We start from the raw sequence: 230686 nt of genomic DNA, 5'->3' as shown, positions 1-230686 counted from the left end.
GGCTCGGCGTCAGCGATCGCCACCTGCGTCGCATCTTCGAGGCGCAATTCGGCGTCTCGCCGGTGCAGTACCTGCAAACGCGCCGGCTGCTGACGGCCAAGCAGTTGCTGGCCGACACGGACCTGCCCATCACGCAGGTAGCGCTCATCAGCGGCTTTGCCAGCGTGCGCCGCTTCAACGCGGCCTTTTCCGAACACTACGGACTCAATCCGACGCAGCTGCGGCGCCAGCACACGGCCGCCGGCACCGATGCGCTCGCGATCCGGCTGGCCTGGCGGCCACCGTACGACGCGCAGGCCATGGTCGGCTTCTTCGCGGCGCGTTGCATCCGCGGCGTCGAGCACGTGGACGGGCAGCGGCTGGCGCGCACCCTGGCCATCGACCACGGCGGCAGGCTGCACAAGGGCTGGATCGATGCGCGATTCGATGTCGACCGGCACCAGCTGCTGCTGCGCGTCGGCGAATCGCTGCGCGAGGTGCTGCCGCTGGTCATCCACCGGGTGCGCGCCGCCTTCGACCTGGATGCCGACCCCGAGGCCATCAACGGCGTGCTGCACGAGAGCTTCCCGTCGGGCGACGGACTGCGCGTGCCAGGCGCCTTCAGCGGCTATGAGCTGGCGCTGCGTGCGGTGCTCGGCCAGCAGATCACGGTGGCCGCTGCACGCACACTGGCGCAACGGCTGGTGGACCGGTTCGGCGAGCCCATCGAGACGCCGCAACCGGGCCTGAGCCACTTGTTCCCGCAGCCGTCGGTGCTGGCGCATGCCGATGGCGACGCGCTCGGGCAGCTGGGCATCGTGCGCCAGCGCCAGGCCGCGATCGTCGCGATCGCCCGCGCCGTCGACGAAGGGCGGCTGCAGTTGCATGGCGGCGCCGATGTGGCCGCCACCATCTCGGCGCTAACGCAGTTGCCGGGCATCGGCGAATGGACGGCGCAATACATCGCCATGCGCGCGCTGCGCTGGCCCGACGCTTTTCCGGCGGCCGACGTGGCCCTGCACAAGGCGCTGGGCGTGGCCGGCACCGCGCAGCCGGCCAAGGCCGCGCAAACCGCATCGCAGGCATGGAAACCCTGGCGCAGCTATGCTGTCATCCGTGCCTGGGCCGGGACCACAAGTCCTGTCAATCACAACGCCCCAGGAGGTACCTCATGAAGTTCCATCCCGACATCGTCAAGACCCGCTGGATCAGCCCGCTCGGCCCCATGATCCTCGCCGCCACGCCGCGCGGCATCGCCGGCCTGTGGTTCGAAGGCCAGCGCCACATGCCCGATCACGGCAGCTGGCCGGAAGACGCCGGCCATCCCTTGCTGCGCGAAGCCATCACGCAGCTGCAGGCCTACTTCGCGGGCGAGCGCGACGGCTTCGCCCTGCCGCTGGACCTGCAAGGCGGCACGCCCTTCCAGCAGTCGGTCTGGCAGGCGCTGCTGGCGATTCCCTGCGGACGCACCACCAGCTACAGCACGCTCAGCCGCGAGATCGGCATGCCGGCGGCTGCGCGCGCCGTCGGCGCGGCGGTGGGCCGCAACCCGATCAGCATCATGGTGCCCTGCCACCGCGTCATGGGCGCGGGCGGCGCGCTGACCGGCTATGCCGGTGGCCTGGAGCGCAAGAGTGCACTGCTTAAGCTGGAGAGGGCGCCTTGAGCAGCATCGATTCGTCCGCCGCGCCGGTGATGCACGGCGTCCAGCGGCGCCGCAGCTGGGTCGTCGATTTCATCCTGCTGGGCGCGATCTGGGGCTCGTCCTTCCTGTTCACGCGACTGGGCGCGGTGGAATTCGGCGCCGTGCCGACGGCTGCCGTGCGCGTGGCCATCGCCTCCGCATTTCTCGTGCCGCTGCTGTGCCTGCGTGGCCAGGCCGGGGTGCTGCGCGCCAACTGGAAGAAGGTCTTCTGGATCGGCGTGTTCAATTCCGGCATCCCCTTCATCTGCTTCGCCTTCGCGCTGCTGTCGATCACCACCGGCTTGTCGGCCATCCTGAATGCCACGGTGCCCCTGTTCGGCGCCGTGATCGCCTGGATGTGGCTGGGCGACCGCCTGTCGGCCCCGCGCGCGCTGGGGCTGGCGATCGGCTTCGCCGGTGTGGCCGCGCTCGCCTGGGACAAGGCCAGCTTCAAACCCGATGCGTCGGGCTACGCGCCGGGCTGGGCCGTGCTGGCCTGCCTGCTGGCGACCCTGTGCTACGGCTTTTCGGCCAGCGCCGCCAAGCGCTACCTGGGCGGGCTGCCGGCGCTGGCCACCGCCACCGGCAGCCAGCTGGGCGCGACGCTGCTGCTGGTGCCACTCGCCTGGTGGTTCTGGCCGCAGCAGGCGCCCAGCCTGCAGGCCTGGCTGTCGCTGGCGGTGGTTGGCGTGATGTGCACGGGCGTCGCCTACATCCTGTATTTCCGCCTGATCGAGCAGGCGGGTCCTTCGCGCGCGTTGGCCGTGACCTTCGTGGTGCCGGTGTTCGCGGTCATCTACGGCGTGGCCTTCCTCGGCGAGTCGGTCACCAGCTGGATGATGATCTGCGGCGCCGTGATCGTCTGCGGCACGGCCCTGTCCACCGGCTTGCTCAAGTGGGGGCGCCGTTGAACTCGGCGCGCAGGATCAAGCTGCGCGTGGCGCCGCCCAAGCCGCGCAACCCGCTGGTAGCCGCTGCCGCGCAGCGCAAGGCCGGCTCGCACCGGAAAGCCGAAGCCGCGCGGCGGCGCGCGGACAAGATCGCGCTGCAAAAGGAACTGAGGAAGGCCTGAAGGCGTGAGGACTCGCGGTCTCAGAACCGCGGCAGGTCCTTGATGCTGCGCCCTGGCGCCTCTTCGGCCAGGGCCAGCGTTTCGGTGCCTTCGGGCAGGACATCCACCTTCACTTCCGGCCCCGGCTCCAGCCCGCCCTCGTCGTCGGGGAACAGGCTGATGATGGTGTCGCCCTCGACCAGCCGGTCGACCACCTCGCTCACGCGGGTGGGCGAGGGACGCAGGTCCCACTGCCTCTGGGTCGCATCGAACAGGCCCATCATGGCCTCGACCATCTGCGTGCCGGCATACCGGACGGCCGTGATGCCGTACTTGGCTCTCGCAACCATGTTGGCGCTCTCAACCATGCAGCAATTTTGGTGGACCCCCCGGGGGTCGCGATAGGTCAACCGCGACATTGGCCGTGGGAAGGAACCTACGGGGCTAAACTGGTTTTCGCAATGAGCCTTCCCCTCTCCCCTCCGGTTCCGATCGCCACGACAAGCGCGATCTCGCTCGGCAAAGCTCATGCACGCCGTCTGCGCGAGATCTATCGTTCGGCAGGCTGGCCCTGCCAGGACCCACTCGAGATCGAACTGCTCGCGGCCGGTCTGCTGGACCGCGTGCGGGAACCCACCGGCCATGAGTGCCTGCGTGTCACCGATGCCGGCATCGCGCTGCTGGCCGCCACGCTCTCGGCCAACCGGCGCGCATTCTCCGCCCACGAAACACTGGTCGAACGGGTGGCGCGCGAGATGGCCCGCGCCGGCCGCATCGCCTGGCGCGGACTGGCCCTGCGGGCTCAGGTACCGCAACAGGGCGGCGGCGAGTCGCTGCGTTGGTGCGTGGCCATGCCGGATGTCTTCTCGATCCGCAACACGTCGGTCGCCAGCTATGTCGAGCCCATCGTGCACGAGGTCAAGGTGCGCCGGGCCGACCTGCTCGCCGACTTGCGCAACGAAGCCAAGCGCCAGGCCTACCTGGACCTCGGTGAGTGCTGGTATGTGCTCGGATGCGACGCGCGCGGGCGCAGCATCGGCGATGCGAGCGAGGTGCCGGCGGAATGCGGCGTGCTGGCGCTGGAGGAAGAGCGGCTAGTGGTCGCGCGGGCGGCGCCGCGCCACTCGCGCGGCGAGTTGCCGTTCGGCGTCTGGATGGCGCTGGCCAAGGCCACGCCGGTGGCAATGGCGGACGAGGACGCGCAGGGATTGCTCGGCGGGGCCTGAAGCTCAGTCGGACCTGGCCTCCCCGGCATCGGCCCGGCCGTCGTCATCGCTCGGGATGTCGTCCTCTTGCCACAGGTCGGGCTCTTCCTTGTCCTGGCCCGGGGTGGGCGGGGTGATGCCATGCGGGATCGAGGGGCTCATGCGGGATCCTCCAAGTCAAACGGTCGGCGGCCTGGCGTGTGGATCCTCCGGCTCGGCCGGCGGCAGTTGCGGGCCGAAGTCCGGTTCGATCGGCAGGTGCGTCGGGTTCGGGGCGGTGGGTTCGGGAGCCGGCGGCAAAGGCTCGGGCTCGACAGGATGCGTGGACATGCGCAGGCGCTGCTCTCAAAGAACTTCAGAAGCCGCTCTTCTGGCCCCACGGATCGGAAACACCGTCATGCGGCGCGGGCGCGCCCTGCGGCGGCGGTGGCGTCGGCTGATCCGGATCCGGCGGCGAAAAGCCGTCGTCCAGCAACGGCTTCTCCGGCTTGTCGTTGTGCAGGCTGGGGTCCACCTCGTACGGAATCATGGCGGCTCTCCTTGCGAGCCCATGGTGCAACGACGAAGCGTGCCGTCACCTCGGCATTCGCGCCATCCGCGTGTAGTCGCAGGACTATGCGCCGGCCAACATTGCGACGGTGCTCAGCCGCTGTCCTGCGACAGGCGCTGAGCCTCGCGGCGCACCACCGTGCTGGGCTCGTGCGTGAAGGGAAGGCGCGGCAAGCCGATCAATGCCTGCAGATGGGCATGGGCCCGGTCCATGTCGGCACCGATCATTGCCAGAGCGACCTCATGCCCCGGTTCGTTGCGGGCGACTTCGAGATAGGCGGCGCGAAGGCGTTGGTAGTCGGCCTCGGCGCGCGAGACTTCCTGCTGCAACGCCTGCACGCGGGCTTGTTCACTGCGGGCGTAGCGCATTACTTGAACTCCATAGCCCGACGATCCTAGGAAACGCGACATTTCGCCGGTGTAGGACAAGCGACACATCCGGCGCAGGCGCCGTCCGTCGCGCACGCACGAAGCGGCGGCGAAAGTGGAAGAATGAGCCGGCCCCGGTTCCGCACACCTCACGCCCTCCATGCCGCCGCCCGACACGCGCACCCCCATCCGCTTCGAGGCGCTGGACGGATGGCGCGGCCTGTGCGCCTGCTTCGTCGTGTTGTTCCACTTCCACGGCTACAGCCCGCTGTACTCGTCCTCCCTCATCCGCAACAGCTACCTGTTCGTGGATTTCTTCTTCGTCCTGTCGGGCTTCGTCATCGCCTACAACTACGCGTCCCGGCTGGACAGCTGGCAAGGCGTGAAAGCTTTTTTCATCCTGCGGCTGGGGCGGCTCTATCCGCTGCACCTGGCCGTGCTGCTGGCCTTCGTCGCCTACGAAACGCTCAGGCTGACCATGGGGCAGCCCGCGTTCACCGGCGAGACCCGCCCATCGGCCGTCATCACCAACCTGCTGCTGCTGCAGGGCCTGGGCATCCACGACAGCCTGACCTGGAACGGGCCGAGCTGGTCGATCAGCACCGAGCTGTGGACCTATGTGCTGTTCGCGCTCGTGTGCCTTTGGTTCGGCATGCGCGACTGGATGCTGGTCGCCGCGGCTTTCGTGCTGCCGTTGTTGCTCTTCCTTCTGTCGAAGTCGGGCATGGACACCACCTTCGACTGGGGATACCTGCGGTGCGTGCTGGGCTTCGCGCTGGGCGTGGCCTGCTGGCGCGTCTACAGCCTGGCGCCAGCGACACGGCGCCCCCTGGGTACGGCGGCGATGACCATGCTGGAGCTCGCGATCGTGCTGGCCGTGGCCGCCTTCGTGTCCGCCGCCGGCACCTCGCCGCTGTCGTTCATGGCGCCCTTCGTGTTCGCGGCCGCCGTGCTCATCTTCTCTGCCGAGGGCGGCCTGGTCAGCCGGTTGTTCCGCGGCCGGGTGATGAGCTGGCTGGGCATGCTGTCCTACTCGATCTACCTCACGCACCTGCTGGTCGTGACGCTGGCGCCCCCGATCATCAAGCGCCTGATGGGCAAGGAACTGTGGACCGCCATGCCCTTGCCCAACGGTCAGTGGGTCATGGCCTTCGGCCGCAACGACCTCGAGGGCACGCTGTTCTACGGCGTCGCCCTGGCGGCGACCCTCGCGCTCAGCGCCCTGACCTATCGCTGGGTCGAGGTGCCCGGGCGGGAGCTGTCGCGCAAATGGCTGCGCCGCCCGCGCCTCAACGCGGCGGCCGCGAAACCGCAGCAGCAGTCCTGATCCGCAGCAGCAGCAGCCAGCCAAGCAGCACCCCGGCCATGTCCTGGGCGACCCCGGCCAGGTTGGGATGGCGGTCGATAGCGAAGAACTGCAATCCCTCGGTCAACAGCGCCAGCGCCAGGCCGGCCGCGGCCAGGTGCCAGTGCGTCACATCCCAGAAACGTGCCAGCGGCAGCATCGCGGTGATGGCCGCGAACAGCACGACATGGGCGATGGCCGAGAGATCGATCGGGCTTTGCAGTGGGTCGAGCGCGGCGTGCTTCCAACTGCCCGGCATGAGGGTGCCGGTGAGCAGCGCGACAACCAGGGCCAGGGTGAGGAATCGTGCCTGTTGCGTTCGCATTGCTGGCGATTGTCGTTCATGAACTGCTTGCGCGAACTGCGTCCGCGCTCGCCTGTCGTCACGGCGCCACCGGAACTATCGCCCGAGTCCTACAGTGCGCGCCGCTGAGTTTTTCTAGGATGCCTCAGATCGCGGCACACGCGAGACGACGAGAGGATTTTGGAGCCTGCGGCGGTGTCGCCGCATCGCGCCATCAGTCGGCTCTTCGCGACTCATGCGCGTGACGCAGGAAAAAATCGGGGAGCGCCGGATGCACCGTTCAGTGACTGCGATCGTCGTATGCCTGCTTGCGCAGGCTGCCTTCTTTGCGCAAAGTGCCCATTCCCAATGCGTCGACGCCGCTGCGCCGTTCCGGCCCGGCCTCACCCAGTGGAGGAGCCCGGCGGACCTGCCTTCTCCCGCCCAAGTGGGCCCGCAGCCCGCCCGCGGATTCATCGCCAGTGCCGCGGCCGGCACTCGCGACGAGGTCGCAGGCGCCCGCCAGGCCGCGGCGCATGAAGGCACCGATCACCCGCGCCGCGGCGGCACCACGATGCTTCTTGCCGCGCTGGCGCTGATGTCGGGCATTGCCCTGCGTCGTTACGGAGCGCCCGGCCCATGACCACAGGCGCGCTCGGAGCGCTGGCCGAACGCGCGCTGAAGTGGAGCGCGCTCACCACGGTCGCGCGCTTCGCGCTGCAGTTGGTGGCGCAGGTGGCGCTGGCGCGCCTGCTGGGCCCCGGCAATTTCGGCGTGTACGGCATCGGCATGGCGGTGCTCACCTTCGTCGGCTTTCTCTCCGGCGCCAGTTTCAGCTATGGCCTGATGCTGCAGTCGCGGCTGAGCGAGGAGGACATCCGCTTCGCCTTCACCTGGCAAATGGCCGCGGGCATCCTGTCGGCGGCGGCCATGTACGCCGCGGCCGCGCCGCTGGCCGCCTTCTTCGGCGACGCGCGGGTGGAAGGCATGGTGCAGCTGCTGTCCCTGGCCAGCCTTCTGGTCGCGGCCGCGGCGCCGGCCACCTACCTGCTGCAGCGTGACCTCAACTTCCGCGCGCTGGGCCTGATCCAGCTGGCCAGCTACGCGGCCGGCTATCTGCTGGTCGGGGTGCCGCTGGCGCTGGCCGGCTTCGGCGCTTGGGCGCTGGGCACGGCCTGCGTGGTCCAGTCGGCAGTGGCGCTGGCCGCAACCTATCGCGCCCGCCCCCATCCGCTGCGCCCCCTGTGGCGGCATGCCGGCGGCGGCGAGACGCTGTCCACCGGCCGCACCGTGTTCCTCACCAACGTGGTGAACTGGCTGCTCGGCAACCTCGACCGCGTCATCATCGGCCGGGTGCTCAACACGCACGCGGTGGGCCTGTTCACGGTGGCCTATAACCTGGCCTCGATCCCCAATGTGCTGCTGATCGGCGCTTTCCAGCCCGCCTTCATGGCCGCCGGCGCCAAGCTGCAGGACGACCGGGCGCGGCTCGCGCAGGGCTGGCTGTTGGGCGTGGCCTGCGCCGTGGTGCTGGGGACGCCCGCGGCCGTGGTGCTGGCCTTGCTGTCCGGGGACATCGTGGGCTTCCTCTACGGAGATGCGTGGTTGGAATCGGCCTGGGTGCTGGGGGTGATGTTCCTGTGCCTGCCGGCGTGGGCAGCCTGGGGGTTGTCGACGCCAGTGCTGTGGAACACCCAGCGCAAGCAGCACGAATTCCTGCTGCAGCTGCCGGTGCTGGCCCTCGCCGCACCGGCCTGGTGGTTCTTCGCGCCCTCGGGCATCCGCGGGATCGCGATCGTCTCGGCCTGCGTCATCCTGGGACGCTCGCTGGTGATCGTGACGGCCGCCCTGCGCGCGCTCGAGTTGCGCTGGCGCGCGATCGCCAGCCCTGCCGCGCGCGGGCTGGCCCTGGCCGCCCTTTGCGCCCTCGCGGTGCTGGCCGGCCAGCACGCCACTGCCGGACTCGCGTCGCACCTGGCGGCGCTGGCCGCAGGCGGACTGGCCGCCGCGGGCGCCATGCTGCTGGTGCTGGTGCTGCGCCCGTCGCTGCTGGGCGCCGAGGCGCTGAGCGCCATCACGCGGCTCGCGCCCCGCGTAGCCGCGCGGATCACGCGCAACGGCACGGTGGCCGCTTCACGGGAGACGGCCGCATGAAGTACGTGCGTGCTTCCGGCTTCATGAACTGGGTGCTGCCCGCGATGATCTTGCTGGCGGCCGTCGACGTCCTGCTGTCCGGCCGTGACCTCTCCCGCGTCTACGGCGAGCTGGCGGGCATCTTCCAGGGCAACCGCCATCCGGCGATGCCCTGGGTGCAGCGCGGCGTCTCGCTGCTGCTGCTGATCGTTTCGGTCGAGCGCATCGCGCACCACTTCACCCAGCGCGCGCCGGTGCCCTCGATGCCGCTGGCGGTGGCCTATGTGACGTACTGGATGGCGACCGTCGCCGCCCCCGCGGTGTTCGGCGCGCATCCGCTGCTCGGGCATGAGTTCACCTACTCGCTCATCATCGGCCTGGCCGCCCTGCTGGTCAGCACCGAGGAGATCACCGGCATCGTGGACACCGGGCGCAACGCGCTGTTCGTGCTGATGCTGGCGAGCGTGGCGCTCGTCCCCGTATGGCCCGCGCTGGTGCTGGACGCCTCCTACACCCAGGGCCTGCTGCCCGGCTTGCCGCGCCTGGGCGGCCTGGCGCCGCACCCGGTGGCCATGGGCATGTTCGCCCAGACCGCGCTGCTGCTGCTGTGGGCGCGGCCGTACCGGGCCTGGCTCAACGTCCCGGCCTGGCTGCTGGGCCTGTCGGTGCTGTTCTTCGCGCAATCCAAGGCGGCCTGGTTGGCCTTCGTGCTGTGCTCGGTGGTCATGGTCCTGGTGCGCCACGCGCCTTCGGCATGGCGCCGGCTGGGCGATCCGCGCGAAGGCGCCTTCGCGATCCTGTTCTGCCTGGGCGCCCTGCTGGTGGGCGCCGCACTGCTGAGCCTGTTGCTGTTTTCGGACCTGGTCGGGCAGGTGTCCTACTTCCTCGACACGCAACAGGGCGCTCAACTCATGACCATGACGGGCCGTGACCAGATCTGGGCCATCGCCATCGAGGAGTGGCAGGCAAGCAAGTTCTTCGGCTACGGACCGGGCCTGTTCGACGACGACTTCCGCAGGAGCATCGGCATGCCCAATGCCACCAATGCCCACAACCAGTTCCTGGATACGCTGGCGCGCTCCGGCGGCGTCGGCGCCTTCCTGCTCGTGGTCTATTCCTGCGTGCTGCTGGTGCTGTCGGTGCGCTATGCGCGCCGCACCGGCGGACTAAGCCTGGCCCTGTTCTGCTCGCTGGCGGTGCGTTCGATCAGCGAAGTGCCGCTGAACCTGTTCGGCTACAGCTTCGAGTTCTTCTCCCACCTGCTGCTGATCGCGACGCTGGCCGCCGGCGCCTCGGTGGGCGCGCAGCCCACCGCCACGCGGGAGCGCCGCGTCTATGGAGTGCCCGCATGAATCGCGCCGCCGGGCCGCCCCAAGGCGCGATAGCCCCCTCGGGGGGCAGCGCAGTACACGAAGTGACAAGCGTGGGGGCCCAATGAACTTCTCGGTGGTCGTTCCCCTCTACAACAAGTCTCGCTTCATCGAGGCCACCATCCGCTCGGCGCTCGCGCAGTCGCTGCCGGTGCTGGAGGTGATCGTGATCGACGACGGCTCCACCGACGACGGCGCGCAGCGCGTCGAAGCCATGGGCGATCCGCGCGTGCGGGTGATCCGCCAGCGCAACGCCGGCGTGTCGGCCGCGCGCAACCGCGGCATCGGCGAAGTCAAGGGCGACTGGGTGGCCTTCCTCGACGCCGACGACTGGCATCACCCGCAGTTCCTGGCCCACCTCGCGCGCGCGCACCGCCTGTGCCCCGAGTCCGACTTCCTCGCCACCGGCTTCGTGGTCGTCAGCGATGCGCGCGACCAGGCGATCGAGCCCTGGCTCCTGCCCGAGGCGTTCTGCGAGGTCGAACTGGTCGAGGACCTGCGCCAGCGCTGGATGAAGGCTCAGCTGTTCTTCACCAGCAGCGTCGCCGTGCGCGCCGCGCGGCTGGCGTCGATGCAGCCGTGCTTCGCGGAAGGCGAATCGCTCGGCGAGGACCTGGACCTGTGGTTCCGCCTGGCGGACGAGACGCCGGTGGCGATCGTCCACGCGCCGCTGGCCGCCTATCGCGTGGACGTCGCCGGCTCGCTCACCGCCGACCTGCTGGTGGACAAGCTGCCGCCCTTCCTGCAGCGCATGCGGGAACGCGCGCTCAACGGCAGCATGCCGGACAAGCACCGCCGCTCGGCGCTGTGGTTCGTCGCCCAGCAGGAGATCACCATCGCGCGCGGGCTGCTGGGCGCCGGCCGGCGGCGAGAGGCGCTGCGCTGGCTGATGCAGGCCCGCCACGCCGCGCTCGGCTTTCGCTGGCAGGTCACCGTGCTGATGGCGCTTTTCGCGCCGGCGCAGCTCGCGCAACGGTGGCAGCGCTGGCGGGTTCGCAGTACCGAAGCTTTCGCGCAGCAGGGGACATTGCCATGACCACCGAAAACGTCGCCGGCGCGCCGCAGCGCTGCGCGGTGTCCATCATCATCAAGACGCTGAACGAGGAGCAGAACGTCCGCGCCTCGATCGAGAGCAGCCTGCTCGCGCTGGCCGCCGTGGGCGGCGGCGAGGTGGTGCTGGCCGACAGCTGTTCGAGCGACCGCACGGTGGAGTTCGCAACCAGCTACCCGGTGCGCGTGGTGCAGTTGGCCAACCCGCAGGAGCGCTGCTGCGGCATCGGACCGCAGCTGGGCTACCAGCACGCGTGCGGCGAGTACCTGTACATCCTCGACGGCGACATGCAGATCGCGCCGGGCTTCCTGGAGCAGGCACTGAACTTCCTGGCGCAGCATCCGGAGATCGGCGGCATCGGCGGGCGCTCGGTCGAACTGAACAACGACAGCCTCGAATACCGGGAGCGCACGCTGCGCGCGCCCAAGCACCTGGCCGCCGGCGAGGTCGACCGGCTGGACGGCGGCGGCCTGTACCGGCGCCTGGCCATCGAGGAAGCAGGCTACATCTCCGACCGCAACCTGCACAGCTACGAAGAGTTCGACCTGGCGGCGCGGCTGCGCTCGCTCGGCTGGAAGCTGTGGCGGCTGCCCGCCGCATCCACATGGCACTACGGCCACGAAACGCCGCCGTACAGCCTGCTGATGCAGCGCTGGCGCTCGCGCTACATCTGGGGGCTGGGCGAGCTGCTGCGTGGCGCGCTGGGGCAGCCGCACCTGAAGTCGGTGCTGCGCGGCGTGCGCGAGCTCAAGCTGTACCTCGCCGTGCTGGCCTGGTGGGCGCTGCTGCTGACCATCCCGTTCTGGCCGGTTCCGTTGGCCGCGCAGGCGGCGGGCTTCCTGGCCATCGCCGCGACGCCCTTCGCCGTCATGACCTGGCGCAAGCGCTCGCTCAAGCGCGCGGTCTATTCGGTCGTCTCCTGGTGCTTCTATGCCGCCGGCATGGTGGCCGGGCTGCTGCGGCGGCGCGTCGCGCCGCGCAGCCGGGTGGCCAGCCGCCTGCTGCACGAGCCGCCCCAGTCGATGGAGCCCCGCCACAGGCACTTTGCATGAAGGACCGATGCTGCCCACACCACTCCCCAGTGAAACCATGACGCGGCCCGCTGCGGCCGACCGCGACGGCCTGTTCATCTACATCGCCTGCCCGTGGTCGCCCACCGGCGGTGGGATGTACAAGGTGGCCGACTACCTGATCCAGGCGCAGACGCGCACGCCGCCCGCGCATGCCGCGCAGTTGCGCGCGCTGGACACGCGCGGGCCCGGTTCGGCCCAGGCCTCCGCCTGGTTCCTGCTGATGGCGGTCTGGGCGCTGGTGCGCGGCCGCACCTCCGGCCAGTTGGCCGGCGTGCACGTCAACATGGCCGAGAAGCTCAGCCTGCTGCGCAAGGGGACGGTGGTGGTGGCCTGCCGCGCCCTGGGTATTCCGGTGGTGGTGCACCTGCACGCGATGATGGAGCGCTACTACCACACGCTGGCCTCGCCGCTGCGCGCGCTGACTCGCTGGATGTTCTCGCTGGCCGACAGCGTGGTGGTGATCGGGCCGGTGACGCGCCGCTTCGTGCTGGAGGAGCTGGGCGTGCCGGCCAAGCGCGTCGACATCGTGATCAACGGCGTGCCGGGGCCGGCCCAGGCGCCGCCGCGGCGGCTTCCCGGCACGCCACGGCGGGTGCTGTTCGTCGGCAGCCTGTGCGAGCGCAAAGGTGTGTCCGGCCTGCTCAAGGCCTTGAAGAAGGCGGGCCTGCAGCCTTCGGAGGCCGAGGTGACGCTGGCCGGCAACGGCGACGTCGAGCTCTACCGGGAACAGGCGCACCAGCTCGGGCTCGATGCGCTGGTGAAGTTCCCGGGCTGGTGCGACCAGGACAAGGTGAGCGAGTTGCTGCGGCAGGCCGACCTGCTGGTGCTGCCGTCCATCGATGAAGTGCTGCCGCTGGTGATCCTGGAGGCGCTGTCCAACGGCGTTCCGGTGCTGACCACACCGGTGGGCGAGATGCCCTCGCTGTTGACGCACGGACAGGACGTGCATTTCGTGCCGCCCGGCGACGTGGATGCGCTGGCCGCGGCGCTGCGCGAGGTCCTGTTCGACCCGGGGCTGCTGGACACCCTGAGCTACCACGGCCGGCTGCTGTACGAGCAGCAGTTTTCGCTGCCGCACTTTTTCATCAGCGTGGCCCGCATCCACAGGCGCCACTTTGGCGTGTCCGCCCAGCTGGACGACACGCCGGGGGCGAGCGAGGCGGTACGGTGATCGGGGATGCGAACGATGTCGACCAGGGTGCCTTGCTGCGTGCGGACGCCTGCATCGTCGGCGGCGGCCCGGCCGGCATCGCGCTCGCGCTCGCCCTGAGCGGCCAGGGCCTGGACATCGTCCTGCTCGAATCGGGGCAGCGCCAGCCCGATGCGCCCACCCAGTCACTCTACGACGGCGAGGTCAACGACGAAAAGCTGCACAGCCCGCCCGACAAGTACCGCCAGCGCCGGCTGGGCGGATCGAGCACGATCTGGGGCGGCCGCTGCACGCCCTTCGATGCCATCGATTTCGAGGCGCGCAGCCAGGTGCCGCACAGCGGCTGGCCGATCTCGCTGGAAGACCTGCGGCCGTTCTACCCGGAAGCCAACCGCCTGGCCGAAGCCGGGCGCTTCGCCTATGACGCCCGACAGGCGTTCAGCCCCGAGGCGCCGCCCATGTTCCGCGGCTTCGCCAGCGAGGTGGTCAGCACCGACGGCCTGGAGCGCTTCTCCTGTCCCACCGACTTCGGCGCACGCTACGCCCGGCGGCTTCAGGTCGCCCGTGATGTGCACGTGCTGCTGAACGCCAATTGCACCGGGCTGCGCCTCGACAAGGAGACCCGCGCCATCCGCGAAGTGGAAGTGAGGACGCTGGCGGGCCGGCGCTTCGCCGTCGCCGCGCGTACCGTGGTCCTGGCCACCGGCGGACTGGAAACGGCGCGCCTGCTGCTGGCCTCGCGCGAGTCGGCGCCGGCCGGCATCGGCAACGAGCACGACGTGGTGGGCCGCTACTACATGTGCCACATCGCCGGCAACGTGGGGACGCTGGAGATCCAGGGCGATGCCGCGGGCGTGCGACACGGCTACGAGGTCTCGCCCGAAGGCATCTACTGCCGGCGCCGCATCGCCGTGCGCGAGGCGGAGCAGCACCGGCGGGGACTGGCGAATGCGGTCGCGCGGCTGCACTTCCCGCGCATCACCGATCCGCGCCATGGCAGCGGCGTGCTGTCGGGCCTGTTCCTGGCGCGGCCCTTCATCAGCTACGAATACGGCAAGCGGGTCAACGACGGCACCGCCGCCACGCTGCCGCTGTACGCCCGGCACCTGCTGAACGTCGCCGCCGACCCGCTCGACACCCTGGCCTTCCTCGGCCACTGGCTCACCCGGCGCACGCTGGCGGCGCGCAAGTTCCCCTCGGTGATCCTGCGCAACCGCAGCAACCGCTTCAGCCTGGAGCTGCATGGCGAGCAGATGCCGCAGGCGCGCAGCCGTGTGACCCTGGCCGGCAAGCTGGACGCGCTGGGCATGCCGCAGCTGCGGGTGAACTGGTGCTACTCCAGCGCCGACATCGAGTCGCTGCGCCGCACGCTGGATGTGATCGCGCAGGAGGTCGAGCGCAGCGGCCTGGGCCGGCTCCGCTACGACGCGGGCGCGCTCGAAGAAGACCTGGTGCGCTTCGGCGCCTACGGCGGCCACCACATCGGCACGACGCGCATGGGGGCCGATCCGCGGACCAGCGTGGTCGACGCGAACTGCCGCGTGCATTCGGTGAACAACCTGTACGTGGCGGGCAGCGCGGTCTTTCCCACGTCCAGCCAGGCCAACCCGACGCTGACGCTGCTGGCCCTGTCGCTGCGGCTGGCCCGTCACCTGGCGCAGCGGCTGTCGCCCCGGCCGATCGCCACGCTGGAGGAGCAGCCGGCATGAAGGTCCTGGTGCTCGGCGGCTCGGGCTACATCGGCTCGCGCCTGTGCGCGACGCTGGCCGAGAGCGGCTGGGCCGAGCCGGTCAGCGCATCCCGGCGGGCCGCGGTCGACGCGACCGATGCCGGCTCGCTCAAGCGCGCGCTGCGCGGCATGGATGCGGTGGTGAACTGCGTCGCCGGCAGCGCCGAGGCGATCGCGCAGGGCGCGCGCGTGCTGGTGCATGCGGCCAACGACGCGGGCTGCCAGCGCATCGTGCACCTGAGCACCATGTCGGTGTACGGCGCGCTCGAAGGCGAAGCGCGCGAGGACGCGCCACGTGATGGCTCCATCGGCTGGTATGCCAAGGCCAAGTGCGAAGCCGAAGACGCGATCGCGGCGTTCGCCTCGCACGGCGGCTCGGTGGTCATGCTGCGGCCCGGCTGCGTGTGGGGGCCCGGCAGCGAGCTCTGGGTCGGCCGCATCGGGCGCTGGCTGCGCGCCGGCCGGCTCGGCGACCTGGGCGCGGCCGGCGACGGGTGGTCCAACCTGGTGGCAGTTCAGGACGTCTGCGCCGCCATCCTTGCGAGCCTGCGGCAGGCGCCGGCCGGCGGCTCGCGCGTCTACAACCTGGCCGCGCCGGACAGCCCGCGCTGGAACGACTACTTCGTCGACCTCGCGCTGGCGATCGGCGCGACGCCAGTGAAGCGGCTCTCGGCGCGCCAGCTCAAGCTCGATGCCAGGCTCGCCGGTCCGCCCCTGAAGGTGTTGGAGATCCTGCTGAAGAAGGCCGGCCGCTCAACGCGCGCCCTGCCCGACCCGCTGCCGCCCGGGCTGCTGGGCGTGTTCGAGCGCCAGCTGCATCTGCGCAGCGAGCGCGCGCAGCAGGAACTCGGGCTGCGCTGGACGCCTTATGAAGAGCTGCTGCAGTCCGCGGCCGAATGGTTCCTGTCGGCCCATCCGCGGCGAGGCAGCGGCGCGGAACGGGCCGTTCAGGTGCCCCGCACGTAGGGATTGCTCGCCCGCTCGGCGCCGAAGCTGCTTTCCGGGCCGTGCCCGGGAATGAACACGGTGTCGTCGCCCATGGGCCAGAGGCGCTGCGTGATGCTGGAGATCAGGGTGTCGTAGTCGCCCTGCGGGAAGTCGGTACGGCCGATGCTGCCGGCAAACAGCACGTCGCCGACGAAGGCGCGCTTCATGTCGGGCGAGTGGAAGACCACGTGACCGGGCGTGTGCCCCGGGCAATGCCGCACCTGCAGCCGGTGCGCGCCCAGTTCGACGGTGTCGCCGTCGGCCAGCCAGCGCGAAGGCACGAAGGCCTCGGCCGCGGGGAAGCCGAACATGCGGCTTTGCTGCGGCAGGCCGTCGATCCAGAAGCGGTCGGCCTCGTGCGGACCGATGATCGGGATGCCGAGCTGCTGCGCCATCGCGCTCGAACCGGCGGCATGGTCGATGTGCCCGTGCGTCAACCAGATCTGCTGCAGCGTGAGCCCGAGGCGCTCGACCTCGTCCAGGATGCGATCGAGATCGCCGCCCGGGTCGATGACCGCGGCTTCGCGCGTCTGGTCGTCGTAGACGATGGAGCAGTTTTGCTGGAACGGGGTGACGGGGATGGTGCTGTAGCGCAGCATGCGTGAGACGTGGTTGGCGCCGACAAGTGTCGACAAGCAGGAAATCGTGCAAGTGGTGGTGACAGGGTGGAAGCGAGCTCTCCACCCTGTCACCTCAGGAACGATTATCGCCGCCCGGACGCCGCGCCCCGTGACACGCGCCGGGCCTTCGCCGCCCCGAGTTCCGAGGCGCCGCCGGTGACCACCGACGCAAGCGAAGCATCGAGCCGCACGGGAGCTCCTGGATCAGGCCAGGCTGCGCGCGATGATCATCTTCTGGATGTGGCTGGTGCCCTCGTAGATCTTGGTCACCCGCACATCGCGGTAGTAGCGCTCCACCGGGAAGTCGTTCAGGTAGCCGTAGCCGCCGTGGATCTGCAGGGCGTCCGAGCAGACCTGCTCGGCGATCTCGCTGGCGAACAGCTTGGCCATCGCGGCTTCCTTGTCGCAGCGGATGCCGGCATGGCACAGCCGCGCGGCATGCAGGTACAGCTGGCGCGCCGCCTCCACCCTGGTCGCCATGTCGGCCAGGTCGAAGCTCACGCCTTGCAGGTTGAAGATGGGCGCGCCATAGGCCTGGCGTTCCTTCGCGTATTTCACCGCTGCTTCCAGCGCGGCGCGCGCCGTGCCCACCGCCACGGCCGCGATGGCGACCCGTCCTTCCGAGAGCGAGCCCATGATCATCTTGTAGCCGTCGCCTTCGCCGCCGACCAGGTGGTCGGCCGGCACCCGGCATTCGTCCAGCAGGATCTGCGCGACATGCGCGGACCGCTGTCCGAGCTTGTGCTCCACCCGCGCCACCTGGTAACCCGGTTCGGCCGGGTCGACGATGAACAGGCTGCTGCCCTTCTTGCCGGCGTTCTTGTCGGTGACGGCCAGGACGAACCCGAGGCCGGCCTCGTTGCCGTTCGAGATGAACTGCTTGCTGCCGTTGAGGACGTAGTGGCCACCGTCGCGCCGTGCGGAGGTGCGAAACGCCGCGGTATCGGAGCCCGCGTGCGGCTCGGTCAGCAGGAATGCGCCAATGCGCTCGCCGCTGGCCAACGCCTGCAGGTAACGGCGCTTCTGTTCCTCGCTGCCATTGCGGGCCAGCATGAAGCCCGCCGAGTTATGGACGTGGATCGCCGTGGCAAAGCCGGTGTCGGCGGCCGAGAATTCCTCGATGGCCAGGCAGTACTCGACGAAGCTGGCCCCCGATCCGCCGTCCTTCTCGGGCACGAGCATGCCGAGGAAGCCGGTTTCGCCCACGGTCTTGAGCTCCGCGCGCGGCCAGGCCGCCGTGCGGTCGCGCTCGGCGGCCGTGGGCGCGACCACCTCCTGCGCGACCTTCCGCGCGGAGTCGCGGATCATGATCTCCTGTTCGCTCAGGAATGCGGTCGATGTATCGGTCATGGACAGCTGGGGGATCAGGCCTTCATGCCCTTCATGGCGGCCTCGATCAGGGCCCCCACCTGCACCGTGGAGTTCTCGTAGGCGCGGGCCGTGCTCCAGTCGGTGAGTTGGGCGAAGCGTGCCGCCACGCCCTCGACCGTGCATTCCGCCGGCGGCAGGTAGACCGGCGCGGTGTCCTCGATGCGGGCGGCGGAGAACGCGCCGCCGCCGGCCGACAGCGTGGTCTTGGTGGGCGCATCCTCGCTCACCAGGAACAGCGCGGCGGGCGTGACCTGCTCGGGCTTGATCGCGTCCAGCATGGCCGCAGGCAGCACGTCTTCGGTCATGCGGGTGGCGGCCATCGGGGCAATGGTGTTGACGCGGATGTTGTTCTTCGCGCCTTCGATGGTGAGCATGTGCATCAGGCCGACCAGCGCCATCTTGGCGGCGCCGTAGTTGGACTGGCCGAAATTGCCGAACAGGCCCGAGGCCGAGGTCGTCATCAGGATGCGGCCGTAGTTCTGCTCGCGCATGACTTCCCACACGGCCTTGGTGCAGTGCACCGAGCCCATCAGGTGGACGTCCAGCACGGCGCGGAAGTCGGCCATTTCCATCTTGGAGAAGGTCTTGTCGCGCAGGATGCCGGCGTTGTTGACCAGCACGTCGACGCGGCCGAACTCGGCCTTGGCCTGGGCGACCATGGCCTGCACCTGCTCGAAGTCGCAGACGTTGGCGCCGTTGGCGATCGCGGTGCCGCCGGCGGCGCGGATCTCCTCCACCACCTTGAGCGCGGCTTCGGAGGAGCCGCCGGTGCCGTCACGGCCGCCGCCGAAATCGTTGATCACCACCTTGGCGCCACGGCGCGCCAGTTCCAGCGCGTGCACGCGGCCCAGACCGTTGCCGGAACCCGTCACGATGGCCACCCGGCCGTCAAATCGAATCGTCATCTCAATACCTTCAGCAAAAAATCAAAAAGACAAGCTCTTCTCCCTCCCCCACCGGGGGAGGGCTGGGGTGGGGGCGCTGCGGCCTCAGCAAGCGCCCCCATCCCCACCTTCCCCCGGAAGGGGAAGGAGAAAAACCTAGAAGCGGCGCGTGATCGATTCGGCGACGCACACGGGCTTGGAGGAACCCTCCATTTCCATGGCCACTTCGATCGTCAGTTGCGCGCCGCCCTCGATGGCGTCCCATGCCAGCAGCTTGAACTGGCCGCGCACGCGGCTGCCCACCGGCACCGGCTGGATGAAGCGCACCTTGTTCAGCCCGTAGTTGACGCCCATGGTGCTCTTGCGTATCTCGAAGCCGGTGCCGAAGAAGGCCGACATCAGGCTCAGCGTGAGGAAGCCGTGCGCGATCGGCGCGCCGAACGGACCCGTCTTGGCACGATCCACGTCGACGTGGATCCACTGGTGGTCGCCGGTGGCGTCGGCGAACTTGTTGATGCGGTCCTGGTCGATCTGGATCCAGTCGCTGGTGCCGATGTTTTCACCAACCAGCGGCTGGAGGTCGGCGAGGGTCTCGTAGCTTTTCATCCAGGATTCCTTCAGGCGCGGCCAAAGATGCCGATGTGTTCGGTGGCTTCTTCGACGCGCCAGAGGCCGCCGCCGTTGCCCTGCAGCGCCAGCCGCGCACCCTGCACCTGGCGCGCGCCGCACTCGCCGCGCAACTGCCCGACCAGTTCGAAGATCTGGCCCAGGCCGGTGGCGCCGATGGGATGGCCCTTGGACTCCAGGCCGCCCGAGGGGTTCACCGGGATGGAGCCGCCAATGGTGGTTTCGCCGCGCTCAGCCAGCTCGCCGCTGGCGCCCGGCTCGCGCAGGCCGATGGCCTCGAACGCGATCAGCTCGCCGATGGCGGTGGCGTCGTGCACCTCAGCCACGTTGATCTCGGACGGGGCGACGCCGGCCTGCTCGAACGCCGCCTTGGCCGCCTGGTGGGTGCAGCCATTGTCGTGGTCGTCGGCTGCGCGCGCCGAGGCGGAACGAACGACGGAGGCCAGCACGCGCACCGCGCGGCTGCGGTCGAAGCCGTATTTCTTCAGCGCCGATTCGGTGCACAGGATCGCCGCGGCGGCGCCGTCGGAGATCGGCGAGCACATCGGCAGCGTCAGCGGGTAGGTGATGGGCGGGGCCGACAGGATGGACTCCACCGTCATCGGCATGCGGTACTGCGAACGCTCGTTGTGCACCGAATGGCCGTGGTTCTTGGAGGCCACCACCGCCAGCTGGCGCTGGGTGATGCCGAAACGCTCCATCAGGCCGCGGCCCAGCGCCGCGTAGACGTCCATGAAGGGGCTGTAGGGCTTGTCGGACTGCGAGCCGGGCGGAGGAGCTATGCCCTTGCCCATGTCCGCCAGGTAGCCCTTGTTGGCCTCGAAGGTCTCAAGGTCCCAGGCCGATTCGAAGCACGAGAACATCTTGGCCTTGTCGCTCGTGTACATCTTCTCGGCGCCGACGGCCAGCGCCACATCGGCAGCGCCCGCCCGCAGCTGGTTGACGGCCAGGTTGAAGGCGTGGCTGGAAGAGGCGCAGGCGCCCTCCAGGTTGAAGATGGGAATGCCCTCGATGCCCAGCGGCAGCAGCGCCACCTGGCCGCGGATCATGTGCTGGCCGTCGAAGTGGCCCTGGGTGGTGTTGCCGAAGAAGGCAGCGCGGATGGCCTTGCGGTCGCAGTTGGCGTCCTTGAGCGCGTCTTCCACCGCCCAGGCGGTGAGCTGCTTGACGCTCTTGTCCATGTGGCGGCCAAAGGGCGTCATGGCGGCGCCGACGATGTAGATGTTTTCCATGTTCCTTGTTCCTTGCGTGGGGATCAATAGCCCCTGAACTGGGGCTCGCGCTTCTCGGCAAAGGCGCGCAGGCCTTCCTGGATGTCCCAGGAACGCTGGTGGTTGCGCAGTTCCAGTACCTCGTCGCGCAGCGCATCGGCCTGCGACTTGTCGGCCGCCTCATTGGCCACCCGCTTCATGCGCGACAACACGACGGGGCTCTTCTTCGCGAGCTTCTCGGCGAGCGCCTGCGCGCGCGCCGTCAGCTCCGCATCGGCAACGACTTCGTTGACCAGGCCCCAGGTCTTCATGTCCTCGGCCGGCAGCGCGTCGCCGGTGAACAGCAGGTACTTCGCGACGTTGGCCGGCGCCTTGCGCGGCAGCACCGCGGCACCGCCGCCGCCCGGGAACACACCGAAGTTGGAGTGTGCATCGCCGAAGCGCGCGCTCTGCGCGGCCAGCACGATGTCGCAGCACATCACGGTTTCGAGACCACCAGCCAGCGCCATGCCGTTGACCGCAGCGATCACCGGCTTGGGATAGGCCCGCAGCAGGTTGAAAAACGTCACGATCGCATCGAGGAAGTCCGGCTCGCCCGGGGCGGCGGGAGCGCCCGCCTGCTTGAGATCGGCGCCGGCGGAAAAAGCCTTGCCGGTGCCGGTGACCACCACCACGCGCACGGCCGGATCATCGCGCCAGGCCTGCAGCTTGCCGGTCATCGCATCGACCATCTCGCGGCTCAAGGCGTTCATCGCCTGCGGCCGGGCGAGCGTGACCCAGCCGACCGAATTTTTCACATCAAACTCAACGCTCATCCATATCTCCTTGGCCGATTGACATTGCGGCCTGAATGAACGTCAGTTTGCGGAAATGGGCCCCCGTCCTGCCCCCCGTTTTTAGAGGGGGCGATTGCTCCCTCCCCCGGTGGGGGAAGGAGCAGGAGACTCAGCGCACGGGCTGGGCTTCCGGAAACTTCCAGGAACCGTTCAGGACCTCGGGGCGCGGACGATAGAACCGCACCAGGTAGTTCCAGCCGGCAGCGATCGGCAGGCAGTTGGCCACCTGACCCTCGCAGCCGCCGAACTGCGCGACGATGGCACCATCCTTCTCGCGTTTCGCCGTGAAATTGTTGAGCGAGTAGCTGCCCTGCGGATTGGGGTCGAAATAGCCCTCGGCGTTGTAGACGGTGATCGACCAGAAGGCATCGACCGGAACATCCTTGACCACCAGCCGGTGCACGGTACTGCCGTCGTTCCGGCGCGGCGTGACGTTGAGATAGCTGGCGTCCTTCTCGGGATTGCCGCCCCAGGCGATCGCCGTTCCGATCAGGTGATGGATCGGATCGACCTGGCCCTTGGCGCCGAACATGCCCTTGGCGTCCGGCACGGTGGCGCCCAGCACCTTGAGCGCGTCGCGCACCTTGTTCAGACCCGCTGTGTCCCAACGCGGCAACTCGAGACGCCCGGGGTTGGCCTGCTCGACCTGGATTGCGTCCTGCAGCCTGTGAGCCTGTTCCAGATCCTTGGCGTCGTTCGGATCGACCAGCGTGCGCACCCCGACCAGCAGATAGCGGGTGCCGACCTTGTCGCGCGTGAAGACGTAGCGGCCGGCGTCGTAGACCACCGCGTGCACATAGTGGTCCTGGTCGATCGCCTGCAGCGACCGGAAGCGCGGACCGGCGTCGGGCAGCGTGATCGTCACCGGCCCGGCGTCGAGGTCGAAGACGGCGCTCGAGTACAAGGTGTCGCGGTTGGGCCGGATCACGCGCCTCTCAAGGCCGCGCAGCAGCCGGTCGTGACCGAACTTGCCCAGGGCACCGCCTTTGGCGACCAGTGCCATGTAGCGGTCGGTTTCGGCGCGACTGAAGTTGTCGGCCGTGACCGGGACGGCGTCCGGCACGCCCTCACCCGGCCTCTGCGCCGAGTCCTGTGCCTGGGCCCCGGCCGGCAGAAAAGCGGCGGCGGCGCAGGTCGAGGCCAGCACGAAGGCCTGGGCGCAAGCCGCCAGCACCCGATTCGCCCGCAGGTTCATCCTGTTGTTCATCATTTCACCCGGTCCTTCGCGACGCGTCCGTTCCTTCATAAGCTCGATCAGCGATCGAAGACGACTTTCGCGCCGGCCGCGGCCCACTGCGCTACCTTGCTCACGTACCGCTCCTCGATGGCGTTGCGCCTGATCTTCATGGTCGGCGTCAGGAAACCGTTGTCGGCGGACCAGAGCTCGTTCACGACCACCAGGTAGTCGAGCTTTTCATGCTTCTCCAGCGCGGCATTCACGTGCTCCAGCATGGTCTCGAGCTCGGCAGTCAGCGTCAGCTTGCCTTGCAGGTCCAGCAGCTGCTTTCTGCCGTCGACCGACAGCATCGCCAGCGCGAAGGGCTGGTCCTGCGCCGCGCCAGCGACGCACACTGCTTCGACCATGGGGTGCGTGAGCTGGTTTTCGATCGGCGCCGGCGCGATGTACTTGCCCTTGCTGGTCTTGAAGATGTCCTTCACGCGCCCGGTGATCTTCAGGCGGCCGATCTCGTCCACCTCGCCGCGGTCGCCGGTGCGAAAGAAGCCGTCCGCCGTCATGCATTGCGCGGTGAGCTCGGGCTGCTTGTAGTAGCCCATCATGCCCGTGATCGACTTGATCAGGATCTCGCCGTTGTCGTCGATGCGCCGCTCCACGCCGGGCAGGGTCTGACCGGAATAGCCCATGCGCACCAGGCCCGGCCGGCTGTAGTGCGACCAGCAGAAGTCTTCGCTCATGCCGTAGACGTCCAGCAATTCCAGTCCCAGCGATCGGTACCACCCGGTGATCTCGGGCGCCAGCGGGGCCGAGCCCGTGAAGGCAATCCTGACGGCATCGAGCCCGAGCAGCCTGAGGATCTTCTTCCTGAACAGCCCTGACACGATCGGCAGCGCGAACAGCAGCTTCTGCTTGCGCAGCGGCAGCCTCGCGCACACCGCGCCGTAGAACTTGGTCCACAGCCGCGGCATGGAAATGAACAGCGTCGGCCGGGCCCGCTGCAGGTCCTGCGCGAAGGTCTCCAGGCTGTCCGAGAAGTACACGTGCACGCCGTGGCACAGCGAATTCGCTTCAACGAAGGCGCGCTCAGCCGCGTGGGCGAGCGGCAGGTAGGACAGCATGCGGTCCCGGGGGGTCATGCGGCAGAATTCGCCCGCGCCCAGCGCATAGGCCATCATCCCGCCGAAGCTGTGCATGACGCCCTTGGGCGCGCCCGTGGTCCCGGACGTGTAGATGATGGTCGCCAGGTCGCCCGGTTCGGGCTGGTGAATGTCCTGGATCGGCTCGGAGCGCGCGGTGATCTCGTCCCACTGCGGCACATCGCGCGCACCAGAAACTGGCGACATCGGCAGACCGACCAGCGGCATGCCTTCCGGGATCGCCATGCGGATCTCGTTCCAGCCGTCGGTCTTGCCGTCGAGCTTGCCCACGAACAGCAGCCTGGGTTCGCAGTGCTCGAAGATGTATCGGGCCATCTGCGTGCCCATGGTGGAATACAGCGGCACGGACACGTGCCCGGCCATCCAGATCGCCAGGTCGGCCATGATCCAGTGGGCGCTGTTCTTGCCCACGATAGCGATGGCGCTTGCGGGCGGCAGTTGGAGGGATCGCAGGTAGGCGGCCATGCGCCGGGCCTGGTTTCCGACCTCCCGCCAGCTGTAGTCGACGACCGATCCATCGGGATACGGCTGCGTGAAGTAGATGGCTTCGGGCTGGGTACCCTCCAGGTGCACGAAGCGGTGCAGCAGGGTCGGCTTGTCGCCGTCTTGCATGTATGTCTCCTTGTCTTGGTTTCGAACCGGCGGCCGGCGGCCTGCTCGCGCCGAATCAGCAGTCCCGGCAGCGCGCCGGGTTGAATGCGATGCGGGACAGTCAGCGCCCTTGCAACCATTCGTCCAGCACCGCCTGCTGGTGCTGGCCCCGGCCCGGCACGCTGCCGGCCTGCGCCGGCGTGCGGGAAAAGCGCGGTGCCGGATTGGCCTGCAGCACGCCGTCGATGCGGCTGTACACGCCGCGCGCGGCCATGTGCGGATGATCGGCCGCCTCGTCCGGGTCGAGCACCGGCGCGAAGCAGGCATCCGAGCCTTCCAGCAGCGCGCACCACTCGTCGCGCGTGCGCGTCGCGAAGATCTCGGTGAACTGCTTGTGCAGTAGCGGCCAGGCCTGGGCATCACGCGGGTTCGCGAACAGGGGGTCGCCTGCCAGCCCCATCTTTTCGATCAGCAGGCGGTAGAACCGCGGCTCGAGCGCGCCCACGCTCACGAACTTGCCGTCCGCGCAGCGGTAGGTGCGGTACCAGTGCGGGCCATCGAGCAGGCTGCGGCCGCGTTCGTTGGCGAACGCGCCCGCCGCTTTCAGGCCCAGCACCAGGTTCATCATGTTGGCGCTGCCGTCCACGATGGCCGCGTCGATCACCTGGCCTTCGCCGGTGGCGCGCGCGCTCATGATCGCCGCGAGCAGGCCCAGCGCCAGGTACAGCGCCCCGCCGCCGACGTCGCCCAGCAGGCTGGGCGGGGTGATCGGCGGCTGCCCCGGCTCGCTCGCGTACCACAGCGCGCCCGACAAGGCGATGTAGTTGAGGTCGTGGCCGGCCGCCGGAGCGAGGGGGCCGGTCTGCCCCCAGCCCGTCATGCGGCCATACACCAGGCGCGGATTGCGCGCCAGGCATACCTCGGGCCCGATTCCCAGTCGCTCCATGACCCCCGGACGCATGCCCTCGATCATGGCGTCGCAGTTCTCAACCAGCTTCAGCAGCGTCTCCACGCCCTCCGCCGTCTTGAGGTCCAGCATGATGGAGCGCTTGCCGCGGTTCGTGACCGCGAACTTGCCCACGTCGATGTCTTCCGGGCCCAGCTGCATTCGGTCGACCACGACCACGTCGGCGCCCATGTCTGCGAGCAGCATGCCGCAGAAGGGCCCCGGACCGATGCCGTAGATCTCCAGGATGCGCAGTCCCGCGAGCGGGCCGGTTGCAGGTTTTGTCATTCCTTCTTCACTTCCGCACGGTGGCAGCCAGGGCAGCCGCATTCGCCGCTTCATGGCGCTCGCTGGAACCCAGCAAAAGGTCCGCCACCACCGCATGCTTGAAGTAGTGCCCCACCAGGTATTCCTCGGTCATGCCGATGCCGCCGTGCAGCTGGATCGCCTGGCCGCAAACGATCTTCGCGGCGCGGCCGATCAACGCCTTGGCGGCCGACAGCGTCTTCTGCCGTGTGGGCGCTTCGTCGTTCACCACCGATGCCAGTGCCGCATGCAGCATCGAGCGCGCCACTTCCATCTCGGCGGCCATGTCGGCCAGCCGATGCTGGAGCGCCTGGAAGGTGCCGATGGGCACGCCGAACTGCTTGCGGGTCTTGAGGTAGTCAGCCGTCACTTCGATCGCCTTCTCCATCGCGCCAACCAGCTCTGCGCACAGCGCCACGGTGCCGTGGGCCAGGCCGGCCTGCAGCGCCGGCAGCCCCGCGCCCGGCTCGCCCAGCAGTGCATCGGCGCCGACGTGAACGCCGTCAAACACCAGCTCCTGAGCCTGGCTGCCGTCATGCAGCGGCAGTTCCTGGCGGTCCAGGCCGGGCGCCTTCCCCTCGACCAGGAACAGCGTGATGCCCTCGGTCCCCGGCACCTGCGCCGACACGATGAAAGCATCGGCGCCACTCGCCCCGAGCACCAGCGACTTGACGCCGTGAAGCGCGTAGCCGCCCTCCCGGCGCTCAGCCCGCAGCATGACCGGCAGGGCCATGCCCCGCGAGGCGGGTTCGCTGTAGGCCAGCGCGATGCGGCGCGAGCCGTCGGCCAGCGACGCCAACCAACGGTCCTTCTGCGCCGCCGTGCCGCCGGCCACCAGGACCTGCGCGGCGAGCACCGCGCAGCCGATGAACGGCTCGATCACCAGGCCGCGTCCGAACTCGTGGGCAATGAGGGCAGTGTCGACCAGCGAGCCGCCCAGGCCGCCGAACTCTTCGGGCAGCGCGGCAGCCAGCCAGCCGTTGTCGGCGAAGGTGCGCCAGTGCCCGGCACTGCCGCCCTGCCCTTGCTTGACCAGCGCGGCGCGTGCCTCGAAGCCAAATGCCTTGTCGATGAAGCGGCGCACGCTGTCCTGGAGCAGCTGCTGTTCCGAACTCAGAAAGAAGTCCATACCTAAATTGCGTGGGTCAAAGCTGGAACAGCAGCTTGGCGATGATGCCGCGCTGCACTTCGCTGGTGCCGCCGTAGATGGTCGAAGCGCGACGGAAGAACATGTCGTTGGCCAAACCCCGGGCGGCATCCTGGCCCGGGAAGCGGGCGTTGGACTCCAGTTCGGGGTGCGGGTAAGCCACCGCGCCGTAGTCGCCCAGCGCTTCCACATGCGCCTCGGTCAGCCGTTGCTGCAGTTCGGTGCCGCGGATCTTCAGCATGGAACCCAGCGTGAGGGCCGCCGGGTCGTGCGCCTGTTCCAGCGCCGTCACACGTTGCACCATCATCGCTATCGCCTGCAATTCAGCTTCCAGGCGCGCCAGCTTCAGCGCAAACTCGGGCCGCTCGCGCAAGTGCTGGGCATCGGCCAGCCGGTGCAACTCGGACATGTAGCGCTTGAGCGAAGGCAGCTCGGCGGCGCTGGCGTGCTCGTTGTTCAGCAGGAATTTGGTGATGCTCCAGCCGCCGCCTTCCTCGCCGACGCGCTGGGCCACAGGGACGCGCACGCTGTCGAAGAAGGTCTCGTTCAGGTGATGGAAGTCGTCGATGCTGCGGATCGGACGCACCGTGATGCCGGGCGTCTTCATGTCCACCAGCAGGAAGCTGATGCCGGACTGCTTCTTGACGTTCGCGTCGGTGCGCACCAGCAAGAAGATCCAGTCGGACTCGTGCGCGTAGCTGGTCCAGATCTTCTGGCCGTTGACCACATAGTGGTCGCCACCGATCTCCGCGCGCGTGCGCAGCGAGGCCAGGTCGGATCCCGAGCCCGGCTCCGAGAAGCCCTGACACCACAGGCGCTCGCCACGCAGCGAAGGCAGCACGTGTGCGGCGCGCTGCTCCGGTGTCCCGAACTGGTTGAGCACCGGGCCGAGCAGCTTGTGCAGGAAACCGTCCACGGTCGGCGTGCCGGCCGCGGCGCATTCCTCGTCGAACACCAGCATCTGCGAAAGCGACCAGCCGGCGCCGCCGTGTTCCTTCGCCCAGTAGGGCGCGCCCCAGCCGCGCGCGTGCAGGGTCTGTTGCCAGAGCCTCACCTCGGCCGGTTTGGAGCGCGTGCTGCGCGGCTGGTTGCGCAGCTCGGCCGGCAGTCCCTCGAGGAACTCCCGCACTTCGCGGCGGAATGCATCCAGGCTGGGATCGGGTCGAAAGTCCATCGCGGTCCCTGGATCAGTTGCGGTACATGGTCACGACGGCCGCGCCGCCAATGCCCACGTTGTGCTGCACGGCAACCCGCGCGCCTTCGACCTGGCGCTTGTCGGCCTGGCCGCGCAGCTGCTGGACCAGCTCGGTGCATTGCGCCAGGCCGGTGGCGCCGATCGGGTGGCCCTTGGACAGCAATCCGCCCGAGGGATTGACCACATAGCGGCCGCCATAGGTGTTGTCGCCGTCATCGACGAACTTCTGCGCGCCGCCTTCCGGGCACAGGCTCAGCGCTTCGTAGGTGAGCAGCTCGTTGTGCGCGAAGCAGTCGTGCAGTTCCACCACGTCCACGTCCTCGGCGCCGATCCCGGCGGCTTCATAGACCTTGTTCGCCGCGGCGCGTGACATGCCGAAGCCGGCCAGGTGGCGCATGTCGCCCGACCCGAAGGTCTCAGGGCCGTCGGTCGTGATCGCCTGCGCCGCAATCCACACCCGCGTGTCCAGTCCGTGCTTCTTCGCATAGTCCTCGCTGCACAGCACAACGGCCGCCGCGCCGCAGGTGGGCGGACAGGCCATCAACCGCGTCATGACGCCCGGCCACATCACCGGGTCGGCCATCACCTCCTCGGTGGTCACCACCTTGCGGAACACCGACATCGGGTTGTTGGCGGCATGCCGGCTGGCCTTGGCGCGGATCTTGGCGAAGGTTTCCATCGGCGTGCCGAAGCGCCGCATGTGCTCCAGGCCGCCGCCGCCGAAGATGCGCAGTGCGGGCGGAATGTCCGACAGGCCGAGCAATCGGTCGCATTCCTCCATGAAGCGTCCCGTCGCGTCCGGCCGGTCCGGGAAGTTGGTCCCGAGCGCGCCCGGATTCATCTGCTCGAAGCCCAGGGCCAGCACGATATCGGCCTCGCCGCTCGCGATCGCCCGGCGCGCCAGGTAGATCGCGCTGGAGCCGCTCGAGCAGTTGTTGTTGACGTTGAAGATCGGAATCCCCGTCACGCCCACGTCGTACAGCGCGCGTTGGCCGCTGCACGAATCGCCGTAGATGAACGATGCGTAAGCCTGCTGGATCGACTCGTAGCCCACGCGGGCATCGGCCAGCGCCAGGCGCGCGGCCTGCGCGCCCATCACCGGATAGGTTTCGCTCTGGCCCGGCTTCTTGAACGGGATCATGCCGACGCCGGCCACAACCACTTTGCTTGTCATCAATCTCTCCTTGATTCTTCAGAACACTACGCGCGAGCCGCCCCGGTGAACAGGGGCGCTTCGCGGGAACGGAAGCGTCGAACCGCCTCCGCGTGATAGTCGCTGGCGCCGCACATCGATTGCACGGCGGCCTCCAGCTGGGTCAGTGCATGCCGGTCGGTTTCGAATGCCCGGTTGAGGATGCTCTTGGCCAGCCCCAGCGCCTGCGTGGGCGCCTGGTCGAAGCGCGCGGCGTATTCGAGCGCCGTCTCCCGCAGGCGCTCGGCGGGGACCACTGCCTGCACCAGGCCCATGGCCAGCGCCTCATCGGCGTCGATCTGGCGAGCCGAGAACACGATCTCCTTGGCCCGCGCCAGCCCGACCAGGCGCGGCAGCAGGTAGAGCAGCGACAGGTCCGGGATCAGGCCGATCCGGGCGAAGCTGGCCACCAGCCGCGCCCGTGGCGTGGCGATCACGAAATCGGCGGCCAGGGCGACGGACATCCCGGCGCCGGCCGCGAAACCGTCGACCGCGGCGATCACCGGCTTCTCGAAATCCATGAGCTCGGAGAACCAGCGGTGGAAGCCCAGCACCACGTTGCGCCCGGCGAATGCCTTCTCGCCCGGCGCCTGATCGTCTTTCAGGTCGGCTCCGCTGCAGAAGTCACCGCCGGCGCCCGTCAGCACCAGCGACCGCACTTCGGCATCGTCGCGCGCAGCCTGCAGGGCCGCAAGCAGCTCCCGCCCCAAGGCCGCATCCAATGCGTTCTTGTGCCGGGGCCGGTTCAGCGTGATGAGCGCTGTCTTGCCGGCCTTCTGGTACAGGAGGGCGTCCTCAGCCACGGGCTCACACGAAGGCGGCAATGCCGGTCAGGCCGCGCGAGATCACCAGCTTCTGGATCTCCGAGGTGCCGTCAGGAATCGGAATCACGATAGCTTCGCGCGCCAGCCGCTCGACATCGAACTCCTTGGTCAGCCCGTTGCCGCCGTGCAGCTGGACCGCGTCGCGGCAGACCTTGACCGCGGCCTCGGTCGCGAACAGCTTGGCCATGGACGACTGGATATCGCAGCGGATGCCGGCATCCATCATCGAGAACGCGCGATAGCATAGCAACCGGGCGGCATCGAGCGCAGTACCCATCTCGGCGATCTTGGCCGCGACCAGCTGGTGCGCGGCGATCGGCTTGCCGAACTGCTTGCGCTCCCGGGAGTAGGCGACCGATGCTTCCAGCGCGGCGCGCATCAGGCCAACCGACAGCATGCCCACGTTGGCGCGCGCCTTCTCGAACACCTTCATGGTGTTCTTGAGCGCATTGCCCTCCTCCCAGATGATGTTGGTGACGGGCACGCGCGTGTCGCTGAAGAACACCTGCGCGGTGGACTGGCCGTTGAGCGCGATCTTGTCGATATTGCGCGACTCGAAACCGTGCTCCTTCCGGTCGACCAGGATGTGTGACAGTTCCTTGGGGCCGGTCTTGGCCGTGACGAACACGAAATCGGCGTAGTGCCCGTTGGAAATCCAGGTCTTCTCGCCGTTGATGATGAAATGGTCGCCGTCCCGGCGCGCGGCGACCTTGATGTCGGCGACATTCGATCCGACGTCGGGTTCGCTGATGCAGAAGCCCGCGAAAGCCCGGCCGGCGACCATGTCGGGCAGATAGCGGTCGCGCAGGTGCCACTGCGACTCGGGCAGTTCCGACAGCGTCAGTGCCATGCCCTTGTTGATCATCACGCACAGGCCGATGTCCACGGACACGGCGCACAGTTCCTCGAACAGCATCGCCTCGGTGACCATCGACAGGCCCATGCCGCCGTGCTCCACGGCAACGGTCGCGCCCGGCAGGCCGAATTCGGCGGTCGCCTGCAGGATCTCGCGCATCTTTTCCTTGGGAATGTGGCGGTCGCGGTACTCCCTGGCGATCGGGCGGATCTCCGATTGCAGGAACTTGCGGAAGCTTTCGACCGCGAGGCGCTGGTCTTCGGTGGGTTGCTGAACGATCATGTTGTCTCTTTCCTCTGGTCAATCTGCCGGGCTTCGCCTGTGCGGTCCGGCTTGACTCAACCCTGTCAGGTTACGCAGCGCACCCAACGCAATCCCCCCGTTTTTGGAGGGGGAGCGCGGCACGGGTAAGCAGGACGTTCGTCATCCCCAGCCGGATGAAACGGTTCATTGCACTTTCAGCACCGGCGGTGGGAAATAGCGCCCTTCCTGCACCTCCTGGATTGGCCCGTACATGCGGTAGGTGAGATTGAACCTGGCGCCGGCAGGCGTCGGCAACCAGTTCGACTCGGGATAGCCGTCGGGCTTGCGCGAGGCAAATACCAGCGTCAGCGAGCCGTCGTCGTTGTACTTCAGCGGCGACTGCTGGTTGAGCAGGTAGCGCCCCAAGGGGTTGGGAATGACCAGGTACTGCTGCGCATCGACCGCCGTGACGGACCAGAAATAGCGCACCCGGTCCCCCGGAAGCCTGTCCTTCGCGTAGGTCTGCGTGTAGACCGCATCGCCATCCAGCCCGCGGGCCACGAAGGCGGAGTACTCACCGGCATTGTTGGCCCAGATGCCGCTCACATTGGTCGCCGTGCGCAGCCGGTAGTTGCTGCCGTAGTTGCCGACGGTGGGACCGAACCAGCCGTCGCGCATGGTCCCCAGGGCCACGCGCTGCTTCTGGAAAGCAGGCACGGCCTGATCCCGGATCACCTTCTCGACGCGTGCACGGCCTTCGGCACCGGAGCGCACCAGCGCCTCCACGCGCGGCACCAGCGCCTGCAGCGGCTCCATGCCCGGATTGATGTCCGCTTCGCTCGCCAGCACCGCCGATGCGTTGTCGAAAGCTTCGGCACCCAGGAAAGGCCCGCCGGAGAACTGCAGCGCCGGCGGCGGATCGATCTTGGGCTCACCCAGCGGCGTCAGCTTCATCAGGTGCTGCAGGCGCGTCGCCTCCTTCGGGTCCTTGCCGAGCTCCACCCTTGCCAGCACGAAAGCGGTCTTGCTGGGCAGGTCGATGCGCAAGGCACCGGCCGGAACCTTGGCCTGCGCACCCTTCAGGCACAGCGCGTACTGACCAGAAGGATGCTGGGGGAAGGTACGCTCATTGATGTTGAGCGCCGTCTCGCCCCAGCCGTTCAGCATGTGCCAGGTGTAGTAGCGCCCGGTGATCGGCGGGATTTCGAGGCCGACGCAAGTCCTCTCGTCCACCGCCACCCAGGCTTCGCTGTACACCACGTCCAGGCTGGGATTGACCCAGAGGACACCGCCCGGCTCGCGGTGGTACAGCTTGTTCCATTGGCGGCTCTCCCGCTCGAAGTCCTGCTTTTGCTGACGCAGCACCAGCAGGCGCCCGAGAAGGTAGACATAGGCGTCCGACACCTCCTGGTCCGACACGGGAGTCTGGGCCTGCGCTGGGATTTGGACGCAGGCGGCGGCGGCCAGCGATGCCGCCAGCAATTTCACGAGTCTCATCATTCGTTCCTTCAGGCCATGGCCACTTCACGCTGGCGTTCGCGATGCGCGACGGCCACCCTGGGCAACAGGAAGTGCGACAGCGCCGGAATCAGCACCAGCGCGCCGAGCATGTTCCAGACGAACATGAAGGTCAGCAGGATCCCCATGTCGGCCTGGAACTTGATCGGCGAGGCGGCCCAGGTGATCACACCGGCAGCCAGCGTCACGCCCACCAGCGCCACCACCTTGCCGGTGAAGCGCAGCGCGTGGCGGTAGGCGCTGGCCAGCGATGCCCCGGCGCGCTGCTGCGCCAGCTGGATGCTCAGCAGGTACAAGGCGTAGTCCACGCCGATGCCCACGCCCAGCGCGATCACCGGCAGCGTCGCCACCTTCACCCCCATGCCCAGCGCCACCATCAGCGCCTCGCATAGGATCGAGGTGATGGCCAGCGGCACCACCGCCACGATCACCGCGCGCCAGCTGCGGAAGGTGATGAGGCACAGCACGATCACCGCCGCGTACACGTACAGCAGCATGGTGACGTTGGCCTGCTTGACCACGATGTTGGTGGCCGCCTCGATGCCGGCGCTGCCGGCGGCCAGCAGGAACTGGCGCTCCGGCGTGCTGTGCGCGCCGGCGAATTCGTCGGCGGCCTTGACCACGCGCTCCAGCGTCTCGGCCTTGTGGTCGGCCAGGTAGGCGATCACCGGCATCACCGAACACTCCCGGTTGAACAGGTCGGGGTTGCTGGTGACGGCCGTGCGCGCGCCGTAGTTCAGCACGTCCTGGTTGGGCGAGATGGTCAGCCACTTGGGGCTGCCCTCGTAGGAGCCGGCGGTGATCTTGCGCACCGCATCGGCCAGCGAGACGGTGGTCTGCACGCCCGGCACCTGCTGCAGCGCCCAGCCCAGGCGGTCGGCTTCGACCAGCGTCGGGTACTCCAGGCAGCCCTCGGCCTTGGTCTTGACGATCACCGCGAACTGGTCACTCGAGAGCGAGTAGTTGCCGGTGATGTAGGCGTTGTCGCGGTTGTAGCGCGAGGTGGGCCGCAGCTCGGACGCGCCGGGGTCGAGGTCACCGATCTTCAGTTTGGTGCTGACCGCAAAGCCGGCTGCGGCCACTATGGCAGAGACGGCCAGTGCTCCCAACGCCCAGCGCCGCTCGGTGAAGCGCTCCAGCAGTGTCCATGTGCCGCCGGCCTGTTGCTGTTCGGCGCGCAGACTGCGTGCCGCCGCGGTGGGGCTGACCCCTGTGTAGGAGAGCATCACGGGCAGCAGCACCAGGTTGGTGAACACCAGCAGCGCCACGCCGAGGCTGGCGGTGATGGCCAGGTCCTGGATCACCGGGATGTCGATCAGCATCAAGACGGCAAAGCCCACCGCATCGGCGGCCAGCGCCGTCAGGCCCGCGAGGAACAGGCGGCGGAAGGTGTAGCGCGCCGCCGCCAGCCGGTGGGTGCCGCGCCCCACGTCCTGCATGATGCCGTTCATCTTCTGCGCGCCGTGCGACACGCCGATGGCGAACACCAGGAACGGGACCAGTATCGAGTACGGGTCGAGCTGGTAGCCCAAGAGCGTGACCAGCCCGAGCTGCCACAGCACCGCCACCAGCGAGCAGGCCAGCACCAGGGCCGTCGAGCGCACGCAACGCGTCCAGGCGTACAGGATGGCCGCGGCAATCAGGGCGGCCACCGCGAAGTACAGCACCATCTGCGCCAGCCCATCGAGCAGGTCGCCCACCACCTTGGCAAAGCCGACGATGCGGATGTTGACGTCGGCGCCGCCGGCCTTGGCGTGCTTGGCGCGAATCTCTTCCAGCCGCTTGGAGAGTTCCCAGTAGTCCAGGGGCTTGCCGCTGGCATCCTTGTCCAGCAGCGGCACGATGATCATGCTGGACTTGTAGTCGTTGCCCACCAGGCTGCCCAGGATCTGGGCGCGCGCGATGTTCTGTCGCAGCTGGTCGATCTGCCGCGGCGAGCCGGAGTAGTTGTCCGGCATGACGGGGCCGCCGGTGAAACCTTCTTCGGTCACTTCGTTCCAGCGCACCACCGGCATCCACAGCGACTTGACGTTGGCGCGGTCCACGCCGGGCGTCAGGAACAGCTCGTCGTTGATCTGCCGCAGGGCCTTCAGGTAGGCCGGCTCGAAGATGTCGCCGGCCTTGTTCTCCACCACCACCCGCACCGAGTTGCCCAGGCCCTTGAGCTCGTTGCGGTTGTCGAGGAAGTTCTTGATGTAGGGCTGGTGCTGCGGGATGGTCTTCTCGAACGCGGCGTTCAGCGTCAGGCGCGTGGCCTGCCAGCCGAGCACGAGCGTGGCCAGCACGCAGGCCAGGACCACGAACAGGCGGTGGTTGAACACCAGCCGCTCCAGCCAGTTGCCCGAGGCGCGATCGAAGTCCTTCAACTCGCGGACCACGGGCATGTCGTCGATGATGTGGGTCGTCGTCACCATGTCACTTCACTTCACTTCAGTTCTTCGAGGCGCACGCCGCCGAGGCCGGCCATGGCCACATGGCCCTTGCCGGCATCGGCCAGAGCGAATACGGGCGCGGGGTTGAGCAGGGGGATGCGGCGGAAGGTGGCACCGTCGTCCGGACTGAGCAGCACCTGGCCGGCCTGGCTGACCAGCACCACCGAGCCGTCGGCGCGCGCGACGCCACCGCTGATGCCCGCCGCTACGCCGGTCTCGACCTTGCTCCAGCTGGCGCCGCCGTCTGTGGTGCGCCAGGCGTTGCCGCGCAGGCCGAACACGACAGCCATGTTGGCGTTGCCGGTCACGCCGAACAGCGTGCCCTGGTAAGGCAGCGCCACGCGGACAAACCTCTGGCGTTCGCGATCGAGCTTGAGCACCAGGCCCTGCTCGCCGACCATGAACAGCGTGCCACCGGCCGGCCGGATGGCGTACAGGTGCATCGCCTTGGGGTTGTCGACGCGGTCCAGCCACGGCGTCCAGTTCTTGCCCCCGTCTTCGGTGCGCAGGATCAGGTTGAAGGCGCCGATGGCAAAGCCTTGCTTCTCGTTCTCGAACCACACGTCCAGCAGGGGCTGGTCGGGGTTGGCCGGCTGGCCGGTGTGCTTGGCCAACAGATCGGCGATGCGTTTGCCGTCGAGCTGCCTTTGCCAGCTGGCGCCGCCGTCGCCGGTGTGCAGCACACTGCCTTCGTGGCCCACGGCCCACCCGAGCTTCGGTGTGGGGAAGGACAAGGCCGTCAGGTCCGCGCTCAGGGGCACCTCGGCCTGCGCCCAGGTCTTGCCGTCATCGGAGTGCAGGATGTGCCCGCGCTGGCCAGCCACCACCAGGCGCGGGCCGGCCATGGCAACGGCATTCAGCGGTGCCCGGATGGCCAGCTCGCTCTTGGTGGCCGGCAGTGCCAGGGGAGATTGGAACACGGGCTCGGCAAGGGCCGAACCCGCGAGCGTCGCGGTCCAGAGGGCGATCTGGACCAAGGTCAGTTTGTTGCGCACGTGCTTGCTTTCGCGAACGTCGATCTGGAAATGCAAGCGCCGCGGCCCAAGCGTGTTGCGCTCTGGCCGCGGCGCTGTCAGCGGTTGCTGCCTGGTATCAGCGGACGCCTTGCCCCGCCAATGCGTCGGCCGTCCACGACGTATCCGGCGTGAGCTGCTCCATCACCTTCACGCCGCCGGCGCCCGGCCAGATGTTGGCGTAGTAGGTGCCGGCAATCAGGTCGTAGTGACTGGCCGTGGCATTGATGGTTCCCGCGTCATACAGGGGCGCCAGGTAGTTGAAGCCCGCGCGCCACAGTTGGCCGCGGCCGTCGTACTGGTCGCTGGCGACCACGTGCCAGCTGTCCTCGTCGATGTAGAAGGTGCGGCGCGAATAGACGTGGCGCTGGCCTTCCTTCAGCTTCGCATCGACCACCCACACCCGGTGCAGTTCCCAGCGAACCACCGAGGGGTTGATGAACTTGGCCGTGAACACGTCTTCCGGCTTGTCGTTGAACGTGAAGCGGTAGGTGTTGTAGGGAACGTAGACCTCCTTCTTGCCCACCAGCTTGAACTCGAAGCGGTCCAGCTTGCCGTTGAACATGCTGGTGTCGTCATAGGTGGACATGCCCGAGGTGCTGGGATTGGGCGTGTCGTAGGCCAGGTCGGGTGCCAGGCGCACGCGGCGCTGCCCCGGCAGGTACGACCAGGCGCGCCGGCCGTTCTCCGAGTAGTTCATCGGGTCCACCACCATGGCGGCCTCGCCGGCACGGCGCGCCGGACCGGTGTAGTTGGCACGCACACGGCTCAACCAGACCGGCTCGTCCGCCTTCGTGTCGCCGTAGTAGACGCTCTCGGTCAGGTAGCTGCCCTGGGTCGAAATCACCAGCTTGCCGGCGGCATCGACGTTGTAGGCCGTGTACTTCGGAATGACGTTCGAGATGCCCTGGTAGCGCGCCAGGTAGTTGAGCATGACCTCGTTGCCGCTCTTGGGGATCGGGAACGGAATGCCGGCGCGCGCACCGCGCATGCTCAGGCCGTCATCGGACAGCTTCGCGCGCGTGGCGTTCTTCACCGTGTTGTCGAGGACGAACTTCGGAACGGACACGGTGCGCTGCGTGCGGTATACGTCCATGCGCCAGTCCGGGCGGGCCTTCATCAGGGCCTTGGCGCCTTCGGTCATCTTGTCGCCGTAGCGGTCGACGTTCTTCGCGTCGATCGAAAACTGCGGCTTCTCACTGGCGAAGGGGTCGGGCCGGACGGCACTGCCCTTCTGGAAGCCGGCCGGCGCCGTGGTGAGGCCGCCGGTGTACTCGGGGATCGTGCCGTCCTTGTTGCCGGCCTTCTCCGCGCCGATCGCGGTGAGCGTGGTGCCCAGCTGCTTGGCTTCATCGGCCGTCACCGCCGCGTGCAGGGCGGTGAGGTGCGCGGCAAACAGGCCCGCGCCAATCATTGCCGTTGCGAGTTTTTTCATTTCTGGAACTCTCTTAGAAAGTGGTCTTGAACGTGAAGTAGAGGGCGCCGCGGTCCTTGAGCAGCGGCGTCAGGCCGTTGGCGCCCGCGACCGCCGTCGCCGGCGCCGGCACCACGCCGTTGGCCGCCGCGATCAGCGTGCCGAAGAAGTCGACGTACTTCAGGTCGAATCGGTACTTGCTGTACAGGTCCAGCGCCAGTCCGACCGAATAGCTGCCGGCGTCCTCGTTGCCGCCCAGCAGTACCGCGGAGTTGCCCTTGAGACCCACCGAGTAGCTGAGAGGCATGGACAGGTCGGCGCCCGGGAACACCTGGTACCAGGTGGGCGTGAAGTTGACGGCAATGCCGTAGAAGTCCTTGGTGACGGCGTCCAGCGCCGTGTTGCCGGCGCGGCCCTTGAACTTGTTGAGCGGGTCGCTGGTGACCTTGTCCCAGCGGTTCCAGGCGAACTCGGCCGACCAGGATGCGCTGCTCCACAGCGGGGTGGCAGGCGCCGTGCCGATGGCGTTGACCACGGCGTGCCAGGTGTTGCCGCGCGGCCCCACCAGTTCGCCGGGGGCGATCACGCGGGTGGCCGGCACGGCCAACGAGTCGGTGGCCAGCGACATGTTCTTGCGGTAGTTCAGGTCCGCACCGATGCTCACGCCGGCGATCTGCTTGCTCAGGCTCAGGCCGTAGAGGTCGATGTCGCTGCCGTAGGTGAACCTGTAGTTGGCCGGCAGCGCGCCGTTGAGGCCGATGACCGATTGCGGCAGCTTGTCGGTGAAGTTCCGGTAATAGAAGCCCATCGTGCCGTCCAGCCACTGCGGGCTCCAGCGCGCAGCGACGCCCCAATCGCCACGGTCCTTGGGCTTGACGTCCGCGGCGCGCGGCACGGTCAGCACGGCACCATTGGGCAGCGGCTGCAGGACGGCTTCACCGCCCAGGAAGTACTGGTCGGCCGGGCCGAGGTAGGTGCCACCTTCCATGATGCGGGTGGAGGCCCACTGCAGGTAGTACTGGGCCGCCAGCGACAGTTCCGGAGTGGCCTGCATCTGCGCCGACAACTGCGCGAGCGGCATGAACAGTTCTTTGGCTTCGGTGCCGGGCGTGGAGGCGGACTTGCCGTAGTCCAGCGGCGCCTGGCCGTAGGTGACGCCGTGGATGGCCCCGCCCAACAACAGGCCTTCGCCCCAGTTCACGGTGTGGCGTCCTGCACGCACCGTCAGCGGCATATTGGCGACGTCGAAGTTGCCGAAGACGAAGGCATCTAGCAACTCACCCGACAGGCCGTGGTAGTAACGGTCGGCATACGGGCTCAGGCCGAAGGCCTTCTGGCCGTTGACGATGTGGTTGGAGGTGGCGAGACTGGTGTTGTCGAAGCCGCCGGCGTAGGCCTGGTCGTACCACCCGGCTCCCGACACGCGCGCGCCGAACTTCTTCTGGTAGACCACGTCGAACTCGCTGAGCAAGTCCAGCCGGTTGGTCACGATGCTGTGGCGTTTGAAGTTGCGGTCGCCGTCATCGAGGTTGATGTTGCCGATGATGGCCGGGTTCTGCCCCTCGACGCGGTAGCCGAGGTTGTACCGGACGGTGTTGTCCCACCGCACCGTCACGTCCTCGTTGCCGGTGTCGAATTCAACCGCCCCGGCTCCGCCGGCAGCCGCGCACAGCGCGGCGACTGCCACTTGAATTGCGTGCCGCCGCAGGGCCGGCATCGCAGGAAAGAGTCTCGCCATGGATCGCATCCTCAGTCGTTGTTAAATGTCCGCTCCGCCGAGGGCCCCACCCCCCAACCGGTGCGGACAAACGATAAGTGGGGAGGCGAAATCCCCTCCCCTCCCTTTTCAAGGGGGGGACGACCTTGGAGAAACCCTAGGATCGGACGCTCAAGACATGCCGGCAAAGCGAGCGCGAACTTGCGCCCGCGTCACTTGCGGGCGACTTAAGCTTTTTGGGTGAATGCAGGGACCGTGCAGCCCCTTGTTGCGGCAAGGGCCGTTGACAGGGCCCAATCGATCAATCGATCAATCCGTTCTTGCGCGCCCAGGTCATCGCGTCATAGCGGCTGGACACGCCCAGCTTGCCCAGGATGTTCTTGATGTTCCACTTCACGGTTTCGACCGTGATGTTCAAGGTGAGCGCGATGCGCTTGTTCGACATGGCCTGGGACACGAGGCCCAGGATCTCCACCTCGCGCGGCGTGAGGTTGACATCGGCCTTGGCCAACGGGGCGGCGCTCTCGCGCTGCGCAGCCGGCACCGATGCGGACCCGCCCAAGCGCGATCTCAGCATGGACAAATAGTCAGCCAGCGGCGCCTGCATCGCGCCCAGGTGCGGTGCGAGCGCCGCCAGCAGGCGTCCGGCACGCTCTCGTTCATCCAGGAATGTCCGGACCAGACCCAGGCGCGAGCCGGATTCCAGCGCTTGCAAGAGGGAAGCGCTCGCGTCCTCGCGCCGTCCCAACTCCTCCAACGCGACGGCCTTGAGCAGGTCGGCCAGCACCCGGTTGCGGCCCCGGCCGTAGCGGTCGGCATGCGCGCAAACGACCTCGAGACGGTCGAGCGCCTGTTGCGAGAGCTTCTCAGCCAGCGCCAGGCGCGCCTGCGCCAAGGCCACGACGGCCGGGATCTCGGCCAGGAAGCCGCGGGCATCACGGTGGGCTGCGGCGAGGTCATCCAGTTTCGCGCCCAGTTCCGCAGCCCGCGCGCGCTCGTCCCGGTCCAGCAGGATGCGAACCTGCTCCGCCAGCATGTAGGCGTACGGCCGGTCCAGCCGCAGGCTGCGGTAGTGCGCCGCATAGCTGTCCAGGAACGCGAGCGCGGCCTCGGCCGAGTTCTGCAGCAGGTCCAGGCGCGCCCGGGCCAGGCTGGCCGTCAGCATCACGCCCGGCGTGGAAGATTGCAGGATGCCCGTCCGGTTGGCCAGCACCTCGCGCGCCTCGTCGATCAGGTCCAGCTCATAGTAGGCGTCGCCCAGCATGCTCGCGATGAAGTTGGCGCAGATGGACCGGCGGCCGTGCGCGGCCTCGGCCCGTGCGAGTTGAGTGGAACCCAGCCGGGCCGCCTCCTGGACGCGGCCTTCCATCAGCAGCACCAGGGACCGCGTGCTGTCGGCCACCAGCGCCATGTCGTTCTTCCGGTCCTCCAGCGGGACGGGGTTGTCGTCCAGCAGCTTGTTCGCATCGGCAAAGCGGCCGGCCGCGGCATACGCGGACCCGAGCGTGATCACCTGCACGTAGCGCAGGAAGCGGCTGCCGCCCGCGTCATCATGCAGCGGCTCCAGCAACTCGATGGTGCGCTGGCTGTCATCGCGTTGCAGGGCAATGCAGGCGTCCGCGATGGCCAGCCGCGACGAGATCGCCGGGTTCCTCACCGCCTCGCTCTTGCGCAGTTCCGCGACCCATCTCTCGGCCTTGGTATGGCGCGCGGTCAGCGAGTAGGTCACGCATCCAAGCAGGAACAGCTGCGGATGCGCGAACAGCGTCTCCTGCGGCAGGCGCTCCAGCAGATTCAGCATCGGGCTGATGTAAGCCAGGCCCCAGGTTTCCGGTGCCGACTTTTCGATCGTCTCCACCGCGAATTCGAGGTCGCCGGCGCGGATGGCGTGCCTGACGGCTTCCACCAGCAGGCCGCGGTCGGCGAACCACCGACTGGCGCGCCGATGGAGTTCGTTGACCGTGCCGGCGCCGCGGCGCGCCAGGCGCGAGGCGAGAAACTCGCCGAACAGCGGGTGAAACCGGTACCAGGGCGAGCTGTCGTCCGACTCGACGCGGTAGATCAGCAGGTTTTCCTCCTCGGCCCGCTTGATCATGGCGTCCGCGTCTGCGTGGCCGGTCATCACTGCGGCCAGTTCCGCGTTGAAGCGCCGGCAGATGGAGAGCGCTTCCAGCAACTCGTTGAGCTCGCCCGGCAGGTGAGCGACCACGTCCTCGGCGAGATAGGCCTGCAGGTCGATCGAATGCATGCTCAGGTCGTGCAGCCGCGCACGGGTGGAGGGCCGGTTCTTGAGCATGCTGGCCAGCAGCTGCAGGCTCGCCGGCCAGCCGTTGGTCAGGTCGTGCATCAGGCGCACCTCGTCTGCGGTGAGCTTCATGGCCGCCAGGCCCTGCTCGAAGTACAGGCGGGTCTCTTCCATGTCGAAGGGCAACTCGGTGAATCCGACTTCGTCGACGCGCCCTCCCACCCGCAAGCGGGCCAGGTTCAGGGGCGGCGCCACCCGCGACGCGATCACGATGTGCAGGTTGTCCGGGCAGTGGTCGAGCAGCTTCTGCATCAGCTTGTGGGCCCACGGATCCTCGACATGGTGGTAGTCGTCGATCACCAGGTACAGCTCGCGTCCCACGGCGGCCGCCCCATTGATCGCCTGTGCGGCCAGGGCGTCCACGGTGCGTACGCCGTCGCCGTCGATCAGGACGCCGTCTTCGACGGAAATTCCCAGGCGCTTGAAGGCCGCCAGCATGTGCGTGCCCAACGGGAACAGCTGGCGCTCGTCATGGCTGAGCGACAGCCAGGACACGGCGGCACCGGCCTTCATCAGCTCCAGCCGCCACTGGGCCAGCAGCACCGTCTTGCCGAAGCCCGCGCTGCCCGTGACGAGCACCAGCGCGGCCTTCTGCGCATTGCGCAGGTGCTCCAGCAGGTGCTTGCGCCGGATGAAACGGGATCCGAGCCGCGGAGGCGCGAACTTGGTCGAAACGAGCAGGTGGTCGAAACTCATGGCAGTTGGCGCACGCGCCGCCATGCGGCCGTGCCGGGGCATTATCGGGCTAGCCCGTCGCGGTTCCCGCCAGGATGTTGATGGCGCTGCCGGCGATGCCGGTGAGCGTGATCACCGAGATCGCGGCCTGGAGCAGCATCAGCATCTTGGCCCCACGCGTGAGTGGCAAGGTATCGGTCGGGCTGAACGCGAAGCTGGTGGTGAAGGCGAGGAACAGGTAGTCCAGGTAGCGCGGCTGCCAATCCCCGTAGTGGGGCAGCTCGCCGGCGCGCTGCGGGAAAAGGAAGGCCCACGGCTTGATGGCGCCGGGCTCGCTTTCGATTCCTGGCGGGTCGATCACCCAGTACCAGATCGAGAAGATCAGGATGTTGGAGATCCCCATGAACACGACGTCCAGCAGGATCTCCCTGACCGTGCGTGCGGACAGCCCGGCCAGCACGCTGGTGAGAAAGCCGGTGTGCAGCAGCAGCACCAGCGTGGCGAAACCGTTGACGATGATCGCCAGCAGGAATAGCGGCCGCTTCTTCCCGAGCAGCCACAGCACGGCCATGACCGTCAGCAGCCCCCAGCGCCCGACATAGCCCAATTCGGCGAGCTTCGACAGGTCGAACCCCAGCGCAGCCTTCAGCGCACCGAAGGCGAAGGTGTAGGCGATCGAGCTTTGCGCCAGCGCCGCCGCGCCCGTCACCAGCACGACCAGCGCCAGCGACGGGCCCCGTCGGCGAACGAAGTCAATCATGCGACCGCCGCGCAGGTTGCTTTGGAATGCCGGGACTCGAGCTCACGAGCGCCGATTATTCGGCAGCTCGCATGGACGAGCAGGGCGGCGCGGGCTGCCTCTGCGTGGATGAGGACTTTCTGCCATGATGGCTGAAGCGGCTCGTCGCCCGCCAAGCAAGTGCATCGTCGTGGTGGGCCTGGAGCAATCGAGGGACCCGGAATGGAGATTGCGGTGATCGGCGCCGGCATCGGCGGATTGGCTGCGGCCGCGAGCCTGCTGCGCCGCGGGCACCGCGTGCGTGTGTACGAGCAAGCCGCGGAACTCGGCGAAGTCGGCGCGGCCGTCCAGATGAGCGCCAATGCGGTCAAGGTGCTCTATGGCCTGGGACTCCAGCCCACCCTCGAGTCCCTGGGCGTCAAGCCGCTGGCCTTCGAGTTCCGTCGCTTCGACGACGGCGAGCTGCTGCACGAGATCAAGCTGGGCGCCGCACACGAGGCCGCGCACGGCGCGCCCTACTACCAGATCCACCGCGCCGACCTGCATGCGGCGCTGCTGCAGGCGGTCCGGGCGCTGGACGCGCAGGCCGTGCAGCTGGCGCACCGGGCACGCGAGATTCGGGAAGCGCCGGACCATGTGGAAGTCGCCTTCGACAACGGCCGGGTGGAACGCCCCGAACTGCTGGTCGGCGCAGACGGCATCCGGTCGGTGGTGCGGCAGCATGTGGTGGATACCGAGCCGCCTGTTTTCACCGGACAGGTGGCCTGGCGGCTGGCCATCCCGGTCGAACGCATCCCCGAGGCGCTGCGGCCTCCGCTCGCCTCGACGATCTGGTGCGGCCCGAAGAACCACGCGGTGATGTACTACATGCGCGCCGGCCGGCTGCTGAATTTCGTCGGTTGCGTCGAACGGCCCTGGGAAGAAGAGTCCTGGACCAGCCGCAAGCCCTGGAGCGAACTCGACCAAGACTATGCCGGCTGGCACCCGATGGTGCGCGCGGCCATCGAAAACGCCGATCGCGACATGTGCTTTCGCTGGGCGCTTAACAACCGCAAGCCGGTGATGACCTGGAGCACGTCGCGGGTCACGCTGCTGGGCGATGCGGTGCACCCCACCCTGCCCTACATGGCGCAGGGCGCGGCGATGGCCATCGAAGACGCCGCCGTGCTGGCGCGCGCGCTGGAACTGGACCGGCCTCTGGCAGAGGCCCTGCGCGTCTACGAGCGGCATCGGGCCCCGCGCGCCGCCCGGGTCGTTCACGAATCGAACGAGATGGGCGAGCTCTACCACATCTCGAACGCCGCCCAGATGCGGCAGGCCTTCCGAGACCGCAACATCGCCGCCTCGCGCAACAACTGGCTCTATCCCTACGATCCCTTGACCGTTGCGCTCGAATAGGCAGGAAATTGCGGTGCGATGCAGAATCGGCTTGCAGTTCAGTCCACCACCAACAGGAGACATCACTGTGATCGCCACCTGGATCCGCAAACTGCTGCCTGCGCTGTCGATGTGCTTCGCCGCGATGTCGGCATCCGCCTGGCCGACGCAGCCGGTCACGCTCGTCGTCCCCTACACGCCCGGCACCGGCATCGACATCGTCGCGCGCCAGCTGGCAGCGCGCCTGCCTGCCGCACTCGGCCAGCCGGTGACCGTGGAGAACCTCGCCGGCGCCAGCGGCAATATCGGCAGTGAAAAGGTGGCCCGGGCCAAGCCCGATGGTCACACCCTGCTGGTCCAGGTCAACACGCTGGTCATGAACAAGAGCCTGTTCAAGACGCTGTCCTATGACCCCGTCGCGGACTTCGAGCCGATCACCCTGACCTCATGGGGCACGCTGCTGCTCGTGGCCAACCCGAACGTGCAGCCCGCTGCCACCGTGAGTGATGTGGTGGGCGCGGCCAAGGCCAAGCCGGGCCAGCTGACCTACGCCACGCCGGGTGTGGGCACCCCGCACCATCTGGCGATGGCTTTGTTGTTGCAGCGGACCGGCACGGACATGCTGCATGTCCCCTACAAAGGCACCGCGGGCGCCGTCACTGACCTGCTGGGTGGCCGCATCGACTTCATGTTCCTGCCGATGCATGTGGCCCTGCCGCAGATCCAGGCAGGCAAGCTGAAGGCCATCGCCGCGGGCAGCCCGAAGCGCCTGTCGCAACTGCCCGATGTGCCCACCCTGGCCGAGGCCAAGGTGCCCGACAACGTGGACCTGTGGTATGGCGTGCTCGCCCCCAAGGGCACGCCTGCCGACATCGTGAACCGGATCAACCAGGAGATCGGCAAGATCCTCAAGCACCCGGAGGTGGCCCAGGCCTTCGCATCGCAGGGCATGGTGCCGGAGACGTCCACGCCGGGCGAGTTCGGAGCCCTGATTGCGCGAGACGCCCAGCGCTGGGCCGAAGTGGTGAAGAAGGGCAACATCACGGCCGAGTAGCTTGCGGCGCGGCGCGGACACCGGTGTCGTCGAGATCACGGGGTTCCTGCCTGTCGAGCAGGCCCTGCGTCACTTCGCATCGGACTGACGCGTAGTCAACCCAGTTCGAAGGTCGTCACGCCAAACAGCTTTGGCAGTTCGATCGCCGGATCCGGACCGGTGTACATGCGTGCGGTTTCGAATACGGGCGTCAGGTTCAAAGCGGCCAGGAAAGGCTTCGCATCCGGATTCGCCTCCGGCACATCGACAAAGACCGTAGCGCCGGCGCCTGCGTGCGCGCATGCCGCGGCATGCAGGCGCAGGGCGACCTGGGCGTCATCCGCCGACAGGGGACCGATCTTCCAGCCTTCGCGACAGGGCCGCACGACCGTGAAGCCGGCCAGCCGCCCGCCCTCGCGCGCCACGTAGGCGCCCGCGCCGGGCTGGGCGAGCCAGGCGCGCAGGAACTCGTCGCGCGGTTCGGGAAAGACATGCCGATCGAAATCCCGGATGGCCTCGAACGCGACCGCGGACGCCGGCGCGATCGAGGCGTGGACGGTACCCGCCTGCGCCCGACCCCGGTAGCGGACGTTGCGGTAGGCGAGGCGAAATCCGGATTTGGCGTAGTTGCCTTGCTGCGCCACGACCCCGTCCAGGCCCACGTTGTGCCCGCCAAGCCGTGCCATGCCGGCTTGCCACAGCCGCCAGCCGTAGCCCTGGCCGCGGAACTCGGGACGCACGATGTACAGGCCGATGAAGCCGTAGCGCCCGGCGTAGGACACCGCCGAGATGCAGGCGATCGGGTCCCCCGCAAGTTCGCCGACCAGGAAGCCATCGGGGTCGGCCGCATGGAAACACTCGGCGTCGTGCAGCCCCGGGTTCCAGCCTTCGCGCGCCGCCAGTTCGATGGCAAATGCAAGCTCCTCGCGCCGCATCGTACGCACCTGGTAGTCGTCAGTTCGGGTCATCGATAGCGCCTCCGATGAACGAGTGCCGAAGTCTCGCAGCCAATCCAGGCGCGGGCAACCGGAGGCCGCCGGGCTCTGCCTGAACCCGTCCCCAGAAGCTTCACAAACCCAGTTCTTCATCCGTCGCGCTGTGGCCGTACTTGTCCCGGGGCGGCCAGGGGCGCTCCGGCCAGTCGGGCTTGAAGCTGAACGAGGATTGCCTTCGGCCCGGAAGCAGCGCCCCGTTGCCGGCACCCTTGGCGTAGTCGTAGTACAGCTTGACGATCTGCTCGCGGCTCACCTGTTGCGCCGCCGGATGCGAGAGGCAGGCATCGCGCCAGGCCCGCACCCGCGCAAGTTCAGCGGGCAACTGGAAATCCTCGTAGTACTCCAGGAACCAGAAGCGCATGAACAAGGGCGTGAACACCGTCTCCGCCCAACCGAACGCCTCGAACAGGAAAGGCCCCGAGGGGGCATGCTCCATCAGGAACTCGTCCAGCCGGGCGTATTGGCGCAGCATGCCCGCCCGGTGCGCATCGCGCCGCCCGGCGTCCTGGTTCATCACGAACGCATAGCCGTGGTTGCAAAACTCGGCTTCCATCCGCACCAGCAGGCTTTCCACCGCGCGCCGGTAGGGATCGCGCTGCGCGACGACGGGCTCGGGGTACAGGTCCTCCAAGTACTGCAGGATGACCAGGCTCTCCTTGAGGATCCGGCCGTCCGCGGTCTCCAGGATCGGCAAGGCTGTGCTGCCGCGGGTCTTCTCGAGCAAGAACTCGGGCCGTGCCTGCGTGACGTCGATCACGCGAAACCTGACCTGGTTCCGCTGGCCTTTCAGCGACAGCAGGATCTCCAGCCGCTGGCAGAAGGGACAGACGGGGATGTGGTAAACGGTTGGTTCACTCAAGGCGTTCACGCACCTGCCGGGAAGCAGCCGATTTCATCTTGCGCTGATAGCTGTCCAACTCGCGATAGTGCACGATCTGCCGGCCGCGTAAGCGGGCGTACTCCTCGGCGAACTGTTGAAGCGTCTGGTACGGGCCCGCGATGATGCCAGGACGCTTGGAATCGGCAACGACGCGAATGCCGTCCGCGTTCTCGTAGACGGCGACCCAGTGGCGGCGCAGGACTTGCCCGCGCACGCTGGCCGGTTCGAACTCGATCATGAGGTACCTCACCCTGAGTTCAGGAGCGACCCGCCGCAGCGTCTCGACCGCGAAGCGCGCGAGGTCCACGCACACGCCTTCGGGCCTGGCATAGAAGGCGGCAGGCTCGATGATGGGCGTGGCGGGCTGGCCGGCGCGCGCCGTCTCCGACAGCGCCACGGCCCGGTCCATGTCGTACTGGAATTCGGCGCCGATCCAGGCGTTCACATCCTCCGGACCGCGCCAGGCCGCGAGGGCTTCGGCGTACGAGGCATGCCTGGGAATGGCGAGGGCAGGTCGGGCGCGGCTTTCCGGCGCATCCGAAAAGTCGGCGCCCGGGTTGCTGGCCAGGGACCCGCATCCCGAAAGAAGGATGGCGCCGATCAAGAGCGCGGCGCCGCGCATTTGCCACTGGCGCATGCTAGGCCGCGAGCTGGTAGCCCTTTTCCTCCAGGTCGCGGCGGTCCTCTTCGAGCGCGGTGACCAGGTCGCGCTGCAGGCCCATGCGAAGGAGCGGCCTGAGCAGGACCTTGAAGCCGCGAACGGGCAGTTCGACGGACGTGCGCACGCGCGTGCGGCCGGCGTCCAATGCCTCGAACCTCTGGCTGATCACGAAACCCGCGTTCGGGCCGGAGATGCCGCGCAGGGTGGAGTTGCCCTCGGCGTCGCGCAGCACCTCGATCTCGTCCTCCAGCAGCTTGCCGAGGACGCGCCTGCGACCGGTGATGCGCCAGCCGTCCGGCAGCGCACGGACGTTGGCCACTTCCAGGTCGGCATGCACGCGCGTGGATGCGTGGTGCTGCATGTCAACGAACTGCGCCTGGACGACCTCCAGGGGTCGCGCGATGATCTTTTCGGCTTGGGCCGTCACTGCTGCCATGATTCCCTCCAGGGTGGTGAACCGACAACGAAGGCGGGAGCCCGGCTCCTGCCGCCGGGATGATATCGCCGACCCCGGCAATTCGTAACGGGGACCTGCCCGCAGGGACTACTTGGCCGCGGGCAGGCGGATGCGGATGCTTTTCATCGCCAGGTGCACCTCGCGCAGGAAGTAGGCCAGGCCGACGACGAGCGCCAGCATCGCGAGCGTGAACAGCCCGCCGATGACCCAGTTCAGGGGCGCGGCCAGCATCGCTTCGACAAAGATTGCCGCGATGACCACGCACACGAGCAGCGCCGAGATCGTGCAGGCGGTGATGGCCACGCTGGTCAGGTGCCTGCGCTGTTCCAGCACTTGCTGCTCACGGGTCAGCGACTTGGGCTCCCCGGCTGGCAGCCCCGGCACACCCTCCGTCAGCTGTCGGCCCCGATCGATGATGCGCGACAGCCGGCCGGCCATCACATTGAGCAGGCCCGCGATGCCGGTGAGCAGGAACACGGGCGCCAGGGCGAGCTGGATCGCCTTGGCGATGTCGGTGAATCCGTCGGGTGAAGCAGCCATATTGCCGTGACAGGCCATCAATGTACCGGATGGTAGCGGTGCGGCCGCGCGGAAAGCCGGTCTAGTCGCGGTAGCCGCGTGGATTGCGGCTTTGCCAGCGCCAGCTGTCGGCGCACATCTCGTCCAGGCTGCGGCTGGCCTGCCAGCCCAGGAGCTCGCGCGCCAGCTCCGGGTCGGCGTAGCACTGGGCCACGTCGCCCGGGCGCCGGGGCGCGATCCGGTAGGGGATGTCGCGGCCGCTGGCCTTCTCGAAGGCGCGCCGCACCTCCAGCACGCTGTAGCCGCGGCCGGTGCCCAGGTTCACCGTGAGGCCCTTGCCGCTTTCCAGCAGGTAACGCAGCGCCGCGACGTGGCCTTCGGCCAGGTCGCACACATGGATGTAGTCGCGCACGCCAGTGCCATCGGGCGTGGGGTAGTCGTTGCCGAACACGTTCAGCTGCTCGCGCGTGCCCATGGCCGTCTGGGCGATGTAGGGCATCAGGTTGTTGGGCACGTCGGCCGGGTCTTCGCCGATCAGGCCGCTCGGGTGCGCCCCCACCGGGTTGAAGTAGCGCAGCACCGCCACCTTCCATGACGGATCGGCGGCGCCCTGCGCCGCGAGCATGTCCTCGATCACCAGCTTCGTGTGTCCGTAGGGGTTGGTGTGGCTGCGCGGGAAGTCCTCGCGGATCGGCACGCTGGCCGGATCGCCGTACACGGTGGCGCTGCTGGAGAACACCAGTATGCCGCAGCCGGCGGCCTGCATTGCCTGCATCAGGCTCACCGCGCCGCCGATGTTGTTGCGGTAGTACTTCAGCGGCTTGGCGACGCTTTCGCCGACGGCCTTGTCGCCCGCCAGGTGGACCACACCGGCGATCCGGTGGCGGCGCAGCACGGCTTCGACCTCTTGCGTATCAAGCACGTCGCCGCGCTCGCAGATTACGGGCTGGCCCGTGATCGCCTGCAGGCGTTCGATCACGCGCGGATGGCTGTTGGCGAAGTTGTCGAGGATGACGGGCGTATAGCCGGCCTGCATCAGCGCGACACAGGTGTGGCTGCCGATGTAGCCGGCGCCGCCGGTCAGGAGAATGTTCATGGGTCAGAGTCTAGGCCCGTTCACGCCGTTTGCGTGCTTCCGGGCCTAGTGTCCTGTCCCACAAATAGCTGGCATTTCGTTCGGATGCCTGCGGGGATGATCGGCGGGTGGCCAGAGGGGGTCAAGACTGGGCGTCTTGACCCCCTCTGGGCGCCCGGCGAGGGCCCCGCAGGCGCCGAACCCTCCGGGCTGCGCGGTATCGGGGCGCATGCCCCGATACCGCGCAGCGAAATGCCAGTTATTTGTGGGACAGAACACTAGGTCGCCGCGCCGTGCCCGCCTTGCCGCAGCGAGGCGGCCGCCAGGCTCACCGCGCGCAGCAGGAACAGCGGGTTGCCGACCACATAGCGCTGAAAGAGGCGGCGGGGCTCCAGCGCCAGGCGATACAGCCACTCCAGGCCGGCGCCGCGCATCCAGGCCGGCGCGCGCGAGGTCTTGCCGCCGATGAAGTCGATGATCGCGCCGCCGCAGACGATCAGGCAGGGGTAGCCCAGGGCCGCGCGCAGCATGTGCGCGACCTCCTCCTGGCGCGGCATGCCCATCCCCAGCACGATCAGGCTGGGCCGGTGGGAAGCCGCCAGGTGGATGTAGTCCCCGGTGTCGCGGAAGCCGTGCGTGGTGATGCAGACGCTGCCGGGCGCCAGTTCCTGCATCACCCGCTGGCGCGCGCTGCGCAGGTACGGCTCCTGCGTGCCGAACAGCGCGATGGAGCGGCCGGCGTAGAAGCGCAGGATCTTGGGGATCAGGTCGGTGCCATTGAGATTGAGGCCCGGCGACTGGTTGAGCAGTCGCAGCAGGACGGCCATGCCGACGCCGTCGCGCAGGAGGATGTCGGCCGACACCAGGGCTTCGAAGAACTTCCGGCCCACCGCAGCCGAATTCATCGCATGCGCATTGACGAAGGCCACCACCATGGGATCGGCCGGATACGCCAGGGATTCCAGCAGCTGCTGCTCGCCACGCCCGGTGCGCACGCGCACCACGCTTTGCACCAGCTCGCGCCAGCGCGCCTGCCACTCATTGGCGCGCAGCGGAGGGTTCATTGGATAAGCTCCGCCCTACGGGCTGCGGTGCCATGAGCCTTCGGAGCGGCCGTGCGGCTCATTCGGAATACCTCCGCCCTACGGGCTGCGGTGCTATGAGCCTTCGGAGCGGCCGTGCGGCTCATTCGGAATACCTCCGCCCTACGGGCTGCGGTGCCATGAGCCTTCGGAGCGGCCGTGCGGCTCATACCCGCATCCGCGCTGCCGGCCGGGGCCCCGCGCGCTGCGGCTTCACCGGCTCGGCGCCATTGAGCACGGCGCCGACGATGGTGACGCCGAACTGGCGCAGGTCGTCGGCCAGGCTCGCCACGCGCGGCACCGAAGTCGCGTCGCGGCAGGCCAGCATGAGCGCCGCGCCGGCGCGCGCGGCGATGGTCCCTGCATCGGCCCAGACGCTGCCGGCCGGCGTGTCGATCAGGATCACTTCGTAGCTCGCCCGCAGCGCCTGCACCAGCCGCGCGAAGCCGGGACGCGCCAGCAGCTCCTGCGGATTCGGCGGCGCGGCGCCGGAGGGCAGCACCCACAGGCCCGGCAGCGATTTGATCTCGTGCACCGCCTCCCAGCCGGCGCGGCCCGACAGCACCGTGGACAGGCCCATGCGGCCGGTGAGGCCGAAGATGTCGTGCTGGCGTGGCCGGCGCAGGTCGGCGTCGATGAGCAGCGTGCGCTTGCCCAGCTGCGAGAACAGCACGGCCAGGTTGGCGGCGATGTAGCTGCGGCCCTCGCCCGGTCCGGGGCTGACCACGGCCAGCGCGGCCTGGCGCGCATCGTTCTCGAACCAGCGCAGCATCAGCTGGCTGCGCAGCACGCGCAGGTGCTCCACGGCGTCGCTGTCGGGATCCATCGCGGCAATGAGCTCGTGGCCCAGGCCTGAATCCGGTGACACATAGGCATGGCCGAATTGCAGCGCCAGCGCGCGCTTGACGTCCTCTTCGTCCAGCAGGCCCATCGCCATGCCGGCCTCGCCGAACATGAGCGCGGCCTTCTTCTGGTATTCGAGGATGCGCGGCACGTCCTGCGGATCGAGCGCGCCGGCGTCCACCAGCAGCGCGCCGATCGGCTGCGCCGCCTCCCGGCTCGGCATCGGAATGTCCAGATCGGCCAGCTCGGCACGATTGGGCAGGGGAAAGATCTGTGTGCTGTTGCTCATCCGCCACTCCTGGCGAGGGCCAGCCTGCGCGAGGCCGGGGCGCTCAAGCGCGGGTGCACATAGCGCGGCGGAGCGACCGCCGGCACGGTGGCCAGGATGGGCAGGTGCGTGACCAGCGAGAGGTCCTGCACCGTGCGCACCCGGCGGTTGGCCAGTTCGGCGAGCAATGCGCCGGCCATGGCCAGGATCGAGCCGGCCACCAGGGCGATCAGCAGGGCCTGGACCTTGGTCGGCCCGGCCGGGTCCAGCGGCTCCACCGCCGACGCCAGGCGCATCACGTTGGTCTGGTTACTCATGCTTTGCAGCCGCGCCTGCGCCGAACTGGCGCTGACGGTCTCGAAGGCTTTCTGGGCGCTGTCCACATCGCTCTTGAGCAGGCTCAGGTCGCCGCGCTGCTTGTTCATCGCCAGCACCTTCTGCTTTTGCTCGGCCAAGGCCGCCACCAACTCGCGCTCGCGCACCTTGGCCGCTTCGGCGGCGCTGGCCGCGGTCTGGCCGACGCGCGCCGACTCCTCGGCCATGCGGCTGCGCAGCGTGGCCAGTTCGGCCTGCAGGCGCTGCATCTCCGGATGGCGCGAGCCCATGGTGGCCGAGTTCTGCGCGAGCTTCGCTTCCAGCCGGGCGGCGTCCTGGCGCAGGTTGTTGACCAGGGGGCTCGCGTCCGAGGCGCCCGCCGGTGCGGTGCGGCCGCGGTTCTGCAGCGCGACGAGCTGCTGGGACAGGTCGTTCAGGCGCGTGGTCTCGTAGTCGGCGCGCTCGTCGGTGCTGACGATGCCGGCCTTCTGCTGGTAATCCGCCAGGCGCTGCTGGGCCTTCTGCAGCCGGTCGCGCGCCTCCTTGACCTGGTCGTCGAACCACACGGTGTACTTGCGCTGCGGGTCGGTCTTGAGGTCGACGGTGGTGTCCAGGTAGGCCTGCGCGAAGGCATTCGCCACGCGCGCCGCCTCGGCAGGCGTGCGGCCGGTCCAGGTGATGTTGATGACGTTGCTCTCGCGCGCCGGCTTGACTTCCAGGCGCTCCTGCAGGGCCTGGGAGATGCCACGATCGGGCGAGGTTCCGTTCTTCTCCTTCTTCTGGGCCTGTTCGCGCAAGCCCTTCATGGGCGCCTGGTCGGCCGGCAGCAACTGCAGCACCCGCTCGGCGACACGGTCACTCTTGACGATGTCGATCTGCGTGGCCATGAAGCCGGGCGCCGGGTTGCCCCACACCGGGGTCGGGTTGATCGGGTCGGGACGCGTGATGTCCACGAGCACCGGCGCGCGCGCGGTGTACTGGGTCGGCCTGAAAAGAATCCAGGCCAGCGCCAGCGCCAGCGTGGACAGAAGGATGAGTCCCGCCACGAGCCGGCGCGCGCGCAGGATCGAAAACAACTGGTACAGGCTCATCGTGAATCTTCCCTGCCTTACTGCGTTACTGCTTCACTGCTTGACTGCCCTGCTGCCGAACAGATGGATTGCTAGAAGATGCTTTCGCGCACGAACAGCACGTCACCCGGCTGCACCACGTCCGTGAGGCGTGGCGAGATTTCCACGGTCTTGCCGTCCGGGTTGGTCCGTGTGATGCGCACGCGGTTCTGGCTGCCGCGCGCCGTGATCCCGCCGCCCGCGGCGATCGCCTGCATCACCGTCATGTTGCGCTCGACGCGGTAGTTGCCGGGACGCTGCGCCTCGCCATAGATATAGAAAGTGGGTGCCTTCTCGACATAGACCGTGTCGCCGGGAGAAAGCACCAGGTCGTCGCCGGACTTGCCGGACAGCAGCGCCGGGATGTCCACCTGCTTGCGGAACGGCTGGCCGTTGCGGGTGCCGGTGATCGTCGCGACCTCGTCGGCCGTCGTCGTGATGCCGCCGGCCGCGGCCAGCATCTCGCTCACCCGCATGTTGGTGGTCTCGAGGTTGAAGCGGCCGGGCTTTTGCACCTGGCCGAGCACCGCCACGTTGTTGCCGCGCTGCTGCACCAGGTTGATGTTCACCTGCGGCTGCTTCAAGATATTGCCCTTTTGCAGCGCCTGCGCGATGGCGCGCTCGGCCTCGGTGATGGACAGGCCGCCGATCTGCACGGGCCCGATGAGCGGGTAGTTGACCACGCCGCTCTCGGACACGCGAGCGTCGACCGACAGGTCCGGGTTCTGGTAGACCTGGACCCTGATCGAATCGCCCGGCGCGAGCCTGTAGTCGGTGGCCTTGCTCGCGTCCTGGGCCGTCGCAGCCGCGGCGGCCAGTGCGATGGCGATGGCGCCGATCGAACGTAGCAGCTTGGGGCTCATGCAGATCTCTCCTTGCGGTTGCGTTTTAGAAAGTGGCCTTCGCCAGGACCCCAAACACCGTGGCGTCGTACTTGGCGCTGGGGATCGAGGAACTCTGCTTTTCCTGGCGCAGGTACCCCGAGACCGTCAACCAGCGCAGCGCCGACCAATCCACGCCCAGGGCCAGGGCCTGCACGGTGTCGCGGCGGCCGGAGTCGAACGACGGCGCCGGCACGTCTTCCCAACGGCGGCGGGTGTAGTCGTAGCGCAGGCTGAACGAGGTCTTGCCGGTGGCGGCCCAGATGGGCGCCAGGAACAGGCGATCGCTCACCACATGGCCGCCCAGGGGCGTGCCGGTGGAGGTCAGATCGTGCGCATAGCCGGCCGTCAGGCGCGTCTTGCCGGTGATTTCCCAGTTGGCGTTGGCGCCCCCGACCCAGCCGCTGAAGTCGAGCTGCGGCCGCGCGTCATGTTCGCGGCGCAGGTAGGCGAGGCGGCCGTCCACCGTGGTCTTGCCGGTGACTGTCCAGCGCCCGGACAGTTCCCATTCGCTGTCCTTGAAGTCGGTGTTGAGCGCGGCGAAGGTGGTGAACGCCGGGTCGTGGTACTCGCCGTCGCCCTGGCGGTAGCGCAGGCGTACCGAGGAGCCCGAGGGCAGGTCATAACCCACGCCGACATGCCACCAGTTGATCTCCGGCTCGCCGTCCCAGCTGCCGGGTTGCGAGCTGTCGTTCTTGGTGTGCGAGATGCCGGCCAGGGCGCGCCAGGTCGCGGTCACGTCGAAGATGCCTTCCAGCAGTTCCACGCGCTCGACACGGCTGCCGACCTGGTTGCCACCCAGCGCCGTGGTCGTCACTTCGCGGTACTCGCGGCGATCGGCGCTGGCCACGCCGTGGAAGCGCGGGGTCAAGGACCAATCCCAGGCGAGCGCGTAATTCAAGGTATGGAAATCGAGGTCGGACTGGTCCGAGTACCACCACCACTGGGCCTGGACGTCGGCGCGAATCCTCTGCAGGCCATAGCGTCGGTTGAAACTCAGCCCCAGGCCCCCGGTCAGGGCGGTGTCGGATATCTCGTTGGTGGCCGTGCGCAGCACGTTGCTGTCATGCTCCACGCCGGCTTGCGCACTGAGGTGCAGGCCTTCGGGCAGTCCGGTCTGCTGCGGTTGCGGCGGCGGCGGAGGCGGCTCCGGCTGCTGCTGTTGTTGCGCAAACGCCGCAGGCGTGGCCAAGGCGAAAGCAGCGAGGGCAAGTGCGGGACGGATGCGAAGTTTCTTCAATTTGATTTCTCCGGGTTCTACTTCTGCCCCGTACGCCGGGGCATGCGCCCAGGACCCCGTGAGCCCGCGTGCCCTGGGAGGGATACTGACGCCGCGAGTGCGCCTGATGCAATGGCTCGGTCGCACTATATTCCCTTCAGTACGCGGAAGCATCCTTGAAAACCAGCTTTATGGTCTTGGCGATGATGTACAGGTCAAGCCGCAGCGACCAGTTGCGCAGATAGTCCAGGTCGCACCGTATCCGTCCTTCCATCATCTCCAGGGACACCGTTTCCCCCCGGAATCCATTGACCTGCGCCCAGCCTGTGATGCCGGGCCGCACCTTGTGCCGGACCATATAGCTCTTGATCAGGCCGCGGTACCTCTCGTTGTGCGCCACCGCATGCGGGCGCGGCCCGACGATGCTCATCCGTCCTTGCAGCACGTTGATGAATTGGGGCAACTCATCCATGGAGGTTTTTCGCAACACCGCGCCCAAAGGCGTGACGCGGCTGTCGTTCTTGCGCGCCTGCTCGATGGTGTCGCCGTCCTCGGTCACCCGCATCGAGCGGAACTTGTAGACCACGATCTCCTCGCCATCGAGGCCGTAGCGGCGCTGGCGGAAGATGACGGGCCCCGGTGAGCTCATCTTGACCGCCAGCGCGATCGCCAGCAGCAGCGGAGAGATCAGCACCAGGATCAGACAGGTCAGCACGATGTCCTCGGCGCGCTTGAGCACGCCGGCGGGGCCGCGGAAGGGCGTCTCGCACACCGAGATGACGGGGAATCCGCACACGGTGTCGGTGCGCCCCTGTATCAGGTCGGTCACGAACATGTCGGGGACGAAATAGACCGAGGCCGTGGTGTCTTTCAGCGCATCGAGCAACTCCTTGATGCGCGGCTGCGACGCCATCGGCAAGGACAGGTAAATGAGCTGCACCCGGTTGGCCTTGGCGAACTCCGCGATCTCGGCGATCCGCCCGAGCATGCGATGGCGCTCCGCCCCCTGCTGCCGCACGGGCATGCGGTCGTCGAAGAAGCCCACCATTTCGATGCCGGCGTAGGGGGCGCTGCTGATGCGGTCGGCCAGCATGCAGCCTTGCTCGTTCATGCCCACCACCACCGCGCGCAGCGGCGGGCCCTGCAACCGCACCAGGTGCGGCGCCGACACGCGCAGGCCCCAATGCGCCAGCAGTTGCAACGTGGGCGAGAACCATAGCCAGTTCACCACCACGATGGCGGGAAACTCGTAGATGTGGCCGGTCGCAAAACCGAGGGCCAGCAGCAGGCCGGCGGTCCAGCCCCAGGCCAGCAGGATGCTCAGGATCACCCGATCGGGCGGGGAGCGCACCAGCGAGCGCCCGGGGAACGCGAGGGCGAACGCGACGATGGAAGCGACCAGCCATCCGGCATCGAGCGCGCCGTCGAGCAGCCAGACCAGGATCCAGAGCGACAGCACCGTGATGCCAGGCTCGAGAAAGACCTCCAGCGCGAGCAGCAGGCGGCTCTGCGCGAGCGCGGTGCCGCCCAGCGCGGAGGGCGCCGGCGGCGGTGGCACCTGAGTACGGGTGCCAAACGCGGGTTTGGCGTCAGGCATGGGCACTCATCCTCTCCAGCCTGGCTACTGCTTGCGCGCGGTTCGTCACGTCCAGCTTGCTGAAAATGCTCTTCATGTGGTTCTTGACGGTGAACTCGCTGATGTCCAGGATCATCCCGATCTCCGGATTGGTCTTGCCCATGGCGACCCACGCCATGATCTGCCGCTCGCGCTCGCTGAGGGCGGCGGCGCGCAGCGCATGCTTGCTTGAATCATCGCTCGCGGATGATGCGCGGCGCATCGGGGCGGGCGGCATCTGTCGTAACGCCGTATCGATGAATGGAAGCAGGAGTTTCAGCGCCAGCCCTGCGCCGCACGGCAAGGGGTCCTCGCGGCTGAAGGCGATGAACACGCGTTCGGCCTCCTGGCCGCGCGGGATGCCGTGCACCAGCGCGGTCTTCATGCCCAACAGCGCGTCGGCCGGCAGGCCATCGCCGCGGCTGCGCACCAATTCGCCGCACAGGCTCGCATCGACGATGCATGGCTGTTGCTGCGCGGCCACCCAGCAGTCGCGGAAGTACCCGACCAATGGCGACATCGACGCTTCGGTCCAGTCGTGCGTACGCAGGCCCGGCAGGCTGGACAGCAGATCGAATCGGAAGGCGCCCGCGCCGAAGTCGCCCCAGCCGACCATCATGGCCTGGTGCGGCAGCCAGCGCTGCACGTCTCCGCGCAGCCAGCGCCACAGCTGCTCGTGGCGGGTCACGCTCACACCCGATGCCGCGATCTTCAGGAATTGATCGGCGTCCGGTGCTGCTTGTTGTTGAATCGTGGCGCTGGTCGAAGACTTCACGGTGAGAGGGATCAGTGGCTCATCGGATTCAATGTACGAAGGCGCTCGTTGCCGTGAGTGTGGGAATCGCTGCGCTTTGGTTGTAGGACTTCCGCGCCAAAAAACTGCGGCAGATCGTGCTCGCGCCTCAGGTCGTTTCCGGGTGTAGGAAAAGGCCGCAAGCTGTAGCCCGGCGCCGAATTCGGCGAGCCACGCGGACAGAATTTGCCGATGACAATGCATCCCACGACCTGCCTTTCCGCCGCGTTGCTCGCGCTCGTGCTGCCGTTCCAGCTCCATGCGCAGCAGGGCCGGGGCGATGCACGCAGCGGCACCGTACAGTCGTGCGCGGCGGTGACGCCGCAGACCTGCAACATGGCCCGCAGCCTCGGCCGCGGCATCAACCTCGGCAATATGCTCGACGCGCCGCGCGAAGGCGACTGGGGCGTCAAGTTCGATCCGGCCTACATCGACAAGATGGCCGGCACCTTCACGACGGTGCGCCTCCCGGTGCGCTGGAGCAATAACGCCGCGCCGACGGCGGATGCCGCCATCAACGAGGCCTTCGCCCGGCGCGTGGACAGCATCGTGGACGCGCTGCTGGCACGCGGCTTCTATGTGATCCTGGACCTGCATCACTACACGCAGATCTCCAGCGACAAGCTGCACCACAATGAATTCGCCGTCGACCCCGAGGTCCTCGACGTGCGCCTGGTCAACATGTGGCGGCAGCTCGCCGCGCGCTACAAGGACCGCCCGCCCAAGCTGATCTTCGAGCTGCTCAACGAACCGCACGGGCGCCTGAACGGGGAGGCCTGGAACACCCTGTCGGTGAAGGTGCTGGCCGAAGTGCGCAAGACCAACCCCACGCGCACGGTGATCATCGGGCCCGGCGAGTGGAATTCGATCCATGAGTTGTCCAGGCTGCGCCTGCCGCGTGACCGCAACATCATTGTTGCAATCCACAACTACGATCCCTTCCCCTTCACGCACCAGGGCGCGGATTTCATGCCGCAGTTCCCGCAGGGACCGACCTGCTGCAGCGACGCGGACCGCAAGATGATCGTCGATGCGCTGGACAAGGCGCGCCGCTGGAACGAATCCAGCGGCTACCCGGTCCACCTGGGCGAGTTCGGCACCTACGAGAAGGCCGACATCAAGTCGCGTGAGGCCTACGCGCGCATCGTGCGCGACGAAGCCGAGCGGCGCGGGATCGGCTGGGCCTATTGGGAGTTCGCATCGCCCTCCTTCGGCATGTACTCGCCCAAGTCCGGCGATTGGGTCGAGCCGATACGCCGCGCGCTGCTGGATTGATCCGGGTCAAGGACCCCCTGTAGGACGGGTTCGTCTCTTGTGTTTTGACACCCGGATGAGTTGGCGGCTGACGCAGTATTCACCAGCTTGCAGGAGGCAAACGGAAATGCAATCCAACATTGACCTGGATACCAAGGATGCGGCGGCGCTGTATGCGAACTCGATCGAGCGGGAACGTGCGGCACGACAGCAGATGGAGTCCTACCCGCCGGGCAGCCGGGAGCGCGCGCAAGCGTGCCAGGCATGGGCCGAAGCCATCGTTCGCACCAACCGCGCGTGGCGCTGCCTGAGCAACACCGAGCGGAGCCGGCCACCGGCCATGGGAGGGGAGTCGGAGCGCCCCCATGCCAGTGCCTGAAGTCCATGTCGCCTATGCCCGCACCGCCGACCTGTGTCCCGATGACTGGCTCGAACTGGCTGGCTGGCTGGACCCCGGCGAACTCGCGCGGGCGCATGGCTTTCGCGTCGAGGCCGACCGGCTGTCCTACGTTCTCGCGCATGCCTTGCTGCGGTCCCTGATCGCGGGCGTTTCGGGCCGCCCTCCTTCGTCCCTGCGGCTGACGCACGACGCCCAGGGCAAGCCTGGCGTTGCGGGTGAGCCGCGGCTGAATGTCAGCAATTCGCGCAGCCGGCAGGCAACTGCCTGTGCGCTCACGCTCGCCGGCCCGGTCGGCATTGACGTCGAGGCGATCGACATGCGCCGGGCCGACCCGGAACTGCTCGCCCCCTTCGTCGTATCTGCGCCGGGCGAGGCGCGCGGCTTCTTCGAATCATGGGCGCTGCTCGAGGCGTTCTGGAAAGCCTGGGGCACGGGGCTGGCGGAAGGCAACGCCCGGGTCGCCATCTCGCCCGGACCCCAGGGACGCTTCGACATCCGCACGGAAGACGGCCGCCGGAGCGCTGGCGGCTGGATCCTGCGGCCCTTCGACGACTGCGCCATGGCCCTCGTCATGGGCGGCGCCTTGCGCGATCCATTGCAACTGCGCCAGGCGCGCTGCAAATCGGCCATGGACATTAAGCAACTGAGCAGGGCGTCATAGATTGGACGACTGCTTCTTCGCATCTAGCATTGCGGCGTACCGCGTGGAAAGGCACTTTCGAAGATGAGCAGTACGAGTGCTGCATTCGTGGGCGACGGCAGCCTGCTGGTTCGCTGCCTGCAGGCCTGGCTGGAAGCGGGCCACACGGCGCGGCTGGTGGCCAGCGCGAACGACGAGGTTCTGGCGCATGCGAAAGCCGCCGGCATCGAGGCGGTGCGCATCGATCCGGATACGGCCATCCGGCTGCCGCCCGCCGAGTTCGACTATCTCTTCAGCGTTGCCAACCTGCGGATGATCGACCGTGACACCCTGGCGCGCGCGCGCCGGCTCGCGCTCAATTTCCACGATGGGCCGCTGCCGCGCTACGCAGGACTGAACGCGACGTCCTGGGCGCTGATGGCAGGCGAGTCCGCGCACGGCGTCACCTGGCACGAGATGACCGAGGTGCCCGACGCCGGCCGCATCGCCAGGCAGCTGGTGTTCCCGGTGCTGCCCGACGACACGGCATTGGGCCTGAATGCGCGCTGCTATGAAGCGGGACTGGCCAGCTTCGTCGAAATGGTGGGCGAACTGGCCCGTGGCGAACTCGCGCTGCGCGAACAGGCCGGAGGCCGCAGCTACTTCGCGCGCGACCAGCGGCCTGCTGCGCTGGGCACGCTCGACTTCCAGCGGCCGGCGCGGGAACTCGCGGCCATGGTGCGCGCGCTGGATTTCGGCGCCTATGCCAATCCGCTGGGCCGGGCCAAGGTCCGGCTGGGGGACCGGCTGCTGCTCGTTCGCAGCGCCAGCGTCCAGCCCGCCGTCTCGGCCGCGGCCGGAACCGTGATCGCCGCGACGCCGGATTCGCTGCAGGTCGCCACCGCCGAAGGCGCCATCGCACTGGAGGGCCTGTCCGAGATCGACGGCCGGGCGGTGCATGCGCTGCCGCAAGCGGGCGAGCGCTTGCCGGCGCTGGACGGGCGCGAGCGCGACCAGCTGGACGCCTGCGCGCCACGCGTCGCCCAGGGCGAACGCCACTGGCGCCGGGTGCTGTCCGCGCTGGCGCCGCTGGAACTGCCGCAGCCGCGCCAGCGCGCCGCTGCCACCGAAGCGCAGGCGCCGTCCCGCGCGCGCGTCGCCGGCGCGTTCGGCGCCGGCACGCTCGCCGGCTTCGCTGCCTGGCTGTCGGCCATCACCGGACAGGAGCAGGTCTCGCTGCTGTATTGCGACGAGGGCCTGACGCGGCAGGCGGCCGACCTGGAACCCTGGTTGCAGCCCTGGGTCGTCTTGAACCTGTCGTCCGGCGCTTCCGATGCCACGGCGCGGCTGGCCTCGGCGGCGCAGGCGCAGCTCGAAGCGGCGCGCCGCGCCGGCCCCTGCCCGCGCGACCTGCCCCTGCGCCTGGGCGACAGGCATCCGCCGCTGGCCGGCGTTCGCGTCGGTTTGGCGGCCGATCCGGGCATCGCACCGGCGGCTGGACTCGAGTTGGTGCTGGCGGCCTCGCGCCCAGGCGGCCTTGAACTCGTGGCGCCCGGAGCCGCGTTCGACGAGGGCACGCTGGGCCAGATGGCGGTGCAGCTGGGCAGCTGGCTGGCGGCCTTCGATGCAGGCGCCGAAGCGCTGTCCGCGCTGCCATTGCTGCCCGACGACGATGCGAAGCTGCTGGCCGCGCTCAATGCCACGCAGGCGCCCGAGGCAGAACAAGTCGGCGTGCACCAGGCGATCGCCGCCCAGGCCGCCCGCACGCCGGAGGCGATCGCGCTGCGCTGCCAGGGCGAGGCCTTGTCGTATCGCAGCCTGGACGAGCGCGCCACCGCGCTGGCGATGCGGCTGGCCGGCCGCGGCGTTCGCCGCGGCGACATCGTAGGCCTGTGCCTGGAGCGCTCACCGGAACTGGTGGTCAGCCTGCTGGCCGTGATGAAGGCCGGTGCGGCCTACCTGCCGCTGGACCCCGAGTATCCGGCCGAGCGCATCGCGTTCATGGTCCAGGACTCGGGCACCCGGTTCGTGGTCACCACCTCGGAGCTGGCGCGCAGCGTCCCGATCGCCGCGGACCGCGCCTTGCTGCTCGATGCGCCCGGCGGCGACGGCGCTGCAGGCAAGGGGAGTGCCGCCCTGCCGGACTTCGATCCCGACGGCGCCGCCTACGTGATCTACACCTCCGGCTCCACCGGCAAGCCCAAGGGCGTGGTGGTGACGCATCGCAACGTGATGAACTTCTTCGCGGGCATGGACCCGCGCATCGCGCACGAGCCGCCGGGACGCTGGCTGGCCGTCACCAGCCTGTCCTTCGACATCTCCGTGCTCGAGCTGTGCTGGACGCTGGCGCGCGGCTTCACGGTGGTGCTGCATTCGAACCAGGCCCGGGCCGCCGCCGGCACGACGGAGTTCAGCCTGTTCTACTTTGCGAGCGACCACGAATCGAACGCCAGCGAGCGCTACCGGCTGCTGATGGAAGGCGCGAAGTACGCGGACCGTAACGGCTTCGCCGCCGTCTGGACGCCGGAGCGGCACTTCCATGCCTTCGGCGGCCTGTACCCGAATCCGGCCGTCACCAGCGCCGCGATCGCCGCGGCCACCACGCAGATCAAGATCCGTGCGGGCAGTTGCGTGCTGCCCCTGCACCACCCGATCCGCGTCGCCGAGGAGTGGGCCTTCGTCGACAACATCTCGCAGGGACGGGTGGGCGTGTCCTTCGCCGCCGGCTGGCAGCCCAACGACTTCGTCATCGCGCCGCAGGCCTTCGCCAATCGCAAGAACGAGATGCTGGCCAACATCGAGGTGGTGCGGCGGCTGTGGCGCGGCGAGCGCCTGCCCTTCCCCGGCCCCACCGGCAAGGATGTCGAAGTGCGCACGCTGCCGCGGCCGGTGCAGCCGGAACTGCCGGTGTGGCTGACGGTGGCGGGTAATCCCGAAACCTTCCGCCAGGCCGGCGAACTCGGCTGCCATGTGCTGACGCACCTGCTGGGCCAGACGGTGGAGGAGGTCGGGGACAAGCTGAAGCTCTATCGCATGGCCTGGCACCAGGCGGGCCATGCCGGCCGGCCGCAGGTCACGCTGATGCTGCACACCTTCGTCGGCGATGACGAGGACGCCGTGCGCGAGACGGTGCGCCAGCCCATGAAGAACTACCTGCGCAGCGCCATGGACCTGGTGCGGCAGGCGGCGTGGACCTTCCCCACCTTCGTGCAGCGCAGCGCCAAGGACGGCAAGAGCCCAGTCGAGATCATGGAGTCGGCGCCGCTGTCGGAAGAAGAAATGGACGCGCTGCTGGAGCATGCGTTCAACCGCTACTACGGCACCAGCGCCCTCTTCGGAACGCGCGAGCGCTGCCTGGCCATGGTGGCGAAATTGCGCGACATCGGCGTGGACGAGGTTTCCTGTCTGGTCGATTTCGGCATTGCCACCCAGACGGTGCTCGATCACCTCGCGCAGCTGAAGGACCTGATGGAAGCGGCGCGCAGCCTCGTGCCCGCGGCGCAGCAGGTATCGATTCCGGAAACGATCGCGGCCGAGGGCGTCACGCACCTGCAGTGCACGCCTTCGATGGCCTCGATGCTGGTGGCCGATGCCGCCGGCCGGTCCGCGCTGTCGCGGCTTTCCGCGCTGATGGTGGGCGGCGAAGCCCTGCCTTTGACCCTGGCGCGCCAGCTGCGCGAGCTGGTGCCGGGACAGCTTCTCAACATGTACGGGCCGACCGAGACCACGATCTGGTCCAGCACCTGCGAGCTGCGCGAGGTGGGCGGTTTCGTGCCGCTGGGGCAGCCGATCGCCAACACCCGCCTGTCGCTGCGCACCCCCTGGGGCATGGAATGCCCGGCGCTGGTGCCGGGCGAGCTCTGGATCGGCGGCGCCGGCGTGGCGCGCGAGTACCTGGCGCGGCCCGAGCTGAGCGCGCAGCGCTTCGTCACCGACCCGCAGGGGCAGCGCTGGTACCGCACCGGCGACCTGGTGCGCCGGCACGGCGACGGCGCGCTGGAATTCCTCGGTCGCATCGACCACCAGGTGAAGATCCGGGGCCACCGCATCGAACTCGGCGAGATCGAAAGCCTGTTGCTGCGGCAAGCCGGCGTGAAGGACGCCGTCGCCATCGCGCGCGAGGATGCGGCCGGCGAAAAGCGCCTGCTGGCCTACGTCACGCTGCAGCCGGGCGCGAATCCGCAGCCGGAGTCGCTGCGCGGCGCGCTGGCGCGCGAGCTGCCGGACATCATGGTGCCGGCTGCGGTGCTGGTGTTGCCGGCCCTGCCCATGACGCCCAACGGCAAGGTCGACCGCCGCGCCCTGCCGGAACCGCAAGCGGCCGCAGCGCGCGCCGCCATCTCGGCGCCGCAGTCGGAGCTCGAAGTGACCATTGCCGCGATCTGGCAGGACGTGCTGGGCCTGCCGCAGGTGGGCACCGGCGACAACTTCTTCGACCTGGGCGGCCATTCGCTGCTGGTGGTGCAGGTGCAAAGGCGATTGCGCGAGGCCTGCGGACGCGAAGTGTCGATCACCGACATGTTCCGCTTGCCCACCATCAAGTCGCTGGCGGCGCACCTGGGCGGCCACGCGCCTGCCGCGAGCGCGGTCGGGGACGGATTGGCACGGGCGCAGGCAAGGCGCATGATGCGCTCGCGCGCGGGAACCGGCACCCAACCCTCCCTTTGAGGCGCAGTGATGACGAGCACGCCGATGAATGTGGAGCCCGGCAGTGTGGCCATCGTCGGAATGGCCGGGCACTTCCCGTCCGCGCGATCCACCGCCGAGCTGTGGCGGCTGCTGCAGGGCGGCCTGGAAGCCACGCAGTGGCCCGGTGACGACGAACTGCGCGCCGCCGGCGTGAGCGACGCCGAGCTGGCGGACCCGAACTACATCCGCGCCGCGCTGGTGCTGCCGGACATGGAGATGTTCGACGCGGAATTCTTCGGCTTCTCCAAGCGCGACGCTGGCGTGCTCGATCCGCAGCACCGCCACTTCCTCGAATGCGCCTGGGAGGCGCTGGAGGACGCGGGCCACATGCCCGAGCGCTTCGACGGCGCCATCGGCGTATTCGGGGGCTGCGGCATGCAGGCCTACTTCACCTACAACCTGCTGAGCAATCCGCAGCTGGTGAAGTCCATGGGCCTGTTCCTGCTGCGGCACACCGGCAACGACAAGGACTTCCTGTGCTCGCGGGTGTCCTATCTGCTCAATTTGAAAGGCCCCAGCGTGTCGGTGCAAACCGCCTGCTCCACCTCGCTGGTGGCGGTGCACATGGCGGCGCAGAGCCTGCTGTCCGGCGAATGCGACATGGCGCTGGCGGGCGGCGCGAGCATCGAGCTGCCGCACCGCCAGGGCTACCGCTTCGCGGAAGGCGAAATCCTGTCGCCCGACGGCCACTGCCGGGCCTTCGACGATGGCGCCGCCGGCACCATCTTCGGCAGCGGCACGGCCATCGTCGTGCTGCGGCGGCTGGAGGATGCGCTGCGCGACGGCGACAACATCTACGCGGTGATCCGCGGCTCGGCGGTCAACAACGACGGCTCGCAAAAGGCCGGCTACCTCGCGCCCAGCGTCGATGGCCAGGCCAGCGCCGCGGCCGAAGCACTCGCCGTGGCGGGCGTGGCGCCGGGCAGCGTGAGCTACATCGAGGCGCACGGCACCGGCACGGCCGTGGGCGACCCGATCGAAGTGGCGGCGCTCACGCAGGCCTATGGCGAGGGCGGCACCGGCTTTTGCGGCATCGGTTCGATCAAGACCAACATCGGCCACCTGGACACCGCCGCCGGCACGGCCTCGCTGATCAAGGTGGCGCTGGGGTTGCGCCATGGCCTGATCCCGGCCTCGCTGAACTTCACGCGGCCGAACAGCCGCATCGAGATGGACAAGACGCCCTTCCGGGTGGTGGCCCAGGCCCGGCCCTGGCCGCGCGGCCCCGCGCCGCGACGGGCCGCGGTCAACTCCCTCGGTGTGGGCGGCACCAATGCGCACGCCATCGTCGAGGAAGCGCCGCTGCTGGCCGCCGACGAAGCGCCGCTGGACAGTCCCCAGGTCTTGACCTTCTCGGCGCGCAGCGCGGCGGCACTGGACCGGCTCAAGGCGAAGTGGGTGGAGTTCCTGGCCGAGCCGCCGGCGGACTTCAGTCTCGCCGATGCGGCGCACACCTTGCAGATCGGGCGGCGCGCCTTCGAGCACCGCTGCGCCGTCGTCGCGTCCGATGCCGGCCAGTTGCGCGCGGTGCTGCAGGCCAGGAACCACGCCCACAGTGTCACCTCCAAGGCTGGGGCGAATGCGCCGGGCGTGGTCCTGATGTTCCCCGGCGGCGGCGCACACTATCCGGGCGCGGGCCGCGAGCTGCTGACGCAGCCGGCTTTCCGCGAGGCGGTCGAGGAATGCCTGGCGCAGCTGCCACCCGATGCGCCGGCCGGCCTGCGCAGCGTGATGTTCGAACGCGACGCGCAGGATGCCGAAGCGCAGCGCCTGCTGCAGCGCCCCGGCATCGCGATCCCGGCCCTGTTCGTGCTCGAGTACGCGATCGCCCGGCTCTGGGCCAGCTGGGGCGTGCGGCCCGCCGCCGTGATCGGCCACAGCGCCGGCGAGTATGTGGCGGCCTGCCTGGCCGGCGTGATGTCGCTGCCCGACGCGCTGGCCATCGTGGTGCTGCGCGGCCAGCTGTTCGAAGCCGCGCCGGCGGGCGCGATGCTGTCGGTCGACCTGCCGGAAGCCGAGTTGCGCGCGCTCGGGCAGGGCGTGGAGCTCGACATCGCGGCCATCAACGCGCCCGACCTGTGCATCGCCTCCGGCGCGCTGGAGTCCATCGCCGCCCTCGAGGAACGCCTGAAGCAGCGCGGCCTGGAAGGCCGCCGCCTGCACATCGACGTGGCGGCGCACTCGCGCCTGCTCGACGGCGTGCTGGAGCGCTTCCGCGACCGCGTCAGCCGCATGCAGTTCAACCCGCCGGCGATCCCGTTCATCTCCAACGTGACCGGCGACTGGGCCGACGAATCGCTGATCCGCGATCCCGGCTACTGGGTGCGGCACCTGCGCCAGCCGGTGCGTTTCGCCGATGGGCTGGCGCGCCTGCGCGAGTTGCCCGACGCGGTGCTGGTGGAGGCCGGCCCGGGCCAGGGCCTGTGCGCGCTCGCCCGGCAGAACCAGCTCGGCGCGCAGCGCCTGATCGTGCCCTCGACCTGCAAGGCGCAGGAGCCCAATGCCGACCTGGCCCTCATGATGACCTCGGCCGGCGCGCTGTGGACGCGCGGCGTCACGCCGGATTGGGCGGCCCTGCGCGGGCCGGGGCGGCGGCTGCGCATCTCGCTGCCGACCTACCCCTTCGAGCGGCAGCGGCATTGGGTCGAGCCCGGCATTCGCGCCGTGGAAAGCCCCGCCGCCGCGGCCGCGCCGCGCAAGCCCGCAGTCGAACGCCTGCCGTCCCTGGATGACTGGTTCCGGGTGCCGCAATGGACCGCCTCGCCGTTGGCCCCGGCGCCCTCGCCTGCCGGCGGGCAGTGGCTGGTGTTCGGCAACCGCGCGCGGCTCACCGCCGACGTGCTGGCCCAGGCGCAGGCCGCTGGCGCGCGCGTGACGCTGGTGCGTGCCGCTCACGGGTTCGCCCGCACGGCCGACGGCGCCTTCACCATCGTCGCCGACGACGCGCAGCACTACCTGCGACTGCTGCGCGAACTGCAGGACAGCGGCTTCGCGCCCGATCGCATCGTGCATCTGTGGGCGCTGGACACGATACCCGGCGCGGGCTCGCCGCAAACCGACGACCGCACGCTGGCCTTCGCCAGCCTGGTCCATGTCGCGCAGGCCCTGCAGCACCTGGACGTGGACCGGCCGATCCACCTCACGGCGGTCACCGCCGGCACCTTCGCCGTGCAGGGCGAGGCTGTGCCGCATGCGGAGCGCGCGCTCGCGCTGGGACCCTGCCGCGTGATCCCGCGGGAACTGCCCAACGTCAGCGCCCGCCTGATCGAACTGGCGCAGTCGGACGTCTCTTCGGGCGAGGCCGCGCGCGTCATCGTGCTCGAAGCCGCCGCGCCGGAGGGACCGGACCTGGTGGCCTATCGCGACGGCCAGCGCTTCATGCAGCAGCTCGCCAAGGCCGGCCCGGGCCCCGCGCGCGCGACGCTGCGCGAGGGCGGCGTCTACCTGATCACCGGCGGCTTCGGCGACATCGCGCTCGAACTGGCGGCCTGGCTCGCCAGGACCAGGAAGGCGCGGCTGGCGCTGGTCGGCCGCCGGGCGCTGCCGCCCAAGGCCAACTGGCGCGCGCTGGCGGCCAGCGGCGACCACTCGGCCGAGGTGCGGCTGGTGCGTCGCCTGCTGGCGCTGGAGGAGCACGGCGCGCAGGTGCTCGCCTTCCGCGCCGACGCCGGAGACCGCCAGGCGATGGCGCGGGTCGTCAGCGAATGCCGCGCGCTGTTCGGCACCATCCACGGTGTGTTCCATGCCGCGGGCATCCTCGACGATGCGCCGATCGCCGCCAAGACGCCGGAAAGCATGCTGCGCATGCTGGGCGCCAAGGCGGGCAGCGCCCAGGTGCTGCATGAGCTGCTGCCTCCCGGCGACCTCGATGTGTTCGCAGTGTTCTCTTCCACCAGCGTGCTGCTGGGCACAGCGGGGCAGGTCGACTACGTGGCCGCCAACGCCTTCCTCGAATCGCTGGCCGCGTCGCGCGACGACGGCCTGGCGATCCGCTGGGGCATCTGGGGCGACCGCGGCATGGCGGCGCGCGCCTACGGCGGGCATCCGCTCGCGCAGGCCTTGCCCGCGGGCGCGCACCCCCTGCTGGGCGAGCAGGTCGACAACGACAACGGCGCCGCCTTCGAAGCCACCTACGACAGCCAGGCGCTGTGGGTGCTGGGCGAGCACCGCGTCGGCGGCCGCAGCGTGCTGCCGGGCACGGCGTACATCGAGATCGCGCGCGCCGCGATGATGGCGCTGCACCCGGGCGCGGCCATCGAGATCCGGTCGCTCTCGTACGAGGAAGCGATGGTGTTCGACGCCGGCGCCGCGCGCCGCGTCCGCACCGAACTGCGCCGCAACGGGGCTGGCTACGACTTCACCGTACGCAGCCGCGGGGCGAGCGACAAGCAATGGCTCGAACATGCGCATGCTGGCACCAGCCTGTTCCTGGGCAGCCTGCCGGCGCGGGCGACGGCGCCCGCCGGCGGCTGGCAAACGGGCACCATCCCGCAGGAGCGCCTGGTCGCCTTCGGCGAACGCTGGCGCAACATCGTTCGCATGCAGCTGGGCACGGCGACGGCGGTCGCGCAGTTCGAGTTGCCCGAGCGCTTCCGGGACGACCTCGCAAGTTACCCGGCACACCCGGCGCTGACCGACATGGCCGCCACCTTCGGACTGCACCTGCTGGACCCGGCCCACCGCGACGGGCAGGTCTTCGTGCCGCTGTCGATCGATCGCATCCGCCTGATCGGGCCGTTGCCGGCCGCGCTGACCAGCCATGTCCAGTTGCGCGAAGGCGCGGGGTCGCGGCTGGCGACTTTCGACGTTGCGCTGTGCACGGCTAGCGGGCAAACGCTGGCCGAAATGGAAGGTTTCTCGCTGCGCGGCGTGCAGGCCGGGGCGATGGCCCAGGCATCGCACGCGCGCGAGCCCGGCCTGGCCGAGCAGATGCTCGCCGCCGGCATTCGCGGCGAGGATGCGCACGAACTGTTCGACCGCATCTTCAGCCGCGGGGCACGCGAACTCGTGGTGTCCTCGATCGACCTGGCGCAAATCCAGCGCGCCATGGCCGCTGCTTCGCCAAAGCCAGCGCCGCGCGCGGCGCGCGCGGATGCGCAGGCGCCGGCCGCCGGGCTCAACCCGGTCGAGAACATGCTGGCCGAGGTCTGGCGCGAGTTGCTGGGGGTGGAGGAAATCGCCGCCGACGACGACTTCTTCGCGCTCGGCGGTCATTCGCTGGCCGCGGTGCGCCTGTTCGCCCGCATCCGCAAGCAATATGGCGTGGACCTGCCCCTGGCGACGCTGTTCCAGGCGCCCACCCTGGGCGCGCTGGCCAGCCTGGTCGCGCAGCAGGCGGGCCTTTCGCTGGACGGCCCGGCCGCGGAAGAAGAAGCGCCGAAGAAGTCGAACGTCATCTCCATGGGGACCCGCGGCTGGTCGCCCCTGGTGACCATCTGCCGTGGCAGCGCCAACCGCGTGCCGCTGTTCTGCGTGCACGGCGCAGGCGGCAATGTGCTGAACTTCAAGGTCATTTCCGACCGCATCGGCGCCGAGCAGCCGTTCTATGGATTGCAGGCGCAGGGCGTGGACGGCCGGCTGGCGCCCCTGGGTTCCATTGAGGAGATGGCCGCGCAGTACCTGGAGGCGCTGCGCGCGACGCATCCGCATGGCCCGTACCAGCTGGCCGGCTATTCGGCCGGCGGCGTGATCGCGCTGGCCATGGCCGAACAGCTCAAGCGCGAGGGCGAGCAGGTTCCGCTGCTGGCGATGATCGACACGCTGTCGCCGGAAGCGGCGCGCCGGAAGCTGACGGTCCTGGACAAGCTCTGGCTGTTGCGGCTGTGGAGCCTGGAATACGCGATCCAGTGGCCGGCGCGCCGCCGCCAGTCCCGGATCGACGACGGCAAGTACGCGCTCGCGCTGCAGCGGCTGGCGCGCGGCGAGCCGCTGCCGCCCGAACTGCTGGAGTCGCACCTGTTCCACAACTTCGTCGATGCCCAGTCGCGCTACGCGCCGCCGAGCTACGAGGGCGACATCGTGCTGTTCAAGGCGAGCCGGGCCGACAACATCTACCTGGCGGCCGGGCCCGCCCTCGGTTGGGACGAGCACGTGCGCGGCCAGATCCGCATCCGGACGGTCACCGGTTCGCACCTGACCGTGATGTCGGAGCCGGGCGTGAGCCAGCTGATCGACGGCCTGCGCGTCGAATTGGGACTGGCCGAGCCGGGGCCCGAGAGCCCGCAGACCACGGTCATGGGCGCCCTGGCTGCAGCGGCCAAGGCGATCACGGGGCACCCGGCCCGTCCCTGAGGCGCGGACCCCGTCCGCCAGCGCGTCGCGCCGGGGACGGCGCGGGTACGGCCTGTTCTGATGAAATAGGGCTCATGTTCAAGAAGATCCTGATCGCGAATCGAGGAGAGGTCGCCCTGCGGATCCTGCGCGCCGTCGACGACCTCGGCGCGGCGAGTGTCGCGGTGTACGCGCAGGACGACGCGGGCCTGCCTCACCTGGCACTGACGGGCGAGGCCGTGGCCCTGGACGCGGCCGGGCCTGCGGCCTATCTCGCGATGGCGGCGCTGATCGACATCGCCAGGCGTACCGGATGCGACGCGATCCATCCGGGCTACGGGTTCCTCAGCGAGCGCGCCGACTTCGCGCAAGCCTGCACGGACGCCGGCATCGCCTTCATCGGGCCGACAGCTCCGCAGCTGGCCTTGTTCGGCGACAAGGCCCGGGCTCGCGCGCTGGCCGTCGAATGCGGCGTGCCGGTACTGCCCGCCAGCAACGGCCCAGTCACGCTGGCTGAGGCGAGCGAATTCTTCGCCGCCCACGCCGCGGCGGGCGTGATGATCAAGGCGCTGGGCGGCGGCGGCGGGCGCGGCATGCGCGCGGTCACCGAGGCCGGCCAGCTGCCGGAGGCCTACGCGCGCTGCGCCTCGGAGGCGCAGTCATTTGGCGTGCCCGGCGTGTACGTCGAGCGCCTGATGCGCCAGGCGCGGCACGTCGAAGTTCAGGTGATCGGTGACGGGCAGGAGCTCATGAGCCTGGGCGAGCGCGAATGCTCGCTGCAGCGTCGCTTCCAGAAGCTGGTGGAAATTGCGCCCAGCCCCAGCCTGGCGGGCGCCGTGCGCGGGCAGCTCGCGGAGGCCGCGCTCGAGATGGCACGCGCGGTGCAATACCGCAGCCTGGGCACCTTCGAGTTCCTCGTCGATGAAGAGGCGGCGGACCTGCCCTTCGCCTTCATCGAGGCCAACCCCCGGCTGCAGGTCGAACACACCGTCACCGAGGCGGTGATGGGCCTGGACCTGGTACAGCTGCAGATTCGCATCGCGGCGGGTGAGACGCTGCGCGACGCCGGGCTGGACCCGGCGCGGCCGCCGCAGCCACGAGGCTTTGCGATCCAGTGGCGCGTCAACGGCGAGACGGTCGACGCGCAAGGCGTGGCGCGCCCCTCGAGCGGCCGCCTGGAGCGCTTCGACCTCCCCAGCGGGCCCGGCGTGCGGGTGGACACCCACGGCGTCGCGGGCGCGGCACCGTCGCCGCACTACGACCCGTTGCTGGCCAAGCTGGTCGTGCACGCGCCCGGCCGCGTGTTCGCCGATGTCGTTCGCCGCTCGCGCCGGGCGCTGGCCGAGATGCGCATCGAAGGCCTGGCGACCAATCTTGCGCTGCTGCGTGCGATCGCCGCCCGGCCCGAGTTCGACAACCAGCAACTGCACACGCGCTTCATCGAGGAGCAGTTGCCCGCGCTGTTGGCGCAGGCGCAGCTGTACGGTGGCGCGCCTGCACCGGCCTCCGCGGCCGCCATCGCCGAAGTGGCACCCGGTCTCATCGCCGTGCGCGCGAGCATGCCGGCCCGGCTGGTCGAGCTCGATGCGGAGGTGGGCGAGGTCTTCGCGGCGGGCGAACAGGTCGCCGTGATCGAAGCGATGAAGATGGAGCACGTGCTTCACGCGCCGGCAGCGGGCCGGGTGATCGAAGTGCGCGCGCAGGCCGGCAGCTACCTGAGCGAGGGACAGCTGCTGGTGCTCATGGAGCCGGCCGACGCTGCGGCCGTGGCGGCGCAGCATCGCGAAGAGGCCGACCTCCACGCGATCCGGCCCGACTTGCAACGCGTCATCGAGCGCCATGCGTTCACGCTCGACGAACATCGGCCCGATGCGGTGGCCAAGCGCCACGCGCAGGGCGGCCGCACCGCACGCGAGAACATCGCCGGGCTGTGCGATGACGGCAGCTTCATCGAGTACGGGGCGCTCGCCATCGCCGCGCAGACGCGCCGCCGGGCGATGCAGGACCTGATCGAAAGAACACCGGCCGACGGACTGGTCAGCGGCATCGGCACCGTGAACGCCGCCGACTTCGGCCCCGAGAAGTCGCGCTGCGTGGTCCTGGCCTACGACTACACCGTGCTGGCGGGCACCCAGGGCATGCGCAACCACCACAAGAAGGACCGCATGCTGGGCCTGGCGCACGAGCTCCGGTTGCCGGTAGTGCTGTTCGCCGAAGGCGGCGGCGGGCGCCCCGGCGACGTCGACATGCCGGTGGTGGCGGGCCTGAACAACCACACCTTCAGCCAGTTCGCGGCGCTCTCGGGCAAGGTGCCGGTGGTGGGCGTGGTGCACGGCCGCTGCTTCGCCGGCAACGCCGCACTGCTGGGCTGCGCCGACGCGATCATCGCGACCGAAGCCAGCAACATCGGCATGAGCGGGCCCGCGATGATCGAGGGCGGCGGCCTCGGCAGCTTCGCGCCCGAGCAGATCGGCCCAAGCGAGGTGCAGTCGCGCAACGGCGTGATCGACGTGCTGGTCAAGGACGAAGCCGAGGCGGTGCAGGTGGCAAAACGCTACCTCGGCTACTTCCAGGGGCCGCTGGCGCGCTGGGACTGCGCCGACCAGCGCCTGCTGCGCCATGCGGTGCCGGAGAACCGGCTGCGGGTGTACGACATGCGCCGCCTGCTGCACGCGCTGGCCGACTCGGGCTCGATGCTGGAGCTGCGTGCGGGCTTCGGCACCGGCATGATCACGGCCCTCGCCCGCATCGAGGGCCGCGCGGTGGGCGTGATCGCCAACAACCCGCGTCACCTGGGCGGCGCCATCGACGTGCACGCCGCCGACAAGGCCGCGCGCTTCATGCAGCTGTGCGACGCGCACGGCCTGCCGATCGTCTCGCTCACCGACACGCCCGGCTTCATGGTCGGCCCCGACATCGAGGCGCAGGCCCAGGTGCGGCATGTCTGCCGCATGTTCGTGGTCGCCGCGCAGCTGTCGGTGCCCTTCTTCGCGGTGGTCACGCGCAAGGGCTATGGCCTGGGCGCGCAGGCCATGACCGCGGGCGGCTTCGACGCGCCGGTGTTCACCGTCTCCTGGCCCACCGGCGAGTTCGGCGCCATGGGGCTGGAGGGTGCGGTGAAGCTGGGTTTCCGCAAGGAGCTGGAGGCCACCGCGCCCGGCGCCGAACGCGACGCGCTGTTCCAGAAGCTGGTGGCGCAGCAGTACGAGAACGGGCAGGCGATGAACATGGCCGCGACGCTGGAGATCGACGCGGTGATCGACCCGGCCGACACGCGCGCCTGGCTGGTGCGGGGACTGGATTCGGCGGCGCGCAAGCCCTTCGGCAGCGGCCGCTTCATCGACACCTGGTAGGGCTCGCTCAGGAGGGTGCGACCATGAGCCGGTAGCCCACCGCGGTTTCCGTCAGCAGGTGCCGCGGCTGGGCCGGGTCATCTTCGAGCTTCTGCCGCAGGTGCCCCATGTAGATGCGCACGTAGTGGTTCTGCTCCGCATGCGCGGGGCCCCACACTTCACGCAGCAGTTGCCGGTGCGTGAGCACGCGGCCCGCGTTGGCGATCAGCACCGAGAGCAGCCGGTATTCGATCGGCGTCAGGTGCACCTGCGCGCCGTCCCGCTTGACCACCCGCGCGCCCTGGTCCACTTCGACATTGCCGAAACGAAACACGGCGTCGCGCGCCTCTTCGGCGCCGGCACCGCGCGGCCGGCGCAGGTTGGCGCGCACGCGCGCCAGCAACTCACCCACGCCGAAAGGCTTGGTGAGGTAGTCGTCGGCGCCGGCATCGAGCGCAGCCACCTTGTCGGTCTCGCTGGTACGGGCGGACAGCACGACGATGGGCACCGAGGACCAGCCTCGCACATCGCGGATGAGGTCCATGCCATCGCCGTCGGGCAAGCCCAGGTCGAGCACGATCAGGTCGGGCTTGCGCGTGCCGGCCTCGATCAGGCCGCGCTTTTCGGTTTCGGCCTCGTGCACCTGCCAGCCCTCACCTTCCAGCGCGGCACGCACGAAGCGGCGGATCTGCGGCTCGTCCTCGACGATGAGTGCGACGGGCGCCGGTGCGTTCATGCGGCAGGCGGCAACTGCGGTGGCGGCCGGCGCGGCAGCCGCACCGTGAATTCGGCGCCGCCTCCTGGGGCATTGGCGGCGCTGATGCGGCCGTGATGGGCTTCCACCACCGCCTTGCAGATGGCCAGCCCGAGTCCCACGCCCGGCGTGCTCGATTCCGGAAGGCCGCGTGTGAATTTCTCGAACAGCATCTGTTCCTTTCCGCGCAGCGCCGGCGGCAGGCCGGGGCCATGATCGCGCACCGTGAGCACCAGCTCGTCTTCGTGCGCAGAGGCATGCAGCTCGATCGGCGGCGCGCCGTGCTTGGCCGCATTTTCCAGCAGGTTGGCCAGGACCCGTTCGATCAGGGTGGCATCGAACTCCACCAGCGGCAGGCCGGCCGGCACGTCCACCGTGACCGCCCGCCCCTGAAGCAGCGGGGCGACGCTGCGCAGCGCAGCGCCCGCGACCTCCTCCACCGACTGCCATTCCATGCGCAGGTCGACGCGCCCGCTTTGCAGCCTGGCCATCTCCAGCAGGTTGTTGACCAGGGTGGCCAGCTCGCGCGCCTGGTCGATCAGCAGCTGGGCTGAGTCGGCCTGCGCGGAAGAAAGGGGCGGCTGCGAATGACGCAGTGAGTCGGCCAGCCCCAGCAGTGCCGTGAGCGGTGTGCGGATGTCGTGCGAGATGGACGCCAGCAGCGCGTTGCGCAGGCGCTCCGATTCCATGTCCACCACGGCCTTCTGCGCGATGTCGACGTAGTGCACGCGCTCCAGGGCGATCGCGATCTGCCGAGCCAGCGTCTCCAGGTGCTGGCGCTGCTCGGGAATGAGCAGCCAGCGCGCCTGCCCGGGCTGCAGCGCCAGCACGCCGCGCACCCGCATGGGCGCGCGCAGGGGCACGTAGTGCCAGCTGTGGGCCGCCAGCGTGCTGGTCGCCAACCCAGCCGGCTGCGCGTTGCGGAAGGCCCAGTCGGCGACGCTGGCATCGAAGCCCGGTGGCGGGCTGGCAGGCAGCACCAGCTCGTCGCGGTCGTCGGTCACCAGCACGACAGCCTCGCCGCCGAAATGCGCGCGCACCGAGGACCTGCCGATGTCGGCCACCTGCGCTGCGAGCAAGGCGCCCGAGAGTTCGCGGGTCAGTTCGAACAGCGACTGTGCCCGGCGCTCACGGCTCTCCGAAATGCGCGCCTGGAAGCGCAGGCCCGCCGTGAGCTGCCCGGTGAGCAGGCCCACGCCCAGCATCACTGCGAAGGTGATGAGGTACTGCACGTCCGACACGGCCAGCGAGAAGCGGGGCGGCACGAAAAAGATGTCGAAGGTCGCCACGTTGAGGACGGCCGCCAGCGCCGCCGGGCCGCGGCCGAAGCGCAGCGCCACCCCCACGGTCCCCAGCAAGTACAGCATCACGATGTTCGCCAGGTCCAGCAGGTCGTGCAGCGGCGCCGCGGCCAGCGTCAGCGCCACGCTGCTGGCCACCGCCCACAGGTAGCGCGGCCAGCGCTCGTACCAGGCGGAGTGCTCCTCCTCGTCGGCCGACGTCTGGACCACGCGCGCCAGCCGGCGCGCGCTCTCGGTGCGGCCGACCTCCACCACGTCCAGCGCCGGCGCCAGTTGGGCGAGCCGTTGCGTCATGCCGGGTCGCAGCCAGCGCCGCCCCGGGCGCGAACGGCCGATGACCAGCATGGCGCAGTTCATCTTCTGCGCATGGGCGACCAGTGCGGCGGCGGGATCGTTGCCGACCAGCACCGCCGTGGTCGCGCCCAGTTCCTGCGCCAGCTTGAGCACCGCCAGCACCCGGTCGCGCGCCGCCTCGTCGAGCCGGCGCAGCTGCTCGGTCTCGACATAGGCGGCGTGCCAGCGCACGTTCAGCTGGCCGGCCAGCCGGGCCGCCGTGCGCACCCCCTGCTCTGCGCCCTCGAACGGCCCGACGCAAGCCAGGATGGCGCTGCCGGTGTTCCACACCGGCGTGATCGACTGCTCCACCCGGTAGCTGCGAACGTCGTCCTCGACGTGCTCGGCGGTGCGGCGCAGCGCGATTTCGCGCAGCGCGATCAGGTTGCCCTTGCGGAAGAAGTTGCGCGCCGCGCGATCGGCCTGCTGCGGGATGTAGACCTTGCCCGCGCGCAGCCGGTTGATGAGTTCATCCGGGGTGACGTCCACCAGCACGATTTCATCCGCCCCGTCCAGCACGGTGTCGGGCACCGTCTCGTGCACACGGATGCCCGTGATCGCCCCCACCGTGTCGTTCAGGCTTTCCAGGTGCTGGACGTTCATCGTGGACCAGACATCGATGCCCGCATCCAGCAACTCCTGCACGTCCTGCCATCGCTTGGGGTGACGGGAGCCGGGCACGTTGGAGTGCGCGAGCTCGTCCACCAGAAGCACCCGAGGCTTGCGCGCCAGCGCCGCGTCGATGTCGAACTCCGACAGCTTGCGCCCGCGATAGTCGGTTTCCTTGCGCGCCAGCCGCGGCAGCCCTTCGAGCAGCTGCTCGGTTTCCGCGCGGCCGTGCGTTTCGACCAGGCCCACGAGCACATCCACGCCCGCTTCCTGCTCGCGCCGGGCCGCGCCCAGCATCGCGAAGGTCTTGCCCACGCCGGCGCTGGCGCCGAAATAGATCCGCAGCCGCCCCCGGCTCGCACGCGCCGCTTCCCCGCGCAACTGCTCCAGCAGCTGGTCGGGATCAGGCCGCTGGTCAGCGCGCTGGTCGGAAGCGATCGCCATTCGTACAGCTTACCCTCAGATGCTCTCAGACCGCGTGGGAAATGGCAGCGGCCTGCAATCGCTCATTGCAGCGCGTCGAGCGCCAGGTTCAGGCGCAGCACATTGACCACCGGTTCGCCGACCAGCGGCAGCCAGGGTTGCTCGATGTGCTGGTCCACCAGGCCCGCGACTTTCTCCGGCGGCAGCCCGCGTGCGCGCGCGACGCGCGCCACCTGATAGCGTGCGGCGGCGGGGCTGATGTGCGGGTCCAGGCCGCTGGCAGAGGCCGTCACCAGGTCCGCCGGCACCGGCGCCGTGTTGCCCGGGTCGGCGGCGCGCAGGGCCTCCACGCGAGCCTTGACGGCTTCGACCAGCGCGGGGTTCAGGGGCCCCTGGTTCGAGCCGCCGGAGGCGCTCGCGTTGTAGGGCATCGGGCTGGTGGCCGAGGGGCGGCCCCAGAAGTGCTTCGGGTCGGTGAAGTTCTGTCCGATCAGTTCCGAGCCGACGGGCTTGCCGTCCTTCACGATCAGGCTGCCGGATGCCTGCTGCGGAAAGAGCGCGCGCGCCCCGAAGGCCACCAGCGCCGGATAGATGCCGCCCACCAGGATCGTCAGCACGGCCAGCATGACCAGCGTGGGGCGGAGGATGGATTCCTTGTCGTTCATGAAGTAGCTCCTTTACGCCAGGCCGATGCCGGCCAGCACGAGGTCAATCAGCTTGATGCCGGCGAAGGGGACGATCAGGCCGCCGACGCCGTAGATCAGCAGATTGCGGCGCAGCAGTGCCGCCGCGCCAATGGGCCGGTAGCGCACGCCTTGCAGCGCCAGCGGGATCAGGAAGACGATGATCAGCGCATTGAAAATGACCGCCGACAGGATGGCGGACTGGGGGCTGGCCAGCCCCATCACGTTGAGCGCAGCCAGCTGCGGATAGCTGGTGACGAAGATCGCGGGGATGATGGCGAAGTACTTCGCCACGTCATTGGCGATCGAGAAGGTGGTGAGCGAGCCGCGCGTCATCAGCAGCGCCTTGCCGGTTTCCACCACCTCCAGCAGCTTGGTCGGATCCGAATCCAGGTCGACCATGTTGCCGGCTTCCTTGGCTGCCTGCGTGCCGCTGTTCATCACCACGGCGACATCGGCCTGGGCCAGGGCCGGCGCGTCGTTGGTGCCGTCGCCGGTCATGGCGATGAGGCGCCCTTCGCGCTGGTACTCGCGAATCAGCTTGAGCTTCGCCTCCGGCGTCGCCTCGGCCAGGAAGTCGTCCACGCCGGCCTCGGCGGCGATCGCGGCGGCCGTGAGCTTGTTGTCGCCCGTGATCATGATGGTCTTGATGCCCATGCGGCTCAGCTGGGCGAAGCGCTCGCGGATCCCGCTCTTGACGATGTCCTTCAGTTCGATCACGCCAAGCACCTTGCCGCCTTCGGACACCACCAGCGGCGTGCTGCCGCGCCGCGCCACCTCGTCGGCGGTGCGCATGACCTCCGGAGGCACCTGGCCGCCGAGCCCGTGCACATGGTTGCGGATCGCGTCGGACGCGCCCTTGCGCAGCGGCATGTCGTCGCCCGGCTCGAACTCCGGCACATCGGCGCCGCTCATGCGGCTGTGTGCGCTGAAGGCGACGAAGCGCGCGCCTTCCAGCGGCCGGTCATCCACGCGCATGCGGCGCGCCAGTTCGACGATGCTGCGGCCCTCGGGCGTGTCGTCGGCCAGGGACGCGAGCAGCGCCACGCGCGCCAGGTGCTCCGGCGACACGCCCGGGGCGGCCAGGAAGGCCGAGGCCTGCCGGTTGCCGTGCGTGATGGTGCCGGTCTTGTCCAGCAGCATCACGTCGACATCGCCCGCAGCCTCGACGGCGCGGCCGGAGGTGGCGATGACGTTGGCCTGCATCATGCGACTCATGCCGGCCACCCCCACCGCCGACAACAGGCCGCCGATGGTGGTGGGAATCAAGCACACCAGTAACGCCACCAGCGCGGTGATGGTCACCACCTGGCCGGCACCTGCCGCCTGCACGCTGAAGATCGAATACGGCAGCAGGGTCGCCGTCACGATCAGGAACACGATCGTCAACGCGATCAGCAGGATGTTCAGCGCGATCTCGTTCGGCGTCCTCTGGCGCTTGGCGCCCTCCACCATCCCGATCATGCGGTCCAGGAAGGATTCACCCGGGTTCACCGTGATGCGCACGACCAGCCAGTCCGACAGCACGCGGGTGCCGCCGGTGACCGATGAGAAGTCGCCGCCGCCCTCGCGCACCACCGGCGCCGACTCGCCGGTGATGGCGCTCTCGTCCACCGACGCCACGCCCTCGATGACCTCGCCGTCCAGCGGGATGATGTCATGCGGCTCCACCAGCACCACGTCGCCGCGCTGAAGTTCCTCGCCCTTGTGCGGCAGCCAGGTGGCGCCGTGGTAAGGGCCCTTGTGCTCGTGCGAGTACTTCTTGGCCCACGCGCTCTTCTTGATGCCGCGCAGGGATGCGGCCTGGGCCTTGCTGCGGCCCTCGGCCATGGCCTCGGCGAAATTGGCGAACAGCACGGTGAACCACAGCCAGACCGCCACTGCCAGGATGAAACGTGCCGGTGCTTCGCCGGCGCCACGCAGGGCCTCGATGCCCAGCAGGGTCGTGACGATGCTGCCGATGTAGACCACGAACATCACGGGGTTGCGCCACTGCACGGCGGGGTGCAGCTTCCTGAAGGCTGCCGCCAGCGCGGGCTTGACCAGTCCCGGGTCCATCAGGCGCAGGATCTTGCGTTCATGTTTGCTCATGGTTTCCTCCTACTTTCCGCCCCACAGCACCAGGTGCTCCACCACGGGTCCGAGCGCCAGTGCCGGCACGTAGTTCAGCAGCCCCACCAGCAGCACGGTGCCGATCAGCAGAACCACGAACAGCGGCCCATGCGTGGGCATGGTTCCGGCGGTCACGGGCAGCCGCTGCTTGGCGGCGAGCGAACCGGCGATCGCGAGCACCGGCACGATCACGCCGAAGCGTCCCAGCCACACCGCGAGGCCCAGCATCGTGTTGTAGAAGGGCGTGTTCGCCGACAGGCCGGCGAAGGCACTGCCGTTGTTGTTGGCCGCCGACGTGAAGGCGTACAGGATCTCCGAGAAGCCGTGCGCACCGGGGTTGGCAATGCCGGACTTGCCCGGCGCCACCACCACCGCCAGGGCGGTGCCGAGGAGCACCACGATGGGCGTGACCAGGATCGCCACCGAGGTCAGCTTCATCTCGTAGGACTCGATCTTCTTGCCCAGGTACTCGGGCGTTCGGCCGATCATCAGCCCGGCGATGAACACGGCGAGGATGGCGAAGATCAGCATGCCGTACAGGCCGGAGCCGACACCGCCGAACACCACTTCGCCCAGTTGCATCAGCACCAGCGGCACCAGCCCGCCCAGCGGCGTGAAGGAGTCGTGCATCGCGTTGACCGCGCCGCAGGAGGCCGCCGTGGTGATGGCGGCGAACAGGGCCGACACCACCGGACCGAAGCGCACTTCCTTGCCTTCCATGTTGGCCGCTTGCGGATCGATGCCGAGCGGCGTCAGCAGCGGGTTGCCCGCCTGCTCCGCGGGAATCGCGATCAGCACCGCGGCGATGAACAGCACCGTCATGGCCGCGAACACCGCCCAGCCCTGGCGCACGTCGCCCACCGCGCGGCCGAAGGTGAAGCACAGGCCGGCCGGGATCGCGAAGATCGCGAGCATCTGCACCAGGTTGACCCAGCCGTTGGGGTTCTCGTACGGATGGGCGGAATTGGCGTTGAAGAAGCCGCCGCCGTTGGTGCCCAGCATCTTGATCGCGACCTGCGAAGCCACCGGCCCCATCGCCAGCGTCTGGGTGGCGGTCTTCGCGTCCTCCATCACGGGCTGGCCGCTCGCATCCTTCAGCGGCTGGCCGTCGGGGCCGTTCTTCGGCTGCTGGTAGGCGGTGACTTCCAGCGCCTGCACTTCTTTGTAGCCGTCGAAGTTCTGGATCATCCCTTGCGCCACGAAGAACAGCGCGACCACGAAGGACAAGGGCACCAGCAGCCAGGCCGTGATGCGGGTCATGTCGGCCCAGAAGTTGCCCACCCCTTCGGCCGAGCGCAAGGCGAAGCCGCGGATCAGTGCAAAGGCCACGGCGACACCGGTGGCGGCGGAGAAGAAGTTCTGCCCCGCCAGCGCCACCATCTGCGTCAGGTAGCTCATGGTCGCCTCGCCGCCGTAGCCCTGCCAGTTGGTGTTGGTGACGAAGCTGAGGGCAGTGTTGAAGGACGAATCCGGGGAAACGGCCGCCATGCCCGCCGGGTTGAGCGGCAGCACGGCCTGCAGCCGCTGGAGGCCGTACACCAGCAGCGCGCCCAGCGCATTGAAGGCCAGCAGAGCGATGGCGTAGCGTGTCCAGGGCATGGAGCGCTGCGGATCGACGCCGGCCCAGCGATACAGCGGCGCTTCGATCCGGCGCATCCAGGCGGGATGGCGCCCCTCCAGCAGTGCGGCCATGTAACGGCCCAGCGGCCAGGCGGCCGCCAGCATCAGTACCAGAAAAAGGGCCAACAGGCCCCAGGCGTACAGGCTCATCTCAGAACTCCTCCGCGCGGATCAGCGCGTACACCAGGTACGCCAGCAGGGCGAGCCCGCAGAAGGCGCCGAAGCCGTAGATCACGGCGGGCGCGATCATGGCCGCTCCTTGCGGGTCGGCGCGAGGCGCTCCAGCCCGCGCACCAGCATCACCATGAGAACCCACAGCAGCGCGCCCAGGGCCAGGTAGATCAAGTCCATGTCAGCTCCGTTTCAACGAACGGATGAACTTTGTGCCGTGCCGCATAAAAACGGGGAAGAGAAGCCGGGACCCGGTGTAAAGAAGTCATAAACAGCCCCGGGTCCTTGCGCCTTGCCTGGCGGCGCGCCCGGTTCCGCTACAACTGCACGCGGGTGCCCAACTCGATCACGGCGTTGTCCGGCAGGCCGAAGTAGTCGACGGCCCGGCCCGCGTTGCGCGACAGCGCCTCGAACAGTTTCTGCCGCCAGCGCGGCATCTGCGCCCGCGCCTGCGGCCGCGGCACCACCGTTTCGCGGCTCAGGAAGAACGAGGTGGCGAATTCGTCCACCGCGAGTCCATGTTCGGCGCACAGGCGCAGCGCCTGCGGGATGTCCGGCTGTTCGGCGAAGCCGAAGTGCGCGACGACCTGCCAGAAGCCATGGCCGATCTCCTCGATCTCCACGCGTTGCGCCACGGGCACCGTGGGCTCTTCGTGGTATTGCACCGTCAGCACCAGGTTGCGCCGGTGCAGCGCCAGGTTGTGCTTCATGTTGTGCAGCAGCGCCTGGGGCACTACACCGGGTTCGGCCGACATGAATACCGCCGTGCGGTCCACCCGCAGCAGCGCATCCTGAGTGGCCAGGGTCTGGACGAACTCGCGCAACGGCAGCTGGTCTTCCCGCAGCGTTTCGCCGAGCAGCTCTCGTCCGCGCTTCCAGGTCGTCATCACCACCAGCACGCCGGCCGCCAGGGCCAGCGGGAACCAGCCGCCTTCGTGCACCTTGAGCGAGCAGGACGCAAGCAGCACCGCGTCGAGGGTGATGAACAAGGCCGTCGCGCCGATGGCGGTCCACCGCGGATAGCCCCAGGCGCGGCGCACCACGAAATACGTGAGCACGGTGGTGATCAGCATGGTGCCGGTCACCGCGATGCCGTAGGCCGAGGCCATCGCGGAGGAATTTCCGAAGCCGAGGCAGGCCAGCACCACCGCGCCCAGAAGGATCCAGTTCACCGCAGGCACGTAGACCTGTCCACGCTCGTGCGTCGAGGTGTGCACGATCTGCAGGCGAGGCAGGAAGCCGAGCTGGATCGCTTGCTGCGTCAGCGAATAGGCGCCCGAGATCACGGCTTGCGAGGCAATGATGGTCGCCAGGGTCGCGATCACGACCGCCGGCAACAGCAGTGCCGGCGGAAAGCTCAGGTAGAACGGGTTTTCAATGGCCTGGCTGTCGCGAAGCAGCAGCGCGCCCTGCCCCGCGTAGTTGAGCGCGAGCGAAGGCAACACCAATCCGGTCCAGGCGATGCGGATCGGCCGCTTGCCAAAGTGGCCCATATCGGCATAAAGCGCTTCGGCGCCCGTCACGGCCAGCACCACGGCGCCCACGGCCAGGAACAGGCCCCAGCCGCGCGCGGCCAGGAAGTTCCAGGCGTGGCGCGGATCGATCGCCTGCAGCACCTGCGGCGCCTGGACGATCTGCCACGCCCCGACGGCGGCCAGAACTGCAAACCACACGATGATCACGGGTCCGAACCACTTGCCCACCGTGGCCGTGCCGCGGCTTTGCGCCATGAACAGGCCCGCCAGGATGCCGATGGCGAGCGGCAGCACCCAGGGCTTGAGCGCGGGCGCGGCGACTTCCAGGCCTTCCACCGCGCTCAGGACGGAAATCGCCGGCGTGAGCACGCTGTCGCCGTAGAACAGCGCCGCGCCGAAAGCCCCCAGCAGCAGCAACCGGGCTCGCAGGCGCGGCTGATGCGCCGCCGTTTGCGATGCGAGCGCCAGCAGCGCCATGATCCCGCCCTCACCGCGGTTGCTGGCGCGCATGATCAGGGTCACGTACTTGAGCGTCACCACCACCATCAGCAGCCAGAACACCACCGAAACCGCCCCGACGATGTTTTCGGGCGTCGGGGCCACGCCGGTTTCCGGCTTGAAGATTTCCTTGATGGTGTACAGCGGGCTGGTGCCGATGTCGCCATACACCACCCCCAGCGCCGCCAGTGTCAGCGCCGCCGTCCCCTGCCTGCGCAGTTCGCCCGCCGGTGCGCCTGCGAGTTCTTGCGCTGTCGATGCCGTCTCCATGAAAGCCCTCCGGATGGAATGAGGCTTTCCTTGTGCCGCACGCGGCATAAAAAACGCATAAATGCAGCCGAGGTGACGCAGCGCCCCCACCCAGGCCTCCCCCGGAGGGGGAGGGATCGAGTGGCCACTTACTCGTCGGCGAGCCGGTAGCCCACGCCCAGTTCGGTGAGCAGGTAGCGCGGATCGGCGGGGTCTTCCTCGATCTTGGCGCGCAGGTGGCCCATGTAGATCCGAAGGTAGTGCAGCTGGTCCACGTGCTCGCTGCCCCACACCTGGGCCAGCAGCTGCCGGTGGGTGAGCACCTTGCCCGGGCTGGCCGCCAGCCGGTCGAACAGCTCGAGCTCCAACGGAGTCAGGTGGACCGTGCGGCCACGCACGCTGACTTGCCGGCTTTCGCGTTCGTAGACCAGGTCGGCGACGCGCAGCACGGGCGCGGGCTGCGGCGGTGTCGCCGCGCGTCGCAGCATCGCGCGTACCCGGGCCAGCAGCTCGCCCACGCCAAAGGGCTTGGTCAGGTAGTCGTCGGCGCCGGCATCGAGGGCGGCGATCTTCTGCGCCTCCTGCGTGCGCGCCGACAGGACCAGGATGGGCGTCGACAGGCGCTGGCGGACGAGGCCGATCAGCTCGACACCATCCATGTCCGGCAGGCCCAGGTCCACGATCAGCAGCTCGCAGGGCCCGGTGGCGAGTTCCCGCTGCGCCTGGGCCGCGTCGTGCGCGGCGCGCGGCCGCATCCCGGCGGCGCTGAGGCTGGCGCAGACGAACTGCGAGATCGAGCTGTCGTCTTCCACGACGAGGACTTCAGCCACGTTCGAGCTCCTGCGGGAGTTGCGCGGCGGGCAGGTCAATGCGGAACTCGCTGCCCGGCTCGCAGCGCCTGGCCGCGATGCGTCCGCCGTGCGCCTGGACCACGAGCTTGCAGATCGCCAGGCCCAGCCCCGCGCCGGCCGACTTGCCCGCCTTGGCATAGCGGTCGAAGATCGCATCCGCGTCGGTCTCGGGCAGGCCCTGGCCATGGTCGCGCACGGCGACGAACACCCCTTCGCGGCTGCGGCCGGCGGTCACGATCACAAGCGGTTCGCCGCCCGAGTGACGCACGGCGTTGTCCACCAGATTCGCGATCGCCTGCGCCAGCAGCGAGGCTTCGGCCTTCACGGGTGGCAGCCCCGGCGCTACGCGCAGCTGGATGCGCGTGCCGTCCCAGCGCCTTCGCATGCGCGCCGCGGCCGCACCCAGGACTTCCTCCACGGACTCCCACTCCATGCGCAGTTGCAGATGCGGCTGCGACAGCCGCGCCATCTGCAGGATGTTGTCCGCCATCAGCGTGAGGTCGCGCGCTTCGTTCTCGATGTTCGACAGCAGCCGTTCACGCTGCGACGGCGCCAGTGACTCTGACTGGGCGCGCAGCGTGCTTGCGGTGCCCTCGATGCCGGCCAGCGGCGTGCGCAGGTCGTGCGACAGCGACGCCAGCAGCGTGTTGCGCGCGGCTTCGGCGCGGGCACTCTCTTGCGCCGAACGCGCGGCCGAAGCGGCCCGTTCACGTTCGATCCGCAGCCCGACCTGCCCGGCCAGCGCCATCCAGTGCTGGAGCGTCTCGCCATCCGGGCTGTCGCGGCCGGCCAGCAGCACCTGCACGGCGCCCTTGGCGCCGCGACGGGCGAAGGGGGCGCACCACAGCGGCAGGTCGCGCCAGTCGTCGCAGCCGCGCCCCAAAGGCCGGCCATGCTCCAGCGACCAGCGCACCGAAGCCTCGTGAAATCCCGGTTCGGTTTCCGGCACACCCCAATGCTGCAGTCGGCCGTCGTCCATGAGCAGGAAAACCGCCGCGGGCTTGCCCAGGCTGGCGCACAGCCAGTCCGCCGCCCGGCGCGCCATTGCCTCGATGCTCTCGCAAGCGGCCAGTGCTTCGCTCAGCTCGTGCAACTGCGCCGCGCGCAACTCGCCCTGCTCGGCGCGGTCCTGGCGCTCGCGCAGGTGCGCCACCAGGTTGTTGAGCACCAGCGAAAGCGCCAGCAGCACCGCGAGAATCCACCAGTACTCCGCGCCTTCCACCCGGAAAGTGTGGCGCGGCGGAATGAAGAAGTAGTTGAGCGCCGAGACGCACGACACCGCCGCCACGACGGCAGGCAGGCGGCCGAGCCGAAAGGCGCACGCGACGGAGGCCACCAGGTACACCATCGTCAGCCCCGCGACCGACATGTAGCCATCGAGCGCGAAGCAGGCCAGCGTCGCCAGCGCCGCCGCGCCCATGGCTTCGAGGTAGGCCAGCTTCGGGCGAGGTCTGCTGCGCATGCCGCGCATCGTACGCCTGCTGAGATGCCGACGGCCAGGCGCTGCGTCTCCCTCCAACCAGCGCTCCTTGTTGGCCCGGGGTTTGCACCCTATAGTTGCCGCTCGCCCTTGACCCGGAGGTGCCATGGACCGTGAGCAGGCAGTGCTTGATGTCGCTATCGTCGGCGCCGGCATCGCCGGCGTGGTCGCCCTCTACTACGCGCGCCAGGCGGGCCTGCAGGCGCGCGTCTTCGAGCGGCAGGATGGCGTGGGCGGCCTGTGGCGCAAGCTGCCCGCCTGGCAGGACATCCAGATCGCACCGGCCGACTGGGCCATCGGCGACCTGGCGCTGGCCGGTCCCTACCAGCCCGCCGTCCTCGCCAACATCCAGTCCTGGGTGGACCGCTTTGGCCTGGCCGATGGCATCTCGCTCGCCACCGAAGTTCATTCCGCACGGCACGAAGGCGGTGTGTGGCGGCTTGCCACGTCGAAGGGTTACTTCGAGGCCCGACACCTGGCCTGCGCGACGGGCGCGCACAACATTCCGCACGTGCCCGAGGTGAGCCGTATCGCCCCGGATGTGCGTGAACTCCACTCCAGCGCCTTGCGCGATCCGGCCGAAGTGGCCGGCAAATCGGTGCTGGTGGTCGGCGGCGGCGGGTCGGCCTTCGACCTGCTGGACCTGTGTTTCGAGCACGGCGCCGCCCGCATCGCCTGGGCGTACCGCGGCCTGCACTGGTTCACGCCCACCCGCAAGATCAAGCATGTTGCCGGCAGCGTGCGCGAGTTCGCGCGCCTGCAGGTCAGCGGCATGACCCTGGAACAACAAAGCGCGGTGATCGCCGAGGACCTCCGCGGCCGCTATGCGAAGTTCGGCCTGGAAAGCATTCAGCCGGCCAAGCCCTTCGACCTGCGTCACGACCAGCTGATTCCCGGACGCCATCGCATGGTCGAGAACTTCGCGGCGATCGAGCGGCATGCGGCCACCGTGGAACGCATCGAAGGCCGCAAGCTCACGCTCAGCGACGGCGCGGAGCTGGAGCCCGACCTGCTGCTCTGGGGCACCGGCTACGCCGTGGACCTGTCCTTCCTGGAGGTGCAGCCGCTGCGGACCCTGCGCGTCCTCGGCGATGTCGCCGCACGCTGTGGCGGCGCCTTTCGCAGCCTGGATGCGCCCAACCTCCACATCCTGGGCATCGGCCTCGACGGCATCGGCTCCGCGCCGTTCGCCTATTCGCTCATGGGCCGCTCACTGGCCGCGCACATCGCCGGCCGCGCCGACCTGGGGCTGGAGCCCGTGCCCCATCGCCTCAATCACTTCGAGTTGGCGAACTACCTCGCGCCGCGCGACCCGCACAACTACCCGCCTTCCAATTGGCGCCAGGCCTTGCGCGAGCTCGCCCTGAACACGCCCGACTCGCAGCCCTACCCGATTCCGTGAATTGACTTCGCGCAAACTTCTGCGCGTCGGGCTCTCTCCCAAACCCAGCGCCGTTGGATGATGCTGCGGGCAGCCATTTCGCCCCTACCCGATTTTCCGACTGGTCCACCCCGCCCATTTGGAGGGGGTTGCACCCGGCCATCTGGCCTTAAGGTCGTGCCTGCGCACCTACGTGCTTTCCACACTGACGGACTTTCCACGTTTACGTGCTTTCCCCATTGGGATCGCGCCAAGTGCGGCTATCGTTCACACCGGAAGTATCAAGACGGAGTTGGAGATGAGAAGAACTATTGCCCGGGCCATGCTGGCTGCATCGATAGTGGCCGCCCCCGCCGCCTGGTCCATGGACATCGTGGTTGGCCAGGTCGCCCCGATGTCCGGCCTGGAAGCCAACCAGGGCCGCGCGTATGCCGCCGGCATGGAACTGCTGTTCAAGCAGGTCAACAAGGCCGGTGGCGTGAACGGCCATCGCTTCACACTGGTGCGCAAGGACGACGGCGGCCGGCCCGAAGACACGCTGAGCGCCACCCGCGAACTGATCACCGAGAGCAAGCCGCTGGTGCTGGCCGGCTATTTCGGCAACAAGAACGTCGCGGACCTCATCGCTTCGGGCCTGTTGAACAACGAGAGGCTGGTGCTCGTGGGCTACCGCTCCTGGGAGCTGCGCGCGGACGCGCCGAACGTCTACAACGTGCGGGCCGGCCTGCGCGAAGAGATCAACAAGATCATCGAGCACCTGGCCACCATCGGTATCACCCGGCTCGCCATGCTCTACGAAGCGGGACCGGGTTCGGTCAATCTGGTGCTGGCGGCCGACGAGGCAGCGAAGAAATCCAAGGCGCAGCTTGTCGCGCACGCTTCCTATCCGTCCGGAACGACGACGGTCACGCCCGCCGTCGACCAGTTCGTGAAGGCGCAGCCGCAGGCCATCCTGCTCGTGGCGACCGGCGCCGCCGCGGCGGGTTTCGTCGAGCTGTACCGGGCCGCGGGCGGGACGGGGCAGATCTTCACGCACTCGGGCGCCGACGTGGAACAGATGGCCAAGCGCCTCTCCGACGAGCAGTTGCAAGGCGTCGCCATCGCGCAGGTGACCCCGAGCCCCTACAAGATCTCGAGCAAGATCGCCAAGGAGCTCAAGGACGTCCTCGCCGGCTCCGACAAGCCCGACGTGCCAGTCAGCTACGCGATGATCGAAGGCTTCATCGCCGGGAAGGTCATCGTCGAAGCCGTGCGCCGCCAGGGTCGCGCCCCGACACGCGAGGGCATAGCCGCCGCGCTCGATTCCATGGACAACTTCGACGTCGGCGGCTACGCCGTCGGCTACAAGTCGGGCTCGCGTACCGGGTCGAAGTACGTCGAACTCTCGATCGTCAGCGGCGCCGGGAAGATCAGGCAGTGAGGCATGGGCTTCCGGCTCGATGGGGAGCCGGGCTCGCTCGCCCGTATCAGCCCAGGCTGCGCGCGATGATCAGCTTCTGGATGTGGCTCGTGCCCTCGTAGATCCTGGTCACGCGCACGTCGCGCAAGTAGCGGACTAAGCGCGTTGGGGCACACCCTTCGGCTCGGGGACGCCGGCGACGCCGCCCTTCCTTGCGCCGACCCCGCGGAGCAGGAAATGCGATAGCGCCGGAATCAGCACCAGCGCGCCCAGCATGTTCCAGATGAACATGAAGGTCAGCAGGATTCCCATGTCGGCCTGGAACTTGATCGGCGAGAAGGCCCAGGTGATCACACCGGCAGCCAGCGTCACGCCCACCAGCGCCACCACCTTGCCGGTGAAGCGCAGCGCGTGCCGATACGCGTCCTTGAGCGTGGCGCCGACGCGCTGCTGCGCCAGCTGGATGCTCAGCAGGTACAAGGCGTAGTCCACGCCGATGCCCACACCCAGCGCGATCACCGGCAACGTCGCCACCTTCACCCCCATGCCCAGCGCCACCATCAGCGCCTCGCACAGGATCGAGGTGATGGCCAGCGGCACCACCGCCACGATCACCGCGCGCCAGCTGCGGAAGGTGATGAGGCACAGCACGATCACCGCCGCGTACACGTACAGCAGCATGGTGACGTTGGCCTGCTTCACAACGATGTTGGTCGCCGCTTCGATGCCGGCACTACCCGCCGCCAGCAGGAACTGCCGGTCCGAGGTGCTGTGCTGCTGGGCGAAGGCGTCGGCCGCCTGCACCACGCGATCCAGCGTCTCGGCCTTGTGATCCGACAGGTAGGCCACCACCGGCATCACCGAGCATTCGGTGTTGAACAGGTCAGGATTGGTCGTTCCCGCCGTTCGCGCGGAGTAATTGAGCACGTCCTGGTTCGGCGAGATGGTCAGCCACTTGGGGTTGCCTTCGTAGGAGCCGGCGGTGATCTTGCGCACCGCATCGGCCAGCGAGACCGTGGTCTGCACGCCCGGCACCTGTTGCAGTGTCCAGCCCAGGCGATCGGCCTCGACCAGCGTCTGAAAGGCCAGGCAGCCCTCGGGCTTGGTCTTGACGATCACCGCGAACTGGTCGCTCGAGAGCGAGTAGTTGCCGGTGATGTAGGCGTTGTCACGGTTGTAGCGCGAGTGGGGCCGAAGCTCCGAGGCGCCAGCGTCCAGATCGCCGATCTTGAGTTTGGTGCTCACGGCAAAGCCGGCCACCGCGACCAACGCCGAGACCACCAGCGCCGCCAGCGCCCAGCGCCGCTCGGTGAAGCGCTCCAGCAGCGCCCAGCTGCCGCCGGCTTGCTGTTGCTCGGCGCGAAGGCTGCGCGCCGCCGCCGTCGGGCTCACGCCAGTGAAGGACAGCATCACCGGCAGCAGCACCAAATTGGTGAACACCAGCAGCGCCACGCCGAGGCTGGCGGTGATGGCCAGGTCCTGGATCACCGGGATGTCGATCAGCATCAAAACGGCAAAGCCCACCGCATCGGCGGCCAGCGCCGTCAGGCCCGCGAGGAACAGGCGGCGGAAGGTGTAGCGCGCCGCCACCAGCTTGTGGGTGCCGCGCCCCACGTCCTGCATGATGCCGTTCATCTTCTGCGCGCCGTGGCTCACGCCGATGGCGAACACCAGGAAGGGCACCAGGATGGAGTACGGGTCGAGCTGGTAGCCCAAGAGCGTCACCAGACCCAGCTGCCACAGCACCGCCACCAGCGAGCAGGCCAGCACCAGCAGCGTGGAGCGCACGCAGCGCGTCCAGGCGTACAGGATGGCCGCCGCAATCAGGGCGGCCGCCGCGAAGTACAGCACCATCTGCGCCAGCCCATCGAGCAGGTCGCCCACCACCTTGGCGAAGCCGACGATGCGGATGTTGACGTCGGCGCCGCCGGCCTTGGCGTGCTTGGCGCGGATTTCTTCCAGCCGCTTGGAGAGTTCCCAGTAGTCCAGGGGCTTGCCGCTGGGGTCCTTGTCCAGCAGCGGCACGAAGATCATGCTGGACTTGTAGTCGTTGCCCACCAGGCTGCCCAGGATCTGGGCGCGCGCGATGTTCTGGCGCAGCTGGTCGATCTGCCGCGGCGAGCCGGAGTAGTTGTCCGGCATCACCGGGCCACCGGCGAAGCCTTCTTCGGTGACTTCATTCCAGCGCACCAGCGGCATCCAGAGCGACTTGACGTTGGCGCGATCCACCCCGGGGGTGAGGAACAGCTCGTCGTTGATCTGTTTCAGCGCCTTCAGGTAGGCCGGCTCGAAGATGTCGCCGGCCTTGTTCTCCACCACCACGCGCACCGCATTGCCCAGGCCCTTGAGCTCGTTGCGGTTGTCGAGGAAGTTCTTGATGTAGGGCTGGTGCTGCGGGATGGTCTTTTCGAACGCGGCATTCAGCGTCAGGCGCGTGGCCTGCCAGCCGAGCACGAGCGTGGCCAGCACGCAGGCCAGGACCACGAACAGGCGGTGGTTGAACACCAGCCGCTCCAGCCAGTTGCCCGAGCTGCGGTCGAAGTCCTTCAACTCGCGGACCACGGGCATGTCGTCGATTTGGGTCGTCACCATTTGTCTACTACCCTCACTTCAGTGATTCGAGGCGCACGCCGCCGAAGCCGGCCAGGCCCAGATTGCCATTGCCGGCATCAGCCAGCGTGAACACCGGCGCAGGATTCAGGAGTGGGATACGGCGGAACGTGGCACCGTCGTCGATGCTCAGGAGCAACTGGCCGGCCTGGCTGGCGAGCACCACCGAGCCGTCGGCGCGCACCACGCCGCCGGTCAGGCCCGCTGTGACGCCAGTCTCTACCTTGCTCCAGTTCGCGCCGCCGTCGGTGGTGCGGAAGGCGTTGCCGCGCAGTCCATAGACCAGCGTCATGTTGGCGCTGCCGGTGACGCCGAACAGCGTGCCCTCGTAAGGCAACGGAACTCGGATGAAGCGCTGGCTGGCGCGATCGAGCTTGAGCACCAGGCCCTGCTCGCCGACCATGAACAGCGTGCCGCCTGCCGGCCGGATGCCGTACAGGTGCATGGCCTTGGGGTTGTCGACACGGTCGGCCCAGGAGGTCCAGGACTTGCCCCCGTCTTCGGTGCGCAGGATCAGGTTGAAGGCGCCGATGGCAAAGCCCTTCCTGTCATCCTCGAACCAGACGTCCAGCAGCGGCTTGTCGGCATCCCGGACCAGAAACTGCTTGCTCCAGGTGGCTCCGCCGTCGGTCGTGTTCAGGACCACGCCCGGGTGGGCCACCGCCCAGCCCTTCTTCGCATCCGGGAATGACAGCGCCGTGACATCGGTGCTCAGTGGCACCTCGGCCTGGACCCAGTCCTTGCCGTTGTCGGAGTAGAGAATGTGGCCGCGCTGTCCCGCAGCCACGATCCGCTTGCCTGCCATGGCCAGCGCGTTCAGCTGCGCCTGCATGGCAAGCGCGGACTTCGCGGCCGGCACGGCCAGCGGCGCTTGGAAGACAGGCTGCGCAGACGCCGTGCCCATCGTGATGGCGGCCCAGGTCGCGGCCTGGACCAGTAAAGCTCTATGCAACACGCGTTGCTCCACTCGTCATGCGACTGTTCGGCAGTCGCCGCCGGCCGCCAGGGGCCGGCTGGTCATACATGGTGGAGCCACCTTCGGCGAAGGCAGCTGGGGAGGCGCCAGTCAGGCGACGACAGGCCCGCGCTTGCGGCGCGGGCTGTCCAATCAGCGGATACCTTGCGCGGCGAGGCTATCCGGCGTCCATTGCGAGTCCTGCTGCAAGCCTTCGCTCACCTTGATGCCCGAGGCGCCCGGCCACTGGTTGATGTAGTAGGTTCCGGCAATCAGGTCGTAGTGCCCGGACGCGAAATTGTTCGGCACCGCGGCGTCGTAAAGCTGCGTCAGGTAGGCAAAGCCCGGACGCCACAGCTGGCCGCGACCGTCGTACTGGTCGGACGCCAGGACGTTCCAGCTGTCCTCGTCGATGTAGAAGGTGCGGCGCGAATAGACATGGCGCGCGCCGTCCTTCAGCTTCGCATCCACCACCCAGACGCGGTGCAGTTCCCAGCGCACGACGTCCGGGTTGATGAACTTCGGCTTGAAGACGTCTTCGGCCTTGTCGTGATAGGCGAAACGATAGGCGTTGTAGGGCACGAGCATCTCTTTCTTGCCGACGAGCTGGAAGTCGAAACGATCCATCTTGCCGTTGTAGAGATTGACGTCATCGATCGTCGACATGCCCCCCGTGCTGGTGTTGGGTGTGTCGTACGCAAGATCCGGCGCCAGCCGGACGCGGCGCTGGCCCGGAAGGTACTGGTAGGCGCGGCGCCCTTTCCCATCCATGAACTCCTGCGTCATGATCGACTCGCCGGCGCGGCGTGCTGGGCCGGTGTAGTTCGCCTTGGCTCGAGTGAGGTACGAGGGATATTCCGCCTTCGAGTCGTCGTAGTAAGGGCTTTCGATGGTCCAGACGCCCTGGGTGCTCAGGACAAGTTTTCCGGCGGCGTCGATGTTGTAGGCCGAGTACTTCGGCATCACCGCCGAGAAGCCCTGCCATCTTGCGAGGTAGTTGTACATGACTTCGTTGCCGCTCTTCGGGATCGGGAACGGAATGCCCCCGCGAGCGCCGCGCAAGCTGAGGCCGTCGTCGGACAGTTTGCCGCGCGTGGCGTTCTTGACCGAGTTGTCGAGAACGAATTTCGGATAGGCGACCGTGCGTTGGGTCGTGTACACGTCGATGCGGAAGTCGGCGTAGGCCTTCATCAGCGCCTTGGTGCCCTCGGTGAGCTTGTCGGCGTACCGGTCCATGTTCTTCGCACTGACCGAAACCAGGGGCTTCTCGTTGGCGAAGGGGTCCGGGCGGACGTTCTTGCTCTTGTCGTAGTTCGCCGGAGGAGTGGTGAGGCCGCCGGTGTACGCGGGAATGGTGCCTTCCTTGTTGCCGGCCTTCTCGGCGCCGAAGGGCGTCAACTCCGCTCCGAGCTTTTTGGCTTCCTCGGCCGATACGGCGGCCTGCGCCGCCCCCAGGTGCGCCGACAACAGCCCGGCGCACAACAATGCAGTTGCGAGTTTTTTCGTCATCTAGGTCTCCGACTTAGAAGGTGGTCTTGAACGTGAAGTAGACGGCGCCGCGGTCCTTCACCAGCGGCGTCAGGCCGTTGGCGCCCGCGACTGCCGTCCCAGGCACCGGCACCACGCCGTTGGCCGCGGGTTTCAGCGTGCCGAAGAAGTCGACGTATTTCAGGTCGAAGCGGTACTTGCTGTACAGGTCCATGGCCAGGCCGACCGAGTAGCTGCCGGCGTCCTCGTTGCCGCCCAGCAGCACCGCCGAGTTGCCCTTCAGGCCCACTGAGTAGCTGAGAGGCATGGACAGGTCGGCGCCCGGAAACACCTGGAACCAGGTGGGCGTGAAGTTGACGGCGATGCCGTAGTAGTCCTTGGTCACGGCGTCCAGCGACGTGTTGCCCGCGCGGCCCTTGAAGCGGTTCAGCGGATCGCTGGTGACCTTGTCCCAGCGGTTCCAGGCGAACTCGGCCGACCAGTTGGCGCTGTCCCACAGCGGGGTGACAGGCGCCGTGCCGATGGCGTTGACCACGGCGTGCCACGTGTTGCCGCGCGCACCCACGACCTCGCCAGGGGCGATCACGCGGGTGGCTGGCACCGCCAGCGAGTCCGACGCCAGCACCATGTTCTTGCGGTAGTTCAGGTCCGCGCCGACACTCACGCCAAAGAACTGCCTGCTCAGGCTCAGGCCATACAGGTCGATGTCGCTGCCGTAGGTGAAATTGAACTTGCCCGGCAGCGCGCCGTTGAGGCCGACCACGACCTGCGGCAGCTTGTCGGTGAAGTTGCGGTAGTAGAAGCCCATCGTGCCGTCCAGCCATTCCGGCCGCCAGCGCGCAGCAATGCCCCAGTCGCCGCGGTCCTTAGGCTTGACGTCCGGCGCGCGCGGCACGGTGAGCACCGAACCATTGGGCAGTGCCTGCAGGATGGCCTCGCCACCCAGAAAGTACTGGTCGGCCGGGCCCAGGTAAGTGCCGCCTTCCATGACCCGGGTGGAGGCCCACTGCAGGTAGTACTGGGCAGCGAAGGACAGCTCCGGCGTGGCCTGCAACTGGGCCGACAGCTGGTTGAGCGGCATGAACAGCTCTTTGGCTTCGGTGCCGGGCGTGGAGGCGGACTTGCCGTAGTCCAGCGGCGCCTGGCTGTAGGTGTTGCCGTGGATGGCGCCGCCCAGCAGCAGGCCTTCGCCCCAGTTGACCGTGTGGCGTCCCACGCGCACCGTCGCCGGCATGCTGGCCAAGTCGAAGTTGCCGAAGACGAAAGCGTCCAGCCACTCGCCCGAGGGACCGTGGTAGTAGCGGTTGGCATACGGGCTCAGGCCAAAGGCCTTTTGTCCGTTGACGATGTGGTTGGAGGTGGCGAGGCTGGTGTTGTCGAAACCACCGGCGTAGGCCTGGTCGTACCAGCCGGCCGCCGACACGCGCGCGCCGAACTTCTTCTGGTAGACCACGTCGAATTCGCTGAGCAGATCCAGCCGGTTGGTCACGATGCTGTGGCGCGCGAAGTTGCGGTCGCCGTCATCGAGGTTGATGTTGCCGATGATGGCCGGGTTCTGCCCCTCGACGCGGTAGCCGAGGTTGTAGCGAACGGTGTTGTCCCAGCGTACCGTCAGGTCCTCGTTGCCGGTGTCGAAGTCGACAGCCGCAGCGGTTCCGCACAGCCCGGCGCACAGGGCGGCCGTGGCCGCCGCCAGTGCATGGCGCCGGATGCCGGGGCGCCTTGTTTCATTGATGCTTGTCATTGGAAATGTCTCTCCTCACGTTTGTTGAAACCCGGCTTTCCCCGAACCGCTGGTTCGAGCGCCGCTCCTCGATCAGCTCCCTGCGTTGCCTTGTTGTGTCTTCTGTCCTATTTCCTGATGCCGGCCATCACGGCCTGCATCAGCGCCGAGACCTGCTGGTTCGAGTCGTCGTAGGCACGCGCGGTGTTCCAGTCGGCGATGCGTTCGAAGTTCGCGGCCAGGGCTTCCGGCGACAGCTCGCTGTCGGCGAAGTGGACCGGCGCGGTGTCGACGATGCGGCACACCGAGTACGCACCGCCGCCGGCGGACATCGTCACCTTGGAGGGAGCGTTCTCGCTGACCAGGAACAGCGCCGCCGGGGTCACCTGCTCCGGCTTGAGGGCCGCGAACATCTCGGGCGGCATCACGTCTTCGGTCATGCGCGTGGCGCCGATCGGAGCGATGGTGTTGACGCGGATGTTGTTCTTCGCGCCTTCGATGGTGAGCATGTGCATCAAGCCCACCAGCGCCATCTTGGCGGCGCCGTAGTTGGATTGGCCGAAGTTGCCGAACAGGCCCGAGGCCGAGGTCGTCATCAGGATGCGGCCGTAGTTCTGTTCGCGCATCAGCTCCCACACGGCCTTGGTGCAGTAAGCCGAACCCATCAGGTGCACGTCGACCACCGCGCGGAAGTCGGCCATCTCCATCTTGGAGAGGGTCTTGTCGCGCAGGATGCCGGCGTTGTTGATCAGCACGTCGACGCGGCCGAATTCGGCCTTGGCCTGGGCCACCATCGCCTGCACCTGCTCGAAGTCGCAGACGTTGGCGCCGTTGGCGATCGCCGTGCCGCCGGCGGCGCGGATCTCTTCCACCACCTTTTTGGCGGCTTCGGAGGATCCGCCCTTGCCGTCGCGGCTGCCGCCGAAGTCGTTGATCACCACCTTGGCGCCGCGGCGGGCCAGTTCCAGGGCATGCACGCGGCCCAGACCGTTGCCGGCGCCCGTCACGATGGCCACGCGGCCGTCAAATCGAATCGTCATTTCCTTACCTTCAACAAATTCCAGAAGAAAGAGGTCCCCAACCGCCTGATCGATGCGATCGGGCGGACACCTCGAAAGGGGGATGCGCGAACCGCGCTAGCGGGAGTAGGTCAGTACCTTCTTGTGATCCATTCGGCCACGCACACCGGCTTGTCCGAGCCCTCCATCTCCACCGAAACACCGATCGTCAATTGCGCGCCGCCGTTGTCGATTTCGTCCCAGGCCAGCAGCCTGAAATGGGCGCGCACGCGGCTGTTCACTGGCACCGGCAGGATGAAGCGCACCTTGTTGAAGCCGTAGTTCACGCCCATGACGCTCTTGCGGATCTCGAAGGCGCTGACCATCAAGGCCGACATCAGGCTCAAGGTGAGGAAGCCATGCGCGATGGGCGCGCCGAACGGGCCGCTCTTGGCGCGCTCCGGATCGACGTGGATCCACTGGTGGTCGCCGGTGGACTCGGCGAACAGGTTGATCTTCTGCTGGTCCACCAGCATCCAGTCGCTGGTGCCGATCACCTCGCCCACCTGGGGCTTCATGTCGGTGACGGTTTCGTAGCTCTTCATCGTGGACATCTCAGTAGCCCTTGAACTGCGGCTCGCGCTTTTTCACGAAGGCGCGCAGGCCTTCCTGGATGTCCCAGGAGCGCTGGTGATCGCGCAGCGCCAGCAGCTCGTGGCGCAGTGCATCGGCCTGCGACTTGTCGGCCGCCTCGTTGGCCACCTGCTTCATCTTGCACAGCACCAGCGGGCTCTTCTGGGCGAACTTTTCGCCCAGCGCCTGCGCGCGGCCGGCCAGTTCGGCATCGGCCACGACCTCATTGACCAGGCCCCAGCCCTTCATGTCGTCGGCCGACAGCGCGTCGCCCGTGAACAGCAGGTACTTGGCCACGTTGGCCGGTACCTTACGCGGCAGGATGGCCGCACCGCCGCCGCCGGGGAACACGCCGAAGTTCGAGTGCCCGTCGCCGAAGCGCGCGCTCCGGGCCGCCAGCACGATGTCGCAGCACAGCACGGCTTCCATGCCGCCGGCCAGCGTCAGGCCGTTTACGGCGGCAATGGTCGGCTTCGGGAAGGCCCGCAGCAGGTCGAAGAAGTCCACGATCCGGTCGAGAAAGTCCTTCTCGCCGGGGGCCGCCGGTGCACCGGCCGTTTTCAGGTCGGCGCCCGCGCAGAACGCGGGACCGGTGCCGGTGATCACCACCGCTCTCACCTCGGGATCGTCCTGCCAGGCCAGCAGGGTGGTGGTCATGCTCTCGATCATCTCGCGGCTCAAGGCGTTCATCGCCTTCGGCCGCTCGAGCGTGATCCATCCAACCCTGCCTTTTTTGGCTTGGGAAACGCTCATCTAACTACCTCCAAGTCAAAGTCGATTCGCTTGGAGGTCAGCTTATGGGATGGGGTCTGCGTGCCCCCCATTACTTTGGGGTGGGGACCCCCATGGTGGCGGCATGGTGCTGGAAAACCCTGAGGGTTCGCCGCAACTGATTCCTAGCGAATCAGGCCCTGCTTGCGCGCCCAGGTCATCGCGTCATAGCGGCTGGACAAGTCGAGCTTGGTCAGGATGTTCCGGACATTCCACTTCACGGTATCCAGCGAGATGTTCAGTGTCAGAGCGATGCGCTTGTTCGACATGGCCTGCGACACCAGGCTCAGGATCTCGAGCTCGCGCGGCGTGAGGTTGACGCCGTCGGGGACCGGGAACTCGCGCTGGCCGGACACGGCTGACTGCGAGGTGCCGGCCTGACCGAAGCGCGCGAGCAGGTCTTCCAGATGGGCGGCGGCCGCCTCGTCGAACCGGCTGTCCTTCCTGAGCCGAGCGAGCAGTGCCCCGGCGCGGGGGCCTTCATCGAGCAGGACCCTCACGAGACCGCAGCGCGACGCGACCTGCACGGCCTCCACCAGCCGCGCGTCCATCTCGTCCAGGCGCTTGAGGTCATCCAGCGCGAAGGCGGCGAGCAGCGCCTCCAGCACCTGCATACGCGCACGACCATACTGGCGGGCATACTCGCGCGCGACGGGCAGGGCCGACAAGGCCTTGTTGGGATCGTTGGCGGCCAGTGCCATGCGCGCCCGATCCAGCGCGGCCACCGCGGGAATCTCCGCGCGGGCTCCGTCCGCATCGCGATAGAGCACGTCGAGCTCCTGCACGCGGGCCGACACATCGCCAGCTCGGGCCTTCTGCCCCATGGCCAGCAGGATGCGGACCTGCTCGGCCTGCATGCAGGCCACGAGCCGGGGCAAGCCCAGGCCCTGATAGTGAGCCGCCTGAGACTCGATGAAGTCCAGCACCGCTTCGGGCGGCTCGTTCAGCGATTTCAACCGGGCCGTGGTGAGGGCGGCACTCAGCATCACCAGCGGCATGGACGCCCGCACCACCAGGTGCGCGCGGTTGGCGAGCACCTCGCGCGCTTCGTCGATCCGGTCGAGTTCGTAGTAGGAGTCGCCAAGCGTGGCGGAGGTCACCGATGCCCAGACCGAGCGACGCCCGTACAGCGACTCTGCCACCGCGAGCTGTTCGGCGGCCAGGCGGGCCGCCCCTTTGACATTGCCCTCGGTCAACAGCACCAGCGCGCGCCAGCCTTGCGCGACCAGCGCGGTATTGTTCTTTCGCTCGGCCGGGGTGACTGGGTTGTCGTCGAGCAGCTTGTGGGCCTCGGCATACCGGCCGACCGAAGCGTACGAGCATCCCAGCAGCGGCAGGTAGACGTGGTGCAGGTACGGGGTCTCGGCCACCACAGGCAGCAGCGGCTCCAGCAGGTCGATGCAGCGCCGGGTGTCGTCGCGCTGCATGGCCACCGCCGCGTCCGCGAGCGGCAACTTGGAGGAGATGGCGGGAATCTTCGCGGCCTCGCTTTCGCGAATCTGCGTGAGCCAGCGCTCCGCCTTGGCATGACGCGCTGTCATCGAATACGTCAGGCACCCCAGGAAGAAGAGGCGCGGACGTGCGAACAGCTTCTCCTGCGGCAAGCGCTCCAGCAGGTTCAACATCAGGCTGATATAGCTCAGGTCCCAGGCATCCGTCGCGGCGTTGTCGATGGTGTCGACCGCGGATTCGAGATCGCCGCCCGCGATGGCATGGCGCACGGCCTCCACCAGCAGGTCATGCCCGGCGAACCACTGGCTGGCCCGGCGGTGCAGTTCGCTGACCGCCGCCTTGCCCCGTCGCGCCAGGCGCGTGGCCAGAAATTCGCCGAACAGCGGATGGAAGCGATACCAGGGCAGACGGTCGTCCGACTCCACGCGGTACATCAGCAGGTTTTCCTCCTCCGCCCGCCGGATCAGCCCTGCCGCGTCCTCGCTCCCCGTAACGGCAGCGGCCAGCTCGACGTTGAAGCGCCGGCACACCGACACCTGCTCCATGAAGTCGTTCAGCTCGGCCGGCAGGTGGGCCGCCACCTCCTCGGCCAGATAGGCCTGGAGGTCGGCCGAACTCCATCCCAGCTCGCGCAGCTTGGTGCGCGTTTCGGGACGGGTGCGCAACATGATGGCCATGAGCTCCAGGCTGGCCGGCCAGCCGCCGGTCTTGTCGTGAATCAGGCGGACCTCTTCAGCGTCGAGCTTGAGCGTGCCGAGGTTCTGCTCGAGGAAGCTGCGCGTTTCCTCGGCGTTGAAAGGCAGCTCGCCGAAGCCGATTTCGGTGACCCGGCCCAGCACGCGCAGGCGGCTGATGGCAAGCGGCGGCGCCGCGCGCGAGGCGATGGCAATGTGCAGGTTGGCGGGGCAATGGTCGATCAGCTTCTGCACCAGCCTGTGCGCACGCTGGTCGTCGACGTGGTGGTAGTCGTCGATGATGAGGTACAGGTCCTTGGGAATGCCCGCGGCCGAGTTGACCGTGGCGGCTACGACCGCGTCCAGCGACCTGGCGAGGTCACCGTCCCCGCCCTCGAGCAGCATGTCGGCATCCACCGGGATGCCCAGGCGGCGCAAGGCAGCGGCGAGGTAGGTGCTGAAGCCCGCGAGTTGCCTGTCGTCATGGCCCAAAGAAAGCCACGAGACCTCGTCGCCGGCCTTCATCAGTTCGCGGCGCCACTGGGCCAGCAGGATGGTCTTGCCAAATCCGGCGCCGCCGGTGACCAGAACGAAGCTGCAGCGCCGACCGTCGCTCAGCTGCTCGAGCAGATGCTTGCGCGCGATGAAGCGCGAGCCGATATGAGGCGGCGCGAACTTCGTGGAGACCAGCAGCTTGTCGAAGTCCATGTGCGGCGTGGACGTCTACGGCGACAAGGCGCAATTATCGGCTTGGCCCCGCCCGCGCCATCGCATGCGGGGACGGCGCCCGCGGAGCGTCACGCCATGCACGCGGCTTCGTGCCGCTCGATGCTGCCGAGTTGCAGCTCGGCGACCACCGCGCGCTTGAAGTAATGACCGATCAGGTACTCCTCGGTCATGCCGATGCCGCCGTGCAACTGGATACCCTGGCCGCACACGAACTTGGCCGCGCGGCCGATCAGCGCCTTGGCGCCCGACAGCGTTCGCTGCCGCGTCGCTGCATCATCGTTCAGGGCCGAGTCCAGGGCGACGAACAGCATGGAGCGTGCGGTCTCCATCTCGGCCGCCATGTCGGCGATGCGGTGTTGCAGCGACTGGAAACTGCCGATGGCCACGCCGAACTGCTTGCGGGTCTTCAGGTACTCGGCAGTCGCTTCGATCACCCTTTCCATCGCGCCGACCAGTTCGGCGCCGAGTGCGACGACGCCGTGCGAGAGGCCCGCCTGCAGCGCCGCCAGGCCCCGGCCCGGTTCGCCCAGCACGGCAGCGGCGGTGAGCTGCACGCCCTCGAGCACCAGCTCCTCGGCCCAGGTGCCGTCGTGCAACGGCAGCGCCTGGCGCACCAACCCCGCGGCGTCAGCGTCGACCAGGAACAGGGTGATCTGGTCGGCCGGCGCCCCGTCAATGCGCGCCGAGACGATGTATTGCTGCGCCATGCATCCGCTCAGCACCAGCGACTTTCGTCCCTGGAGCACGTACCCGTCCCCAACCTGCCGCGCGATCGTGGCGACCGGCAAGGGCGTGCCGCGCGATGCCAGCTCGCTGTAGGCGAGCGCGATCCGGTGCGAACCGTCGGCCAGCAACGGCAGCAGGCGCGCCTTCTGCGCCGTGGTGCCGCCGGCCGCCAGTGTCTGGGCCGCTACCACGGCGCAGCCGAGATAAGGTTCCAGCACCAGTCCGCGCCCCAGCTCCTGAGCGATGAGCGCGGTATCGACGAGGTTGCCGCCCAGGCCGCCGTAGGCCTCGGGAAGCGCCGCCGCCAGCCAGCCATTGTCGGCGAAAGCCTGCCAATGGTCCAGGCTGGCACCCTTGCGGGCATTCACAGCGGCCGCGCGCGTCTCGAATGCATACGCCTTGCCGATGTAGCGGCGCACGCTGTCCTGCAGCAGTTGCTGCTCCGAATTCAGTTTGAAGTCCATGTGCTCGTGTTCTGCGTTTCGTGCGAGGCGATCACAGCCCGAACAGCAACTTGGCGACGATGCCGCGTTGCACTTCGCTGGTGCCGCCATAGATGGTCGATGCCCGGCGGAAGAACATCTCGTTGGCCAGCCCGCGCGCCAGGTCCTGCATCGGCAGGTCGCAAGGCGCGGCCGCGGCCGTCTCCCACGGATGCGGGTACGCCACCGCGCCGTAGTCGCCGAGCGCCTCCACGTGCGCCTCGGTGATGCGTTGCTGCAGCTCGGTGGCGCGCACCTTCAGCATCGAGCCCATGGGATGGACCAGCGGGTTGTGCTCCATCTCCAGGGCCGCCACGCGCTGCACGAACATGCCGATGGCCATCACTTCGGCCTCCAGCCGCGCCAGCTTGAGCGCGAACTCGGGCCGCTCGCGCAGGCGCTCTGCGCCCAGCCGGGGCGTGTCGGCCAGCGCCTGCAGCTGGCGCAGGTAGTGCTTCAGCATCGGCAGGTCGGCCGCGGTCGCATGTTCGTTGTTCAGGAGGAACTTGGTGATCGCCCAGCCCTGCCCTTCCTCGCCGACCCGGTTGGCCACCGGCACGCGCACGTTGTCGAAGAAGGTCTCGTTGAGGTGGTGCGCATCGTCGATGCTGCGGATCGGCCGCACCGTGATGCCGGGCGTCTTCATGTCGACCAGCAGGAAGCTGATGCCGGCCTGCTTCTTCACTTGGGGGTCGGTGCGCACCAGCAGGAAGATCCAGTCCGACTCGTGGCCGTAGCTGGTCCAGATCTTCTGGCCGTTGACGACGTAGTGATCGCCGTCGCGTTCGGCGCGCGTGCGCAACGAGGCGAGATCCGAGCCCGAACCCGGCTCGGAGAAGCCCTGGCACCACAGCCGCTCGCCGTTGAAGACGGCCGGCAGGTGCTGGGCCTTCTGTTCGGGTGTGGCGAAGTTGTTGAGCACGGGCCCCAGCAGCTTGTGCACGAAGCCGTCCTGCGTCGGCGCGGCGGCGGCGGCGCACTCCTCGTCGAACACGAGGATCTGGTGCACCGACCAGCCCGTGCCGCCGTGCTCCTTCGGCCAGTAGGGCGCGCCCCAGCCACGCGCGTTGAGGATCTTCTGCCAGCGCGCCACCGCGCCTGTCGGCGAACGCGTGAAGCTCGGACCGACGCGCAGTTCTGCCGGCAGGCTCTCCTTCAGGAATTGGCGGACTTCCTGGCGGAATGCGTCGAGTCCTGGATCGGGATGAAAATCCATTGATATCTTGATCTTTCAGTTTCTGTACATGGTGACTACGGCGGCTCCGCCGATGCCCACGTTGTGCTGCAGGGCGATGCGCGCGCCTTCGACCTGGCGCTGCTCGGCTTGGCCCCGCAGTTGCTTCACGAGTTCATAGCACTGCGCCAGGCCGGTGGCGCCGATTGGGTGGCCCTTGGACAGGAGCCCACCGGAAGGGTTCACCACGTGCCTGCCGCCGTAGGTGTTGTTGCCGTCATCGACGAACTTCTGCGCGCCGCCCTCGGGGCACAGGCCCAGCGCCTCGTAGGTGAGCAGCTCGTTCTGGGCGAAGCAGTCATGCAGTTCGACGACGTCGAGGTCTTCCGCGCCGATGCCGGCGGCTTCGTACACCTTGCTCGCGGCGGCGCGAGACATGCCGAAACCCGCCAGGTGGCGCAGGTCGCCGGAGGCGAAGGTCTCCGGGCCGTCAGTGGCGATGGCTTGCCCGGCAATCCACACACGCGAGTCGAGGCTGTGCTTCTTGGCATAGTCCTCGCTGCACAGCACGGCAGCGGCCGCACCGCAGGTCGGCGGGCAGGCCATCAGGCGGGTCATCACGCCGGGCCACACCGGGGCGTCGGCCAGGACATCTTCCGCCGTCACGACCTTGCGGAACACCGCCAGCGGGTTGTTGGCCGCATGGCGGCTTGCCTTGGCGCGGATCTTGGCGAAAGTTTCCAGCGGCGTGCCGAAGCGCTTCATGTGCTCCAAGCCGGCGCTGCCGAAGATGCGCACGGCCGGCAGGATGTCGGCATCGCCGACCAAGGCGTCGCATTGCCTCGTGAAGGACTCGAGCGGGCTCGGGCGATCGGCGAAGTGCGACTGCGGCGCGCCGGGATTCATCTGCTCGAAACCCAAAGCAAGCGCGATCTCGGCCTCGCCGCTGGCGATGGCCTGCCGCGCAAGGTAGAGCGCCGTGGAGCCGCTGGCGCAGTTGTTGTGGACGTTGAGGATGGGGATTCCCGTCATGCCGAGGTCGTACAGCACGCGCTGGCCGGCGGTGGAATCGCCGTAGAGGTAGCTGACGAAGGCCTGCTGGATCGATTCGTAGCCGGCGCGCGCATCCGCCAGTGCCAGGCGCGCGGCCTGCGCGCCCATCACGGCATAGCTTTCGCTCGCACCGGGTTTGCGGAACGGGATCATGCCGACCCCGGCCACCACGATCTTTCTCGTCATGGTCCCTCCCCTGGTCAGTGGACTGGATCAGGCCCGCGCGAAGATGCCGATGTGCTCGGTGGCCTCTTCCACGCGCCACAGGCCGCCGCCGTTGCCCTGGATGGCAAAGCGCGCGCCTTCCACCTGGCGCGGGCCGCATTCGCCGCGCAGCTGGCTCACCAGTTCGAACACCTGGCCGAGGCCGGTAGCGCCGATCGGATGGCCCTTGGATTCCAGGCCACCGGACGGGTTGACCGGGAGCGAGCCGCCGATCGTCGTCTCGCCGCGCTCGGCCAGGATGCCGCTCATGCCCGGCTCGCGCAGGCCAAGGCTTTCGAAGGTGAGCAGCTCGCCGATCGCGGTGGCGTCGTGCACTTCGGCCACATTGATCTCGCTGGGCGCGATGCCGGCCTGTTCGAAGGCGTCCTTGGCGGCCTGCTTGGTGCAGCCGTTGTCATAGTCCAGGGCGTTGCGGGCGGAGGCCGAGCGGACCACGGTGGCCAGCACCTTCACCGCGCGCTTGCGGTCGAAGCCGTACTTCTTCAGGGCGGACTCGGTGCAGAGGATGGCCGCGGCCGCGCCGTCGGAGATGGGCGAGCACATCGGCATGGTGAGCGGATAGGTGATCGCCGCCGCCGCCAGGATCTCCTCGATGCTCATCGGCTTGCGGTACTGCGAGCGCTCGTTGTGCACGGAGTGGCCGTGGTTCTTCGAGGACACCGCGGCGAGCTGGCGCTGGGTGATGCCGTAACGCTCCATCAGCCCGCGGCCGAGCGCTGCGTAGACGTCCATGAACGGGCTGTAGGGCTTGTCGGACTGCGAGCCGGGCGGAGGAGCTATGCCCTTGCCCATTTCGGCAAGGTAGCCCTTGTTGGCCTCGAAGGTCTCGATGTCCCAGGCCGACTCGAAGCACGAGAACATCTTGGCCTTGTCGTTGGTGTACATCTTCTCGGCACCCACCGCCAGCGCCACGTCGGCGGCGCCCGCGCGCAGATGCATGACGGCGAGGTTGAAGGCGTGGCTGGAGGAAGCGCAGGCGCCCTCGAGGTTGTAGATGGGGATGCCGTCGATGCCCAGCGGCAGCAGCGCCACCTGGCCGCGGATCATGTGCTGGCCGTCGAAGTGGCCCTGGGTGGTGTTGCCGAAGAAGGCGGCGCGGATCGCCTTGCGGTCGCAGTTGGCGTCCTTGAGCGCGTCTTCCACCGCCCAGGCGGTGAGCTGCTTGACGCTCTTGTCCATGTGGCGGCCGAAGGGCGTCATGGCGGCGCCGACGATGTAGATGTTCTCCATGGTCTTCTCGAAGTCTTTGGTAGGCAGGTGATGAGGTCGAACTTAGGCGAGGCGATCCGACGATTCCCCATCACTTTGGGATGGGGGTCGTCGCAGGCGTCACAGATTGCGGGCGATGATCAGCTTCTGGATGTGGCTGGTGCCTTCGTAGATCTTGGTCACCCGCGCATCGCGGTAGAAGCGCTCGACCGGGAAGTCGTTGAGGTAGCCGTAGCCGCCGTGAATCTGGATCGCGTCCGAGCACACTTTCTCCGCCATCTCGCTGGCAAACAGCTTGATCGACGATGCTTCCTTCGGGCACCGGATCCCCGCCTGGCACAGGCGGGCCGCGTGCAGCATGTACACGTGCGACAGGTCCACCTGCATCGACATGTCGGCCAGATCGAACGCCACGCCCTGCAGGTTCATGATCGGCGCGCCGTAGGCTTCGCGTTCCTTCGCGTATTTCACCGCGGCTTCCAGGGCCGCACGCGCCACACCGGTCGCCAGCGCGGCAATCGCCACGCGGCCTTCGTCCAGGCCGGCGATGATGTGCTTGTAGCCGGCCCCTTCTGCGCCCAGCAGGTTGCTCAGCGGCACACGGCAGTCCTCCATCTGGATCGCCGCCAGGTTGGCCGTGCGCTGCCCCAGCTTCTTCTCGTTGCGCGTGACCGTGAAGCCCGGGGTGCCCGGGTCGACCATGATCAGGCTGACGCCTTTCTTGCCGGCGTCCTTGTCGGTGACACTCACCACGATGGCCACCCCCGCTTCGCCGCCGTTCGAAATGAACTGCTTGCTGCCATTCAGCACATAGTGGTCGCCGTCGCGACGGCCCGAGGTACGAAAGGCTGCGGTATCCGAACCGGCGTGCGGCTCACTCAACAAGAAGCACCCGATCTTTTCGCCCCGGACCATGGCAGGCAGCCATTGGCGCTTCTGCTCCTCCGTCCCGTCCCGGTAGATCGACAAGGCAACCGAGTTGTGCACATGCAGGACGGTGGCAAAGCCGGCATCGACAGCGGCAAATTCTTCGATGGCGAGGCAGTACTCCACGAAGCTGAGGCCGGCACCGCCATGCTCTTCGGGGATGTGCATGCCGAGAAAGCCGAGTTCGGCGACCGTCTTCAATTCCTCCCGCGGCCAGGCGCTGGTGCGGTCGCGTTCGGCGGCGGTCGGCGCGACCACTTCCTGGGCCACCTTGCGGGCCGAGTCGCGGATCATGATTTCCTGTTCGCCCAGGAACGCGCCCGAGTTGTCTTGCATCGTCATCTCCTTGAAGTGCGGCAGGCGCCGCCGGTGTCGCCGGGGCGCCTGCTCCTGGAGCCTGACTATGGCGGACGATGGTCGCCGCGCGCCCCTCACTTTGGGGTGGTATTTGCTCCTTCCCCCTCCGGGGGAAGGTTGGGATGGGGGCGCTCGGTGGGCCGCAGCGCCCCACCCCAGCCCTCCCCCGGAGGGAAGGGAGAAAAGACCCTCCCCATCCCATTGGAGTGGGGAGGCCTTTGAACCGGCTGGAAATAATCCGGACTTCGCACGAGCTCGCACTGGAGACAAGACGATGAGAATGAATTTCGCGCGTGTGACAGACCAGCTCGCCCTGCGCTTCGCTGGCCAGGAAGCCGTGGTCAATATCGAGCGCAAGCGCCGCTACAGCTACCGCGAGCTGCACCTGCTTACAAACCGCATCGTGAACATGATGCGCGAGCGGCTGCAGCTCAAGCGCGGCGATGTCTACATGTGCATCCTCGAGAACGACAACCTCTCGCTGCTGCACGCCTGGACCGCCTTCAAGGGCGAGGCCGCCGTCGCCTATACGAACTACCGCGACTCGTTCAGCGAGCACGCCTGGCAGGTCGAGTTCATCAAACCCAAGGTCGTGTTCATCGAGAACGCGCTGCTGGACAGCCATTTCGAGATGCTGCGCGAACGCGGCGTGACCGTCGTCTGCATGGACCGCCCGGCCACGCCGCGCGACGGCCTACTGGCCTTCGAGGACCTGCTCGAAGGCAGCTCCGACGCCAATCCCGAGGTCGAGACCGACACGATGAAGGACATCGTGATCTACCGCTTCACCGGCGGCACGACGGGCAAGAGCAAGTGCGCCCAGTACACGATGGACAACTGGCTGGCGCTGCGCGACTCGCTGTACACCGAGGCCGAGCAGATCTACGACGCCGACCAGCGCTACCTGCACATGGCGCCCTTGAGTCACGGCTCCGGGCTGGGCGTGCTGGCGACGCTGTTCCGCGGCGGCTGCACCGTCACGCAGAACGTGCCGGACCTCAAGACCTGGTGCCGCAACGTCGAGGCCGAACGCGCCACCACCACCCTGATGCTGCCGACCATGGTGTACCGCCTGCTCGACCTCCCCGAAGCGAAGCAGCACGACCTTTCAAGCCTGCGCACCATCGTCTACGGCGGCGCGCCGATGAGCCCGGCCAAGCTGCGCCAGGCACAGGAGCGTTTCGGCAACATCTTCGTGCAGGTCTACGGCGCGACCGAGTGCCTGACGACGGCGGCCATGCTGACCAAGGCCGACCACCTGTCCGCGGGTGACGACAAGCATCTGTCCTCCGCCGGCCGCGTCTCCACGGTCGTGGAGATCAAGGTCGTCGACGAGCAAGGCAAGGAGGTGAAGCGGGGTGAGACCGGCGAGATCTGGCTGCGCTCGCGCGGCACGATCACCGGCTACCTCGACAACCCGGAAGGCACGGCAACGGAGTTCCAGGACGGCTTCTGGAAGTCCGGCGACCTTGGCTACCTCGATGAGCGCGGCTTCCTGTACCTGGTCGACCGCAAGAAGGACATGATCATCACCGGCGGCTTCAACGTCTACGCCGTCGAGGTGGAGGCGGCGCTGAATTCACATCCGGCCGTGGCGATCTCCGCCGTCGTCGGCGTGCCGCACCAGGAGTGGGGCGAGGCGGTGCATGCCGAGGTGGTGCTCAAGGACGGCGCCACCGCGACATCCGAAGAACTGATCGAGCACGTGAAAGGCAAGCTCGGCCGCTTCAAGGCGCCCAAGGAGGTGGTGTTCGTCGACGCCCTACCGGTGAGCGTGGTCGGCAAGGTGCTGCGCCGCCATGTGCGCGACAAGTACTGGGCAGCCCAGGCGCGGCGCGTGTCCTAATCTCTTTACTCTCCCTCCCCCTCCGGGGGAGGGCCGGCGGGGTCCCCAAGAAAAGAGCTTGCTCTTTTCTTGGGGTGGAGGTGGGGGTGGGGGCGCTGCGGTCCATAGTTAAGCCCCGCGCCCCCATCCCGACCTTCCCCCGGAGGGGGAAGGAGCAAGACCGGCCGCGCGGAAAGCTACAACGACGGGCCGGCGGCCTCGCCCATCTTCGCGAGCGCGTCATCGACCGTGAACGTGTTCGGCTTCTGCACCGGCGGAAATTCCTTGAATGTCTCCGCGAACTTCCCCGCCACGGCCTGGACCGCATAGATCAGGAAGGCGTGCGTGAACATCCAGTCGTTGTAGGTGTTCGAAGTGACCGTGGCGAATTCGAAGGGATCGGTGCGCAGGTTGTACATCACCGGCGCGCGCAGGCGCACGAAAGGATCCCGCCACACGGCCAGCGTGCCCGCGGTGCGCTGCTCCATGAAGGTGATCTTCCAGTTGTCCATGCGCACAGCCAGCATGTCGCCGTCGTCGCTGAAATAGAAGAAGAAGTTCCGCGGGCTCTTCTTCTCCTGGCCGGTGAGGTACGGCAGCAGGTTCATGCCGTCGATGTGGTTCTTGTAGGTCCTCCCGATCGCCTTGTAGCCTTTCTTCAGCTTGTCGACCACGTCGCTCGCACCGGCCATCGCCAGGAAGGTCGGCAGCCAGTCGTGGTGCTGCACGATCTCGTTGGAGATGCTGCCCGCCGCGATCTTTCCGGGCCAGCGCACGATCAGCGGAACGCGAAAGGCGCCCTCCCAATTGGTGTTCTTTTCGCTGCGGAAAGGCGTGGTGCCGGCGTCGGGCCAGCTATTGCGGTGCGGGCCGTTGTCGGTCGAATACATGACGAAGGTGTCTTCCGTGAGGCCCAGTTGGTCCAGATAGTCGATCACCTCGCCGACCAGCTTGTCGTGATCGATCATCGTGTCGTGGTAGGGCGATTGCCAGCGCCCCGCCTGGCCGCGGCTGGCCGGCTTCGTATGCGTGATGAAGTGCATGTGCGTGGTGTTGAGCCACACGAAGAACGGCTTGCCCTCGTCCTTCGCGCGCTTGATGAAGTCCTTGGCGGCGGCAGCGAACTCGTCGTCGCAGGTCTCCATGCGCTTGCGGATGAGCGGCCCGGTGTCTTCGATCTTCTGCTTGCCGACCTTGCCCCAGCGGGGCAAGTCGGTCGTGTCTTCCTTGTCGGTAGCCCAGGAGTGCAGCACGCCGCGCGGACCGAAGTTCTTCTTGAAGTTGGGAAAGTCCTTCTCCGGCGGATAGTCATCCATCTCCGGCTCCTCTTCGGCGTTGAGGTGGTAGAGGTTGCCGAAGAATTCGTCGAAGCCGTGGTTGGTCGGCAGATGCTCGTTGCGGTCGCCAAGGTGGTTCTTGCCGAACTGGCCAGTCGCGTAGCCCTGCTCCTTCAGCAGCGCGGCGATGGTCACCAGCTTGTCCGACATGCCGACCGGCGCGCCGGGAATGCCCACCTTGGAAAGGCCGGTTCGGTAGACGCTCTGGCCGGTGATGAAGGACGAGCGGCCGGCGGTGCAGCTTTGCTCACCGTACGAATCGGTGAACATCATCCCTTCCTTCGCGAGACGATCGATGTTGGGTGTCCGGTAGCCCATGATGCCGTGCGAATAGCAACTCAGGTTCGAGATGCCGATGTCGTCGCCCCAGATGACGAGGATGTTGGGCTTGGCGGATTTGCCAGTGCTTGCCATGTCTGCTCCTTTCGCATCAGAACGCGGCCACACCTGTGGCCTCGCCGCAAACCCGTCATGGTCTTTCATACCGGCAAGGGCACGGTATCGGACCAAGGTCCAATGTCCGCCCGGGCCACGGACGACCATCAGCTGCGATCTGCTGTGCTTATGCACGAGGCACTCGGCGAGAGCTCGCTACCTTCGCGCGCCCTGCGAAGCCGACACCGCGCGCCAAGCTGCATCCGTCATGACGAGCCTGAAGCCGAGGTGCGACATGCTGGTGTACGGATCGGTGCCGCGCCGGGCGCTGGGTCGGTAGCTGAGGCAGAAGTCTTCGTTGCAAAGGAAGGAGCCGCCCCGGGTGACGCGCTTCGGTGCCGCCTCCGGAACGCCGGGCTCGCCAGGGTCCCAGCTCGCTGCCGGCCCCTGCGGGTTCTCGGGCAGGCGGCCCGAGCGCGACTCTATCCTGAACTGGTCGGCCCGATACCAGTCGGCCACCCATTGCCAGGCGTTGCCGGTCATGTCGTAGAGCCCGTAGCCATTGGCGGGGAAAGTGCCGGCCGGGCTGGTGCCCGCCGCACCACCGGCCTTGGCGCTCACCACCGGGAAGGGCCGTGACTGCTGCCCCTGCCACACGTTGGCCATCTGCTGCTTACCGGGTGCGAACTCCTCGCCCCACGCGTAGGTGGCCTGCTCCAGGCCGCCGCGTGCCGCGAACTCCCATTCGGCTTCGGTGGGCAGGCGCTTGCCGTCCCATTGGGCATAGGCGAGCGCGTCCTCGTAGCTGACCTGCACTACCGGGTGCTGCTCCTTGCCTTCGATGCCGCTGCCGGGCCCTTGCGGATGGCGCCAGTTCGCACCGGTCACATAGCGCCACCAACGCGCGGTGTCGGCGTAGTCCACCACATAGGGCGTGCCGACGAACACCATCGCGCCCGCCATCAGCGCCGCTTCGGGCGGCCTGGGCGTGCCGGGCGGCAACTGCGGCGCGATGGTCGCCCAGTCGGGCTTGCGCTCCGCGGTGGTGACATAGCCCGTCGCTTGAACGAAGGCGCGGAACTGCGCGTTGGTGACGTGATGGGTGTCCATCCAGAAGCCCTGGACGCGCACCTTGTGCGCCGGCCGCTCGTTGGGCTGCGCGAGCTTGTGATCGCTGCCCATGAGGAACTCGCCGCCCGGCACCCAGGCCATGCCCGCCGGGCCCTGCGTGCCATCGCCGATGACGACCGCGGGCCGGGCCGGCGGCGCTGCGACCAGGCGCGAAGCGAGCGCCCAGCCGCCGATGCCGAGCATCGCGGCCGCGCCGACAATGGCCAGTCGGCGCAGCCCGGTTCCCGCCTTCATTGCTGCCGCTTCTGGTTTTGCAGGAAGTCCTGCACCAGGTTGGACCGGTCGAACGACTTGGCGCCCTGGACCGGCGGGTACTCGGCCAGCGTCCTCAGGTGCTGCCCGAGCAGTTCGCCCAACGGGCCGGACAGCCACGACGACTTCTGGATCAAGTGGCCGTAGGAGTCCTTGCTGTCGTAGCTCTCGAACGGGTCGCTGCGCAGGTTGAACAGCAGTGGCGCGAAGCGCGGCGTCACCTGGGCGTAGTAATCCTCCTTCGTCGAGAAGTGCAGCTTCCACGGGCCCATGCGCACCGCGGTCAGCTTGCTTTCGATGTAGTAGAGGAAGTTGTTGCGCGCGCTGTCGGGTGACTTTCCGGTCCAGTAGTCGACGTTGTTGACACCGTCGATGTACTGCTTCTTCTCCCTCTTCATTTGCTCGACGACGTCCGGCACGCCGGCCACCGCCGCCAAGCTGGTGAACATATCCTGGTGCGCCTGGATGCCGTTCTTGATCTGCCCGGACTTGATCACGCCCGGCCAGCGCAGCATCGAGGGCACGCGCACCCCACCCTCGTAGGTCGTCATCTTTTCGCCGCGAAACGGCGTGGTCGAGCCGTGCGGCCAGGAGGAGTGCTCGGGGCCGTTGTCGGTGGAATACCAGACGATGGTGTTGCCTTCGAGGCCGTTCTGCTTCAGGAACTCAAGCACGACGCCGATGTCGTGGTCGTGCTGCAACAACCCACTGCCCTGCGTGTCGTCCTCGTGGGTGTACTTGGCGGCAGCATGGCGCCACTTGTCGTTGAGGCGGGTGTACAGGTGCATGCGGCTGGTGTTGAGCCAGACGAAGAAGGGCTTGCCGTCCTTCTTCGCGCTGCGCATGAAGTCGAGCGCCCTGGGGATCACTTCGGCGCCGTCGAAGTCCTCCATCCGCTTCATCGTCAGCGGCCCGGTGTCCTTGATCGTCTGCTTGCCAACCGGCCCGAAGCGGGGATCCACCGTGGGGTCGTCCTTGTCAGAGGCGAAGGTGTGCAGGACGCCGCGGGTGGCGAACTTCTTCGCGAAGGCCTCCCTGCCGCCGGGGTAAGCGTTGGCATAGTTCTGGTAGTCGCTGTACTCGTGCTGTTCCTCGGTGTTCAGGTGGTACAGGTTGCCGTAGAACTCGTCGAAGCCGTGCACCGTCGGCAGGTGCGGGTTATTGTCGCCCAGGTGGTTCTTGCCGAACTGCCCGGTGCGGTAGCCGGCCTTCTTCATGACTTCGGCCAGGCTGGGCGAGGCGGCCTGCAGACCGAGCTTGTCGCCGGGTTGGCCCACCGTGGTCAGGCCGGAGCGGATCGGGTACTGCCCGGTGATGAAGGCCGCCCGACCGGCGGTGCACGAGGGCTGCGCGTAGTGGTCGGTGAAGCGGATGCCCTCCATGCCGATGCGGTCGATATTGGGCGTGGTGTAGCCCATCGTCCCCATGCCATAGGCACTCACGTTCTGCCATCCGATGTCGTCGCCCCAGATGACGAGGATGTTGGGTTGCTTCGCGGGCTGGGCTCCGGCGGCCAGCGGAGCGGTCAAGGTGACGGCAACGCCGAAGGCGGCGAGCGCGCGTCTCACACATCTGATCATGGACTGTCTCCTTCTAGGTTTTGAGGTGAGCAAGGGGTCAGGCCGCAGCGATCGCCTCGAGCGCGCGGCGCAGATCGGCGGGCAGCGGCATCGGGCGCCGTGTGACGCGGTCGACATAGACGTGCACGAAGTGGCCCTGCGCGGCCGCCTCGTCCTCGTCGTTGGCGAAAAGGCCGACCTCGTAGCGCACGCTCGACTGGCCAATGCGAGTGACGCGCACGCCGGCACGGACGATGTCCGGGAAGGCGATCGACGCGAAGTAATTGCAGCCGGTCTCGACCACCAGGCCGACGGCCGGGCTCGCCTTGAAGTCCAGCACGCGCTGCTCCAGCAGGTAGCCGTTCACCGCAGTGTCGAACCAGCTGTAGTAGACGACGTTGTTGACATGCGCATAGACGTCGTTGTCCATCCAGCGCGTCGTGATGTCGCGAAAGTAGCGGTAGGCGCTGCGGCGCTCCCGCTGAAGCTTGCTTTTCATCAGGCGGCGGCCTTCAGCCGGCGCACGCGGATGTCGGCCTGCTCCTTGTGGCCCGACATGTGCTCGTACCCGCACAGGCGCGAGCAGTACTCGCCCACCATCACGCTGGCTTGGTCGGTGAGGACACGCTGGTAGGTGTGGGTCTTGATGAACTTGCCGACCCACAGCCCGCCGGTGTAGCGCCCGGCGCCCATGGTCGGCAGCGTGTGGTTGGTGCCGATCACCTTGTCGCCGTAGCTCACGTTGGTGCGGTGGCCGAGGAAGAGCGCGCCGTAGCAGGTCATGCGCTGCAGGTACCAGTCGGGGTCCTTGGTCATCACCTGGACGTGCTCCGAGCACAGGCGCTCCGCGACCTGCAGCGCCTCCTCGTCGGTTTCGCACAGGTGGATCTCGCCGAAGTCACGCCAGGAGACGCTGGCCACGGGCGCGGTGTCCAGGCGCGAGAGGACCTTGTCGATCGCGGCCGGCAGCGCCTCGGCGATCTTCCTGCTCGTCGTCACGCAGTACGCAGGAGAGGTGGGGCCGTGCTCGGCCTGGCCCAGCAGGTCGACCGCCACCAGCTCGGCGTCCACCGTGTCGTCGCAGATCACGAGCGTCTCGGTCGGGCCGGCAAACAGGTCGATGCCGACGCGGCCGAACAGCTGTCGCTTGGCTTCGGCGACGTAGGCGTTGCCGGGGCCGACGATCATGTCGACACCCGGGATGCTCTGCGTGCCGATGGCCATCGCGGCCACCGCCTGCACGCCGCCCAGACAGTAGATTTCGTCGGCGCCCGCGAAGTGCATCGCGGCAACAATCTCGGGGCAAGGCTTGCCCTCGAACGGCGGCGCGGCGGCGATGACGCGCTTGACCCCGGCCACCTTGGCCGTCAGCACGCTCATATGCGCGCTGGCGATCAGGGGGTACTTGCCGCCCGGGATGTAGCAGCCCACCGAGTTGACCGGGATGTTGCGGTGGCCGAGCACCACGCCGGGCAGCGTCTCGACCTCGACGTCGTGCATCGAGGCCTTCTGGATCTCGGCGAAGCGGCGGATCTGCGCCTGCGCGAACTTGATGTCGGCTATGGTCCGCTGCGGCAGGCTGGCGATGCACTGGTCGATCTGCGCGGGCGTCAGCCGGAACGTGGCCGGCGCCCACTTGTCGAATTTCTCGGAGTATTCGCGCACGGCCGTGTCGCCGCGCGCCTCGATGTCGGCGAGGATGCCTTCGACGGTGGCGCGCACCTGCGCCTGGTTGGTGGCCTTGGCCTGGGCGCTCTGCCCGCTCTTGATGACTTGGATCATGGTTTTTCAGGATGGCTGTGGGCAAGCGGCATCAAGCCGCCCGGGTTTTGGTTGAAGTTGTGATGTGCTGGATTGCCACGCTAGGCGGAGGAGCGCAGGACAAGTTGCCCCGGCACTTCACGCAGTGCTTCCGCAACGGTCCCACTCGGCCGACCTTCGTCGAGTAGGCGGATGACGCAATCGACCATCTCGCTCACCGGCTGACGCACCGTGGTCAGGCCATGCTCCGGAAAGGCCGCGGCGCGGATGTCATCGAAACCGATGACAGCCACGTCCTGTGGCACACGAAGCGATGTGTTCGTGCGCAGGTAGCCAAGCACGCCTAGGGCCATCAGGTCGTTGGCACAGAACACCGCGTCGACGGCCGGCTTGCCGGCGCCGAACAGTTCGGCCGCCGCTGCACGCGCACCTTCATACGTGTATCCGCCTTGCACGCAGGCGGCCAGTCGCTGGCCGTGCGCAACCAGCCCGTGCTCGAAGCCGCGCAGACGGTCGGCCGTGGTGGAAATGCTGGGGTCGCCCGACACAAAGGCGCATGCCCGGCGCTTTTGCGCTACCAGGTACCTCGCCACCGCGGCCCCCATGCGCTCGTTGTCGCAGCACACCGACCAGACTGTCGGGTCCTCGACGCGCCGGTTCATGAACACCACCGGCACTCCCTGGCGCAAGCACAGTTCCGACATGCGCGATGACAGCCGGGCCGCGGTCACCACGATGGCATCGACCTGGTACTGCAGCAGCTGCGGCATCAGCTCGTCCGCATCGCCGCCCCTGGGTACGACGAAGAGCAGCAGCTGCCGGCCAACCTGCCGAAACTGCAGCGAGAACTCCTCGAGCGCTTCGGGATAAAAGGGATTGGCCATGTCTCCCATTACCAGGGCCACGATGCCGGATCGCCGCTGGTTCAGCGATCGCGCAATGGCGTTGGGTCGATAGCCCACTTCATCGGCCATCGCCAGGATGCGCTGGCGCAGTTCACCGGAAATTCGCGAGTGCTGGTCGAAGGCCCGGGAGATGGTCGAAGTGGCGACACCGATCCGCTCGGCGAGGTCCCTGGCCGTGACGCGTCCGTGAATCGGGGCGGCACGGGCCGGTGAAGCGTCGGGGGCGGTCTTGCGGTCCATGTCGGTGGTATGGGCTGTGCACACGTGTGCACAGATCCAATGCTGCCGATCCGATTGCAGCCTGTCCCCCTCCAAAAAAGGGGGGGCTGCTGCGGCAAGCAAATCGGCCGCCCCAGGGCGGCCGATCATGGTCATGTCAAGGCAGGCCGGGCGGTTGATACGGATCCGGAGTCCCCATCGGAATCAGCGGGTACTTCTTCACGCTGGCGTTGAAGGCGTTCACCATCTTCAGCATCGGTCCGAGCACCCAGCTTGTGTAGGCGCGCTTGCCTTCGTCCTCGCGCGGGTTCTCGTACAGGTTGAACACGTGTGGAATGGGCAGGCGCTCGGCCGGCGAGGTCATGGTGTCCTGCTGGTAGAAGTGCACCTTGTAGTTTCGCCACTTCACCGCCTGCAGCCGGTTGTCGACCCAGATCAGGATGCCTTCGCGCGCGGACTTGTCGGTCTTGCCGAGGAAGAATCCGGCCTGGTCCACGCCATCGATCGGGCGGTCATGAGGCACCTTCGCGTGCGCGAAACCGGCCAGCGTCGTGAACAGGTCCACGCCGTGCACGATCTCGTCGCTGACGCGCGCCGCGGGCACCCTGCCCGGCCAGCGGATCATGAAGGGCACGCGGATCCCGCCTTCCCAGGCCGTGAAGTAGGCACCCCGCCAGGGGCCGGCCCAGCCCTCCCAGGGCTTGATGAACTCCGCGCCGTTGTCGCTGACGAAGATGACGACGGTGTTGTCGCGAATGCGCAGGCGTTCCACCGCATCGAGCATCTGCCCGACGTTGTGGTCCATCTCGGCCAGCATGTCGGCCCAGTCGCCGTTGCCCGTCTTGCCGGCGAATGCCGGGTGCGGCACGGTCGGCAGGTGCGGTTGCGTCAGGCTGGCGAAGGCGAAGAATGGCTTGCCCGCCCTGGCCTGGCGCTCCATGAAGTCGATCGAGCGGCGCGTGACTTCCGCATCGAGCAGTCGCCGCTGCTCCATGTCATACACCTTGACCTCGCGGCTCTTGCCGCCTTTGCGCCCTTCGAGGATGTACTCGGGCCGCATGTGCTCGGGCGAGTAGCCCGGCGTGTCGTGCCACATCGCCTCGTTGGTCGTGCGCGGGATGCCGTACCACTCGTCGAAGCCCTGGTCGTTGGGCAAGCGGCCGTCGTGGCTGCCCAGGTGCCACTTTCCGTACAACGCAGTGGCGTAGCCCGCCTCGGACAGCGACTCGGCCAGCGTCACCTCCCATTGCGTGAGGCCCTCGGCCACGCCGCCGAAGGGCACGGCATAGGTGCCCGAGCGGATCGCATGGCGCCCCGTCAGCATGGCCGAGCGGCTGGGTGTGCACTGCGGCTCCATGTTCATGTTGGTGAGGCGCAGGCCCTCGCTCGCGAGCTTGTCGATGCGTGGCGTCGGCGCGCCGCGCAGCGCGCCGCCACCGTAGACACCGAGCTCGCCGTAACCCAGGTTGTCCGCCAGGATGAACAGGACGTTGGGTTGCTTTGGCTTCGCAACCTGCGATGCCGCCGGCCCGGCGGCTAGCAGGCCCGCCATCAGCCCGGCGACCCCGAGCCAGCATGAAAGGAGCTTGCGCTTCATGGCGAGTTCGGTCACGGCTCAGCCAAGCCTGGTCTTCACACGCAGAGCGGCGGCGCCGCCGGCGCCGATAGCGCCGTCAATGAAGCCGCGCCACCCCTCGCCGTGGTCGCCCTGGCCGAAGAACACGCGTCCGCGGTCCTTCTGGAAGTGCTCGTAGTACTTCGCAAACCACCCCGGCTTGTAGTTGCACCAGGTGCCGCGGGCGTACGGGTCCTCGGTCCAGGCCTGGTGGTCCACCGCCTCGACCACTGCCTCGGGGAAATAGTCCCGCAGCGCCTTCTGCACGGCCGCCTTGTCGGTGTAGTCGATATGCTTCGGATCGGGGCCGAACATGACAAAGATGGTGTGGTCCTCGGCCATCGAGTAGGTCGCCAGGAACGACAAGGGGTGTGTCGGCGGCGCCACCGCGCTGACGCGGGTCTTGGTCACGTGGCCTTTCACCTTGATCAGGAGCTTGATGCCGGTGCCTGCATGCCGCTCGCGGCCTGCCTCCGCCACCAGCGGATCCAGCGCCGGCATGAACTGAACGTTGTGCACCACGTTCATCGGCAGGCCGACGATCACTGCGGCGGCGGTCAGGTGCTGGCCGCTGGCGGTGGTGACGACAACGTGATCGCCCTTCTCCTCCACCGACTTCACCGGCGTGGACAGGCGGATCTCGGGCCTGCCGTCCTCGACCATCTTGTTGATCAGGCTGACGGTGCCGTGCTTGAACTTGTAGCGGCCGCAAGAGTCGTGCAAAGCCGTCATGCTGCTGCCCGGCAGCGCCCACCAGCGGCTGTTTTCAAGGTAGGACACCTGCTCGAGCGGGCCGTGCGACAGGCCGGCCGCGTAGGCTTCGACCGCGACGCGCTGGATGGGCGTCAGGTTCATCTTCTGCACCACCTGGCCCGCGTTCAGTTTGTCGGCCTTGAGGATCTCGCTCCACTGGAACGAGGCGTCGTACGGCCGCTCCCAGTACTGGCCGGCATCGGCGAAGTACTTGTTGATCGCGCCGAGCACCGGCGCCAGCTGCTCCAGTTTGTTCAGCACCTCGCAGCGGCCATCGACCAGCACGCGCAACTCCGCGCCCGGCTCGACCTTTCCGTCGGGCGTCTCTTCCACTTCGAGCTTGTAGCGCTGCACCTCGGACCACACGAAGGGCTGCGTCCAGTGGATCCAGGTCCCGCCCATTTCCACCTTGTGGCCTTCGAACTCCTTCGTCCAGGTGCGTCCGCCCAGGCGGTCGCGCGCCTCGAGCAGCAGGGTCTTGTAGCCGTTCTTCATGCTGTCGCGTGCCGCCGTGACGCCGGCGAAGCCGCCACCGAGCACGATCACGTCGTAGTCGACGCCCTTGGCGCGTGCCTTGCGCTGCGGTCCCGGTGTGGCGGCGTTCGCCGCGCCGAGGGCGCCGGCGGCCACCGCCCCTGCGGCGCCCGCGCGGCGCATGAAGCCGCGACGGCTGACGCCTTGCGGCGCCGCGCTCTCCCGATCTTGTGTGTACTGCTTCATCTGCTGTCCTTCAATCCGACTTGGGTATCCCGCTCGAAGATAGAGGCCGCGCCGATAATTCATGATCCCAAATCGGCAAGCCGTCGCCTCCTGACGGCCCGTGTTTACCCGCAGTCAGTCGACGCGCGCAGCAATGGATGCTTACTACTCGGTCCGGCACTACTCGGACCCGCAAGACCATGCGCAAAGCCTTTTGAACTTCGACCAGGAGTACGTCCAGGTCGAGAAGGGGCCGTTCCGGAGTGCCTTGATGCAGGCCGAGCTCGGCGGGCTGTGCGTCTACGCCGAAAGCGTGGATCGCGGCATCGTCGAGCGCACGCATCTGGAGGCAGGCTGTGTCGCCCTCGGGTGGAGGATGCGCGCCGGCGCCACGCCCGGATTCGCCAACCGGCAGATCGCCCCGTCCTCCGGCGGCCTGCTGCGCGGCGGCCAGGATTGGATGCTCGACCTGCAGCCCGGCACCGAGATGTGCGGCATCACGATGCCCGCGGATGAATTCGATCGCTTGGCCGAGCCGCTGGGCGTGTCGGTCCTGCACCAGCGGCACGCATTGATCAGGCCCAGCGACCGGGCGCTCGCGACCATGCAATGGTGCCTCTCGCAGATCGAGCACCAGGCGCCTCGAATGGCGAACGCCGACGTCCGCGCATCGCTGCGCGACCACCTGCTGGAAAGCGTGTTCCAGGCCTTCTGCGAAGCGGAGCCGCCGCGCCGGCCCGACGTGACCCGGCTGGCCTACCACCAGGTCGTCAAGCGCAGCCAGGAACTGGCGCTTGCCAGTCCCGATCGGCCTCCTTCCGTGCTCGAATTGTGCGCCGAGCTGCGTGTATCCCGTCGCACGCTGCAAAACAGCTTCGTTCACGTCATCGGCCAGCCGCCCTCAAGCTACCTGCGCTGCCTTCGCCTGGGCCGGGTGCGCCGCCTGCTGCGCACCTCACCGGCCGAAGCGCTGTCGGTCGGCGATGCAGCCGCGCGCTGGGGCTTCTTCCACCTGGGACATTTCGCGAACGACTACCGCCGCCTGTTCGGCGAGCTGCCGTCGCAGACAGCGCGCCTGCCGGGTGAGCACTGAGGCCGCGGGCCGCCGCCTCATCATGCCGCTTGCGCTTGAAGCGAGGGTGACGCACGTTTGCGAACTGCGGCCAGCACGATCAAGGATGCCAACAGGTACAGCCCCATCACGAAGTACATGCTGTGGACGTTGCTGCCGGTGGCGGCATTGATCGCGCTGATGACCGGGGGGCTGATCGCACCCCCGAGGTTGCCGATGCTGCTCACCATCGCGATGCCGGCGGCGACGGTGGCTTTGGACAGGTACTCCGAGGTCAGTGCGAAGAAAATTGGCGGAATCGAAGCGATGCCGACCACGCCCAGGCAGAGGCCTGCGAGCGACCCGGCGAAGTGGCCCTGGGTCACCGTGGTGATGCCCAAGCCGGCCACCGCCATCAGCGCCGCGGCCGCGAAGTGCCAGCGCCGCTCCCCGCAACGGTCGGAGCTTCTTCCCATCAGGACGACGCCGACCACTGCGAATAACTGCGGCACCGCCGCGTAAAGGCCGATCGACAGCATGTCGGTGACGCCCCAGCTCCTGATCAGCGTCGGCGTCCAGAAGCTGATGGCATAGGTGCCGGCGACGATCAGCACGTAGACCAGGGACAGCACCCATACCTTCGGATCGCGCAGCATGTCCCCCAGCGAGCGGTGCGCTGCCTGGCTGCCGGAGTGCTGATCGCCGGCGAGTTGCTGCCGCAGCCTGGCTTTCTCTTCATCGCTCAGCCAGTTGGCAACCTCTGGTTTGTCCTTCAGCCAGAACCACGCGGCGATGCCCAGCAGCGGCGCCGGCGCCCCCTGCACCAGGAACAGCCACTGCCAGCCGTGCCAGCCGTTGTGGCCGTCGAGGAACTTCATGATGGCGCCCGAAAGCGGGCCGGCGATCGTGCTGGCGACGATGGCCCCGATCAGGAAAACGGCGATCATCCGGCCACGCCGCGCCGAGGGGTACCAGTAGGTCAGGTACAGCAGCACGCCGGGCGTGAAGCCGGCCTCGAAGGCGCCGAGCAGGAAGCGGAGCACGTAGAACTGCGTCGGCGTCTGCACGAACATCATTGCCATCGCCACGACACCCCAGCACACCATGATGCGCAGCAGCGTCTTGCGCGCGCCGATCTTCTCCAGCACCAGGTTGCTAGGCACTTCGAACAGCAGGTAACCGATGAAAAAGATGCCCGCGCCCAGGCCGTAGACCGCGTCGCTGAAGGCCAGGGTCTGCTTCATCTGCAGCTGCGCGTAGCCGACATTGATGCGGTCGAGGAAGGCGACGACATAGGCTGCGAGCAGCAGCGGCATCAGGCGCCAGCTGATCCGGGCGTACATCGCGCGGTCGGCCGGCATTTCGGCCCTCGTGCTCTGGGGGTGGTTCATGGCTTATCTCCTTTTATGTCGCTGCGGTCCTGGGCGGTAGACCGACAGCCTGACGGACGCGAGGCGTCTCGTCCCCCCTACTTCGGAGTGGCTGCGTGCAGGCTTAAGGAAACCTGGTCTCTCGGAGCCCACAGTCGGGCGCGCTGGGAGTTCGTCATTCCCTTCCACTGCGCGGCCGGCGCAAAAAAAAAGAGACCCCGCTTGGTCGCAGGGTCCCTTCAAACGCCGAACGGGGGCGTTCCCCATTGGCGTGGCCTTGAAGATGGGCAGCTCAAGCTGCCCTTTGTTCTTGCCCCGCAAGAATGCCTCAGTCCAGCCCGTTCGTGCCCCCCCATACGGGGTGGGACGCGAGCACAAGATGGAAATTAGTTTTCAGGGTCAGTTCAAACGCAAAACGGGAACTGGCCCTTGGCGTGGACTCGAAGCTCGAGTCAGCCCTGCCCCCGACACGGGCGGCGCTGCGTCTGCTACTGCACCACCTGCGCATGCTTCATCGACGCCATGTCGATCACGAAGCGGTACTTCACGTCGTTGGCCTGCACGCGCGTGTAGGCGGTGTTGATGTCGTCCATGGCGATCAGCTCGCACTGCGGCAGCACCTGGTGCTCGGCGCAAAAGTCCAGCAGCTCCTGCGTGGCGGGCAGTCCGCCGATCAACGAGCCGGCCAGGCGGCGGTTGTTGCGGATCAACAGGCCGCCGTGCACCGGCTCGAGCAGGTCGATCGCACCCACCACGGCCAGCACGCCGTTGCGGCCCAGCAGCATCAGGTAAGGGTTGACGTCGTGCCGCCTGGGAATGGTGTCGAGGATGAAGTCGAAGGCATTGAGCGAAGCCATCATGGCCTTCTGGTCCGTGGACAGCAGCACCTGGTGCGCGCCCAGGGCGCGGGCGTCGTCGGCCTTGGAGGGCGAGGTAGTGATGACCGTGACTTCCGCGCCCAGCGCGACCGCGATCTTCACCCCCATGTGGCCCAGGCCGCCCAGGCCCACCACGGCGAGCTTCGTGCCCGGACCCACGCCATGCTCGCGCATGGGCGTCCACACCGTGATGCCCGCACACAGCAGCGGCGAGGCGTACTTCAAGTCCAGCGCCTCGGGCACGCGCAGCACGAACTTCTCGCGCACCACGATCTTGTCGGCGTAGCCGCCGAGGGTGGTCTCGCCCGTCACGCGGTCCTTGCCGTTGTAGGTGGCGGTCGGCCCCTTGACGCAGAGCTGCTCCTCGCCAGCCCGGCAGGGATCGCACTGTCCGCAGCTGTCGACCAGGCAGCCGACCGCGACCCGGTCGCCGATCTTGTACATGGTGACCGAGGGGCCGACCGCCGCGACATGCCCGACGATCTCGTGACCCGGCACGCAGGGGTAGACGGTGTTCTTCCAATCGTTGTGCACCTGGTGCAGGTCGGAGTGACAGACGCCGCAGTAGGCGATTTCAATCGCGACATCGTCGGCGCGCAGTGCGCGGCGCTCGAACAGCTTGGGCATCAGCTGGCCGTGGGCTTCACAGGCGCAGTAGGCGGTAAAGGTGCTCATGTCCTTGGCTCTTTGTTCGTGTGGTCTACGGGAAGATAGCTGCCGTCCAAAACCCATGGCCCCCCTTTTTGGAGAGGGACGGCGGGGATTGGGTCAGTTGATCGAAGGGCGCAGCCAGGGCGCCGGCGTCTTCTCGGGCGAGGCGATCTGGTTGGAGATCCACTTGCCCATGCGGCGCATCGGCTCGATGGCGTCCTGCGGCGCGGCCAGCTTCATCCCGGCCGCGTAGCCGAGCGAGACGATGCGCTGCGCGCCGTGCAGCGGCAGGATGTCCTTGAGTTCGTCCTTCAGCGCCTCGGGGTAGATGCCCACCGTCTGCGTGTAGGCGTCAACGGCATCCATCACCTCGTCGAGCGAGTCGACCGGAACGAGGTTGGCGGTACGGTCGTCGAGCATGGCCGAGAAAGAGACCGCCTCCGGAATCTTGGACACGATGACGGCGCCCTCACCGTCCCTGCCGCCGATCACCTGGTACCACTCGTCATCCAGGCGTAGCGCGTCGACCTCCGCCTTGAGTCCCGGGTCATAGCGTTTGGGTGCGGTGCTCAGGCTGTTGGGGAGCTTCAGCATCGCGTCGTACACCAGGCGGCCGAAGTCATTGAGCTTTTGCACACCGTCATCATCGGTGCCGCTCTGCGCATAAACCACGCGTGCGCAGACGCAGCCCTTCTGGTTGAGCGCACCGATGTCGCTGGCGAGGCGCACCGCCGCCTCGCGCATGGCCGCTTCGCTCTCGAAAGTCTGGCGACCCAGGATGCTGGCGCTGCGCTTGGGGTCGAGCGAGATCAGCTCCAGCCCCGGCTGGATGTAGCGCGTCACGTGCTTGAGCGAGGCAAAGCCGCCCCAGGCAACGATCTTCTCGATGTTCTGCGGCTGGTACAGGCGCTCCTCGAAGGCGGTGTCGCCGCCCTTCCAGTAGGCCACCGTCACATGCTTCGTGAGCGGGTGGTCCGGCGCCATCTCGATCATGGTGCGGGCGATGGCCAGCGCGGTGAACGGATCGTTGGAGGGCGCCTTGATGATGGCGTCGCTGCGCAGCACCATGTTGCGGAGGATGGTCCACAGCGACAGCGCCGGTGCATTGCCGGCCACGATGTGCAGCGCGCGTGCACCGAAGCAGCGCACTTCGAGCTCGGTGCCGTCGAGCAGCCGCCGCGGCACCCAGCCTTCGAGGTACTCGATGCCGACGCTGGCCTCGACCGCCTCGACGATGTTCTCGCGCTCGAGCACGCGCGACAGGCCCATGTAGCTGGCCTTCACCAGCGAAGGCGTGGTGGGCGCCGTGAGGTAAGAGAGCTCGCAGGCTTCCTGCAGGTGGCGGTTGTCCGCGAAGTTGAGGCGCTTGCCGAGTTCGACCGCGTAGTCGAGGATGTCGTCGAAGCGCAGCTTGTACAGGTCGGCCAGCTTCGTGGGGTTGCCCAGCGGTAGCTTGTCGAGGTAGCGGTTCCAATCCGGGGTGAGGAAAGCGAGGTCGCCGCCGCGGCCACCCACTTCGACCAGGTGGTCGGTGATGATCTGCCCGCGGATGATCATCGGGGCGATGGGTTTGGAGTTGGTCATGGGCATCAGCCTTCGAGCGTGGTGAGGAAGTCCATGGCCTCGCGGTGCGAAGCCTCGGTCGCGGCGCAAGTGATCTTGTCGTCGCCGCCGTTCTTGTCGCTGTAGCGCTGGATGGGACCGACGACGTAGCGGCTCGGACGGCCGCAGGGGCATGGCTGGTCCCACTCCACGGTGATCTCGTCGCCAGTGATGAAGCCGCCCCAGCGCGTGTCCGCGCCCAGGTCGAAGAAGGCGGCGCGGCCCGTCTGGCGGCCGGTGCGCGGCAGCGGCTTGCTGGTCTCGGGATCGAGCAGGAACGGGATGGCGGTGTGCGCGAAGTGGAAGTGGCCGTGCTCGCACCGGTAGTGCGAGCCGCTCGGCGTCTCGGACATGGCGTAGGACTCCCGCAGCGAAGCCGCGCCGGTGAAGCGCTGCACCTCGTCGCGCCAGCCCTCAGGCTGCACCACGCCCTTGGCGCCCCCGGTGGTGGTGAGGTAGGAATGGGGCGAGAACACGCCTTGCAGTCCGCGCGCCAGGCCGGCCGTGGCCATGCCATGCAGCAGGTTCCAGGTACCTCCGATGTACACCCGCTTGCCCCGCAGCTCGTTCGTCATTTGCTCAAAGAAGGCGGCCATGTGCTGCGGCATTTCGGCCTGCAGCTTGTCGAAGGCCTGCTTCTTGGCCTTCAGCGCCGGGCTGATCTCCAGCCGGTCCAGCGTGCCTTTGGCGTGCGCGGCGCGGATCTTCGCGCCCAGGTGCAGCACGTCGCTGGACAGCGTTGTCGGGTAGGCGCAATGGAAGTTGGCTTCGGCGGGCAGCAGCGCCTCGATCAGGAAGTCGTTCGCGCGCACATGGCTCAGGAAGCCGGAGCGATAGTAGGGATAGATCGTGTGCAGCTCGGGATCGGGCGCGTCGGGGCCTTCCGTGGCCCAGACCAGCATCTTGCGCACCTGGCAGGCCTTGCGCCACTCGCTCACGCTATGCGGCAGGAACGAGAGCGTGCCGGAGGTGCCCGAGGTATGGCTCATGCGCAACTCGGGCACCGCCTGGTCCATCCTCGTGAACCAGTCATCCAGGCCTTCGCAGCCGCTGACGTCGGCCGCGGCGAGCTTCTCGGCGAGCTCGGGCGTCACCAGCTTGCCCAACCACTTGTTGATCTGCGCGAAGTTGCGCTTCTCCAGCAGCGAGGGCGGGTAGGACTTGTAGACCGTGTGCTCGAACATCAGAGGGACGACGTCGTGCAGTTCGTCCACGCGATCCACGCCTTCGGCATCGGCGAGCTTCTTCACCATCGGGATGCGATCGCGCAGCTCGGCAAAGCGCTGTTTCAAGGCCGAGAGTTGCAGCGCGTCGATTTCTGCGCGCGGCAGGTGGTTCCAGGCGTGGTGGGAGTAGTCCACCAAGGCCACTGGGTTGTCCAGCAACAATCGGGTCTTGTCCTCGAGGGACATTCGAGCAAGTGACATCAGGAGCTCACTGATCCAGGGAGAGAGAACGCGGCGCAGCCGCGCAATAAACGCGACACAGTCGCGCGTGAAAACCGGATCAGTGTAGGAAGGGAGAAGTCAAATCCCAGTCCGGATTTCCGCCCCGGTCAACACCGTGCAAGTCCTTGTTTTGCAAGTCCAATTCGGGGTTTTCCGGCGGCCGGAGGGTCCTCACTCCGGCTTCGATTCCGATTCCTCGTTTAGGTGGGCGTCCGGGGCGCCTGTTCAGTTCACCCGCACGAAGCTCGCTACCGAAGGAATGCCGCCAGAGTCCAACACGAACAGCATGTAGTAGCCGGGCGGCACCATGGCGGCCGATTCGGGCACTGTGGCCATCAGGGTGGCCTTTTCGAGCACCTGCACAGGCAGGCGGATCGCCCGTTGGTGCATGTCGTTGCCATGCGTCGTGGCACCGGGCGCCACCAGCACTGCGGTGTTGACTTGGCGGTCCGTGGTCACGATGAAACTCTGGCCGTACGTCACGCCGGCCGGCGCCGAGACGATCAGCGGCCGCGCACCCTTGAAGAGATAGGGCGGCGAGTACACCTGCGCCTTGTGCATGGCCGCCGCTGCGGCAGAAGAGTCCATGTCGTCCTGCGACAGCAGGACTGTCGCATCGGGCAGCAGGATCGCACTGGAGTGGTAGGCCGCCTGGATCGTATGGGGAACAACGCGCTGCCAGTGGCCGGTGGTTTCCGTCGCCTGGGTCGAGTACATCTCTGCTTGAAAGACAGGTCCGTTGTAGGGGCTTGCGCCGGCGTTGCCACCCATGGTGAGCAGCTTGCCGTCCGGCAGGATCACCGTGTTGCTGTTGTGCCGGGGTTGGATCCAGCGCGGGAAGGCTTTCCAGCCGGCCGCCGGCTCATTGCCATCGAGCCACTCGTTGCCCGTTGTCGGCGCCCTCAAAATGTCCAGGCCACCGGCCACCATCACCACTTGGCGGGCGGTCGGGCCCGACGCGTCCGTGTAGATGATGCCATTGCCGTTGACCCAGTGATCGCCCATCAGGTCAGGCAGGCGGCTCCATGCGTTGTCGGCGGGATTGAACAGGTAACTCGAGCGCCTTCCCGGACCGGCTTCGAGCATCGTTCCGCCCGGGAGCAGGAACTGCAGGGGATACAGTCCGGTCGAAGCGTGCTGGCCCACGAAGTCGATGCGCCCTACGCCGTCCGGGCTCGCGCTGGGCGTGAAAATCTCGACGTCGCTGTTGATGATCTCGCCGCCGTTCTGATCCCAGCCGCTGGTGATGACGACGCGGTTGTCGGACAGCTTGGTGGTGGTGGGATACCACCGTCCATTGCGCATGTTCGGCTGACGCACGAAGGCCTCGGTGGCGGGATTGAAGGTGTAGGCGGTCAGCGTTCCTTTCCAGCTCTGCGTGCCGGCCGGCGCGTTCGGGTCGGGATAGCGCAGGTTGCCGCCGGCGATGAAGAGCCTGCCGTCGGCCAGCAGCGTCTGCCCGGCGCACGAGATGTTTTCCGGCGGCGCGATAGAGTGGCCCGTGCGCGTGGCCGGGTCCCAGACATAGGCCACGCCGTTCATGGAACTCAAGGGCTTGTAGTAGTCGTCGGGGTTGTACGACCAGAACAACACCTTGCCCGTGTGCAGCAGGACCGCAGTGACCCCGACGACGGGAATGATGAAGGGTTCGCTCCAACGGCCTTGCAACGCCCACTCGCTGGCGGCAAGGCCGCCAGCCGTCGAGGCCACGTCCGGATTGCCCGCTGCGAGTTCATCTGCAGCGGCAACTGCCGCGGCATCCTCCTGCAGCGTCACCGGCCCGGGTTTGCCCAGGTCCTGCGCGGGCACCGCACGCTCGCCGCGTTCGACCTCGCACTGCACCTCCCGCATGCGCGCGTGTTCCTCGGCGTGGTTGGCGCCCAGCAGGTCGTTTTCGCGTTTGAACAAGGCTGCCTCGGCAGCCGGATCCAGGCAGGGGACGGCGGCGTGCGGGTGCGGTTCCGGGACCGTGACGGCCATGGGATTCGTGCCGGTCGGCGCCGTGGCGGCGGGTGAAGCGGGTGCGGGCTCAAGGGCGATGGGTTCGGCGGCAGTACCCCCCTTGCCGCCGCCACCGCAACCGATGAGGAGAAGCACCCATAGGCCGACAGCCCAGAGGTACCCGCGATGGCGTGCATTGCGCTGAACACGCTCATGATGCGCATGATGCTGATGCGCCTGAGGCTTGGCTTGCACGGGCCACAGCAGACCAAGGAGAAAGAGCGCCGCAAACCCGGCGCGAGTTCGGGTCGCAAACATGGCACTTCCTTCGTGACTGAAGGTGCCAATCGAACATATGCACCGCGAAGCGTATTGACAAGCGCAAGTTTTCTTTTTTTTAGGCGTGGACAATGCCCGCCCTGCCCCGCGCGAGCAGGTCGTTGCGGTCGAGGTTCATGACCTTGTTCCACGAGCCATCGCTCGCGTAGGCCTTGAGGGCTCCTACAACTCGGAGGGCGTGGTCAGGAGTGCGTACAGCATGCGCGCGATCAGCAGCGGCGTGTCTTCTTCGCCGAGGTATTGCGGCCGGCCCAGAACCATGGCGCGCGGCACGGCAAGCAGCACATGATGGGCGAGAAACGCTGCCTTCTGCGGGTCGCGCACCAGCACCTCATCGGCGAATTTCTTCATCAATGCCGGCATCACCACCGCGGACCAGAAGTTGTCGGTCTTGACCAGATCCAGCCGCACCAGTTCCTCGTAGTACGTGGACTTGAGGTTGAACTCGGGATCGATCCTTGCCCATTGCTGCAATGTCTCGGTGGCGTAGCGCAGCGTCGAGAGGATGCCGTCGAACAGGCGTGCCGACGACGGCAGCGAGTCGATGTGCGCCAGCAATTCGCGCCGGGCCTCGGTGCGGTAGTCGTTGTAGATCGCAGCGATCAGGGACTCGATAGTGGGGAAGTACTCGTAGATGGAGCTGACCGCGACGCCCGAGCGATCGGACAGGTCCTGGAGCGTCAGCGCCTTGCGGCCCTCGCGCTCGAGGATGGCCCGGCCCGTGGCCTTGAGGGCCTCCACCAGCGCCACCGATCGTTTCTGGCTCGGACGCTTGCGCGGCCGGGCGGGCACCTCGATGCGGACCTCGTGCGCTGAAGACTTGGGTCGCGTCATGTCAGTGCCCCGCTGGCGTCAGAGTGTTCCTCCCGCTCCCCTTGGGGAGAGGGAGAAATACAGGGCGGGTCGCCTCATGGTTGCCCTCAGTCCAGCTTGATGCCCGTGTCGCGGATGGCCTTTGCCCAGTATGCCTGATCGGCCTTGACCACCTCCGCGAACGCCAACGGCGTGCTGCCCTTGAGGGCGATGCCGAGGGCGATCATGTGCTCGCGCACCGCCGGATCGGCCAGGGCGCGGTTGACGTCCGCGCTGATGCGCTCCAGCAAAGGCGCCGGCGAGCCCGCGGGCGCGAACAGGCCGAGCCAGCCATGGCGTTCCAGCCCGGCGAAGCCGGCCTCCTCGAAGGTCGGCACGTTCGGCAGCAGCGGTGAGCGCGAGGCACCCGCCACGGCCAGCGGCCGGACCTTGCCGGTGCGTGAATGCTGCAGCACCGAGCCCGCGCTGATGGTGCCCAGGGGCACATGGCCGCCCAGGAGGTCGGTGACGAGCGGGTTCTCTCCCTTGTACGCCACGTGCACCAGCGGCACCTTCGCCGCACGGGCAAAGATCTCCATCTGCACGTGTCCGCTGGAGCCCTGCCCGAAGGTGCCATACGGCAGAGCCTTGCCCAGCCTGGCGACATGGGCGGGCAGGTCCTTCACATGCTGGATCGGCAGCTCCGGCCCGGCCGCGAGCACGAGATGCGTGGTGGCCAACTCGCTGATCGCCGTGAGGTCGCGGATCGGGTCGTACGGTGCCTTGCCGTACAGGCTGGGCGCCTGCATCAGCGTCGTCGTGGTCATCAGGAGCGTGTGCCCGTCCGCAGGTGCCTTGGCCACCGCGTCGGCCCCGATCATGCCGGCGGCGCCGGGTCGGTTGTCCACCACGACGGGCTGGCCCCAGGCCTTGGCCAGGCGCTCGGAAACGCCGCGAGCGATCACATCCGCGCTGCCGCCCGCCGGAAACGGCACGACGACGCGCACCGGGCGGCTCGGAAAGGCGGCCTGGGCCCATGCCGTGGCAGCGCCGAGGCTGCCCAGGAGGCCGGCGCTCGCGCCGGAAGCGAGCTGCTGCAGCAAGCGACGTCTGTGCTGTTGCATGGGTGCCCTCAAGGGGTGACGATGTTGAACGCGGGCCTGAACACGGCCAACATGCCGAGCAGCTCGGTCAGCTTGCCGGCCTGGCCTTCGACCCGGATGTCGCCCTGCCTGAGCGCCGTGGCGAAGTCGAGTTGCCGCAGGCCGATGCGATCGAGCGTGGCCTTGCTCGTGTGCACGGTGACGTCGGCCTTCGCGTGTTTCGAGCCTTCGCGATGCGTGAGCACGCCGTTGCGCAAGGTCAGCGCGAAGGACTGGCGCGCGTCGTCGAAAATCCAGTTCAGCGTCATGTCGTGGCCTTGCGCCTTGTCCGAATCCAGCCGCACGGCCATGAAGTCGAAGAACATCGCCGGGGTCGTCGCCTTGACGAGGTCTTCGGTCACGCGACTCGGCAAGTTTGGCGCTCCGCGGCGCAGGTCGCCGGCGCCCGTGAGGTACATGTTGCGCCAGATGGCCGACTCGCTCTGGTAGGCGAGCTGCTCGAGCGCATCGGCCTGCGCCTCGCGCGCCTCGTTGTTGTCGGGCTCGGCAAAGACGAGGTGGTTGCCGAGTTGCGCGGCCCACCGGTAGTCGCCCTTGGCCATCGCGTCACGCAGTTGCGCGAGCACGGCCGCCGAGCCGCCCATCGCGGCGACGTAGCGCTTGCCGGCTTCCACCGGCGGCAGCGGATCGAGGTTGGCCGGATTGGCGTCGTAGAACCCGAGGTAGCGCTGGTAGACCGCACGGACGTTGAAGCTGAGCACGCCGTAGTAGCCACGCGTGGCCCACTTCCTGTCGAGCTCACCAGGCAGCTTGGTGATCGCCTGCGCGATCTCGTTCGGCGTGAGCCCCTGGTTCATCAGGTGCAGCGTGCGGTCGTTGATGAAGGCGTACATGTCGCGCTGGTCGGCCAGCAAGGTGCGGATGCCCTCGCCGCCCCAGGTGGGCCAGCCGTGCTGGGCGAACAGCACCTCGGCCTTGTCGCCGTAGCGCACCAGGCTGTTGTCCAGGTGACGCGACCAGCCCTTGGCGTCGCGCACCTGCGCGCCGCGCGGCGTGAGGACGTTGTGCATCATCCGCACCGCGTTCTCGGCCATGCACAGCGCCCGCTGCTTGGGCAGGTAGAGGTTCATCTCCGAGGGCGCCTCGGTGTCGGGCGTCAGCTGGAACTCGATCTGCACACCGTCGATGACGTGCGTCTCGTAGTCCTTCCCGATCAGGTGGGTCGGCGGGATCAGCGTGATCGTCGAGGCGGCCGGGGCCCCCTTGCCCAGGCCCGCATCGATCTGACCCAGTTCACCTCGCGGCACGCCCGCGCCGGCCTGGTACAGGGCGCGGCGGAACATTGCGGTGCCGGCGAGCAGGTTCTCGCTGATCGCATGCTCCATGAAACCCGCGGGCGCGTAGATCTTCACCTTGCCGGCCTTCACGTCGGCCTGGTCGACCACGCCCCGCACACCGCCGAAATGATCGACGTGGCTGTGCGTGTAGATGACCGCGACCACCGGCTTGGCCGGCCGATGCTGACGGTACAGCGCGAGCGCGGCACGCGCCGTATCGATGCTCGTCAGCGGGTCGATGATGATCAGCCCGCGCTGGCCTTCGATGACCGTCATGTTGGCGAGGTCCATGCCGCGCAGCTGGTACACGCGATCGGTCACCTTGAAAAGGCCGGCATTCGTGTTGAGCTGCGCGTGCCGCCACAGGCTCGGGTTCACGCTGTCCGGCGCCTGATCCTTGCGCAGGAAGTCGTAGGCGTGCGAGTCCCACACCACCTGGCCGGCGTCGTTCTTGATCTGGCCTTCGAAAGGCGCGACCAGCCCGCGGCGGGCCGACTCGAAATCGGCGCGGTCCCCGAACGGCAGTTGCGTGAGCACCGCGGCGTTGCGGGATGCCGTGATGGCACTGGCGCTCTTGCCTGGAACGGGCGGCACCGGATCGGCCGGCGCGGCGTGGACCGAACCGATGGCCAGCGCGATGGCCAGCACGAACGTGTCTGCGTGGAAAGGCTTCATCTGAACTCCTGCTTTGGACGACTCACGGAACGTCGTCCTCTTGTCACCAGGGCGCCGCCGCAGGCCGCGGGCGCAGCGCCGCATCGAAATGATCCATCGACGGAAAGCGCAAAGGCTGCAGCGCGTCGATCTGGCGCAAGCGTTGTCTGTACTGCTCCATCAGCTCGCCGCGCTGCCCGGGCTGGATATAGGGCACGTGCCACGCGACGAAGGGCGGCAACACCGTCATCCCCGTGTAGCCGAGTGTCCCGCGCAGGATCGGCCGCAACATCTCCTGCAGCTCGCCGTGGATGCCGTCCTCGCACAGCATGTGCGGCTGGCCCCCGATGGTGATGGCGAGCATCGCCTTTTTTCCCTTGAGGCCGCCGCGATCGTAGAAGCGCATGCCGCCGTAGCAAAGCCCCGAAATCAGCACGCGATCGACCCAGCCCTTCAGGATGGCCGGCATCGAGAACCAGTAGATCGGGAAGTTGAAGATGACCAGATCCGCGCGCTGGAGCTTCTCCACTTCGGCCAGGATGTCCTGCGCCAGGGTCTTGGCTTCCCAGCCGTGGCGCTGCTCGAGCGCATAGACAAGGTAGTCGGCGTTGGCGCGGCTGCCGAAGTCGGCGGCATCGGCGACGGCCTTCCACTGCATCGCATAGAGGTCGGACACGTCGACCTCGTGGCCCTGCGCCCGCAACTCCTGCGTCGCCGCCTTCATCATCGATGTGCAGAACGAGCCGGGCTCGTTGTGTGCGTGCACGATCAGGACATTCATCGCGTGACGCTCACTTCCTTGCGCGCCGCGGCGAGCTTGGCCTGCAGCGCGTCGATGCGCAGGTGGTTGTCCTCCGAGCCGATATAGCTGCGGAACAGCCACTCCTGCATGCGCATCGCGCCGTCGAGGTCCATGTTCAGCACCTGGTTCGACAGGCGTTTGGTCTCCGCCAGCGTCGTGCGGTCATGGCAAGCCATGTCGCGGGCGATGGCGCCCACGGAAGCGAGCAGTTCCCCTTCCGGGAACACCTGGCTGACGTAGCCCATGCGCTGGGCCTCCTCGGCGCCGTAGATGCGGCCGGTGAGCGCCACTTCCTTGGCGCGGCCCAGGCCGATGATGCGCCACAGCGGGTCCATGATCGGCGTCAGCGACAGCACGACCTCGCGCTGGCCAAACTTGGCGCGGGCGGAGGCGTAGCGGATGTCGCACATCATCGTGAGATCGAAGCCGCCCGCGATGGCCGGGCCGCCGATGGCCGCGATCACCGGCTGCGGGCAGAACAGCACGGCGCGATAGGCCCGATGGAACAGCGCGATGTAGGCCTCGTTCGAGACTTTCTCGAGCTTGCGAATCTCGTTGAGGTCGAAGCCGGCCGAGAAGAACTTCTCTCCGCCGGTGAAGACGATCACGTTCACGTCCTCGCGCTGGCCGAGGGAAGTGAACATCGCCGCGACTTCATCGAGCACATCGGGCGCGAGCGCGTTGCCCTTGTCCGGACGGTGGATGGTGACAGTGGCGACCTTGTCGCTCACATCGAGAAGGAGATATCTGGATTCCATGTTGGATTCCCGGGGAACCGGGACATGCGAAGGCGGGAGGACAGATCGCGAGCGCGTTGCGCGCTCGCGTGTTCAAGCCGTGCAGTGTAGAAGCGCTGGCTTCTTTCTTTCCTCCGGATTCGCGCTGGCGCGGGTGCCGCGCAAGTCCTTGTCAGACAAGGAGAATTCCGATTCTTCCGCCTCCGAAGCGACGCTCACTCCGGCTTTGATCCGCGTCTTCGGTCGCTGGTTCTTCAATCGGTCTCGAGCACGACCTTGCTGCCCGGCGCGGCCCATGCCGCGGCCTTGCCCAGATAGCGTTCCTCGATGATGCTGCGCCTGATTTTCATCGTCGGCGTGAGGAAGCCGTTGTCTATCGTCCAGGGCTCCTTCACCACCACCACATGGCTCAGGGCCTCGTGGGGTTCCAGCGTGGCGTTGACCTCGCCCAGCAGCGCCTCCCAGGTCGCGACCAGGGCGTCGCGGGCCGCAGGGTCTCCCATCTGCTGCCGTGCCGCGAGCGAGGGCATCAGCAGCACGAAGGGCTGCGGGTGCCCCGCGCCGGTGACGCATACGGCCTCGACCATGGGGTGCGCGAACCGGTTCTCGATCGGCGCTGGCGCCACATACTTGCCCTTGCTGGTCTTGAAGAGTTCCTTCACACGGCCGGTGATCTTCAGGCGGTTGGCCTCGTCGTACTCGCCGCGGTCGCCAGTGCGGAAGTAGCCGTCGTCCGTGAGGGCCGAGGCGGTCAACGCGGGGTCCTTGTAGTAGCCGAGCATCCGGGTTACGGTCTTCACCTCGATCTCGCCGTTGGCTGCGATGCGGGCTTGTACGCCGGGCAGGGCCTCGCCGCAGTAGCCGAGCCGCACCGCACCGGGCCGGCTGTAGTGCGACCAGCAGAAGTCCTCGGTCATCCCGTAGACGTCCAGCAGTTCCAGTCCCAGCTTGCGGTACCAGTCGACGATCTCCGGCGGCAGCGGGGCCGAACCGGTGAAGGCGATGCGCACGTCGGGCAAGCCCAGCATCGCGAGCACGTTCTGGCGCAGCGCCGCGCCTTCCGGAGAGTCCGCGCCCAGCAGCGCCTGCGCCGTGGCCGGCAGCTTGGCGCAAACGCCGGCATAGAAATTGGTCCACAGCCGCGGCATCGAGATGAACACGGTCGGCCGGGCGCGCTGCAGGTCCGCGACAAAGGTTTCCAGCGCGTCGTTGAAGTACACGCGCAGGCCGTGCGCCAGCAGGTTCGCCTCGACGAAAGACCGTTCGGCCGCATGCGCGAGCGGCAGGTAGGACAGCAGCCTGTCCGCCGGCGTGAAGCCGCAGAAATCGCCCGAGCCCTGGGCATAGCGGGCCATGTTGCCGAAGCTGTGCATCACGCCCTTGGGCACGCCGGTGGTGCCCGAGGTGTACAGGATCGTCGCCATCTCACCCGCATCGGGCAGGTGCGGCTGCTGCAGCGGCACAGTCGCGGCGGTCAGCGCTTCCCATTGCTGCGCCTGGGGCAGCGGCGACAGGGGCAACGCGATGAGCGGAAGTTCCTGCGGCAAGGCCGTGCGGATCTGGTTCCAGTTGTCGGCCTTTCCGTCGAGCTTGCCGACGAAGAGCAGCCGCGCTTCGGAATGCTCGAGGATGTGGCGCGCACTCGCAGCGCTGATCGTCGGATACAGCGGCACGGATACGTGGCCGGCCATCCAGATGGCCAGGTCGGCCATGATCCAGTGGGCGCTGTTCCTGCCCAGGATCGCGATGTTGCTCCTGGGCGGCAGGCCGAGCGATTCCAGGTGCGCCGCCATGCGCCGCGCCTGGTCACCGATCTCGCGCCAGCTGTAGTCGACCACCCGTCCATCCGGACGCGGCTCGGTCAGTGCGATGACCTCGGCTTGCGCTGCTTCCCAGTGCAGGAAGCGGTGCAGCAGGGTCGGGAATACGGTCGTCATTTTCTTGTCTCCAGTGTCCCAGTGCGGCCCTATGGCACTTCAACATTGAGCCAGTCCTGCAGCACCTCCTGCTGGTGCTGGCCCCGGCGCGGCACGGTGCCGGCGCTTCCAGGCGTGTGCGAGAAGCGCGGCGCCGGGTTGGCCTGCAGCACCCCGTCGATGCAGCTGTAGATGCCCCGCTCGGCCATGTGCGGATGCACGGCCGCCTCGTCGGGGTCCAGCACCGGGGCGAAGCAGGCGTCCGTCCCTTCGAGTAGCAGGCACCACTCGTCGCGGGTCCGGGTGGCGAACAACTCGGCAAAGGCCTGATGCCGCTGCGGCCAGGTCTTCGGGTTGCCCTGGTTCGCATAGGCCGGGTCGCCGGCGAGGCCGAGCTTTTCGACCAGCAGGCGATGGAACTTCGGCTCGGCCGCGCCCACCGTGACGAAACCGCCGTCCTTGCAGCGGTAGCTGCGATACCAGTGGGGACCGTCGAGCAGGCTCTTGCCCCGCTCGCTGGCGAAAAGGCCGGCCGATCGCAGGCCCATCAGCAGGTTCATCATGTTCGCGCTACCATCGACGATGGCCGCATCGACGACCTGGCCCCGCCCGGTCGCCCGCGCATGCATCACGCCGGCCAGCAGTCCGAGCGCGAGGTACATCGCGCCGCCGCCCATGTCGCCCACCAGGCTCGGTGGCGTCATCGGCGCCTCGCCCGGCTGGCCCGAATACCACAGCGCACCCGAGAGCGCGATGTAGTTGAGGTCATGGCCGGCCGCCTGCGCCAGCGGGCCGGCCTGGCCCCAGCCGGTCATGCGGCCATAGACGAGCTTCGGGTTGCGGGCGAGGCACACATCGGGCCCGAGGCCCAGGCGCTCCATCACGCCGGGGCGCATGCCTTCGATCAGCGCATCGCAGTTCTCGACCAGCTGCAGCACCGTCGCCACGCCCTCGGGCGTCTTCAGGTCGAGCGCGATCGAGCGCTTGCCGCGGTTGGTGACGGCATGCCGGCCGAGATCCATGTCTTCCGGGCCCATCTCGGCGCGATCGACCAGCACCACGTCGGCGCCCAGGTCCGCCATCAACATGCCGCAGAAGGGCGCCGGCCCGATGCCGTAGATCTCGAGGATGCGCAGGCCCGCCAGCGGGCCGCTTGCCTGTCGGCTCATCGCGCTGGCCTCAGATCCGGTACATGGTCACGACCGCAGCGCCGCCGATACCGACGTTGTGTTGCAGCGCGACGCGAGCGCCTTCGACCTGGCGCTGCTCGGCCTTGCCACGCAGCTGCGACACCAGTTCATAGCACTGCGCAAGACCCGTCGCACCGATCGGATGCCCCTTCGACAGCAGGCCGCCCGAGGGGTTCACCACGTACCGGCCGCCGTAGGTGTTGTCGCCGTCGTCGACGAACTTCTGCGCGCCGCCCTCGGGGCACAGGCCCAAAGCTTCGTAGGTCAACAGCTCGTTCTGCGCGAAGCAGTCGTGCAGTTCCACCACATCGACATCTTCGGCGCCGATGCCGGCCTGCTCGTACACCTTGTTGGCAGCCAGACGCGACATGCCGAAGCCCGCGAGCTGGCGCAGGTCACCGGACTTGAAGACCTCGGGGCCATCGGTGGTCAGGGCCTGGCCGGCGACCCACACGCGTGTATCCAGGCCATGCTTCTTCGCGTAGGCTTCACTGCACAGCACCGCGGCGGCCGCGCCGCAGGTGGGCGGGCAGGCCATGGAGCGCGTCATCACGCCCTCCCACATCACCTGCTCGTTCAGCACGTCCTGCGGGGTCACCACCTTGCGGAACACGGCGAGCGGGTTGTTGGCCGCATGGCGGCTGGCCTTGGCGCGGATCTTGGCGAAGGTTTCCAGCGGCGTGCCGAAGCGTTTCATGTGCTCCAGGCCGGCGGCGCCGAACAGTCGCAGGGCCGTCGGAACGCCCTCGGGCACCACGGGATCGCACTGCTGCATGAACAGTTCGAGCGGGTTGGGCCGGTCGGTGAACATGCTGCCCAGCGCCCCGGGGTTCATCTGCTCGAAGCCGAACGCCAGCACGATGTCGGTCTCGCCACTGGCGATGGCCTGGCGCGCCAGGTACAGCGCCGAAGAGCCGCTCGCGCAGTTGTTATGGACGTTGATCACGGGGACACCCGTCATGCCCACGTCGTACAGCACGCGCTGGCCACTGCAGGAGTCGCCATAGATGTAGCTGGCGTAGGCTTGCTGGATCGACTCGTAGCCGATGCCTGCATCGGCCAGCGCCAGGCGAACGGCCTGCGCGCCCATCACCGGGTAGGTCTCGCTCTGGCCCGGCTTCTTGAAGGGGATCATGCCGACTCCGGCCACTACTACCTTGCTTGTCATGTGTTTGCTCCAGTTGAAAGTTTGAAAGTTACGGCGCGGCCGGATCGAAGCGAGGCGCACCAGCGAAGAGCGGCGCCTCGCGCGAGACGAAGCGCGCCACCGCCTCGGCGTGGTAGTTGCTGACCGCGAACAGCCCCTGCATGGTGGACTCCAGTTGCGCCAGCCCATGCCGGTCGGTCTCGAAGGACCGGTTCAGGAGGTTCTTGGTCAGGCCGATGACCGCAGTCGGCGCATCGTCGAAGCGCCGCGCGAAGGCGAGCGCCGCATTGCGCAGGCGCTCGGCCGGCACGACGGCCTGCACCAGGCCCATCTGCTGCGCCTCGTCGGCCCCGATCTCCCGTGCGCTGAAGGCGATCTCCTTGGCCCGCGCCAGCCCCACCAGGCGCGGCAGCACGTACAGCAGCGACAGGTCGGGCAGCAGGCCGACCCGCGCGAAGCTCGCAATGAACCTGGCGCGCTCGGACGCAAGGACGAAATCCGCGCCCAGCGCCAGCGAAAAGCCCGCCCCCACGGCGAAGCCGTCCACCGCCGAGATGACGGGCTTCTCGAGCTCGACCAGCTCGGTGAACCAGCGATGCGTATCGAGCAGCAGCTGGCGTGCCATGAAGGGCTTTTCGCCTTCGGCAACGTCGCCCTTCAGGTCCGCGCCCGAGCAGAAGTCGCCACCGGCGCCGGTGAGCACGACGGAGCGCACCGACGCATCCTGGCGCACGGCCAGGAGGACGGCCGCCATCGCCTGCGCGATGGCCGCATCGAGGGCGTTCTTGCGCTTGGGCCGGTTCAGCGTGATGACCGCCGTCCTGCCCACCTTCTCATAGATCACTGCTTCTTCGCTCATTTTGACCCCGTTGTTTCAAACGAATGCGGCGATGCCCGTCAATTCATCCAGCAGCGTGGCCATCTCCGCCATCCTGGCGGCCACAAGCTGGTGCGCGGCGCGCATCAGGCCGACCGACAACATGCCGATACCGGCACGCGCTCTCTCGATTGCAAGCTTCTCGATGCTGAATTCGCGGCCATGCTCGTTGCGGTCCACGAGGACGTGGGACAGCTCGCCGGCCGTGCCGGTGGGGACCGTGACGATCACGAGATCGGCATAGTCGCCGTTCGAAATCCAGGTGTTCTCGCCACTCGCGTCGGAGCCCAGCCCGGGCTCGCGGGTGCAAAAGCCGCCGAAGCTGCGCCCGGCCAGCAGCTCTGGCAGGTAGCGCGTGCGCAGAGGCGCCTGGGAAGCTGGCAACTGCGCGAGCGTGGCGGCAACACCCATGTTGATCATCACGCAAACGCCGATGTCCAGCGACACCGCGCACAGCTCCTCGAATAGCATCGCCTCGGTCACGGCCGGCAGGCCCATGCCACCTTCCTCGACCGCGACGCTGGCGCCCGGCAGGCCGAACTCGGCAATGGCCTGGGTGAGCTCGCGCATCCGCTCCTTGGGCAAGCGGCAGTCGCGATAGCGGCTGGCCACCGGACGGATCTCCGCCGCCAGGAACCTGCGAAAGCTCTGCACCGCGAGGAGCTGGTCTTCGGTGGGCTGCTGAACCATCATGCGTTCAGCTTAAAGACGGCTCCGGCGGATTTCCCCACCCTCTTGTGATGGGGAAGGGGGTGGCCTGACGACAGGCCTTGGTTACATGCCGCCCATGCAGAGATACTTCAGTTCGAGGTAGTCTTCGATGCCGTACTTGGAGCCCTCGCGCCCCAGGCCGCTCTCCTTGACGCCGCCAAAGGGCGCCACCTCAGTCGAGATCAACCCTTCGTTGATGCCCACCATGCCGTATTCCAGCGCCTCGGCGACGCGCCAGACGCGTGCGATGTCTCGCCCGTAGAAGTACGAGGCCAGGCCGAACTCGGTGTCGTTGGCCATCGCGATGGCCTCCGCTTCGGTCTTGAACCGGAACAGCGGTGCGACCGGGCCGAAGGTCTCCTCGCGGAAGATCAACATGTCGGGCGTCGCCTCGGCCAGCACGGTGGGACTGTAGAAGTTCCCACCCAGCGGCGCGCGCGCGCCTCCCGTGATGACCCGCGCGCCCCTGGCCTTGGCATCGGCGACGTGCTGCTCGACCTTCTCGATCGCTTTGGCGTCGATCAGCGGGCCGATCTCGACGCCCGGCTCGTCGCCGCGGCCCACGCGCAGCGCGGCCACCGCCTGCGCCAGCTTCGCGGCGAAAGCCTCGTAGACGCCGTCCTGCACCAGCAAGCGGTTGGCGCAGACGCAGGTCTGGCCGGCGTTGCGGTACTTGGAGATGATGGCGCCGCGTACGGCGGCGTCGAGGTCGGCATCGTCGAACACGATGAAGGGTGCATTGCCGCCCAGTTCCATCGAGGTCTTCTTGACGGTGCCCGCGCATTGCGCAAGCAGCACCTTGCCGATCTCGGTCGAGCCGGTGAAGCTCAGCTTGCGCACCAGCGGGTTGGAAGTCAGCTCGCCGCCGATGGCGCCGGCGGCGCCCGTCACGCACGACAGCACGCCCTTGGGCACGCCGGCCTGCTCGGCCAGCACGCACAGCGCCAGCGCGGTGAAGGGCGTCTGGCTCGCGGGCTTGAGCACCATGGTGCAGCCGGCCGCGAGCGCGGGGCCGGCCTTGCGCGTGATCATGGCCGCCGGGAAGTTCCATGGCGTGATCGCGGCGCACACACCGATCGGCTGCTTGAGCACGACGATGCGCTTGTCGGGCGCATGCCCGGGAATGGTGTCGCCGTAGATCCGCTTGGCCTCCTCGGCGAACCATTCGATGAACGAAGCCGCATAGGCGATCTCGCCGCGGCTTTCGGCCAGAGGCTTGCCTTGCTCGGCCGTCATCAGGCGCGCCAGGTCCTCCTGGTTCTGCATGATCAGCTCGAACCAGCGCCGCAGGATGGCGGCCCGCTCCTTGCCCGTGCGCGAGCGCCAGCCAGCGGCGGCGGCATGCGCGGCCTCGATGGCGCGCCGGGTTTCGGCGGCGCCCATGCGCGGCACCGTGCCGAGGCGGCCGCCGGTGGCCGGGTTGTCGACGGCGATCGTCTCGCCGCTGTCGGCATCGACCCAGGCGCCATCGACATAGGCCTGCTGGCGCCAGAGCGCCGGGTTCTTCAGTTCGGGTGCGATCATGGCCGCAGTCACAGGGCTTCCTGGTAAAGCGCTTGCGCGTCCTCTCGACGCACTTCGCGCGGGTTGTTCACGAGCAGGCGCGTCTGCTTCATCGCATCGTCGGCGAGCAAAGCCAGGTCGGCTTGCGAGATGCCGACTTCGCGCAAGTGGGTCGGCAGGCCCAACTCGCCGGCCAACCCGGCCAGGTGGTCGGTCAGCGCCCTTGCCTTCTGCAGCTCGGTGCCGGTCGCGCCCGGGCGCACGATCTCGCTCAGCTGCGCGTATTGCGGCGTCGCGGCCTCCAGGTTGAAGCGCATCACGGGCGCAAGCACGAGCGAGTTGGACAAGCCGTGCGGCACATGGAAGCGGGCGCCGATCGGATAGGCCAGTGCATGAACCGCCGCCACCGGCGCGTTGGCGAAGGCCATGCCGGCCAAGCAGGCGCCCAGCAGCATGTCCTCGCGTGCCTGCAGGTTGCGGCCGTTCCTGCACGCCAGGTGCAAGGCGCCCGACAGCAGGCGCAGCGCCTCGCGCGCCAGGGCGTCGGAGATCGGATTCTTCAGGCGCTTGCTGGTGTAGGCCTCGATGGCGTGCACCATCGCGTCGATGCCGGTGGCCGCGGTCACCTGCGGAGGCAGCCCCAGCGTGAGTTCCGCATCGAGCAGCGCCAGGTCCGGCAGCAGCACGGGCGAGACCACGCCCTTCTTTTCGCCGGCGCCGGTGGTGACGATGGAGATCGCAGTGACCTCGGAGCCCGTGCCGGCGGTGGTCGGCACCATGATGAGCGGCAGCCGCGGCCCCTTCGCCTGATCGACGCCGTACACCTGCGACAGGGATTCGCCGCTTCGCGCCAGCAGCGCCGCGAGCTTGGCCACGTCCATCGAGCTGCCGCCGCCGAAACCCACGACGCAGTCGGCCTGGCACGCCGTGGCCGCGGCTGCGGCGGCAAGGATCACGTCTTCGGGTGGATCGGCCTGCACATCCGAAAAGACGGTGACGCGCAACCCCCTCTTGGCGAAGCCCGCCAGGGCCTCGTTGAGCATGCCGGCCGAATGCAGTCCGGGATCGGTGACGACCAAGGTGCTCCAGGCGCCCATGGCCGCCACACTGTCGGCGAGCAATCTGGCGCCGCCGCGCGCGACCTTCAGGGAACGGGTGGTATTGAACGCGAAATCCTGCATGGGCAGGCAGCTTACGGAGCTTGCTTTCGCGCTGCCCCTCCATTTTGGGGTGGGGCGAGGACCGCAGACTTGTGGTCTGCTTGCGGGTTGCCTCAAGCCGCAGCGACTGCAGTCGCGACCCGCCGCATGACCCAAGACCTGATCCTTCCCCGCAGCGACCTCGACTTCCTTCTCTTCGACTGGCTCAAGGTCGATGACCTGACCCGGCGCGCCCGCTTTGCCGGACAGGACCGATTCGACTATGCATCGGTCCTGGACATCTACGCCAAGCTTGCCGCCGAGCTGTTCGCCACGCACAACAAGAAGAACGACAGCCAGGAGCCCTCCTTCGACGGCGAGCGGGTCACGGTCGTCGAGGACGTGGGCGTGGCCATGCGCGCGTTTTCCGAAGCCGGGCTGATGTCCGCGGCCTTCCCGCCGGAATGGGGCGGCCTGAGCCTGCCTTCGGTGGTGGAGCGCGCGGGCATGGCCTACATCATGGGCGCCAACGTGGCGAGTGCCGGCTATGCCTACCTCACCATCGGCAACGCCAACCTCCTGATGGCGCACGCCAGTCCGAAGCAGGCGGCCAAGTACGTGCCGGCGATGGCGCAAGGCCGCTTCTTCGGCACCATGTGCCTGTCCGAGCCGCAGGCAGGCTCCAGCCTCGCCGACATCCGCACCAAGGCCGTGCCGGGCGCCGACGGCCGCTACCGCCTGTTCGGCAACAAGATGTGGATCTCGGGCGGCGAGCACGAGGTGTCCGAAAACATCGTGCACCTGGTGCTGGCCAAGATCCCCGATGCGAACGGGCAACTGCCGCCAGGCGTGCAAGGCATCTCGCTGTTCACCGTGCCGCGCCGGCTGGTGAACGAGGATGGCAGCCTGGGCGAGCGCAACGACGTCGTGCCGGCCGGGGTCAACCACAAGATGGGCCAGCGCGGGCTGGTCAACTGCCTGCTCAACTTCGGCGAAGGCAAGTTCAGGCCCGAGGGCGAGGTCGGCGCGCTCGGCGAAATCGTCGGCGAGCCGGGCCAGGGTCTCGCCTACATGTTCCACATGATGAACGAGGCGCGCATCTCGGTGGGCCTGACCGCCGCGGCCCTGGCCTACACCGGTTACCTGCACGCGCTGGACTATGCGAAGACCCGCACCCAAGGGCGACTGCGCAGCCAGCGCGATCCCGTCTCCGCGCCGGTGCCCATCATCCAGCACGCCGATGTGCGCCGCATGCTGCTGGCGCAAAAGGCGTACGCCTCGGGCGCACTGGCGATATGCCTGTACAGCGCGCGGCTGAACGACGACGTGCACTCGCTGGAAGACGCCGCAGCACGTGACGAAGCGCACCTGCTGCTGGAACTGCTAACCCCCATCACCAAGAGCTGGACCGCGCAATGGGGACTGGTGGCCAACGAGCTGGCCATCCAGGTCCATGGGGGCTATGGCTACACCCGCGAGTACAACGTTGAACAGTTCTACCGCGACAACCGCCTCAACCCGATCCACGAAGGCACCTTCGGCATCCAGGCCATCGACCTGTTGGGGCGCAAGACGCGCATGAAGGGCGGCGGCGCGCTGAAGCTGCTGTCCGCGCGCATCGCCGTCACGATCGACAGCGCGAACCGCATCGCGTCGCTGCAGCGTCATGCGCGCACGCTCGCCAAGGAATGGGACCGGCTGCAGACCGTCACCAGCAAGTTGCATGCACTGCCGGACGCCGAACAGCAACTGGCCAACGCCGGCCCCTACCTCGAAGCCTTCGGCCACGTCGTCGTCGGCTGGCTGTGGCTGGATCAGGCGCTGACAGTGACCGACTTGCTGCAGGGTCCGCAGGCCAGCGACTTCCATCGCGGCAAACTCGCGGCCTGCGACTACTTCTTCGGCTGGGAACTGCCCAAGGTGGCCGCATGGCTGGCCGTGCTCGACCCGGTGGAGCGCACGCCCCTGGACATTCGCGAAAATTGGCTGTGATCAGCCTCGCGGCTTCTTCCAATTGACAAGGACAAGGACACACGAATGAACATCGATCTGAGCGGCAAGGTCGCCATCGTCACCGGCGCGGGCGCCGGCCTCGGGCGCGAGCACGCGCTGCTGCTGGCGCGCCTGGGCGCCAAGGTGGTCGTCAATGACCTCGGCAGCGACGTCAATGGCCGCGGCGGCTCCGCGTCGGCGGCGCAGAAGGTGGTCGACGAGATCGTCGCCCGGGGCGGCGAGGCCATGGCCAACGGCGCCTCGGTGACCGACTTCGAAGCGGTCAAGCAGATGGTGGCCGACACCGTGGCGCGCTGGGGCCGCGTGGACATCCTGGTCAACAACGCCGGCATCCTGCGCGACAAGAGCTTCACCAAGATGGAGATGGAAGACTTCCGCACGGTCGTCGAAGTCCACCTGATGGGCGCCGTCCATTGCACCAAGGCCGTGTGGGAGACGATGCGCCAGCAGGGCTTCGGCCGCATCGTGATGACGACCTCCTCCTCCGGGCTGTACGGAAACTTCGGCCAGGCCAACTACGGCGCCGCCAAGATGGCGCTGGTGGGCCTGATGCAGACGCTCTCGCTCGAGGGCGAGAAGCACAACATCCGCGTCAACTGCCTGGCGCCCACCGCCGGCACCCGGATGCTCGACGGGCTGATGCCCGAGGACAAGCTGGCGGCCCTGCAGCCCGCGGCCGTGAGCCCGGCCATCGGCGCACTGGTCGCCGACGACGCGCCCACCCGCATGGTGCTGTGCGCCGGCGCCGGCAGCTTCGAGGCGGCCCACATCACGCTGACCCGGGGCATCCACCTCGGCGCCGGGGCGCAGGTGGTGCACGAACTGGCTGCACGACTGCCCGACGTGGCCGAGCGCGCCGGCGAGATCGTTCCCCGAAGCGGCGCCGCCCAGGGCGACCTGGAGTTGAAGAAGGCCAGCTTCTAACGAACCCGATATGAGCCCGTCTGTCTCCTTCCCCCTCCGGGGGAAGGCTGGGATGGGGGCACGCCGGCACCGAACGCCCCCACCCCAACCCTCCCCCGGAGGGGGAGGGAGCAGCCGGCGCTCCGAAACACTTTCAAGGAAACAAAATGATCGACGCCGTCATCGTCTCCACCGCCCGCACGCCCATCGGCAAGGCCTTCCGGGGCGCCTTCAACGACACCAAATCGCCCACGCTGCTGGGCCACGCCATCAGCCACGCAGTGCAGCGCGCCGGCATCGAAGCCGGCCGCATCGAAGACGCCGTGATGGGCTCGGTGCTGACCGCCGGCACCGCCGGCTCCAACATCGCGCGCCAGGCCGTGCTGGCCGCCGGCCTCCCGGCAACGGTGGCCGCGCAGACCATCGACCGCCAGTGCGCCTCGGGCCTGATGGCGATCGCCACGGCCGCCAAACAGGTCATGGTCGACGGCATGGAAGTGGTGCTGGCCGGCGGGCAGGACAACATCTCCGCCGTGCAGAACCGCTACTTCGAGTGGACGGCGGCCGAGCAGGACGCGAACGTGCTCGCCCGCGCGCCCCATGCCCACATGCCGATGCTGCAGACCGCCGAGTTCGTCTCGCGCAAGTACGGCATCTCGCGCGAGGCGCAGGACCAATACGCACTCGAGTCGCAGCAGCGCACCGCCAGGGCCCAGGCCGAAGGCCGGCTCGACGCCGAGATCGTGCCCCTCGCGACCCAGATGCTGGTGACCGACAAGGTCACCGGCGAGACCAGCCGCAAGCAAATCACGCTGGCCAAGGACGAGGGCAACCGTCCCGAGACCACACTGGCGAGCCTGCAAGGGCTCAAGCCGGTGGTCGAAGGCGGCGTGGTCACCGCCGGCAACGCCAGCCAGCTCTCCGATGGCGCCAGCGCCTGCGTGGTGATGAACGCCAGGCTCGCCGAGCGTCTCGGCCTGGCGCCGCTGGGCATCTACCGCGGCATGGCGGTGGCCGGCAATGCGCCGGAAGAGATGGGCATCGGCCCGATCTACGCGATTCCCAAACTGCTCAAGCAGCACGGCCTGAAGGTCGAGGACATCGACCTGTGGGAGCTGAACGAGGCCTTCGCCTGCCAGGTGCTGTACTGCCGCGACCAGCTGGGCATCGACCCGGCGAAGTACAACGTCAACGGCGGCAGCATCGCCATCGGCCACCCCTATGGCATGACCGGGGCGCGCCTCACGGGCCACGCGCTGATCGAAGGCAAGCGGCGCGGCGCGCGGCGCGTGGTGGTGTCGATGTGCGTGGGCGGCGGCATGGGCGCCGCGGCGCTGTTCGAGATCGCCTGATCGCCTGCGGCCGCCGCGCGCGATGCTGTTCGCGGCAGCCGGGTCTGCCTTGCGTCAAAGCGCCGTGAGGACGACGGGCGCCTCGCCGGCTTGCAACATGTCGATCGCCGCGGCCGCTCCCTTGCTCAGGTCGATGATGCGATCACTGACTTGCGGGCCGCGGTCGTTGATGCGCACGACCACTTCCCGGCCATTGCGGACATTGCGAACGCGCACGCGGGTGCCGAACGGCAGTGTCCGATGGGCCGCCGTCAGCTCGTTCATGTCGAAGCGCTCACCGTTCGCGGTGCGCTTGCCATGGAAGCCGGGGCCGTACCAGGAGGCCTTGCCGCGGCCGAGCTCGGCGCCCGGTTTCGGCTGCGCCGCCGCGTCCGGCGCGGGCCGGGCGCGATCGGGGGCGGTGGCGCACCCGGCCAGCACCGTCAGCACAGCCATCAGCATCCAGGCGGCCAGGCGCTCGCGGGGCAGGCCCCAAACCGGTGCCAACTGCGGACGCTCCGGGCTCACTCGACCACTGCCTTGCGGTAGGACTCGGGCGTGGTGCCGGTCCAGCGACGGAATGAGCGGTAGAACGAATTCGAGTCCTCGAAGCCCAGCAGGTAGGCGAGTTCAGGCACGTTGCGCTTGCCGGCGGCCAATGAGCGCTGAGCCACGTCCCGGCGCGTTTCGTCCAGCGCGCGGCGGAAGGTCTGCCCTTCCGCGGACAGCCGCCTCTGCAGCGTGCGTTCGCTCATGCACAGCTCGGACGCCACCGCGGCCAGCGTCGGCTCGTCGCCCTGCAGCATGCGTTGCAGCTGGGCACGCACGCGTGCCGTGACGCCGCTGTCATCCATGCGCTCCAGGGCCGCCCGGGCGCCGAACTCGAGCCATTCCGCGGCCCGCGCATCGGCGGAGACGAGCGGACGCTGCGCGTCGGCCTGCGAGAAACTCAGGCTGTTCGCCGGCTGGGCGAAGGCGACGGGGCAGCGGAAGATGTCCTCGTACAGCGGCCGGAACGCGGGCTCGGGGCGCCGGAAGCCCACCTTCAGCGGCGCCATCCCGGCCAAAGCGAAGCGCCGGCCGAAGGTCACCAGCGACGCGAACTCCAGGTCGACCCGCGAGTAGCTCCACGGCTTGGATTCGTCGGGCGATTCGGTGACCACGGTGAACTCAAGCGCGTCCTGCCGGATGCGGTAGCTGTCGCCCCACACCAGCCGGTTGTAGCGCGCCTTGCGCTGGAGCGCCGAGCCGAAGGTCGGGCTGGCCATCGCCGTGAGGCCCGAAATGCCGTAGCGCTCCGGACGCAGCACGCAGCCGGCGCGCAGGCCGAACGCCGGGTCATCGAGCCGCCGCCAGGCGACCGCGATGAAGCGCTCGACTTCCGCGAAGGTCATGCCGGCTTCCAGCGCGGCGGGATCGACGCCAGCTTCGCGTGCGGCGTCGGCCAGGTCGACACCCGCATCGGCGATGGCGTCGAGCATATTCCTGGGCAGCGGCGTGACGAGCGGCTGGGGCACGCGCGCATGATAGTCCCCGGCGCGCCATGGCGCCCGGCGCATGTCGTTTGGCAGGCGCTGCAACTTCCGGCGCCCCTGCCGGGTCGAAACTCCTGCGACGCGACTGGAAGGAGCGACGATGGCAGTCACCCTGAACCTCAACGGCAAGCCGGCGACCTTCGATGCGGCTCCCGAGATGCCGCTCCTGTGGGCGATCCGCGAGCACGCGGGCCTCACCGGCACGAAGTTCGGCTGCGGCATCGCCGCCTGCGGCGCCTGCACCGTGCACGTGAACGGCGCTGCCGTGCGTTCCTGCGTGTATCCCCTGTCGGCCTGCGCCGGTGCGAACGTGACGACGATCGAAGGACTCGGAGGAGCTCATCCGGTGCAGAAGGCCTGGATCGCCGTGCAGGTGCCGCAATGCGGCTACTGCCAGTCCGGGATGATCATGGCGGCCAGCGCGCTGCTCGCGCAAAAGCCCGCGCCGACCGACGCCGATATCGATGCGGCCATGACCAACATCTGCCGCTGCGGCACCTACCCGCGCGTGCGGCAGGCGATCCACGACGCGGCGCGCGCGGCCGCCGGCGCACCGGCGAGGGGGCAATCATGAAGCGGCGCACCTGGCTGATCGGCACGGGCACCGTGGTCGGCGGCGCGCTCGGCGTCGGTGTGCTCGGCCTCGTCGCGCGCGATGGCTACTACGAACGCCGCGCCAAGGAGCTCGCAAAGCCCGCCCTGTTCGCGGGCTGGATCGTCATTGCGCCCGACAACGTCGTCACCGTGTACATCCCGCACTCGGACATCGGGCAGGGTTCCCACACGGCGCTCGCCATGATGGCGGCCGAGGAGCTCGATGCCGCCTGGAGCCAGGTGCGCGCCGAACAGGCGCCGGCCGATCCCGCGTTCGCCAACCGCCACTTCATCGAGGGCTTCCTGCTCAAGGGGCGCCAGGCGCCGGAGTTCGCACGCTCGGGCACGACGCTCGCTTTCGGCGAGATCGGACGGCTGGTGAACATGCAGGTGACAGGGGGTTCCGCCTCCGTGCGCTTCACCGGGCAGATGGGCCTGCGCACCGCCGGCGCCGCGGCACGCGACATGCTGCTGACGGCGGCCGCGACGCAATGGGGCGTGCCGCGGTCGGAACTGGTCACCCGCGAGGGCACGGTGCAGCACGCCGCCAGCGGGCGGACGATCCGCTACGGTGAGCTCGTGCAGCGCGCGGCCGCCCTGGACGCGCCGGCGCATGTCACGCTGAAGAAGCGAAGCGAGTTCCGCCTGATCGGCACGGCGCCGCCGCGCCTGGACATTCCGGACAAGGTCACGGGCCGCACGAAGTACGGCATCGACGTGAGCCTGCCCGGCATGCTGACCGCGACGGTGATGGCCTCCCCGGTGCATGGCGAGCGCCTGGTGCAGGTGGACGAAGGGCCCGCACTGGCGGTGCCCGGCGTGCGCAAGGTGGTCAAGCTTCCCAATGCCGTGGCCGTCGTGGCCGACGGTTACTGGGCGGCGCGCACCGGCCTGGCCGCACTGAAGCCCCAGTTCTCATCGGGTTCGAATGCGCAAGTGACGAGCGAGACGATCTCGGCGCGCTTCGACACGGCGCTTCAGAGCGCCGAGGGCAAGAAGGTCCACTCCGCTGGCGACGCCGCCGGGGCGAAGGGCAGCCAGGTCGCGGCCGCCTACTCCGTCCCCTTCCTGCATCACGCCACCATGGAGCCGATCAACGTGACCGCCCTGTGGGAGGCCGGCAAGCTGAAGGTTTGGGGCAGCGAACAGGATGCGCTCGGTGCGCGCAATAACCTCGCGGATGTCAGCGGGCTGGCACTGGCGGATGTGGCCTTCACGCCGATGGCGGTCGGTGGAGGCTTCGGCCGCCGCTCGGCGCCAAAGAAGGATCACCTGGCGCAGGTCGTCGAGATCGCCAAGGCGGTGGCGCCCGCGCCGGTGAAACTGATCTGGAGCCGGGAGGAAGACTTCGCGCAAGGCGCCTACCGGCCGGCCGTTACCACGCGCATCGAAGCGACGGTCGACGACAAGGGCCAGGTGCAGGCCTGGCGGCAACGCTTCATCGACACGCCCGAGCTGATCAACGAGGGCTTCCCCCTGCCCTATGCGATCGCGAACCAGCGCATCGAGGCGGTCGCCGCACCGACGCACGTGCGCTATGGCGCATGGCGCAGCGTCGCGCACAGCCAGCACGGCTTCTTCACCGAGTCCTTCGTCGACGAACTCGCCGCGGCCGCGAAGAAGGATCCGCTGGAGTTCCGCCGCATGCACCTGCCGCCCGGATCGCGGCATCGCCGCGTGCTGGACGAGGTGGCGCAGCGTGCCGGTTGGGGCACGCCGCTGCCGACCGGCCACGCCCGCGGAATAGCGCTGGTGGAAAGCTTCGGCAGCGTGGTGGCCGAAGTCATCGAGGCCTCCGTGGACGCGAGCGGCTTGCCCCAGGTGCACAAGGTGACCGCGGTCGTCGACTGCGGGTTCGTGGTCCATCCCGACACGGCGGCGCAGCAGGTCCAGGGCGGCATCATCATGGGCCTGAGCGCCGCGCTCGGTGAAGCCATCACCATCAAGGACGGCGCGGTCGTGCAGCGCAGCTTTCCCGACTACCCGATCCTGCGCATGAACCAGGTGCCGGCGATCGACGTCTCCTTCGTCGAAAGCGACGGGCCGCTCGGCGGACTCGGCGAGGTGGGGCTGCCGCCGGTGGCTCCCGCCCTGGCGAACGCCATTGCCGCGAGCACGGGGCGCCGCATCCGGTCGCTGCCGCTGCGCTCGGCGGGAAAAGAGTCGCCGAACGCCTAGGCGGAACGACGCCTTGTCGCGGTCGGCAGGGCCTTGAGGCCCCGCGACTCAGGGACCTTGGGGTCCCGCGCTTGCGGCGCGCGCAAGCCATTCAGGACTTACTGCCTCGTCTCGCCTTCTGGCGAGCTCGATGAACTCGCGCGTCCGCTGGCCGCGTCAGGTCATGCGCTTGTCATGGCAGCCCGGCAGCATGCCGGCCAAGAAGCCGGATGCCCAAGGCCTCAGTGCACGGCACCGAAACGGTGTAGTACCAAGGTATCGATACATTTCGTAGCGCTACCCCGGCCTACTTCAAGGAGGAACAAACTAATGAGAAAAGACGAACCCCCTGCCGGCGCCGCCGCGCAACTCAAGCCACTGGTGTCCACCGCCGTCCGGCTCGCCATCGCGTTTGGCGTAGCAGGAACACTGGCTGCGGGCTGGATCTATGCGGGGTCGCAGAGCCGCGCCGCGGTTCACGCCAGCACCAGCGCGCTGAACGTCACCCGCGTCACCTTGCCGCGCGTGGAAGTGGTCGGACGCCGGGAGACCGCCAACGTGGCCCGGGTCGCCGCATCGGGCGCGACCTCCCCGGCCGAACTCACCGGAGCCTTCTGACGGCGTTCCGAAGAACTACTGGCACTCCCCCAGTGCTGAGCCCTCACTTCTGATTCGGCACCCCGATCGCCACCGGCCGGATCACCGCGCCGGCAGCGCCCTTGTCGCGTGAGGGCAGCACCATGGCGCACGAGGTCCACACCTTGTCGGCGGCCATCGCGGCGAGGTTCAGGTTTTCGAGGTGGTGGATGCCGTACACCGACAGCATGTAGTGATGGATCGAGAAGGGCAGGCCCGCCTCGGTGCCCGGCGCGGGCGGTGCCTTGCCTTGCAGCATGCCGTCGGGCACCGCGTCGATGAAGGGCGCGTCCAGCCCGATCGCGACGATGCGCTTGCTGGCCAGCATCTTGGCCGCGTCCACCGCCAGCCCCGGCGCCATCGCGTAGTACGGGCTGTTCGGGTCGGCCGGATCCTTCCAGTGCTCGCTCCAGCCGGTGTAGATCCACACCATGTCACCGGGCAGGAGGCCGCGCTGCGCCAGCCCCTGGGCCTTGAGCATGGCGTCGATGTTGGCCGCGGTGACGAGCTGGCCGGCGCCCATCGCCCGGCCCTTGCCGACATGGGCCTTGGCGTCCAGCAACACGGCGGTGGTCACCAGCGGCGGGATCTTCTCGATGCCCAGCTTGAGCAACGGCGAGTCGGGCGTGGGCTTCACATCCTGCTGCTTGAAGCCGCCGTAGTAGGCGGCGTCGTCGGCAGCGAAGGGGTTCTTGGGGTCCCAGGGATTCTTGATCGACGCGAAGTGGCCCAGGGCGTCGATCTGGGTGCCCTGCTGCTGCGGCTCGGCGCCGGCTTCGAACGCTTCGCTGTTGAAGGCATGCGCCGAGAACGGCACGCCCGCGGTCGGCTTGGGCTTGCTGAGCGACGGCGGCGCGAACGGCGACTTCGGCATGGTGTTCGACCGTTCGAAGGAGGCCTCGTAGCTGCGCGCGCCGCGCTGCGACATGTGCCAGCCGCAGCGCCGCGTCGTCACCTCACCGAGCACGTTGGCCATGCCGCGCTCGTCACCCGCCGGCCACGGTGGCTTCGGCGCGCGGGTGGCTTGGGTTCTCAGTTCGGTCGGCTCGAGCGCCGAAGTCGCCATCGGCGCACCGATGGCCAGCAGGGCGGCTGCAACAAAGGATGCGCGCTGGAACATGGATGGTCTCACCGCTGTTCTCCTGGTGCTTCTCCGAGGGGCATGGTAGCGCCACTCGTGGCCAAGGCGTGCAGAATCAAGCCAGGCTAGGGTCTGCTCATCCGAAAGCCGATTGACAGTTGGCCTGCCTACGCTAGCCGTGTCCAACCAAGGAGACAAAGCCATGAATCGTCGCGACCTCGTCCTGGGTGTCCTCGCTGGCGCGGGCCTGAACGGCCTGGGCCATGCGCAGTCGGCCTGGCCTGCCAAGCCCATCCGTCTCGTCGTTCCGTTTGCGCCCGGCGGCAGCAGCGAGATCATTGCCCGCAGCGTGGCCGCCGAAATGCAGGCCGCCTTGTCGCAGAGCGTTTTCGTCGACAACAAGCCGGGTGGCAGCGGCAACATCGCCATGCAGGATTGCCTCAATGCCGGCGACGGACACACCATCATCCTGGGTCATATCGGCACGCTCGCCGTCAACCCCTTCCTGTTCGCCAAGCTGCCCTTCGACGTCAACAAGGACTTCAAGCCGGTGTCCTTGCTGGCCAAGGTGCCGAGCCTCTATGTGGTCAACCCCACGGTGCCGGCGAAGAACCTCAAGGAGTTCGTGGCGATGGCCAAGGCCTCGCCGGGCAAGCTCAACTACGGCTCGGCCGGCAACGGCAGTGCCGGTCACCTGGCGATGGAGTACCTCAAATCCGAGGCGGGACTCTTCATGGTGCATGTGCCCTACCGCGGCACCGGCCCGCAAATGACGGACCTGCTGGCCGGGCGGCTGGAAGCGGCCTCGGTGGGCGCGGCCGCGGTGATGCCTTTCATCAAGGCGGGCAAGCTGCGCTGCATCGCGACCGGCTCGAAGGAGCGTCTGCCTCAGTTGCCGGATGTGGGCACGGTGGCCGAGCAAGGCTATCCGGGCTTCGAGATGACGCAGTGGTATGGCCTGATGGCCCCGGCTTCGATGGCGGACGACCAGGTGGGCAAACTGGCGGCGGCCGCGGCCAAAGCCGTCAAGAGCCCGGCCGTGCAGAAGCGCTTCGATGAGGAAGCGGTGTTTGGCGTAGGCGACACCCCGGCGCAGTTCCGCGCCTTCATCGGCACCGAGCAGGCGCGCTGGAAGAAGGTAGTGGCGAGCGCCGGCATCAAGGTGGACTGAGCAGCGCGGTGCGCGGCACCGCCACCAAGACCTGGGCCAGCCTCGCGCTGGCTTTTTTACGCCTGGGCCCGGCAGTCCGTTCGAGGCCTGGTGCGCCCGGGCAATCCGTTTGAACCGTTTGCGATCCGGCGGCAACCCAGCGTCCGACCACTGGCATTCGAGCCCAGTTGTCCACCGACCCGAGGACATGCCATGAAAACGTCCCTGACCGCCCGCCTCGCTGCCCTTTGCGTTTCGGCCGTGATCACTACCGCGCTGGTGCAGTCCATCGCCCTGCTGGGCCATCCCCGCCCTGCCACGGACCTGCACGTGGCGCAGGCCGCCGCGTCTGCCGCAGCGGCTCGCTGAAGGCTCGGCTTTGGTCGGCGGTGCCGCCCCGCCGGCCAGAGCCTGAGACAAGGCGCGGCGAAGGAATCGACGACATGCTCACCTACAGGACCTACGCCCTCGCCACCATGGCCGCAGCCCTGGCGGCCACGGCCATTGCCAGCTGGCATCGAACCGATGCGGAAAACCTGAAACCGAACGCGCACACCGAACGCTCACCCAACGGTCCCGGTGATGCGAACGCCCAACCTGCGTACCTGCCAGCTCTCTTCTTCGAGGCGGAACGCGCAGCCCGGATTGAGCCCTTGCCTCCGCAATTCTGAAAACTTCGGCTTGGGCGGCGGCTGGCCACCGCCCAAGCCGATTCGTCAGGGCACTGCCGCCCCAACCACGACTTCCGCTCGCCATCCGGGCTGGGTTGGAAGTGAGAGGCTCATGCAGGTTGACCCGCCACGAAGCCTCGCGTCGGTGGCTGCGAGGGCGCGAGATAGCGGCTGATCCCCAGACCCTCGCTGGAGATGGCCGTGGGCACGCCGGTCATCATGTTGGCCAGCAACTGTCCCGAACCGCAGGCCATGGTCCAACCCAAGGTGCCGTGGCCGGTGTTCAGGAACAGGTTCGGGTGCGGCGACGCCCCGACGATGGGTGTGCTGTCGGGCGTCATGGGCCGCAGGCCGGTCCAGAACTCCGCTTGCGACAGGTCCCCCCCCGGGAACAGCTGATTCGTCACCATCTCCAGCGTCTCCCTGCGACGCTGGCGCAAGTCCAGGTTGAACCCCGACAGCTCCGCCATGCCACCGACCCGGATGCGGCGATCGAAGCGAGTCAGCGCGATCTTGTAGGTTTCGTCCAGCACCGTCGATACGGGCGCCCGCGAGTCGTCGGTGATCGGAATCGTCAGCGAATAGCCTTTGACCGGGTAGACGGGAATCTCCAGCCCCGTCGAGCCCAGGAACTCGCGCGAGTAGCTGCCCAAGGCAAGCACATAGCGATCCGCCCGCAGCGGCGCCTCGTTCGCTCCGTCCAGCTGGATGCCGGTGATCGCGCCATGAACGTCCCGTGTGAATCCGCGCATCGGCGTGCCGAAGCGAAACTGCACACCTTTCGCGATGGCCAGGCGGGCGAGCTGGTTGGTGAACTGGAAGCAGTCGCCGGTCTCATCGTCGGGCAGCCGCAAGCCGCCAACGATGGAAGCGCGCGAGTGGCGCAAGGCAGGCTCGGCCTTGCAGACACCATGAGCATCCAGCAACTCGAAATCGATTCCGCAATCGCGCAGCACGCGGATGTCGCGCTCGGCCTGTTCGACTTGTTCCAGCGAGCGGAACAACTGCAGCGTCCCGGCGGTGCGCGCCTCGTACTGGATGCCTGTTTCCTCGCGCAAAGCCTGCAGGCACTCGCGGCTGTAGCTGGCCAGTCGCAGCATCCGCTCCTTGTTGACGGTGTAACGCTTTGGCGAGCAGTTGCTCAGCATCGCCGCCAGCCAGCGCAACTGGAAAACCGAGCCATCCATCCGCACCGACAGTGGCGCGTGCCGTTGGAACAGCCACTTGATCGCCTTGAGCGGAATGCCAGGCGCGGCCCAGGGCGTCGAATAGCCCGGCGACACCTGCCCCGCATTGGCAAAGCTGGTTTCCTGCGCCGGCCCTGCCTGCCGGTCGATGACGGTGACCTGGGCGCCCGCGCTGGCCAGGTAGTACGCGGTGGATACGCCGACCACGCCGGCGCCAAGCACGATGACCTTCACGATGTTCCCCTTCGAGATGGATCAAGCATCAACTCTAGGTGGACATCGGCGGTAAACTTTGCTGATTTTCAGCGACATCACGCGACCTTTTATCGCGAAAGAGCTCCTGGAAGCGGGCCCGCAGCAAAATGACCGAACAGCTCGAACTCGACAGCATCGACCTGCGAATCCTCGACGCCCTTCAGCGCGAAGGCCGCATCACCATGAGTGAACTCGGGGAGCGCGTGGGACTTTCAACATCCCCCTGTTCGCAGCGGGTGAAGCGGCTCGAGCGCATCGGCGTCATCGCTGGCTACCACGCGAAACTGCAGCCGGCTGCCGTGGGCAAATCCGTGCTCGTGTTCGTCGAGATCACGCTGTCGGCCAAGTCCGAGCCCATTTTCAAGAAGGTGCGCGAAGAGCTGGAGCTCCTGCCCGAGGTCCTCGAGTGCCATCTCGTGTCCGGCAGCTTCGACTATCTGGTCAAGGCACGCCTGGGCGGCATGAACGAATACCGGCAGTTGCTGGGCACCATCCTGAAGCGGCTTCCGGTCGCAGCCCAGTCCAACAGCTACGTGGTCATGGAGGAGATCAAGGACAGCCCGGTCCTGCGGTTGGGCCCTCGTAGCGGATCACGCTGAACCCACCGCATGACGGCGAGAGCCGCACGCGCGAAAGTGCGCGGTGAACGAAGGCGGCACTTCTATCTGGTTGAAATCGCCCATGGCTTTCAAAGATCAGCCTGGCAGGATAGCCGCTCAAGGCGGACGACCGCCTCCGACCCCTTGCCGCCTCTCGCAGCGACCGCCAAAACCACCACTTTGCAGCGTGTCCGGTCGCTCGCCGGTGCACGCTCAGTTCACAGTTTCGGCTCCACTGCGGTCATTGATCCCCCAGTCCCTGGAGCGCGTTTTTTGTGATGTGCGACATGGCGCGGCTGTGGCGGAAGGCACCGGCGCATCCGAGCCATCTGCGAAAAGCGGTGCGTAAACGCACTGCGCCTTGAGCGCACGTTCCCCACGATGCGTTTGCCGGTTGCGGCATCACGCTGCGGTCGACACACCGATCCATTCAAGGAGAACGCTCATGAACCGCAACATTGCTCTCGCCCTGGTCAGCGCCTGCATGGCCGCCGGGCCGGCTTTCGCCGATGACATCACTGTGGATCCGCAACCCTTCGTCTCCACGCTCACCCGTGCCCAGGTCATGGAGGAACTGAACCAGTTCCGCCGCAGCGGCGTGAACCCCTGGGCCGACGACTACAACCAGCTGGCGCAGTTCCGCAGCACGAGCAATCGTGCCGAAGTGAGAGCCGAATATCTCGCCTCGCGCGGCGAAGTCGAGGCCTTCACCGGTGAGGACAGCGGCTCCGCATACATAAGCCGCATGGCCGCCATGAGCGCGCACCCTGCGATGCGCACGATTGCGCAGGGCGAGTGAGGTCATGGTGTCGGACACTTCCCATTCGGCCGGCACCCTGTCCACGGGCCACTCCGGGTGGCCCGGCATCGCCCTGTCGCACCTGGTTGCCCTGTCGGGCGCAGTCTCGGGCAGTGTCCTGGCAACTGCCTTGATGCTCATCAGCCCGCTCCTGCAGAACTACTGGGCCTCGGGGCCGGAGGAGTCGCCGTTCGACCGGCTCACGTTGTTCAGGACGATGCTGGCCATCAGCGGCCGGATGGTGGTGGCGCGGCTCGCGGCCGTGCCGGCGCTCAGGCCTAGATCACTCGCAAACCACCCAGCAACGAGATCGGCCGATGCGCAGGGTTGTGGCCCGGGAGAGAGTACGCAGCGCTGCTGCGGCGCGGCCGAGTTCGCCACCCTTGATCATCAAACTGCCCACGAAGGAAACTGAAATGAAGAAAGTCAATTTTCTTGTGCTGGCCGTCGTGGTCGCCGCCCACGCACTCGTCATCCACTTCGTCGTGCGCGAGGCTGTCAAGGGCCGCGATCATTTCACCGACGTGGCGCTGACGCCCAAGTTGTTGCAGGCACCCGTCATGTACGCCAAAGCGAGCGCCCCGCGATGAGCTTTTGATCACTTCGCGACGGCGGTACCCAGATCAGGTCGGATGTCGCATCCGCAGGCTCGGGCGTGGCGCCGCGATGAAGGGCTGGGTGTCGCCTGCCATCGCGAAAGCCCGCTCCAGCCGGTACAAGGCCGTCAGTAGGTCCTGCAATTCCTGCTGCTGGCAACCGCAGAGCGGCTCCGTCGAAGGCCAGGGCTTGCGCTTGGACGCACCGCGCAATGGCGCGTGCCCCGTCGATCGCTTGATCTGAATGGCCAGCGGCACCGTGTGGTGGTCCAGCTGGGCCGCCTGCTGCAAGCCCTCGACGCGCTTGCGCAGGGCGACCAGCAGCGAGTTGAAGCGCACCCAGCGATGCTCGGCCCAGCCGGGGCTGCCCGGGTCGGCGAACTTCTCGATGAAGGCCCGCGCGGCCGGCGCCCCGTAGTCCTCCGCGAGGGCCAGGATCTTTTTGCGGGTCATGCAGATGTTGACACCGCCTTCCTCCGGCAGCAGGTACACGCGCACGACTCGGTCGCGCACGCCGGGCATGCGCATCATCGTGCTGTCATTCCAATGCCAAGTGGTCACCCACAAGCTGATCAGGAAGCCGCCCAGCCGCTTGAACGCCGTCTTCCCGTTCACGGCACGGCGGTCCCAGGTGTCGCCTCGGCCCTCATGGTGGAGGTCGGGCAGCCACACCTTCCGCTCCGGCCTTGCCTCGCTGCGCAGGTTCAACGAGATGCCGAAGGTCGGCCAGCGCGGGACCGTGTTGTCGAACAGGTGGATCGGAAAGTTGGAACACAGCCCACCATCGGACATCCAGCAGCGCGCGAGTTTGCGAGCCTGCCGGCACTTTGGCTCGTGGTCGATCGCCCACAGGGGCACGGCCGAGATCAGCAAGGGGAAGCTCATCGCGAGCCGCGCCGCGACCACGATAGGCAGGTCGGCCGCCGGCAGTTCGCGCAGGCCTTCGCTGTGCGCACCCGCGGGCGGGTCGGCCTCGCTGACTGGCGCGTACGGCCGCGACTTCATCTCCAGGTAGCGGACCAAGCCCGACGGGAAGTAGCGCTCGAGTTCCTCGGGGCAGAAGAACAGCCGGCCCATGTCCTCATCCTGGCCGGGCTGCTTGGGTTCGTCCAGCGGGAACCGGTAGGGCCGTCCGTGAGCCAGGTTGCTGGAATAGACCTCGAGGTTGATCGAGCGCCCCCCGCCGCCACGCGGGTCCTGCAGCGAGCCGGACGGCGCGCCCGGCGCGTTCCACAAGTCGCGGAAGGTCAGTGGCATGTCGTCGATCTCGCGGCCAGCCGCGCCCTGGATCGACGCATGCAGGAAGCCGGCGAGATCCAGCGATTGCGCCGACGCATCGTCAGGCCAGCCACGGCAGAGGCCGAAGCCGTTGGGCACGACGTGGCGCGCGAAGTCCCACACGATGCCCGCGAGGACGGCGACGACCACCGACACGCCCAGCGTCAGCACCGCCGCGGCGAACCACGGCAGCAGCAGTAGGACGCCCGGCGTCCGCAGATCGCGTTCATTGGCCCACAGGGCGGACAGCAGCGGCCCTGCGAGAACAACCGCCAGCAGCACGAGGAAGACGAGGGCCGCGAGCCAAACGTACTGGCGCACCGCTGCCATGACGCCGGCCAACACGAGCGTCTTCCCCGACTTTCGCTCGAGTGTCGCGAGAAAGATCTGGAACAGGCGCCGCGTCCCTTTCTGCGGCACGAACAATCTCTGAAGCAGCGTGCGACCCTTGTCCTTGTCCTTGTCCTTGTCCTTGTCCTTGTCCTTGTCGTCGTCGTCGTCCGCAAGCTTGTCGGGGAGCATCTTCAAGGCGTCGAAGCCTGCATCGGATCCCTTGCGACGCTGGTATTCGGCGGCAGCGGTCAATGCGGCCGCGAAAGCCCCGATGGAACTGCCTCCGATGTTCTTGAAGCGGTATCGCTTGGACAGCGTGGCCACGGCCGTCGCATAGATGATGCCGCTCGTGACACCCCCCTCCATCACGATGTCGCAATAGCGGTCGGCGGGGGCCCCGCCGGCATTGACTGCGTGGGGGTCGCGCGTCGGCACCGCTTCGTCTTCCGGCGTGTCCAAGCTCGTCATCGCGGCCAGCGCCTGGCGGCCTGGAAACAGCGCATACAGCATGCCGCGCGTGCTGACGAACGGCGTGAAGCCGTCGAGGTTGATGGCCGGACCATTCTTCAGCGGGATGTGAAACCGCGCGCCCGGCTCATCGTGGCGCCCGACCAGCGGATCCTTGGCGCGCCCGCCGGTGCGTGGGCCCATCGGGTTCTTCTCCATCCATTCGGAGACCACCAGCTCGAACTGGTCCTCGATGCTGGCGCAGAAGAAGACACCCATCAGGCCGCGATCGGCGTCGCGTGTCTGTGGGCTGTCCTGTGGGTCGTATTTGGGTCCGTACGGCATGCCGCGCCGGAAGATAGTGCGTGCGCGCTTCGGTTGGACGGGGTCGGTGCGCGGGTTGGTGCGCCGGATGTGGGCGCCGAACGGGCAGCCGAACCCGTGCTTGTCGGCCTGGGGGTCGAAGACCGGGTTGACCTGCATCGGATGGGGTGGCGCCGTCTCTCCGGGCTGCACGACCGCACCGTCGGGCCAGCGACCGGACATCTTGGCCTTCAGGAAATCGGCATTGACGTAACCATATTTGCCCTGTAGCGCCGTCACCTGCTTGTGCAGGTAGTCGTCCAGGCGCTCTTCGTGCTGTGCGACCTTGCGCAGCACGCCGAAGCTCGCATTGCGAAGGAACGCTGCCGTCTCTTCCGGCGTGTCCTGGTCGCTCCAGAAATTGAAGCCGCTGTCGTTGGGGTAGCCCAGCAGCAGTTCGCCGGCCTTGTGCCGTTCGCCTGCGTGGGCGTCGATGACCGGCCGCGCAATGTTGTCGCGCAGGCCGAAGTGCACGTAGCGAATCTTCTTGCGGGGGTTTTCCGGGTCCGGCTGATGGGTGAGGTGGCACGCGCTGAGTCCTTTGGCGCCCCAGCCCGCAAAAGCGAGGTCCGCGCCGGCACGGGTGCGGAGCTCGGCCACCTTGCGATCCAGCTCCGCCGGGTTGTCGGCATGGACCGCGATCCACACGTCGGCGTCGTCGCTGGCGAACGGCGCGTCCCAGCGCTCTACCGCGCTGTCGCCGGCATCACCGAGCCGCGGCGCGCGCAGCCTGGCGCCTTCCGCGAACGCGGGTGACTTTTCCTTGAGAACGCGCAGATGCTGCGCGGGCACGCCGAGCTTGCCCAGCCCGCGGTAGGTGAAGCCGATGTTGACCGACGCCGATTCGCGCGTGCGGCGTCCGCCGAAGGTGAGCACGCCACGGTGCAGCAGCCCGGCCAGGTACCGCCTTGCCTGGGCATCGTTGATGACCGTGAGCACGAAGTGACGTGCGCAGTCGCTGTCGTAGCCGGTCAGCGCGAGGCGCTGAACCTCGCCGGCCCGGGCCTGGCTCCATGTGACGGCGCTCATGGCCTCTTTCCTCCGGCGTTGTAGATGTCGGCCACGGTGTCGAGCGGGTAGGCGCTGAAGAAGTAGTCGCCGAGCGGCGCGCGGTGACAGCGGCGGATCGCCTCGACGAACTGCTTCGGGTGGTCTTTGATCGGCCGCGGCAACGGGATGTCGAGGAAGTCGAACTGCTTGTCGAACAGCGGCACGTCCAGCGCAAAGTGCTCGACATAGGCATCGAAATCGCCGTCGTACACCGTGCACATGACCAGGTGCCGGTTGTCCTCGGTCAACTCGAACCAGGCGAAGTGCACATGGTCCGACTTGGCCAGCGCATCCTCGACGATGTGCGCCCCGGCTGCGGTGAGGAGGCGCAGCGCGCGGGCGTTCTCGGCCACCGGTTCCTTGATCGGCAGCACGATGTACAGCGGTTGCTGGTTGAGCCGGCGGTCGCGCTGGTACTGCAGCGGGAACTTGGTGCACATCGCGCCCCAGCGCTTTTCCAGCGGGTGAAGTTGGGCGGTGGCCGGGTCGAGCACCCGGCTCAACCCGGGCAGCACCAGCACCTGCCGGATCGTTTCCACCAAGAGCGGCCATGCGAGGTGCTGGCCGACGCAACGGTGCGGGTATGCGCAGTCGTTCCAGTTGCCGCCGAAGCGCAGCGCCCGGCCTGCATCGACGCCCAGCGCGAGCAGCAGTTGCGCGCCGTCGGGGACGTTGAGGGCCGCGCGCAGGTTCGCGTCGCGTGCCACGCGCGCGAGGAACGGCGCCGGCGGGTTCCAGCTCAGGGCGCGGTCAACCATGCCCTCGAGCTTCCTCATGTCCTTGCGCTGCGCCGCCTCGATGGCGATGTCTATCAGCCACTGCCTGCCTCGCCGTCGCCTGAAGAAGTGGTCGATCGCGATCGCCACTGAGGCGGTCATGTTGCCGATGGTGCCGGCCATCAGCCCGAGGGCGACGAACACCAGCTCGTCGCGGCTCTTTCCCCCCGGCGCGTGCAGCCGCTCGATCACGGTCCGCCTCGGCTCGCCGACGCGCCGCGTGGCCCGGGGCTGGGCAGCCAGGCGCACGTAGTTCACGAGTTCCTCGCGGATGCGCAGGCTTTGGGGCGAATCCGGCGGCAGGCCCGAATCCGAGACGAAATGGCGGCCGACGATCTGGAAGCTGAGCTTTGTGTATGTCGCCTGCATGGCCAGCTCCAGGGCCACGTGCGCCTTGCTGTCGAGGCCGAACAGCAGCTGCACGAAATGCAGCGCCGCCTGCTGGGCGATGTCGACGACGTCGAACCTGCGTTGCTTAAGCGGTCGGATGCAGGCCAGGCGCACCGCTTCCCTGCCGGTCTTCTCGATCTGACTGGGGCTGTACTGCAGGGCCAGCATCGCCCGCATGTGCTGATCCTTCTGCTCCGGCTGATCGTCGAGCGCAAGCATGAAGCGCCCGCCGCTGTCCAGCGCGGCATAGGGCTCGACTCTGCCGAGCTTCAGCGCCTTGGACACCTGGTCGGCACGCGACACGAAATACACGTCCTCGCTGGGCCAGGACCGTCCGCAGCCGCCGTTGCTCATCACGCTCTTGAACTTCAGCACCGGACATCCGTCCCGGCGCAGCTCGCCGTAGAAGTGGGCACGCCGCGTGTCGTCGCGCAGCGATTCGAACAGCAGCCGGTTCTGCTCGAGCGGGTGCGACGCGGCATTGCGAAATTCTGCGAGCTTGCTCATGGTCTTCTTCCTGATGTGCTCAGCGCGGATCGACGATGCCCAGCTGCTCGAGCCGTCGTCGCGCGTCGACAAGATCGCGTGTCGCGCGACCTTCGGTGATCGATTCATAGGCCGGGCGCAGTACCTCGGCCGCCTGGAGCGGGCGCCCCTGGGCCACCCAGAAGTCGGCCAGGTCCATCGCCGCGCGCAGGCGCAGCGACAGCATGCGGCGCGACTGCGCGCACTGCAGCGCCTGCAGCATCCAGCGCTCCGCCTCGGCGGCGTACTCCGTCGACGAGGGCTGGGTGCCCTGCAATGTGAGCACGCCGATCTGGCGGAGGATCTCGGCCTCGTAGTAGCGCTCGCCGGTGCGCTCGACGATCCCTCGCGCCTGCTGCAGCAGCGCCATCGCCTCGTCGCGACGCCCGCACAGCGCCAGCCCTTCGGCGCGCATGGTCAGGTAGAACGGCGTCGTGACCACCGCGCCGGTGGCCGCCCACAGTTCGTAGCCCTGCCGCATCTCCTCGACGCCGGCAGCGGCGTCGCCCAGGCCGGCCATGGCACGCCCGCGCATCACGCGTGCATGCGCCAGCCAGACCACGAAGCCGCCGTCCTCGCAGATGGCCACCGCCCGCTCGGCGCTCTCCAGCGCATCGCGAAACTCGCCGCGGAAGTTCTGCACTGCGGCTCGAAAGCCGTAGGCCTCGCCGAGGCTGAAGCTGTGCTTCAGACGCTCGGCCATCTGCACCACGCGCGTGACCCGCTGCAAGGCCTGGTCGGGGAAGCCCAGCTGCCACATCGACCAGCCCGAATAGCACAGGCACATCACGCCCGGGTCCTGCACCGAATCGGGCCGGTGCTCCAGCCGCTCGTACTGCGCAAGGCAGTCGTCCATCTGCTTCACCGCGGCTTCCATCTCGCCCTGGTGCATCACCACGTTGGCCAGCGCCCATTGGGTCTGGATGCGATGGATCGCGTTGCCCGTGTCAACGCGCGATGCCGCGTCCAGCACGTAGGCCTTGGCCTTGGCGAAGTCGGCGCGCATGAAGTGGTAGCCCTCCAGGCCGCGCAGCACGCGCATCATCGCCGCTTCGTCGCCCAGGGAATTTGCCAGCTCCATCGCGCGCGTATAGGCGCGCTCCACGCGCTCGGCGCCGTAGCCGTGCGTGGCGATCAGGCGTGCGGCAAGCAGCAACTGCAGCCTCAGCTCCTGCCGGTCGCGCGCCTCGCCGGGCGGCATGTGCAGCAGCACGGCGAGCGCACTGTTGACGTGGGCGATGGCCTCGACCTGCGCCGATCGCGATGCCGCCTGGCGGGCCGCGATCTCCCAGCAGCGCAGCGCCTCGGCGTCGAGCCCGGCTTCGGTGTAGTGGAACGCCAGCAGCTCCGGCTGGCGCTCGCCCAGCTCGCGGAACTGCTCGCCGATGACCCCGGCGATGACCTGATGCAGGCGCGAGCGGTCGCGCGCCAGCAGCGACCGGTACGCCGCATCGCGCATCAGCGCATGCTTGAAGGTGTAGCGGGTGTCGTCGCCTTCGTCGCGGCCCAGCAGCATGCCCGAGCGCTGCAGCGTCGCCAGCAGCGGCTCCAGTTCGCCGGTTGCCACGGGCGAGTCCGGGTGCTGCAGCACGGCTTGCAGGAGGGCGCGCGGGAACTCCCTCCCGATGGTCCCGCCCACCTGGGCCACGTGCTTGGCGTTGCCCAGGCCGTCCAGCCGCGCGGTGAGCAGGTCGAGGATGGTCGCCGGCACAGGCGGCACCGTGGATGCGCCGGCGTAGGCAGCGGCGCCGCGTTCCACCGCCATGCGGGCGGACTCCTCGATGAACAACGGCACGCCGTCGGCCCGGGCCGCGATCAGGTGGACCATCTCGCTGGACAGTCGCTGATCGCCGCAGACGCCATGCACGAGCGACCGCGACATGTGCGGAGACAGGCCGCGCAACACCATCTCGTGGACCGGCGCCCGCGGGTGCCAGACGCTGTCGGCATCGGAGCGGGCCGTGACCACGATGAGCAAGGGCTGTGCTCGCGCCGCGTGGGCCAGGCGGTTGAGCACTTCGGCCGTGGACGGGTCCACCCAGTGCGCGTCTTCCAGCACGATGCAGGCGGCGGTGTCGCGCGCACGACGCTTCCCCAGCGCGACAAGCAGGTCCACCGTCATCTGGCGCCGCCGCTCGGCCGACAGGTCCAACGCCGGGTGGCGTGTCGGCGTGGCGAGGCCCAGCAGGTCGGCGAGCAGCGCAAACGCACCCTCGTCGATGAGGTCCACACCGGAAACGAGCCGGCGCAGGCGCGCAAGGTTGGCGGCATCTGGATCGGTCGCGCCAATGTGGAGCTGTGCGCGCAGCGAGTTGATCAGCGGCTGAAACGAGCTGTTAGCGTGCTCCGGTGCACAGCGGCACTCGAACACTTCGTGGCCCTGCTCCGCCAGCGTGCGCTTGAGCTCGCGCACCAGCCGCGACTTGCCGATGCCGGCCTCGCCGACGATGCGCACGAGCCGCAGCGTTCCGGATCGCACCGCAGCCCAGTGGTCGTCGAGCGCCGCGAGTTCGGCCTGTCGCCCGACGAAGGGCGCCATGCGTGGCGCGAGCTTGGCCGCGTCGGCGTCCGTCTTGATAGAGGCCGCCGCCGGGCCCAATGCGCGAAACAAGGGTTCGGGGTGGTCGAAGCCCTTCAGGGGGTGCATGCGTTCCAGCGGCTCGAAGCGAAAGCGGTCGCGCACGATCCGGCGGGTCGCGTCGCCGACGACCATCGTGCCCGGCGCGGCGATCGACTGCAGGCGCGCCGCGAAGTGGATCGCCGCACCAACGGGTTGGCCGTCGCGCACCACGACCTCGCCGGTGCACACGCCGACGCGCACGCGTAGGCCGAGCGCCTGCATCGCGTCGATCAGCTCGAACCCGGCCTGCAGCGCCTGAGGGGCCGCGTCCTCGCGGGCGACCGGCACCCCGAAGTAGCACATGTAGCCGTCGTCGCCCTGTGGCGCGTCGGGCATGCCGCCATGCGCGCGCAGGATCGATATGCTTTGGCGGTGGTATTGGGCGAGCAGCTCGCTGTAGCGTTCGGCGCCCAGCGTGCCCAGCAGGCGCGTCGATTCGACGAGGTCGATCGACATGACCGTCACTTGGCGCAGGTTGTCCTCGGCGCGACGGTGACGATCCGGCGTGAAGACGATGGCCGTGCCATCGCCGTATAGCTCGGACCGCAGCATCGCCACCGGCGCGATGCCGCGCTGCTGGTGCAGCGCGACACGCGCCGCACGCACGGCCTCCGCGAGCGAGGACCCCTGCAGCAGGCCGGCATAAGTGGCGGCGCTGAATTCCAGCGTGTGCTGGCCCGTGGCGGTCGACGAGAAGACGAGCGCGGCCACGCCGGCATGGCATGCGCGGATCGCCACGCGCTGCAGCCCCTGACGGCCGGCTTCGTCCGCGGTGTCCTGCATGATCAGCAACTGCGGCGCCGGGGTGAACTCGGCGAGGACCGCGACGTCGAACGGCTCGCCGTCGCGCCACGCAGGCGCAGCGTGCACTCCGGCGCTGCCGTGCACCGGCCCGACGTAGTGCACCACGTCGCTCGAGAGCACGAGGCCAGTCAGTTCGTCGCGGCGCACGTCCAGCGTGGAGGCTGCGCTGATCGCCGCGCCTTCCATCGCGCGCAGGCGCGCGATCAGCTCCCGCGTCGGCGCGCCGCGCTCAGCGTGCACTGCGTCGCCGGCCAGCACGAGCACCTTGAGCGGGCCTTGCCTGGCGACGGTATGCCCGGGCGGCGGCGGGCTGGTGTCCGCCACGACCTGCCGTGCCAGGCACCAGGTCTCTCCGAGGAAGCTCTCGCCATCGAAGGCCAGTTCCCAGGGCACCCAGGCCAGGGACCGGTCCAGTTGCAGCGACAGGTGACGCGGCGCCGCGGCGCGCAGCGCGCTGGCGATGGTGCCGGGCAGCAAGCCGCTCCAGAGGCTGCGGCCGAGGCCGCACCATGCCGCGGCGACGTCATGCCGGCCCAGGGCCAAAGGGTCCGCCGCGGCATGTTCGACGCAGGCCTGGAGGTCACGCCGAAGCGATTCGAGTGTGGCCCCGGCCCCGGCAACCCAGGCCAGCCTCGCAAGCTGCCTCGAATCCGTGAGTGACAGCACGAGGCTGTCGGCCTGCGCGAGCACAGCCAAGCTGATTGGTCCCGAATCGTCGGTGGCCCGTCCCATGAGTTGTTGTCATCCTCCGGCAACCCACCGCCGGCGGCCGGTACACGAATCGATACTCGACATCGATTGGGACCTCCCATTCGAACCTGTGCCTGTGGTCCACTGTGGCCGGAACTGCCAGCCAAGCTATGACCGACGTCTCATAACAGTAGTTCGTCCCTCGACGAGGGCTGCCCAATCCCTAGGATGAAGGAGGGCTCTAAAGCGCCCCCGCTTTGATGCTTAGGGTAAAGGCTCTTCAGCATAGGGGGAGTCGGAGCTCAGCGGGCACCGGAGATGAAACAAGAATGGCCGTTTTGCGTGTAGGGGCATCGGCTGTGCTGAAGCCATGGCTCAATCGTGCGGCAGCATGGGCCGCCAACTCGCTTCTCCTTATTGAAGAGTTCCGATCTTGGCTTGTCCGAGGTTCAGCGATGCGGGCCACCCGGAGTGGCCCGCAGACAGCGTGTCGGGCTAACGGAAAGCGCCCGGCACCATCACGTCACTCGCTCTTCGCAAGCGTTCTCATTGGAGGATGCGCGCTCGCGGCCGCCATGCGGCTCATGTACGCCGAGCCGCTGTCCTCACCGGTGAAGGCAGCGACCTCGTCGCGCGAGGCGCGATAGGCGGCTTGCACCTCGGCACGAGTGGTCGTGCCGCCGGAGGCCATCAGGTTGTAATCGTCGGCCCAGGGGTTGACGCCGCTGTGGCGGAACTGCATCAGTTCCTCCGTGACCTGGGCACGGGTGAGCGTGGAGACGAAGGGGTTCGGATCCACGGTGATGTCATCGGCGAAAGCCGGCCCGGCGGCCATGCAGGCGCTGACCAGGGCGAAAGCGAGTTTGCGGTTCATGAGCGTTCTCCATAAAAGGATCGGTGGGCCGGCCGCAGCGTGCTGCCGCGACCGGTAACCGCATCGTGGAGAACGGGCGCTCAAGGCGCAGTGCGTTTACGCACCACTTTTCACAGATGGCTCTGATCCGCCAGTGCCTTCCGCCATGTGCTGCAGCCGCGCGATGTCGCACACCACCAGCGCCGCGCCGTCCCGCGAAAGCACGCCGGCGCGGGTGAGCGAGGACAGCTCGCGTGTGACCTGCTCGCGGTAGGTGCTCACGCGGTGCGCAAGCGCCGTGTGCCTTGGAATCGGTTCGATGCGCGCAGGGCCGGCGGCACTGCTGCCCGCTCGCGCAAGGCGCAGCAGTTCCATGCACAGACGTTGCTGCACGGTGAGCGTGCTGACTTCCAGCACGCGCTCGACCAGTCCGCGCGCGAGATCGGCCAGGCGCAGGAGCACGCGCTCATTGACGATCCACTCCTCGCGCAGAAGATCGCGGAACGCCGCAGGCGGCATCGATGCGACAAGTCCCGGCGTGAGCGCCACGACGTCGGCCGAGCGCTTGCGGCCATCCAATGCGGCAAGTTCGCCGAAGCACATGCCTTGCGTGAGATCTTCCAAGCTCGTCTCGCGCCCATTGGGCGAATACGTCGTCACGCGCACGCTGCCGGAGACGATGAAGTACACCTCGCGATCGGCGTCTTCGCGCGCGACCAGGCGCTGCCCGGCGATGCACGTGCGCCAAACGCAGCTGCGGCTGATGGCGTCTAGCCTGGCGCTGGACAGGCCATGCAGCAGGTCGATGCGTCGCAGTCCGAGGCTGGAAGGTTGAGCTGGTTGAGGCATCGTGCTTACCTCCGAGGCAACCACTCTAATTCGCTCGCCAGTTCGCAGCAAGAACCTCCAGCGCGACAGCTGAATTCAGCGCGCAAACGCCGCTGAATCCCGGAAGCAGTCAAACCGACTTCGGCTCTGAATTTTGTACGCCTGGCGGCAAAAATCCCAGAAGCGCCCGGCAATGCACTGAAATCTCGAGAGCGTCGTCACCCTCAATGTAGCGAGCGGAGTGGCCAGCAGGTCGCAGGCCCAAAACGAGAACGGCCCGTCGATGCTCTCGACAGACGCTTGATGAATGTGTTCGACATGACGCCAGGCCTCCCGCACGGAAATCACTCGATTCGGTGCGTAAACGCACATCAACCGCGCATCGCCCTGCCTAGATTTCGGTTTGTGGACGAGCGTGTCCACGCAAGCAACGGAGATATTGTCATGCGTGCATTGACTTGGTTCCTTTTCGTTTCCGTGCTGTGCCTTGCCGCTGCGGTAGCCCAAGTCGCTTTCGGCAACGAAGTCGATTCTCTTGTGTCCACCAATTCGCGCGAAGAAGTGCGCGCCGACTGTGAGGCGTTCAAAGCGTCCGGCGTGAATCCCTGGTCGGAGACGCACACCCCGATCGCTTCCTTGCAGAGCACGCGGCCCCGCGCTCACAGGAGATCGCCATGACCTGCCATCTCGAGTCGTCCCTGATCATCAGTGAGACGGCTGCTGCACCATCGATGGAGTTAACGATGGATGCCCATACTGTGTTGCGACTCTTCCTTGCTTCGCTGGCCATGCTGGTTGCCAGCTCGGCCGCGAACTTAGGACACGGAGCGGCAAGAAGCCCACTTTCGTTTGCGTGGCCAGCATGGCCGGGGCCGACCGACACACTGGCCGCAGACCGAATCCCCGCGAGCGGCAACTCAGTGGCGAACCGGTCACTCCTGGATGGGGATCGGGTGATCGACAACGGGAGAACGACGATGGCGAACTACCGAATCGGGCGCGTGGCCCTCCACCTGATGTGCATCCTGCGCGGGAGCGACTTGCGGATGCACATGGCCGGCGTGGTGCGAGAACTGCAGTGCACATGAAGCCGCTCCAGGAGCGGCAGGGCGAACTGCTCTCTTGACAGGGCTTCACTCGCCAAAACGGCAGGATTCGATCCCCTTGTTGCCGCTCGTAGCTCCGGCTACAACGTCCGCTTCGCAGCGTTTGCGGTCGCTCGCCGATAGAAGCCCTGTCTCCGGTCTTGGCGCCAATGCGGTCATTGAGCCACTCTGACCTGTAAGAGCGCGAGCGACGGCAAGGGGTCGAAAGCGGCCGTAAGATCATCTCAGGAGAGCGTTTCGGATCCGCTGTCCCTCAGCAGCTGGCCACAGCTCAGCATCGGCTCGGTGCTGCTTGTGGCGTTCCCGCCGGGTACCCGGTCAGGGGAGAGAAGCTAAGCCGCACCCTGCTTGAAGCGCATTGGTCCCTGTCGCCGCGAAGCCTGGCCGAGATGTCGTCAAGGGGTTCAGAGAAGTCAGTGTCGCAATCAATGGACTGTTGTGTTGCCTACGGCGGCATGGTCGTTTAGGTCGCACTCTGCGCGTAGTCCGTGCGCGTGGAATGAAGGAACGCCACGCGCCACCGTGATTGATCACGCTGGAGCACCACGGTCTCGAGCCAGCACCGTGGCGTTGGAGAGCAACCCGTTGTGTCGGCGATGGAACCATGGTTCTCGTACACCACGACTCCGAGGTCACCCTGCACTGGATCTTCGGCGATTGGATGGTTGCCTCGACCGATGCTTCTGCCCGCAGGGCGGAAGCGACCGCCCTTCGCCCGGCTCGGATGGACCCTCAGCGACGAGTAACCAGACTCTTCGACTGCTGGAACGTTGGCGAAGTCGGCGCGGTCGTCAGCTCAGTGCTGGCTTTTCCGTCTTTGCAGGTCTTGGAGTGAACTCTCAAGGCCCCGGCAGGACGCTTGGCTAACCAGCATCTTGCCCTAGCGGGCGAGCATGCTCAAGTTCTCACACTGCCCAGGTAAGCAGTAGGGGTTGACGGCATGCCAGAACGAGCGCCAAGACCAACGTTGTCGTTCTTCGACTCATGAATTCTGTCTGTTGTGCTAACAATCCGAAACGCGCGGCCCAGCAGCAACGTGCACTTGTGTCGTGCGGGTGGTCGGCCGAGCGCTGTAGTTCAGCCTGGAACCGCGGTGCGTCCTTCAATGTCAGCCTTTGGGTGAGGCGAGATGGCGAAGCTTTGATGAGCTTGACCTGATAGAGGTCCATTTGCTATCTCTTGCTCATCGTCGCGCAGAGGATTTTTGCAGATCTCTGTGGCTTCTTCAAAAAATCTCAACGCACTGGCCAACGCACCTCGGAGGGTGTCATGTCGCGATTCTTGTGGACCCAGATGGATGATGTTGGACCGACCGCGCGTCTGCGGCACGCCATGTGCTTTGAGTCATCGAACAATCGAACGATCCTGTTTGGAGGCGACAGCGGTCACAACGGTTTGCTGGGGGACACCTGGATGCGTGAGGGTGATGCATGGACTCAGATCGGCGACACAGGACCGAGCAGTCGCCACAGCCACGCGATGTGCGGTTGCGGAACCAGTTTCCTTTTTGGAGGGCGCGGCAGGGACGCGTACTTCGGGGACACCTGGAGAATCCTTTCCGGTGACGATTGGACGCAGCTCGAGGACACCGGCCCGTCCGCACGTGCGGGGCACGGGATGGTCTTCGAACAACATGGGGCTCGCGTGATCCTTTTTGGCGGCGAGAACGCAGATGGCCCATTGGGTGACACCTGGCAATGGGACTTCATGCGGGAGGACAAATGGACTCAGATCGAAGACACCGGACCCTCGGCGCGCCGCTACCCAGTCATGGCTTATGACATGATCAACCGGCGCGTGGTGTTGTTCGGAGGCGTTGATGGCAGCGGCAGATCCTTGGGGGATACCTGGGCACTCACCGCTGCGGGGTGGGCGCAGATTGCCCACTTTGGGGTGCCATCAAGTGCCGCTGGCGCTATGGTCGGCACCGACGTTAATCTTGTGTCATACGGTGGTCTGGTTGGGTCTGACGACCTCTTGAGTGGTACCTGGAGTTTTGACGGACAATTCTGGACCCAACGTCAGGACATGGGGCCAGGTGCACGGTGGGGTCACGCGATGTCTTTCGATGCGAAGCGGCGCTCGATAGTGCTGTTCGGCGGTGCGAAGGCGGCGCCGGGGGCTGCCGGCGACCAGTTGGCGACGGGGGACACCTGGGAACATGTCATCTCGGATCCCGCTACAACGCCAATCTCAGGGTCTTCTGACAAAGAATCTGTGCCCACGGCCGCTTTTGTCAATGTGATACCCAATTCCGTGCGTCTAGGCCAACCGATGCAGATAACCGTTGGCTTTGACAAGGTCACCCCGGACCCGGTCACGGTCAACCTCGCGTGGATGACCAAGGCAGCCTTCCATGCAGCAAACCAAAGCGGAGTTTCACCGACCGCTGGCGATGTGCACCATCTCCCGGACATCGAGGCTTTTCCATGGGCGATCGAAGCCTCCACTGTGGTGACTAATCCCCTAAATGCACCTGGATTCTTCTACGTCATTGCAGCGACCAGCAACAAGGTTGTTGTATCAGTCGAGGTCGAGAGCTTGTTGTTTTGACGCTTGCATCAGGCCGAGAGCGTCACTGCGGCGACGTAAAGTCGACGCAGGGGCGGTATCGGGACTGGGGATACGGCACGTCGCCCCTAGCGTATGCCAGCACTGAATAAAGGCATCCGGCCTGTTTCATTTACTGCGTACCTGCAAGCCTGCGAGCCTGCGAGCCTGCGAGCCTGCGAGCAATCGAATTTTGAAAGTCGATCCGGACCGTTCCCTGCTTTGCGCGAAAGGAACGAATCACTGGCTGGTTCGAAGGGCCTTTTCAAGCGGAATGCGGGGCTCTAGGGTACCCGCCAACTGCGCGCGTTCGTAAGTTCGCCTCGCTTGGCGATTCAGGCCGTCCCCTATCCGAACGCGATAGCCGACAGGCTGAATCGCCATTTTGATTCTTCGGGTGTTGTGCTCGGGATCTTGCTCAAGCCTCGTAAGCCCCGCCTCCCAGGACTCGCGTCCGAAGTGTCGCCTAGAGTTTCGCGTTCTCGATCTGAGCACGGCTCTAGGTTATACCCCGCACCTGCAGATCGGGGAAACACGCCGATTTTGCCCGGTCTGTCATTGGACCGTGCGCTGCCTATCTTGTTGTTAGCCCGGCATTGAAGACGCGCCAGTATCGGAGGTGGTCGTGTACTGTGGGACGAATATTTCGTCCGCTCAGCTTGAGCTATCAGCGGACACCGTCTAACTTAGGGGTAAGCAATAACGCCACGGTCACTACTGCAGCTGAACAGTCAAGCAAACACATGTCGATACCTTCGTCTGTAGGTGGCTAAATGGCGGGGATGTTCGCAAGCTGGGTCCACGGAAACGCCTTGGTCGTCGAAGGTGACCCGCTCGAGTATTTCACGACGCGGGTTCAGGCTTATGTGGACTTGGCAACGGACAGCAATCCCCATCGCGCCTGGGGCGAAGCGGAGGCTCACGAAGTCAGGCCTCGTCTAGCCATTGATCATTTGGGTTGGGGAACCGTAGTCCGAATGCAGCCCGGAACGGCCCAATGGTTCCACATACCGATCCCGACGCCGGTTATCCATGACGATGTCCGGCTGGAGATGATTCGATTCTTCCTGCTTTGGAAGCTCGAAGGGCACGGGGAGCTGGCACAGGTTGATCTCTACGACGCGGGCGTGCAGGTTCTCGCAGGCTTCAAGCCTAAGCCCGGCGGGATTTACCTTCCTTACGGGCCAGGGGAGCACTTGCACATGGACTACTATTCCACGTTCGACTTGATGTTTCCGAGCCGCGCCGTTTGCACGTTCGGTTTTGGAATCTCCTTCCTCGTCCGGTCCACCGGAGCCACGACTCTGACCGTTACGGCGGCCGGCGCAGATTTCCAGCGCACATCCCAGTAGAGCGCGCCCGATTCGCCTCAAAGCCTACTTACCTGTTGAGCATTGGTCCGTCATCAGGCTCTAAAGCGGTGACCGGGCTCCACTGCTAAACGCTTGGCACTTCAATGCGGGGAGCCCGCGCGTGGAGATCGCGTAGTCGAAGTAGCCAGCTGTACCATGCCCCCAGTAGCTGGGCGTTCTCCACCCTTGGCGCCTGGCGCCCCTGGCGCCCCGAATCACGCCTGAGCGCGGGTCGGTAGACGGGTTGCCAGCGGGACGCCCGCACTGGCCGCTGCCGTCTGCGCGTCGGAGGTGGCTGCCGTGACGCTGGAGGACACCCCGGCGCTGGCCTACGCGCTCTGCGCCTGCGCCGTGGCCACCGCGCCACCAAGGGCTCGACTGCCTTCTCTCCTCTGCGCCCAGCCCGAATGGCCTACTGCTGGACCTGCATGCCAAAGTGCTCTATGTAGCTGTGACCAGGGCCAACTCGGTGTGGCGCGGTCCGCTGCAGCGCGACGGATCGCTGTCCAAGGTGGGGGCATTCCGTACTTTCTACGGCCCGAGCGGCCGTGACGGCATGGCACTGGACACTGAGAACCGGCTGGTCGTCGCGCACGCCAGCCTAGGTGCCGCATTCGTGATTGACGCCCGTGGCGAAGTGACGCACATCATCCGGGCTCCCATTGGAGAAACGGTCACCAACGTGGTGTTCAAGCCTGGCACTTCGGAACTTGTGCTGACCGAGTCGCAGACCGGCACCGTGTTGACTGCGTCTCTCCCAGCAGTTGGCGCCATGCTGTACTCGCACGCCTAGTCGACGGCAGCTTTGGGTCGAAAGCAGCCGTACTCCCGTCAATGTCGGCAAGGGCCGCTTTTCGGACAGAAGCGGCCCTCGCCGTTGCAAGTCGAACGGTAACCACGGAACGAGGCGCCCGCTCAGTCCGGTAGACTGTACGTGACCTTACTACCCTTTCGGACGAAGATGCCCTGACGCTCTAATTGGTGCAGGAGATGCGCCGTAGCGTCTTCGCTGAGCGTCGGTGAAAAGAGGGCGCTGGCAGAACCGAACAGAGTCTTGACTGAGGCCGGACGCTGCGGGCCTCGCGCGACTAGGTACGCCAAGAGTCGGGAGAGCTTCTCTTCCTCAGACGATGTCGCTGGTAGCTTGACGATTGGGATGTGAGTCACGTCCTCATAGCGGCCAACGTTCAAACCAGCAGCCTGCATGTGCTGCATCAGCGGATCCATGCCCTTGTCGGCTGAGATCACGTGGAAATAAGCCTCTGGTTCTGCTGCCGCCAACTGCCCCAGGTAGTACGCGATATGAAAGTCGAGGGCGTTACGGCCCGCAGCGGAGATCCTGATGTATCTCGCATCTGTGCCCTTGGCCTGCAGAGTACTCGCGACTTCAATGTTCACACGCGGCTGGTTCGCGCCGACAAACATCAGGACCTTGAAGTGTGCCGGCGCAAGTGTGTCCGCAGTCTCCGGCTGGATGTTCTCATAGTCAATCAGAACGTAGTTCGGTTTCATCCCTGTACGGGCTAGTTGCGTGGGGTCAATTATGTGAGCGGACGTGGGCCAGGTAGGCGGCTGCTTTGGTCGATCTGACCGACGGCCGAAGACAGCTCCCAAGCAACAGCGGTCGCTCGCCGCGCGCGTTGACGAATGTCAGGTATCGGCGACCGCCGTCATTCGGCTGTCGAATCTGGCCGGCAGCAATCAGTCTGAAGCGGAAGTTCGCCGTAGCCGCGTCGGGGACCGTTCCTGGCCGGTTCCGGCCGCTCGCAGGGGGCAGCTTCGGGGTGACTCACCTGGCCGATCGGAAGGGAGTTACTCCATGTCGGTTGCTGAGCCGAGAAGCTCGTCAAGTTGGTCGAACGACTCGTCGTTCCAACTCGTGCTCCCGGAGCCGATGTCTTTGTCGAGCGCTTCCTTGGAGGGATAGAGGTCGTGCGCGACGAGCAGCGTCTGCCCAGCCCTTTCCTCGAGCGTGACCGTGGTGACTTGCCCGTTGCCGCCCGCTTCTTCATTGGTCCAGGCGAGACACGAGGGCGGTGTCACTTCCAAGTACCTGCCTTGGAACGCCATGGGCTCTGGGGCGGCAGGGTGGCGGAACATGAGGCGGTACGCGCCGCCCGCGCGAACGTCGAGTTCACAGGAAAGCAGCGTCAGGCCAAGCGACTTCGGAACCCACCAGCGTTGAAACAGCTCGGCCTTGGTCCACGCCTCGAACACGATGCGCAGCGGGGCGTTGATGGTTCGCGTGACGACGAGCTCACGCTCGGACTTCCGCTCCACCGACATTCGATTCTTCATGGAGCCGAGCTGACTACTTCTTCCTGCGTCCATCGACTCTCTCCTTTCGTTTTGGCGCAGCGCCACGGCGCAATTACCTTCCATGTCATGGAGTCCCGAAGCTGCCCGAAAGATGAGGTGAGACACGAGCCCGACCTGGAACTAACGTTAGAAACGGCTCTGCCTTGTGCTCAGCAGTAACCCGGCTTTGAACACCTTGCTGAATCCTTTTCGGCCGAATGCCCCTCCTTGTCTACGATGCTCGCTGTGATCGGGCAGATCAAGGTGATGAGATGTTTTACCGCAAGAACATGGGTTCCAGGGAAAGCTGGGCGCGGGTGATCGGCGGTGCGTTGATCGTGGCCTGCTCACTCACGCAAATCGGTCTGACACTGCTCGGTTTGGTGCTTGCCATAAGTGGCGTGCTCACGGCGCTGACGGGGCTGATTGGCTTCTGCCCCGCTTGTGCCATGGCTGGCCGCAAGCCGATCGAAGGTCCACGGTGATCCGGGTCGATACGGCCCTGTTTGCCGCCGCCCAGGCCGGCGATCCGGTCGCTCTGGAGAGGATGCTGCGCGAACTGCAGCCCGACATCCGCCGCTATGCAAGGCACCAGTGCCATCGCACGACGGCCATTGAGGACGTGGTTCAAGAAGCTCTGATCGTGCTGTACCGCCGCCTGGGCACTGTGCGTGACCCTCTGGCCATAGCGGGCTGGATATTCCGCGTGGTCACCCGGCTGTGCATGCTACCCGTGCTGGCGCTGATACGGGGTGCGGAAGAACTGACGGAGCGGCACGAGGCTGAGTACTTTGCGCAGGTTCCAAAGGACGAGCTCCGAATCGACGTCGTCCGTGCGCTGGAGTCGCTGCCGGACATGTACCGCGAAGTGATCCTGCTGCGTGACATGGAGCAGCTCACCATTGCCGAGGCGGCCGATCGCCTGCGCATCACTCGCGAAGCATGCAAGAGCCGTATTCACCGCGGTCGAGCTCTTCTACGCGAGTACCTGCAAGGCGATGAGTCGCGAGGAGGAAAGGAATGAAGCATTTTCTTGGAAAGAGTCCATCTGGCTTGTTCGCTACACAAACCCTGACGGGTCATGTGATCCGCGGTGCTGTGGCGTTTGCCCTGCTCTACCTTGCCATCGAGCAGCAGCATTTGCACCCTGTCGCATCGTTGTTGGCGGGGTTGCTGGCGTTTGTGGCTATGCGCGGCTGCCCGGTTTGCTGGACGATCGGGTTGGTAGAGACCATTCGACAGCGTCATGGGGTGACTCGAAGTTGAGGGTGCCGCCCAACCCGTGCATGGCGAGCTTCTATCAGAGGGCTCACCATGCCCCTTTAGGACGCCCTGCACGGCATAGAGAGCAGCCTTGCGGCTGCTTCCGACCCGGAGCGGACATCAAGTTGCGGCCCTTCTGGCCGACAGTTGCCTGTCAGGCCGGGAGTAACATTCGCCCGTGCCCGACTCCTGCACCCGACGCAAGGCGCTGGCCATGGTCGCCGCTGGCCTGGCCGCTCCGTCCGCTGCGGCGGACGACGCGGCGCTGTCGCGCGAGCTGCGCGTCGGCGCAGCGCTGCTGATGCGCCACACACAGACCGTGCCTGGCGTCGGCGACCCGCCGGGCTGGCGGTTGGACCAATGTGCCACGCAGCGCAACCTCGACGAACGCGGCATCGCGCACGCGCAGCGCATCGGTCGCTGGTTTGCGGCCCAGCGTCTGGTCGTGACCACGGTGCGCAACTCGCCGTGGTGCCGTGCTCGCGACACGGCGCGGCTGGCCTTCAGTCGCACCGAGGATTGGACGGCGCTTGGCAACATCTTTGACGACCGCAGCAACGCCGACCGGCAGGCCGACGCGGTGCGCGCCTACGTGCGCGCGATGCGACCCGGCGAGCTCGCGGTTCTGGTGTCGCACGGCGTCACGATCGCGCACATCGTGGGCGGCGGCATGGCGCTGGCCACTGGCGAGTCGGTCGTCGTTCGCGCCGATGCGGTGCCCGGCGCGTCGCTGACTGTGCTGGGCCGCCTCGTCGTGCCATGACGACGCGCCGCGCGTTCGTTGTCGGCGCAATGGTCGTCGCGATGCCGCAGGTCCGCGCTCAGGGCTCGAACGCCGTCGCGGCAGCGCAGCGGCTGATCGATGCCGTCACGCCGGCGCAGCGCACCGAACTGCTCCACCCCTTCACCGACACGGCGCGCAGCGACTGGCACTACATACCGCGACGGCGCGACGGCCTGGCCTGGAAGGCGATGTCGCCAATTCAGCGCGAGGCGGCGACCGCGCTTCTGCGCACCGCGCTTACAGAGCGCGGCCTGGACAAGGTGCGCGCGCTGATGGCGCTGGAGATCACGTTGCGCGAGCTGGAAACCTTCGGCCTGTCGCGTGACCCGGAGAACTATGCGCTGGCGATCCACGGCGAGCCGGGAAACGGCGGCTGGAGCTGGCGCATCGAGGGCCATCACATGTCGCTGCATTTCAGCTACGACGGCGAGCGCTGCGTGTCGACGCTGCCGCAGTTCTTCGGCGCCAACCCGGCCGTGGTCCCGCGCGACGTCGGCGGTGGCGCGCCGCGTGCGGGCTTCCGGCTGCTCGGCGACGAGGAAGACCTGGCACGCCAGTGGCTCGCGAGCCTGGGTGCAGGCCAGCGCGCCCGCGCGATTTTCGACACCCGCACCTATGGCGACATCGTCAGCGGCAACGCGCCGCGCGCGCGACCGCTGGACGCGGCGGGCCTCGCGTTCGCCGAGATGGACGCCGCGCAGCAGGCGCAGGTGCTGAAGCTGATCGGCGTCTTCGCCGACCACCTGCAGTCCGAGCTGGCACAGGCGCGGCTGGCGCGCGTGCGCGCAGCACCGCTGGAGTCGATCCGCGTCGGCTGGGCTGGCGGGACCGAGCCGCGCCAGCCGCACTACTTCCGCATCCAGGGGGCGACCTTCCTGATCGAGTACGACAACTCAGGCGGCAACCATGTCCACTCCGTGTGGCGCGACTTCGACGGCGACTTCGGCCGTGACGTGCTACGCGATCACTATCGCCGCGCTGATGGCAGCACACACCGCCATGGCGCGCGCTGAAGCGGCGCTCTGCCCAGCAGACGTCAGACCAGCCCAGTGCATGCGGCCACGGCAGTCTTTGGCCGATGGCGGAAATCTGCAACGCTGATCGGTGGGAAAGGGCTCTAATCGACCCTGCCGCGGGGAATCGGCGGAACAGCGCTGGACCGCAACCAGAGGGGCCACATGCCGAGTGATACGAGCGGGGTTGGTGGCGAACCGCCGGCGCGGTTGAAGGTTCGACTTCTCGGTACAGTCGAGATCATCCTTGACGGCGAGCGTCTTCGCGCCTTCAACTCGATTCGCATGCTGCGCTTCCTGGGTTTGATCGCGATGCGCCGAGATCTGCAGCACCGCTCACGACTCGCGTTCGAGCTCTGGCCCAACTCCGACGAAGGTCAGGCGCGCACCAACCTCAGAAAACTGCTCCACGACTTGCGTCATTCCCTTCCCGACGTCGACCAGTTCGTCGAGATTCACAACGAGACTGTGCGGTGGTTGCCGAGCGGGCCGAGCGAGGTCGACGTGCTGAGTTTCCGGGAGGCTATCGCCGCCGGCAATTTCGAGCTCGCCGCGCGCCTTTATTCGGGGGATCTCCTGCCGGCTTGTTATGACGATTGGGTCCTGGATGCACGAGGAACGCTTCGTGCCGAGGCTCATGGCGCCCTCGTGCGACTGACGGAGGAAGCAGCGAGGCACCACGATCACAAAGCCGCGATCCGGCATGCCCGACGCATCTTCGACCTGGAGCCGACCGACGAAGCCGCCGTTCGCATTCAGATGGAAGCGCATCTCGCGCTGGGCGACAGAGCCGCGGCGCTGCGCTCCTACCACCGATACGCGGAAGCGCTCGAGTGCGATCTCGCGGCGGAGCCTGGCGAGGCGATTCGTGCCTTGTACCAGCGGCTGCGGGCCGGCGCATCGAGCCGTGACGAAGTGCCGGGCAAGGATCTTCCTGTCGCTGAAGCACCTTTCGTCGGCCGCGAGCTCGAATGGAGCCGCCTCAACGATGCCTGGAGCGCCGCACGAAGAGGTGGGGCCCATCTCTTGTTGGTGACCGGGGAGGCGGGCATCGGCAAGTCCCGTCTCGCACTGGAACTCGGCCGCGTCGTTCGCGCGCAGGGACACCTGGTGGCATCGGCGCGTTCGTACGAAGCTGCGGGCAGACTGCCGTGGGGTCCCGTCGTGGACCTGATCCGATCGGATGCTCTGCGAAGCCACATCGCCACGCTCGACAAGGGCTGGAAGGTCGAGCTTGCTCGTTTGCTGCCGGAGCTGGGCGACACCTCCCACCCATCTGGAGCGGGCCAGTCCGACGACCCGGTTCAACGCTATCGGCTGTTCGATGCGGTGAGCCGGACCATCCTGGCCGGCGACCGCCCGCGCTTGCTGATCATCGACGACCTTCAGTGGTGTGACGCCGAGACCATCGAGTTGATCGGATTGGTCATTCGTTCCGGACAGGCGGCTCCGGTCCTCATCGTCGGGACGGTCCGCCTGGAGGAGCTCGCACAGCATCATCCCCTTGTTGCACTCGTCGACGCTTTGGGCCACGACCAGGCAGTGACCACCGTGCCGCTTGGTCGACTCGACGAAGCCACCACCGCGACGCTGGCCGCCCGGCTGCGCGCCGAGGACACCATCGATCCGAAACTGGCGGCGCGACTCTGGCGCGAGACCGAAGGCAATCCGCTCTTTGTCGTGGAGGCGCTTCGCGCCGGGATCTCGCCGGATGAAAGCCAAGCCGTCATCACACAGACGATACGTGCGGTCCTGCGCGCCCGATTGAGTCAACTGACTGACGGCGCACAGCGCCTGGCCGAGGTGGCGGCCGTAGCCGGTCGGCCCTTCTCAGTCGGCCTGATGGCCGCGGCCACGGGGATCGATGAGCGCGAGCTCATCGATCATGTCGACGAACTCTGGCATCGACGGATCATCCGGGATCAGGGGCGGACGTACGGTTTCAGTCACGACAAGCTGCGGGCGGTTGCGCTGGAGATGCTCAGCCCGGGTCGTCGCCGCCAACTCCACGGGGCGATCGCCGAAGCGATCGTCGCCGAGCTCCACGGCAACATCGATACGGTCAGCCCGCGGCTGGCCGCGCACTACGACCAGGCCGGCATGATCGATGCCGCGATCGCGGCCTACCGCGTGGCGGGGGGCCGGGCGGTGGCGGTGTCGGCTCTCGATGAGGCGGTCACCATGTTCCAACGGGCGCTCACGCTGCTTGGGGAACTGCCGCCGTCACCCGGGCGCGACGCGCTCGAACTCGACATCCGGATCGCCCTCGGATCACCGCTCGTTGCTCTCGCCGGTTACGGCGCCAAGGGTGCGCACCACCTCTACGAGCGGGCCCTCGCGCTTTGCCACAAGCTTCACCGACCGGTTGATCCGCCCATCCTGCGTGGCCTCGGCCTTGCCCGGCTGCAGGGCTGCCGCTTCGATGATTGCGATGACCTCGCTCGGGCCCTTGACGAGCGTGCCAGTCATGACCCGATCGCCCGGACCGAAGGCCGATACCTCCTCGGCGTGAGCGCGTTCTGGCGAGGCGATCTGGCCAGGGCCCGCCACTACCTCGATGGTGCTATCGAGGCCTATGACTTGTCCCGTCGCGACGAGCATCTGTCCTTGTACGCCCAGGACCCGAAGCCGGTTTGCCTGGTACGGCTGGCCCTGGTCGCGCTCTGGGCGGGAGATGCTGGCAGGGCCGGCGAGACAGCGCGGTCGGCTCTTGAGATTGCCGTCGATCTCGATCATCCGATGACCTTGGGTTACGTCCTGACTTACGCGGCGATCATCGCGGCCGAATCCGAGGATCTCACCCGCCTCGCCCTGCTCCTCGCGGACGCCGATCTTCTATGGAAGCGTCTTTCGGAGCGCTACCTCGTGGTCGTCCTGGAGGCCATTCGGGGGTGGCAGGAGGTGTGCGGGGGATCGGCCGAGGGAATCGAGAAGATCCTGCGGTCGGTCGCGCGCTCGCGTACCGAAGGGGAGACCCTCCATCTGAGCTACACGCTCCTTCTCCTCGCCCGGGCCAGCGGCATTCTCGGCAAGTTCCGGCAAGGACGAGCCGCCACACGCGAGGCGCTCGCGTGGTCACGCCGTTGCAATCAACGTTATCTCGATGCCGAGCTGTGGCGAGTCGACGGTGAGCTGGCCTATCGCAGCGAGGAAGCCGAAAGCGCCGCTGCGTCCCTGCGCCGTGCCGTCGAGACTGCCAGCGCTCAAGGGGCGGACTGGCTGCAGCTTCGGGCGCTCCACTCCCTGGCCAGCCGGTTTCCCGATCAGGCAGTGCGTGAGCAACTTGGTGACCTCATCCAGACCATCCCGTCGGGCCATGATCTCCCCGCGTTCCGGGCAGCCACAGGCCTTCTCGCCGTGCCCGGTTGAGGGGAACGCTTTCGGAACGCTTCCGGAACGCCCCAGGGCGCATCTTTCGACGCGTCCGTGCTGAAACGGTACCAAGGAGCACCCAATGGGCAACATGGCCGATCAATGGTTATTCAAGAGCGAAACCTACGACAACTGCAATTGCGCCGTGAATTGCGGTTGCCAATTCAACTTGCCGAGTACCCACGGCTATTGCCAGTCGGCTTTTGTCGGCCACATCGTTGAAGGGCACTTCAACGATACGCAGCTCGCCGGGCTGAATTGGGCAGCGCTGTACAAGTGGCCTGGCGAGATCAAGGACGGCAATGGAGCACGCCTGATCGTCATCGACGAACGTGCCGATCAAGCACAACGGGTCGCCCTTGAAACAATCATTTCAGGCGGGGCATGCGGGCCATTGAGCAATCTGTTTTCCGTGTTTGCATCCACATGCTCGGACTTTTGCAGGACCCTGTTCCTGCCGATTGATCTCGAAGCGAACCTGGAGCTCAGAACCGCGCGGGTGGCCATACCGGGAGTCATGAAAAGCCGCGGCAGGCCGATCATCAACGAGTTCAATGGCCAACCGTTCCATATTGCGTTGGCGCGTGCCAGTGGCAGTTTCGAGTTCACCTACGCAGAGATCGGGCTGGGGACGACCTCGGTGACGGGCGACATGGACATGGCGTTCGAAGATTCATGGGCGCACTACTGTGTTCACCACTTCAACCAGGATGGCATGGTCCGCGAAAGATCAAGGCTCACGGCATGGCTTGGCGCGTGACCTTCGGCAGGTAAAAAAGTGAGCTCAGCGTAGGCACGCGCCCTCTATCATGGCGTCGCCCGCTGTCCCGTGCCGCGGAACCGGGCATTCCGCTCGCCTCTCTGGAAGACCGCGAGAACCCGGAGCTGACCGTGTCGAACGAAGCAACAGAGCGACAGCCGCTTCCCAATGGATACCGGCAAGGCATCATCACGGCCATTACGGTGTTCATCGGCTTTTCGCTTTCGTTCCTGCAATTCTGGGCATTCGAGGCGCCAGGCGAGTGGACGCCTCGCTCGATCGCTTCGCTCGTGGTCCTGCTGGTGCCCATAGGCGCCCAAATCAACACGCTTTACCGCGCACTGCTCGTCGAGGATGACGACCTGGCCACCTACCGCACGACGGTCCTGTGGTTCGTGTGGTCGGTGGTGGGGATGCTGCTCGCGGTCTGCCTTGCGGCGCTCATCCTGCCGCGCTTGATGGCGTCGAACACCTGAACGACTGCGTTCACGGTTGTCCGCTCCTTGCCGCAAGCGGACATCGAGTACGACATAGGTTTGAACGTTTCCGATGGACCTCGTAGTACCGACGCCATCGAGCGTCCGGGCAGCCGCCCCCAGGGCCAGGCTCCTGCAAAGAAGTTGGCAATGAGGGCGGTTGCTTAACGCCCGATCAAAGAAACGACACCCGATCCCATCCACAATGCTCGCTATCGCCCGGGATCGCCTTTCCATAATCGTCATGCAAGCCAAGAAGTTTTCCCTCCACCCCGTCGTCTTTGCAATCGCCGCAGGCGCCCTCGTTGTCGCCTCGCCTTCCTTCGCGGGGGGACACCCCCCATCCAAGGCCGCCGTCCACAAGAAGCCAGCAGCCACCGCGCCCGCCCCGGCGCCTTTGGCCGGCGAGAGTGCTGTTGCCGGCGGCGCGCCGGCGCTGCCCGCCAAGGCATGGCTGTTGATGGACTTCGACTCTGGCGAGGTGCTCGCCTCGGCGAACCCCGACGAGGCGCTGCCGCCGGCGTCTCTGACCAAGATGATGACCAGCTTCCTGGCCGAGCAGGCGCTTCGCTCCGGCAAGCTCAAAGAAACCGACCTGGTCACGGTCAGCCAGAACGCCTGGTGCCGCGGATCGAGCACCGAGTCGTGCATGTACCTGCCCCTGAACAGCCAGGCCACGGTGATCGACATCCTGCGCGGGATCATCATCCAGTCGGGCAACGACGCGTCCAAGGCGATCGCCGAGCACATGGCCGGCTCCGAGGAGGGCTTTGCCAAGCTGATGAACGCCGAAGCCCAGCGCCTGGGAATGAAGCACACGAATTTCGTGAACGCCACGGGCCTGCCCGACCCGGCGCACAAGGCGTCTGCACGCGACCTCGCCATCCTGGCGCGCGCGATCATTCGCGACAGCCACAACTACTATCCGATCTACGCCGAACGCGAGTTCAAGTACCACGGCATCAAGCAGGGAAACCGCAACGCCCTGCTGTACACGGACCCCACCGTTGACGGACTGAAGACCGGCCACACCGAGGAGGCGGGCTACTGCCTGGTCACTTCGTCCAAACGCAACGGCATGCGTCTGATCACGGTCATTCTCAACACCAACAGCGCGCAGGCGCGCGCCGACCATTCGCGCACGCTGCTCGGGTGGGGCTTCAGCAATTTCGAGAAAGCCACGCCCTTCCAGCCGAGCGCGGCGGTGACGACGGCCAAGGTCAGCTTCGGCAAGGCCGATTCTGTTGCCGCGGGCCTGGGGTCGCCGTGGACAGTGACCGTTCCGCGCGGCCAGCAGGTGCAGACCTCGGTGCAGCTCAAGGCAGACTTGGAGGCACCGGTGGCCAAGGGCGCGGTGATCGGCAAGGTGGTTGCGACCTCGAACGGCAAGCCGGTCGGGGAGGCACCGCTCGTGGCGCAGGCCGAGGTCGAGCGCGCAGGCCTGATGCTGCGCACCTGGCAGCGCTTGGCCAAGGTGTTTGGCAAGTAGCCGGCGGGAGGGACCGCGGCAGCCCGAACCGCCCCTTCAAGCTCTGCCAACGTGTGAGCCGGGCATCAAACAGACGACGCTTGGGCGCGGGACGGCACGTACGCATACCGAAGAGCATCGACTCTTCAGGTGAATCGTGCACCCGCTTCAACTGGCCGTCCGCTACACGGAAGCGCGGCGTATACTTGCTCGGCACTGTATGTCCATCCATGCCCTCCAATGATCCCCTTCCCGACGGCACCCCCGTCGGGCGCGACACGGGCAGCAGCGGCTCGTCTGCGAGCACGCGCGGCAAAGTGTCCTCGAGCTTCGGTTCGGCCGTAGACAACGCACCGACCCGGATCGACCTCAACGACGCCCTGATACGCCACCCCCAGGCTACCTTTGTGATGCGCGCGGCGGGCGTGGCCATGCGCGACGCTGGGATCGACGACGGCGACGTCCTCCTGGTAGACCGAGCGATCAAGGCGGTTCACGGGCACGTCGTGGTGGCCGTCCTCGATGACGAGCTCACCTGCCGGCGACTCTGGCGTCAGGGAGGTCGCATCAAGTTCCAGGCAGCCAACCCAGAGTTCGGTGACATCGAAATCACCGATGAGGCCGGTTTCGAACTTTGGGGTGTCGTCACCACCATCATCAAGTCCCTGCCTGCCTGACGTCGTGCTGGCCCTCGTCGATGCCAATAACATGTACTGCGCGTGCGAGCGGGTATTCGATCCGCGCCTGCGCAATCGCCCGCTCGTCGTCCTGAGCGCCAACGACGGCGCTGTCGTGGCGCGCAGCGAGGAAGCCAAGGCGCTGGGCGTGCAGATGGCCCAACCCTGGTTCCAGGTGAGGCACCTGGAGAAAACCAAGGGGCTCCTGGCGGTGTCGGCCAACTTCGAGCTGTACACCGACATGTCCTCGCGGATGATGGCCGTGGAGGCGCGCTTTGCCCCGCGCCAGGAAATCTACTCAATTGACGAGTCCTTCCTCGATTTCGAAGGCGTCCGCGGCGACCTGGTGGCGATTGGCCAGGATCTGCGCGAAACGGTTCTGCGAGAGGTCGGACTGGCAACCTGCGTTGGGCTCGGACCGACGAAGACCCTGGCCAAACTGGCCAACCATGTCGCCAAGTCCGCGGAACGCAAGCCCGGCTCCTACCCGGCGCACTTGGCACGGGTCTGCAACGTGGGCGAGATGAGTCGCGGGGACCTGGAGCTGATCTTCTCCGCGACCGAGGTTGGCGAGGTGTGGGGCATCGGCAAGCGCACCACAGCCAAGCTGAATGACGCCGGCGTGCGCACGGTGCTCGATTTCGTGCGCGCTGACGCCGCGGCGATCCGCAAGAGCCTCAGCGTGGTGGTCGAGAAGACGCTGCTTGAGCTGCGCGGAACGGCATGTCTGTCGATCGACGACAGCCCGGCGCCAAACAAGCAGATTCTCGTCTCCCGGTCCTTCGGGAAGTCGATCACGTCCGCCGACGAGATCGTCGAGGCTGTCAGCGAGTTTGCCTCACGCGCGGCCGAGAAGTTGCGTAACCAAGGCAGCGTCGCCGGCGCGATCAGCGTGTTTTTCAGCACCAGCCCTTTTCGCAAGAACGACCGCCAGCATGAGGCAAACGCAACGTTCCCTCTGATCCGCCCGAGCGCAGATTCGACGCTCCTGGTCGGCACCGCAATGGAAGGAGTGCGGCGCCTGTATCGCTCCGGGTTCAACTACGCCAAGGCAGGCGTCATGCTCGTGGACCTGCAGGAAGCGGACGCCGGGCAGCAGGGCGAGCTCGACCTGTTCTCGTCAGTGTCAGGAACCGCCGAGATGCCGCGATCGACCGGGCGCGATCGCAGCAAACTGATGGACGCCATGGACACCCTCAATCAGCGTTTTGGCCGCGACTCGGTGCGGATTGGCAGCGCAACGCTGGTCAGCGGCGGCTCGGAGACACGCAGTTGGGCGGCCAAGCGCGAACGCCGCACGCCGCGGTACACCACGCGTTGGGACGAGATGCCGATGGTGCTGGCGTAGCCGTTACAGGGCGGGGCCTAGCGACGCCAGCGTCCATCCGGATGTGGGTGCAAGGAGTCGCCTCCGACCGAGGGCTTAGGCGACGCCGTGGCGCGGGCTACTTCGAAACGCATCGAACCTTGACCATCGCCGAGGGGACCCGATCCATTGGGATGGCGTCCCTCGCGCTGGCGGAGACGACTTCTACCGTCTTTCCCTTGCCTGTGCAGAGCGCTTCCGCGTCCTGTAGCAGCCGTTCCTTCATGGTATCGCCGCTGCCCACTGTAAGACGCCCGACATCGCGCAGGACATACGTTTCTCCGTCGGGGCCCTCGGCAATTGACTTGCCGAAGCCGGCACTGGTGCAACCCGCAAGGCCGAACGCAGAAAGAGCCAACGCTGCTAGTGCCCGCATCTCGATTTCCCCCTGTTGAGGCCTAACGAAAGAAAGGGACTTCCCCCGTCCCGAACTAGCCGCATTGCGGCGACCGGCAACTGAGTGGAAGTGCGAACTCTCATCAACTCGCTCGAAAGGGGAAGTCCATGGCTAGCAGCGCCCGTTACCTCAGGCAGTGCAACTATCGCGGAGGCCGCTTCAAGAAAATCTCCCCTTGCCACTCCCAACCCTTGGAGTCCAAGCTCTTGCAATGCAATGCTCGCCGCCCGCCGCGCGGGACGTAGGCGCAATCGCCTTGAACACTGCTAGGCTCAACTATGCTTTCAACAAGATAAAGAACTGGCTCGCCGGCACCACCTGCAGGTCTTTTCGCCACTCGAATGGCAGCTGCGTCTCCGCCGTACGAACACCCGCGCGGGTTGCAATTGCTGACCCCCGCTTTCAGCAATGCGGCCTCAGGGCTCACGAGCGCGTAAAGGCCCCGACCCGGGGAAAAGACGGTCTGGCTTTGTGCCCAAGGCGAGACGAATACTGCGGTTCCCGCGCTCACATCGCTCTCCTTGAGTCCCGCTGCTTGGAGATCTGCTGGGCGAAACAGTTCCAGCGCTTGTTCGCGGGTCAAGGGTGTTATCACTTCAACAAGAATTAGCGTCCCTTCCTCCTGCACTGGCGTACCGAGCCCTTCGGAAACCCGAAGCGTGCCGGTAACGCGGTGACCACACCCCACGATAGCAAGGATCGCAGCAAGCAAGAACAGTCGGAAGGCCGCTATCCCATCACGGGGTCGCGCCAACGAATGAATTCCATTCATATTTTCTCCCGAGACAAAACCTATTGCGGAGGGGTTTTGATCCAAGCCATGGCATCGTAAGGGCCGATCTGAACCTTTGTCCAGCCCGAGGTCTCGAGATTTGGGCAGTATATTGACGCCGAGCCCGGACCGCCGATCGGATTTGCCATGTTCAATACGGCAAAAAAGCCGCCTCGTTCATTCTTGCGATAAGCGCATTGAGCCTCTTCAAGGCTCGCTCCACGAACTGTGCGAATTCGGGGGCAGTGCTCGTCAGAATTTCCGGCGGCAGGGGGCGTTAGTTCCACTTCGACTAAGTTGCCCTTCTTGACTTGCACCCCCTGCCCGACGGTCACCCACTTTGGGTCGTAGTGAAGAACGCCAGCAGCGGTGTTGTGCCAGTAGTAAAAGTACCGCACTAACACGGCTTCGCCTTCTGGTACGTTGGCCTTTTCGTATCCGCAGGCGCTTGCGAGCCACACTGCTGGACCAACACGGGCTGGCCCGGACTTGATGCCATCGCGGATCTCGTTGAGTTCCGCTACCCCGACGACCTCCCCTAGAAGAACAGTGCGCGGAGGGAAAGGAGCGCCGGCACAAGCGCAAAGCACGGCAACTAGGAGCACTGCCGCAAAGCGTAGGTAGTTGCGAAAATGCATTGGTGTCCTCAAGAGGCGACCGAGTATTGATCGGGATGAATTCCAAGTCCCGTGCGGTGCAACATGAGAATCGGCCTAACGTTCGAACTGAGCGGCGGGGTAGGCGTCATCGCGCACTCTCGTTCGCTAAAGTCTCAGCGTGCGTGTAGATCATGGTGGCGCTCACGTCACTGTGTTCAGGAAGCCCCTGGACTGTGCGTATCCACGACCGCGAGCGCGTGTTTGCGACGGTCTTGTAAAGGCTCCCTGCCTCGCCGCACCGCCCTGATGGGTGTCACTGCGCATCCGGTTGGGGCGTCGAAGTCTCGCGAATGGCTTGCGCTAACCGGGCCGCGAGGTCCCGGCATGCGGTCTCCAGCGTGCGGGCACGACTGAACACGGGCAACAGGAGCCCGGCTATCACCGTGTTGCCTTCGGCAAGCGTGCTCTCGTGTCGCACGGGCACCGGGGCACCGTCGGTACGCCATAAGGAGGCGCCCAAAGCAGTGGACTCAAAGCGCCTGCTGTAGCCGAGACAGCCACCATATCCGAAACCGCCGCCGCACGTCACGAAACCTTGATCCTCGCCTTTGTGCTCTTGCGCGGTAAACGCCACCAGCGCACGTAGTCCCATGGTCGATAGACGCGCCCGCACCTCCTCTCGTGCGAGCAATTCGCTGAAGCCCGCCTCTGACGCGGGCTCGGTGGACCGTTCGAGCCAGGGGTACAGCGCATCGCGGACCGCGCGCTGCCGCGTGATCGTGATTTCGGGAGCGGCGTCGTGCATGCTGCGCGCCAGGCACTCTTCGACGGGGTCCGGGCCGGGGCGCGCGCCTTCAGCATCCGTTGGCCATGACACGATACCAACCGCGACGGGTGGGCTGGCCTGTACAGCGGCGCCGAAGCAGGCGAGCATCGCCACGAACCCGGCCACGGCCGATACAGCCCACCGTCTCACGGTCTTGTGCCTCCGGAACGCAGCCTAGCAGCCCAGGCCAGCATCGCCGGGTCGCTCTGCGCGTCGACGAGAAAGCGCGCAATCGCGCTACGCATGGCCGCCTGGGTCAGCGCAGCCCAACACAGTTCCAGACGCTCACACTCTTTCGATTCGCGCTGGCGTGTCTCCGTGGCTGTCGGTGACCAGCACCGAACCTCCACGCCGCTCGGCTCGAAGAGGCATATCCGATAGCCGATGCGCACGACGTCTGGCCGCGCCCCTTCGCGCCGGCCAAAGTTGTTGCCGTTCTCCAGGGTCGCGTCAGTGCGCTGCACCTCCATCACACCGTCCAAAGGGGTGCCGAGTTCCCGCCATGCCGGCGAGTTCGGCAGCGGGGTGACCTCTGAGAACATCGTTGCGAATGCCTGATCGAAGTGGGCGACGCTTGCCTGCCCCACTTCCAGGTAGTGCCCCCAGCGGCCGATCGTCACGACCCCAGCGCCGCCGGCGTACACAATACCGACCCGCGCATCTGTGCGCCTGACCAGGGGGGGCTGCCCAGATACCGGCTCGAGGGGAACCGGGTGGGAGCAGGCAGCGACCAGGAGCGCCGCCGCAACTACGCTCCAGGCGCCGCCCGATGGCACGCGTGCATCAGGCCATGGTTTGAACCAAGTGGGCACGTCGGCGTTATCAGTCACCGTAAGGTGTTATTCATCTGAATGATGTGCACTATAAGTTAGGTATACCACCATGTCCAAGCGCCAGTTGGAGTCCGGCGACAAGTGCAAATCACGCGCATTGCGTTGAGAAGCCGAGTAGTGGCGGTGCTGATGGCTAGCAGGTCATTCGAAGCGGACGCACAAGTGCGTCCTTGCGCCTGCACATGGACATCGGCGCAGCGACCAATAGCCGCGCGCTCTGACATGGGTCTCAAAGCCGCGGTGGAATGGGGCTCGCCCAGGCAGCGGCTGCTTTCGGCCACTAGCGGACATCAACAGGATGCCAAAGGTCCAAGAGAGAGCGTGTGCCGCTCGCAGCCGCCACAATCGCGCATCACCTGGCAAGCCGGTTCAGTTCCACCCAGCCGGTCCAAAAGATCTGGATACCGATGCACAACAACACAAAGGCCATCATCCGCATCATCACCAGGGTGCCCACCTCGCCCAAGCGCATCAGCAGGCGGCCGGCGTTGCGAAACACAACGTAGATGACCGAGGCGGTGACCGCCGCCCCGATCACGGCAACGCCGGCGCCCATCAGGTAGTAGTACAGGGGCGTGGGCTGCCACTGCGTGCCCAAGGCGATAGAGGCAGCGATGGACCCCGGGCCGGTGGTCAGCGGGAAGGTCAACGGGTAGAAACTGCGCTGCGCAATTTCACTCTCGCTGAGGTCGGGGCTGGACGTTTCGGCCACGGCCTCGCGGAGCTTGTCGATCTCATTGCCGGTCAGCATGTTCCATCCGCTGTAGGCCACCAGCAGGCCGCCGCCGACGCGCACGACGGGCAGGGAGATGCCGAACAATTCCAGCACATAGGTGCCGATCAACATCGAGGCGACGATGACGATCCAGGAGTTGATCGCTACCTGGCGCGAAAGTCGTTTCAGCACGAGGTCCTTGTAGCCGGCCGAGGCCAGGACGATGGGCGCGGTGCCCACCGGGTTGATGATGGGCAGCAGTGTCAGCGGCACCAGCAAGAGCGACTGAAGAACCGATAGAGGCAGGAAATCCACGCCGACACCCCCTGGGCTTTTCGTGATGCTCGCAGTGTGCCCCAAAGCTTCTTGAGGTGATGGCGCCGTAGCAATGCGCGATTTCTTCCAGGAACGCGCCCATCGACGCGCCGCAAGGTGCCTACGTTCCCGATGCGTGATAGATGCTCGCGATGGATGCGTCCAGAGCCCGGTTGAACGCTTCCTCGCTCTGCTGCGCAGTGAGCCCTTCGGTCAACGCCCGTGAAAAGCTCGCAATCACGCCATGGTTACGCGCCAGCAACGTGTTCGCCTCCTCGCGCGAGTAGCCTCCCGAGAGGGCGACCACGCGCAGCACGTTCGGATGCGCCACGAGATCCGCAAAAAAGTCGTCGACGGTTGGAATCGTGAGCTTCAGCATCACCTGTTGCTCAGGCCCGAGCGTGTCGAGGTGCCCGAGTATGGCCGCCTTGAGCAGGCGCTCGGCGCCTGGCTTGTCCGGAGCGTGGATGTCGACTTCTGGTTCGAGGATGGGAATGAGGCCCGCAGCCAGTATCTGCTTGCCGATTGTGAACTGCTGGTTGACGACGTCCTCGATGCCTCCGGCTTCGGCGTGCTTCACGACGGAGCGCATCTTCGTTCCGAATACGCCCTTGCCTTTGGCTCGCGCCAGCAAGGAGTCGAGGTTGGGCATCGGCTTCATCACCTGCACGCCGTTTGCCTCGTCGGCCAGGCCTTTGTCGACCTTCAGGAATGGAACGACCTGCTTGACCGACCAGAGGTAGTCGGCGCTTCCGCGCGCCTCGATCTCGCGGTCCATCGTCTGCTCGAACAGGATCACGCCCAGGATTCGATCCCCGTTGAACACGGGGCTGGTCATGATCCGGGTGCGCATGGCGTGCATCAGATCGAACATCTGCTGGTCGCCCGAATAGGACTCGGGCTTGATCCCGTAGAGGCTCAGCGCCTTCGACGTGCTGCCCCCACTCTGGTCGAGCGCGGCAATGAAGCCACTCGCGGACTTGACCTTTTCATACTGCTGAGGATTCATGGCAGTTCCCCCAAGTGAAAAGTCGCAGGTGCATTGTGCACGCGGCTCCACCCTGAGCACTGACGCTGCGCCTCATTCCATTGGTGGACTTCAGCACCTTCCCCCGAAGCCGTGAAGCGGCTCATCTTGACGCTACTTGCCATCCAAGTGGATGGTGCTAAGATGGTTCCATGCCGAGAGCCAGCAGCAAGTCCCTAAGCGCCGCGCCCAAGCCACAGGACGAGAAGATCACCATCAACCTGGGTTGCGTGGACCTGGGGCAGATCGACCTGCTGGTGCAGGAAGGCTTCTACGCCAACCGCACGGACTTCATCCGCACGGCCACCAGGAACCTGCTGACCGTCCATGGCGACTCAGTGCGACAGGCGGCGGCGCGCAAGACGCTGTCGTTGGGTGTCCTCCACCTGACCAAGGCGGACCTGCAGGCGCTGAGGGCTGCCGGCGAGAAGCTCGATGTCCGGGTGCTCGGCCTGGCCACTATTGACCCGTCCGTCACGCCTGAACTGGCGCTCGCCACGATCTCCTCGCTGACCGTCCTGGGTGCCCTGCACGCCAGTCCTGCGGTGAGGGCTGCGTTGAGCAAACGCATCCGTTGACGCTTACCAGGAAACCATGCAACCGAACTTTCAACAGTTGATGCAGGACGCCACGCGCCTTGTGCGCGCAGGCGACCTGGCGGCCGCGACCGCTGCCATCCAGGCGGCTCTGAACGGCTCCAGCGCCATGCCCGTTCCGGCGAGCAGGCCGACCGTACCTGGCGATATCGTCCTGGACGTTGAAGCGCGCGAGATCAAAGTACCTGCAGCCGAGCCCAAGCACCAGGACGACCCAGGCTCCACGCCGAGCGTGGCCGAGGGCGTGTTCATTTCCGGGCGCTGTGGCGACGGCCGCACGGAGCGCGACTACAAGCTCTATGTGCCGCCGCAAGCCGGCGAGCGGCCGCTGCCGCTGGTGGTGATGCTGCACGGATGCACCCAGGACCCCGATGATTTCGCCGCTGGCACGCGCATGAACCAGGCCGCCCGCGCACAGGGCTGCTTCGTGCTTTATCCGGCGCAGTCGCGGCAGGCCAACCCCCAGCGCTGCTGGAACTGGTTCAAGCACAGCCACCAGCAGCGCGGCCGGGGCGAAGCGTCGCTGCTTGCCGCCATGACGCGACATGTGATGGCGCGCCACGACATCGACCCCGCGCGCGTGTACGTTGCCGGGCTGTCGGCGGGTGGCGCGATGGCGACCATCCTCGGCACTGCTTACCCGGACCTCTACGCCGCCGTGGGTGTCCACTCAGGCCTAGCCTGCGGCGCCGCAAAAGACCTGCCCTCTGCGCTGGCAGCCATGCGCTCCGGCGGTGTCACCACTGCCTCCAGCGCGCCGGGCCTGCCGACGATCGTCTTCCACGGCGACGCCGACGCCACCGTGCACCCCGACAACGGACGCGACGTGGTCAGGGCAAGCGCCGGTGGCGTCGATGCCGAGCCAGAGGCGCGTCGGCACGAGGCCGCGGGCGGGCGCAGCTTCACGCGGCATCTGCACCGCTCGGTCGCGGGCGAGGTGCTGGCGGAACATTGGGTGGTGCACGGCAGCGGCCATGCGTGGTCGGGCGGCAGCCGGAACGGTACGTACACCGACCCCACCGGGCCGGACGCGACGCAAGAGATGCTGCGGTTCTTCCTGGAACACCCGCGACTCGGGGGCTGATCCACTCCCACGATCAACCCAAAGCAGCCATGGTCACGCCACCCACATTACGTGACCGCTAGGCCGCAGAGGACGGCGGGGCCGCTTCTCCACGGCATCGTGGAAGCGCCGCGCAGATACAACCCTGGGCCTGATCACAACGCAAGTTATCGCCCTGGGCTTGGGCGGGCTCTGCGTTGTTCGACGAATCGTTGGCTGCTGCGGTACAGGCTGGCCATCACGATGTGGCCGGTACCGAAGGTGACGGAGAGGCCTTCGAAGCCGTCCTCGGGGTGCTCGGCCGTGTACTTGACCTTGATCTCGCAGCTTTGGCCGGCTGCCAGCGTGGAGGGACAGGCTTTCGAGTCGACGGTGAAGCCGCCATATCCGGGCCAAACCTTGACCAATTCCAACGCCGCTTTGCCATTGTTCGACAGCTTCAGTGTTTCCCATCGCGTGGTGGCCATCACGGGATCGCCGAACTCGACCAGGCTGGGGGTAAGGCTGACCTCCGTCGGGGCGTCGGAGGATGTTCCATGGATGCCGGACACGAGCACCACGCCGCTCGCAGGGTGGTCAGAGTCGGAAAGGATGCGCCGCACCGTGCTGAGGGTGCCGGCATCGGTCGGCGAATACACGGTCTCGAACGTGCAGCTGGCGCCGGCGGCCAGGGGCTTGCCTTGGCAGGTGTTCTTGCCTGACGCCGCGAACTCGACCCAGACCTTAGGAGCCGCCACCTTGCCGAAGTTCGTCAACGTCTGCGTGATGCGTGCCGTCTGACCGACAGGGGTGCGCGCAAACACGGCCTGCGGCGGATCCAGGGACAGCAGCACCTGGGGCGTAGTCTCCGCCGAGGATCCGAGGCTGAGTGCAGCCATGGCAAAGCCGGCGAGGCGATTCAAACTGGACATGTGGTGTGAGGAATGAAGTGGAGTTTTGGGTATAGAGGCGAATACCGTCCGCCGCTTTGCTCCGCATCAGCAAACGCTTTGAAACGTTCCCGCAAACTGTCCGGCATTCGGTCGCCGACACACCACTAGCATCGTCGAGCTGCTTCCTACGACACGCCGTGGTCGGGCGCGCTGCACAGCCGGGCTAGCCATCGGTCTTGTGCCGCTAGCGCAGTGAATCCAGGAATTCGCGGGTTCGGCCCTGCACCGATTCGAACTCGGCTGTTCCCGGGCCGCGGAATACCGCGAGGTGGCCGCGCGGGCTGTCCAGCACGGACCAAGTGACCTTCGCGTTGCGCAGGCCTTGCCGCATTTCCTCGTTGAGCGCGAGCGAATGGGTGCGGTCGGTCGAGACGGCCAGGATGAACACGGCGGCTGTAACACGCTGCAGCGCATCCGCCACCTTGCCGCCCTGGCCCTCGCCTACGTTGTGCAGGCGAGACGAGCGGTAGCGCCAAGCCAGCCCGATCGCATCCCAGTTGCGCGCCCAGTTGTCTGCGAACCCAGCCTCGGCTTTCACCAGCTCTTCGTCCGATGCAAAGGTGTTCAGCCCCGCCTCCGATGCGAGCCATGGAAAATACACTGTCGATGCACGCCGCACGGCATCGCCGCCTGCCGGCACCGCTTGGCCCGACGCGAACGCCGGGTCAAGAGTCAGGGTCGCCACGATTCCGTCGACGATGGACTTGACCTGCATGTCGGCCCGGGCCGCACCGGCCCACAGCAGCAGACTTCGTGCGAAGTCGGGATACTGCACTCCCCACTCGAGTGCCTGGTAGGCACCCGACGACGCCCCGCAGATCGCCAGTGCGCGCTGGATCCCCAGAGCCTTTGTCAGCAACTCGTGCTGCGCGCGCACCATGTCGCGGATGTTGTATTGCGGGAATCGTGCGCCGAGTCCGTCACGCGGCTGGCTCGAGGTGCCGCCGCCGATCGCATCAATCGAGACGATGAAGTACTTCTCCGGGTCGAACAGCTTGCCCTTGCCAATGTGGGCAGCAGCCCAGTTCTTCAAGCCGCTGGTGGGCGGAAGCAGCACAATCACGTTCTCATCGTTGGCAGTGCGCTGTCCGTATGTCACGTAGCCGACCTTCATGTCGTCGAGCGTTGCGCCGCTTTCAAACTGAAAACTCGCGATGCGATGCACGGCCTCATGCTGGCTCCATGCAGGGGACGCAATTGACACCAGCACGAATGCAAAGGCGAATGCACGGGCCACCTTCCTCCTGATCCTTGCCATGCTCATCTCCTTTCGCTAGCGCTTCGACCTTGGGAAGCATGTCACGAAGCGGTTTCCTGCTGTACGAAAAAGATGCGAAACTTTGGCGTCATGGCTAGGTCCCAGGCCGGTTCCGGCACGCCGCGTCGTGTGGCTTTCGGTGACTTCGTCCTCGACGAGTCACGCGCCACGCTGCTGCACCGCGGGCGGGAAATCCACCTGCGACCGAAGAGTTGGGAGCTTCTGTGCTATCTCGCACGCCGGCCAGGCCAGTTGGTTGCGCGAGAGGAACTGATGCATGTCTTGTGGCCGAGCGTCGTGGTTGTCGACGATTCCATCAATCAGTGCGTGGTCGAAGTGCGCCGCGCGCTCGACGATGGCGGGCGACAACTGTTGCAAACCGTGCCGCGGCGCGGCCTTCGCTTGAGCGCAGATTTGGCCGAACTGCCCTGCTGGCCCGTGCACACCACGTCGGCTCCCGCGGCCATGGCCGTTGATTCCCTCGATCAGGCCTGGGAAGCACTGCGCAGCCTGGCCGGCGTGGAGGCCGTGGCCGACGCCCGCCGCCGTTTTGAGTCCGAGTACATGTTGGGGCGTCGGCGCGTGGAAGCACTGAACGGCATCGCGCTCAGTCACGTGATCGACGTGCTGAACCGCTGGTCAGCTTCGCCGCAGTGGCAAGTCGGCATTGCCCGCGAGGCGTCGAAGGAAGCCCTGCGGCTCTCGCCACGCAACGCACTGGCCCACCATGCACGCGCCCATGTGGCGATGCTTGAGGGATTCCATTTCGAGGCCTGGGCGGGCTTTCGCCGCGCGGTCGAACTCGAGCCGCGGCTTGCGCACGCCCACTTGCGGATGGCCATCATCCAGCTCGAGCTCGGCAACGCGCATTCGGCCCGACCGCACATTGCGCAAGCCTTGGCATGCTCCCGGTCTCCGAAGCTGGAAGCCCAGGCGCAGTTCGTGCGCGGCATGGTCGACTTCCACGTCGGGCGCGAGCAGGACTCGAGTACGCATTTCCGCGCGGCGCTCGAACTCAACCCTGCGGCCGGGCTCGCCCACCAGTGGCTGGCCGTGATCGAGGCGCTTCAGGGCCGCGAAGAGCTTGCACGACAGCACCTTGAGGCTTTCGGCAGGCTTTCGGGCGCTCACTCATGCGCGTCCCTGAAAGCGACTGAGCGCTCGCGCAACCCGGTCTTCTGGCAGCAGCGGACGCGGTTCTACGAAGGGCTGCGGCGGGCCGGCCTGCCAGCCTAGCCACGTTAAGCGAGCCTAAGGCAGGCGGTCCCAGTGCCGTCGCGCTGCTGCATGACCTCGAACGGACGTATTGCAATCGAAATCGAAGTGGCAGCGCGGCGAAACCGTCACGCAATGGCGCCTCCGCGCAATGAGACTCTCGTTCGAATCCTGAGCACATCGAACCCTTTCACCTTCACCCCGGAAGCACACCATGCCCAATACCCTGACCCCCTATTTGAGCTTTGACGGCAACACCCGCGACGCCTTCGCCTTCTATGGGAAGGCGCTTGGCGCCAAGATCGAGACGATGATGAGTTACTCCGAGATGCCCAGATCGGCCGCAGGTGACAGCGGTTGCAGCGACGGCCCGCCGCCCAGCGGCGACAGCATCATGCATGCCTGTTTGGCGCTTCCCGGCGGCGCCAAGCTGTTCGCAGGCGACATGCCGCCAGGTATGCCGTACGAGGGCGTGAAGGGCGTGATGCTCGCCCTCGAGTACGACACCATAGCCCAAGCACACAGCGTCTTCGATGCGCTGTCGCAGGGCGGTCAGGTCACGATGCCGCTGGCGCCCGCGTTCTGGGCCAAAACGTTCGGGATGCTCACCGATCGCTTCGGCGTGAGCTGGGCCGTCAATGGCGAACCCATCAAGTTCGGCTAACCGGGAGGCGGGAGAACGCCACGCCTCGAACTCATCATGACCGCACAGTCCGGCAGCGCGGTTCAGCGGTCCCGGCGAGATTGGCCATCTCGCTCATCGCCAGGTTGCCAAGCGAGCCAGCGCCATCGGCACGAGGACACTGGAGTCGAAATGTGCTCACCGTGGGATAGGTCCGGCAATCTCAATCTGCCGGCATCCGCTCTGCCCGGCGCCCGCGAACCGCTCCCGCGTCCATTGCACGAGGTCTGCAACCAACGGAGAATCTGGCGCGACCAGCGTCAGGTGATCGCGACCTTCATAGCGTCGGTAGTCCAGCATTTGCCCGGCTGCACATCGTCGCGCCACGAACCGGTGCTGCGCGTTGGGCAGCACGAGATCGTCGTTCTGGCCCTGAGCAATCAGCAAGGGAGTGGAGATGTTTCTGTTCGGTGTGTTTTCTGCGAGCCTGACGCCCAGTGGCCCCGAGGTCGGTGGAACACGAAAGATGCTGCGTCCAATGATCAATGCCTCGGCGACGGACAACAGGGCTCGCGCGCCCGAGAGGCAGCGGCCCGCCATATCGCGTGAGAGCAGCCCAACCCAGCCATCTGTATAGGCGCTAAAGACCACGTCGGGATAGGCTTCGCTGTAGGCGCGCAGCACGAAGGATGACAGGATGCGTCCAACGGGCGAGTGTTGCGCATTGTCGATCAACGCTGGCAGGTCACTTGCAGGCGCGAATGCCGCCACGCCGGCAAGGTGAACATCGGGCGCGTAGTCAGGCGCGATCATTCCTGTCCACAAGGCCGCGTTGCCGCCCTGCGAGTGGCCCCAGACCATGACCTGCCGTGACATCGCCAAACTTGGCATGCTCCTCGAGGCGCGAACTGCATCGAGCGCCGCGCGCGCTTGCCCTTCGCCTATCAGGTAAGGGCTTGGTCCGCTAGGGTAGTCCGTGGCAACAACGGCCCATCCACTCGCAATGGCTTGTTCGAGTGCGGGCATATTGGCAAAGGGCTTCTCGAGCAAGGAAGGCGCGCAACCCGCCTCCACGCCGGTGGTTCCGTGCGCCCAGGCGATAACGGGATGCGCGGTGGCGGATCTACCATGCGGCGCAATGACAAGTGCGCCCGCAATGGTAGGCATTCCGCTTGCTTGTGTCGTGGTGTAGAGAATGCGCCACCCCTGCGCACCAGCAGGCACCCCGCGGGTGAATTTTTCTTGCCGGAGAAGGACACCGGGCTGTGTCGGCAAGGCATCCGGCGTGTCATAGAACGCATCGGGCTTGGTGGGACGGGCTGCAATCCAAGACATGAGTGACAGACAGCCCAGGACAATGACAGTACCCGCTACTCGACGGATCCATCGCAGTGCGTTCATGTGCTGGTTCCCCTCGGATGCATAGCATCACAGAGTGTCTATCCACCACTGCCACGACCAACAAGCACCGATGAGATGGGGATGCGGGCCGGGTTTAGGTCTTGCTCGCCGCTGGCTTCGCCATCAACCCGACCACCAGAGCACCAAGCACCAACAGCGCCACGCAGATCACGATGCCGCCGTCGAAGCTTCCAGTGCGCGCCTTGATGGCGCCGGTAAGCGCCGGGCTGATCGCGCCAGACAGATTGGCCATGCTGTTGATGAACGCGATGCCAACAGCCGCCGCCATGGGTTCCAGGCGGCTCGTCACTAGCGCCCAGTACACGGGCAGTGCCGCAATGAGGCCCGCACCAGCGATCGTCAATGCCGCCATCGTCCATTCCAGTCGCGGAGACGTCCAGATGATGGCGAGCAGTCCCACGGCGCCGACCAAGATGGCTGACATGCAGTGCCACTGACGCTCGTTTTTGGTGTCCGAGCGGCGCCCCCACAAGTACATGGCCGCGGCGCCGAAGACGCTGGGCACAGCTGCGTACAAACCGACCAAGCGCAAGTCGGTCACGCCGAGGCCGCGGATCAGGGTCGGCGTCCAGAAGCCAATGAAGTAGGCACTGAAGGTGATGCAGAAACCGACCAGGCATAGCAGCCACACGACGGGGCTGGCAATCATGCGCCGAAGCACCTGCCCGGTTGGCGCGGCTTCGGCCTGCGTCTGCGCGCGCAGGTCAGCATTCAGCAGGTGCCGGTCGTCAGCATTCAGCCACTGTGCATCGGCCGGCGTGTTGGGAAGCGTGAAGTACACGAGGAACCCCAGCAGCACTGCCGGCAGCCCTTCGACGAGGAACATCCATTGCCAGCCGCCCCACCCACCCAGGCCGTCCATCGCCGACAGGATCCAGCCCGACAGCGGGTTGCTGACGAGCCCGCTGGCCACTGCACCCATCATGAACAGCGCGACGACGCGTGCGCGACGCTGCTGCGGAAACCAGAAGGTCAGGTAGTAGACGACGCCGGGAAAGAAGCCCGCCTCGAACACGCCCAGCATGAAGCGCACCACGTAGAACTGCTCGGGCGTGCGCACGAACATCGTGGCCACGGAAACCAAGCCCCACAGGACCATGATGCGCAGCAAGGTCGCACGGGCGCCCCAGCGCTTGAGCAGTATGTTGCTCGGCAGCTCGAACAGCAAGTAACCAACAAACAAGATTCCTGCGCCCAGACCATAGACGGCGTCGCTGAAACCCAGCGCGTCTTTCATCTGGAGTTGGGCAAAGCCGACGTTGCCGCGGTCGATCAAGTTGACGACGTAGCACAGAAACAGCAGCGGAAGAAGTCGCCATGCGATGCGGCGGTACAGGCCGTCAAGCGCGTGGGTGGGGACCGAAACGTCGGCGGTGGGCGAGGTCGCGAGGGTCATGCGATTGAGGCAGAGATGCTATGGGTTGAACTAAGTGTGGTTGATCCAGGCTGGGGCCATCATGGGGGGAGCGTGCGCTGCGGCAGCACGATGCCAACGCGGCGCCCGATCTTCAGCGCCGAGCGGCCCAGGGCGAAGCGATAGCGGCCGGCATGCTGCGACCAACCCTCGCCCTCCCACCGTGCGAGCAGACGGACGTCGATTGTCATTTGCACAGCACGGCGCTCACCAGGCTGCAGCTCGACTCGCTCGAAGCCGACCAGGCGTCGCACGGGTTGGCCTGCAGCTTCGACGAGGTAAAGCTGCGGCACATCGGCGCCAAGGCGCTCACCGATGTTCTCGACTTCGAACCGGGCGACCAGCGTGTTGCCCTCGAGTGCCAGCTTCAGGCCGAGATGTTTGAAGTGCGTGTACGACAAGCCATGGCCGAACGCAAAGAGCGGCCGCAAGCCGTGCTTTGCGTACCAGCGGTAGCCGACGTCAGAGCCTTCGAAATAGTTGACGGTGAGCGACTTGCCGTCGGGCGCACCCAAGCCAGGGGCACGCGCGCGCGGTGCCTGCGATTCAGCCAGCGGAAAGGTGACCGGCAGCCGCCCCGAGGGGTTGACGCGGCCGCTGAGCACGTCGGCGATGGCTGCCCCGCCCTCTTGCCCCGGGTACCATGCCTGCAGCACGGCGCGCACCTGCTTCAGCCATGGCATTCGCACCGGATTGCCGGTTTGCAGCACGACGAGGGTGTTCGGGTTGGCCTGCGCGATGGCCGCGATCAACGCGTCCTGCCCCTGCGGCAGCGTCAGGCTGTCCGCATCCATACTTTCGCCTTGCCATTGGGTGGCGAACACAATGACCAGCGATGCGTGCGCCGCTCGCGCGGCCGTGGTCTGCGGAAAGTAGCCGCTGTCATAGCTGAACTGCCTGTGCGGCAGCGCGTTGCGCAGCGCCTCCATTGGCGACGAAGCAAAGTAGACCTGCCGGCTGCGCTGGCCAAAGCCGCTCGGCGCACCCACGGGAATGCTGGCTGCAACTCCGCACACGGGGGTGACCATGCTGGAGCCGTACCCTGCCAACACGCCAATGTGCGCTTGGCCGCCCACGACCAAGACCGGTCCAGCGCCGGCGTCGGACAGCGGCAGCACGCCGTCGTTCTTCAGCAGCACCATGCCCTGAGCCGCGATCGCACGCGCCACCTGAGCATGCGCGACGTAGTCGATGGCACTCTCTTCGAGCGGCCGGTCCGCACCTGCGGCGTAGACCGAGCGCAGAATGCGACGCACGGCGTCGGACAGTCGCGCGCGGCTCACGCGGCCCGCCGCGAGCTCCTCGCGCAGCGGCCCGTCAAACCAGATTTGACGGTCGAGCGTCGCGCCGCTTTGCTGGTCCAGCCCGGCGTTGAAGCTCTCGACGCTGTGCACCGCACCCCAGTCGGACATCACCCACCCCGGGTAACCCCAGTCCTGCTTGAGAACTGAAGTCAAGAGGTGCGCATTGCTGCTGGCGTGCTCGCCGTTGATCCGGTTGTACGCGCCCATCACGGCCCCTGGCTGCCCACGCTCGATAGCAATCTGAAATGCCAGCAGGTCCGATTCACGGTGCGCGGTCTCGTCGATGCGCGCGTCCAGCGTGTCGCGCAGCGTTTCCTGCACGTTCAGCGAGTAGTGCTTGACGGTCGCGATGACGCCCTGGCTCTGCGAGCCGCGCACCGACTCGCCGGCCAGCACGCCGGCCAGCAGCGGGTCCTCGCCCAGATACTCGAAGTTGCGCCCGCAATAGAAGTCCCGCGCGAGGTTGAGACCACCGCCGAGCAGAACGTTGAAACCCTTGGCGCGGGCCTCGGCGCCAAGCATGACGCCGCTGTCGTGCGCAAGTTTGGCATTGAAGGTCGCCGCCAGCGCCTGCCCGGCCGGGAGCGCGGTGGCCACGTCGCCCTCGCGCAGGCCGAACGGATTGATGATGCCGAGGCTGGCGTCCGTTTCGGCAAGGTCCGGGATGTCCAGCCGCGGGATGCCGGGCACGCGGCCGGACGAAATCTTCCAGTGCGCTGGTGGCGATGGCAGCCCCGGCCAGGGAATCGCGAGCCTGCCGTGCAGCAGTTGAAAACGCTCGTCGTCACTCATCTGCGCTTCTGTTTCGGCCGCACGCCTGTCGGGGTCGCGGGAGTCAGTCACGCTCCGCTGGGTCGCGGGATCCGAGCGCGATGGAGTGGTTTGTGCCAACGTGGGCAAAGGCATGGTGTGGACGCCGCTCATTTACTTATAGCGCACAATGTTAGTGTGATTTTGCGCTGCACGCCAATCAGGGTTTGCATGAAGGAAGGACGTGGCGATGCCATCGTCGAGAATTCGCACCATGACCGCATCGAACGCAGCAAGCAAGAAGGCACGCATCAGCAACGCGGAAATGTCGGCTCAGACCCAGGCGCGCATCCTGCAGGCCACGAAAGAGAGCCTGGCCGAGCACGGGTACGCCGGCACGTCGATGACCGGCGTGGCCAAGCGCCTGGGCCTGACGCAGCCCGCCCTGTCGTACCACTTCGACAACAAGTACCAGCTGATGGCGGCGACGGCCGAAAGCATCTATGACGAAATGGCGGCTCACTTCCGCGCAGCCGCGCCCGAGTCGCTCACGCCGCAGGAGCGCATACTCGCCTTCGTCGAGGCCGCTTTCGAGCAGACCGCAAGCGTAAACCAGAGGGCGCTGATCGAGCTGCTGCTGGCGGCGCGGCGCGATCCGCGTTGCCACGCGGTCGTCGAGCCCGTGATCGAGCGACGCGACCGCGGCTTCCAGCAATTCTGGGCCGATATCGTCCGAGCCATGCCCGTGAACGAGCAGCGCATGGCCCTTCTGCGCGACTTCGCCGTTTCACTTTACCGCGGCATCACCGTGTGTCGCTCGCTGCGAGGCGACGATCCGACCTTTGCGTTGCAGCACGCGATCGTGCGCAGCCTCGTCCGCGACCTGCTCTGAGTTCCGAACCCTGCGGCACCCGCGCTGCGGGTTATTGCTAGCTTGCCTTGTTCACTTATAGATAGCAAAGTAAGTGACAGGAATCGAGCGCAAACAACTTGGAGGCAAAGCAAAGATGAATCGATACCACGTCAGGCGGCGCAGCGCCGTGAACGCCGCGTGTGTGGCCCTGTTGATGGGGGGCGCCACGGCCGGCTGGCACGCCGCGGCACAGACCGCCGAAGCGCCCGAGCCCAAGAGGGCTGAGCTCCAGACCGTCGTGGTCACGTCCCAGAAGCGCGCGGAGCTTCTCAAGGACGTGCCGCAAGCTGTCAGCGCCTATGGCGCGGACGACCTCAAGGCCCTGGGCGTGACGAAGGCTACCGACCTCCAGCAGCTGTCGCCGAGCCTGAACTTCACCGCCGGACCCGACACCCGTAGCGAAGGCTTCCAGATGCGCGGGGTGGGGACGTCCGCGTTCGCGGACACCGTCGAACAGAGCGTTGGCTTCATGGTGGATGGCGTTTCTCTGGCGCGCTCTGGTCAGGGCTCCGGCGGCCTGATCGACGTCGAGCGCGTCGAAGTGATGCGCGGTCCGCAGGGCATGCTGTTCGGCAAGAACGCCTCGGCCGGCCTCATCTCGGTGATCACCAAGCGTCCTCGCTTCGACCAGTTCTCGGCAGAGGGGACGGTCTCCTATAGCGGCGCACACAACGAAGTGAAGACAGAAGTGGTGGCCAATGCCGGCGTCAGCGACAGCGCCGCCTTCCGGCTGGCCGTCGCCACCACGCGCGCGGATGGCTACGTCCAGAACGTCTATCGGAACGAGACGCTCAACGACCGCGACGAGAAGCTGGTTCGTGCCAAAGCCCTGTTCCAACTTGGTGACAACCTCGATCTCTACGTGATCGGCGACTGGGGCAAGTCCAGCGCGCTCTGCTGTACATGGACTGCTCGCTCAGCGCCGCCCGGGACCACCTTCGCGACGCTCAACGCCGCCAATGGCATCGTGCCCGGGCCCAGGAACGACAAGATCGCTGCCAACGCCCCCTTTTACTCAGACAACGAGAACAGCGGCCTGTCGGCGGAACTGAACTACAACTTGGGATGGGCGACGCTGACCTCGGTAACGGCGGCACGCGGTTGGAAGACGGTCAACAACAATGACCCGGACATCCTGCCGATCAACATCCTGGACATCAACCTTGGCGCCAGCGACCTGCGCCAGAAGTCGCAGGAACTGCGACTGACGTCGCCCGACGGCGGCCGCGTGGAGTGGGTCGGCGGGGTCTACTGGAGCGAGCAGACCAACGACTCCATGCAAGAACAGACGGGCAATTTCGGAGGTCTGTTCACCCCCTTCGGCGTGCCGGCGGGGGCCAATGTGGGTGTCATCCAGGACACAACGACCAGGAACCGCAGTGCCGCGGCCTTCGGACAGGCCGGCGTGCGTGTTGGCGCAAGCAAGTTCAGCGCTGGCTTGCGTTACACCGACGAGACCGTCACCCTGGACTACGCATCGCGGCCGTCTACGACTATCCCCCGCCCGGGCTACGCATACGGCAAGACGCGAGGCGAGACCGGCGCGAACAATCTGTCGTGGCGTCTCACGGCGCAGCATGACCTGACTCGCGATGATATGGCCTACGTCACCGCTGCGCGCGGCTACAAGGGTCCGGGCCTGGAGTTCCTGGACAACGGCAACGGCCCGGTGGCCGTCATCAAACCCGAGATCCCGACCACGCTGGAAGCGGGCTTGCGCTCGTTGCTGTTCGGAGGCACCACCCTATTCAGCGCTGCGGTGTTCAAGACCCGCTTCGAAGACTTCCAGGCCCAGGTGTTCGACCAGACTGTCACACCGGCCCGGTTCCGCACGACCAACGCGGGGCGTCTGGATACCCAGGGCGTGGAACTGGAGGCGAACTCGCGCATCACGAAGCAGCTGACGCTGAGCGGCGCGATGGCCTACATCGATGCCCACTACGAGGACTTCCAGAACATCCCCTGCTATGCCGGCCAGCCGGTGCTGCCGTTCGGCACGCCGCGCACATCGCCGGGCCAGTGCATCCGGACCTCGCCGACCGGTGCGGCGGTGACAGACGGGTCGGGCAATCGATTGGTCAACTCGCCTCGCTTCACCGCCTTCCTGATGGGCCGCTACGACTGGGTCGTGGGCGGGTACAAGGCCTTTGCGCAGGCCGACTACGCGTGGCGCGGCGACGTCACCTATTCGGCGGCAGGCGACCCGAGCCTAGTGCAAGGCGGCTATGGCCTTTTCGGCGCCGCCGTGGGGCTGGGTGCCCCGAACGGCCGCTGGCAGGTCACGCTGTTCGGCCGGAATCTGGGCGACAAGCGCTACGCGGACCGGTTGATGCCGCAGCCGACGCTGGGCGCGCCGGGAGTGGTCTCGCAGTTCGTGGGGCCCAATGCCTATCGCACGATCGGCGTGACCGCAACGGTGCGTTTCGGGACCTGATGCCCACTGAGGCGCTGACTGCGCGATGATGCAAGCTTGGGCCGCCGGCGACGGCCCATTGAAGACCGTCATCTTGGGCTGCACTTCCGTCAACCGGTTTTCCATGCTCGCGCCCGCTCATGCGGGTGCGAATGTCGTCATCGAAGCAGTCGCGTCCCGGGACGGGCTCCGGGCCCGCGCCCCTGGCTACGCATCTTGAGCCGCATGCCAGTGCTGCCGTTGCCGCTGTTCAGGCTGCTGCTCAAGCTCAGTGGCCGGCGCAAGCGCTTCGAAAGCACCGACGGCCTGCGCAAGGCCGTGCATCTCGATCGGATGGCAGTCGATCCTGCGCCATCGGCGGCACTGACAGCCGGACTCACCATGCGAAAGGATACGGTGCAGGGACGCGATTGCTATGTAATCGCCCCCTACCAGCCCACGGCAAGGACACGCTTGCTCTACCTGCATGGCGGGGCCCACGTCGCGGAAATGTCGGCTCAGCACTGGAACCTGGTTACCGAGTTGGTGCGCGCCACGGGGTGCCCGGCGCATGTGCCAATCTACCCATTGGCTCCCGAAAGTGGTCATACGCAGGCCTTGGCCATGCTCGAAGAGGTCTACAGCAGTCTGGAGCCCGTGGCTGCGGCCGGCGATCTCGTGCTGATGGGAGATTCGTCTGGCGGCGGACTGGCACTAGCGCTGGCCCAGCGCATGGTCGCCACCGGCCGGCCCGCCCCGCGTGACATGGTGCTCATCTCGCCGTGGCTGGACCTCACCATGGCCCATGCCCGCAGCACCAGCACCAAAATCCGAGACCCCTGGCTGGATCTCCCGGGACTGACCCAGGCCGCGCTGTGGTGGGCGCAGGGCCAAAACCTCTCCCTGCCGCAGTTGAGCCCGCTGAACGGACCGCTGAGGGGTTTGGGACGAATCACGGTGCTGATCGGCGGCCAAGATCTCTTCGTCGGTGAATGCCGAGCGCTGGTGCACAACGCCGCTTTGGAGGCGGTACCGGTGCGGTTCATCGAAGAGCCAGACATGATCCATGTCTGGCCCCTTTTGCCGCTTGCGCGAGCACGACCGGCACGAGCCATGCTGGCAAACATCGTGCGCGGTGAATTGAACGAATCCCGCTAAACAATATCGTCCGCTGTTGTCTCAATCTCATGTCGCTAAACAATATCGTCCGCTGTTGTCTCAATCTCATGTGATTGCAACGCCAGCGGAAGCTTTGGCGATCGGCTCGCGCAGTCGCAGCCATTGCGCGCAACGTGGTTCCGCATCGACAAGCCGGAAACTGCCCAGCTCACCGGGCGCAGCCTGGAAGCGCGTAGCACGGCACACACATTGCCCTGCGCACCAAACCGTCTACTTCGCAAAGCGCGTTGCGCAAATTTTCATTCGGGAGTTCCTGCTGATCGGGGCTTTAACCGATAGTTGAACTTGCTCGGTCTTCGGATCGCTGCCACACTCACCAATGCAGTCGTGTGCAGCGACCTTCCACGACTGGACGCTCTCCATTCCGAGTAATGCCAACCTGGTTGGCGTCGTGCAAGGGAGATAGACCGATGAATGTCGCCCACGCACTACGGTGCACCGCGCTGGCTGCCGCCGTTCTTTGCATTGCCTGCACCGGAGCACCGACACTGGAAGTAGCCGGCGCCTACTTTCCAGCATGGCTGGCATCGAGTCTGGTTGGCGTGGTCATCGCCTTCGCTGCACGAGCTGTGTTCGTTGCAACCGGCCTCGCCCAGCTGCTTCCGCTTCAACTTTTCGTCTGCGCTTCGATCGGTCTGATGGCGGGTCTGCTGGCTTGGCTCCTCTGGATGGGGTGGTGACGATGGAAGCACGTAGCTTCTCACGTCGACGGCCGATCTGGCTGCTGCTGTCGCTGGCCATCATCGCAGCGGCGATTGTCTTTGCCATTGTCGTCGCGAGCCAAAGCCGGCCTTCGACGGACGACGCAAACCTCGATGCCGAGATTGTCCACGTGGCCGCGACGGTCGGTGGTCGGGTGGTGAAGCTGCCAGTGCACGAGAACAAACTCGTACGCAAGGGCGAGCTGCTGTTTCAGGTCGATCCAGTGCCTTACCAATTGGCCGTCGCCCAAGCCACTGCGAACGTCGAAGTGGCGCGAGCTGCGCTCGAAACGCAGCGCCGAATTGTGGCTACGCAGCGCTCCAATTCGGCCATCGCGAGCGCTCAGTCAAGAAAGGCTGAAACCAACTACGGGCTGAGTGAACGCACGGAGGGGCGGCTCCAGCCGCTGACCGACAAGGGGTACGTACCGGCGCAACAGCTTGATCAGGCTCAAGTGGCGTTGCGTGACGCGGAGACATCCTTGCGCCAATCAAAGGAGCAGGCGCTTGCGGCGCAGCGTGCTGTCGACTCCGATGCCGGTGCGGCAGCTTCCGTGCAGGCAGGCATCGCGGCGCAGGCCATCGCGCAAAGGTCGCTCGAGGAAACGACGGTCGTGGCACCTCACAATGGACGTGTTGTCGGACTGGCCGTCAAGACCGGAGAAATCGTTGCGCCTTCTCAATCGCTGTTCACACTCATCGTGACGGACGAGTGGTTCGCGATCGCCAACATGCGGGAAACGGATCTGCAACAGATCACCATCGGAAATTGCGCCACTGTCTATTCGATGATCGATCGCGCCAAGGCAATCCGAGGCGAGGTGGAAAGCATCGGCTGGGGCGTCCTGCCCGGCGAGCGGGCCAATGTACCGCGTTCGGTTCCCTACGTGGCCTCGTCGCTAAACTGGGTCAGAGTCGCGCACCGATTTCCGGTGCGAATCAAGCTCGAGGAACCACCGCCTGAGCTCATGCGCTTTGGCGCAAGTGCCATTGTTAAGGTCGAACATGGCGCCGCATGCCGCCGATGAGAAGAGCGGCGCGTCCGGGCGACGTTGGTTGAGCCTGCTCGCATTCGAACCAGGACGGCTTGAATTCGCGACAAGGGTGGCGTTGATATGCGCCGCTACCACCTTGGTGGTCCAGATCTACGGCACACCGGAGCCTGCCCTCACGGTCTACATTGTCTTCTTTCTCAATCGGCGTGACCGCGCCATGAGCCTGCTCGTATGCGTGGTGCTGTTGGTCGTTTTCACTATCGTGATCGGGTTCATCGGGCTGGCAGCTCGATACGTGCTTGACCAGCCGCCGTGGCGTGTCGCCACCATGACCGCGGTTTCCTTCGGCATGCTATACCTGGCCTCAGCCAGCAAACTGCGCCCCGTGGGCGCAATCATGGCGCTGATCGTCGCCTACGCGCTGGACGTGCTTGGCAATGTGCCTGCAGCGGAGTTAGCCACGCGAGCCATCCTCTACGCGTGGCTATTCGTCGCCATTCCGGCCGGCGTGTCTTTCGTCGTGAATCTCCTCATTGGCCCGCCACCGCGGCTGCTGCTCCAAAAGGCGCTGGCGCAGCGTCTCAGAGTGGCCGCAGCGGTGCTTCGGGCTGGCAATGAACGCGCGATCCGGGACCTCGCAAAGTGGACCCGCGGCGGCGATGGCGATATCCAGGCCCACTTGCGATTTGCCGGCATCGAGCGAACGTCCGAGCCCACGGAACTGGCGGCTCTGCGTCAGGCGACACGCTCTACAACCGCCCTGCGTTCGTGGCTGGAGTTTGGCGTTCGCACCCCTCATTCGATGCCGGATCGGTCTGCGCGTGAGGCCTATGCCTACGAACTGGATGGTATGGCAGCCATCCTGCAATCGGGCGCTTACCCAGCGAACGTATCGCCATCCCGACCGACATACGAGTCGGCCGCTCCAGACCAGGCGAGTTTGGGCGTGGCTCTGCACGAAACGATTTCACAGTTTGCCGAGCCGGCCCCTACCACGACTCACGACAAGAAGGAGCACACAAAGGCGGGGTTTTTTCTGCCGGACGCTTTCATCAACCCCGTGCATCTTCATTACGCCCTCAAGACAACGGGGGCGGCGATGTTTTGCTATCTGACTTACTCACTGCTCGACTGGCCCGGAATTCATACGTGCTTCATCACCATTTTCATCGTCTCTTTGTCGAGCCTGGCAGAAAGCATGGAGAAGCTCGTGCTGCGTGTTGGCGGGTGTCTGGTGGGAGCGGCACTCGGTGTCGCGGTACTGGTATTCGTCATGCCGTCGATCACTTCCATCGGCGGATTGATGCTGGTCGTCTTTGCGGGCGCATTCGCCTCGGCATGGGTCGCAGGGGGTGGTCCGCGAATCGCATATGCGGGTTTCCAGATCGCCTTCGCATTCTTCCTGTGCGTGATCCAGGGCCCAGAGCCATCATTCGATCTCGTTGTTGCGCGCGATCGCGTCATCGGAATCCTGTTCGGCAACTTTGTCGCGTTTTTTGCTTTTTCCCAGGTCTGGCCTGTCAGCCTGGCAACGCGAATCGATGCAGATCTCTCGGCCGTGCTGCGAAGATTGGCTCACATGGCGAGTACGGAAGATTCGTCTGCGCGCCTGGATGCGGCAGCCGATGTACGGGTCTTGATGAGCAAGGTCGAAGACAACCTGGAACTCGTCAGCTATGAACCGACTTCTGTGCGCCCTGACAACGCCTGGTTGCAAGAACGCAAGCGCATCGCGCAGGATATCGGCGCACTTGAGTCTCCGCTGCTCTTGCTCGCCTGTCGTGACCTCGAAGCTTCACGTGACGCCGGAACCTGGCTTGACCAACTTTCAATCGGAAAAGCCATAGTGCGCACGAGTCCAACCCAAAGCCCCACTGGCGGGCCGCTCCGCTCTCTGCGCGACCAGATCAACCAGCAGATCCATCAACTGGAGTTGAGCATCACCGTGGCTTCGACCGTGACACGCGGGGCCCGACATGAAGGAGAAATCCATGTGGCCGCCTAGGGTGGTGATTGCGGCTATGAATGTAGTGCTCGCGGGCTGTGCAGGTTCTGCACTGGAACTCGCGCCGATCAGCCACGATCGGCCATGGCGCCCAACAACGGACACAAGCGGCGCCATTCAACCCGCGCGAGAGTCAACGGCAGCCTCATCCTATGTGCTGCCGTCGAATTCGGCGCTCAGTACGCTGCCGCCACCGGCCACCATGATCGACCCCGCGCATGTCTACACGCTGCCGGAATTGATCGACATCGCGCAGTCGAATAATCCGAGTACGCGAATCGCATGGTCGATCGCCCGCAATGCGGCGCTTGCGGCCGGCGTGGCGCGGAGCACCTACCTGCCGCATATCTCAGCGAGCGTCGTCGGGGCTCATCAGCGCGCTCGCACCGAGACCTCCTTGCTGAACCTCAGCGAGAACAACACCACAACAACATCCGGCACAATTTCCACGCTCTCCTTGCAATGGCTGCTGTTCGATTTCGGGAAGCGCTCCGCGGTGGTGCAAGCAGCCGAGCAGTTGTCGGTGGCGGCGAACGTTGCATTCACCGGCGTGCATCAAAAGCTGATTCATGACGTGGCCTTGGCCTTTTATGCACATGGCGCTGCGCGAGCGCACGTGGACACGGCGGACAAGGCTCTGAAGAACGCAACCGACGTGGAAGAAGCAGCGCAGCAGCGCTTCAAGCGTGGCATCGGCACCGTGATCGAGGTGTCCAAGGCACAACAATTCACGGCAAGGGCCCGCCTTGGGCAGGTCCAGGCGCGCGGCGCAGCACAGAACACTTATCTGGCACTGCTTACGACTATGGGCATTTCTCCCCTCACCCAGATCAAGGTGGAGGATCTGTCGGACCGCAAGCTCTCGCCGGCGATGATGGAGTCGATCGATGGCATCATCGCGCAGTCGCTGGCCCGTCGGCCCGACATGCTCGCCGCCTATGCCGCGCAGAAGGCGAGCGAGGCCGGAATCGCGGCGGCGAGAGCAGAGTTCCTGCCTAAACTCTTCCTTGCAGCCACAGGCAGCTACAACTCGGGCCGCGTGGTGGGTGTCTCTTCCCTACCGGGATTCGGCGACCAGGCGCCGACCCTCAACATCTCAGGCACGCGATACGGTTCCATCGTAGTCATGGGCATCACCATTCCAATCTTCGATGGAGGCTTTCGTGACGCATCGCTGAAGCGTGCGCGAATCGATGCCGACCGCGCACAAGCCTCTCTGGAGCGCACACGCGATGATGCGGTCAAGCAAATCGTGGCCGCCCACAACGCGCTTGAGACCAGCCTTTCCGCCTACGATGCCGCCTCGGCATTCCAAGCCGCCGCAAGAACCACCTTCGACGCCGCACTCGATGCATACCGGAATGGCGTCGGCTCGGTCACCGATGCCACGATTGCGGAGACAGAGTTTCTCGAAGCAAGCAATGCCACCACGGACGCGCGCAGCGCGGCACTTGCATCGGCAGCGACCCTCGCTTTCGCTACGGGTGGCCTTGGTGATGTATCCGCGCTAGGCGTTGGTTCCAAGTAGAGCCTCAAACATCGCTTCAGCGGGCGATCACCCAACGGCAAGACCATCACGGCGCCGTCAGGCACTTGTGGCAGTCTTCCAGGCCCAGTTGCCTGAAGCACTGTTCCTGCAGTTCGGGCGTGACGCCGCGGTCCCGGTAGCTGCGCAGGCTCCGGCACAAACTGTCGTTTTCTGCGGATCCCATCGAGGGCACCGAAGACGCCGACGACCCGGATCCCGAAGCTCCCATCGAGGTCGTTGATGAGCAGCCCACAATAACGATGACTGTGGCTGCAGTGACGATTGCCGAGACGATATGGCGGTTCATGGCGCTTCCTTTCAGTGATCAAGGTTGACTTGACCTTCAACTCAAGCAGACGTCGTCTGCTGCCTCCCAGAGATTCCCACGTGTCCACCAGGTTTTGAGCTTGGGTTTGGGGAACGCCTGCCCCCCGCGGGCCCTAGTGAAAGTGTCGATGGGAGTGTCGAACTCCTGAGTCGTGCTTGTGTTCGTGAGAGTGGGCATGGCCGTGGCCTCCGTGCCACTGTTCAACGCCGGTGAATCTCCAGACGATCCACGAGACTAGCCAAGCGAGCATAAACACTGACACGATCAGGTAACCCAGCCCCCCCATGTCGATGGCGGCCACGGTATCAAAGAATGGCCCTGCGAGGCGCAACCATGCAACGAGCACTTGAAGCAATTGGACCGACCCGATGACCAGCGCGACGGCGACCGAGATCCCTGTAACCGTCAAGTTGTAGAAGATCTTGCGCAATGGATTGACGAACGCCCAGTTGTAGGCTCGAACCATCAGCACTCCGTCGGTGGTGTCCATAGCCGACATGCCTGCGGCAAAGAGGACAGGAAGCGCCAACACGGCAGCGAGAGGCAAATCCCCTGTCGACGCACCTGCCGACATCGCAAGTAGTGCGACTTCCGAGGCTGTATCGAAGCCCAGGCCAAACAGCATGCCGAGCGGCAACATCTGCCAACTATGTCCAATGATTCGCTGCAGGCGTCCTGAGAGAATACGACTGATGAGCCCTCGCCGCTTGAGCAGTTCCTCAATATGTGCGTGGCGATGTTGCTTGTCATCGTCGCGTCTGAAGACCTTGAGCATCTGGAGAAGAACTCCGAGGTTCAACAGTCCGACCACCCACAAGAAGACACCGGAGACGGTCATTCCAATCACGCCGCCCATCTCCCTCAGAAGGGGGATTTCAGCTTTGGTTGCGTGGGTCATTCCGGCGATGATTGCCACCATACCGAACACAATGAACGAGTGGCCCAGAGAGAAGAAGAAGCCGACACCCATTGGATTTCCGCCCTTCTGCACAAGAAGTCGGACGGTATCGTCGATGGCTGCGATGTGATCCGCGTCGAAGGCGTGCCGCAATCCAAACATGTAGGCGGCAAGACCGAGTCCAAGAAGTGCAGGATGGCTTGCCGAGTAGTGCAGGTAGATTCCCCAGCCAATCGCGTGGAGCGCGACAACGAAACCGTAGAAAGTCAGCAGTCGCCACCAGTCGGCCGGCGCGAATGCCGTCGCGATCAGTGTTGCGGATGACGATTGTTGTTTGTCAGGGCCGCCGACATTCGCGAGGCGCTGAGGCATGGCGTCATCGATCCGAACAGGGATGCGAATTCAAGAAGGGAAGAAGAGCTGAAGCAGCTTGTCTCCGTATCCCCAGATCACCGTCCCGACGATGCCTGTCAGGTAGCTGAGATACAAAGCCAGCTTGTAGGTGCCTTCCGGATCGAGAAATATCTCGAGCTCCCGTGACAAGGTGGAGAGATTGTGTCGTAGCGCAGTCACGAGGCTGCCTTGCAAGACGCCCGAGAGCCTGAACGTGCATGCGGCGCCCGCGAGTCCCATGATCGAACCTGACCGAGAGAACCAGTCAGTGCCTGTCTTGCGAGAGATGTACAGCGACCAAATGACGAAGATCCACGACAGCGCGAGAACGATAAGAACGACGACGCTCTTCTGGCGAAGATTCGAGTAGAGCGAAGCGATCTCACTCTGTCTATTCATAGCAGTGTCCATGGCAATTGCCTCCGAGTTGCGTCAACGCCACGGGAAGGGATTGGCCACAGGGCATCCGGCTACTTGCAGTCGCACCAACTTCCAGAAGGCTCTGATTCTTTCGCGTGCGGTTTGGGTATCGGCAGCCACCACCCGATAGACCAATCCGGCATCGTTCGGAAGCCGGCTCGCGCCGTCTGCCCATTCCCCGGCCCGACTCCATTGCGCACCCATCGTCTGTTGAATTGCCGCAGCATGTTCGCGTGGAGTAAGGAGCACGACACTGCCGAAGACATTGAAGTTGCCCATGACGCCGATGTTGCGGACATCGGCATGCTCCGGCTCTATCAGCAGCTTTTCCGTGAAGAGCTTCGCTCCTTCCGGTCGCTCGGCACTTACGCTGGACGAATAGACGTCGAACTGGAAACGCTCGCCCTCTCGATAGTGCAGTCGACCGGCCAAAAGCGTCTCGGCATAGAGCAGGGTCGCCGATTCGGCGATCCTGACGCGCGTGCGGGAGTGGAAGCGCGAATGCCTGGAAGGGATGATCGGTTCCGGCAGATACTCGAGATACGCCCCATCGTCCAGCAAGAACTCTTGTGTCTGGGCCGCGTAGTTCGCATCCATCTCGTGGATCTTGGTGGCTGCCTGTGTCGTGACATGGGCGCGCGCGCGGGGACGCATATCGAACTCCACGGTGTATCTGTCACCCTGTACCAGGCCTCCGGACGTCGTGATGATGTAAACCACAGGGGTATCCGGCATCCCCTCATCACAATAAAGCGCCTTTTGCACCAGCAGGGGCGCCTTTCTCTCCATGAACGCGAGGATCGAACGCTCGGCGCGGGCCTCGAACCTCAATCGCAAGAGCGCTTCCTTGCCCAGCCCCCCTGTCGCCAGCTGCTTGGGCTCATCCTGATAGGAGGCCAGCTCCGACGCCAAAACCTGCATGATTCATTACTGGGGAGTCACATCAAACAGCACGTTTTCCAGAATGAGTTCTATCAGGCGATCAATACCTTCACCCGTCTTGCAGTTCGTGAAGACGAATGGCTTGTCACCTCTCATGAATCGCGAATCCCGGTCCATCACCTCAAGACTGGCGCCGACATAGGGGGCCAAATCGGTCTTGTTGATCACGAGGATGTCTGACTGGCTGATGCCAGGACCGTTCTTGCGGGGAATCTTGTCGCCAGCCGCGACATCGATGACATAGATGAAAAAGTCCACCAATGCGGGACTGAAGGTCAGTGTTAAGTTGTCGCCGCCACTTTCGATCAACACAACATCAGTCTCCGGAAACCGCGCCTCCATATCCTCAACGGCGGCGATATTCATGCTTGGATCTTCCCGGACTGCAGTGTGCGGGCAGGCCCCCGTCTCGACACCCAGGATTCGCTCTTCGACCAATACCCCTTTGAGCGTGCGCTGAACGTGCTTTGCGTCCTCAGTAGTGACGACGTCGTTCGTGATGATGAGCACACGCACTCCCATATCGAGCAACTTTGGAGTGATGGCTTCCACAATCGTCGTCTTACCCGAGCCGACCGGACCTCCGACACCGATACGCGTGATTGTCTTCATTTGAGAGCTCCTGCTCGTCAGTTCATGAACATCCGCACGGTCGCCCTGACGTGATTGGCGGCCAATACGTCAATGACAGGCGAAAAGACAGCCATGTCTTCAATGGAAAGACCAGCAATGCGGCGATAGTCGTCTTCGGCACGCGCATTGCTCTCCAAAAGCACAACTTGAGCATCCAGATAGTGAAGCTTCATGAGCCTTAACGAGGCTGCAGTCATCATGCTTGCCAGTCCGTACTGGTGGACGGCGAATGCTTCCTGTTCGGACAGGCCAAGCGCGCAGAACACCAGAGCCTGGGCGATCGGGTAGCAGCCCGGCGTTGCGTCTGCTCGGATGCGTTCGAGCCACGAGCTAGCGGCGCAAGGGCCGATAACATAAGCTGCCATTTCTGCCAGCTTGCGGCCCATCCTCACTGTCATCGTCCGCGACTCCTCATTGAGCTTCCGGTTGAAGACCGCGTGATCCGCATCATCGATGAGCGCATCATCGCAAGCGGTGGAACCCCTGAATGCTGCGAGCAAAGCGACCCCGTCCGAACCGGCCGCCTGCTGGAGCGCTGCGTGCACAAACTCACCCAATGTGTCGGCATCGTGAACGACGCCCAACTGAACTGCAGATTCGATACCGTTTGAAAAAGTGAACGACCCCACAGGCAGCAGCGAATCCCCGAACTGCAGTAGACGGACCGCTGCGCCGATCCGCGTGTTCACCCCACCAAGATCTATCCTAGTGTCTCGGGTGGTCGTGATGCGGATGGTCATGGTCATGCTCGATCGCTTCACCATGGTCGTGGCTGTGCTCAAGCCCATGGTGATGCGAATGGGGAACGGCATCGGCGCCCCCGAACACCTGTCGAGATTCGCGCGGAGATAGGTAGGGAATGATCGCCGCGCCAGGCGCGAACTCGTAGGTGATCTCGTGGAAAGCGTGCGTCTTCATCACAGAGTTCATCACAGCCTGGTTGACCGTCAAGGGAACGTAGACCGCCGTCCCCTTGACCACCGCGGGCCAGTGCTGGTTGCCCAACGCGTGACCCAGTTCGACGCAAGTCCGGGCGATGTCCTCGGGCGAGCGGCCAAACAGCGCATCGAGCCGGATGACCATGACGTCCTGCAAATCGACTCGCACGACAGTCGCTCTTCTCGCAGCATCATCCCACGTCAGTACATCACCGTCCCGAAGATGCACATTACGTTCGAGGGAGATTGCCAGGTCCAGACCCCCTTCCGTCGTATGCCGGAATCGGGTTTTCTGGGCCTGCCACTGGTCGAGGTGCAACACATCGACATGAGCCGCGTCGAGCCGGTCCTTCCACGTTGGCTGCGAAGCGTTTCCTAGAACCTTTCGAATCACCGTTTTGAACACGCGAATCTCCCTTGGGGCAAAGCCTTGGAAGGTCAATCATCAGCTGAAAAAATACAGCTGGTTGAGCGATATGGTCTTCGGAGGCTTCACCGTCGCGTGCACGCCGTCAACCGTCACCGCGAAGGTCTCTGGATTGACGTCGATGTTCGGCACCAGGCTGTTGCGAACCATGTGCTCTTTGGTCAGCACACGGGTCTGCCGGACTGGTTCGACGATGCGGCCCAGTCCGTACTTCTCGTGCACCTTGAGGTCGTATGCCGCCTGAGAGATGAAAGTGACGCAACTCTTCTGCAGCGCCGATCCAAATGCGCCGAACATCGGGCGATAGAACATCGGCTGCGGCGTCGGCAGGGAGGCGTTCGGATCACCCATGTTGGCCCACGCCACGAATCCGCCCTTGAGTACGAGCTTGGGCTTCGCCCCAAAGAACGCAGGCTCCCACAGCACCAAGTCAGCCAGCTTCCCAGGCTCGATCGAGCCCAGCATGTGGGAGATGCCCGCCGCGATGCATGGATTCAAGGTCACCTTGGCCAGATAGCGCAGCACGCGGAAGTTGTCATTGCCCGGCGCGTCTTCCGGCAGCCTGCCGCGCGCTTTCTTCATCGCATCGGCGGTCTGGATCGAGCGAAGGAAGGTCTCTCCAACCCGCCCCATGGCCTGTGAGTCACTGCTGATCATCGAGATCGCACCAATGTCATGAAGCACGCTTTCGGCCACGATCGTTTCCCCGCGCACACGACTCTCGGCGAACGCCACGTCCGAAGGGATCTTCGGGTTCAGGTTGTGGCACACCATGATCATGTCGAACAACTCGGCCACCGAGTTCACGCCGCATGGCAGCGTGGGGTTCGTCGAGCTGGGCAGGACATTCGGCTGCCCGACCACCTTCAGGAGGTCAGGCGCGTGACCACCACCCGCGCCTTCGGTGTGGTACGTGTGGATCGTTCGCCCTTCAAAGGCGGCGATGGCATCTTCGACGAAGCCCGATTCGTTCAGCGTGTCGGTGTGGACCGAGACGCTGACGTCGTATTCGTCAGCCACGGACAGGCAAGTACGTATGCAACCCGGGGTCGAGCCGTAGTCTTCGTGAATCTTAAAGCTTGCGGCGCCGCCTCGAAGTTGCTCCACCAGCGGCGCGATGCCGCTGCTGTTGCCCTTTCCGTGAAAGCCGACGTTGATGGGCAAGTTCTCGACCGACCGAAGCATCATTTCGAGGTTCCAGGGGCCGTTCGTGGACGTGACTCCGTTGGATCCGTCGGTCGGGCCGATGCCGCCCCCCCAGAACGTCGTCGTGCCGTTCGATAGTGCCGCAGCAATCTGTTGCGGGCAGATGTAGTGGATGTGCGTGTCCATCCCGGCAGGTGTCAGAATCAAGTGCTCACCGGTGATCGCATCCGTTGCGGTGCCCGTAACCAGTCCCGGGGTGACACCATTCATCGTGGCGGGATTCCCGGCTTTCCCGACGCCGGCGATGCGACCATTGCGAACGCCGACATCGGCCTTGATCACGCCCAGCACTGGATCGAGGATCGTCACATTGGTGATGACGAGATCGAGGCAACCCTGCTCTTGCGTGATTTGGTTGTCGGAGCCCATCCCATCACGAAGAGTCTTTCCGCCGCCTGTCACCAACTCATCGCCGTAGACCCTCAGATCCCTTTCGATTTCGACATAGAGATCCGAGTCGCCCAGGCGAATCTTGTCTCCGGTAGTTGGACCGTAGAGGTCCGCGTACTGCCGCCGCGAGATTGTTGACATGTTCGAACCTCCTACTTGCTCTTGCCGGACTTTGTCGACTTGAAGCCCCCTTCCTTGGCGCGCCTCACGGCGGCGTCGAAGTTGGGCCGATAGTCCTTCGACGGCCCGCTTCCGGTCCATCCGTCGGCCAGGTTGTTGAAGCCAAGGCAGAACTGCTTGCCTCCCATTGGGACAAGCGTCACGTCCTTTTCATCACCGGGCTCGAACCGGATGGCGGTTGTCGACGGGATGTCCATTCGCATTCCGAATGCCTGTTCCCGATCGAACTCCAGGAACCGATTCACCTCGAAGAAGTGGAAATGCGAGGCAACCTGAACCGGACGGTCACCGGTATTGCGGACCTTCAAGGTCACTGTTGGACGGCCGGCATTGATCTCGATTTCGCCCTTCGCGAGAATGAGTCCGCCTACCGGGGCCGATTCCTTTGATTCGTTGTCCCTGGCCGGCTTGTCCTTTTGAGTCGCATTGGCCATAACTGTTCTCCTTGAGGTTGCGAACGACGAATCACCTGATGGGGTCATGGACCGTCACCAAACGACTGCCGTCGGTAAAGACTGCCTCCAACTGGACGAACGGGATCATCTCGGCGACTCCTTCCATGACGTCGCCGCGAGTCAACACGGACGCGGCCTCCTTCATGACCTCTTCGACCGTCTTGCCTTCGCGCGCGCCCTCGAGGGCGGTCGCACAAATGATCGAGACCGTCTCCGGATGATTCAGCTTGAGCCCCCGGGCTTTACGCCTTTGTGCGATGTCGGCAAGTTGATAAATCAACAACTTCTCCATTTCACGCGGTGTCAGATGCATGATGGGTACTCCTCGCGGTCTCGGGCTATGGCGTTGCCGGCTCCTTGATGAAGACGGCCTCCAGTTGCCCAATCAATATGACGATCCAGGCGGCCGCGACAAACGGGGCCGTGAGCGGCGGAATTCCAAGCTGGCTCGGAAAAAACTCAGTCAGTGGAATCGATATTGCCGCGGCCAACAGAGGGATCAGCAGTGACTTGCGCCAGAGGTACACGGCCATGGCAGCCAGCGAGGCGTTGTATCCATAGAGGCCGAGTGAGATCGTGCCGACCGGGTTGTTGTGATAGACCGCTAGCGCCGTCCCGACCAGCGACCCGATCAAGGCCAACGCAGCGTGCCTCCAGTCGGAGATTGCGACCCCGATCAGAAAGAGCAGTCCGGTCAGAACCGTCGCGCCAAACATGACTTCCGCGGGTCCAGCCAGGACGGCGGTCAGGAACCCTGCCGGCGTTTCCGGCGCGGGGGCCGGCTTCACGTCGATTCCGGTGCCGGCCGCAGCATGCGCGATGATGATGACAGCCCAGGTGACAACGATGAACGGCGCCGTATAGGTCGGAAAACTCAGGTGGCGACGTGCCAGATGCGTGAGTACCGTGGACACGACACATCCTGCGACCAGAAGAATCCAGGTCAAGGGCCTCGGCTGAAGATAGAACAAGGTGCCGATACCGACGAGAACGGGGTTGAAGCCGTAAATTCCCTGGTCGAACTCCCCCTCGTCGTATCGCGCGACCTTAGCGACAACGGTGCCGATGACCGCACCAATGACCGCTCCGGCGAGCATCAGCGGTGAGGCCAGGGCGATACCTGCGAGAAAGAGCACTCCCGTGCCCGCGTGACCCTGGAACATCACCTGTCCCACACCGCGCAACACGACGAGGGCAGTCCGCCAGACCATGGGCTGCTCCGCAGCGCTCCCCTTTGCGTAAGTCGACATGGCAGTACGACCCTTTGTCTATAGCGGTCCCGGAGGATTGACAGCGAGAGGATCTTGTCTTGCTCGGCGAGCAATATAGGCCGCATTTTTCGAAAGGCAAGTGGTTTTCTGGACCTTTTTGCCTCGCGGTCAGGCATGTGCATTGCCGTTTCTGCGCCTTTTGAGCTCTTGGTCAGGCATATGCGTTGCCAAAAGGCTGCCATGAAGTGAGGAGGTTGTGTTTGCCCACGACGTTGGGTCCAATCTGGAGGTCGATCCGCAGGGGAATCTCATGAACCGGCGCGTTTGCAGTTGGGCAGTTGGGGTTTTCGTCGCGTTGCTGCTGACAGCGTGCGCATCACGTCCGATCACGCAGCCGCTGAAGACCTACGATCCGGCTTACGGCTACAGGATCGGCAATTTGCAGTTGCTGAGAGGCGACCCGACGTTTGGGTTGGTGATCGCGATGTCCGGCGGCGGCACTCGCGCTGCCGCGCTCTCATACGGCGTGCTCGAAGAGCTGCGCCGAACCAGTGTCCCAGGCCCGCAAGGTCCGCACCCGCTTCTGAACGAGGTGAAGGTGATCACAGGAGTGTCGGGGGGCAGTTTCACCGCGCTCGCATACGCACTGCATGGGGATCGGCTGTTCGATGAGTTTGAGTCGCGCTTCCTCAAGCGCAACGTTCAGGGCCATCTTCTGTCGCAGGTACTGAACCCGGTTAACTGGACAAAGATTTGTTGCAGCAGCTATAGCCGTACGGAGCTTGCCGCCGACTTCTATGACGAGATCCTTTTTCAAGGTGCGACGTATGCGGACCTCATGGCAAAGAGGGATGCGCCTCTTGTTTCCGTGTCGGCCACGGAGATTTCAACTGGCGCTCGCTTCACCTTCAATCAGAACACCTTCGATGTGATTTGCGCAGACCTTGCGAGCGTCCGCCTCGCGCGCGCCGCGGCGTCTTCCTCTGCGGTTCCTGTCGTCTTTGAGCCGATCACGCTGGATAACTATGCCGGGACATGTGGATCTGACTTGGACAAGAGGGTTCGAGAGATGATCGGAACAGGCGTGAGCCGCTCGGTGTTTGATCGCGCCGAACGTCGTCGTGCGGAACTGGCTGCACTGACCGACGCAACCAAGTTCAGGTATTTGCATGTCGTCGACGGCGGGGTCGCGGACAACCTCGGACTTCGCACACTGCTTGAAGGACTCGAGATCGCAATTGCAAGCCAGCGGTTTCGCGAGATCACTGGCTTCGACGGCATGAACCGCTTCGCGGTCATTGTCGTCAACTCGCTATCCAATCCGGAGACGGACTGGGGTTCGCGCGAATCCGCCCCTGGCATCTTGTCGCAGCTTCTCAAGTCAGGTGGTATCTCGATTGACCGCTACTCCTACGATCAGATCTCACTGCTGCATGACAATGTGCGAATTCTTCAGGAGCGGGGGACCCACCCCATTGATTTTTTTCAGATCGAGGTTGGTTTTGCCGGCATCCATGACCCTCATGAGCGGCGGTACTTCATGGACCTCCCGACCAGCTTCTCACTGTCAGGTGAACAGGTGGACAAGCTCCGGGAGATAGGCGGAAGGTTGCTGCGTGAATCGCCGGAATTTCAGCGTCTCTTGAAGAGCCTCTCCGCCGTTCCCAGTGGCGTGGCCCAGTAGTCCAGCTTCGTCAACCCGTCCGGGCTCCAACAGAGTGTCGGCCCAATGCGTCTGGTGATATTCGGAGAGCAGCTTCTGCTTTGCCACAGTGAAGGCGATTGTCGAACCCTGGCGCGACTTGCCGGCACTACGCGGCGGCTTCCTGGCAGTGCTAGCTGCGACGCTGTTCGGTGTCAGCACCCCGCTGGTGCAGCGCGCCGGCGCCGGCGTAGGGCCATTCATCACGGCAGCCTTGCTGTACGCGGGCGCCGCGTTGCTCAGTGGAGTGCTTCGGCAGCCCGCCAAGCGTGAAGCCAAGGTGCGACGCGGCGACCTGCCGCGCTTACTGGCGATGGCCGCCTTCGGCGCCGTCATCGGCCCGGTTGCCCTGGCTTGGGGTTTGCAGAACACCAGCGCCACCAGTGCCTCGTTGATCTTGGCGTTGGAAGCCCTGTTCACCGCCCTCCTTGCACGATGGCTTTACCACGAGTCCATGGACCGCCGAGTCTGGACGGCCATGCTGCTACTCATGGCGGGGGGAATGATCCTGATCATCGACCGTGGCGCTGCCGGGAAAGGTCAACTGCTCGGCGTCGCGGCCGTGCTGCTCGCCACCGCTGCATGGGGCATCGACAACACCTTGTCACGCGGGCTCGCCGAACGCAATCCGGCGCAGGTCGTCTTGTTGAAGTCATGCATCGGCGCTCCGGTGGCGCTGCTGCTGGCGCTTGTCTGGGGTGAGTCCGTGCCGAGCCTGGGACAGATCCTGGGCCTGCTCGCGATTGGCGCGACCGGCTATGGCCTCAGCCTGCGAATGTATCTTCTGGCGCAACGGGCCTTCGGCGCCGCACGCACAGGTTCTGTCTTTGCCTTCGCTCCCTTCATCGGGGCAGCGCTGGCCATCGGTCTGGGCGAGCGCAGTCTGAGCTGGGGGATGGGCGCGGGTGCACTGCTGATGCTGCTTGGCGTGGTCGTGCACCTTTTTGAACGACACGAACACGATCATGTGCACGAACCACTGCAGCATGAACATGCTCACCGGCATGGCGACGGGCACCACGATCACGTCCATGATCCTATGCCCGAAGTCGAACACAGCCATCTGCACCAGCACGAGCCGGGCCGGCACAGCCACCCCCATGTACCGGACGTGCATCACACACACAGGCACTAGGCGATCGCCGCGCGTCGAAGATGCGTTCGACGCCTAACCATGGGATGTGACCCTGGAAAGTGCCAAACCGACACCGTTGTAACAACTGGGAGACTCATCGAATAGCTCGAGAGGACCTTTCATGTTGTGTGCTCGTGATGGCTTTGGAACTTCATCCTCAGTATGTTCCGGCGGAGACGGGTCCTCGTCGCGGACTGCGGAATTCCCGTGAGCATCGATACGAAGTGGAGGAACTTTGTGCCAACGCTTCAGGTATAGCTTTTGCCGCGGTTCAGGTCGTCGTCCAAGAACAGCTTGAAAAGGTGACGGCCTCAACTTCACATTTCACATTTCTTTCAGTGCTTTCGTCACCGTGGCTTACCGGGCGCGCTCCCCCTGACGATCTCTTGCTACTTCGCGATGCGCTCGCCAGTAAGTGTTCTACAGGAGCAGCTGATCATGAAGGAATTGAAACTGATCTCTCCGTACCGACCCGCCCTCGGAGCACTTCCACCCGAGAAACGGGAGACCGACAGGATCAAGTCAGCGCGTCGAACACGCATGTTGTTCTTGTTCACTGCCGTTGCCATGGGACCGGTCTTCGCGCAGCACTGGGGCTATGCCGGTGAAGCCGGCCCGCAGAACTGGGCCAAGCTTGACGCAAAGAACGCAATGTGCGCGCTCGGCCGCAACCAGTCGCCGATCGATCTCGGCGGGTTCGTTGAGGCCGATCTCAAGCCGCTGAAGCTCGACTACAAGGCCGGCATGGCCGCCATCGTGAACAACGGCCACACGGTGCAGATCGAGTACGCGCCCGGCAGCACGATCAGACTCGGTGCACGCAGCTTCGAGCTGCAGCAGGTCCATTTCCACGCGCCGAGCGAGAACACAATCGCCGGCAAGCACTTCCCGCTCGAAGCGCACCTCGTGCATGCTGACAAGGAGGGAAACCAGGCAGTCGTCGCTGTCCTGTTCCGCGAGGGCGCTGCAAATGCGATGCTGGCGAAGCTGTGGGAGAAGATGCCCGCGAAGGCCGGTGAGAAGGAGGAATTGACCGCGCGTTTCAGCGCGACGCAGTTGCTGCCGGACAACCGCGACTACTACCGCTTCAACGGCTCGCTCACCACGCCGCCTTGTTCCGAGGGCGTCTCGTGGCTGGTGATGAAGAACCATCCGACGGTCTCGAAGGCGCAGGTCGAACAATTCTCGAAGGCGCTTGGGTTCGCGAACAACCGGCCGGTCCAGCCCGTCCATGCGCGCGAGGTCCTGAAGTAGACGAGTGGCACGAACAGGCGCCCATGGCCGGTCCTCATCCCATTCTGGGGTCCAGGGCCAGGCTCCAGACCATCACCCGCGCGATGCGGCGGATCCGCAGACGTCGGTCTGAACTGCTCCATCACAGCCGAGGACAAGAACTCCGATGGCGTGGATGTCGGCCTCAAGCACAGCTTCTAGAAGATCTCCGCTGGCCTCGCGTCCGGTGATCGACGCCGGCTTAGTCATCAAGGTGGTCGAACATACTCTTGAGGCTCGCGCGAATGAGCAACAGGGATTTCAGCAGCAGCATGAGCGCGAACGCGGCTGCCCAAAGGCAGATGAAAGCAGCCCAAAGCGACGGATACAGTCCAACTGAAATTTGCAGGATCGCGGTCAGGATCGCGACGAGAATGGACGCGAAGAGCACACCGCTGAGCTCACGCAGTGGGTCATATCTCCTGCCCACGCCCCCCTTCTTGATTCGGTGCTCCCATACCTCCTTGTACTTGTCGGTATCGAACACGTCCTTCTTCATGTTGGAGATGATGAAGGTCTCCAGTGAAAGCAAGAATCCACCAAGTGCAAGAAATCCGGCGAACAGGCTCGGGCGGATGTTCAAATTGAAGTAAGGACCGAAGTCGTCCAGGCGCGAACAGTACGCGGCCTTCCATGTGAAAGGATGACAAATCAAAACTACCGCAATGACATACGCGATGGCCGCAAGCAGCGCGGACCACCAGAACAACGTCACAACTATCGACGCTGGCGTTCTGACTGTCCTCTCATTGCTCATTCTTCGTTTATCGGCAGAGACGATGTGATCGGGTTACCGGGCAGTCAAGAGTGCCGCCTTCGTCCAATAGTGAGAACGCCTCGGCATTTCGACCGGCTCGGGGCACTCCGGGGTGTGTCGGTGCGACCAAGGACACGGTGCTCCCGCGCCTTGCGCCTCCAGCACCTTCGCCTCGCCGCACTCCTTCGGCTTAACAGCCATATTTTCTTCCGAGATGTCATCGCGGCCAAGCGCTCGCCGATCCTCATGAACTTCGTTTAGCTTGTGGGCGGCTACGCTCGTCAGCTAGGGCTTTGTTTGGAGGCCAGCGCTGACTCAGAACAAGAGCAGCTTTTGGCCTGCATTTCGTGCAGTCGCCGGCGCGCATGGCAGAGCGACCAGGGCAGAAAGGGACTCTCCCCCTTCCGAGCTGACCGCGCGTTTGCGGCAGCCGGCAACTCAAAGCCACATGGAAGTTCCATCTCTCATCAACTCGCTCGTCGAGCGCACGGTCGTCAAACGCGACCAAGACGTGATTGGTCCGCGCTAGGGCCTTGATGGGGGGAGCGTGCGCTGCGGCAGCACGATGCCAACACGGCGCCCGATCCTCAGCGCCGAGCGGCCCAGGGCGCAGCGATAGCGGCCGGCATGCTGCGACCAACCCTCGCCTTCCCACCGTGCGAGCAGACGGGCGTCGATTGTCATTTGCACAGCACGGCGCTCACCAGGCTGCAGCTCGACTCGCTCGAAGCCGACCAAGCGTCGCACGGGCTGGCCTGCAGCTTCGACGAGGTAAAGCTGCGGCACATCGGCGCCGAGGCGCTCGCCGATGTTCTCGACTTCGAACCGGGCGACCAGCGTGCTGCCCTCGATTGCCAGCTTCAGGCCGAGATGTTTGAAGTGCGTGTACGACAAGCCATGGCCGAACGCAAAGAGCGGCCGCAAGCCGTGCTTTGCGTACCAGCGGTAGCCGACGTCAGAGCCTTCGAAATAGTTGACGGTGAGCGACTTGCCGTCGGGCGCACCCAAGCCAGGGGCACGCGCGCGCGGTGCCTGCGATTCAGCCAGCGGAAAGGTGATCGGCAGCCGCCCGCTGGGGTTCACGCGGCCGCTGAGCACGTCGGCGATGGCTGCCCCGCCCTCTTGCCCCGGGTACCATGCCTGCAGCACGGCGCGCACCTGCTTCAGCCATGGCATGCGCACCGGATTGCCGGTTTGCAGCACGACGAGGGTGTTCGGATTGGCCTGTGTGATCGCCGCGATCAACGCGTCCTGGCCCTGCGGCAGCGTCAGGCTGTCCGCGTCCATACTTTCGCCTTGCCATTGGGTGGCGAACACGATGACCAGCGATGCGTGCGCCGCCCGCGCGGCCGTGGTCTGCGGGAAGTAGCCGCTGTCATAGCTGAATTGCCTGTACGGCAGCGCGTTGCGCAGCGCCTCCAGTGGCGACGAAGCGAAGTAGACCTGCCGGCTGCTCACGCCAAAGCCGCTCGGCGCGCCCACCGGGATGCTGGCCGCGACCCCGCACACCGGCGTGACCATGCTGGAGCCGTACCCTGCCAAGACGCCAAGGTGCGCCTGGCCGCCCACGACCAAGACCGGTCCGGCGCCGGCATCGGCCAGCGGCAGCACGCCGTCGTTCTTCAGCAGTACCATGCCCTGAGCCGCGATCTCGCGGGCCATCTGAGCATGCGCTGCGTAGTCGATCGCACTCTCTTTGAGCGGCCGGTCCGCGCCTGCGGCGTAGACCGAGCGCAGGATGCGGCGCACGGCGTCGGACAGCCGCGCGCGGCTCACGCGCCCCGCCGCGACCTCCTCGCGCAGCGGCCCGTCGAACCAGACCTGCCGGTCGAGCGCGGCGCCGCTTTGCTGGTCCAACCCGCAGTTGAAGCTTTCGACGCTGTGTACCGCGCCCCGATCGGACATCACCCAGCCCGGGTATCCCCAGTCCTGCTTGAGCACGGTGGTCAACAGGTGCGCATTGCTGCTGGCGTGCTCGCCGTTGATGCGGTTGTACGCGCCCATCACGGCCCCCGGCTGCCCGCGCTCGATCGCAATCTGGAATGCCAGCAGGTCCGATTCGCGGTGCGCGCTGTCCTCGATGCGCGCATCCAGCGTGTCTCGCAGCGTCTCCTGCACGTTCAGCGAGTAGTGCTTGACGGTGGCGATGACGCCCTGGCTTTGCGTGCCGCGCACCGACTCGCCGGCCAGCACGCCGGCCAGCAGCGGGTCCTCGCCCAGATACTCGAAGTTGCGCCCGCAATAGAAGTCCCGCGCGAGGTTGAGACCACCGCCGAGCAGCACGTTGAAGCCCTTGGCGCGGGCCTCGGCGCCAAGCATGACGCCGCTGTCGTGCGCAAGGTTGGCATTGAAGGTCGCGGCCAGCGCCTGCCCGGCCGGCAGCGCGGTGGCCACGTCACCTTCGCGCAGGCCGAACGGATTGATGATGCCGAGGCTGGCGTCCGTTTCGGCAAGGTCAGGAATGTCCAGCCGCGGGATGCCGGGCACGCGGCCGGACGAAATCTTCCAGTGCGCTGGTGGCGGTGGCAGCCCTGGCCAGGGAATCGCGAGCTCGCTGCGCAGCAGTTGGAAGCGCTCGTCATCACTCATCCGCGCCTCAGTGTCGGCGGCGCGGCTGTCGGAGTCGCGGGAGTCGGCCACGTTGCGGTGGTGCAGGGAATCCTCGAGCGATGCTGCCGTTCGTCCAACGCGCGTCTGCATGGGCAACTCCTTTGGCGTCTGTCCTACCTTGCCTTCGCGCCCTCCACCAGAAACTGAAACGCCGTGACCGTGCCGACCTTCGCGCCGAACCGAATCGCGTCGAGAGGCCACCTGGTAGTCGGGGTTGTGGTTCGAATAGGGCATTGGCTTGCCCTCGGTCTACGCCTTGTTGACGTGCTCAGGGCCGCGGCAA

General features: G+C 66.6%; 188 protein-coding genes and 3 pseudogenes (1 of these 191 cut by a window edge). 68 read left to right on the top strand and 123 right to left on the bottom strand.

Features of this window, described 5'->3' with window-relative positions:
• The 4 genes in view from UC35_RS16665 to UC35_RS24080 are tightly spaced (at most 29 nt apart) and all read left to right on the top strand, a layout consistent with a single transcriptional unit that may run on beyond the window.
• Window positions 1–1154, top strand: partial view of a DNA-3-methyladenine glycosylase 2 family protein gene (locus tag UC35_RS16665; RefSeq protein ID WP_061501651.1) — the 3' portion only. The gene continues 358 nt to the left of window position 1, outside the view; the window shows 1154 of its 1512 coding nt (coding positions 359–1512); its start codon lies off the left edge, out of view; the stop codon is at window positions 1152–1154.
• Window positions 1151–1645, top strand: coding sequence for a methylated-DNA--[protein]-cysteine S-methyltransferase (locus UC35_RS16660; RefSeq protein ID WP_061501649.1), 495 nt, complete (start codon window positions 1151–1153; stop codon window positions 1643–1645). Before UC35_RS16665 ends, UC35_RS16660 begins: the two co-directional genes overlap by 4 nt.
• A gap of 29 nt (window positions 1646–1674) precedes the next feature.
• Window positions 1675–2574, top strand: coding sequence for a DMT family transporter (locus UC35_RS16655; RefSeq protein ID WP_061503889.1), 900 nt, complete (start codon window positions 1675–1677; stop codon window positions 2572–2574).
• Window positions 2571–2735: a hypothetical protein gene (locus tag UC35_RS24080; protein ID WP_173861262.1), complete on the top strand. Its 165-nt coding sequence runs from the start codon at window positions 2571–2573 to the stop codon at window positions 2733–2735. Before UC35_RS16655 ends, UC35_RS24080 begins: the two co-directional genes overlap by 4 nt.
• A 20-nt stretch (window positions 2736–2755) precedes the next feature.
• On the opposite strand, the gene UC35_RS16650 is transcribed toward UC35_RS24080, so the two are convergent.
• The gene (locus UC35_RS16650) at window positions 2756–3082 is read right to left on the bottom strand and encodes a hypothetical protein (protein WP_061501648.1); all 327 of its coding nucleotides are present in this window, start codon (window positions 3080–3082) and stop codon (window positions 2756–2758) included.
• 93 nt (window positions 3083–3175) lie between these two features.
• Between UC35_RS16650 and UC35_RS16645 the strand changes: the two genes are divergently transcribed.
• Window positions 3176–3940 (top strand): hypothetical protein, encoded by a 765-nt coding sequence (locus UC35_RS16645; protein ID WP_061501647.1) that lies wholly within the window; start codon window positions 3176–3178, stop codon window positions 3938–3940.
• A 3-nt stretch (window positions 3941–3943) separates the two neighbouring features.
• Here the strand turns inward: UC35_RS16645 and UC35_RS24010 are convergent, their stop codons facing one another.
• The 4 genes from UC35_RS24010 to UC35_RS16640 all read right to left on the bottom strand — a co-directional run bounded on the left by UC35_RS24010 (window position 3944) and on the right by UC35_RS16640 (window position 4837).
• Window positions 3944–4081, bottom strand: a complete 138-nt coding sequence (locus UC35_RS24010; RefSeq protein ID WP_158513928.1) for a hypothetical protein — start codon at window positions 4079–4081, stop codon at window positions 3944–3946.
• A gap of 15 nt (window positions 4082–4096) precedes the next feature.
• Window positions 4097–4249 (bottom strand): stereocilin, encoded by a 153-nt coding sequence (locus UC35_RS23715; RefSeq protein ID WP_145979511.1) that lies wholly within the window; start codon window positions 4247–4249, stop codon window positions 4097–4099.
• A gap of 25 nt (window positions 4250–4274) precedes the next feature.
• Window positions 4275–4448 carry a hypothetical protein gene (locus UC35_RS24005; RefSeq protein ID WP_158513927.1) on the bottom strand — a complete coding sequence of 58 codons (174 nt, stop codon included), beginning with the start codon at window positions 4446–4448 and terminating at the stop codon, window positions 4275–4277.
• Window positions 4449–4561: 113 nt separating this feature from the next.
• Window positions 4562–4837, bottom strand: a complete 276-nt coding sequence (locus tag UC35_RS16640) for a hypothetical protein (protein ID WP_061501644.1) — start codon at window positions 4835–4837, stop codon at window positions 4562–4564.
• A 160-nt stretch (window positions 4838–4997) separates the two neighbouring features.
• Here UC35_RS16640 and UC35_RS16635 point away from each other — a divergent pair, with 160 nt between their 5' ends.
• Window positions 4998–6164, top strand: a complete 1167-nt coding sequence (locus UC35_RS16635) for an acyltransferase family protein (RefSeq protein ID WP_061501642.1) — start codon at window positions 4998–5000, stop codon at window positions 6162–6164.
• On the opposite strand, the gene UC35_RS16630 is transcribed toward UC35_RS16635, so the two are convergent.
• Window positions 6127–6507 (bottom strand): hypothetical protein, encoded by a 381-nt coding sequence (locus tag UC35_RS16630; protein ID WP_061501640.1) that lies wholly within the window; start codon window positions 6505–6507, stop codon window positions 6127–6129. The two genes, UC35_RS16635 and UC35_RS16630, sit on opposite strands and share 38 nt — an antisense overlap.
• Before the next feature lie 220 nt (window positions 6508–6727).
• Here UC35_RS16630 and UC35_RS16625 point away from each other — a divergent pair, with 220 nt between their 5' ends.
• The 8 genes from UC35_RS16625 (at window position 6728) to UC35_RS16590 (ending at window position 15937) form a co-directional block, all read left to right on the top strand.
• Window positions 6728–7108, top strand: a complete 381-nt coding sequence (locus UC35_RS16625) for a hypothetical protein (RefSeq protein ID WP_145979510.1) — start codon at window positions 6728–6730, stop codon at window positions 7106–7108.
• Window positions 7105–8619 (top strand): oligosaccharide flippase family protein, encoded by a 1515-nt coding sequence (locus tag UC35_RS16620; protein WP_082793327.1) that lies wholly within the window; start codon window positions 7105–7107, stop codon window positions 8617–8619. Before UC35_RS16625 ends, UC35_RS16620 begins: the two co-directional genes overlap by 4 nt.
• Complete coding sequence (locus UC35_RS16615; protein ID WP_061501636.1) at window positions 8616–9950, top strand: O-antigen ligase family protein; 1335 nt, start codon at window positions 8616–8618, stop codon at window positions 9948–9950. Before UC35_RS16620 ends, UC35_RS16615 begins: the two co-directional genes overlap by 4 nt.
• A gap of 82 nt (window positions 9951–10032) precedes the next feature.
• Window positions 10033–11004, top strand: a complete 972-nt coding sequence (locus UC35_RS16610; RefSeq protein WP_061501634.1) for a glycosyltransferase family 2 protein — start codon at window positions 10033–10035, stop codon at window positions 11002–11004.
• A complete protein-coding gene (locus tag UC35_RS16605) occupies window positions 11001–12071 on the top strand; it encodes a glycosyltransferase (protein ID WP_061501631.1) in 1071 nt (356 codons plus the stop codon). The genes UC35_RS16610 and UC35_RS16605 overlap by 4 nt, the downstream gene beginning before the upstream one ends.
• 37 nt (window positions 12072–12108) lie before the next feature.
• The gene (locus UC35_RS16600; RefSeq protein WP_061501629.1) at window positions 12109–13263 is read left to right on the top strand and encodes a glycosyltransferase family 4 protein; all 1155 of its coding nucleotides are present in this window, start codon (window positions 12109–12111) and stop codon (window positions 13261–13263) included.
• The gene (locus UC35_RS16595; protein ID WP_061501627.1) at window positions 13260–14951 is read left to right on the top strand and encodes an FAD-dependent oxidoreductase; all 1692 of its coding nucleotides are present in this window, start codon (window positions 13260–13262) and stop codon (window positions 14949–14951) included. The genes UC35_RS16600 and UC35_RS16595 overlap by 4 nt, the downstream gene beginning before the upstream one ends.
• Window positions 14948–15937, top strand: coding sequence for an NAD-dependent epimerase/dehydratase family protein (locus UC35_RS16590; RefSeq protein WP_061501625.1), 990 nt, complete (start codon window positions 14948–14950; stop codon window positions 15935–15937). The genes UC35_RS16595 and UC35_RS16590 overlap by 4 nt, the downstream gene beginning before the upstream one ends.
• On the opposite strand, the gene UC35_RS16585 is transcribed toward UC35_RS16590, so the two are convergent.
• From UC35_RS16585 to UC35_RS16485, 21 genes are all read right to left on the bottom strand, one after another.
• Entirely contained in the window at window positions 15919–16557 is a 639-nt protein-coding gene (locus tag UC35_RS16585) for an MBL fold metallo-hydrolase (protein ID WP_061501622.1), read from the bottom strand. The genes UC35_RS16590 and UC35_RS16585 overlap by 19 nt on opposite strands.
• Before the next feature lie 225 nt (window positions 16558–16782).
• A complete protein-coding gene (locus UC35_RS16580; RefSeq protein WP_061501620.1) occupies window positions 16783–17928 on the bottom strand; it encodes an acyl-CoA dehydrogenase family protein in 1146 nt (381 codons plus the stop codon).
• Between the two features lie 14 nt (window positions 17929–17942).
• The gene (locus tag UC35_RS16575; protein ID WP_061501619.1) at window positions 17943–18854 is read right to left on the bottom strand and encodes an SDR family NAD(P)-dependent oxidoreductase; all 912 of its coding nucleotides are present in this window, start codon (window positions 18852–18854) and stop codon (window positions 17943–17945) included.
• 135 nt (window positions 18855–18989) lie between these two features.
• Window positions 18990–19439 carry a MaoC family dehydratase gene (locus tag UC35_RS16570; RefSeq protein ID WP_061501618.1) on the bottom strand — a complete coding sequence of 150 codons (450 nt, stop codon included), beginning with the start codon at window positions 19437–19439 and terminating at the stop codon, window positions 18990–18992.
• 11 nt (window positions 19440–19450) lie between these two features.
• Window positions 19451–20692 carry a thiolase family protein gene (locus UC35_RS16565; protein WP_061501616.1) on the bottom strand — a complete coding sequence of 414 codons (1242 nt, stop codon included), beginning with the start codon at window positions 20690–20692 and terminating at the stop codon, window positions 19451–19453.
• A gap of 23 nt (window positions 20693–20715) precedes the next feature.
• Entirely contained in the window at window positions 20716–21486 is a 771-nt protein-coding gene (locus tag UC35_RS16560; RefSeq protein ID WP_061501613.1) for an enoyl-CoA hydratase/isomerase family protein, read from the bottom strand.
• Window positions 21487–21616: 130 nt separating this feature from the next.
• Entirely contained in the window at window positions 21617–22717 is a 1101-nt protein-coding gene (locus tag UC35_RS16555; protein ID WP_321572371.1) for a DUF1254 domain-containing protein, read from the bottom strand.
• 44 nt (window positions 22718–22761) lie between these two features.
• Entirely contained in the window at window positions 22762–24453 is a 1692-nt protein-coding gene (locus UC35_RS16550) for an AMP-binding protein (RefSeq protein ID WP_061501611.1), read from the bottom strand.
• A gap of 100 nt (window positions 24454–24553) precedes the next feature.
• A complete protein-coding gene (locus UC35_RS16545) occupies window positions 24554–25666 on the bottom strand; it encodes a CaiB/BaiF CoA transferase family protein (protein WP_061503887.1) in 1113 nt (370 codons plus the stop codon).
• A 7-nt stretch (window positions 25667–25673) separates the two neighbouring features.
• Window positions 25674–26813, bottom strand: coding sequence for an acyl-CoA dehydrogenase family protein (locus UC35_RS16540; protein ID WP_061501608.1), 1140 nt, complete (start codon window positions 26811–26813; stop codon window positions 25674–25676).
• Between the two features lie 16 nt (window positions 26814–26829).
• Window positions 26830–28005, bottom strand: coding sequence for an acyl-CoA dehydrogenase family protein (locus UC35_RS16535; RefSeq protein ID WP_061501606.1), 1176 nt, complete (start codon window positions 28003–28005; stop codon window positions 26830–26832).
• A gap of 13 nt (window positions 28006–28018) precedes the next feature.
• A complete protein-coding gene (locus UC35_RS16530) occupies window positions 28019–29200 on the bottom strand; it encodes a lipid-transfer protein (RefSeq protein WP_061501603.1) in 1182 nt (393 codons plus the stop codon).
• A gap of 26 nt (window positions 29201–29226) precedes the next feature.
• The gene (locus UC35_RS16525; RefSeq protein WP_061501601.1) at window positions 29227–30021 is read right to left on the bottom strand and encodes an enoyl-CoA hydratase/isomerase family protein; all 795 of its coding nucleotides are present in this window, start codon (window positions 30019–30021) and stop codon (window positions 29227–29229) included.
• A 4-nt stretch (window positions 30022–30025) separates the two neighbouring features.
• Complete coding sequence (locus UC35_RS16520; protein ID WP_061501598.1) at window positions 30026–31180, bottom strand: acyl-CoA dehydrogenase family protein; 1155 nt, start codon at window positions 31178–31180, stop codon at window positions 30026–30028.
• A gap of 165 nt (window positions 31181–31345) precedes the next feature.
• Window positions 31346–32638: a DUF1214 domain-containing protein gene (locus UC35_RS16515; RefSeq protein WP_227820353.1), complete on the bottom strand. Its 1293-nt coding sequence runs from the start codon at window positions 32636–32638 to the stop codon at window positions 31346–31348.
• A gap of 11 nt (window positions 32639–32649) precedes the next feature.
• Window positions 32650–35073 carry an efflux RND transporter permease subunit gene (locus UC35_RS16510; protein ID WP_061501594.1) on the bottom strand — a complete coding sequence of 808 codons (2424 nt, stop codon included), beginning with the start codon at window positions 35071–35073 and terminating at the stop codon, window positions 32650–32652.
• Between the two features lie 11 nt (window positions 35074–35084).
• Window positions 35085–36086 carry a WD40/YVTN/BNR-like repeat-containing protein gene (locus UC35_RS16505; RefSeq protein ID WP_061503886.1) on the bottom strand — a complete coding sequence of 334 codons (1002 nt, stop codon included), beginning with the start codon at window positions 36084–36086 and terminating at the stop codon, window positions 35085–35087.
• Window positions 36087–36183: 97 nt separating this feature from the next.
• Window positions 36184–37539 (bottom strand): DUF1329 domain-containing protein, encoded by a 1356-nt coding sequence (locus tag UC35_RS16500; RefSeq protein ID WP_061501592.1) that lies wholly within the window; start codon window positions 37537–37539, stop codon window positions 36184–36186.
• A 13-nt stretch (window positions 37540–37552) separates the two neighbouring features.
• Window positions 37553–39256: a DUF1302 domain-containing protein gene (locus UC35_RS16495; RefSeq protein ID WP_227820352.1), complete on the bottom strand. Its 1704-nt coding sequence runs from the start codon at window positions 39254–39256 to the stop codon at window positions 37553–37555.
• Between the two features lie 280 nt (window positions 39257–39536).
• Complete coding sequence (locus UC35_RS16490) at window positions 39537–42236, bottom strand: LuxR C-terminal-related transcriptional regulator (RefSeq protein ID WP_061501589.1); 2700 nt, start codon at window positions 42234–42236, stop codon at window positions 39537–39539.
• A gap of 49 nt (window positions 42237–42285) precedes the next feature.
• The gene (locus tag UC35_RS16485; RefSeq protein ID WP_061501587.1) at window positions 42286–42975 is read right to left on the bottom strand and encodes a hypothetical protein; all 690 of its coding nucleotides are present in this window, start codon (window positions 42973–42975) and stop codon (window positions 42286–42288) included.
• A gap of 201 nt (window positions 42976–43176) precedes the next feature.
• Between UC35_RS16485 and UC35_RS16480 the strand changes: the two genes are divergently transcribed.
• Complete coding sequence (locus tag UC35_RS16480; protein ID WP_061501585.1) at window positions 43177–44352, top strand: FAD-dependent monooxygenase; 1176 nt, start codon at window positions 43177–43179, stop codon at window positions 44350–44352.
• Window positions 44353–44419: 67 nt separating this feature from the next.
• Window positions 44420–45385, top strand: a complete 966-nt coding sequence (locus UC35_RS16475) for a Bug family tripartite tricarboxylate transporter substrate binding protein (protein ID WP_061501582.1) — start codon at window positions 44420–44422, stop codon at window positions 45383–45385.
• 95 nt (window positions 45386–45480) lie between these two features.
• Here the strand turns inward: UC35_RS16475 and UC35_RS16470 are convergent, their stop codons facing one another.
• The 13 genes from UC35_RS16470 to epsA form a co-directional block, all read right to left on the bottom strand.
• Complete coding sequence (locus UC35_RS16470; RefSeq protein ID WP_061501580.1) at window positions 45481–46332, bottom strand: GNAT family N-acetyltransferase; 852 nt, start codon at window positions 46330–46332, stop codon at window positions 45481–45483.
• A 100-nt stretch (window positions 46333–46432) separates the two neighbouring features.
• Window positions 46433–47218, bottom strand: coding sequence for a glutathione S-transferase family protein (locus tag UC35_RS16465; RefSeq protein ID WP_061503885.1), 786 nt, complete (start codon window positions 47216–47218; stop codon window positions 46433–46435).
• A complete protein-coding gene (locus UC35_RS16460; RefSeq protein ID WP_061501579.1) occupies window positions 47211–47861 on the bottom strand; it encodes a hypothetical protein in 651 nt (216 codons plus the stop codon). Before UC35_RS16460 ends, UC35_RS16465 begins: the two co-directional genes overlap by 8 nt.
• Window positions 47862–47877: 16 nt before the next feature.
• A complete protein-coding gene (locus tag UC35_RS16455; protein WP_145979508.1) occupies window positions 47878–48336 on the bottom strand; it encodes a hypothetical protein in 459 nt (152 codons plus the stop codon).
• Window positions 48337–48444: 108 nt separating this feature from the next.
• A complete protein-coding gene (locus UC35_RS16450; RefSeq protein WP_061501575.1) occupies window positions 48445–48897 on the bottom strand; it encodes a DUF2721 domain-containing protein in 453 nt (150 codons plus the stop codon).
• 61 nt (window positions 48898–48958) lie between these two features.
• Entirely contained in the window at window positions 48959–49972 is a 1014-nt protein-coding gene (gene galE, locus UC35_RS16445; RefSeq protein ID WP_061501573.1) for a UDP-glucose 4-epimerase GalE, read from the bottom strand.
• A gap of 257 nt (window positions 49973–50229) precedes the next feature.
• Window positions 50230–51015, bottom strand: coding sequence for a WecB/TagA/CpsF family glycosyltransferase (locus UC35_RS16440; protein ID WP_061501571.1), 786 nt, complete (start codon window positions 51013–51015; stop codon window positions 50230–50232).
• Window positions 51016–51199: 184 nt separating this feature from the next.
• Window positions 51200–52165, bottom strand: coding sequence for a chain length determinant protein tyrosine kinase EpsG (gene epsG / locus UC35_RS16435; protein ID WP_082793325.1), 966 nt, complete (start codon window positions 52163–52165; stop codon window positions 51200–51202).
• Entirely contained in the window at window positions 52162–53550 is a 1389-nt protein-coding gene (locus UC35_RS16430; RefSeq protein ID WP_061501570.1) for a Wzz/FepE/Etk N-terminal domain-containing protein, read from the bottom strand. Before UC35_RS16430 ends, epsG begins: the two co-directional genes overlap by 4 nt.
• 71 nt (window positions 53551–53621) lie before the next feature.
• Complete coding sequence (gene epsE / locus UC35_RS16425; protein WP_061501568.1) at window positions 53622–54431, bottom strand: polysaccharide export protein EpsE; 810 nt, start codon at window positions 54429–54431, stop codon at window positions 53622–53624.
• Window positions 54432–54456: 25 nt separating this feature from the next.
• Window positions 54457–55689, bottom strand: coding sequence for an XrtB/PEP-CTERM-associated polysaccharide biosynthesis outer membrane protein EpsL (epsL, locus tag UC35_RS16420; RefSeq protein ID WP_158513926.1), 1233 nt, complete (start codon window positions 55687–55689; stop codon window positions 54457–54459).
• A gap of 136 nt (window positions 55690–55825) precedes the next feature.
• A complete protein-coding gene (locus UC35_RS16415; RefSeq protein WP_061501564.1) occupies window positions 55826–57265 on the bottom strand; it encodes an undecaprenyl-phosphate glucose phosphotransferase in 1440 nt (479 codons plus the stop codon).
• Window positions 57258–58280: an XrtB/PEP-CTERM-associated transcriptional regulator EpsA gene (gene epsA / locus UC35_RS16410; protein ID WP_158513925.1), complete on the bottom strand. Its 1023-nt coding sequence runs from the start codon at window positions 58278–58280 to the stop codon at window positions 57258–57260. Before epsA ends, UC35_RS16415 begins: the two co-directional genes overlap by 8 nt.
• On the opposite strand from epsA, the gene UC35_RS16405 reads away from it, so the two are divergent.
• The 6 genes from UC35_RS16405 (at window position 58269) to UC35_RS16380 (ending at window position 74661) form a co-directional block, all read left to right on the top strand.
• The gene (locus tag UC35_RS16405; RefSeq protein ID WP_082793318.1) at window positions 58269–59351 is read left to right on the top strand and encodes a glycoside hydrolase family 5 protein; all 1083 of its coding nucleotides are present in this window, start codon (window positions 58269–58271) and stop codon (window positions 59349–59351) included. The two genes, epsA and UC35_RS16405, sit on opposite strands and share 12 nt — an antisense overlap.
• A 106-nt stretch (window positions 59352–59457) precedes the next feature.
• Entirely contained in the window at window positions 59458–59709 is a 252-nt protein-coding gene (locus tag UC35_RS16400) for a hypothetical protein (protein ID WP_061501557.1), read from the top strand.
• Window positions 59696–60391: a 4'-phosphopantetheinyl transferase family protein gene (locus tag UC35_RS16395; protein WP_145979507.1), complete on the top strand. Its 696-nt coding sequence runs from the start codon at window positions 59696–59698 to the stop codon at window positions 60389–60391. The genes UC35_RS16400 and UC35_RS16395 overlap by 14 nt, the downstream gene beginning before the upstream one ends.
• Window positions 60392–60454: 63 nt before the next feature.
• Window positions 60455–65017: a MupA/Atu3671 family FMN-dependent luciferase-like monooxygenase gene (locus UC35_RS16390; protein WP_061501553.1), complete on the top strand. Its 4563-nt coding sequence runs from the start codon at window positions 60455–60457 to the stop codon at window positions 65015–65017.
• A 9-nt stretch (window positions 65018–65026) separates the two neighbouring features.
• Window positions 65027–71329 carry a type I polyketide synthase gene (locus UC35_RS16385; protein ID WP_082793316.1) on the top strand — a complete coding sequence of 2101 codons (6303 nt, stop codon included), beginning with the start codon at window positions 65027–65029 and terminating at the stop codon, window positions 71327–71329.
• Window positions 71330–71403: 74 nt separating this feature from the next.
• A complete protein-coding gene (locus UC35_RS16380; protein WP_061501549.1) occupies window positions 71404–74661 on the top strand; it encodes a carboxyl transferase domain-containing protein in 3258 nt (1085 codons plus the stop codon).
• A gap of 7 nt (window positions 74662–74668) precedes the next feature.
• Here UC35_RS16380 and kdpE read toward each other — a convergent pair whose 3' ends face one another.
• The 9 genes from kdpE to UC35_RS23710 form a co-directional block, all read right to left on the bottom strand.
• On the bottom strand, window positions 74669–75376 hold the full coding sequence (gene kdpE, locus UC35_RS16375) for a two-component system response regulator KdpE (RefSeq protein ID WP_061501547.1): 708 nt from the start codon (window positions 75374–75376) through the stop codon (window positions 74669–74671).
• Entirely contained in the window at window positions 75373–78081 is a 2709-nt protein-coding gene (locus UC35_RS16370; RefSeq protein ID WP_061501539.1) for a DUF4118 domain-containing protein, read from the bottom strand. Before UC35_RS16370 ends, kdpE begins: the two co-directional genes overlap by 4 nt.
• A gap of 62 nt (window positions 78082–78143) precedes the next feature.
• Entirely contained in the window at window positions 78144–78725 is a 582-nt protein-coding gene (kdpC, locus tag UC35_RS16365) for a potassium-transporting ATPase subunit KdpC (RefSeq protein ID WP_061501538.1), read from the bottom strand.
• A 12-nt stretch (window positions 78726–78737) separates the two neighbouring features.
• Window positions 78738–80834, bottom strand: coding sequence for a potassium-transporting ATPase subunit KdpB (gene kdpB / locus UC35_RS16360; RefSeq protein WP_061501536.1), 2097 nt, complete (start codon window positions 80832–80834; stop codon window positions 78738–78740).
• A 9-nt stretch (window positions 80835–80843) separates the two neighbouring features.
• Entirely contained in the window at window positions 80844–82625 is a 1782-nt protein-coding gene (gene kdpA, locus UC35_RS16355) for a potassium-transporting ATPase subunit KdpA (RefSeq protein WP_061501534.1), read from the bottom strand.
• A 1-nt stretch (window position 82626) separates the two neighbouring features.
• Window positions 82627–82725, bottom strand: coding sequence for a K(+)-transporting ATPase subunit F (gene kdpF, locus UC35_RS16350; RefSeq protein WP_061501532.1), 99 nt, complete (start codon window positions 82723–82725; stop codon window positions 82627–82629).
• 238 nt (window positions 82726–82963) lie between these two features.
• Window positions 82964–84889 carry a potassium transporter Kup gene (locus UC35_RS16345; protein WP_061501530.1) on the bottom strand — a complete coding sequence of 642 codons (1926 nt, stop codon included), beginning with the start codon at window positions 84887–84889 and terminating at the stop codon, window positions 82964–82966.
• Between the two features lie 128 nt (window positions 84890–85017).
• Entirely contained in the window at window positions 85018–85698 is a 681-nt protein-coding gene (locus UC35_RS16340) for a response regulator (protein ID WP_061501528.1), read from the bottom strand.
• Entirely contained in the window at window positions 85691–87181 is a 1491-nt protein-coding gene (locus UC35_RS23710) for a DUF4118 domain-containing protein (RefSeq protein WP_158513924.1), read from the bottom strand. Before UC35_RS23710 ends, UC35_RS16340 begins: the two co-directional genes overlap by 8 nt.
• A gap of 124 nt (window positions 87182–87305) precedes the next feature.
• On the opposite strand from UC35_RS23710, the gene UC35_RS16330 reads away from it, so the two are divergent.
• Together UC35_RS16330 and UC35_RS16325 are read left to right on the top strand one after the other, a co-directional pair.
• Window positions 87306–88601, top strand: a complete 1296-nt coding sequence (locus UC35_RS16330) for a flavin-containing monooxygenase (protein ID WP_061501525.1) — start codon at window positions 87306–87308, stop codon at window positions 88599–88601.
• A gap of 277 nt (window positions 88602–88878) precedes the next feature.
• Window positions 88879–90000 (top strand): ABC transporter substrate-binding protein, encoded by a 1122-nt coding sequence (locus tag UC35_RS16325; RefSeq protein ID WP_061501523.1) that lies wholly within the window; start codon window positions 88879–88881, stop codon window positions 89998–90000.
• A 46-nt stretch (window positions 90001–90046) separates the two neighbouring features.
• On the opposite strand, the pseudogene UC35_RS24295 reads toward UC35_RS16325, so the two are convergent.
• The 14 genes and pseudogenes from UC35_RS24295 to UC35_RS16260 all read right to left on the bottom strand — a co-directional run.
• A pseudogene (locus UC35_RS24295) lies at window positions 90047–90133 on the bottom strand (acyl-CoA dehydrogenase family protein); the annotation flags it as partial.
• A 2-nt stretch (window positions 90134–90135) separates the two neighbouring features.
• Window positions 90136–92571 carry an efflux RND transporter permease subunit gene (locus tag UC35_RS16320; RefSeq protein ID WP_061501521.1) on the bottom strand — a complete coding sequence of 812 codons (2436 nt, stop codon included), beginning with the start codon at window positions 92569–92571 and terminating at the stop codon, window positions 90136–90138.
• A gap of 13 nt (window positions 92572–92584) precedes the next feature.
• Complete coding sequence (locus UC35_RS16315) at window positions 92585–93541, bottom strand: WD40/YVTN/BNR-like repeat-containing protein (protein ID WP_227820351.1); 957 nt, start codon at window positions 93539–93541, stop codon at window positions 92585–92587.
• Between the two features lie 156 nt (window positions 93542–93697).
• Window positions 93698–95053 (bottom strand): DUF1329 domain-containing protein, encoded by a 1356-nt coding sequence (locus UC35_RS16310; RefSeq protein WP_061501517.1) that lies wholly within the window; start codon window positions 95051–95053, stop codon window positions 93698–93700.
• Between the two features lie 13 nt (window positions 95054–95066).
• Complete coding sequence (locus UC35_RS16305) at window positions 95067–96776, bottom strand: DUF1302 domain-containing protein (RefSeq protein ID WP_061501514.1); 1710 nt, start codon at window positions 96774–96776, stop codon at window positions 95067–95069.
• 107 nt (window positions 96777–96883) lie between these two features.
• A complete protein-coding gene (locus UC35_RS16300) occupies window positions 96884–97795 on the bottom strand; it encodes an SDR family oxidoreductase (RefSeq protein ID WP_061501512.1) in 912 nt (303 codons plus the stop codon).
• Window positions 97796–97905: 110 nt separating this feature from the next.
• Window positions 97906–98358, bottom strand: coding sequence for a MaoC family dehydratase (locus tag UC35_RS16295; protein ID WP_061503883.1), 453 nt, complete (start codon window positions 98356–98358; stop codon window positions 97906–97908).
• A 10-nt stretch (window positions 98359–98368) separates the two neighbouring features.
• A complete protein-coding gene (locus UC35_RS16290; protein WP_061501510.1) occupies window positions 98369–99139 on the bottom strand; it encodes an enoyl-CoA hydratase/isomerase family protein in 771 nt (256 codons plus the stop codon).
• Window positions 99140–99282: 143 nt separating this feature from the next.
• Window positions 99283–101991, bottom strand: coding sequence for a LuxR C-terminal-related transcriptional regulator (locus UC35_RS16285; RefSeq protein WP_061501507.1), 2709 nt, complete (start codon window positions 101989–101991; stop codon window positions 99283–99285).
• 89 nt (window positions 101992–102080) lie between these two features.
• Window positions 102081–103202 (bottom strand): acyl-CoA dehydrogenase family protein, encoded by a 1122-nt coding sequence (locus tag UC35_RS16280; RefSeq protein ID WP_061501505.1) that lies wholly within the window; start codon window positions 103200–103202, stop codon window positions 102081–102083.
• Window positions 103203–103233: 31 nt separating this feature from the next.
• Complete coding sequence (locus tag UC35_RS16275) at window positions 103234–104436, bottom strand: acyl-CoA dehydrogenase family protein (RefSeq protein ID WP_061501503.1); 1203 nt, start codon at window positions 104434–104436, stop codon at window positions 103234–103236.
• 15 nt (window positions 104437–104451) lie between these two features.
• A complete protein-coding gene (locus tag UC35_RS16270) occupies window positions 104452–105633 on the bottom strand; it encodes a lipid-transfer protein (protein WP_061501501.1) in 1182 nt (393 codons plus the stop codon).
• 27 nt (window positions 105634–105660) lie between these two features.
• Window positions 105661–106902 (bottom strand): thiolase family protein, encoded by a 1242-nt coding sequence (locus tag UC35_RS16265; protein WP_061501499.1) that lies wholly within the window; start codon window positions 106900–106902, stop codon window positions 105661–105663.
• A 99-nt stretch (window positions 106903–107001) separates the two neighbouring features.
• Window positions 107002–108144 (bottom strand): acyl-CoA dehydrogenase family protein, encoded by a 1143-nt coding sequence (locus UC35_RS16260; protein ID WP_061503882.1) that lies wholly within the window; start codon window positions 108142–108144, stop codon window positions 107002–107004.
• Between the two features lie 295 nt (window positions 108145–108439).
• Between UC35_RS16260 and UC35_RS16255 the strand changes: the two genes are divergently transcribed.
• Window positions 108440–110011 (top strand): class I adenylate-forming enzyme family protein, encoded by a 1572-nt coding sequence (locus tag UC35_RS16255; RefSeq protein WP_061501496.1) that lies wholly within the window; start codon window positions 108440–108442, stop codon window positions 110009–110011.
• A 176-nt stretch (window positions 110012–110187) separates the two neighbouring features.
• Here the strand turns inward: UC35_RS16255 and UC35_RS16250 are convergent, their stop codons facing one another.
• The 8 genes from UC35_RS16250 to UC35_RS16215 all read right to left on the bottom strand — a co-directional run bounded on the left by UC35_RS16250 (window position 110188) and on the right by UC35_RS16215 (window position 120617).
• Window positions 110188–111741: an arylsulfatase gene (locus tag UC35_RS16250; protein WP_061501494.1), complete on the bottom strand. Its 1554-nt coding sequence runs from the start codon at window positions 111739–111741 to the stop codon at window positions 110188–110190.
• Window positions 111742–111918: 177 nt separating this feature from the next.
• Window positions 111919–113067, bottom strand: coding sequence for a formylglycine-generating enzyme family protein (locus UC35_RS16245; protein WP_082793313.1), 1149 nt, complete (start codon window positions 113065–113067; stop codon window positions 111919–111921).
• On the bottom strand, window positions 113064–114665 hold the full coding sequence (locus UC35_RS16240; protein ID WP_082793311.1) for an arylsulfatase: 1602 nt from the start codon (window positions 114663–114665) through the stop codon (window positions 113064–113066). The genes UC35_RS16245 and UC35_RS16240 overlap by 4 nt, the downstream gene beginning before the upstream one ends.
• A gap of 37 nt (window positions 114666–114702) precedes the next feature.
• Window positions 114703–115143, bottom strand: a complete 441-nt coding sequence (locus tag UC35_RS16235; protein WP_061501492.1) for an acyl-CoA thioesterase — start codon at window positions 115141–115143, stop codon at window positions 114703–114705.
• Entirely contained in the window at window positions 115143–116426 is a 1284-nt protein-coding gene (gene hisD, locus UC35_RS16230; protein WP_061501490.1) for a histidinol dehydrogenase, read from the bottom strand. Before hisD ends, UC35_RS16235 begins: the two co-directional genes overlap by 1 nt.
• Window positions 116427–116506: 80 nt before the next feature.
• On the bottom strand, window positions 116507–117550 hold the full coding sequence (locus UC35_RS16225) for a LacI family DNA-binding transcriptional regulator (protein WP_061501488.1): 1044 nt from the start codon (window positions 117548–117550) through the stop codon (window positions 116507–116509).
• 136 nt (window positions 117551–117686) lie between these two features.
• Window positions 117687–119081: an arylsulfatase gene (locus UC35_RS16220; protein WP_061503879.1), complete on the bottom strand. Its 1395-nt coding sequence runs from the start codon at window positions 119079–119081 to the stop codon at window positions 117687–117689.
• Between the two features lie 63 nt (window positions 119082–119144).
• Window positions 119145–120617: a flavin monoamine oxidase family protein gene (locus UC35_RS16215; RefSeq protein WP_061501486.1), complete on the bottom strand. Its 1473-nt coding sequence runs from the start codon at window positions 120615–120617 to the stop codon at window positions 119145–119147.
• Window positions 120618–120750: 133 nt separating this feature from the next.
• Here UC35_RS16215 and UC35_RS16210 point away from each other — a divergent pair, with 133 nt between their 5' ends.
• Window positions 120751–121689: a helix-turn-helix domain-containing protein gene (locus tag UC35_RS16210; protein WP_061501484.1), complete on the top strand. Its 939-nt coding sequence runs from the start codon at window positions 120751–120753 to the stop codon at window positions 121687–121689.
• Between the two features lie 20 nt (window positions 121690–121709).
• Here the strand turns inward: UC35_RS16210 and UC35_RS16205 are convergent, their stop codons facing one another.
• The 17 genes from UC35_RS16205 to UC35_RS16125 form a co-directional block, all read right to left on the bottom strand.
• The gene (locus UC35_RS16205) at window positions 121710–123038 is read right to left on the bottom strand and encodes an MFS transporter (protein ID WP_061501482.1); all 1329 of its coding nucleotides are present in this window, start codon (window positions 123036–123038) and stop codon (window positions 121710–121712) included.
• 467 nt (window positions 123039–123505) lie between these two features.
• Window positions 123506–124570: an NAD(P)-dependent alcohol dehydrogenase gene (locus UC35_RS16200; protein ID WP_061501481.1), complete on the bottom strand. Its 1065-nt coding sequence runs from the start codon at window positions 124568–124570 to the stop codon at window positions 123506–123508.
• 93 nt (window positions 124571–124663) lie between these two features.
• On the bottom strand, window positions 124664–126130 hold the full coding sequence (locus tag UC35_RS16195) for an acyl-CoA reductase (protein WP_061503878.1): 1467 nt from the start codon (window positions 126128–126130) through the stop codon (window positions 124664–124666).
• 5 nt (window positions 126131–126135) lie between these two features.
• Entirely contained in the window at window positions 126136–127575 is a 1440-nt protein-coding gene (locus UC35_RS16190) for a hypothetical protein (protein ID WP_061501479.1), read from the bottom strand.
• Window positions 127576–127821: 246 nt separating this feature from the next.
• A complete protein-coding gene (locus tag UC35_RS16185) occupies window positions 127822–129855 on the bottom strand; it encodes a galactose oxidase early set domain-containing protein (RefSeq protein ID WP_227820350.1) in 2034 nt (677 codons plus the stop codon).
• A gap of 183 nt (window positions 129856–130038) precedes the next feature.
• Window positions 130039–130710, bottom strand: coding sequence for a TetR/AcrR family transcriptional regulator (locus UC35_RS16180; protein WP_061501478.1), 672 nt, complete (start codon window positions 130708–130710; stop codon window positions 130039–130041).
• Between the two features lie 86 nt (window positions 130711–130796).
• On the bottom strand, window positions 130797–131792 hold the full coding sequence (locus UC35_RS16175) for a tripartite tricarboxylate transporter substrate binding protein (RefSeq protein ID WP_061501476.1): 996 nt from the start codon (window positions 131790–131792) through the stop codon (window positions 130797–130799).
• Window positions 131793–131800: 8 nt separating this feature from the next.
• Window positions 131801–133783 (bottom strand): alkyl/aryl-sulfatase, encoded by a 1983-nt coding sequence (locus tag UC35_RS16170; protein ID WP_061501474.1) that lies wholly within the window; start codon window positions 133781–133783, stop codon window positions 131801–131803.
• A gap of 43 nt (window positions 133784–133826) precedes the next feature.
• Window positions 133827–134543, bottom strand: a complete 717-nt coding sequence (locus UC35_RS16165; RefSeq protein ID WP_061501471.1) for an NAD(P)H-dependent oxidoreductase — start codon at window positions 134541–134543, stop codon at window positions 133827–133829.
• Window positions 134540–135322, bottom strand: a complete 783-nt coding sequence (locus tag UC35_RS16160; RefSeq protein ID WP_061501469.1) for an enoyl-CoA hydratase/isomerase family protein — start codon at window positions 135320–135322, stop codon at window positions 134540–134542. The genes UC35_RS16165 and UC35_RS16160 overlap by 4 nt, the downstream gene beginning before the upstream one ends.
• 233 nt (window positions 135323–135555) lie before the next feature.
• Window positions 135556–137238, bottom strand: coding sequence for an AMP-binding protein (locus UC35_RS16155; protein ID WP_061501467.1), 1683 nt, complete (start codon window positions 137236–137238; stop codon window positions 135556–135558).
• A gap of 29 nt (window positions 137239–137267) precedes the next feature.
• A complete protein-coding gene (locus UC35_RS16150) occupies window positions 137268–138386 on the bottom strand; it encodes a CaiB/BaiF CoA transferase family protein (protein ID WP_061501464.1) in 1119 nt (372 codons plus the stop codon).
• 10 nt (window positions 138387–138396) lie between these two features.
• Window positions 138397–139575, bottom strand: coding sequence for a lipid-transfer protein (locus tag UC35_RS16145; RefSeq protein ID WP_061501462.1), 1179 nt, complete (start codon window positions 139573–139575; stop codon window positions 138397–138399).
• Between the two features lie 28 nt (window positions 139576–139603).
• On the bottom strand, window positions 139604–140413 hold the full coding sequence (locus tag UC35_RS16140; RefSeq protein ID WP_061501460.1) for an enoyl-CoA hydratase/isomerase family protein: 810 nt from the start codon (window positions 140411–140413) through the stop codon (window positions 139604–139606).
• A gap of 15 nt (window positions 140414–140428) precedes the next feature.
• Window positions 140429–141124, bottom strand: coding sequence for an acyl-CoA dehydrogenase family protein (locus UC35_RS16135; protein ID WP_061501458.1), 696 nt, complete (start codon window positions 141122–141124; stop codon window positions 140429–140431).
• 81 nt (window positions 141125–141205) lie between these two features.
• Window positions 141206–142666 carry an NADP-dependent succinate-semialdehyde dehydrogenase gene (gene gabD / locus UC35_RS16130; RefSeq protein WP_061501455.1) on the bottom strand — a complete coding sequence of 487 codons (1461 nt, stop codon included), beginning with the start codon at window positions 142664–142666 and terminating at the stop codon, window positions 141206–141208.
• 8 nt (window positions 142667–142674) lie between these two features.
• The gene (locus UC35_RS16125; RefSeq protein ID WP_061501453.1) at window positions 142675–143826 is read right to left on the bottom strand and encodes an iron-containing alcohol dehydrogenase; all 1152 of its coding nucleotides are present in this window, start codon (window positions 143824–143826) and stop codon (window positions 142675–142677) included.
• Window positions 143827–143952: 126 nt separating this feature from the next.
• On the opposite strand from UC35_RS16125, the gene UC35_RS16120 reads away from it, so the two are divergent.
• From UC35_RS16120 to UC35_RS16110, 3 genes are all read left to right on the top strand, one after another.
• Window positions 143953–145776: an acyl-CoA dehydrogenase gene (locus tag UC35_RS16120; protein ID WP_061501451.1), complete on the top strand. Its 1824-nt coding sequence runs from the start codon at window positions 143953–143955 to the stop codon at window positions 145774–145776.
• A 45-nt stretch (window positions 145777–145821) separates the two neighbouring features.
• The gene (locus tag UC35_RS16115; protein ID WP_061501449.1) at window positions 145822–146721 is read left to right on the top strand and encodes an SDR family NAD(P)-dependent oxidoreductase; all 900 of its coding nucleotides are present in this window, start codon (window positions 145822–145824) and stop codon (window positions 146719–146721) included.
• 146 nt (window positions 146722–146867) lie between these two features.
• Window positions 146868–148052: an acetyl-CoA C-acyltransferase gene (locus UC35_RS16110; protein WP_061501447.1), complete on the top strand. Its 1185-nt coding sequence runs from the start codon at window positions 146868–146870 to the stop codon at window positions 148050–148052.
• Between the two features lie 54 nt (window positions 148053–148106).
• Here the strand turns inward: UC35_RS16110 and UC35_RS16105 are convergent, their stop codons facing one another.
• Both UC35_RS16105 and UC35_RS16100 read right to left on the bottom strand, forming a co-directional pair.
• Entirely contained in the window at window positions 148107–148538 is a 432-nt protein-coding gene (locus tag UC35_RS16105; protein ID WP_321572370.1) for a septal ring lytic transglycosylase RlpA family protein, read from the bottom strand.
• Window positions 148539–148555: 17 nt separating this feature from the next.
• A complete protein-coding gene (locus tag UC35_RS16100) occupies window positions 148556–149548 on the bottom strand; it encodes an AraC family transcriptional regulator (protein ID WP_158513923.1) in 993 nt (330 codons plus the stop codon).
• A 118-nt stretch (window positions 149549–149666) separates the two neighbouring features.
• Between UC35_RS16100 and UC35_RS16095 the strand changes: the two genes are divergently transcribed.
• The 3 genes from UC35_RS16095 to UC35_RS16085 all read left to right on the top strand — a co-directional run bounded on the left by UC35_RS16095 (window position 149667) and on the right by UC35_RS16085 (window position 152935).
• Complete coding sequence (locus UC35_RS16095; protein ID WP_061501443.1) at window positions 149667–150140, top strand: (2Fe-2S)-binding protein; 474 nt, start codon at window positions 149667–149669, stop codon at window positions 150138–150140.
• Complete coding sequence (locus UC35_RS16090; protein ID WP_061501441.1) at window positions 150137–152338, top strand: xanthine dehydrogenase family protein molybdopterin-binding subunit; 2202 nt, start codon at window positions 150137–150139, stop codon at window positions 152336–152338. The genes UC35_RS16095 and UC35_RS16090 overlap by 4 nt, the downstream gene beginning before the upstream one ends.
• 309 nt (window positions 152339–152647) lie before the next feature.
• Window positions 152648–152935 (top strand): hypothetical protein, encoded by a 288-nt coding sequence (locus UC35_RS16085; protein WP_061501439.1) that lies wholly within the window; start codon window positions 152648–152650, stop codon window positions 152933–152935.
• Between the two features lie 43 nt (window positions 152936–152978).
• Here the strand turns inward: UC35_RS16085 and UC35_RS16080 are convergent, their stop codons facing one another.
• Window positions 152979–154085 (bottom strand): cyclase family protein, encoded by a 1107-nt coding sequence (locus UC35_RS16080; protein WP_158513922.1) that lies wholly within the window; start codon window positions 154083–154085, stop codon window positions 152979–152981.
• A gap of 151 nt (window positions 154086–154236) precedes the next feature.
• Here UC35_RS16080 and UC35_RS16075 point away from each other — a divergent pair, with 151 nt between their 5' ends.
• The 3 genes from UC35_RS16075 to UC35_RS16070 all read left to right on the top strand — a co-directional run bounded on the left by UC35_RS16075 (window position 154237) and on the right by UC35_RS16070 (window position 155855).
• Window positions 154237–155205, top strand: coding sequence for a Bug family tripartite tricarboxylate transporter substrate binding protein (locus UC35_RS16075; protein WP_061501436.1), 969 nt, complete (start codon window positions 154237–154239; stop codon window positions 155203–155205).
• A gap of 192 nt (window positions 155206–155397) precedes the next feature.
• On the top strand, window positions 155398–155553 hold the full coding sequence (locus tag UC35_RS24000; RefSeq protein ID WP_158513921.1) for a hypothetical protein: 156 nt from the start codon (window positions 155398–155400) through the stop codon (window positions 155551–155553).
• A 74-nt stretch (window positions 155554–155627) separates the two neighbouring features.
• Window positions 155628–155855 carry a hypothetical protein gene (locus tag UC35_RS16070; protein WP_061501434.1) on the top strand — a complete coding sequence of 76 codons (228 nt, stop codon included), beginning with the start codon at window positions 155628–155630 and terminating at the stop codon, window positions 155853–155855.
• A gap of 110 nt (window positions 155856–155965) precedes the next feature.
• Here UC35_RS16070 and UC35_RS16065 read toward each other — a convergent pair whose 3' ends face one another.
• Window positions 155966–157276, bottom strand: a complete 1311-nt coding sequence (locus tag UC35_RS16065) for a D-amino acid dehydrogenase (RefSeq protein ID WP_061501432.1) — start codon at window positions 157274–157276, stop codon at window positions 155966–155968.
• 128 nt (window positions 157277–157404) lie between these two features.
• Here UC35_RS16065 and UC35_RS16060 point away from each other — a divergent pair, with 128 nt between their 5' ends.
• The 4 genes from UC35_RS16060 (at window position 157405) to UC35_RS23995 (ending at window position 159285) form a co-directional block, all read left to right on the top strand.
• Window positions 157405–157896, top strand: a complete 492-nt coding sequence (locus UC35_RS16060) for a winged helix-turn-helix transcriptional regulator (RefSeq protein WP_061501430.1) — start codon at window positions 157405–157407, stop codon at window positions 157894–157896.
• A gap of 445 nt (window positions 157897–158341) precedes the next feature.
• A complete protein-coding gene (locus UC35_RS16055; protein ID WP_061501428.1) occupies window positions 158342–158695 on the top strand; it encodes a DUF4148 domain-containing protein in 354 nt (117 codons plus the stop codon).
• A gap of 4 nt (window positions 158696–158699) precedes the next feature.
• Window positions 158700–159110, top strand: coding sequence for a hypothetical protein (locus UC35_RS16050; protein ID WP_145979503.1), 411 nt, complete (start codon window positions 158700–158702; stop codon window positions 159108–159110).
• A gap of 1 nt (window position 159111) precedes the next feature.
• Complete coding sequence (locus UC35_RS23995; protein ID WP_158513920.1) at window positions 159112–159285, top strand: hypothetical protein; 174 nt, start codon at window positions 159112–159114, stop codon at window positions 159283–159285.
• Window positions 159286–159318: 33 nt separating this feature from the next.
• On the opposite strand, the gene UC35_RS16045 is transcribed toward UC35_RS23995, so the two are convergent.
• The 6 genes from UC35_RS16045 to UC35_RS24290 all read right to left on the bottom strand — a co-directional run bounded on the left by UC35_RS16045 (window position 159319) and on the right by UC35_RS24290 (window position 170869).
• Window positions 159319–162741, bottom strand: a complete 3423-nt coding sequence (locus UC35_RS16045; protein ID WP_061501425.1) for a patatin-like phospholipase family protein — start codon at window positions 162739–162741, stop codon at window positions 159319–159321.
• Window positions 162738–164435 carry a hypothetical protein gene (locus tag UC35_RS23990; protein WP_158513919.1) on the bottom strand — a complete coding sequence of 566 codons (1698 nt, stop codon included), beginning with the start codon at window positions 164433–164435 and terminating at the stop codon, window positions 162738–162740. Before UC35_RS23990 ends, UC35_RS16045 begins: the two co-directional genes overlap by 4 nt.
• Window positions 164436–164454: 19 nt before the next feature.
• Window positions 164455–168609 (bottom strand): ATP-binding protein, encoded by a 4155-nt coding sequence (locus UC35_RS16035; protein WP_082793304.1) that lies wholly within the window; start codon window positions 168607–168609, stop codon window positions 164455–164457.
• Window positions 168610–169090: 481 nt separating this feature from the next.
• Window positions 169091–169441 (bottom strand): DUF4148 domain-containing protein, encoded by a 351-nt coding sequence (locus UC35_RS16030; RefSeq protein WP_061501419.1) that lies wholly within the window; start codon window positions 169439–169441, stop codon window positions 169091–169093.
• A 96-nt stretch (window positions 169442–169537) separates the two neighbouring features.
• Window positions 169538–170320, bottom strand: coding sequence for a Crp/Fnr family transcriptional regulator (locus UC35_RS16025; RefSeq protein WP_227820349.1), 783 nt, complete (start codon window positions 170318–170320; stop codon window positions 169538–169540).
• Between the two features lie 24 nt (window positions 170321–170344).
• Window positions 170345–170869: a hypothetical protein gene (locus UC35_RS24290; protein WP_227820348.1), complete on the bottom strand. Its 525-nt coding sequence runs from the start codon at window positions 170867–170869 to the stop codon at window positions 170345–170347.
• A gap of 53 nt (window positions 170870–170922) precedes the next feature.
• Between UC35_RS24290 and UC35_RS23700 the strand changes: the two genes are divergently transcribed.
• The 4 genes and pseudogenes from UC35_RS23700 to UC35_RS23220 form a co-directional block, all read left to right on the top strand.
• On the top strand, window positions 170923–171336 hold the full coding sequence (locus UC35_RS23700) for a hypothetical protein (protein ID WP_145979501.1): 414 nt from the start codon (window positions 170923–170925) through the stop codon (window positions 171334–171336).
• A 1197-nt stretch (window positions 171337–172533) separates the two neighbouring features.
• Window positions 172534–173907: a kelch repeat-containing protein gene (locus tag UC35_RS16015; protein ID WP_158513917.1), complete on the top strand. Its 1374-nt coding sequence runs from the start codon at window positions 172534–172536 to the stop codon at window positions 173905–173907.
• Between the two features lie 770 nt (window positions 173908–174677).
• On the top strand, window positions 174678–175256 hold the full coding sequence (locus tag UC35_RS16010; RefSeq protein ID WP_061501412.1) for a hypothetical protein: 579 nt from the start codon (window positions 174678–174680) through the stop codon (window positions 175254–175256).
• A 403-nt stretch (window positions 175257–175659) separates the two neighbouring features.
• A pseudogene (locus tag UC35_RS23220) lies at window positions 175660–176049 on the top strand (SMP-30/gluconolactonase/LRE family protein); the annotation flags it as partial.
• A gap of 122 nt (window positions 176050–176171) precedes the next feature.
• Here UC35_RS23220 and UC35_RS16000 read toward each other — a convergent pair.
• Window positions 176172–176768, bottom strand: coding sequence for a PIN domain-containing protein (locus tag UC35_RS16000; protein ID WP_061501408.1), 597 nt, complete (start codon window positions 176766–176768; stop codon window positions 176172–176174).
• 300 nt (window positions 176769–177068) lie between these two features.
• Window positions 177069–177587 carry an SRPBCC family protein gene (locus UC35_RS15995; RefSeq protein WP_061503875.1) on the bottom strand — a complete coding sequence of 173 codons (519 nt, stop codon included), beginning with the start codon at window positions 177585–177587 and terminating at the stop codon, window positions 177069–177071.
• 239 nt (window positions 177588–177826) lie between these two features.
• On the opposite strand from UC35_RS15995, the gene UC35_RS15990 reads away from it, so the two are divergent.
• The 11 genes from UC35_RS15990 to UC35_RS15940 all read left to right on the top strand — a co-directional run bounded on the left by UC35_RS15990 (window position 177827) and on the right by UC35_RS15940 (window position 188715).
• Window positions 177827–178039, top strand: a complete 213-nt coding sequence (locus tag UC35_RS15990; protein ID WP_061503874.1) for a DUF2892 domain-containing protein — start codon at window positions 177827–177829, stop codon at window positions 178037–178039.
• Window positions 178036–178578: an RNA polymerase sigma factor gene (locus UC35_RS15985; RefSeq protein ID WP_061501406.1), complete on the top strand. Its 543-nt coding sequence runs from the start codon at window positions 178036–178038 to the stop codon at window positions 178576–178578. Before UC35_RS15990 ends, UC35_RS15985 begins: the two co-directional genes overlap by 4 nt.
• A complete protein-coding gene (locus UC35_RS15980) occupies window positions 178575–178820 on the top strand; it encodes a hypothetical protein (protein ID WP_061501404.1) in 246 nt (81 codons plus the stop codon). Before UC35_RS15985 ends, UC35_RS15980 begins: the two co-directional genes overlap by 4 nt.
• A gap of 175 nt (window positions 178821–178995) precedes the next feature.
• A complete protein-coding gene (locus UC35_RS15975; RefSeq protein WP_061501402.1) occupies window positions 178996–179580 on the top strand; it encodes a histidine phosphatase family protein in 585 nt (194 codons plus the stop codon).
• Complete coding sequence (locus tag UC35_RS15970; protein WP_082793301.1) at window positions 179577–180614, top strand: DUF3500 domain-containing protein; 1038 nt, start codon at window positions 179577–179579, stop codon at window positions 180612–180614. Before UC35_RS15975 ends, UC35_RS15970 begins: the two co-directional genes overlap by 4 nt.
• 285 nt (window positions 180615–180899) lie before the next feature.
• Window positions 180900–183983, top strand: coding sequence for an ATP-binding protein (locus tag UC35_RS15965; protein ID WP_227820347.1), 3084 nt, complete (start codon window positions 180900–180902; stop codon window positions 183981–183983).
• Between the two features lie 85 nt (window positions 183984–184068).
• A complete protein-coding gene (locus UC35_RS15960) occupies window positions 184069–184746 on the top strand; it encodes a DUF1326 domain-containing protein (RefSeq protein WP_061501396.1) in 678 nt (225 codons plus the stop codon).
• A gap of 131 nt (window positions 184747–184877) precedes the next feature.
• A complete protein-coding gene (locus tag UC35_RS15955; RefSeq protein ID WP_227820346.1) occupies window positions 184878–185222 on the top strand; it encodes a hypothetical protein in 345 nt (114 codons plus the stop codon).
• 244 nt (window positions 185223–185466) lie between these two features.
• Window positions 185467–186711, top strand: coding sequence for a D-alanyl-D-alanine carboxypeptidase family protein (locus UC35_RS15950; protein ID WP_061501392.1), 1245 nt, complete (start codon window positions 185467–185469; stop codon window positions 186709–186711).
• 209 nt (window positions 186712–186920) lie between these two features.
• Window positions 186921–187367 (top strand): LexA family protein, encoded by a 447-nt coding sequence (locus UC35_RS15945; protein WP_082793298.1) that lies wholly within the window; start codon window positions 186921–186923, stop codon window positions 187365–187367.
• A gap of 4 nt (window positions 187368–187371) precedes the next feature.
• Window positions 187372–188715 (top strand): Y-family DNA polymerase, encoded by a 1344-nt coding sequence (locus tag UC35_RS15940; RefSeq protein WP_061501390.1) that lies wholly within the window; start codon window positions 187372–187374, stop codon window positions 188713–188715.
• Window positions 188716–189922: 1207 nt separating this feature from the next.
• On the opposite strand, the gene UC35_RS23695 is transcribed toward UC35_RS15940, so the two are convergent.
• From UC35_RS23695 to UC35_RS15915, 5 genes are all read right to left on the bottom strand, one after another.
• Window positions 189923–190540 carry a hypothetical protein gene (locus tag UC35_RS23695; RefSeq protein ID WP_145979500.1) on the bottom strand — a complete coding sequence of 206 codons (618 nt, stop codon included), beginning with the start codon at window positions 190538–190540 and terminating at the stop codon, window positions 189923–189925.
• Window positions 190541–190814: 274 nt separating this feature from the next.
• Window positions 190815–191453 carry a hypothetical protein gene (locus UC35_RS15930; protein ID WP_061501385.1) on the bottom strand — a complete coding sequence of 213 codons (639 nt, stop codon included), beginning with the start codon at window positions 191451–191453 and terminating at the stop codon, window positions 190815–190817.
• A 20-nt stretch (window positions 191454–191473) separates the two neighbouring features.
• On the bottom strand, window positions 191474–191947 hold the full coding sequence (locus UC35_RS15925; RefSeq protein WP_145979498.1) for a hypothetical protein: 474 nt from the start codon (window positions 191945–191947) through the stop codon (window positions 191474–191476).
• 565 nt (window positions 191948–192512) lie between these two features.
• Window positions 192513–193190, bottom strand: coding sequence for a MarC family protein (locus UC35_RS15920; RefSeq protein ID WP_227820345.1), 678 nt, complete (start codon window positions 193188–193190; stop codon window positions 192513–192515).
• A 121-nt stretch (window positions 193191–193311) separates the two neighbouring features.
• Complete coding sequence (locus tag UC35_RS15915) at window positions 193312–194199, bottom strand: fructose bisphosphate aldolase (protein WP_061501380.1); 888 nt, start codon at window positions 194197–194199, stop codon at window positions 193312–193314.
• 170 nt (window positions 194200–194369) lie between these two features.
• Between UC35_RS15915 and UC35_RS15910 the strand changes: the two genes are divergently transcribed.
• Together UC35_RS15910 and UC35_RS15905 are read left to right on the top strand one after the other, a co-directional pair.
• Entirely contained in the window at window positions 194370–194795 is a 426-nt protein-coding gene (locus UC35_RS15910) for a hypothetical protein (RefSeq protein WP_061501378.1), read from the top strand.
• A 16-nt stretch (window positions 194796–194811) separates the two neighbouring features.
• On the top strand, window positions 194812–195897 hold the full coding sequence (locus UC35_RS15905; protein ID WP_061501376.1) for an alpha/beta hydrolase family esterase: 1086 nt from the start codon (window positions 194812–194814) through the stop codon (window positions 195895–195897).
• 146 nt (window positions 195898–196043) lie between these two features.
• Here UC35_RS15905 and UC35_RS15900 read toward each other — a convergent pair whose 3' ends face one another.
• Together UC35_RS15900 and UC35_RS15895 are read right to left on the bottom strand one after the other, a co-directional pair.
• Entirely contained in the window at window positions 196044–196787 is a 744-nt protein-coding gene (locus UC35_RS15900; protein WP_061501374.1) for a choice-of-anchor D domain-containing protein, read from the bottom strand.
• A 205-nt stretch (window positions 196788–196992) separates the two neighbouring features.
• Window positions 196993–198066, bottom strand: coding sequence for an alpha/beta fold hydrolase (locus UC35_RS15895; RefSeq protein WP_158513916.1), 1074 nt, complete (start codon window positions 198064–198066; stop codon window positions 196993–196995).
• Window positions 198067–198156: 90 nt separating this feature from the next.
• On the opposite strand from UC35_RS15895, the gene UC35_RS15890 reads away from it, so the two are divergent.
• Window positions 198157–199302, top strand: a complete 1146-nt coding sequence (locus UC35_RS15890) for a winged helix-turn-helix domain-containing protein (RefSeq protein ID WP_158513915.1) — start codon at window positions 198157–198159, stop codon at window positions 199300–199302.
• 193 nt (window positions 199303–199495) lie between these two features.
• Complete coding sequence (locus UC35_RS15885) at window positions 199496–199945, top strand: VOC family protein (RefSeq protein WP_061501368.1); 450 nt, start codon at window positions 199496–199498, stop codon at window positions 199943–199945.
• 156 nt (window positions 199946–200101) lie between these two features.
• On the opposite strand, the gene UC35_RS23215 is transcribed toward UC35_RS15885, so the two are convergent.
• From UC35_RS23215 to UC35_RS15870, 3 genes are all read right to left on the bottom strand, one after another.
• Entirely contained in the window at window positions 200102–201304 is a 1203-nt protein-coding gene (locus UC35_RS23215; RefSeq protein WP_082793293.1) for a lipase family protein, read from the bottom strand.
• Between the two features lie 94 nt (window positions 201305–201398).
• Window positions 201399–202721 (bottom strand): MFS transporter, encoded by a 1323-nt coding sequence (locus tag UC35_RS15875; RefSeq protein ID WP_061501364.1) that lies wholly within the window; start codon window positions 202719–202721, stop codon window positions 201399–201401.
• Between the two features lie 59 nt (window positions 202722–202780).
• Window positions 202781–204835 (bottom strand): beta-glucosidase family protein, encoded by a 2055-nt coding sequence (locus tag UC35_RS15870; RefSeq protein WP_061501361.1) that lies wholly within the window; start codon window positions 204833–204835, stop codon window positions 202781–202783.
• 232 nt (window positions 204836–205067) lie between these two features.
• Here UC35_RS15870 and UC35_RS15865 point away from each other — a divergent pair, with 232 nt between their 5' ends.
• From UC35_RS15865 to UC35_RS15835, 7 genes are all read left to right on the top strand, one after another.
• Window positions 205068–205685, top strand: coding sequence for a TetR/AcrR family transcriptional regulator (locus tag UC35_RS15865; RefSeq protein WP_227820344.1), 618 nt, complete (start codon window positions 205068–205070; stop codon window positions 205683–205685).
• Window positions 205686–205800: 115 nt separating this feature from the next.
• On the top strand, window positions 205801–208140 hold the full coding sequence (locus tag UC35_RS15860; RefSeq protein ID WP_061501359.1) for a TonB-dependent receptor: 2340 nt from the start codon (window positions 205801–205803) through the stop codon (window positions 208138–208140).
• 204 nt (window positions 208141–208344) lie between these two features.
• A complete protein-coding gene (locus tag UC35_RS15855) occupies window positions 208345–209256 on the top strand; it encodes an alpha/beta hydrolase fold domain-containing protein (RefSeq protein WP_061501357.1) in 912 nt (303 codons plus the stop codon).
• A gap of 431 nt (window positions 209257–209687) precedes the next feature.
• Entirely contained in the window at window positions 209688–209957 is a 270-nt protein-coding gene (locus UC35_RS15850; RefSeq protein ID WP_061503870.1) for a YtcA family lipoprotein, read from the top strand.
• A 2-nt stretch (window positions 209958–209959) separates the two neighbouring features.
• Window positions 209960–211006, top strand: a complete 1047-nt coding sequence (gene mdtN, locus UC35_RS15845; RefSeq protein WP_061501355.1) for a multidrug transporter subunit MdtN — start codon at window positions 209960–209962, stop codon at window positions 211004–211006.
• On the top strand, window positions 210984–212978 hold the full coding sequence (locus UC35_RS15840) for an FUSC family protein (protein WP_061501353.1): 1995 nt from the start codon (window positions 210984–210986) through the stop codon (window positions 212976–212978). Before mdtN ends, UC35_RS15840 begins: the two co-directional genes overlap by 23 nt.
• On the top strand, window positions 212950–214506 hold the full coding sequence (locus UC35_RS15835; protein WP_061501350.1) for a TolC family protein: 1557 nt from the start codon (window positions 212950–212952) through the stop codon (window positions 214504–214506). Before UC35_RS15840 ends, UC35_RS15835 begins: the two co-directional genes overlap by 29 nt.
• A gap of 46 nt (window positions 214507–214552) precedes the next feature.
• Here UC35_RS15835 and UC35_RS23690 read toward each other — a convergent pair whose 3' ends face one another.
• The 11 genes and pseudogenes from UC35_RS23690 to UC35_RS15785 all read right to left on the bottom strand — a co-directional run bounded on the left by UC35_RS23690 (window position 214553) and on the right by UC35_RS15785 (window position 222927).
• Entirely contained in the window at window positions 214553–214813 is a 261-nt protein-coding gene (locus tag UC35_RS23690; RefSeq protein ID WP_145979497.1) for a hypothetical protein, read from the bottom strand.
• A gap of 133 nt (window positions 214814–214946) precedes the next feature.
• Window positions 214947–216104 carry a HoxN/HupN/NixA family nickel/cobalt transporter gene (locus UC35_RS15830; RefSeq protein ID WP_082793291.1) on the bottom strand — a complete coding sequence of 386 codons (1158 nt, stop codon included), beginning with the start codon at window positions 216102–216104 and terminating at the stop codon, window positions 214947–214949.
• A gap of 30 nt (window positions 216105–216134) precedes the next feature.
• A complete protein-coding gene (locus tag UC35_RS15825) occupies window positions 216135–216536 on the bottom strand; it encodes a hypothetical protein (protein ID WP_061501348.1) in 402 nt (133 codons plus the stop codon).
• Between the two features lie 21 nt (window positions 216537–216557).
• Window positions 216558–217466, bottom strand: a complete 909-nt coding sequence (locus UC35_RS15820; protein ID WP_061501346.1) for an urease accessory protein UreD — start codon at window positions 217464–217466, stop codon at window positions 216558–216560.
• 6 nt (window positions 217467–217472) lie between these two features.
• Entirely contained in the window at window positions 217473–218120 is a 648-nt protein-coding gene (ureG, locus tag UC35_RS15815) for an urease accessory protein UreG (protein ID WP_415752709.1), read from the bottom strand.
• On the bottom strand, window positions 218117–218860 hold the full coding sequence (locus UC35_RS15810; protein ID WP_061501343.1) for an urease accessory protein UreF: 744 nt from the start codon (window positions 218858–218860) through the stop codon (window positions 218117–218119). Before UC35_RS15810 ends, ureG begins: the two co-directional genes overlap by 4 nt.
• Window positions 218826–219464: a hypothetical protein gene (locus tag UC35_RS15805; RefSeq protein ID WP_227820343.1), complete on the bottom strand. Its 639-nt coding sequence runs from the start codon at window positions 219462–219464 to the stop codon at window positions 218826–218828. The genes UC35_RS15810 and UC35_RS15805 overlap by 35 nt, the downstream gene beginning before the upstream one ends.
• Before the next feature lie 39 nt (window positions 219465–219503).
• Window positions 219504–221222, bottom strand: a complete 1719-nt coding sequence (locus UC35_RS15800) for an urease subunit alpha (protein ID WP_061501341.1) — start codon at window positions 221220–221222, stop codon at window positions 219504–219506.
• Window positions 221223–221341: 119 nt separating this feature from the next.
• A pseudogene (gene ureB, locus UC35_RS24400) lies at window positions 221342–221620 on the bottom strand (urease subunit beta); the annotation flags it as partial.
• A 106-nt stretch (window positions 221621–221726) separates the two neighbouring features.
• On the bottom strand, window positions 221727–222029 hold the full coding sequence (locus tag UC35_RS15790) for an urease subunit gamma (protein ID WP_061501337.1): 303 nt from the start codon (window positions 222027–222029) through the stop codon (window positions 221727–221729).
• Between the two features lie 25 nt (window positions 222030–222054).
• The gene (locus UC35_RS15785; protein WP_082793590.1) at window positions 222055–222927 is read right to left on the bottom strand and encodes an urea transporter; all 873 of its coding nucleotides are present in this window, start codon (window positions 222925–222927) and stop codon (window positions 222055–222057) included.
• Window positions 222928–223237: 310 nt separating this feature from the next.
• Between UC35_RS15785 and UC35_RS15780 the strand changes: the two genes are divergently transcribed.
• From UC35_RS15780 to UC35_RS15770, 3 genes are all read left to right on the top strand, one after another.
• Window positions 223238–224611 carry a patatin-like phospholipase family protein gene (locus tag UC35_RS15780; RefSeq protein ID WP_061501333.1) on the top strand — a complete coding sequence of 458 codons (1374 nt, stop codon included), beginning with the start codon at window positions 223238–223240 and terminating at the stop codon, window positions 224609–224611.
• Window positions 224612–224708: 97 nt separating this feature from the next.
• Window positions 224709–225764, top strand: a complete 1056-nt coding sequence (locus UC35_RS15775) for a DMT family transporter (RefSeq protein WP_061503867.1) — start codon at window positions 224709–224711, stop codon at window positions 225762–225764.
• Between the two features lie 438 nt (window positions 225765–226202).
• Window positions 226203–227018, top strand: a complete 816-nt coding sequence (locus UC35_RS15770; RefSeq protein ID WP_227820342.1) for a carbonic anhydrase — start codon at window positions 226203–226205, stop codon at window positions 227016–227018.
• A 220-nt stretch (window positions 227019–227238) separates the two neighbouring features.
• On the opposite strand, the gene UC35_RS15765 is transcribed toward UC35_RS15770, so the two are convergent.
• A complete protein-coding gene (locus tag UC35_RS15765; RefSeq protein ID WP_145979496.1) occupies window positions 227239–227793 on the bottom strand; it encodes a hypothetical protein in 555 nt (184 codons plus the stop codon).
• A gap of 525 nt (window positions 227794–228318) precedes the next feature.
• Entirely contained in the window at window positions 228319–230493 is a 2175-nt protein-coding gene (locus tag UC35_RS15760) for a beta-glucosidase (RefSeq protein WP_145979495.1), read from the bottom strand.
• Between the last annotated feature and the right edge of the window lie 193 nt (window positions 230494–230686).

The sequence above is a fragment of the Ramlibacter tataouinensis genome (assembly GCF_001580455.1).
Taxonomy (GTDB): Bacteria; Pseudomonadota; Gammaproteobacteria; order Burkholderiales; family Burkholderiaceae_C; genus Ramlibacter; species Ramlibacter tataouinensis_B.
This window is presented reverse-complemented; position numbering and strand designations above follow the sequence as displayed.

Excerpts from the sequence above, each read along its gene's own strand:
- UC35_RS16660 (WP_061501649.1), top strand. The coding sequence starts at position 1,151 with ATGAAGTTCCATCCCGACATCGTCAAGACCCGCTGGATCAGCCCGCTC.
- UC35_RS16655 (WP_061503889.1), top strand. The coding sequence starts at position 1,675 with ATGCACGGCGTCCAGCGGCGCCGCAGCTGGGTCGTCGATTTCATCCTG.
- UC35_RS16650 (WP_061501648.1), bottom strand. The coding sequence starts at position 3,082 with ATGGTTGAGAGCGCCAACATGGTTGCGAGAGCCAAGTACGGCATCACG.
- UC35_RS16645 (WP_061501647.1), top strand. The coding sequence starts at position 3,176 with ATGAGCCTTCCCCTCTCCCCTCCGGTTCCGATCGCCACGACAAGCGCG.
- UC35_RS24010 (WP_158513928.1), bottom strand. The coding sequence starts at position 4,081 with ATGAGCCCCTCGATCCCGCATGGCATCACCCCGCCCACCCCGGGCCAG.
- UC35_RS23715 (WP_145979511.1), bottom strand. The coding sequence starts at position 4,249 with ATGTCCACGCATCCTGTCGAGCCCGAGCCTTTGCCGCCGGCTCCCGAA.
- UC35_RS24005 (WP_158513927.1), bottom strand. The coding sequence starts at position 4,448 with ATGATTCCGTACGAGGTGGACCCCAGCCTGCACAACGACAAGCCGGAG.
- UC35_RS16640 (WP_061501644.1), bottom strand. The coding sequence starts at position 4,837 with ATGCGCTACGCCCGCAGTGAACAAGCCCGCGTGCAGGCGTTGCAGCAG.
- UC35_RS16635 (WP_061501642.1), top strand. The coding sequence starts at position 4,998 with ATGCCGCCGCCCGACACGCGCACCCCCATCCGCTTCGAGGCGCTGGAC.
- UC35_RS16630 (WP_061501640.1), bottom strand. The coding sequence starts at position 6,507 with ATGCGAACGCAACAGGCACGATTCCTCACCCTGGCCCTGGTTGTCGCG.
- UC35_RS16620 (WP_082793327.1), top strand. The coding sequence starts at position 7,105 with ATGACCACAGGCGCGCTCGGAGCGCTGGCCGAACGCGCGCTGAAGTGG.
- UC35_RS16615 (WP_061501636.1), top strand. The coding sequence starts at position 8,616 with ATGAAGTACGTGCGTGCTTCCGGCTTCATGAACTGGGTGCTGCCCGCG.
- UC35_RS16610 (WP_061501634.1), top strand. The coding sequence starts at position 10,033 with ATGAACTTCTCGGTGGTCGTTCCCCTCTACAACAAGTCTCGCTTCATC.
- UC35_RS16605 (WP_061501631.1), top strand. The coding sequence starts at position 11,001 with ATGACCACCGAAAACGTCGCCGGCGCGCCGCAGCGCTGCGCGGTGTCC.
- UC35_RS16600 (WP_061501629.1), top strand. The coding sequence starts at position 12,109 with ATGACGCGGCCCGCTGCGGCCGACCGCGACGGCCTGTTCATCTACATC.
- UC35_RS16590 (WP_061501625.1), top strand. The coding sequence starts at position 14,948 with ATGAAGGTCCTGGTGCTCGGCGGCTCGGGCTACATCGGCTCGCGCCTG.
- UC35_RS16585 (WP_061501622.1), bottom strand. The coding sequence starts at position 16,557 with ATGCTGCGCTACAGCACCATCCCCGTCACCCCGTTCCAGCAAAACTGC.
- UC35_RS16580 (WP_061501620.1), bottom strand. The coding sequence starts at position 17,928 with ATGACCGATACATCGACCGCATTCCTGAGCGAACAGGAGATCATGATC.
- UC35_RS16575 (WP_061501619.1), bottom strand. The coding sequence starts at position 18,854 with ATGACGATTCGATTTGACGGCCGGGTGGCCATCGTGACGGGTTCCGGC.
- UC35_RS16570 (WP_061501618.1), bottom strand. The coding sequence starts at position 19,439 with ATGAAAAGCTACGAGACCCTCGCCGACCTCCAGCCGCTGGTTGGTGAA.
- UC35_RS16565 (WP_061501616.1), bottom strand. The coding sequence starts at position 20,692 with ATGGAAAACATCTACATCGTCGGCGCCGCCATGACGCCCTTTGGCCGC.
- UC35_RS16560 (WP_061501613.1), bottom strand. The coding sequence starts at position 21,486 with ATGAGCGTTGAGTTTGATGTGAAAAATTCGGTCGGCTGGGTCACGCTC.
- UC35_RS16555 (WP_321572371.1), bottom strand. The coding sequence starts at position 22,717 with ATGATGAACAACAGGATGAACCTGCGGGCGAATCGGGTGCTGGCGGCT.
- UC35_RS16550 (WP_061501611.1), bottom strand. The coding sequence starts at position 24,453 with ATGCAAGACGGCGACAAGCCGACCCTGCTGCACCGCTTCGTGCACCTG.
- UC35_RS16545 (WP_061503887.1), bottom strand. The coding sequence starts at position 25,666 with ATGACAAAACCTGCAACCGGCCCGCTCGCGGGACTGCGCATCCTGGAG.
- UC35_RS16540 (WP_061501608.1), bottom strand. The coding sequence starts at position 26,813 with ATGGACTTCTTTCTGAGTTCGGAACAGCAGCTGCTCCAGGACAGCGTG.
- UC35_RS16535 (WP_061501606.1), bottom strand. The coding sequence starts at position 28,005 with ATGGACTTTCGACCCGATCCCAGCCTGGATGCATTCCGCCGCGAAGTG.
- UC35_RS16530 (WP_061501603.1), bottom strand. The coding sequence starts at position 29,200 with ATGACAAGCAAAGTGGTTGTGGCCGGCGTCGGCATGATCCCGTTCAAG.
- UC35_RS16520 (WP_061501598.1), bottom strand. The coding sequence starts at position 31,180 with ATGATCGTTCAGCAACCCACCGAAGACCAGCGCCTCGCGGTCGAAAGC.
- UC35_RS16515 (WP_227820353.1), bottom strand. The coding sequence starts at position 32,638 with ATGAGACTCGTGAAATTGCTGGCGGCATCGCTGGCCGCCGCCGCCTGC.
- UC35_RS16510 (WP_061501594.1), bottom strand. The coding sequence starts at position 35,073 with ATGGTGACGACGACCCACATCATCGACGACATGCCCGTGGTCCGCGAG.
- UC35_RS16500 (WP_061501592.1), bottom strand. The coding sequence starts at position 37,539 with ATGAAAAAACTCGCAACGGCAATGATTGGCGCGGGCCTGTTTGCCGCG.
- UC35_RS16495 (WP_227820352.1), bottom strand. The coding sequence starts at position 39,256 with ATGGCGAGACTCTTTCCTGCGATGCCGGCCCTGCGGCGGCACGCAATT.
- UC35_RS16490 (WP_061501589.1), bottom strand. The coding sequence starts at position 42,236 with ATGAGTTTCGACCACCTGCTCGTTTCGACCAAGTTCGCGCCTCCGCGG.
- UC35_RS16485 (WP_061501587.1), bottom strand. The coding sequence starts at position 42,975 with ATGATTGACTTCGTTCGCCGACGGGGCCCGTCGCTGGCGCTGGTCGTG.
- UC35_RS16480 (WP_061501585.1), top strand. The coding sequence starts at position 43,177 with ATGGAGATTGCGGTGATCGGCGCCGGCATCGGCGGATTGGCTGCGGCC.
- UC35_RS16470 (WP_061501580.1), bottom strand. The coding sequence starts at position 46,332 with ATGACCCGAACTGACGACTACCAGGTGCGTACGATGCGGCGCGAGGAG.
- UC35_RS16460 (WP_061501579.1), bottom strand. The coding sequence starts at position 47,861 with ATGCGCGGCGCCGCGCTCTTGATCGGCGCCATCCTTCTTTCGGGATGC.
- UC35_RS16455 (WP_145979508.1), bottom strand. The coding sequence starts at position 48,336 with ATGGCAGCAGTGACGGCCCAAGCCGAAAAGATCATCGCGCGACCCCTG.
- UC35_RS16450 (WP_061501575.1), bottom strand. The coding sequence starts at position 48,897 with ATGGCTGCTTCACCCGACGGATTCACCGACATCGCCAAGGCGATCCAG.
- galE (WP_061501573.1), bottom strand. The coding sequence starts at position 49,972 with ATGAACATTCTCCTGACCGGCGGCGCCGGCTACATCGGCAGCCACACC.
- UC35_RS16440 (WP_061501571.1), bottom strand. The coding sequence starts at position 51,015 with ATGAACCCTCCGCTGCGCGCCAATGAGTGGCAGGCGCGCTGGCGCGAG.
- epsG (WP_082793325.1), bottom strand. The coding sequence starts at position 52,165 with ATGAGCAACAGCACACAGATCTTTCCCCTGCCCAATCGTGCCGAGCTG.
- UC35_RS16430 (WP_061501570.1), bottom strand. The coding sequence starts at position 53,550 with ATGAGCCTGTACCAGTTGTTTTCGATCCTGCGCGCGCGCCGGCTCGTG.
- epsE (WP_061501568.1), bottom strand. The coding sequence starts at position 54,431 with ATGAGCCCCAAGCTGCTACGTTCGATCGGCGCCATCGCCATCGCACTG.
- UC35_RS16415 (WP_061501564.1), bottom strand. The coding sequence starts at position 57,265 with ATGCCTGACGCCAAACCCGCGTTTGGCACCCGTACTCAGGTGCCACCG.
- UC35_RS16405 (WP_082793318.1), top strand. The coding sequence starts at position 58,269 with ATGACAATGCATCCCACGACCTGCCTTTCCGCCGCGTTGCTCGCGCTC.
- epsA (WP_158513925.1), bottom strand. The coding sequence starts at position 58,280 with ATGCATTGTCATCGGCAAATTCTGTCCGCGTGGCTCGCCGAATTCGGC.
- UC35_RS16400 (WP_061501557.1), top strand. The coding sequence starts at position 59,458 with ATGCAATCCAACATTGACCTGGATACCAAGGATGCGGCGGCGCTGTAT.
- UC35_RS16395 (WP_145979507.1), top strand. The coding sequence starts at position 59,696 with ATGCCAGTGCCTGAAGTCCATGTCGCCTATGCCCGCACCGCCGACCTG.
- UC35_RS16390 (WP_061501553.1), top strand. The coding sequence starts at position 60,455 with ATGAGCAGTACGAGTGCTGCATTCGTGGGCGACGGCAGCCTGCTGGTT.
- UC35_RS16385 (WP_082793316.1), top strand. The coding sequence starts at position 65,027 with ATGACGAGCACGCCGATGAATGTGGAGCCCGGCAGTGTGGCCATCGTC.
- UC35_RS16380 (WP_061501549.1), top strand. The coding sequence starts at position 71,404 with ATGTTCAAGAAGATCCTGATCGCGAATCGAGGAGAGGTCGCCCTGCGG.
- kdpE (WP_061501547.1), bottom strand. The coding sequence starts at position 75,376 with ATGAACGCACCGGCGCCCGTCGCACTCATCGTCGAGGACGAGCCGCAG.
- UC35_RS16370 (WP_061501539.1), bottom strand. The coding sequence starts at position 78,081 with ATGGCGATCGCTTCCGACCAGCGCGCTGACCAGCGGCCTGATCCCGAC.
- kdpC (WP_061501538.1), bottom strand. The coding sequence starts at position 78,725 with ATGAACGACAAGGAATCCATCCTCCGCCCCACGCTGGTCATGCTGGCC.
- kdpB (WP_061501536.1), bottom strand. The coding sequence starts at position 80,834 with ATGAGCAAACATGAACGCAAGATCCTGCGCCTGATGGACCCGGGACTG.
- kdpA (WP_061501534.1), bottom strand. The coding sequence starts at position 82,625 with ATGAGCCTGTACGCCTGGGGCCTGTTGGCCCTTTTTCTGGTACTGATG.
- kdpF (WP_061501532.1), bottom strand. The coding sequence starts at position 82,725 with ATGATCGCGCCCGCCGTGATCTACGGCTTCGGCGCCTTCTGCGGGCTC.
- UC35_RS16345 (WP_061501530.1), bottom strand. The coding sequence starts at position 84,889 with ATGGAGACGGCATCGACAGCGCAAGAACTCGCAGGCGCACCGGCGGGC.
- UC35_RS23710 (WP_158513924.1), bottom strand. The coding sequence starts at position 87,181 with ATGCGCAGCAGACCTCGCCCGAAGCTGGCCTACCTCGAAGCCATGGGC.
- UC35_RS16330 (WP_061501525.1), top strand. The coding sequence starts at position 87,306 with ATGGACCGTGAGCAGGCAGTGCTTGATGTCGCTATCGTCGGCGCCGGC.
- UC35_RS16325 (WP_061501523.1), top strand. The coding sequence starts at position 88,879 with ATGAGAAGAACTATTGCCCGGGCCATGCTGGCTGCATCGATAGTGGCC.
- UC35_RS16320 (WP_061501521.1), bottom strand. The coding sequence starts at position 92,571 with ATGGTGACGACCCAAATCGACGACATGCCCGTGGTCCGCGAGTTGAAG.
- UC35_RS16310 (WP_061501517.1), bottom strand. The coding sequence starts at position 95,053 with ATGACGAAAAAACTCGCAACTGCATTGTTGTGCGCCGGGCTGTTGTCG.
- UC35_RS16305 (WP_061501514.1), bottom strand. The coding sequence starts at position 96,776 with ATGACAAGCATCAATGAAACAAGGCGCCCCGGCATCCGGCGCCATGCA.
- UC35_RS16300 (WP_061501512.1), bottom strand. The coding sequence starts at position 97,795 with ATGACGATTCGATTTGACGGCCGCGTGGCCATCGTGACGGGCGCCGGC.
- UC35_RS16295 (WP_061503883.1), bottom strand. The coding sequence starts at position 98,358 with ATGAAGAGCTACGAAACCGTCACCGACATGAAGCCCCAGGTGGGCGAG.
- UC35_RS16290 (WP_061501510.1), bottom strand. The coding sequence starts at position 99,139 with ATGAGCGTTTCCCAAGCCAAAAAAGGCAGGGTTGGATGGATCACGCTC.
- UC35_RS16285 (WP_061501507.1), bottom strand. The coding sequence starts at position 101,991 with ATGGACTTCGACAAGCTGCTGGTCTCCACGAAGTTCGCGCCGCCTCAT.
- UC35_RS16280 (WP_061501505.1), bottom strand. The coding sequence starts at position 103,202 with ATGGACTTCAAACTGAATTCGGAGCAGCAACTGCTGCAGGACAGCGTG.
- UC35_RS16275 (WP_061501503.1), bottom strand. The coding sequence starts at position 104,436 with ATGGATTTTCATCCCGATCCAGGACTCGACGCATTCCGCCAGGAAGTC.
- UC35_RS16270 (WP_061501501.1), bottom strand. The coding sequence starts at position 105,633 with ATGACGAGAAAGATCGTGGTGGCCGGGGTCGGCATGATCCCGTTCCGC.
- UC35_RS16265 (WP_061501499.1), bottom strand. The coding sequence starts at position 106,902 with ATGGAGAACATCTACATCGTCGGCGCCGCCATGACGCCCTTCGGCCGC.
- UC35_RS16260 (WP_061503882.1), bottom strand. The coding sequence starts at position 108,144 with ATGCAAGACAACTCGGGCGCGTTCCTGGGCGAACAGGAAATCATGATC.
- UC35_RS16255 (WP_061501496.1), top strand. The coding sequence starts at position 108,440 with ATGAGAATGAATTTCGCGCGTGTGACAGACCAGCTCGCCCTGCGCTTC.
- UC35_RS16250 (WP_061501494.1), bottom strand. The coding sequence starts at position 111,741 with ATGGCAAGCACTGGCAAATCCGCCAAGCCCAACATCCTCGTCATCTGG.
- UC35_RS16245 (WP_082793313.1), bottom strand. The coding sequence starts at position 113,067 with ATGAAGGCGGGAACCGGGCTGCGCCGACTGGCCATTGTCGGCGCGGCC.
- UC35_RS16240 (WP_082793311.1), bottom strand. The coding sequence starts at position 114,665 with ATGATCAGATGTGTGAGACGCGCGCTCGCCGCCTTCGGCGTTGCCGTC.
- UC35_RS16235 (WP_061501492.1), bottom strand. The coding sequence starts at position 115,143 with ATGAAAAGCAAGCTTCAGCGGGAGCGCCGCAGCGCCTACCGCTACTTT.
- hisD (WP_061501490.1), bottom strand. The coding sequence starts at position 116,426 with ATGATCCAAGTCATCAAGAGCGGGCAGAGCGCCCAGGCCAAGGCCACC.
- UC35_RS16225 (WP_061501488.1), bottom strand. The coding sequence starts at position 117,550 with ATGGACCGCAAGACCGCCCCCGACGCTTCACCGGCCCGTGCCGCCCCG.
- UC35_RS16220 (WP_061503879.1), bottom strand. The coding sequence starts at position 119,081 with ATGGCGGGCCTGCTAGCCGCCGGGCCGGCGGCATCGCAGGTTGCGAAG.
- UC35_RS16215 (WP_061501486.1), bottom strand. The coding sequence starts at position 120,617 with ATGAAGCAGTACACACAAGATCGGGAGAGCGCGGCGCCGCAAGGCGTC.
- UC35_RS16210 (WP_061501484.1), top strand. The coding sequence starts at position 120,751 with ATGGATGCTTACTACTCGGTCCGGCACTACTCGGACCCGCAAGACCAT.
- UC35_RS16205 (WP_061501482.1), bottom strand. The coding sequence starts at position 123,038 with ATGAACCACCCCCAGAGCACGAGGGCCGAAATGCCGGCCGACCGCGCG.
- UC35_RS16200 (WP_061501481.1), bottom strand. The coding sequence starts at position 124,570 with ATGAGCACCTTTACCGCCTACTGCGCCTGTGAAGCCCACGGCCAGCTG.
- UC35_RS16195 (WP_061503878.1), bottom strand. The coding sequence starts at position 126,130 with ATGACCAACTCCAAACCCATCGCCCCGATGATCATCCGCGGGCAGATC.
- UC35_RS16190 (WP_061501479.1), bottom strand. The coding sequence starts at position 127,575 with ATGTCACTTGCTCGAATGTCCCTCGAGGACAAGACCCGATTGTTGCTG.
- UC35_RS16185 (WP_227820350.1), bottom strand. The coding sequence starts at position 129,855 with ATGTTTGCGACCCGAACTCGCGCCGGGTTTGCGGCGCTCTTTCTCCTT.
- UC35_RS16180 (WP_061501478.1), bottom strand. The coding sequence starts at position 130,710 with ATGACGCGACCCAAGTCTTCAGCGCACGAGGTCCGCATCGAGGTGCCC.
- UC35_RS16175 (WP_061501476.1), bottom strand. The coding sequence starts at position 131,792 with ATGCAACAGCACAGACGTCGCTTGCTGCAGCAGCTCGCTTCCGGCGCG.
- UC35_RS16170 (WP_061501474.1), bottom strand. The coding sequence starts at position 133,783 with ATGAAGCCTTTCCACGCAGACACGTTCGTGCTGGCCATCGCGCTGGCC.
- UC35_RS16165 (WP_061501471.1), bottom strand. The coding sequence starts at position 134,543 with ATGAATGTCCTGATCGTGCACGCACACAACGAGCCCGGCTCGTTCTGC.
- UC35_RS16160 (WP_061501469.1), bottom strand. The coding sequence starts at position 135,322 with ATGGAATCCAGATATCTCCTTCTCGATGTGAGCGACAAGGTCGCCACT.
- UC35_RS16155 (WP_061501467.1), bottom strand. The coding sequence starts at position 137,238 with ATGACGACCGTATTCCCGACCCTGCTGCACCGCTTCCTGCACTGGGAA.
- UC35_RS16150 (WP_061501464.1), bottom strand. The coding sequence starts at position 138,386 with ATGAGCCGACAGGCAAGCGGCCCGCTGGCGGGCCTGCGCATCCTCGAG.
- UC35_RS16145 (WP_061501462.1), bottom strand. The coding sequence starts at position 139,575 with ATGACAAGCAAGGTAGTAGTGGCCGGAGTCGGCATGATCCCCTTCAAG.
- UC35_RS16140 (WP_061501460.1), bottom strand. The coding sequence starts at position 140,413 with ATGAGCGAAGAAGCAGTGATCTATGAGAAGGTGGGCAGGACGGCGGTC.
- UC35_RS16135 (WP_061501458.1), bottom strand. The coding sequence starts at position 141,124 with ATGATGGTTCAGCAGCCCACCGAAGACCAGCTCCTCGCGGTGCAGAGC.
- gabD (WP_061501455.1), bottom strand. The coding sequence starts at position 142,666 with ATGATCGCACCCGAACTGAAGAACCCGGCGCTCTGGCGCCAGCAGGCC.
- UC35_RS16125 (WP_061501453.1), bottom strand. The coding sequence starts at position 143,826 with ATGCAGGATTTCGCGTTCAATACCACCCGTTCCCTGAAGGTCGCGCGC.
- UC35_RS16120 (WP_061501451.1), top strand. The coding sequence starts at position 143,953 with ATGACCCAAGACCTGATCCTTCCCCGCAGCGACCTCGACTTCCTTCTC.
- UC35_RS16115 (WP_061501449.1), top strand. The coding sequence starts at position 145,822 with ATGAACATCGATCTGAGCGGCAAGGTCGCCATCGTCACCGGCGCGGGC.
- UC35_RS16110 (WP_061501447.1), top strand. The coding sequence starts at position 146,868 with ATGATCGACGCCGTCATCGTCTCCACCGCCCGCACGCCCATCGGCAAG.
- UC35_RS16095 (WP_061501443.1), top strand. The coding sequence starts at position 149,667 with ATGGCAGTCACCCTGAACCTCAACGGCAAGCCGGCGACCTTCGATGCG.
- UC35_RS16090 (WP_061501441.1), top strand. The coding sequence starts at position 150,137 with ATGAAGCGGCGCACCTGGCTGATCGGCACGGGCACCGTGGTCGGCGGC.
- UC35_RS16085 (WP_061501439.1), top strand. The coding sequence starts at position 152,648 with ATGAGAAAAGACGAACCCCCTGCCGGCGCCGCCGCGCAACTCAAGCCA.
- UC35_RS16075 (WP_061501436.1), top strand. The coding sequence starts at position 154,237 with ATGAATCGTCGCGACCTCGTCCTGGGTGTCCTCGCTGGCGCGGGCCTG.
- UC35_RS24000 (WP_158513921.1), top strand. The coding sequence starts at position 155,398 with ATGAAAACGTCCCTGACCGCCCGCCTCGCTGCCCTTTGCGTTTCGGCC.
- UC35_RS16070 (WP_061501434.1), top strand. The coding sequence starts at position 155,628 with ATGCTCACCTACAGGACCTACGCCCTCGCCACCATGGCCGCAGCCCTG.
- UC35_RS16060 (WP_061501430.1), top strand. The coding sequence starts at position 157,405 with ATGACCGAACAGCTCGAACTCGACAGCATCGACCTGCGAATCCTCGAC.
- UC35_RS16055 (WP_061501428.1), top strand. The coding sequence starts at position 158,342 with ATGAACCGCAACATTGCTCTCGCCCTGGTCAGCGCCTGCATGGCCGCC.
- UC35_RS16050 (WP_145979503.1), top strand. The coding sequence starts at position 158,700 with ATGGTGTCGGACACTTCCCATTCGGCCGGCACCCTGTCCACGGGCCAC.
- UC35_RS23995 (WP_158513920.1), top strand. The coding sequence starts at position 159,112 with ATGAAGAAAGTCAATTTTCTTGTGCTGGCCGTCGTGGTCGCCGCCCAC.
- UC35_RS16045 (WP_061501425.1), bottom strand. The coding sequence starts at position 162,741 with ATGAGCGCCGTCACATGGAGCCAGGCCCGGGCCGGCGAGGTTCAGCGC.
- UC35_RS23990 (WP_158513919.1), bottom strand. The coding sequence starts at position 164,435 with ATGAGCAAGCTCGCAGAATTTCGCAATGCCGCGTCGCACCCGCTCGAG.
- UC35_RS16035 (WP_082793304.1), bottom strand. The coding sequence starts at position 168,609 with ATGGGACGGGCCACCGACGATTCGGGACCAATCAGCTTGGCTGTGCTC.
- UC35_RS16030 (WP_061501419.1), bottom strand. The coding sequence starts at position 169,441 with ATGAACCGCAAACTCGCTTTCGCCCTGGTCAGCGCCTGCATGGCCGCC.
- UC35_RS23700 (WP_145979501.1), top strand. The coding sequence starts at position 170,923 with ATGACCTGCCATCTCGAGTCGTCCCTGATCATCAGTGAGACGGCTGCT.
- UC35_RS16010 (WP_061501412.1), top strand. The coding sequence starts at position 174,678 with ATGGCGGGGATGTTCGCAAGCTGGGTCCACGGAAACGCCTTGGTCGTC.
- UC35_RS16000 (WP_061501408.1), bottom strand. The coding sequence starts at position 176,768 with ATGAAACCGAACTACGTTCTGATTGACTATGAGAACATCCAGCCGGAG.
- UC35_RS15995 (WP_061503875.1), bottom strand. The coding sequence starts at position 177,587 with ATGGACGCAGGAAGAAGTAGTCAGCTCGGCTCCATGAAGAATCGAATG.
- UC35_RS15990 (WP_061503874.1), top strand. The coding sequence starts at position 177,827 with ATGTTTTACCGCAAGAACATGGGTTCCAGGGAAAGCTGGGCGCGGGTG.
- UC35_RS15980 (WP_061501404.1), top strand. The coding sequence starts at position 178,575 with ATGAAGCATTTTCTTGGAAAGAGTCCATCTGGCTTGTTCGCTACACAA.
- UC35_RS15970 (WP_082793301.1), top strand. The coding sequence starts at position 179,577 with ATGACGACGCGCCGCGCGTTCGTTGTCGGCGCAATGGTCGTCGCGATG.
- UC35_RS15965 (WP_227820347.1), top strand. The coding sequence starts at position 180,900 with ATGCTGCGCTTCCTGGGTTTGATCGCGATGCGCCGAGATCTGCAGCAC.
- UC35_RS15960 (WP_061501396.1), top strand. The coding sequence starts at position 184,069 with ATGGGCAACATGGCCGATCAATGGTTATTCAAGAGCGAAACCTACGAC.
- UC35_RS15950 (WP_061501392.1), top strand. The coding sequence starts at position 185,467 with ATGCAAGCCAAGAAGTTTTCCCTCCACCCCGTCGTCTTTGCAATCGCC.
- UC35_RS15945 (WP_082793298.1), top strand. The coding sequence starts at position 186,921 with ATGCCCTCCAATGATCCCCTTCCCGACGGCACCCCCGTCGGGCGCGAC.
- UC35_RS23695 (WP_145979500.1), bottom strand. The coding sequence starts at position 190,540 with ATGCATTTTCGCAACTACCTACGCTTTGCGGCAGTGCTCCTAGTTGCC.
- UC35_RS15915 (WP_061501380.1), bottom strand. The coding sequence starts at position 194,199 with ATGAATCCTCAGCAGTATGAAAAGGTCAAGTCCGCGAGTGGCTTCATT.
- UC35_RS15910 (WP_061501378.1), top strand. The coding sequence starts at position 194,370 with ATGCCGAGAGCCAGCAGCAAGTCCCTAAGCGCCGCGCCCAAGCCACAG.
- UC35_RS15905 (WP_061501376.1), top strand. The coding sequence starts at position 194,812 with ATGCAACCGAACTTTCAACAGTTGATGCAGGACGCCACGCGCCTTGTG.
- UC35_RS15900 (WP_061501374.1), bottom strand. The coding sequence starts at position 196,787 with ATGTCCAGTTTGAATCGCCTCGCCGGCTTTGCCATGGCTGCACTCAGC.
- UC35_RS15895 (WP_158513916.1), bottom strand. The coding sequence starts at position 198,066 with ATGGCAAGGATCAGGAGGAAGGTGGCCCGTGCATTCGCCTTTGCATTC.
- UC35_RS15890 (WP_158513915.1), top strand. The coding sequence starts at position 198,157 with ATGGCTAGGTCCCAGGCCGGTTCCGGCACGCCGCGTCGTGTGGCTTTC.
- UC35_RS15885 (WP_061501368.1), top strand. The coding sequence starts at position 199,496 with ATGCCCAATACCCTGACCCCCTATTTGAGCTTTGACGGCAACACCCGC.
- UC35_RS23215 (WP_082793293.1), bottom strand. The coding sequence starts at position 201,304 with ATGAACGCACTGCGATGGATCCGTCGAGTAGCGGGTACTGTCATTGTC.
- UC35_RS15875 (WP_061501364.1), bottom strand. The coding sequence starts at position 202,721 with ATGACCCTCGCGACCTCGCCCACCGCCGACGTTTCGGTCCCCACCCAC.
- UC35_RS15870 (WP_061501361.1), bottom strand. The coding sequence starts at position 204,835 with ATGAGTGACGACGAGCGTTTTCAACTGCTGCACGGCAGGCTCGCGATT.
- UC35_RS15865 (WP_227820344.1), top strand. The coding sequence starts at position 205,068 with ATGACCGCATCGAACGCAGCAAGCAAGAAGGCACGCATCAGCAACGCG.
- UC35_RS15860 (WP_061501359.1), top strand. The coding sequence starts at position 205,801 with ATGAATCGATACCACGTCAGGCGGCGCAGCGCCGTGAACGCCGCGTGT.
- UC35_RS15855 (WP_061501357.1), top strand. The coding sequence starts at position 208,345 with ATGCCAGTGCTGCCGTTGCCGCTGTTCAGGCTGCTGCTCAAGCTCAGT.
- UC35_RS15850 (WP_061503870.1), top strand. The coding sequence starts at position 209,688 with ATGAATGTCGCCCACGCACTACGGTGCACCGCGCTGGCTGCCGCCGTT.
- mdtN (WP_061501355.1), top strand. The coding sequence starts at position 209,960 with ATGGAAGCACGTAGCTTCTCACGTCGACGGCCGATCTGGCTGCTGCTG.
- UC35_RS15840 (WP_061501353.1), top strand. The coding sequence starts at position 210,984 with ATGGCGCCGCATGCCGCCGATGAGAAGAGCGGCGCGTCCGGGCGACGT.
- UC35_RS15835 (WP_061501350.1), top strand. The coding sequence starts at position 212,950 with ATGAAGGAGAAATCCATGTGGCCGCCTAGGGTGGTGATTGCGGCTATG.
- UC35_RS23690 (WP_145979497.1), bottom strand. The coding sequence starts at position 214,813 with ATGAACCGCCATATCGTCTCGGCAATCGTCACTGCAGCCACAGTCATC.
- UC35_RS15830 (WP_082793291.1), bottom strand. The coding sequence starts at position 216,104 with ATGCCTCAGCGCCTCGCGAATGTCGGCGGCCCTGACAAACAACAATCG.
- UC35_RS15825 (WP_061501348.1), bottom strand. The coding sequence starts at position 216,536 with ATGGACACTGCTATGAATAGACAGAGTGAGATCGCTTCGCTCTACTCG.
- UC35_RS15820 (WP_061501346.1), bottom strand. The coding sequence starts at position 217,466 with ATGCAGGTTTTGGCGTCGGAGCTGGCCTCCTATCAGGATGAGCCCAAG.
- UC35_RS15810 (WP_061501343.1), bottom strand. The coding sequence starts at position 218,860 with ATGACCATCCGCATCACGACCACCCGAGACACTAGGATAGATCTTGGT.
- UC35_RS15800 (WP_061501341.1), bottom strand. The coding sequence starts at position 221,222 with ATGTCAACAATCTCGCGGCGGCAGTACGCGGACCTCTACGGTCCAACT.
- UC35_RS15790 (WP_061501337.1), bottom strand. The coding sequence starts at position 222,029 with ATGCATCTGACACCGCGTGAAATGGAGAAGTTGTTGATTTATCAACTT.
- UC35_RS15785 (WP_082793590.1), bottom strand. The coding sequence starts at position 222,927 with ATGGTCTGGCGGACTGCCCTCGTCGTGTTGCGCGGTGTGGGACAGGTG.
- UC35_RS15780 (WP_061501333.1), top strand. The coding sequence starts at position 223,238 with ATGAACCGGCGCGTTTGCAGTTGGGCAGTTGGGGTTTTCGTCGCGTTG.
- UC35_RS15770 (WP_227820342.1), top strand. The coding sequence starts at position 226,203 with ATGAAGGAATTGAAACTGATCTCTCCGTACCGACCCGCCCTCGGAGCA.
- UC35_RS15765 (WP_145979496.1), bottom strand. The coding sequence starts at position 227,793 with ATGAGCAATGAGAGGACAGTCAGAACGCCAGCGTCGATAGTTGTGACG.
- UC35_RS15760 (WP_145979495.1), bottom strand. The coding sequence starts at position 230,493 with ATGCAGACGCGCGTTGGACGAACGGCAGCATCGCTCGAGGATTCCCTG.